The organism is Mesorhizobium abyssinicae, assembly GCF_049887195.1.
GTDB classification, from domain to species: domain Bacteria; phylum Pseudomonadota; class Alphaproteobacteria; order Rhizobiales; family Rhizobiaceae; genus Mesorhizobium; species Mesorhizobium abyssinicae.
Genome location: NZ_JARAKC010000003.1, coordinates 1 through 227776 on the forward strand (window position 1 = coordinate 1; position 227776 = coordinate 227776).

Below are 227776 nucleotides of genomic sequence, written 5' to 3' on the forward strand. Positions count from 1 at the left end.
ACCAACCGAAAACGCTTCACCGGACGGCAAAACATGCACATCCAGCCGATCCTTCGAAACGTCGATGCCAACAACGATTTCCATCCTATCCCATCCTTGCCTAATCGGGCTTCGCTTGCGGCCCAGGCGACTGTTCGGGGTCGATGGAACGGCGGACGATGACCCTCGCTCTCCCACGGGCTTCAAGGCCCAAAGATGCTCCGGTCTCTCGTCCGCCACCGCACCTGCTGCAATAGCAGAGTCGGCAAGGGACAAGTTACAAGGATGCCGGCAGGCAGGTGAGGGGCAGCGCTGGCGGACCGAAATGTAATTCGGCCCTGGCAAAAGCACCCCTATCCCCTCGCCGAATTCTTCCCCGTCAAAATCCGCTCCCAGGCCAGCGCGTCGGCAACGATCCGATCGAGATCGTCGCGCTGCGGCGTCCAACCAAGCTCGGCGCGGGCAAGCTCGGAATTGGCGACAATGGCGGCGGCGTCGCCCGGACGGCGATCGCCCATCTTGACCTCGAAATCACGGCCGAAGGCGCGGCGCACGCTGTCGATGACTTCCAGCACCGAGTAACCGTGGCTGTAGCCGCAATTGGCGACAAGGCTCTCTCCGCCGGCGCGCAGCCGCTGCAGCGCCAGCCGGTGTGCCGCCGCCAGGTCGCTGACATGGATGTAATCGCGGATGCAGGTGCCGTCCGGCGTCGGATAATCGGTGCCGAACACCTGCATGAAGGGGCGCTTGCCGAGCGCGGTCTCGCAGGCGACCTTGATCAGATGCGTGGCGCCTGGCGTCGACTGCCCGGTACGGCCCTTGGGGTCGGCGCCGGCGACGTTGAAATAGCGCAGCGCCGTGTAGCGGATATCATGCGCCTTCGCCGCGTCGCGCAACATCCATTCGCTCATCAGCTTGGACAGGCCATAGGGCGAAACCGGCGCCAGCCGCGCATCCTCGCGCACCGGCTCCAGCCCGGCGCCGCCATAGACGGCGGCGGTGGAGGAGAAGATGAAATGCGGCACGCCCTCGCGCACCGCGGTCTCGATCAGCGTGCGCGTCTTGGAAGTGTTGTTCTCATAGTAGCCGAGGGGGTCGGCGACCGATTGGGGCACCACGATCGAGCCGGCGAAATGGATAATGGCGTCGACCTTGTTGTCCCTGATGATCTGGCCGACCAGTTCACGATCGCCGACATCGCCAACGACGAGCTTGGCCTCCGGCGCCACCGCCCATTCGAAACCGGTCGAAAGCCGGTCGAGAACGACGACGCTCTCGCCCGCGTCCAGGAGCTCCCAGACCATATGGCTGCCGATATAACCGGCACCGCCCGTCACCAAAACCGCCATCCGTATCCTCGCTGATCAAGATTTATTGGAAACTGTCTCAAGGCCGCCTTACTGGAAAGCGCGCCGCAAGGCGAATAAAACTCCAGTGTCAAATGCGTAACAGTCGCCGGAGCCCAAGGCATCGTACTGAAACAAAGTTGATCCACATCAAGGGAATAGGCCACGATCCGTGGTCGTTAGAAACAGGCTCGGGGCGTGGCATTTTGACCGGAAGCGGCCGGTGGACGCCGAATGGGGCAATGACTATGATCCGGCGCAAAATTGGGAAGGCGACATGAACTACCAGCGGTTCTTCGAGGAAGCGATCGACCAGCTCCACGCGGAGCGGCGCTACCGCGTCTTCGCCGACCTCGAACGCATCGTCGGCAAGTTCCCGCGCGCCATTTGGCGTTCCAACGGCCGCGCCCAGGAGATCACCGTCTGGTGCTCCAACGACTATCTCGGCATGGGCCAGCATCCGGACGTCATCGCCGCCTTCCAGAAGGCGGCCGGCAAGATGGGCTCGGGCGCCGGCGGCACCCGCAACATCTCCGGCACCAGCAACCCGCTGGTCGAGCTCGAACTTGAGCTGGCGGACCTGCACGACAAGGAAGCAGCGCTGGTCTTCACCTCCGGTTTCGTCTCCAACGAGGCCTCGATCTCGACCATCGCGCGGCTGCTGCCCAACTGCCTGATCATCTCGGATGAGCTCAACCACGCCTCGATGATCGAGGGCGTGCGCCGTTCGGGCGCCGAAAAGAAGATCTTCCGCCACAATGACATCGCGCATCTCGAAAGCCTGCTTCAGGCGGCGGGGCGCGAGCGCGCCAAGCTGATCGTGTTCGAGAGCGTCTATTCGATGGATGGCGACATCGCCCCGATCAAGCAGATCGTCGACCTCGCCGAGCGCTACAACGCCATGACCTATATCGACGAGGTCCATGCCGTCGGCATGTACGGTGCGCGCGGCGGCGGCATCACCGAGCGCGAGGGGCTGGCCGACCGCATCGACATCATCGAGGGCACCCTGGCCAAGGCCTTCGGCACGCTCGGCGGCTATATCACCGGCACCAGCGCTGTGATCGACGCCGTGCGCTCCTACGCGCCGGGCTTCATCTTCACCACGGCGCTGCCGCCGGCTGTCGCCGCCGCCGCCACCACCTCGATCCGGCATCTCAAGCGCTCGCAGGCCGAGCGCGAGGCGCAGCAGCGCCAGGCGTCGCGGACCAAGGAAGTGCTTGCCGCCGCCGGCCTGCCGGTGATGGAATCGCCCACCCACATCGTGCCCGTGCTGGTCGGCGATCCCGAGCTCTGCAAGATGGCCAGCGACCGCCTGCTCGGCGTGCACGGCATCTATATCCAGCCGATCAACTACCCGACGGTGCCGCGCGGCACCGAGCGGCTGCGCATTACGCCGACGCCGTTCCATTCGGACGCGCTGATCGCCGAACTGCAGGACGCATTGGTCGAGACCTGGGACGCGCTCGGCATCCCCTACGCCTCGACAGGACGGCCGGCCGTCGCCAAGACCGACCGGATCATTCCCCTGCTGGTGCCGAAGTCGGGCGGGTGACCTTGCTGGTGGTTTGTGGGCGGTGATGGGTAACTGGTCCTGCCAATCATAGAACGCTGGCGCTGCCCCTCATTGTCCTGCCGGACATTTCTCCCCGTGAAGAACGGGGAGAAAAGCGCTGGCGTTGATGGTTTCGCCACTTGGCGCGTCGCAGAAAAGAGCGGCGAGGTTGCGGCCCTCCCTTCTCCCCGTCCTGCACGGGGAGAAGGTGCCGGCATGACGGGCGGCACCGCCCTTTGAAAGTAAGCCGGCAAGAACTTGCCTGACCCACAATCCAGCCTTGCTCAAATCGTCGTCATCCACTTCGCCAGGCGATGCGCCGCTTCCTCGAGTTGGTCGAGGCGGCGGTGGAAGCATAGCCTGAGGAAGGCTTCGCCGCCTGGGCCGAAGGCGGTGCCGGGCGCCAGGCCGACATTGGCATGGTCGACGATGTCGAAGGCGGCAGTTCGGGAATCGGTGATGCCGTCGACGGTGAAGAACAGGTAGAAGGCGCCCTGCGGCACGGTGAAGCGCGCCTTGCCGGTCGCGCCCAGAATGCCGCAGACCAGGTCGCGCGCCGCGTGCGCACGCTCGACCTGTTCGACGATGAAGGCATCCCCCTCGTCGAGGGCGGCGACGGCGCCGCGCTGCATGAACTGGGCGACACCCGAGGTCGAATACTGGATCAGGTTCTCGAACACCTGCTGCAAGGCGGGATGGGTCTTGATCCAGCCGACGCGCCAGCCTGTCATCGCCCAGTTCTTGGAGAAGCTGTTGACGAACAGGATGCGGTCTTCTGCCGTCGCGATGTCGAGGAAGGACGGGGCGCGGCCGCTTCCATAGTGGAAATGCGAGTAGATCTCGTCGGCGATGATCCAGACGCCACTTTGGCGGGCAAGGTCGAGGATCGCCTGCAGCGTTTCCCTGTCGGCGGTCCAGCCGGTCGGGTTGGACGGCGTGTTGACGAACAGCGCCTTGGTGCGCGGCGTGATCGCCGCGGCGATCTTGTCGACGTCGCAGGACCAGCCATTGCCGGACGGATCGAGCGTGACCGCGACCGGAACGGCGCCCGCCACACCGGCCGCGGCGGCGAAATTCGGCCAGGCCGGCGACAGATAGATCACCTCGTCGCCCTGGCCGGCGAGCGCGTCGATCGCCAGCTGGATGGCGTGCATGCCCGACGCGGTTACGATGAATTCCTCATCGGCGAAGCTCCTGGCGAAATGCCGGCCATAGTAGCGGGCAAGCGCCTGCCTGAGCTCCGGAATGCCCTTCTGCCAGGTGTAGAAGGTCTCGCCGGCGGCGAGCCCACGGGCGGCGGCATCGCTGATGAAGGAAGGCGTCGGCAGGTCGCCCTCGCCGGCCCAAAGCGGGATCATGCCGTCGCGCAGCCGGCCATGGTTGATCACGGCGACGATGCCGCTTTCGGGCGCAGCGCGCGCTTCGGCGCGCAAGGTCTGGATCAGGGTCATGCAAAAATCCGCTTGGTTTGCCGACAGCTAGCGTGTTTTACGACGGCCGCAAACAGAAAACCCCGGCCGCGAACGGCCGGGGTTTTGGTCCAGAAATCCGCTGCGCGCTATTTCCTGGCGAGAAGATCGCGAATTTCGGTAAGCAGCGCGACATCGGCGGGCGGCGGCGCCGCAGGTGCTGCAGGCTTCTCGCGCTCGAGCCGCTTGCGCATGCCGTTCACTGCCTTGACCATCAGGAAGATGATGAAGGCAAGGATGAGGAAGTTCAGTACCGCGGTGATGAAGCTGCCATACGCAAAAACGGCGCCCTCCTTCTTGGCGTCGGCCAGCGCGGGCGAATGGACGTTCGAGGACAGTCCGAAGAAGTAGTTGTTGAAGTCCAGCCCGCCGAAGATCGCACCGACGATCGGCATGATGACGTCGTCGACCAGCGAAGTGACGATCTTGCCGAAGGCGGCGCCGATGATGACACCGACGGCCAAGTCCATGACATTGCCCTTGGAAATGAATTCCTGGAATTCTTTCAGCATTCGACCCTCCTTGCCGTGGCCACGCTGCCGTCCCCAGCTCCCACTCGGCGCCGGCCCTCGCTTAGCATAACAAAAACCCCCGGTTGCAAAACGGGAAAAAGGGCCAGGGCACCGCTTTCTGCTGGCCGCCCGCGGCCATTGCAATCCGCCGCTATGCGCCGAAAGCCGCGATGGACTCGACCTCGAAGCTGTGATTGCGTCTGGCATGGGCCGACGCGAGACCGGCCAGGCAGGAGGTTCGAACCGTGCAGGGCTGGTTCATCGTCATCATCGCGATCGCCTATGTGACGCTGCTCTTTGCCATAGCGAGCATCGGCGACCGGCGCGCTGCGGCGGCCGGGCTCGGCCGGGCGCGACCCTTCATCTATGCGCTCAGCCTTGCCATCTACTGCACCTCCTGGACCTTCTTCGGCTCGGTCGGCCTGTCCTCCGAGCGCGGCCTGGAATTCCTCGGCATCTACACCGGCCCGGTGCTGGTGTTCGTGTTCGGCTTTCCGCTGCTCAACCGCATAGTCAGGTTGGCAAAGACCGAGAAGATCACCTCCGTCGCCGACTTTCTCGGCGCCCGCTACGGCAAGAGCTTTACCGTCGCGGCGATCGCCACGCTGATCGCGACCATCGGCGCCGTGCCCTACATCGCGCTGCAATTGAAGGCGATCTCCGGCTCGGTCAGCCTGATGGTCGAGCATTACACCGGCTCGCCGCCCTCTTTCGATCCTTTTGTGAGCGACATCTCGCTGGTGGTGGCGATGCTGCTGGCGCTGTTCGCGGTGCTGTTCGGCACCCGCCATGCCGACGCCACGGAGCACCAGGACGGGCTGGTGCTGGCGGTTGCGGTGGAAACCGTGGTCAAGCTCGCCGCCTTCCTCGCCATAGGCCTGATGGTGACGTTCCTGATCTTCGGCGGTCCCGGCGACATGTTCGACAAGCTCGCCGACAATGCGCAGGCGCGTCAGGCGATGGGCTATGGCACCTCGCTGGCCACCTGGCTGGTGCTGACCTGCCTCAGCGGCTTTGCCATCCTGATGCTGCCGCGCCAGTTCTACGTCACCATCGTCGAGAACCGCAGCGAGGCGGAACTGCGCACCGCGACGTGGGTGTTCCCGCTTTACCTGGTGGCGATCAACCTGTTCGTGCTGCCGATCGCCTTCGCCGGCCTGGCGCTGGTCGGCGACAGGACCAGCAGCGACCTCTACGTCTTGTCGCTGCCCCTGTTCAGCGGCCATGATCTGCTGGCCATGGCCGCCTTCATCGGCGGCCTGTCGGCGGCGACCGCGATGGTCATCGTCGAGAGCGTGGCGCTGTCGATCATGATCTCCAACGACCTCGTCATTCCGCTCTTCGTGCGCCGCCTGCTCAGGACCTCGACCTCGGAAAACGAGGACTGGTCCACGCTCATCCTCAATGTGCGGCGCGGCGCGATCTTCATCATGCTGTTCATCGCCTTCCTCTATTATCGCGAAAGCACCAACAGCGCGCGGCTGTCCTCGATCGGCCTGATGTCGTTCGCGGCCATCGCGCAGTTCGCGCCGGCTTTGATCGGCGGGCTGATCTGGCGCGGCGCCAACGGCAGAGGGGCCGCGCTCGGCATGGTTGCCGGCATTCTGGTGTGGGCTTACACGCTGCTCCTGCCTTCGCTGGTGGGTTCCGACGCCGACATCATCGTCCACGGCCTGTTCGGTTTCGAAGCGCTTCGGCCGCAGGCGCTGTTCGGTACCGTCGCCGAGCCGCTGAACCATGGCGTGCTGTGGAGCCTGTCGATCAACGCGCTGTTCTTCGTGCTCGGCTCGCTCTCCCGCGCGTCGGTGCCGCTGGAGCGCATCCAGGCGGCGATCTTCGTGCCGCGTGAGGCCGGCCCGATGCCGAGCCTGCGCCGCTTCCGCACTGCCGTGACCGTCAACGACCTCAAGGACACGATCTCCCGCTATCTCGGCGTCGAGCGCACCGAGCGTTCCTTCCAGTCGTTCGAGAAGAGCAACAGTGTGACGCTGCATGGCAACGAGCAGGCCAGCATGGATGTCATCCGTTTCTCGGAACAGCTTTTGGCGAGCGCCGTCGGCTCGTCCTCGGCGCGGCTGATCCTGTCGCTGCTGTTTCGTCGCAACGACCGCGATTCCAAGGACGCCTTCCGCCTGCTCGACGACGCCACCGAGGCGCTGCAGCACAATCGCGACCTGCTGCAGATCGCGCTCGACCAGATGGAGCAAGGTATCACCGTCTTCGACCGGGATTTCCGTCTCATCTGCTGGAACCGCCAGTACCGGGCGCTGTTCGGCCTGCCCGACGAAATGGGCCAGGTCGGCGTCTCGCTCGACCGGATCCTGCGCCACCTCGCCGAGCGCGGCGATATCGCGGCCGACCAGCGCGTGGCGATGCTCAACCGCCTGACCAGTTTTGCCGGCCCCTGGCAGATGGAGCTGAAGACCAGCGGCCGCATTCTGGAACTGCGCTCCAACCCGATGCCGGACGGCGGCATCGTCGCTACCTATGCCGACATTTCCGGCCGCGTCGAACAGGACCTGGCGCTGAAGCGGGCCAATGAATCGCTGGAGCAGCGGGTGAAGACCCGCACCATCGAACTGACCCGCGTCAACGAGGAACTGGCGCAGGCGCAGATGCTGGCCGAGGAGGCCAATCTCGGCAAGACACGCTTCCTAGCCGCCGCCGGCCACGACATCCTGCAGCCGCTCAACGCCGCCCGGCTCTACTGCTCGTCGCTGATCGAGAAGGCAGGCAAGGGTCCCGCCGGCAAGGCAGCGGTCAACATCGAATCCTCGCTGGAGTCGGTCGAGACAATTTTGGGCGCCGTGCTCGACATTTCCCGCCTCGACGCAGGCGCCATGAAGCCCGACGACACCGCCTTCAGCCTCGACGGGCTGCTGCGCCAGATCGGCACCGACTTCCGGCCGATGGCCGCCGAAAAGAAGCTCGAACTCACCATCATGCCGTCGTCGCTCACCGTGGTGACGGACCGCAACCTGTTGCGCCGCCTGATCCAGAACCTGGTATCGAACGCGATCAAATACACCCGCCATGGCCGCATCCTGGTCGGCGTCAGGCGGCGGGGGTCGCTGGCCGAGATCCAGGTGATCGATACCGGCATCGGCATTGCCGGCGACAAGCTGAACACGGTGTTCCACGAATTCACCCGGCTGGACGAAGGCGCGCGCGAGGCCGAGGGGCTTGGCCTTGGCCTTTCGATCGTCGACCGTATCGCCAGGGTGCTGAGGCTGGAGATCCGCATCTTCTCCAATCCCGGCAAGGGCACGCGCTTCTCCGTCATCCTGCCGGTGGCCGCGGTCGCGGCGCCCCGGCGCGAGATCGAGAAGGCGCCGGCGCGCGCGGCCTCCTCGCTTGCCGGCCTCAAGGTGCTGTGCATCGACAACGATGCCCGCATCCTCGACGGCATGCGGCTCTTGCTCGAGGGTTGGGGATGCAGCGTCGAGACGGCCGCTGGCTCAGAGAATTTGGCGGCATCCGTTGGCCGCAAGCCCGATATCGTGCTGGCCGATTACCACCTCGACGGCGGCACCGGGCTCGACGTGATCGCGACGCTGCGAGCGCTTCACGGCCAGGACTTGCCGGCCGTGCTGGTCACGGCCGACCGATCGAGCGAAGTGCGCGCATCGGCAGGCCGGCTCGACGTGCCGGTGATCAACAAGCCGCTGAAGCCGGCCGTGCTGCGCTCGATGATGGCGCGGATCAGGCCGCTGGCTTCGGCGGCGGAATAGCCGCGCCTGCTTACAACACAGGCCGAGCCTGTCTCAGCGGTATCCAAGGCTTGCGATGTAGGCGCAGAACATGTCGGCCATGGCATCGGCGTAGGCTTCGATCTCCGCGTCGGTGCGCGGGCTTGCCGAAAAATCCTTTCCCGCCGCGCTCAACGTCATCGTGATCAGATCGCCGGCCAGGTCCTGGGTTGCTTGCGGGGTTCCGGGCAGAACTTCGCGCAGGAAGGCCTGGACGGTGCGCTCACCCGAGGCCCTTGCCTCGTGCGCCTCGGGCGCGTCGCGGTAGAGTGGGGCGGCGTCATTGAGTGCCACGCGCACGGCAGCTTCCTCGCACTCCGAGCGGATAAAGGCATGGACCAGCGTGCGCATCCGCTCCAGCGGCGGCCGCTTGTCGTCCTCCAATATGGTGCGCAGCAAACCGCCCGTCTGCCGCCATTCATCGCTCTGCAGCCTGAACAGCAGCGCGGCCTTGTTGGGGAAATATTGGTAAAGCGAGCCGACGCTCACGCCGGCCCTTTCTGCCACGCGCGTGGTGGTGAAGCGCTGGGCGCCCTCACTCGCCAGAACCTGAACAGCAGCCTCCAGGATCGCCGAAACAAGCTCCGTCGCGCGAGCCTGCTTGGGCTGCTTTCGCGAGGAAATAGAATGGCTTGAGCGTTCGGTCATGGCGCGGCCGGGTAATGCGAATTGGAAACCTGAAGGATTATTCGTATTTTCAGCACAACACAAGAACACAGCCATTTTCGATTGGAGACTTCGATGATCACGCTCACAAACGCCCCGCTTGCACCCCTGCTTGCCCGCCTGTTCAAGGAAGCCGAGACCGCAACCAGCCCGGCAATGGCCGGCATCTCGCACGACGAGCGGGAACGCCTGCTGCGCAGCAAGACCGAGTATGTCGATCTCTACGGGCGGCTGAGGGATTTGTGGCTCGCTGTTTCGCCGGAAACCGGCACGCTGCTTTACATGCTGGCACGCAGCAGCGGCGCGCGCGTCATCATCGAGTTCGGCACCTCGTTCGGCATCTCGACGCTCTATCTTGCCGCGGCGCTCAGGGACAATGGCGGCGGCCGCCTGATCACGACCGAGTTCGAGCCGTCCAAGGTGGTCCGCGCCAAGGCCAATCTGACCGAGGGCGGCCTCATCGACCTGGTGGAAATCCGCGAGGGCGATGCGTTGCAGACGCTGAGCGCCGACCTGCCCGACGCGATAGACCTTCTATTGCTGGATGGCGCCAAGGCGCTCTATCCGGAAATCTTGAGCCTGGTCGAGAGTCGGTTCAAACCGGGCGCGCTGGTCATCGCCGACAATGCCGACCTCTCTCCCGAATATCTGGAGCGCGTGCGCTCGCCGGCATCGGGCTACATCTCCACCCCCTTCGGCGACGATGTCGAGCTGTCCGTGCGGCTCAGTTGAACAAGCCTCGCTACAAGCAGCTGATGCTGCTTCGACGGCAGGCGCCCGCCAATCAGCTCGCGGGCTGCAGCGGGTCGCCGCCGATCCGGGAAAGCTGGATCACCGCCTGGGTGCGGCTGTCGACGCCGAGCTTCTGCAGGATGGCCGAGACATGCGCCTTGATCGTCGCCTCGGAGACGCCGAGCTCATAGGCGATCTGCTTGTTGAGCAGGCCTTCGGCCAGCATGCCGAGCACACGCGTCTGCTGCGGCGTCAACGCCTGCAGGCGCTTGATCAGGTCAGAAATCTCGGGATCGCGCTCGACGCCGAGATCGATGCCGACGGGCGCGGCGATATCGCCGGCCAGCACCGCCTGCACGGCACCGCGGATTTCCTCCATGCTGGCCGATTTGGAGATGAAGCCGGAGGCGCCGAGGTCGAGTGCGCGGCGGATCGTCACCGGATCGTCATGCGCCGAGACCACGATCAGCGGCACGGCCGGATGAACGCCGCGCAGCGAGATTAGGCCGGACAGGCCGCTGGCGCCCGGCATCGACAGGTCGAGCAGCACCAGATCGATGTCTTCATTGGCCACGACCAGCGCCTTGGCGCTTTCGAAATCGCCGGCCTCGTGGATAGCGGCGACGTCACCGACGCCGACAAGCGCCGCTTTCAGCGCGCCGCGAAAAAGCGGATGATCGTCGGCGATGACGAAGGTGTAACCCGACGGCAAATAGTCCTCCCCAATCCCATGCTTGTCTGTTTTTACGGGATCTGGCCGATTATGCGGCGATATTGGCCGTTTTCAAGCGGCAAAGGCCGCGCGCGGGTTTTTCCCACGGCGGTTCAGTTTTGACGGAAACTCATTTGCGTTGGCGCAGCCAAGGTCGCGATCCGAGTTTTCCTGGACATTGCTCGGCCGCCCGGCCAGGCCGCGTACGGTCAGCCATCACTCCTCCGGCAAGCCCGCGAGTCGCATCTGTCCGATCCAGCGGTCGAGGCTTCCGGGGGCGGTCCATATCTTCTCCCACTCCCTGCGCTCCTTACTGATGGATTCGTCGGGAGTGTTCTGGAGGAAAACCGCAAGCGCTTCCTTTGCCTCTCGCTTGTTTCCCAGACAAGCGTGGATGCCCGCAAGCATTCGGTGTGCGCCGCTCGGGATTCTGGACATTTTCCGCATCGCCGCCAGCGCGGCCCCGCAATCGTTCTTTTCCCAGAGCGCCCAGCCCATCTGCCAGTTGAAATCGTCCGGGTAGAAGGGATCGATGCCCATGGCCTGCTTGATCCGATCGATCGCTTCGTCTGTATGGCCAACATAGAGCAGCAGATCCGTGCTGCGGACCAGGATATCCGAATTGCTGGGGTTCAGGGCGATTGCCTGATCGTACCGGGCAAGGGCCTGCTCGACCTCGCCGGCTTCGGTATGGATGCTGGCTCGGATATTATGCGCTTCAGCGTCATCAGGGGCGAGCAGGATGGCCTTGTCGGCGTATTCGGCCGCGCGCTTCAACGCCTCGTCACGGTCCTGTTCGTTCCAGCCGAACATCGCATCGTTGCGATAGGACCAGGCCAGCCCGATATAGCCGAACTGCGAGTTCGGATCCTCTTCGATCGCCTTGAGGTTCAGTTGCCGATACAGTTCGTTCCTCGCGGCCGAGAAATCCTCTCGGATCTTGGCAATCCCCATCAGGTGATAGTGCAGCGCGCTGACCTTGGCGGCACCGCTCTGTGGCAGGGGGCGCTCGATCCTCCGTCCGACCCGATCCGCAAGCGTGCGGATGATCTTCTCCTGGACGACGAAAAGATCGCCAATCTCCCCGTTGTAGGTGTTGGCCCAGACAAGCGATCCGTCATGCGCATCCAACAACTGGGCGGCCACTTTCAGCCGGTCTCCGATCTTCTGCTGGCTCCCTTCCAGCAGGTAGTCGACGCCGAGTTCATCGCCAATCTGCCTGGTGTCGGTGGGCTTCCCTCGGTACCTGAAACTCGAGTTCCGGGCGATGACGGCATAGGTCTTGCTCCGCGCAAGTTCGGTGATGATCCCCTCGGCGACGGCATCGCTGAGATATCCCTTGTCCGCTCCGGCACTGAAGTCGTCGAAGGGAAGGATCGCAATTCTCGGCATGTCGCTCGATCGAACCGGAGCGGCTCGCCATGCTTCCGCGCCGTAGTATGCGCCGATCGCCGCCGCGACGAGAACGATCGCAGCAAGGATGACCCCGCGTCGCGAAAGACGTGTCTTGGCTCGCTCCTTGACGGCCGCGGCGTCTAGGTCGGTTGCATCCGACGGATGGGCATTCAGCCGGTAGCCTCTCCTGGGGAGGGTTTCCACGATCGCATGCGCGTCGTCCGTCAATGCGCGGCGGATATCGGCAATGCATTGGATAAGGCTGTCGTCGGTCACGAAGGTATCGGGCCAAATCGCCTGCATCAGCGCATCCTTGGACACGATCTCGCCCGGTCGCGCCGCGAGCACGGAGAGCACCTCGGCGGACTGGCTGCGGAGATCGACCGCTTTGCCTTCGACCGTTCGGAGTTCGCTGTTTCTGGTCAGGAAAACAAAACCGCCAAACGTGATCGTTTCGGCAGGTTTCGGGTCAATTTCAGGGGCCTTTCGGGACATTTCACCCACCTGGCGCGCTTCCTAACCCTAGCCCATTCGACCGTCGCTTCCAAGCGATCCCAGCAGCACCGGATGGGACGGAGAGCGACATGGATCGCACCAAGCTCATCATCGCGCTCGCTCTTCTTTTGGCAGCGCAAACGGCTGCAAAAGCGGATTCCCGCATCGCGAAATTCTGCAGCCCTGACCATGTCAGGGAGATTAGGAGATAGCGATGGAACGGTTTCTTTTAATTACCCTTCTGTTAAATTTTGACGGCACTGTAGTAGTCGGCAATCATGAAAATGGTTTCCCGCCCAAGGTGTTAGTTTCAGAGGACGAGTGCAAATACCTGAAACGTCAATATGAATTTTCCACTCCTCCTGTTGGTCTTAAATATCTTTCAACCGCTTACATTTGTGAGAGGAAATATATGGCCATCGCTTCTGTGTACGATGCTAAGTGACGTCCCAAGCCCGGCGGCTAATACATCGCCAGCCTCAAGGAGTATGTCTATGAAGGCGACCCCGGCGTCATGCGGACTACGAGCGACGAGTTCTATCTCTGCACCCGACCGGCCGCGACCCCGGTATGGACACGACCAAGCGCTATTGTTGATGCAGGAACGTATCGTGAAGTAGCTCTTCGTCAAAATCGTTCGTCGCGACACACGCGAACCATCCTGAGATGCCCAACCCTAGCGCCGGATCCAGATTTCAGGTCGAACCGACCTGCATGCCGCCATTCTCACCCGTGCGCCCTCGGGCTGATGACGCCAGCCTTGAGAGGCGCCACGCGTAGGGGCCATTCAGTCGAAGGTCTGCAAATCATCCTTTTGCGGACACAAGGCGCGTCGCTGAAACGGATTCAGGCGAAGCGCTTTGGAGTTCAGGTCTTTTGCTGGTTGAGCCTGGCGCCGTCGTCGCCGCTCTCCTTGTCCATGTCCTTGACGATGTCCTTAAACGTCCGGAAGAACTGCTCCATGTAGCCCATCGTCTTGTTGAAATCCTCTTCGCTCGGCAGTTGCGATTCGAGCCGGGCGGAAAGCGAGTTCTCAAGCTTGGCGACACGCTCGTCCAATGCCTTGACCGACGCCTGCAACTTGTCGATCTCGTCCTGGTAGGCGGCGCGCTCGTCGGCCGCCGTCTTGCAGACGAGCTGGCCGGAGCGCTCCTCGCAGATCGACATGGCGCCGGTCTGGGTGTCCATGCGGACATAACCGTTGGCCGACTTTTCCAGCCGGTAGCGGTCGGTTTCCTCGGAAAAGGCCGACGCGGCGACCAGCGAGAAAAGTGCCGCGGGGATCAGTATATGCTGCGGACGCATGTTGTCCTCCATGAGCCAGTAGGCGCACTCTACCATAGGTTTGGCCGGAAGTGGGGAAGAGTGGTTCCTTGCCTCGACGCAGGCTCCCGCCGGAAAAGCCGTGCAACATCTTTCCGGACCTTGCCTGCACCCTTTCCCGCGCGGTTCGTTCGGACTATAGCGCAGCCATGTCTCAGTTTATCTACAAGATCGCGCCCGAAGCGCTCTGGCGCGAGGCCGAGAGCAGCGGCCGCTTCACCGGCGCGCCAATCGACATCGCCGACGGCTTCATCCATTTCTCGACCGCCGATCAGGTGCGGGAGACGGCGGCGAAGCATTTTGCCGGCCAGACCGGCCTGCTGCTTGTCGCCATCGATGGCGAGCGCCTCGGCGAAGCGCTGAAATACGAGGTGTCGCGCGGCGGCGCGCTGTTCCCGCATCTCTATGCGCCGCTCGAGATCGATGCCGTTCTTTGGGTCAAGCCGCTGCCGCTTGGCGCGGATGGCTCGCATCAGTTTCCGGCGCTGGAGGACGAATGAGCGTGCTCGACCGGATCGGCCAGAAGCTGCTTTTCTCATTCGACCCGGAAACGGCGCATGGCCTGTCGATCGCGGCGCTCAGATGCGGCCTGCCGGTCGCTTCCCGTCCGCCGCGCGACGAGCGGCTCAAGGTGAGCATCGGCGGCCTGGATTTCCCGAACCCGCTGGGCATGGCGGCCGGCTACGACAAGAATGCCGAAGTGCCGGACGCGCTGCTCGGCCTCGGCTTCGGCTTCGCCGAGGTCGGCACCGTCACGCCGCTGCCGCAGGCCGGGAACCCGAAGCCGCGCATCTTCCGGCTGACGGCGGACGAGGCGGTGATCAACCGGCTGGGCTTCAACAATGAAGGTCACGATGCCGCCGAGAGACGCCTTGCCGCCCGCAAGGGCCGTGCAGGCATCGTCGGCGTCAACATCGGCGCCAACAAGGACAGCGCCGACCGCATCGGCGACTACGAACGCGGCGTCACGCGCTTCGCGCCTTACGCAAGCTATCTCACGGTCAACATCTCCTCACCCAACACGCCGGGCCTGCGCAACATGCAGGCGCGTGCGCAGCTCGGCGAGCTGCTGGCGCGCGTCATGGCGGCGCGGGCGTCGGCTTCGGCAAAGCCGCCGGTCCTCCTCAAGATCGCGCCCGATCTTGTCGAGGCGGAACTGGAAGACATCGCCGCCGAGGTGGCCGACAAGCAGATCGACGGCGTCATCGTCTCCAACACGACGCTGGCGCGGGCGGGGCTGCGCAGCTCGGCGGTCGTCGGCGAGACCGGTGGACTCTCAGGCAAGCCGCTGTTCGAGCGCTCGACCGCGGTGCTGGCCAGGATGCGCAGACTGCTCGGTCCGGAGATCGCCATCATCGGCGTCGGCGGCGTCGATTCCGCCGAGACGGCGCTGGAAAAGATCCGCGCCGGCGCCGACCTCGTGCAACTCTACACCGGCATGATCTATGCCGGGCCTTCACTGCCGGGGCGCATCGTTGCCGGCATGGCGCGGTTTGTGGAGCGCGAAGGACTGAGTTCGCTGCGCGAGTTGCGCGACAGCCGCCTGGATCATTGGGCCGTCAAGGCTTATTAGAAGGCCATGGCGCTACCCGTGCGCCCACACCTTTATGTCATCTCTCATCGCGTTGCCCTTCCGCGTTCAGGCTGCCGGATTCATCCATACGATCTCCCAAACATAGCCATCTGGGTCTTCAATGTGGCGGTTATACATGAAGCCAAGATCCTGTGCCGGGTTGGGATCGGCGCGACCGCCCGCCGCAACCGCGCTGGTCAGCGTTGCATCGACGGCGGCGCGGTCGTCGACCGTGAGGGCGATCATTGCCTGACTGTCACGCCGCGCGTCGCCGATAGGGCGCTTGGTGAATTCGCGATAGTGGTCATGGCTCAGCAGCATCACCCCGATCGCGTCCGAGAACATGAGCGAGGTAGATTTCTCGCCCGAAAACTGCGGGTTTACGGTGCCACCTAGAGCCACGTAGAACGCCGTCGACGCCGCCAGGTCGCGCACAGGCAGGTTCACGAAAATCATTCTGGACATCGCTTTCTCCATCGCCGCGCCCTGCGCTATTGTCTTGATGTAAAGTTAGTAGATACAATGTATCTCGATGTCAAGATACATTTTGTTGAGAGAATATTCGAATGGGTCGTGCCGAGGCCGCGGCTAAGCAATGGGCTCGCGAGCGCCCCGACCTTCCGGTGTTGCCTGAAATGGTAGGTCGTCTGCTCGATGCCCGCCGCGCGCGATCACCTGAACCCGCTGCTTTCGGAATCAGGCCTGAATGTAGGTGAGTTTGATGTGCTGACGCCGCTCAGGCGCTCCGGCGAACCCTATAGGCCTTCGCCAACGCAGCTTTACGAATCGGCGATGATCTCGTCGGGCGGCATGACCAACCGCCTGGATCGACTGGAGTGCGCCGGGCTGGTTGAACGACGCCCCGATCCCAAGGACCGGCGCGGCAAGCAAATTGCCCTAACGACTGGTGGCAAGCGTGCGATAGACGATTTGATTGGTCCAATGGTGGCCGCTAGAAGAGCAATTGATCTCCGTGCTGACGCCGTCGGAGCAGGAGACTCTCAACGCCCTGCTCAAGAAATTGCTCACTGGCCTCTAGGTACGTTGTCCTCGCCACCAGTCACCTCTCCCGGCGTCAACGGATCCTGATCCCGAGCGGCGGCACTACCTAAAACGCAGTCCGCGCCCGCACCCGCAGAACCATAAGCAGGCTCACGCCGCGCACCAGCAGGAAGACATGCAGCGCCGCCCACAGGCCATTGTTGCCGAAGGTCGGCGCCAGGGTGAGCAGCGCGGCGCTGAAGGCGAGGAACGACAAGAGCATCATGTTGCGCATGTCGCGCGACCAGGTAGCGCCGATGAAGACGCCATCCATCTGGAACGCCAGCACGCCGCTGAGCGCGGTGAACGCCGCCCACGGCAGATAGGTGTCGGCAACCAAGCGGACCTCGGGCGATGTCGTGATCAGGCCGACCAGATCGACACCGGCCACCAGCAGCGCGACGGTGGCGACGCCCGACAGGCCGAAACCCCAAAACAGGGTCAGCCGCACTGCTTGCCGGAAGGGCGTTTCGGCGCCCGCGCCGATGGCGCGGCCGGCGAGTTGCTCGGCGGCGGTGGCGAAGCCGTCGAGGAAATAGCCGGCGATGAGGAAGAAGTTCATCAGCACCGCGTTGGCAGCCAGCGTCACCGTGCCGAACTGCGCGCCCTGGCGGGTGAACAGCGCGAAGGCGGCGAGCAGCGAGAAGGAGCGGATCATGATGTCGCGGTTGAGCGACAGCATGCGCCGGTAGGCCGGCAGGTCGAGGATGCGCTGGCGCGAGGGGCGCTCCAACCTCCGGAAACGACGCAGGACGATGGCGAGGCCGAGCAGCATGGCAAGGAACTCGCCGGTGACGGTCGCCCAGGCAACGCCGGCGACGCCCCAGCCGAGCTTCAGGCCGAGCAGGAAGCAAAGCGCGATGTTGATGCCGTTCAACACCGCCTGCAGCATCAGGCCAAGCCCGCCCTCGCCGCGCCCGAGCACGTAGCCGAGGATGGCGTAGTTGATCAGCGAGAAGGGCGCGGCGAGCAGCCTGATATGGACATAAACAGCCATCGCTTCGCTGACGCGCGGCTCGGCGCCCATGAACTTTTGCCCGCCTATGGCGATCAGGGGCGCAAGCGCGGCGAGCACGATGCCGGCGACGATGGCGATCAGCACGGCGCGCCAGAGCACCGCCTGCTCTTCCAGTGCGTCGCCGCGCCCGAACGCCTGGGCGACGAGGCCGGTGGTGCCGGAGCGCAGGAAATTGAAGGTGGTGAAGACGACATCGAAGGCAAGCGCGCCCGCCGCCAGGCCGCCGAGCAGGGCGGCGTCGCCGAACTGGCCGACCACCGCCGTATCGACGATGCCGAGCAGCGGCGTCGTCAGATAGGCGAGCGTCATCGGCACGGCGATGGCAAGCACCGAGCGGTTGGTTACGGCGAAAGACCGGCCGCCGGCCGATGTCGATAGCTGATCCAGGACCTGGTCCTCAGGGCGGCTTGATCGGACGACCGATGTGCCCCAGTTTGCCGGTGCCGCGCAATCACGATCCGGCGTCGGCCAACCGAATCCCGAAGCTGGCATGCCGCTGCAGATCGTCCACCACCCCGGCTATGACGCCGGTTTCGCCGTCAACCACCGCTTCCCGATGAGCAAGTACCCGCTGCTGATGCAGGCGCTGGAGGCGCGCGGACTGGCGAGCCGCGACACGCTCGCCATGCCCGAGCCGGCGCCGGCATCGTGGCTGAAGCTGGCGCACGCGGCCGACTATGTCGACCAGGTCCTGGCCTGCCAGGTGCCGGAAAGGATCGAGCGCGAGATCGGCTTTCCGGTCGGTCCGCGGGTTTCGCTCAGGGCACAGCTTGCCGCCGGCGGCACGGTGCTGGCGGCGCGGCTGGCGCTGAGGCACGGCATCGCCTGCAACGCCGCCGGCGGCAGCCACCATGCGCGGCGCGCGCAGGGCGCCGGCTTCTGCACCTTCAACGATGTCGCCGTCGCCTCGATGGTGCTGCTCGCCGAGGGTGCCGCGAGAAACATCCTGATCGTCGATCTCGACGTGCATCAGGGCGACGGCACGGCCGATATCCTGAAGGATGAACCTCGCGCGTTCACCTTTTCCATGCATGGCGAGCGCAACTATCCGGTGCGCAAGATCGCTTCCGATCTCGACGTCGCGCTGCCCGACGGCACCGGCGACGCGGCCTATCTCGACAGGCTCGGCGGCATCCTGCCGGACCTGTCGGCCAGGGCGCGCTGGGACATCGTCTTCTACAATGCCGGCGTCGACGTCCACGCCGAGGACAGGCTGGGCCGGCTGTCGCTCAGCGATGACGGCCTGCGCGCCCGGGATACGATGGTGATCCGCCATTTTCGCCGGCTCGGCATGCCGGTCTGCGGTGTCATCGGCGGCGGCTATTCGACGGACGTGCCGGCGCTTGCCGCGCGCCACGCCATCCTGTTCGAGGTGGCGTCAGGCTTCGCCTGAAGGCGTTGTTGCTTGAGCATGATCTATTCCGAAAACCGGTTTCCACTTTTCGGGATCATGCTTCACTTCCTGTAGCTGGCGATCCTCAGCAGGATGAAGACCGGCACGACGATCGCCGCGCCCAAGAGGATGTAGCCGAGGAAACGGTCGATGGCATGGAAGCCGAGATTCCACAGGTCGAGGAAGAACTGGCGGATGCCGTAGTAGACGTCCATCGGCGACCAGCCGAAGGCGTGCATCACAAGGCCGACGAGGAACGAGACCACAAGCAGCTTGATCAGCACCCGGAGCGGTGAGTCACCGAGAAAGCGCGTCAGTGCGGACAAGTTCCGTCTCCACGTTTCGGCCGCCCCGATTCGGGAGGTCGATCACAGAAATACGCACTTGCCCGCCCGGCATCAAGCCGGCCGGATGCCGGCAACGGCCACGCTCACCAAAACCGCCAGCGCAAGATGCGGGCCCATGGCGGCCGTTCGCGATAGACTTCCCGGTAGCGCCAGAGCCGGTTGTAGCGGTTGCCGCCGCCGATGCCGAGCTCCGACACCGGGCCGCCACCCCGCTTGCGTTTGATCGCCACCAGTTCCTTGCCGTGCCGAAGGCAATGGCTCGGCTTCTGCCCCGGTTCGCCTGGCGGCAGCGTCAACTTGACCGCTTCTCCGACGACGAGGTCCTCCGGATCGCAGGTCATGGCGATGGCCTTGCCGAACAGCGTCGGGCCGGTCGGGCACAGGGCGGTCGGGCCGTAATATTCGCGTTTGACGTTGGCGCAGACCAGCTCGATGGCCTTGGCCATGGCCCTGTGGCGCATGGGGGCGGCGACCACGCCGAGGCTGGTGTCCCATGGCGTCGAGCTCAGGAAGTCGCGAAACACCGACAGGCGGCCCTGGTCGCGCGGAACGCCGCGCAGGAATTCATAGGAAAGGTCGGCGTAGACGCCGCCCCGTTCGTAGAGCAGGCAGTATTTGGCGAGGTCTGCCTTGTAGGTGTAGGGACGCAGGGTGCGGAAAGCCGACAGCACCTCGGCGTCGAAATGCGCCGCGATGAACTCACTCAATTCCGCTTCCCCGAACAGGACATGCTCCTCGCCCGGATGGGCGGCCTTGAACGAGCGGATGTTCTCGCTGACCCGTTCGGGAAGGTCAGCGCTCCGATCGTCGGTTATGAGAATGCTGAATAGCGGCATGAGCTCTCGATCGTCAGCGCGGGATGAACGCCGTCAGTTTCTCCCAGTCGCGCCACTGGTGCGGCCAGCTTTGCAAATAGGGCAGATGCCGATCTGCAAACTCCTGCGCGGCGCCTTGGATCATATCGGCCTTGTCCCGATGGCGGGCGAGATCGATCGGCCGCTCGACGACCACGTGCAGTTGGCCGGTGCTGTCGTCGCGCCCGACAAAGACCGGCAACAGCGGAGCGCCGGCGATCTTGGCCAGCCGGGGCGCACCGCTGGCCACTTCGATGCCCGATTCGCCTATTCGCGCCGTGACCAGCACTTCGCCCTCCCAGGCTCCGGCGGTTATTGAAACGAACTTGTTGGCGCGAAGCAACCGACGGGCCTCGTTCATGCTGGCAGCTGGGTCGGCGCGGTCGATGACGACGCGGCCGGCGGCGTATCTCAGCTCCGCGCCAATCCTGATCGGGTTCAGGAAGCGGATGCCGAAACGCGACTTGGTGAAGCCATGCTCTGGCCGGCTGACGTGAAACACCTCGAACCCGGCCCTGGCGAAGGCGATCTTCGCCGCCAGCGCATTGAAGCTGAAATGCGCGATCCACAGCACCGCGCCATGGCCTGCATTTTGCGCGGCTTCGAGATGCTCGATGCCTTGCAGCGCAATGGCCGGGTTCCACCCACCGAGCCGCTCGCGCATGATCTGTATATGATGCTCGTGGCGCGTCGCGCGGACGCGGCGCAGATCGTCATCGCCGGCCAGTCCGAACGAACGAAGGGTCTGCAGGACCCGGCTGTCCTGTGCGGCGAACGATGCGCTCCCGAGCCGCTCCATGGACCGGCAAACGGCTGCCCATCCCCGCTCAGGAACAAGACAGGAAACAATCGCGAAGGCAGGAAGCTGCAGCAGGAATTTGAAATCTTCCGGCGCAAATATCTTCCTGGCCCCGGAGGCCCGTTTTCTCTTGCGTATGCTGAATTCCAAGCCGGGTCCCCACCCTCGCGCCGTGCTTGCGATGGCAGGTGAACAGCCGCCGATTCGCAAAGCGCACGCGCTTCTAGCACGCGCGGCGCCGGCGTCAAAAGCGCTGTTGTCGTCAGGGCGCGGCTTTGGCGATTGCCCGATGCCCGGCCCTCATGGTAACGAGGGCGCGCGCGGGTATGATGTAATGGTAGCCTGTCAGCTTCCCAAGCTGAACGCGCGGGTTCGATTCCCGCTACCCGCTCCAGCAAATCAATCAGCTTGCATGGAACTTGCCATAGGCCGCCGCGGGCCGCTGGCTGTTTGCCAGCACCCCGCACAGGGGCAGGTGCTTTGCCACCTCGTCGGCCTCCATCCGCACTATGGTGTGCGACAGGCCGCCATGTTCCTCGATCCATTGCCGGACCCAGTCGGGATATTGCGAGATCAGATAGTTGGCGGCGGCCGCGTTCTGCCGGCCGCCGACGCCGTAAGGCAGATGGAAGCCGAAGGAGGCACGCGGGCTCACGCAAAGCTGCTCGACGGGCAGCGACAGATAAAGCGTGCAGGCGCTGTCGCACGCCCCTTCAAAGCTCACCTGCTCGTCGGCGGCGCGCAATTCGGCAACGTGCAGCGCGAAGCTTATGATCTGGCCACCGGGATTGTCGCCGACTGTCTCGGCCTTCGCGGGCAACGCCGTCAGGATGGCGGCGAAGAGCCCAACCGCCATGGTCTTCAACGTCCATCCAGGCTTTACGGGCGGGAGATCGGTTTTCATCCTGTGTTCTCGTTCTCGCGTTTGTCTCGCGGGCGTCTACGCTAGATCAGGATGGTTAACATTAGGCATCGCTCATCAATCTTCCGATCGGTGTGTTACACTCGCGCGAGCACGGTTCCCCGAGAGGGGCGCTCTACGGCGAGGGAGGCGCCAGGAACCGCGCGACGAATTGTTCGGCCGGCAGGTCGAAGGCCGCCTTCTCCCGCATCAGCCTTTCGGTCGGCCAGTCCCACCAGCGGATTTTCTGCATGGCGGCGATCGTCCGGTCCGGGAACCGGTATTTGATGATTCTTGCCGGATTGCCGCCGACGATGGCGTAGGGCGGAACGTCCCTGGCCACCACGCTGCGGGCGGCAATCACGGCGCCGTCGCCGATGGTGACGCCGGACAGGACGATGGCGTCGGTGCCGATCCAGACATCATGGCCGAGCTTGATCGGGCCGTTCGTGCGCAGATATTCGAAGGTCGACCTGGTCTTGAATAGCTGGTGCTGCAGCGCGTAGTTCGCCGCCGTGTCCGTCGGGTGGTTTGCCTGGCAGAAGAAGCGGACGCCGGGAGCGATCGCGCAGAACGAGCCGATTTCGACCGGCGACTGTTCGGTGCAGTTGAAGAACGAATGCCCGTCCAGGCTCTTGGAGTGGCGGCCGATCCTGGCATGCGCCGGAATTGCGTTTGGGTCGGCCTTCAGGCCGAGCAGGATTCGCAGTTTCTTGAAAGCCATCGCTGGAGAGCCCCCACCCCGACGCAACGTTGGAATCCGGGCCCGCGACTTGTAAAGGGTGGATTTTGGGTTTTGAACATGCGCGAGGGAGGATGGCGCCGTCGGCGGCCGGGGCGGGTCAGCCCAGCGCCGTAGCGACTGCGCCAGCGGCCGTCATCCCACTTCGCGCAGGATGAAATCGTGCAGCATCTTGGCTGCCGGCGACAGCACGCGGTTCTTCGCCGTGATCAGGCTGTAGGGCCGGACCTCGATGTCGAACTCGGTCTGGACGACGTCGATGGCGCCGGCCAGCCCTTCGGGATTCTGGATGAATTTCGCTACCTGAATCGACACCGGCGCGATGGCGTCGGACTGCGCCACCATGACCAGAGTGAGCAGCAGCGAGCTGGTGTTGAGGATGCGGTCCGGGAGCGCGATGTTGCGGTTCAGGAAATTGCTTTCCATCGCCTGGCGCAGCGGCGAGCCGCCGGACTGGAAGACCCAGTCGTAAGCGGCGGTCTCCTCGAGCCGCACCGCCTTGCCCTTGCTCAGCGGGTGGCCGCGACGCACGATCAGGCAGGCCTTCTCGACGCCGATGACGCGCGATTCGAACAGGCGCGGATTGAGGTCGTCGGGAATGCGCGCGATGATGAAGTCGTGGCGCGACGCGATCAACTCGCGTGCCAGCACATTCGAGGTCTCGACCTGCATGGTGATCTCGATGCGCGGATAGAGGCGGCGGATTTCGCGAATCGCCGGCACCGCCAGCTCGATCGCCGGCGCCGTCACCGCGCCCAGGAACACCGACCCGCCCTTGCCTGCCTTGAGCTCGGAGATCTCTCGGTCGGCCTCGCGCATCTCGAGCAGGATCGAGCGCGCGCGCCTGGCCAGCGCCTTGCCGTAAGGCGTCAACGTGATGCCGCGCGGCAGCCGCTCGCAAAGCTTGACGTCGAGCACCGCCTCCATCTCCGAAATCATGCGCGAGGCGGCCGGCTGTGAGATGTTCATCACCTGGGCGGCGGCGCTTACCCGGCCGTGATCGTCAAGCGCTGCGATCATGCGCATGTGGCGCAGGCTGAGCCCGCTGCGCAGAAGCGTTTCGCCGTCGCCCGGAAGTTCGTCGTAAGTGCCTGATACGCCATCAGGATTGCGCAGTGCCGCCATGCTTTGTCTCCGCTCCCGCGACGCCTTCGTCGACTTTCGCTATATACCAGTTTCGGTATAGCAACCATCAAAGATCGCATTTGACAGTTATGTCAAAGGGACACACCCTTCGCGCGTCCCGTGGCATGACGGTCGATGACGAGGGAGATCGTGTCGATCGAAATCAGCGTCGCGGGGCCGATTGGGAGGATACCGGAGATCGATAGACGACAGCAGCGCAGCTTGCGCTTCTGCTCGCCTGCGCGGCCCGCGAAGCCCCGAGGTGTCGCGTCCATCAACCAGGGAGAGTTACTGTGAAAATCATCAAGACACTGGCCGCCGTGGCGGCCCTTGGCATCGCGGCCATGACGCTGCCGGCGCATGCCGGCGAAGGCCTTGTCGGCGTGCTGATGCCGACCAAGACCTCGCAGCGCTGGATCAATGACGGCGATGCCGTCAAGTCGCAGCTCGAGGCTCTCGGCTACACCGTCGACCTGCAGTACGCGCAGGACGACATTCCGAACCAGCTCAGCCAGCTGGAAAACGAAATCACCAAGGGCCCGAAGGCGCTGATCATCGCCTCGATCGACGGCACCACCATGGCCGACGCGCTGCAGAAGGCCAACGACGCCGGCGTCGTCGTCGTCGCCTATGACCGCCTGATCAAGAAGACCGCCAACGTCGACTACTACACCACCTTCGACAATTTCGGCGTTGGCGTGATCCAGGCGAATTCCCTGGTCAAGGGTCTCAAGGAGCGCTTCCCGAACACCAAGCCGTGGAACGTCGAGCTGTTCGGCGGCTCGCCGGACGACAACAACGCCTTCTTCTTCTACAACGGCGCCATCTCCGTCCTGCAGCCGCTGATCGACGACGGCTCGATCAAGATCAAGTCCGGCCAGACCGGCATGGACAAGGTCGGCACGCTGCGCTGGCTCGCCGCTACCGCCCAGGCGCGCATGGACAACCTGCTTTCGGCCAACTACTCGGACGGCAGCCGCGTCGATGGCGTTCTGTCGCCCTATGACGGCCTGTCGCGCGGCATCACCGCCTCGCTGCGCGCCGTCGGCTACGGCACCGACGCTCAGCCCTGGCCGATCGTGACCGGCCAGGATGCCGAGACCGCCTCGGTCAAGCTGATCATCTCGGGCGAGCAGTACTCGACCGTGTTCAAGGACACCCGCGAACTGGCCAAGGCCACCGTGCAGCTGGTCGACAAGGTGCTCTCCGGCGGCAAGCCGGACGGCCTCGACGAAAAGACCTACAACAACGACGTCAAGGTCGTTCCCTCGATCCTGCTGACGCCGCATGACGTCGACAAGTCGAACTACCAGGCGCAGGTCGTCGATTCCGGCTACATCAAGGCCGACGAACTGAAGTAATTTCGGTTGCAAAGACAGGGGTCCTGCGCAACGCAGGGCCCCTTTTCGTTAACCAGCGGGACCGGTATTGTTTTTGCCGACCTGGTAGGAGTTTATTTCCCGATGACCTCGACGATTTTGGAGATGCGCGACATCACCAAGACGTTCCCCGGCGTGAAGGCGCTGTCGAACGTCAACCTCAGCGTCGAGGAAGGAGAGATCCACGCCATCGTCGGCGAGAACGGCGCCGGCAAATCGACGTTGATGAAGGTGCTGTCGGGGGTCTATCCGTCCGGCACCTATGAGGGCGACATCGTCTTTCGCGGCCAGGAATGCCACTTCAAGGGCATCCATGACAGCGAGCACATCGGCATCGTCATCATCCACCAGGAGCTCGCCCTGGTGCCGATGCTCTCGATCGCGGAGAACATCTTCCTCGGCAACGAGCACGCGACCTATGGCGTCATCGACTGGAACGCCAACGAGAAGCGCACCAAGGCGCTGCTCGACAAGGTCGGCCTCAAGGAAGACCCCAAGACGCTCATCACCAATATCGGCGTCGGCAAGCAGCAGCTGGTCGAGATCGCCAAGGCGCTGAGCAAAGAAGTGAAGCTGCTGATCCTTGACGAACCGACGGCTTCGCTCAGCGAAAAGGACAGCCAGGCGCTGCTCGACCTTCTGCTCGAGTTCAAGCGCCAGGGCATGACCTCGATCCTGATCTCGCACAAGCTGAACGAGGTGAACCGGGTCGCCGACAAGGTCACGGTGATCCGCGACGGACGCACCATCGAGACCTTGCCCAGGAAAGATATCAGCGAAGACCGCATCATCACCTCGATGGTCGGCCGGTCGCTCGACGACCGCTATCCGCCGCGCGAGCCGCAGATCGGCGAGGTCGTTTTCGAGGTCAAGGACTGGTCGGTCTACCATCCGATCCACGCCGAGCGGCAGGTGATCAAGAACGTCAACCTCAATGTGCGCAAGGGCGAAGTGGTCGGCATCGCGGGGCTGATGGGCGCCGGCCGCACCGAATTCGCGATGAGCCTGTTCGGGCGCTCCTATGGCCGGCACATCACCGGCGAGGTTTTGCTCGAAGGCAAGCCGATCGACATTTCGTCGGTGAGCAAGGCGGTGGAGAACCGCATCGCCTATGTCACCGAGGACCGCAAGACCTACGGCCTCAACCTCATCGACCACATCAAGCACAATGTGACTTTGGCCAATCTGGGCGGCGTTTCGAGCCGCGGCGTCATCGACGACATGCGCGAAATGAGCGTCGCCAACGACTATCGCAAGAAGACCAACATCCGCGCGTCCAGCGTCTATCAGCTGACCGGCAATCTTTCGGGCGGCAACCAGCAGAAGGTGGTGCTGTCGAAATGGCTGTTCGCCGACCCGGAACTGCTGATCCTCGACGAGCCGACGCGCGGCATCGACGTCGGCGCCAAGTACGAAATCTATACGATCATCGCCCGTCTCGCCGCCGAGGGTAAGGCGATCATCGTCATCTCGTCGGAAATGCCGGAGCTGCTCGGCATCACCGACCGCATCTATGTCATGAACGAAGGGCGAATGGTCGGCGAAATGGCGGCAAGCGACGCCAGCCAGGAAAAGATCATGCGCGCCATCGTTCGCGGAGAAGGAAAAAAAGCATCATGAGCACAGAAAGCGCTCCCGCGCCGCAGAGCGGCGCAGCCGAAGACGTCAAGCAGGGTCCGCGCATCGCCGTCTCGGCGCTGACGACGAACCTGCGCGAATACGGCCTGATCATCGCGCTGATCGTCATCATGCTGTTCTTCCAGTACACGACGTCGGGGACGTTGTTCAAACCGGTCAACCTCTCGAACCTTGTGCAGCAGAACTCGTTCATCATCGTGATGGCGCTGGGCATGCTCTTGGTCATCGTGTCCGGCCACATCGACCTCAGCGTCGGTTCGGTGGCGGGCTTCATCGGGGCGCTGGCGGCGATGATGATGGTCATCTGGCCGCTCGGCCCGCTCAGCAATCCGCTGGTGGTGTCAATCGTCTGCCTGATCGTCGGCGGCGCCATAGGCGCGGCGCAAGGCTACTGGATCGCCTATCACCGGATACCGAGCTTCATCGTGACGCTGGCGGGCATGCTGATCTTCCGCGGCATCTGCCAGGCGCTGCTGGGCGGCGGCTCCTCGGTCGGCCCGCTTCCCGACAGCTTCAAGGCGTTGAGCTCAGGCTTCATTCCCGACGTGATCGGTCCGCTGACGCTGATCCCGCCGACGGTGAATGCCGCCGGCAAGACCATCCTCGGCAGCGGCCTTACGCTGCACATGACGACGATCGTGCTCGGGCTGATCGCGGTGCTGGCCTATGCCTATTTCGGGCTGCGAGCCCGCCGCAAGCGTGAGCGTCACGGCTATGAGGCCGAACCCTTCCCGCTGTTCGTCATCAAGACCCTGGTCGGCAGCGCACTGGCGCTGTTCCTGGTCGTCCAGTTCGCGAGCTACAGGGGCCTGCCGGTGGTGCTGCTGGTGATGGGCGTGCTGATCTCGCTGTTCGTCTTCGTCACCAAGCGCATGACCATCGGCCGCCGCATCTATGCGATGGGCGGCAACGCCAAGGCGGCGCAGCTCTCGGGCATCAACACCGAGCGGCTGACGCTGCTGGTGTTCATCAACATGGGCGTGCTGTCGGCGCTCGGCGGCCTGATCATCGCGGCGCGCCTCGGCCAGGCGGTGCCCGCCGCCGGCCTCGGCAGCGAGCTCGACGTCATCGCGGCCGTCTTCATCGGCGGCGCCTCGGCGATGGGTGGCGTCGGACAGGTCATCGGCGCCGTGGTCGGCGGCTTCATCATGGGCGTCATGAACAACGGCATGTCGATCATGGGCGTCAATGTCGACTGGCAGCAGGTGGTCAAGGGCCTGGTGCTGCTCGGCGCCGTGATCTTCGACGTCTACAACAAGAACAAGGCCTGACAGGAGCAATTCCGGGAAAAGCGCATAGCGGTTTTCCCTCGGGATTGCGCAGAGACAAAATATTGGGAGCGGGTCGGCAGCTCAAGGCCGGACCGCTCCAGGCGAGGAAGGCAGGAGGCATACGGGTCTAGATCGCGATGCTGCCGGCAACCCGCCGGCGCCAAGAAGTCCCTGAGGACCGGGGCTCGCGAGCGCAATCCGGACGAACAGTTTCAACCGTGGCGCGGAACCGTTCCGGGCCGCGACGGTCAAGGTCTGCCGATCGGCGGCCGGGCCAAGGCAAAAGAGAGAGGGTTCATCATGCTGATCTCCCAGATCCTCGACGACGCCGAGACGATCCGCGTCGTCGCCCGCAACGGCGGCAAGACCCGGATCATCAACGGCGCTCGCAGCGTCTATTCGCTGGCGATGGAGGCGGCGCGCACCGGCACCGGCCTCGTGGCGCTGATCGAGCGCAAGGGTCTTGGCGAAACCATCGACCTCGACGCCGCCTACAAGAAAGGCCGGGTGGTGTCGCCGATCAATCATCCGGATCCGGCGCATCTGCATCTCACCGGCACCGGCTTGACGCATCTCGGCTCCGCCGCGACCCGCGATTCCATGCACAAGAAGCTGAGCAGCGACGGCGAGGAGCAGCTCACCGATTCCATGAAGATGTTCCGCATGGGGCTCGAAGGCGGCAAGCCGGCGAAAGGCCAGATCGGCGTGCAGCCGGAATGGTTCTACAAGGGCAACGGCACGATGGCGGTGGCGCCGGGCGCCGCGCTGATGTCGCCCGCCTTCGCGCAGGACGCCGGCGAGGAGCCGGAGATCGCCGGCATCTACGTCATCGGCGACGACGGCGCGCCGTTCCGCGTCGGCTTCACTTTGTCGAACGAATTCTCCGACCACGTCACCGAGCGCGTGAACTACCTGTTCCTCGCGCACTCCAAGCTGCGCAACGCCTCGTTCGGACCGGAAATCCTGATCGGCGATTTGCCGGCGGACATCAGGGGCTCATCGCGCATCTGGCGCGATGGCAAGCTGCTCTGGGAAAAGCCGTTCCTGTCGGGCGAGGCGAACATGTCGCACACCATCGCCAATCTCGAGCATCACCACTTCAAATACTCGGCCTTCCGCCAGCCGGGCGACGTGCATGTGCACATGTTCGGCACCGCGACGCTCTCCTTCGCCGATGGCGTCAAGACCGAGGCGGGCGATACTTTCGAGATCGAGGCGAGCGATTTCGGCCTGCCGCTGCGCAACCCGCTGGAAATCGAAAAGCCGGTCAAGGTGGCGGTGAAGGCGCTTTGAGGTGAAAGCGTGATCTCCCCCCTCGTGGGGGAGATGGTCGGCAGGCCAGGGGGGGGCGCTGTCCCGCCAGCGTTCGCAATCCAACCGGCTCTGCCTGCGGACTGTCTTCTTGGCTACAGGAGCGGTTGGCGATCCTTCGCGCCCCCCTCTGCCCTGCCGGGCATCTCCCCCACAAGGGGGGAGATTGGCAGCTTCAGCCGCTCAATAGATATCGAAGTCGAAATACTTGGCCTGGATCTTCTTGTAGGTGCCGTCGGCGACGATGGCATCTATCGCCGCGTTGAGCTTGTCGCGCAGCGCGGTGTCCTCGAGGCGCACGGCGATGCCGGCTTCCGTCTCGGTGCCCTTGACGTCGCCGACCAGCTTGCAGCAGCCGTCGCTCGACTTCTTCAGCCAGTCCACCAGCACGAACTTGTCGGAGATGACGGCGTCGAGCCGGCCGTTCTGGAGATCGGTGATCGCCTCTTCCTGGGTCGGATAGAGCTTGGCTTCGGCGCCGGCCTTGCCGTAGACGTCCTGGGCGAAGTCGGCCTGGGTGGTCGATGCCTGGGCGCCCACCGTCTTGCCGGCGAGCGCCGCCGGGTCGGTCGAGGTCAGTTCGCTGTCCTTCGGCGCGACCAGCGCAAGCGGCGTCGTATAGTATTTGTGGGTGAAGGCGACCTGCTTCTTGCGTTCCTCGGTGATGCTCATCGAGGCGATGATGGCGTCGAATTTCTTGGCCTGGAGGGCCGGAATGATGCCATCCCAGTCCTGGGTGACGATCTCGCATTCGACCTTCATCTGCGCGCACAGCGCATTGGCGATGTCGATGTCGAAGCCCTCGACCTTGCCGTCCGGCGTGATGGTGTTGAACGGCGGATAGGCGCCCTCGGTGCCGATCTTGATCTTTTCGGCGGCCTGCGCCGACAAGGCGCCGGCGCCGAGCGTCAGCATGGCGGCGGCGGCTGCCGATAGGATCCATCTGGATATCTGCATTTTCGTCTCCCTCTGTCAGGTTCTGGACCGGTGGCGCCAGCCAAGCATGGCGCGCGGGACCGGGCAAGCGGAGTCTGACGCGGGCGACGGGTCAGCGCGCGGCGCGGAAATGCTTGGAGAGCTTCAAGCCCTGCGCCTGGTAGTTGGAGCCAAGATCGGTGCCGTAAAGCGCCTGCGGTCGCTTCAGCATGTGCTCGTAGACCAGCCGCCCGACGATCTGGCCGTGATCGAGGATGAACGGGACCTCGTGGCTGCGCACTTCGAGCACGGCCCGGCTGCCGGTGCCGCCGGCCGCCGAATGGCCGAAGCCCGGATCGAAGAAGCCGGCATAGTGGACGCGGAATTCGCCGACCAGCGGATCGAAGGGCGTCATCTCGGCGGCGTAGAGCGGCGGCACGTGCACCGCCTCGCGGCTGACCAGGATGTAGAATTCGTCGGGATCGAGCACCAGCTCGCCGGCGCCGCTCTTGTAGAGCGGCTCCCAGAAGTCGACGACGTCCTGCGCGGCGCGCTTGTCGACATCGACGAGGCCGGTGTGATGCTTGCCGCGATAGCCGACCAGCCCGTCCTTGTCGCCATCGAGATCGATCGACAGCGCGATGCCGCCGCCGGAAATGTTGGGCGGCTCGGTGGCAACCAGCATCTCGGCATGGTGGAGATCGCGCAACTCGCTTTCCGACAGCAGCGCATTGCCGGTGCGGAAGCGAACCTGCGACAGGCGCGAGCCGGCGCGCACGACGATCGGGAAGGTGCGCGGGCTGACTTCGAGATAGAGCGGGCCATGATAGCCGGCGGCGATCTTGTCGAACTCGTGGCCGCGATCGGTCATCACCCGGGTGAAGATGTCCAGCCGCCCGGTCGAGCTCTTCGGATTGGCCGAAGCGGACACGTTCGAGGGCAATGCCAAGCCTTCCAGCAGCGGCACGATGTAGACGCAGCCCGTCTCCAGCACAGCACCGTCGACGAGATTGATCTCGTGCAGCTTCAGCCGGTCGAGCTTGTCGGCCACCAGATGATCGGGGCCGGGCAGGAAGGAGGCGCGCACGCGGAACGCCTTGTCGCCCAGCCTGAGGTCGAGGCTGGCCGGCTGGATCTGGTCGGCATCGAGCACGCGCGGCGACTTCAGCGCGCCGGACTGGAACAGCGCGGAAATGTCCTGATCGGGAAGAATGCCTGTCTGCCGCAAGGCTCCGCTCCAAGGCCGCTGGTACAAACCTCTTAATGAAGCCGGCAATTGACGCAAGCGCGGCGCGGGTCTAAAGGGTCGTTATCCCGTGGTGATTTGGCCGGTCGGCTTGCAGCCACGTTAAACAAGTCGCTAAAGGACCGTCGGGCCGCAAGGCCGTATGGACCGGTTGCGACTTTTCGCGGCCGGTTTTTTTTGTATCTGGAAGTAGAGCGATGACCAAGAAGCGTGACTGGAAGCCTCAGACGGCACTCGTGCATGGCGGAACGCTGCGTTCCGGCTTCGGCGAGACATCAGAAGCGATGTATCTCACCCAGGGCTATGTCTACGAGACGGCGCAGGCCGCCGAAGCCCGCTTCAAGGGCGAGGAGCCGGGCTTCATCTACTCGCGCTACGCCAATCCCACGGTCGACATGTTCGAAAAGCGCATGTGCGCCCTGGAAGGCGCCGAGGACGCTCGCGCCACGGCTTCCGGCATGGCGGCGGTGAGCGCCGCGCTGCTGTGCAGCGCCAGGGCGGGCGACCATATCGTGGCGGCGCGCGCGCTGTTCGGCTCCTGTCGCTGGGTGGTCGAAACGCTGGCGCCGAAATACGGCATCGAGGCGACGCTGGTCGACGGCACCGATATCGCCAACTGGGAAAAGGCGGTGCGGCCGAACACCAAGCTGTTCTTCCTGGAAAGCCCGACCAACCCGACGCTGGAAGTGGTCGACATCGCCGCCGTCGCCGCGCTCGCCAATTCGATCGGCGCCAGAGTGATCGTCGACAACGTCTTCGCCACGCCGCTGCAGCAGAAGCCGTTGCAGCTCGGCGCCCATATCGTCGTCTATTCGGCGACCAAGCACATAGACGGACAGGGGCGCTGCCTCGGCGGTATCATCCTGTCGGACAAGAAGTGGATCGACGAGAACCTGCACGACTATTTCCGCCACACCGGGCCGAGCCTGTCGCCGTTCAATGCCTGGACGCTGCTCAAGGGCCTGGAGACGCTGCCGTTGCGCGTGCGCCAGCAGACGGAGAGCGCCGGCAAGATCGCCGACTTCCTCGCCGAACGGCCGGAGATCGCCCGCGTCATCTATCCGGGCCGCGCCGACCATCCGCAGGCCGAGATCGTCAGGAAGCAGATGTTGGGCGGCTCGACGCTGATCTGCCTCGACGTCAAGGGCGGCAAGCAGGCGGCCTTCGCCTTCCAGAACGCCCTCGACATCGTGCTGATCTCCAACAATCTCGGCGACGCCAAGAGCCTGATCACCCATCCGGCGACGACCACGCACAAGAACCTCAGCGACGAAGCGCGCGCCGAGCTCGGCATCGGCCCGGGCACGCTCAGGCTCTCGGTCGGCCTGGAGGACACGGACGACCTGCTCGCCGATGTCGAGCAGGCGCTGAAGGCGGCGAAATAGGGGACCCGGGCGGAGGCCCGGTCAGGCGCTCGAGGGCGTCTCTTCCAGTTCGGCCACCTTGGTGCCGATGGTCATGGCGTTGCCGCGCCAGTCGACGGCGCCGCCCAGCCAGCCGCGCGCCCATATCGCCGGCAGCATCGCGTCGCGCACGATCATCGCCGCGACCGTGCGCGGCGACAGGTGCCAGCCGTTGGCCCATGCGAGGGCGCATTCCGGCAGGTACGCGAGTGCCAGCACGCAAAGCGTTGTGGCCGGCAGGCTGATGCCCACGTGGGCCGCCGCTACCAGTGCCAGGACAAGCGGCACCGCCGCACCGGTCAGGATCTCGGGCGCGAAGAACAGCGGGAAGGTGACGCGGCGCAGCCGCGCCCAGCGCGCCTGGCGCGACCAGATCTCGCCAAGCCTGCGCTCGCCGAGCGGCTGCTCGAAGGGCGAGGCGACGAGATGGACGCGAAGGCCGAGCCCGTTGACCAGCTTGGTCGCCGCGGCGTCCTCGGCGATCTCGGCGGCAAGCGCGCGGATGCCGCCATTGGCGTCGAGCATGGGCTTGTTCCACAGCATGCTCTTGCCCTGGGCGAAGCCGAGGCCAAGCGCCTCGCCGGCATATTGCCAGCGCGCCTGCAGCGTGTTGAGGAAGGCGCATTCGACCTCGGCCCAGAAGCCAGCCGGCCGTGAGCCGACCGGGGTCGAGCAGACGAGGCCGGTATCGGACCTCCACGCGGCCATCAGCTTATGGATATAGTCGCGCGGCATCAGCACGTTCGAATCGGCGAGGATCACCCAGTGGTGGCGCGCCGCCTCCCAGCCCTTGACGCAATTGTTCAGCTTCGGATTGGCGCTGACGCGGTCGTCGCCGACCAGCAGCCGGGCCGGCACCTTGGGAAACCGGGCAATTGCCCTGTTTATCAGCTTGATCACCGGATCGTCGGCATGGGCGACGCAGAAGATCAGCTCGTAGCGCGGCCAGTCGACCGTGAAGGCGCGCTGCAGCGTCTCCGCGGTAAACGGCTCGATGCCGCGCGAGGGAATGACGATCGACACCGGCGGCGTCCTGCCCACGGGCGCGGCCATGCCGCGCGGCGGCTTCAGCCGGCGCGCAGCAAGCAGGATGCTGGCGAGATTTGAGAGAAGCAGGGCTATGGAAAGCAGGGCGGCGGCCATGGCGATCAGTTCCATCGAGATCTGGTCACTCCGGAAAAGCCGGCCAGGAGATGGCCATCTTGAACAGGTCGACAGAGCGCTTGAGTCGCCCAGCACGGTCCGTGCACACCATCATTGTCGTGTGTCACTTAAATGACATTGTTTGCCGGCACGTGCGCATAAGGCGGAAGGGACAGGCGTCACGCATCGTTGACCCGACAGCGGAGTGCGCCGAAAGTTCCCGAACTGTTGGGGTAGCTCATGTATCGCGCCGTCACGCGCAACATCGAAGTGCAGGTCAGGCCGTTCTATCTGGAGGATCGCTCCGATCCTTCGGAGAACCGCTATGTCTGGGGCTACCAGGTGACAATCGACAACCGCTCGGACGAATTCGTGCAGCTGCTCTCGCGCTACTGGCACATCACCGACGGCAGCGGCCGGGTGGAGGAGGTGCGCGGCGCCGGCGTCGTCGGCGACCAGCCCGAACTCAATCCCGGCGACAGCTACCAGTACACCTCGGGCTGCCCGCTCTCGACGCCGTCGGGCATCATGGTCGGCCACTATACGATGCGAAACAAGCGCGGCGAGACGTTCAACGTCGCCATCCCCGCCTTCTCGCTCGACCTGCCGGGCACGCGGCGGACGGTGAACTAGTGGCCGCGTACGCTTGGCCGCCACCCCAACCGCACGCCAGGCAGCGGCTTGATGCACAGAATTGAAACAGGGTTGTTTCTGGGTCGGCTGCCGTTCGCAAGAGTTGGACAAGGACCGGAAAGCCTTCTCATCATCAACGGCGGTCAGGGGTTCATGATGAAACCCTGGCCATCCAGACTGGAAAAGGATGCCGGACGGCTCATCCGTATCCTTCCACCCAACACGAGCTTCGTGCTGATTGGCTACGATCCCGCACCAAAAGCCGATCCATCGCTCGAGGGCATGGCCAGAGACATCGCGGAGATCATCAGCGCCGACTTCAAGGAGCCAGCGAGCCTAATGGGCATTTCCTATGGCGGCGTTGTCGCCACGCAGGTGGCCGCGCGGTACCCGGACCTTGTAGGCAAGCTGATCCTGCTGGCGAGCGCGCATGGCTTTTCGGCCGATGGAAAGAGGCGGCTCAGGAAACAGATGCAATTCGCACAGGCCGGACAATTTCGCGCTTTGCTGAAGGAATTCGCAACGGTGTTCCGGCGGCCCTGGCTGAACCTTCTTTTGCGTCTTCGACTGAGGTTCGAAGCACGCAGCCTGGTTGCGCGGATGGGGGCGCCGAGTACGATCGTCCGCTATCTCCAAGCAATGCTCGACGACGATGTGACGGAAGAAGACCTCCGAAACATCTCGGCGAGGACTTTGATCCTCGGCGGTGAAAGGGACCAGTTCTTCGGCGGGATGATGGAAGCTACCGCGAGCGCGATCAGCGGCGCGAAGCTCATGGTGCTCGGGGACGAAACCCACATGGCTCCCGTCGAACGAGCCTCGGATGTCCGCAGGCACCTCCAGGAATTCATTTGACGCGGAGATCGGTGCGGCGCCTAGAGCGCGTCGAGCTGAAATAGATCAGGCGACGCGCTTAGTCTGGAAAGTGACCCTATTGAGCCGCGGCGAACTCTGCCGGGTCGAAGTCGTACTGCGTCGAGCAGAACTCGCAGGCGACATGGATGCCGCCCTCCTCGGTGCTGTCCTTGATCTCCTGGGCGGAGAAGCCGGCGAGGATGCCGCGGATCTTCTCGCGCGAGCACGAGCACTGGTCGGCAACCGGCACGCCGCCGAAGACGCGCACGCCGTGTTCGTGGAACAGCCGGTAGAGAAGGCGTTCGGTACCGACAGTCGGATCGATCAGCTCGGTCGGCTCGATGGTGCCGAGCAGCGCGAGCAACTCCTGCCAGGAATTGTCGGCCGGCTCATGGACCGCTTCGCGCGGATCGCCGTCGCCGCCGGAAATGTCCGGCACGCGCATGCGTTCCGGCGCCTTCGGCAGGAACTGCGCCAGAAGGCCGCCGGCGCGCCATTGCTCGCGGGCGCCACCGGGACCCGGCGTCACCAGCTTGGCCACCGACAGCCTGATGTCGGTCGGGATCTGCTCCGACTGGCGGAAATAGGTGCGCGCGGCCTCCTCAAGTGAGGAGCCGTCGAGCTGGACGATGCCCTGATAGCGCTGCGTGTGAACGCCCTGATCGATGGTCAGCGCCAGCACGCCGTTGCCGAGCAGCGTCTGCTGCGAGACCTCGCCGGCGGCGGCCAGCGCCTGCAACCGGTCGGCATCGAAGCGCGCATAGCCGCGCAGCGCATGCGGGGTGGAGAAATCCGCCACCAGCATGTCGACCGGCCCGTCGGTGCGGGTCTGCAGGATGAACTTGCCCTCGAACTTGAGCGAGGTGCCGAGCAAAACCGTCAGCACGCAGGCTTCCGCCAGCAGGCGCGCGACCGGCTCGGGATAGTCGTGGCGGGCAAGAATGGCGTCGAGCATCGGCCCGAGCTGCACGGTGCGGCCGCGCACGTCGAGCGGCGCGACCTCGAAGGGCACGACGTGATCGTCGCCGGCGTAGCCGAATTCGCCGAGTTGCGGGTGATGTTCAGTCACTTGACGGGTTTCCAACATGACAAAGCTCCGGGGCGCGGCCATGCCACCCTTTGGGGTGCATGCGTCCAAACGCGCTCGATTTGCGTGATGCGCCGCAGATAGGCATCACACCTCCGGAGATCAAGCTCCCAGACACCAGGCCAAAACCGCCTTCTGGGCGTGCAGGCGGTTCTCGGCCTCGTCGAACACCACCGAATGCGGTCCGTCGATGACCTCGTCGGTCACCTCCTCGCCGCGATGCGCCGGCAGGCAGTGCATGAACAGCGCGTCCGGCTTTGCCTTCGCCATCAGCGCCGCATTGACCTGATAGGGCAGGAAGACGTTGTGGCCGCGCGCGCGATGTTCCTGGCCCATCGACACCCAGCAGTCGGTGACGACGCAATCGGCCTGATGGACGGCCTCCTCGGCCGAGCGGGTGAAGTTGAGCTTGCCGCCATTGGCCTTCGACCAGCCGATGTGCTTCTCGTCCGGCTCGCTGCCTTCCGGCACCGCGACGTTGAGGTTGAAGCGGAAACGCGCCGAGGCCTCGAGCAGCGAATGCAGCACATTGTTGCCGTCGCCTGTCCAGGCGAAGGTCTTGCCGGCCACCGGACCGCGATGCTCCTCGAAGGTCATGATGTCGGCCATCAGCTGGCACGGATGGGTGTCGTCGGTCAGCCCATTGATGACCGGAACGGTGGCGTTCTCGGTCAGCTCCAGCAGCCGCTCATGCGAGGTGGTGCGGATCATGATGGCGTCGACATAGCGCGACAGCACCTTGGCGGTGTCGGCGATGGTCTCGGAGCGGCCGAGCTGCATCTCGGTGCCGGTCAGCATGATGGTCTCGCCGCCGAGCTGGCGCATGCCGACGTCGAAGGACACGCGCGTGCGGGTCGAGGGCTTGTCGAAGATCATCGCCAGCACCTTGCCCTCGAGCGGCTTGGTGCGCTCGCCGGCCTTGAGCCTGGCCTTTTGCACCACAGCGTCGTCCAGCATGACGCGCAGATCGCCTTCGGAAACGGCGGACAGGTCGGTAAAATGGCGAACGGACATCGGCAATGGTTCCGGAACTACTTCGCGGCGGCCGAGGCGATGGCATCCGCCAGGCCCTGGGCGCCGGCGCGGATGCGGTCGAGCGCTTCGCCGATCTCGGCATCGGTGACGGTGAGGGGCGGCAGCAGGCGAATGACGTTGTCGCCGGCCGGAACCGCGAGCAGATGCTGGTCTCGCAGCGCCATGTTGACCTTGGTGTTGGGCATCACGCATTTGAGGCCGAGCATCAGGCCGGTTCCCCTGATGCCTTCGAGGACCTCGGGGAACTCGTCGGCGACGCCGGCCAATCCCTGCTTCAGGAGCAGTGCCTTGCGCTGGACATCCTCGAGGAAGCCTTCCTCCAGCACCACGTCGAGCACCGCGTTGCCGACCGCCATCGCCAGCGGATTGCCGCCGAAGGTGGTGCCGTGCACGCCGGCGGTCATGCCGACCGCAGCCTCGTCGGTGGCGAGGCACGCGCCCAACGGGAAGCCGGCGCCGATGCCCTTGGCGATCGCCATCAGGTCCGGGGTGACGCCGGACCATTCATGCGCAAACAACTTGCCGGTGCGGCCGATGCCGCACTGGACCTCATCGAAGATCAGAAGCAGGCCATGCTGGTCGCAAAGCTGCCGCAGCCGCTTCAGCGACTGCGTCGGCACCGGGCGGATACCGCCCTCGCCCTGCACCGGCTCGATCAGGATGGCGGCCGTCTCCGGCGTGATCGCCTTCTCGGCCGCGTCGATGTCGTCGAAGCCGACCTGGTCGAAGCCTTCGACCTTGGGGCCGAAGCCTTCCAGATATTTATACTGGCCGCCGGCGGCGATCGTCGCCAGCGTGCGGCCGTGGAAGGCGCCTTCGAAGGTGACGATGCGGAAACGCTCGGGATGGCCCTTGACGAAATGGTAGCGCCGCGCCGTCTTGATGGCACATTCCAGCGCCTCGGCGCCCGAATTGGTGAAGAACACCTTGTCGGCAAAGGTCGCCTCGACAAGCCGCTCGCCGAGCCGGCGCTGCTCCGGAATCTCGTAGAGGTTGGAGACATGCCAGAGCTTCGCCGCCTGCTCGGTCAGCGCGGCAACCAGATGCGGATGGCTGTGGCCAAGTGAATTGACGGCGATGCCGCCGGCAAAATCGAGATATCGCTCACCCTTGTCGGTGACCAGCCAGGTCCCCTCCCCGCGGTCGAAGGCCAGGGGTGCGCGAGCAAAGGTCTCGTAAAGCGCCGAACCGCTCATTATATGCGTCTCCGGAACCGGAAAATCAAAAAAGCCGCCAAAGCGGCGGCCTTTGCGGCTTATCGTGTTTTTCGGCCATGAAGTCAACGAAAACGTCGCGCATAGGCGCGCGGCACGCCCCCGACGGCATGCCGGTTCATAAGCAGCCGGCAAGTTGGGGAAAACCGGAAAAACCGATTCGTGTTGCCCTGGGGACTCTTGTCACCGAGTCAGCGCATGAGGTATTTGTAGTCGAGAAATAACTAGATTTCGTGCGGCGGACCTAATCACCCGATATATGTGGTGTTGTCTGCCCGGCGGGAGCCGGGACGGGAATGGATTCCGATCGCCGCACGCCTCAGCAGGAGCGCGGTCTCATGAACTGGACTGACGAGCGGGTAGAACTTCTCAGGAAACTGTGGTCGGAAGGGCTGAGCGCCAGCCAGATTGCCGCACAGCTTGGGGGCGTCAGCCGCAATGCGGTCATCGGCAAGGTGCATCGCCTGAAGCTGTCGGGCCGCGGCCGCGCGACGGCAAGCCCGGCGCGCCAGAAGAAGACCGTGCAGGGATCGTCCATCCAGAAATCGGTATCGCGGGCGGCGACCGCCACGCGCCACGTCACCACCTCGATCGGCGCGACCGCGCTGCAGGCGCAGTTCGACGCCGAGCCTGTGGCGCGGCACTATATCCGCCCGGTGGAAAACGTGGTCGTGCCGATCTCCCGGCACCTGCAGCTGGTCGAGCTGACCGAGCGCACCTGCAAATGGCCGAATGGCGACCCGCTGTCGGAAGACTTCAACTTCTGCGGCAACGACGCCGCCGAGACCGGCCCGTACTGCAAATACCACTCCCGCGTCGCGTTCCAGCCGGCGGCGGAGCGGCGCAGAAGCCGCTGAGCGAATAGCGAATAGCGAATAGGAACGGCTTGGCTTCCGTGACAGGGAGCAAGCCGTCTTTTTGTGTTCTCTATTCGCTACTTCCTATTCGCTGTTCGCTCTGCCTTCACAGCCATCCATTCTTCCTGAACCGCCAGTACAGGAACGAGCAGATCAGCGCGATCGCAACCAGCACGGTCGGGTAGCCATACTCCATATGCAGTTCCGGCATGTCGTTGAAATTCATGCCGTAGATTCCGGCGAAGGCCGTCGGCACCGCCAGGATGGCGGCCCAGGAGGCGAGTTTTTTCGAGATCGCCGTTTCCTGGCTCTGGCCGACCAGAAGACTGGCTTCGAACGCGAAGGCCAGCACCTCGCGCAGGCTGTCGATCTTTTCCTGGACCGTGCGAATGTGGTCGGTCACGTCGCGGAACAGCGGGTGCATCGAAGCATTGATCTGCGGCAGGTCGGCGCTGGTCAGCCGGCGGCAGACCTCGACCAGCGGCAGAGCCGCGTTGCGCAGCCGCAGGAGATCGCGGCGCAGCATATAGAGCCGCTCGATGTCGGAGCCGGTCATCGGCCTCAGCAGGACCTTGTCCTCGATCGCCTCGACCTCGTCCTCGATCTGCTCCAGCACCGGCATGTAGTTGTCGACGATGAAGTCGAGAATGGCATAGAGGACGAAATCCTCGCCTTTGGCGAGCGAATGCGGGCAGGTTTCCCAATGCTGACGGACCGCGGCATAGGATGTCGAGGGTCCATGCCTGACGCTGACGATGTAGCCGGCGCCGACGAACAGATGCGTCTCGCCGAAGGTGACGCGGCCGTCGATGAGCTGGGCGGTGCGCGCGACGATGAACAGGGCATCGCCATATTGCTCGATCTTCGGCCGCTGATGCGGATGCTCGGCATCCTCGATCGCGAGATCATGCAGATGGAACTGGGCCTGGACCCGCAGCAGAAGATTGCGATCCGGCTCCAGCAGTCCGATCCAGACGACATGGTCCGGCTTCTTGGCCCAGTCGCCGGCCTCCTCGATCGGTATGTCCGCGACGCGGCGGCCGGCCGTATAGACGCTTGAGGCGATAATGCCGGACGTCGGCGCAGGGGCCGGCGTGAGGTTCCGAACGTTTTCCATGGCAACCTCCTGAGGCACGGCCACTGATCAGGATTCAGGAACGTTCGCGGGAGCTTAGCCTAAATTAGCGCGGTGTTCGAGAGGCGGCCGTTCACTTCACCGGCAGCGTGCCGGGAAGCACGATCTTGTCCGTATTGTCGCCCTTCGGCCGCTCAGCCGGCATCTGGTCGCCGGTGACGATGTAGTAGATGGTCTCGGCGATGTTGGTGGCGTGGTCGCCGATGCGTTCGATGTTCTTGGCGCAGAACAAAAGATGCGTGCAGGGCGTGATGTTGCGCGGATCTTCCATCATGTAGGTCAAAAGCTCGCGAAACAGCGAGGTGTACATGGCGTCGATCTGGTCGTCGCGGTCACGCACGAAGCCGATCTTCTCCACCGAGCGCGAGGCATAGACGTCGAGCACTTGCTTGAGCTGCGTCAAGGCGAGGTCGGCGAGCGCCTCGAGGCCGCGGAACAGGCTGGTCGGCTGGCGCCCGTCGATGACGGCAGCCACGCGCTTGGCGACATTCTTGCCGAGGTCGCCGACGCGCTCGAGGTCGGCCGAGATGCGGATCGCGCCGACGATCTCGCGCAGGTCCGTTGCCATCGGCTGGCGCTTGGCGATGATGACGATCGCCTTGTCGTCGATCTCGCGCTGCCCCTCATCGAGGACCACATCGTCCCGGATGACCTTCTGGGCGAGGCCGGGATCGGCATTGACCAAGGCGGTGATCGCCTGCTCGACCATGCGCTCGGCATGTCCACCCATCGCAGCGATCCGCTTCGACAGGTATTTCAGCTCCTCGTCATAGGCGCTGACGATGTGCACGGACTGCATGGACGAAATGCCTTCCCCATGGTCTTGCGACCGAGTCGTTTCCTCGAATCCTGCGCTGATACGCTAGCCGGATGACAGAAAAAAGAAATGGCCGGTTAGTAGATAGTACGGCCTCAGGCGGACGGCAAATGGACCGAGAACGCCGCGCCCTTGCCGACTTCCGACTTGATCGACAGCCTGGCGCTGTGGCGCGTCAATATGTGCTTGACGATCGACAGGCCGAGACCGGTGCCCTTCTGGGTGCGGCTGCTCTCGACATCGACCCGGTAGAACCGCTCGGTGATGCGCGGGATGTGCTCTTCGGGAATGCCTGGACCGTAGTCCCTGATGGTGACGTCGATGCCCGGTTCGGGGTCGGTCCCGTCGCGCTCGATCGACACCGTGACGCGCCCGCCGGACTGGCCATACTTGCAGGCGTTCTCCAGGAGGTTCTCGAAGACCTGGAAAAGCTCGTCGCGGTCGCCCGGCACGTCGAGCGGGCCATCGACGAAATCGCGCTCGATGGCGACGCCGTTCTCACGCGCAAGCGGCGCCAGCGAGTCGATGACGCTGTCGATGGTCTGGCGCAGATCGACCTCGGTTCCCGGCTTCAGATAGGGCTTCATCTCCAGCCGCGACAGCGACAGGAGATCGTCGATCAGGCGGGCCATGCGGCCGGTCTGGTTCTGCATGATCTGCAGGAACTGGTCGCGCGCTGCGGGATCACCGCGGGCCGGCCCGCGCAGCGTCTCGATGAAGCCCGAGATCGAGGCAAGCGGCGTGCGCAGCTCATGGCTGGCGTTGGCGATGAAATCGGCGCGCATCCTGTCGATCCGGCGCGCCTCGCTCTGGTCCTTGAACACCAGCACATAGAGGTCGGTGGCATGACCGACAGAGGAGGCGCTGACGCGGTAGGCGCGCTCGACCGGCAGCTTTTCGGTGTAGTCGACAATTTCGGATGCGACCGTTCCCGACAGGACGCTGTCCAGCAAGGCCTGCATTTCCGGGGCGCGGAACTTCAGCGACAGCGACATGCCCGGCGCGAGGCCGCCGAAGGCGGCGAAAGCGGCGGCGTTGGCATGGACGATGGTGGCGGTGCGGTCGAAGATGATCAGGGGATCGGCGACGGCGGCGGCGAGATACTCGCCGGAAAGGCGCTGCAGCCCGCCCGCTTCCATGGCCGTGGCGTCCTCGATCGATTGACGGGCGCCGCCCGACGGCAGCAGCGCCGCCGCCAGCAGCAGGACAATCGCCGCCAGCACCACATAGGCCGAAGCGCCGGCAAGACCATGAACGGCGAGGACGGCGACGATGCCGGCGGCGAGCAGCCAGCGGTTCGCCCACAGCCGCGCGGCCGCCGGTTGCACCGTGCCTTTGTGCTCCGCGTTCAGCTCAGCCATTCGCGCGCTCGCGCCCCATGCCTTTACCCCCTGTCGCCGGTCGCGAAACTTCCGCTTGACCGGCCTGGAGTGCTACAGCGTCATTTGCGCATCCAAACGGGGGCGCGGCGCCGTTGAGGCTCCCAATAGCATGAGTCCGCAAGCTGGAAAGGTTCGTCTCGATGAAAAAAGCCAAGGAAAGCCCCGCCCCGGCGCCGGCACCGGCACCGACACAGGGCCCGCTGAAAATCAGGATTGGCGGCAAGGAGCGGGAGTTCGACATCGAGAACCCGGTGCTTCCCGACTGGATCGAGGACAACAAGCTGACCGCCGGCGGCTATCCTTACGACAAGAAGATGAAGAGCGAGGAGTATGACGCGACGCTCGAGCAATTGCAGATCGAGCTGGTCAAGGCGCAAGCCTGGCTGCAGGCGACCGGCAAGCGGGTGATGGCGCTGTTCGAGGGCCGCGACGCGGCCGGCAAGGGCGGCACTATCTTCGTGCTGCGCCAGTACATGAACCCGCGCACCGCGCGCAATGTGGCGCTGACCAAGCCGACGCCGACCGAGATCGGACAGTGGTATTACCAGCGCTATGTCGCCCACTTCCCGACTTCCGGCGAATTCGTCACCTTCGACCGCTCCTGGTACAATCGCGGCGGCGTCGAGCCGGTGATGGGCTTCTGCACGCCCGAGCAGCACGCGAAATTCCTCGACGAGACACCGCATTTCGAGCGGATGATCTGCAACGAAGGCATCCATTTCTTCAAATTCTGGCTGAACATCGGCCGGGAAACCCAGCTCGAACGCTTCCACGACCGCCGCTGGAGCCCGCTGAAGAACTGGAAGTTCTCGCCGATCGACGTCGCCGGCATCAACAAATGGGACGACTACACGAAGGCGCGCGACCTCATGGTCGAACGCACGCACAAGGAGTTCGCGCCCTGGATCGTCGTGCGGGCCAACGACAAGCGACGGGCGCGGCTGGCTGTGATCAGGCGCATCCTGTCGTCGCTGCCCTATGACGGGCGCGACCTCGAAATCGTCGGTAAGGAAGACAAGAAGATCATCGGCGAAGGGCCATCATTCCTGGAGAAGTAGGCCCCGTTTCGCCGACGATACGGTGGCTGGCGGCCTAGAGCCGGATGATTTCAGGTCGACTCGACCTGAAATCTGATTCCGGCTCTAATCAAAGAGATAGAGCATGATGTCGTCCGAAAACCGCTTCACACTTTTCGGCATCATGCTCTAGGCCGCCAGCCGGGCAATGCGCTGCAGCCGCTTCAGGGTCGTGTCGTCCTGCAGCGCCTGCTGGAACAGCGATATCTCCTGGTCGATGCGGTCGCAGAGCGCGCCGGTGTCGCCCTTGAGCAGGCCGCGCGTCTGCAGGAGTGCCGCGACCGGCTTCTTGGCAAGCTGCCTCGCCCTGAGAAGGGCCGCTTCCTCGGCGCTGCCGTCGGCCACGATCTCGCCGACCAGGCCGAGCGCCTTGGCATCCTCGGCATGCAGCGTGTCGCCCAGGCAGAAGAAGCGGAAGGCGCCGGCATAGCCGAGCTTCTGCGGCGCCAGGATACTGGTTGCCGCGTCAGGCACCAGGCCGAAATCGACGAACGGCACCCGGAACGTGCTTGCGCGCGAGGCGATCACCATGTCGCAGTGGAACAGAATGGTGCAACCGACACCGACGGCATCGCCGTCGACACAGGCAAGGACGGGTTTTGGAAAGGTCGCCAGCGTGCGGAACATGTCGGTGACGGCGGCGATCAGCTCTCGATGCTTGGTGGCGTCGAGGAACTCGGTAAAGTCGCCGCCAAGGCAGAAACAGCCTGCCAGGCCGCGCAGCACGACGACACGCACATCATCGTTCACGGCGGCTTCGTGGAAGGTCCTGGCCAGGCTGGCATAGGCGCGTCTGTCCAGCACCGGCCGGCCGTCGTGCGAGGAGACAGTGACGACCAGCGTGTGGCCGCGTAATTCTGGTTGCGGGTGGATACTCATAACAAAACTCCAATTACGATGCCTGCCGCAGGCCGAGCCTGTCGGGATATCCTCTGGCCAGCACAGGGGCGAAATGGTTGCGGCGCGCGCGGACCACGTCCAACGTGTGTTCGGTGAAGGTGAGCAGCGTGGCGACGACCTGCTGGTTGCCGTAGGTGCGCTGGTAACCGAGGGGTGTCGCCAGGAAGTGCAGTTGCAGCGCGCGCAGCACCCACATCGGCTCGAACTCGATGATGACCTGGTTGATGTTGCGCTTGAGGCCCCATTCGACGAAGCCGGCGATCAGCTCCGTGCCGACCGTCGACACGCCGCGCTTGCCGTCCCGGAAGCCTGGCGCCACAGCGTAGCGGGTCAATTCCCAGACACCTGGCCCCGAGGGCGGCGTGCCTTCATAGAGGTCCTGCAGCACGTCGGTCAGCAGATGTGCCCGTGTCGTCGGCAGCATCCGCTGATAGCCGGCAAGCTCGCCATTGCGGATGACGAGTTGATGCACCGCCTCGTCGTGGTCGAACTGGTCGATCTCGAGGCCGTCGGGACGCTCGAGATCGGTCCAGCCCATCTCCTCGACGAAGATCCTGTAGCGCAACCGATGGACGGCTTCCCAAAGGTCGGGACGCTCCATCAATTCCTGGGTTGTTAGGGAAAAAAGCATTAGCCGTCTCCTGGTTTGAATAGGAAGATACGGCCGGGCTTTCCCGAAAAAATTACGCGATCGCGTAGGCAAGAATTTCTAGGCCAGCTCGGCCGACCTAGCTAATATAGCCGCGCCTAATCGCTTCGGCGACGGCTTGCACCCTGTTGACGGCACCGAGTTTGCTTTTGGCGTTAAGAAGGTGTTTCTCGGAAGTGTGTTCCGAAATGCCTAGAATTTGAGATATTTCCCATTCGGACTTGCCGACGGCAGCCCATTGCAGGCATTCGCGCTCGCGCGGCGTCAATTCGATGTGATCGATGGTCTTGGCGGCCATCGTATGGAGCTGCATGGCGCGGCCGATCGCATAGGTCGACGCCAGCGACACCATCCCGAACTCCGCTTCCGACAGCTCGACCGCCTCGCCGCCGAGCGACACCATGACGATCTGGCCGTCGAGCGTAATCAGCGGGAATGCCAGGCCGTCGCGCAGCTTGAACTCCCTGGCGTCGCCCATCACCTCGCCGCTGCTCTTGTCGATGCGGATGCTTTCCGAGGCCTCACGCCACTGGAACGGCGCCTGAAGCTGCTTCATGTGGCTGACGACGGGATCGTGGTCGACGTAGTTGCGCGCCACATAGCGCTCCAGCCATTCGCCCGGCCAGTCGCAGAGCAGCACGTGGTCCTTCTGCTGGCCGCGCGGCGTGCCCGGATGCGGCACGGTTCCGGCCATCAGCGCCGTCAGGCCGAAATTCGACGTGACGCCAAGCAGCCTTTCGCAGACCGCGGCCGCCGTGTTGGCGTGCTGCAGCTGATCGATGTATTCCAGTGTGCGATCAAAATGACCCATCGCAACATCTACCCCATGTTGCCTTCCGCATCAGAGATCGATGGTAGATGCCTGACCCGCGCTTCGCCATCAACCCCGGATTGCAAAGCTGCACCGCTTTAGCGACCGGGTGATTGACCCCCTTTCAGCCGGCGCCGCGGAGCGTATTTGCAAACTACCTAAACCATACGCTTAAATTCGCAGGTTGAAATCAAAAACCATTGTGCCGGCGCTATTTTCGTACGAAAAGCCCAAGGACATGACTGGGCGGAGCCTTCTTGTGACATTGCGACGGATGGTCATCGCCCTGTCGATGCTGGCGGCGGCGCAGTTTTTTGCCGGCGTTACATTTGCCGCCGAGCCGCAGGTGCCGGTGCTGTGGGACGCCAAGGAGCGGTTGCCGAAGCCCGACCTCTCGGCGTTGCCGCGCCTCAGGTTCCTTACCACCACCGACTTTCCGCCGTTCAACTTCCTCGACAGCGCGGGCAAGCTGTCCGGTTTCCATGTCGATCTGGCGCGCGCGATCTGCGCCGAGCTCGGCATCGCCGAAAAGTGCCAGATCCAGGCGCTGCCCTGGGGCGAGCTCGACGAGGCGCTGCAGAAGGGCGAAGGCGAGGCGATCATCGCCGGCATCGCCGCGACGCCGGAGACGCGGACGAAATACGCCTTCTCGCGCTCCTATCTGCAGTTCCCGGCGCGCTTCATCATGCCGAAAGCGAAAGCCTTCACGGAGCCGATCCTCGACAAGCTGCGCAGCAAGCGGGTCGGCGTCATCGCCGGCTCGGCGCATGAGAAGATGCTGCGCGAGTATTTCGGCACCGTTCAGGTCGTGCCCTTCGACGCGCCGGAAGCGCTCTATGGCGACCTCAAGTCCGGCAAGATCGACGCCGCCTTCGGCGACGGCATGCGCTTTGCCTTCTGGCTGGGCGGCACCGATGCCTCCGGCTGCTGCCGCTTCGCCGGCGGACCCTATCTGGCCCCGGAATATCTGGGCTCGGGCATGGCGATCGCCACCCGCGCCGGCGATCCGGCGCTGGCGGCGGCCATGGACTACGCCTTGCAGGAGATCTCGGTGAAGGGCACCTTCGCCGAATTCTACCTCCGCTATTTCCCGGTCAGCTTCTTCTGAGGACCGCAGCACGGCCAGGGCTTGTTGAGGTTGAGCTCAGGCCGCGCCGAAAGTGGTGGCTTCCGAGAACCGGAGCGGAGCGTACTTGAGTACCTGAGCACCGGAAGCGCTGGAGACCGCCATTCGCAGGCCGGCCTCACCTGAATATCGACCAAACCTAAGTCAGCGTGCGCAGACGCGCCTTCGCCGCGCGGGCGATCGCTGCGACGGTCAGCGTGTCGAGATCGAGCTTGAGACGGATCAACTGCAGCACCCGCACTTCTTCCATGCGCATTTCGAGATCGACGGCGGCGACCTCGAAAGCGGCGGCATAAGCGGTGTCGCGCAGCCGTTCGGGCAGCGCCCCTTCGACAAGTTCGAGCACGCCTTCCAGTCCGTCCTCGGCGTTCAACGCCTTCTGGCAGGCCTGAGCGACGGCAACCAGCCTGTCCTGGTTGAAATCCACGAACACCGGCCATGAGCGGACCACGTCGCCGATGCGCGCAAGCTCGACATCGGTCATGTCGCGGTCGGAAGCCGAAGTGATGACCATCAGGTAGATCAGGGCTTCGTGTGGCGTCAAAGGCATTCAAAACTCCTTGATAATGCGCCCCGAAGGTAGGGTCGCCAGGTGGACGCCGCAAGGAAAACCGCCGCAAATCGTTGACGCTCCGGCCTGTCGCGCCTAGAGGACCGGTTGAAAATCTTACCTCCGCCGGCAAGCCGGCCGATAGCTGGAACTTTTGACATGACGGGATCAAACATCATCGATCTCAATCCCGAGATGCTTGCGGCCGCCGCCGAGAGCAAGGCCTGGCCGTTCGAGGAAGCCAAGAAGATCATCGCGCGCTACAAGAACGCCGCGTTTCCGGACACCGTCCTGTTCGAGACCGGTTACGGCCCGTCCGGCCTGCCGCATATCGGCACGTTCGGCGAGGTGGCGCGCACCTCCATGGTGCGTCACGCCTTCCGCGTGCTGACGGAAGACAAGGTCAAGACCAAGCTGCTCTGCTTCTCCGACGACATGGACGGCATGCGCAAGATCCCCGACAACGTGCCGGACCGCGCGGCGTTGGAGCCGTATCTGCACATGCCGCTGTCGTCGGTTCCGAATCCGTTCGGCGGCGACTATGCGAGCTTTGCCGACCACAACAACGCGATGCTGTGCCGCTTCCTCGACACGTTCGGCTTCGACTACGAGTTCGCCAGCGCGACGCAGTACTACAAGGCGGGCCGCTTTGACGAGGTGCTGCTGCGCGCCGCCGAGCGCTACGACGAGATCATGGCCGTCATGCTGCCGACGCTCGGCGAAGAGCGCCAGGCGACCTACAGCCCGTTCCTGCCGATCTCGCCGAAGAGCGGCCGCGTGCTCTACGTGCCGATGAAGCATGTCGACGCCAAGGCCGGCACCATCACCTTCGACGATGACGGCACCGAGACCACGCTCTCGATCAAGGGCGGCAAGGTGAAGCTTCAGTGGAAGCCGGATTTCGGCATGCGCTGGGCGGCGCTCGGCGTCGATTTCGAGATGTTCGGCAAGGACCATCAGACCAACGCGGTGATCTACGACCGCATCTGCAACATCCTTGGCGGACGCGCGCCGGAGCATTTCGTCTACGAGCTGTTCCTCGACGAGAACGGCCAGAAGATCTCGAAGTCGAAGGGCAACGGGCTGACCATCGACGAGTGGCTGACCTATGCGCCGACCGAGAGCCTCGGGCTCTACATGTACCAGCGGCCACGGCAGGCCAAGAAGCTCTATTTCGACGTCATTCCGAGGGCCGTGGACGAGTACTACACCTTCCTCGGCGCCTATCCGCGGCAGGACTGGAAGGAACGGCTCGGCAATCCGGTCTGGCACATGCATGACGGCAACCCGCCGGCCATCGACCTGCCGGTGCCGTTCGCGCTGCTGCTCAATCTGGTCAGCGCCTCCAATGCGCATGACAAGGCGGTGCTGTGGGGCTTCATTTCGCGCCACGCACCTGGCGTGACGCCGGCGACGCATCCCGAACTCGACCGGCTGACAGGCTACGCGATCCGCTATTTCGACGATTTCGTGAAGCCGACCAAGGTTTTCCGCGCCGCCGACGACGTGGAGCGCGACGCGCTGGCGAAGCTTTCGGACGCGCTCGGCGCGCTGCCGCAGGGCGCCGACGGCGAAGCGATCCAGAACGCGGCGCTCAACGTGGCGCGGCGGATCGAGCGTTATCAGGACCATTCCAAGCAGAGCCCGGAAGGCGGGCCCGGCGTTTCGGTCGCCTTCTTCCAGATGATCTACCAGGTGCTGATCGGACAGGAGCGCGGTCCGCGCTTCGGCTCCTTCGCCGCCCTCTACGGCATCGCCGAGACGCGGGCGCTCATTGAGCGGGCGCTGGCTGGTCAGCTAGCGGCGTAAGGATCCCATCCTCTTCCTGCAGGATCGAACTCGGCGCGGAGGGCGCCGGGGGCAGGGCGGCAGGAAGTGACGGCACGCCCGAAAGATCCGGAGCCGCGCCGAAGATGCCTTTCCTTGCGGTGCGCGCTTTCTCGCCCGCCTCGACATAGGGCCCGCCTGCGGCGGCACGCGCCCAGCCGTTTTGCACCAGCCATTGGCCGACATCCTGATTGCCGACGCGGCATTCGGCGGAAATGGTGTCGCGGCCGCCCTCGGGCGGCACCGTGCAGACCACCGTGCGGCCGCGCAGGAAAGCGCGGAACGCCGTCCTGGCGCGGATGCCGCAGGCCCAGGATTTGCCCTCGTCGCCACAGGTCTCGTCCTGCCTGAGGACCTCGACGCCCGAGACAGCGACGGCGTAGCCTTTCGCCTCGATCAGGCCGGCGGCGGCGGCAACGGGCTGGAACAGCTTGGTCCCGTTCCAGTCGTCCGGCATCTTCAACTTGGGCGGCTTGAGCGGGCCGGCGAGCGCGAGATCGCTGAGCGGCGCGCGGGGCTCGACCCGCTCGAGCTCTTCGGCGGAAAGCTGCGGCGGCGCCACGACATCGGGATCGATCGCCCTGGAATGGGCGGGAGTCCTCACCGGCTGCGGTGCCGGAATGGCTGCCGTGGCCGGTGCTTCGGGCTGCATGTCGGCGTCCTGCCCGGCGATCGTGCCGGCGGCCGGATCGATCCGGTCAATCGTGACGACGCTTTCGTTGCCCTGCAGCGTGCGGCCTCCGGCGGCGACGAGCGCCGCCATCGCCGGCACCGCCAGAACCGCCACGGCAAGGTGAGGCAGCCGCACCTACTGGCTGGCCCAGACGATGCGCGCCACCCATTCGACGTCGCGCATCGGAATATCGCGGTCGGGATGATCGGGATTGAGGGAGACCAGCAGGATCGACTTCGCGGTCTGGCGATCGAGCACCTTGGCCATCACCTCGCCCGCGGCGGTCTTCACGACGACGCGGTCGCCCTTGCGCGTCGCCGCTCCCGGCTCGACGATCAGTACGTCGCCGTTGCGGTAGAGCGGCAGCATGGAATCGCCCTGCACTTTCAGCGCATAGGAGGTCGCGGTCGCCCGCGCCGGCAATTCCACCAGATCCCAGCCCTGCCCCGCCGGATAGCCGGCATCGTCGAAAAAGCCGCCGGCGCCGGCTTGGGCAAAGCCGAGCAGCGGCACCGAAGACCTGCGTGGCTGCGAAGCGGTCCCACCGAGGCCTTCGACCAGCCCGGTGAACTCCTCAAGCGAGGCGCCGGTGGCCTCGATGATCTTGGCCAGCGATTCGGTCGAGGGCCAGCGTGGCCGCCCGTCCGAGGACAGGCGCTTCGACTTGTTGAAGGCGGTGGAGTCGAGACCGGCGCGCCTTGCCAGACCTGACGCCGACAGCGAATAACGCTCGGCGAGTGCGTCGATGGCAGCCCAGACACGGTCGTGCGAGAGCAATCGAGCTCTCCTTCAAAACAGGAAAAAATGCCTCTTCCTGTCTACCGCGCAACCGCCCCAATGTCCACCGAGGAAGCGCGGGATCGCCAACGATCAGGCCTTTTTGGCAAGTTCCCGCAAATTCCGGTGCGAGGCCATGAATGCCTGCTCGGCCTCGGTCGGTGGGCGCGGCTGAGCAGAACGGCCAAGCGCGGCGACAACCTCGGCGATGTCGAGAAAGCGGCGATTGCGGTGGTCGTAGACGCCGCCGGTGGTCATGATCAGCGCGGCCGTATCGCCGCTGTCGAGGACGAAGCGGTGCCTGCCGATCACCGAGGTTCCCTCCCAGGTCTCGATCGAGGATATGACCTCGAAGCGCCGCCACAGCCGGATCTCGCGCACATAGGCCACCTGCAGCCCGCCGATCATCGGTGCCCAGCCGTTCTTGCGCGCCAGCGCGATCAGGCCGGCGCGCAGGAAGATGTCGATGCGGCCGAGGTCGGCGAGCATCATATAGCGGGCATTGTTGAGATGCAGGTTGAAATCGATGTCGGTCGGCAGGCAGCGGAAGGCAAGCCGGCTGTCGCCGCCGATAAGGTAAGGGCCACGGCTTCGCGCCGTGGCCATCATGCGCGCCATGCGCGCCCAGACATACATCCGCGTCGGCCGTCAGGCTGCCTGCTTGACCTCGCCCTTCGCGTACGGGTCGAAGCGCTGGTAGAAGGTTTCGCCTTTCTCGGCCATGTCGAGCAGCAGCTTGGGCGCCTTGAACTCGGCGCCGTACTTCTTCTGCAGGCCCTTGGCGATCTTGACGAACTGCTGCGCACCGATGCCGTCGATGTAGGACAGTGCGCCGCCGGTGAAGGGGGCGAAGCCGAAGGCGAGGATCGAGCCGACATCGGCCTCGCGCGGATCGGTGACGATGCCCTCTTCCATCACCCGCGCCGCTTCCAGTGCGATGGTGACCAGCAGGCGCTGCTTCAGCTCCTCATAGTCGATCTTCTCCGGCTTGAGCTGCGGGTAGAGATCCTTGAGGCCCGGCCACAGCTTCTTCTTCGCCGGCTTGGCCGGATAGTCGTAGAAGCCCTTGCCGTTCTTGCGGCCGAAGCGGCCATGCGTGTCGACCATGGTGTTGATCAGCGCCATCTGCTTCGGATCGACTGCCTTCTCGCCGATATCCCTGATCGTCTGCTTCATGATCTTCTGGGCAAGGTCGATCGCCGTCTCGTCGGTCAGCGCCAGCGGACCGACCGGCATGCCGGCCGCCTTGGCGGCGTTCTCGATCATCGGTGCCGGGACACCCTCGATCAGCATCTTGTAGGCTTCCGACATGTAGCGCAGGACGCAGCGGTTGACGTAGAAGCCGCGCGTGTCGTTGACGACGATCGGCGTCTTCTTGATGGCGCGCACGAAATCGATGGCGGTCGCCAGCGCCTTGTCGCCGGTCTTCTTGCCGAGGATGATCTCGACCAGCATCATTTTGTCGACCGGCGAGAAGAAGTGGATGCCGACAAAATTCTTCGGTCGCGCCGAATTCTTCGCCAGCGAGGTGATCGGGATGGTCGAGGTGTTGGAGGCGAAGATCGCCGACGACTTCAGCACCGCTTCGGCCTTTTCGGTGGCGCTCTTCTTGACGGCGGAATCCTCGAACACGGCCTCGACCACCAGATCGCAGCCGGCGAGGTCGGCATAGTCGGCCGTCGGCGTGATCAGCGACAGCAACTTGTCCTTCTCTTCGGGCTTGGCGCGGCCCTTCTTGACCTGATCAGAAATCAGGCTGTCGGAATGCGCCTTGCCCTTTTCTGCCGACTCCATGTCGCGGTCGAGCAGCACGACGGGAATGCCGGCCTTGGCCGTGACATAGGCGATGCCGGCGCCCATGAAGCCGGCGCCGAGGATGCCGATCTTCTTGAACTTGGTGTCCGGCACGCCGGCCGGGCGACGCGCGCCCTTGTTCAGTTCCTGCAGCGACACGAACAGCGAGCGGATCATCGCCGCCGCTTCCCTGGTCTGCATGATCTCGGTGAAATAACGCTGCTCGATCCTGAGCGCGGTGTCGAACGGCACCAGCAGGCCCTCATAGACGCATTTCAGGATCGCCGCGGCGGCCGGATAGTTGCCGAAGGTCTCGCGGCGCAGGATGGCGATGGCCGGCGGCCAGAGATTGGCGCCCGCCGCCGAATAGACCGGGCCGCCGGGCAGCTTGAAGCCCTTCTCGTCCCAGGGCGCCACCGGCTTCAGGCCGTTCTTGATCATCGCCTTGGCGGTCTCGACCAGCTTCGAAGGCTCGGCGATCTCGTGGATCAGGCCCATTGCCTTGGCCTTCTGCGGCGTGAGAGTCTGGCCGGTGGTCAGCATCTGCAGCGCCTGCTGCGGATCGGTCAGCCGCGGCACGCGCTGGGTGCCGCCGGCACCCGGGAAGATGCCGATCTTCACTTCCGGAAGCGCCATCTTCACCTTGTCGGAATCGGCAGCGACGCGGCCGTGGCAGGCGAGCGACATCTCGAAGGCGCCGCCCATGCAGGTGCCGTTGATCGCCGACACCCACGGCTTGCCGGAAGTCTCGATCTTGCGGAACAGGCCGGTCATGACGCCGGCATTGTCGAACAGGGCTTTGGTCGCCTTGCCCAAATCCTTTGCCTTGTCGGCGGCGAAGGCGCCCAGCATCTTCTGCAGCAAGGTGATGTCGGCACCGCCGGAGAAAGTATCCTTGCCGGAGGTGATGACCGCGCCCTTGATGGCCGCGCCGCCGGCGACATGGTCGACGATGGCGTTAAGCTCCCGCATCACCTCTTCGGTGAAGACGTTCATCGATCGATCCGGCATGTTCCAGGTGACCAGCGCAATGCCGTCGGCGTCCGTGTCGAGGGTGAAATTGGTGTAGCTCATCTTCTCTCTCCCCGTCAGACGCGTTCGATGATGGTGGCGGTGCCCATGCCGGCGCCGATGCAGAGCGTGACCAGCGCGGTGTTCAGGTCACGGCGCTCGAGCTCGTCGAGCACGGTGCCGAAGATCATGGCGCCGGTGGCACCGAGCGGATGGCCCATGGCGATCGCGCCGCCGTTGACGTTGATCTTGTCGTGCGGGATCTCGAAGGCCTGCATGTAGCGCAGCACCACCGAGGCGAAGGCCTCGTTGAGCTCGAACAGGTCGATGTCCGACAGCTTCATCTTGGCACGCTGCAAGAGCTTTTCGGTGACGTCGACCGGGCCGGTCAGCATCAGCACCGGCTCGGAGCCGATGTTGGCGAAGGCGCGGATGCGGGCGCGCGGCTTGATGCCCATCGCCTTGCCGGCCTTCTTGGAGCCGAGCAGGACGGCAGCGGCGCCATCGACGATGCCGGACGAGTTGCCGGCATGGTGGACGTGGTTGACCTCCTCGACTTCCGGGTGCTTTTGCACGGCAACCGCATCGAAGCCGCCCATTTCGCCAGGCATGACGAAGGACGGGTTGAGCGAGGCCAGCGATTGCATGTCGGTCGCCGGTCGCATGTGCTCGTCATGGTCGAGGATGGTCAGCCCATTCTGGTCCTTGATCGGGATCACCGAATTCTTGAAGCGGCCCTCGGACCAGGACTTGGCGGCGCGCTTCTGGCTCTCGACGGCATAGGCGTCGACATCGTCGCGGCTGAAGCCATACTTGGTGGCGATCAGGTCGGCCGAAATGCCCTGCGGCACGAACCAGCCGGGCAGGCCGACGGACGGATCCATGAACCAGGCGCCGCCGGACATGCCCATGCCGACGCGCGACATCGATTCGACGCCGCCGGCGATGACGATCTCGTCGGCACCCTGCGCGATCTTGGCGGCGCCGAAATTGATGGCGTCGAGACCGGAAGCGCAAAAGCGCGAGATCTGCATGCCGGGCGCCTTGGTGTCGTAGCCGGCCTCGAAGGCGGCGGCGCGCGGAATGACCGAGCCCGCCTCGCCGACCGGGTCGACGCAGCCGAAGATGATGTCGTCCACAGTGCCGGTGTCGAGGCCGTTGCGGTCGCGCAATGCTCCCAGTGTTTTGGCGGCGAGCCGCACCGCCGGCACCTCGTGCAGCGAGCCATCCTTCTTGCCCCTGCCGCGCGGCGTGCGCACGGCGTCATAGACGTAAGCTTCGGCCATTTTCCTGCTCCTTGGGTTTGCCGCTCGGCGCGCTCAGAGCGAGCGCCCGATCAGCAATTTCATGATCTCGTTGGTGCCGCCGTAAATGCGCTGGACGCGCGCGTCGCGGTACATGCGGGCGATCGGGTATTCATTCATGTAGCCATAGCCGCCGTGCAATTGAAGGCACTCGTCGACCACCTTGCCCTGCAGGTCGCTAAGCCAGTATTTGGCCATCGAGGCGGTGACCGGATCGAGGCCGCCATCGATGTGGCGGGCGACGCAGTCATTGTAGAAGACGCGACCGATCGTGGCCTCGGTCTTCAGCTCGGCCAGCTTGAACTGGGTGTTCTGGAAATCGATGACCGCCTTGCCGAAGGCCTTGCGCTCCTTGACGTAGTCGATGGTCAGGGCGAGCGCGCGCTCGATCATGGCAATGGCGCCGGTGCCGATCTGCAGCCGTTCCTGCGGCAGTTGCTGCATCAGTTGGACGAAGCCCTTGCCTTCCTCATGGCCGAGCAGGTTCGAGGTCGGCACGCGCACATCGTTGAAAAACAGTTCGGAGGTGTCGTTGGCCTTCAGGCCGATCTTGTCGAGGTTGCGGCCGCGCTGAAAACCTTCGACCTCGTCGGTCTCGACGACGATGAGCGAGGTGCCCTTGGCGCCCTTTTCCGGATCGGTCTTGGTGACGACGATGATCAGGTTGGCGAGTTGGCCGTTGGTGATGAAGGTCTTGGAGCCGCTGATCTTGTAGTGGTTGCCGTCCTTCTCGGCGCGCGTCTTGACGCCCTGCAGGTCGGAGCCGGCGCCGGGCTCGGTCATGGCGATGGCGCCGATCAGCTCGCCGGTCGCGAGCTTCGGCAGCCATTTCTTCTTCTGCTCCTCGGAGCCGTAATGGAGGATGTAGGGGGCGACGATCGAATTGTGCAGGCCGATGCCGAAACCGTCGACGCCGACATGGCCGATCGCCTCGATGATGGCGCTTTCATGCGCGAAGGTACCGCCAGAGCCGCCATACTCCTCCGGCATCGAGGCGCAGAGCAGGCCGGCCGCGCCTGCCTTCAGCCAGCTCTCGCGGTCGACCATCTCGTTCTTCTCGAACTCGTCGTAGCGCGGCGCGATCTCTTCCGACATGAAGCGCGACGCCATGTCGTAGAGCATGCCGACCTCGTCCGCCGCCCAGGCGGGTTTTGGCAAGCCAAGAATTTCGGCTGGATTTGTCATGCTACTTCCTCCGTTGCGCCGGCGTCCCCCTCCCCCTTGAGGGGAGGGTGGCCGCGAAGCGGTCGGGAGGGGTCGCCGGTGACACGCTCGGCCTTGTCCTTAACAAGCTGCGCCACATGCCATGCACTGTTGATGACATCAGGTTCGTCGATTCGGACGATGACGTAGCCGAGAGATTGCAGATAGGCATCGCGATTGATGTCATGGCGCTTTCCTGCTTCAGTTTCGTGCAGATCGCCGTCGACCTCGACGATCAGTTTGACCCTCGGACAAACGAAATCGACAATATATGGGCCGATCGGCGACTGCCGTCTGAACTTCAGGCCATCAGCGGCAAACTCGCGCAATTCATACCATAACAAGGACTCCGCCTTCGTCGCGTGGAGACGAAGCGAACGTGCCTTCTGCCGCATCTCGAAACTCACTCGCGTCCGAGGCATTGCTGTAGTCCTCCTCCCAGTGCGCATCCGTCAGAATGGCGTCGAGTTCGTCGCGGGCGACCCCTCCCGGCCGCTTCGCAGCCACCCTCCCCTCAAGGGGGAGGGGGACGCCCCACGATTTCTAGAACGCTTCCGCCGGCAGCGCCATTAGCGTGTCCGCGCCACTGGAAATGCGGGCAAGCCGCGTCGCCGTCTCCGGCATGATCCGCTCCATGAAGAAGCGCGCGGTCACCAGCTTGTTGTCGTAGAAGGACGCGGCGCCATTGGCGCCTTCCGCCAGCTTGACGCCCGCGGCCCTGGCCATCTGCGCCCACATATAGCCCAGCGCCACCAGGCCGAAGAGATGCATATAGTCGGTCGAGGCGGCGCCCGCATTGTCAGGCTTGGCCATGGCGTTCTGCACCAGCCACATGGTCGCCGCCTGCAGGTCGTTGAGACCTTTCTTCAGCGCCTTGGTGAAGGGCGCCAGCTTCTCGTCGGCGCGGTTCTCCTCGCAGAACTCGGCGACCTCCTTGAAGAAGGCCTGCACCGCGCGGCCGCCATTCTGCGCCAGCTTGCGGCCGACGAGGTCGAGCGCCTGGATGCCGTTGGCGCCCTCGTAGATCATGGCGATGCGGGCATCGCGCACGAACTGGCTCATGCCATGCTCTTCGATGTAGCCATGGCCGCCGAAGACCTGCTGCGCCATCACGGCGTGGTCGAAGCCCTTGTCGGTGAGCACGCCCTTGACCACCGGCGTCAGCAGGCCGGTGTAGTCGTCGGCCGCCTGGCGGTCCTTGTCGTCGCCGGCGCGGTGGGCGACGTCCGACTTGATCGCGGTCCACAGCGCCAGCGCGCGGCCAGCCTCGTTGAAAGCCTTCATGGTCATCAGCGAGCGGCGGATGTCGGGATGGACGATGATCGGGTCGGCCTTCTTGTCCGGCGCCTTGGCTCCGGACAGCGAACGGCCCTGCAGCCGGTCCTTGGCGTAGGAGACGGCGTTCTGGTAGGCGATCTCCGACAGGGAAAGCCCCTGCAGGCCGACGCCGAGCCGGGCCTCGTTCATCATCGTGAACATGGCCTTCAGCCCGCCATTGGCCTCGCCGAGCAGCGTGCCTTCGGCCTCGTCATAGTTCATGACACAGGTCGAATTGCCGTGGATGCCCATCTTTTCCTCGATCGAGCCGCAGGAGACGGTATTCCTCTGACCGGGATTGCCCGAGGCATCGAGCTTCAGCTTCGGCACGATGAACAGCGAAATGCCCTTCACGCCTTCCGGCGCCCCTTCGATGCGGGCCAGCACCAGGTGGACGATATTGTCCGACATGTCGTGCTCGCCGGCGGAGATGAAGATCTTCTGGCCGGAGATCCTGTAGGTGCCGTCGCCGTTCGGCACCGCCTTGGAGCGCAGCAGGCCGAGATCGGTGCCGCAATGCGGCTCGGTGAGATTCATGGTGCCGGTCCAGGCGCCCTCGACCAGCTTCGGCAGCCAGGTCGCCCTCTGCTCGTCGGTGCCGTGGGTGATGATGGCGGCGATGGCCCCTTGCGTCAGGCCCGGATACATCATCAGCGCCATGTTGGCAGAGACCATATATTCGGAGACCGCCGTGTGGACCGTGTAGGGCAGGCCCTGGCCGCCGAACTCGGCCGGCGCGGCGAGCCCCATCCAGCCACCCTCGCGATACTGGTCGAAAGCCTCCCTGAAGCCCTTGGGCGTCGTCACCGAGCCGTCGTCATGGCGCACGCAACCTTCCATGTCGCCGACACGGTTCAGCGGATGCATGACGTTCTCGGCAAGCTTGGCGCCTTCGGCAAGGATCGCCTCGAGGACATCGGGCGTCGCGTCGGAGAAGCCGGGAAGGTTGGAATAGCGCTGATAGCCCAGCACGTCGTTGAGCACGAACAGCGTGTCCTGGATCGGCGCCCTGTAGATCGTCATGCCTTCCTCCACCCTTGCGGTCTGGCCCTGCCAGCAAGTTCTCGATCAAAGCGCAGATCGGAGGCTGAGCCAATGTCGACGCTCCGATAGCAAATATTGACGTTTGCGTAAACGTCAATCTTGTCGCAGCCGGAAAATTTTCGATGCGTGGCCGGCAAAAGATAAAGAGCCGCGCGACCCAGGTCGCGCGGCTCTCATTCGTCATCTGCTTTGCCGGAAAGCGGCGAAGCGATTAACCGGCGGCGCTCGCCTGCGGCGCGCGATCCATCAGCATCTGGCGCACCGCCGTCATCGACGTGCTCAATTCGTTGATGGCGTCGTCGATCAGCGCCCGCTGCTTCTGCAAGCGGGCGAGCTGCTTCTCGGACTTGTCGAGCGCCAGCCGCAACTGCTTGGTGTTGGAGCCGGTCGGATCGTAGAGATCCATCATCTGCTTGACGTCGCGCAACGAGAACCCGACCTTGCGGCCGAGCAGGATCAGCTTCAGCCGTGCCCTGTCGCGGCGCGTGTAGAGACGGGTCGAACCGTCGCGCTTCGGGTTGAGCAGGCCCTTGTCCTCGTAGAAACGCAGCGTGCGCAACGTCACGCCGTATTTCTTGGCCATCTCGCCGATGCGGACAAGGTCCTCGCCGGTTTCAGTCGATATGTCATTGGTGTTGGCCGCGGCTTCGCCGGCCGAAACAAGTTTCATGGTCACTGGCTTTCCCCGTCTGGTGGCGCCGCGGTCCCGGACCTTGCGTCGCCTGAGTGGAAGCGGGGGCGTGCTTCCAGTCGTGGTTTCAACAAAAAAATCGCAAAAGGCGGGATCTGCGCACCTCTTACGTTTACGTCAATTCTATACCGATTGCCGGCTCATGACGCAAGGGCGTTCTAGGCTAAGAACGTTATGCCGCACCCATTGGCGGGCGATGCTGAAATCCGGAACGGTTTTTGCGGAGGCGCTCCGGGAACGGAAAGGCATATGCAAGTTCTTAAGCTTGGTTAACGCGTTGTTTACCACGTTGGGTGAAATGTGCGCATGTCGGTCACCCGTGGTTATCCTGTAGCGAATTTTTCACGGTTTTCGAAGCGCGGGCGAAAGGCCCGGGAGGTTTGGCCTCCGCCGCAGCAGAACCGCGCGGTCGCCTTCGTCCCGGCGGGACTTTGGGGAATCCGGCCAGGAGCCGGCCATTCTGAACACGGGCGCATCGATGAACAGCAAGCGGTCCTATCTCGATACTCTCAATGCCGGCAGGCAGCGCAGGCCGCACACCACGCTCGAGCAGCTGAACCGCTCGCTGGAAACGCTGGAGCAGCGGCTGGAGCGGACGCGCGAGGACACGGCCGAGCGCCTCGACCCTCGCAGCCAGCCGGAACCGCGCTACGCCAGCGCCCAGCCCTTTGGCCAACAGCCGCGCTGGTATGACGACCCGCAGCCGGCACCGCGGCCAAAAGCGCCGGCGCCGGCGGCGCCCGCCTTCGAACAGAACTACCAGGCGATCGCCCGCGACATCGACCGCGTGCGCGGCCAGGAGGACAGCGTCGCCGTGGTCGGCAAGATCGCCGGCGAGCTGCGCGGCCTGCGCGAGGAATTGCGTCACCAGATGACCGCCGGGCTGAAGCGCGAATTCGACGCGCTGCGCCAGGACATCGAGCGCGCCTTCCAGGCAAATGGCCAGGCGGGCAAGGGCAGCGCCGAGCTCGGCCTCGAATTCGAGCGGCTGTCCGGCGCCATCCAGACGCTGGCCGAGAAGAGCGACGACCGGAGCGTCAACCTGCTCAGGCTCGAGCTGGAGCAGGTCAAGGGCGCGCTGGACACGCTGGCGCGCGAGGAAAGCGTGCGCGCGGTCGACCGCCGCTGGGACGATTTCGACCGCCGCTGGAGCGCCTTCGAGGATCGCGTCGACGCCGACCAGCGCCAGCGCTCGGACAATCCGGGCCTGTCGGCGCTGACCGACCGGCTCGAGCAGATCAGCACTGCCGTCAACAACCTGCCGGAATCGCTGTCGCTGCGCTCGCTGGAAGAAAAGGTGCGCACGCTTGCCGGCGCCGTCGACCAGTTCGCCAGCCAGCAGGGCAATCGCGCCAGCGATACGTTCGGCATGATCGACGAGCGGTTGGACGAGATCTCGCGCGCCATCGTCGCCTCGACCGTCGCCGCGCAGGCCAATGCCTTCGACCCCGAACCCTTCGAGCGCATCGAGAAGCGGATCGCCTCGCTGGCGCAGCAGATCGAGGAAGTCACCCAGGCTCAGCCGGGCCGGGAGGTGATGGATCGGCTCAATCTCCTGTCGAGCCGCGTCGATGAGCTGGCCGCCCGCGCCAACCTGCCCGAGCAGGCGATGGACCGGCTCGGCAAGCAGATCGCGATGATCGCCGACAAGATCGACCACGCGCCGGCCATGCCCGACGCCGACTACATCTTCCAGGGGCTGGAACAGCGCTTCGACGCGCTGTCGGGGATGATGGAACGCCGGCAGGGCGACGCGATCGAGCAGGGCAACATGCTGTTTCGCGATCTCGAACGGCGGCTGGACGAAGTTGCCGACAGGCTGGATCAGCGCATGCCGCAGGCCGACAGCGCCGGCATCATGGACGCCATCGATGCCCGCTTCACCGCGCTCGCCAAGCGCCTGGAGACGCGCACGCCAGACCCCGCCAGCGAATTGGCGATCCGGGGCCTGGAAAGCCGGCTCGAAGACATCTCCAGCCGGCTGGAAACATCCGCCGCGCAGGTCGCCGGTATCGACCCGGCGCTGATCCGCAGCCTGGAGGCGCAAGTTTCCGGGCTTTCGGCGCATCTCACCAAGCCGGGCACGCCGCTGCCGGAATTCGAGGACATCAGCCCGCGCCTCAACGAGATCGAGAAGTCGCTGGCCGGAACGCGCGATTCGATCCTCAGCGCGGCCCGCGAGGCGGCCGAGAGTGCTGTGCGTTCGATGGCTGACACCAGCGCCAACACGGCGGCGGTCAGCGGCCTCGCGCAGGACCTGAAGACGCTCGAAGCCCTGACGCGCCGTTCCGACGAACGCAATTCGCGCACTTTCGAGGCCATCCACGACACGCTGCTCAAGATCGTCGACCGGCTGGGCTCGCTGGAGACCAGCGAGCCGGTGGAAGCCGTCAGCGAGCTCATCGATCCGCAGCCGATGGGCAAGCGCGCAGGACGCGGTTCCAAGATCGCGGTGCAGGATGCGCCGTCGATGGATATCGACCAGCCGCTGCCACTGTCCGGAGATATCGCGGATCTCGACACCCGCGCCGCCGCGATCCTGCGCAACGAACCGGTTGCGCGCGAAGAGCCGGCGCCACGTTCGCCGGCTGAAGCGGCGGCGGCCGCCGCCATGGCGGCGCTCGGTTCGGACACGATCACCGAAAAGAGCGAGAAGGCCGGCAAGAAGTCGATGTTCGGCGGACTGGCGCGCGCCTTCAGGGGCAAGAAGCAGGCGGAGACGCCGCCGCTCGCCGGTTCGGCGCCCGACATCGACGCCCCGAGCGTCGACCTCGACGAACCGCTCGATCCGAAATTCGCCAACCGCCCGCTGGAACCCGGTTCCGGCGCACCCGATCTCACCGCCATCATGAAGCGCGTGCGCGACGAGCGGGGCCCGCCGGTCAAGCGCAACGAGAGCGATGCGGCAAAGTCCGACTTCATTGCCGCGGCAAGGCGCGCAGCGCAAGCCGCCGCCGCCGAGGCCGACGCGCTGAAGCGCCAGTCGACGATGGGCGGCCCGGTCAAGGCGCTCAGGATCGGCGACCTGCTCAAGGCCCGGCGCAAGCCGATCCTGATGGCAGCGGCCGCGATCATGCTGGCGCTTGCCGGCCTGCAGCTTGGCAAGGCCTTCTTCTCCGATCCCGCGCCGGTCGCCAGCAACGATGCCGCGCCGATCGTTGCCGCGCAGCCGGTGGAGACCGCTTCACTCAATGCCACCGCCGAACCGAAGACCAACGCCGCGCCGAAGATAGAGACCGCCGCCGAGGACGCTCCGGCGCGCGCCGTGCGGCAAGCCGAACCGGTGAAGGATGCGGCGCCGGCGCAGACCGCCGCCGCGTTGCCGATGGACGCAAATACGGTGATGGATGCCGCGCCCGCCGCCGCTGAACCGGCGCCGGCGCCGATGGCTTCGGCCGCGCCGGCTGCGACCACGGCACCAGCACCGGACGTTACTGCCTCGGCGCCTGCGATGCCGGCTACGGATGCCGACGCCGACACCGCGCCGATGGCCACGGCGCCGGCCGCCACGCCGACGGTCCCCGACACCACGGGCGCTGTTCCGCCCGCCGGCAGCGCGCCCCAGGCGGCCGCGAAGATCGACATTCCGGCCGACGCCGGTCCGCCGGCCCTGCGCGACGCCGCCGCCGGCGGCGATGCCAAGGCGCTGTTCGAGGTCGGCTCGCGCTATGCCGAATCGCGCGGCGTCAAGGAGGACATGAAGGCCGCGGCCAAGTGGTACGAGAAGTCCGCCGAGCTCGGCTTCGCGCCGGCCGAATACCGCATCGGCAATTTCTACGAGAAGGGGATCGGCGTCACCCGCGACATCAAGAAGGCCAAGACCTTCTACCAGCTTGCCGCCGAACAGGGTAACGCCAGCGCCATGCACAATCTCGCCGTGCTGTTCGCCATGGCGGCGGATGGCGTCACCGACAATGAATCGGCGGCGCACTGGTTCCAGGCGGCGGCCGACCTCGGCGTCAAGGACAGCCAGTTCAACCTCGGCATCCTGGCGGCCAAGGGCGTCGGCATGAAGCAGAACCTGGAGGAATCCTACAAATGGTTCGCGCTCGTCGCCAAGACCGGCGACAAGGATGCTGCGTCCAAGCGCGACGAGATCGCCAATGCGCTGCGTCCGGAGCAGCTGGAGCGGGCGCGCGCCGCCACGGAATTGTGGAAGCCGAAGCCGATCGACCAGGCGGCCAACTCGGCCGACATCCCCGAATCCTGGCAGGACGGCACGCCGCAGACGACCGCCAGCATCGACATGAAGAAGGCGGTCAAGAATATCCAGCTGATCCTCAACAAGAACGGCTATGAGGCCGGCGGCGCCGACGGCGTGATGGGCGACAAGACCAAGACCGCGATCATGGCCTTCCAGACCGACAACAAGTTGAAACCGACCGGCGAGGTCGACGAACAACTGGTCAAGGCGCTGCTGGCGCGCAAATAACGGCAGATGCGTCGCTTCCGCGATGCCTTGCCACACATTTGCCTGTTAACTGATTGAGATGCTTTTTTGTTTCGACGCGGCGGCGGGGTTTGCTCCCCGCCGCCGCGTCGGCGCAAGAAAAAATTGGCTTTTCGGTGCGAGACTGCACGCTGCGGCTGCATCGCCGACAGGCAAACTGATCGAGACTGACGGGTGGGCATCTATCTCCCGATCGCGGAAATTTCCGTCAACGTCTTCGTGCTGCTGGCCATGGGGGCGGCGGTTGGCTTTCTGTCGGGCATGTTCGGGGTGGGCGGCGGCTTCCTCATCACGCCGCTGCTGATCTTCTACAACATCCCGCCGGCGATCGCCGTCGCCACCGGCGCCAACCAGGTCATCGCCTCCTCCTTCTCCGGCGCGCTGTCGCACATGAAGCGCGGCACGCTCGACTTCAAGCTCGGCGGTGTGCTGCTCGCGGGCGGCATCGTCGGCTCGACCGGCGGCGTCTATGTCTTTGCCGTGCTGCGCCGGCTCGGCCAGCTCGATCTCTTCATCTCGCTGCTCTACGTCGCGCTGCTCGGCACCGTCGGCGGGCTGATGCTGGTCGAGAGCGTCAATGCGCTGCGCGCCACCCGCAGCGGCGCCGCGCCCGTGCTGAAGAAATCCGGCCAGCACAACTGGATCCACCGGCTGCCGCTGAAGATGCGCTTCCGCGCCTCGAAGCTGTTCGTCAGCGTCATCCCGGTGCTCGGGCTCGGCGCCGGCATCGGCTTCCTGTCGTCGATCATGGGCGTCGGCGGCGGCTTCATCATGGTGCCGGCGCTGATCTATCTCTTGAAAGTGCCGACCAACGTCGTCATCGGCACCTCGCTGTTCCAGATCATCTTCACCTCGGCCTACACCACCCTGGTGCACGCCACCACCAACCAGACGGTCGACGTGATGCTCGCCTTCCTGCTGATGGCGGGCGGTGTCGCCGGCGCGCAATATGGCGCCAAGGCCGGCCAGAAGCTGCGCGGCGAGCAGCTCAGGGCATTGCTGGCAATGCTGGTTCTCGCCGTTGCCATCCGCCTGGCGATCGATCTCTTCGTGACCCCGCCCAATCTCTATTCGCTTTCCGCGGCGGGCCTGAACTGATGGCGGGGTGGAAGGGGTTCGCGGCCGCCGCCTTGCTTCTGCTCGTCGCGGCCGCGTCGCCGACGGCGGCGCAAACCCCGCCGGTCGAAGGCATCCAGATCGGCCTGTCGACCGACGCCGTCTCGATCACCGCCGGGTTTTCCGGCGCCGACCTCACCATCTTCGGGTCGCTGGAAAATCCCGATCCGCTGGTCGCGCGCCAGGGGCGCTACGACGTCATCGTCGTGCTCGAGGGGCCGCCGCGACCGGTGGTGGTGCGGCGCAAGGACCGGGTGCTCGGCGTCTGGATCAATCTGGAGTCGGAGACGTTCGAGAATGTGCCGGTGTCCTATTCGGTGGCCACGACGCGGCCGCTGCAGGACATCACCGAACCGAACAGCTACAAGCAGCTGTCGCTCGGCTCGGCCAACCTCTACATGAAGCCCGCCGACGAGACCGATAGCCCGGCGACGATCGAGGAGTTCACCGCCGCACTTCGCGATCGCAAGAAGGCGACCGGGCTCTACAGCGAAAATGTCGGCGGCGTGCAGTTCCTGTCGCAGAACCTGTTCCGCGCCACGGTCAGGCTGGCGCCCGACGTTCCGGTCGGCACCCACAAGGCGCGCGCCTTCCTGTTCAAGAGCGGCATGTTCATCAAGGAAAGCTCGGCCCAGCTCGAAATCCGCAAATCCGGTTTCGAGCAGTCGATCTTCCGCGTCGCGCACGATTATTCCTTCCTGTACGGCGTCTTCGCGGTATCGCTCGCCATGCTTACCGGCTGGCTGGGGCGGCTGGTCTTCCGCAAGGATTGAGCTCGCCGAGGGAAAGAGGCTTTCCCTTTTTTCGATGATGCGATAAACCGCCGCCTCCCAAGGCAAACACGCACATTCAATTCGGCAGAGCGGTCCGGCCATCCGGACGTCCGCGCCTTTGCCGGCGCCGACGATCCGCTGCGACGAAACCAATGACAGGAGGCTGCTATGCAATCAGCATTCGGCGGCATCGATTTCGGCACGTCCAATTCCACCGTGGGCGTGATCCGGAACGGGCAGGCGCGATTGATAGCGCTGGAAGGTGAACAGCCTACATTGCCAAGCGCTGTCTTCTTCAACTTCGAGGACGGCCACACCTATTTCGGCCGCCGCGCCATCAGCGACTACACCGACAGCATCGAGGGACGGCTGATGCGGTCCCTGAAGAGCGTGCTCGGCAGCTCGCTCGCTCACGAGAAGACGCGGATCAAGGCGCGCCTGATCGGCTTCACCGACATCATCGGCTTCTTCATCGCCCATCTGAAGCAGCGGCTGGAAGAGGACGCTTGCACTTCGGTCGAGACGATCGTGCTCGGTCGCCCGGTACAGTTCGTCGACGATGACGCCGAGGCCGATGCGAGGGCGCAGGGGGAGCTTGAAAAGGCGGCGCGGGCGCAAGGGTTCAAGCACATCGCGTTCCAGTTCGAGCCGATCGCGGCGGCGCTCGACTACGAACAGAAGGTTGCCCGGGAGGAACTGGCGCTGATCGTCGACATGGGCGGCGGCACGTCCGACTTCTCGGTGGTCCGGGTCTCGCCCGAACGCGCGCGCTCGGCCGATCGCAAGGGCGACATCCTGGCCAACCGCGGCATCCATATCGGTGGCACCGATTTCGACCGGCTGCTCAGCATCGCCCACGTCATGCCCGAGCTCGGCTATCTGACGCCGACCAAGGACGGCAAGCGCAACCTGCCGGCGAGCTATTTCATCGATCTGGCGACCTGGCAGCGCATCAATCTCGTCTATACCGCGAAGGCGATGACGGACCTGAGGCAGATCCGCTTCGAGGCCGAGCGCGCCGATCTCGTCGGCCGATTCATCCATATCGTCGAGCACCGCTACGGACACGCGATCGCAGGCCTGGTCGAAAGGGCCAAGATCGCGCTGACGGATCAGTCCTCAGCCGAGGTGAGGGTCTCGCTGCCCGGCGCACGCTTCGCGGCCGAGATCACGCGCGGCGGCCTGGAGGCAACGATCGGGGACGACATCGAGCGGGTGACCGCGACGGTCCGGCAGACGATCGCCGACGCCGGTGTCGACGCCTCCGCCATAACCGCCGTGTTCCTGACCGGCGGCTCGACCGCGATCCCGCTCGCCAAACGCCAGATCCTTTCGTTGGTGCCGCAGGCCTCCGTCATCGAGGGCGACATGTTCGGCTCGGTCGGGCTCGGGCTGGCGCTGGATGCGCAGCAGAAATTCGCCTGAGACGCTTCTTCCCGATCAGCCCCTGCTCAGCGGCGGCAAGTCCGCTTTTCCACCCAGATGCGCCCGCAGCGCCATCTGGGCGAGGCTCGGCTGACGGTCGCGGTGGGTGATGATGGCGAAGTCGCGCTTCGGCAGGTCGATCGGCACCGACCGCAAGCTGCCTTCGGCCACGGCGCGGCCGACGACGAGTTCCGAGATGATGGTGGCGCCGGCGCCCGCCTCGACCGCCTGGCGGATCGCCTCGTTGCTCGGCAGGACGAGGAATATCCTGAGATCGGCGAACGGCACCGCCTCGCGGCGCGCGAGATCTTCCAGCGCCTCGCGCGTGCCGGAGCCGCCTTCCCTGATGATCCAGCGCAGTTCCCTGATATCGGGGTGGCCGCGCCCATGCTCGGCGATTTTCGGGTGCGTGGGGGCGACGACCAGCAGCAGCCGATCCACATCGACCTTGGCGCGGCGCAGGATGTCGGATTCGGTGCGCCCCTCGACCAGGCCGAAATCCGCCGTGCCGTCGAGCACATGGGTCTCGACCTGGCTGGTGTTGCCGATGCTGACATTCAGCCTGACGGCAGGATAGGCCTCGTGGAAGGCAGCCAGCCGGCGTGGCAGCCAGTAGCTGGCGATGGTCTGGCTGGCAGCGATCGACAGGCTGCCGGTGACCGTCTGAGAGACATGCTCCAGCACATTGCTGGCGGCGGCAGCGCGCTCCAGCACCGCCTTGGCCTCGGGCAGGAACCTGCGCCCGGTCTGCGCCAGCTCGATGTTGCGGCCGACGCGGTCGAACAGCCGCACCCCATGCTGCTGCTCGAGCGCGCGAATGGCAGCCGAGGCGGCCGACTGCGAGATACCCAGAAGCTCGGCCGCCTTGGTCATGTGGCCGCGCTCGGCGACGGCGACGAAGATGCGCAACTGTTCAAGGGTCATGTGCAATTAAGAAGCAAAATCGATCGGAATTACAAGAGCAACTTGTTAGACAGATCGATTGCTTTGTTCTAAGTTTTCACTGGATGTTGGAAAAAATTGGCGGCCGCGCCGCAAGAGTTGGAAATGATGGGGCGCTTCAAATCGCTGTTCGCGCACTGGACCCGTGGCCTGAAGCGGCGGCTCGCCAGCGATCGCTACCACCCTGAACAGCACTATATGCGCGGTCCCGGGCCGAAGACGAAAGCCAAGATCGCGAGCCGCCAGAGCATCCGGGAACAATGAGCCACGGCGCGCCGCGCGGCGCAAATTCCGCCCCGTCGCAGCGGCCGCTGGCCGACACGCGCGCGCCCGACGAGGGCGACGGCGTCGACACTTCGCCAGGCGTCTCCGACCGGATCGCCAAGACCACCTGCTATATGTGCGCCTGCCGCTGCGGCATCGACGTCCATATCAAGGACGGCAAGGTCCGCTATATCAACGGCAACAAGGACCATCCGGTCAATCGCGGCGTGATCTGCGGCAAAGGCAGCGCCGGCATCATGCAGCACTACAGTCCGGCGCGGCTGATGAAGCCGCTGTTGCGCAGCGGCCCGCGCGGCTCGGGCGAATTCCGTGAGATCGAATGGGAGGAAGCCTTCTCGATCGCGACCGAGCGGCTCTCGGCGATACGCCGGAGCGATCCCAAGAAGCTCGCCTTCTTCACCGGACGCGACCAGTCGCAATCCCTGACCGGCTGGTGGGCAAGCCAGTTCGGCACGCCGAACTTCGCCGCCCATGGCGGCTTCTGCTCGGTCAACATGGCGGCCGGCGGCCTCTACACGATCGGCGGCTCGTTCTGGGAGTTCGGCGAGCCCGACTGGGACAACACGAAATACTTCATGCTCTTCGGCGTCGCCGAGGACCATGATTCCAACCCGATCAAGATCGGCCTCGGCAAACTCAAGGCGCGCGGCGCCAAGGTCGTCTCGATCAATCCGTGCCGCACCGGCTACAACGCCATCGCCGACGACTGGATCGGCATCAGGCCGGGCACCGACGGCCTGTTCGTGCTGGCGCTTGTCCACGAGCTGCTCAAGGCCGGCCGCGTCGATCTCGACTATCTGCTGCGCTACACCAACGCCCATGTGCTCGTCATCCAGGAGCCGGGAGCCTCCGATGACGGGCTCTTCGTTCGCGACGCCGCCGGCCATCCGCTCGCCTGGGACAGGGTTGCGAAGACCCCGGTCCGGGCTGCCGACCCCAACGCGAAACCGGCGCTGACCGGCAGCCATACGGTCAACGACCGCCGCTGCGTTCCGGTGTTCCAGCTCCTTGCCGACCGCTATCTCAACGACAGCTATTCGCCCGACGCCGTCGCCGGCCGCTGCGGCGTCAGCGCCGACACGATCCGCCGGATCGCGGCGGAGCTGGCGCATGTCGCCTTCGAGCAGGCGATCGAACTGCCGGTGGCCTGGACAGACTGGGCCGGGCGCCGGCACGAGACGATCAAGGGGCGGCCGATCTCCATGCACGCCATGCGCGGCATCTCGGCCCATTCCAACGGTTTTCACACCTGCCGCGCCATTCATCTGCTGCAGGTGCTGCTCGGCACCGTGGACGTGCCGGGCGGCTTCCGCTTCAAGCCGCCCTATCCGCGCCCGGCGCCGCCCGGGCCGAAGCCGGCCGGCAAGGACGTGCGGCCGATGACGCCGCTGGAAGGCATGCCGCTCGGCTTCGTCTGCGGGCCGGATGACCTGTTGGTCGACGGGGCCGGCACGCCGACACGCATCGACAAGGCCTATTCCTGGGAGGCGCCTTTAGCCGCGCACGGCCTGATGCACTCGGTCATCCGCAATGCCTGGGCGGGTGATCCCTACCCGATCGACACGCTATTGATGTACATGTCGAACATGGCTTGGAATTCCTCGATGAACACGGTCGAGACGATTCGTATGCTGACCGACAAGGATGCGTCGGGCGACTACAAGATCCCCTTCATCATCTATTCCGACGCCTACTACTCGGAGACCGTGCCGTTCGCCGATCTGGTGCTGCCGGACACCACCTATCTCGAGCGGCATGACTGCATCAGCCTGCTCGACCGGCCGATCAGCCATGCCGACGGGCCAGGCGATGCGATCCGCCATCCCGTCGTCGAGCCGGATCGCGACGTCAGGCCGTTCCAGTCGGTGATGATCGAGCTCGGCGCGCGGCTCGGCCTGCCCGGTTTCGTCAACGCCGACGGCTTGGCCAAGTACCGCGACTATGCCGACTACATCGTCAACCACGAGCGCACGCCGGGCATCGGTCCGCTCGCCGGCTGGCGCGGAAAGGACGGAAGCTCGATCGGCAGAGGCGAAGCCAATCCCGATCAATTGCAGCGCTACATCGACAATGGCGGCTTCTGGCACCACGATTTTTCCGCCGACCAGCGTTATTACAAGATGGGCAACCGCGCCTATCTCGACTTCGCGGCTGAGATGGGCTTCATCGCCAAGGCCGAGCCAATCGTCTTCCAGCTCTATTCCGAGCCGATGCAGCGCTTCCGGCTGGCCGCGCGCGGCCATGGGAAAGTGCAGCCGCCGGCGGCTGAACGCGGCCGCATCGAAGCCTACATGGACCCGCTGCCGTTCTGGTACGCGCCATTCGAGGAAGACGCCGTCGACCTCGAACAATATCCGCTGCATGCGCTGACGCAGAGGCCGATGCACATGTACCATTCCTGGGGCTCGCAGAATGCGTGGCTGAGGCAGATCACCAGCCAGAACCGGCTGTTCGTGCATGCCAAGACCGCCGCAGATCTCGGCCTTGTCGACGACGACTGGGTATGGATCGAGAGCGTCAACGGCCGGGTGAAGGGACAGATCAAGCTGGTCGACGGCGTCAACCCCGACACGGTGTGGACCTGGAACGCCATCGGCAAGCGGCGCGGCAGCTGGGGACTGAAAGACGATGCGGCGGAGAGCAATCGCGGCTTCCTGCTCAACCACATCATCGGCGACCAGACCGCGGCGGACGCCAGCGGCAAGCGCTATTCGAACTCCGATCCCGTGACGGGACAGGCGGCATGGTTCGACGTCCGGGTGCGGATCGTCAAATGCGCGGCGGAGGAAGCGGGCTTCACCGAGCCGCAGTTCGAGCGCTTCCGAGAGCCGCCGCGCTTCCAGCCCTCGCCTGACATGCTTCAGTTCGGCGCCGAATTCCGCATGAAGAGGGAAGCCGCCGAATGACCTGCCTTCCCGCGCAAACCGACAAGAAGCTCGGCCTGGTGATCGACCTCGACACCTGCGTCGGCTGTCAGGCCTGCGTCACCGCCTGCAAGGAATGGAACACCGGCGGCCATATGGCGCCGCTGACCGATATCGATCCCTATGGCGGACATGTCGACGGCGTCTGGTTCAACCGCGTGCACGCTTATGAGCACACGACCGAGATGGGCGGGCGCACCGTCAACTTCCCGCGCTCCTGCCTGCATTGCGAGACGCCGGCCTGCGTCACCGTCTGCCCGACGGGCGCCTCCTACAAGCGGGCGTCGGACGGCATCGTGCTGGTCGACGAGGACAAATGCATCGGCTGCAAACTGTGCAGCTGGGCCTGCCCCTACGGCGCGCGCGAGTTCGACACGCAGGTCGGCGTGATGAAGAAATGCACGCTCTGCGTCGACCGCATCTACAACGACAATCTGGCCGAGGAGGACCGCGTGCCGGCCTGCGTGGCGGCCTGCCCGACCAGCGCCCGCCATTTCGGCGATCTCGGCGATCCGGCGTCAGCCGTATCGCAGCTGGTGACGGCGCGCGGCGGCGTCGACCTGATGCCGGAACTCGGCTACCGCCCGACCAACAAGTATCTGCCGCCGCGCGCCCATACGGAACGCGCCGCCAAGGTGCCGGCGCCGGCGCTGGAGCCGGTGCGGGCCGAGGGCGGCTTCCTCGGCTGGATCGACCGCATGCTTTCGAACTAGCATTCCTGCCATGCATCCCGCTTTCTCCGTCGTCTTCTTCACCACTGCCACAGGCGCCGGCTACGGCCTGCTGGCGCTGCTTGGCGTGCTCGGCGGGCTGGGCTTTGTCGAACCCGACTTCTGGCTCGGGCTCGTCGGCATGGGACTGGCGCTCGGCCTGATCGCGGCCGGCCTTCTGTCGTCGGCCGGCCATCTCGGCCGACCGGAGCGCGCCTGGCGGGCGTTCTCGCAATGGCGCAGTTCCTGGCTGTCGCGCGAGGGCGTTGCGTCGGTGGCGACCTTCATCCCGGCGGGACTGTTCGGCATCGGCTGGGTGTTCTTGGGCCGCAGCGGCGGCTGGGTGGCGGTCGCCGGATTGCTGGCGGCTGTCGGCGCGGTCGCCACGGTCTGCACCACCGGTATGATCTATGCCTCGCTGAAGCCGATCGCGCAGTGGCACAGCCGCTTCACCCTGCCCGGCTACCTGATCTTCTCGGCGATGACCGGCGGCGTGCTTTTCAACGCGTTGCTGCAGGGTTTCGGTGGCGGATCGAGAGCCGTGCTGGCGTTCGCGCTGGTCCTAACCTTGCTCGGCTGGGGCTGGAAGCTGGCGACGTGGCGGCACAACGACGAACTGGAAATCCCGACCACGGCCAACACCGCGACCGGCCTTGCCGGCGGCACGGTGCGGTCGCTCGAGTGGCCGCATACCGAGGAAAACTATCTGCTCAAGGAAATGGGTTTTCGCATCGCGCGCAAACATGCCGCCAAGCTGCGGCGGATCACGCAGGCCCTGGCCTTTGCCTTACCGGCCCTGCTGCTTGCCGGAGCATTCGTTCTGACCTGGCCGGCTGCCGCTGTGCTCTCGGTGATCGCCGCTCTGCTGCAGCTCGCCGGCATGCTGGTCGAGCGCTGGCTGTTCTTCGCCGAGGCGAAGCACACGGTCACCCTCTATTACGGCCGGTAGCGCGTTCTCCCCGTCATGCGGCCCGTGCCCGTGACGCAGCCGGCAAGTCCTTCAGCAATATCTCGATCGCGGCATCGACGACGGCTGTCCGTCGGTCGTGTGCGTAAAGACCGTATTGGACCGTGAGCGTGTCGGGAACGCCAGTCGATGTCTTCAGCACCCGCATCGAAGCAGTGCGCACCGATTCGGGCGGAAGCAGCCCGATGCCCAGCCCATTCTCGATCGCTGCCTGCAGGCCGGTGACGCTCTGGCACGACAAGCCGATCCTGTGCTCCCTGCCGGCGGCAAGCAGCGCCTCAATCATGCGCCTGCGCCAAGGGCAGGTCGCGCCAAAGGCGACGAGATCGAGCGGCCGCTCCGCATCCAGTTCGTAGTCCTGGGCGCAGACCCACTGCAGTTCGACGTTCCACGTCGTCAGGGCATCGGCCGCGACGACGGACGTCGGGGCGATCATGACGTCCAGCGCATCCTCACTCCAAAGCCGTCCCAGCGCGACGCTGTGCTCGACCGTCGCGTCAATGCTGATGTCGGGATAGGTGCGATGAAGCCGACCGAGCGCTGCCGACAGCGCCGCCGTCGTGACCTCCTCGGCGAGGCCGATGCGCACCCCGCCGCCTATGCCGGCCTGCTGCAGGCGCGCCACCGCCTCATCGCCCAGAGCCAGGATGCGGGTCGCGTATCCCAGAAAAAGTTCCCCCTCCGCGGTTGGCACGACGCCGCGGCCGGTGCGTCGGAACAGGTGCCGTTGCAGCAATCCTTCGAGCCGCCGCATCTGCATGCTCAGCGACGATTGGGTTCTGCCGGTCTGCGCCGCGACCCTGCTCAGGCTGCCCTGCCGGCAGACCGCCACATAGGTGCGAAGAAGGTCGATGCCAATCTGGTCAGATATCATGATCCTTGAACTCTGATGTCATGGATATCAACCTACAATGATATCGCGCCACGCGCTATCTCCCTGCCACGAGACAGCGCAAGGAAGAAATCCATGAAAGCGATCCGCGTCCACCGCCATGGCGGCCCAGATGTGCTTGCCTATGAAGATGTCGACATCGGCCAGCCCGGAACCGGCGAGGTCCGCGTGCGCAACCGGGCGGTCGGCCTCAACTTCGTCGACATCTATTTCCGCACCGGCGAATATGCGCCGCCCGCTTTGCCATTCACGCCGGGCAATGAAGGCGCCGGCGAAATCGTCGCCGTCGGCGAAGGGGTGAGCGGCTTCGCGCCCGGCGATCGTGTCGCCTATGTCGAGACGCTGGGCGCCTATGCCGAGGAACGCATCGTGCCGGCGCATTTTGTCGTCCATCTGCCCGACGCCATCGACTTCGAGACCGGCGCGGCGATGATGCTGAAGGGGTTGACGGCGCAATATCTGCTGCGCCGCACGTTTCGCGCCGAGGCGGGCCACACCATCCTCGTGCAGGCCGCGGCGGGCGGCGTCGGCCTCATCCTGACGCAATGGGCGAAGCATCTCGGCGCCACCGTCATCGGCACCGTCGGTTCGCCTGAGAAGGCTGAACTCGCGCGCGCCAATGGCTGCGACCATGTCATCGACTATGGCAGGGACGACCTTGCCGCGCGGGTGAGGGAGATCACTGGTGGCGAAGGCTGTCACGTCGTCTACGACGGCGTCGGCAAGGCGACCTTTCCCGCCTCACTCGATTGCCTGCGGCCCTTTGGCACCTTCGTCAGCTTCGGCACGGCGTCAGGATCGATCCCGCCGTTCGACATCATGCTGCTGATGCAGAAGGGCTCGCTGTTCGCCACCTGGCCGTTGTTGTTCCATCATCTCGCCAGGCGCGAGGACGTCGTCGCCATGAGCGAAGAACTCTTCCGCGTCGTGCTGAGCGGTGCCGTGAAAATCCCCATGCACGCCCGGATGCCGCTCGCCGAAGTGGCCGAAGCGCATCGCCGGCTCGAAGCGCGGCAGACGACCGGCGCAACCGTGATGCTTCCCTAAAGCAATTTTCAGCTCAGCCCGGCCGCAGCATCGAGCCGGCAATGGCGAAGATGCGCTCGGCGCCGAGCATATAGGCCATCAGCGTCTCGCGACGGAACAGGCCGGCATAGGCGCGGTCGAGCACGTTGAGCGAGCCGGTATAGGCGCCGAAGGCCGGCATGATCATGCGGCCGCCGTCGGCGGCGAAGCAGCGCCGCCGCACCGAGCGCCCTTGCTGGACGATCCGGGCGCAAGGATGGAGGTGGCCTGATATCTCGCCCTCCACGCGCACCTTGGACGGCTCGTGCCTGAAGAGGAGAGAACCGATGGCAAGCTCGCGCACGGTCTCGCCGGGCAGGTCGGCCGGCGCGTCCGGATCGTGGTTGCCGGCGATCCAGAACCAGTCGCGGCCGGCGATCAGGCTTTCCAGTCGCTCGCGGAAGCTTTCGTGCATACGCGCCGCGCCGCCGCCGTCGTGGAAAGAATCGCCAAGGCTGATGACGATCGCCGGCTGGTAGTCGGCGATCACCGCCTGCAGCCTGAGCAGCGTCGCACCGGTATCGTAGGGCGGGATCAGCGCGCCGCGCCTGGCGAAGGAGGAGCCCTTCTCCAGATGCAGATCCGAGACCGCGAGCAGCCGCAGATCGGGGAAGTAGAGCACGCCGCGGGGATCGCAGACCGCGCGTTCGCCGGCGATGCCGACAAGATCGGCCTCGGCGATCAGCGATGCGCGTGTCAGCGAAAAATTCATGCCTCGCTCATTCCCGGCCCCATGGCCTCCTCGACCAGCGTCGCCGCATCCATCAGCAGTGTTTCGTCCGCTTCGCCATGCACCGGCATCTTGCCGATCTCGAGCATGATCGGCACGGCAAGCGGCGAGATCTGCTCGAGATTCTTATGCACGATTCGACCCTTGATGCGCGAGAGCATCTCGGCAAGCCTGCTGACATCGAGCAGACCAGTCGCCGCATCGGCACGCGTCGCCTGCAGCAGGATATGATCGGGCTCGTGGCTGCGCAGCACGTCATAGACGAGATCGGTCGATACGGTGACCTGGCGGCCGCTCTTCTCCTTGCCCGGGTGGCGTTTCTCGATCAGTCCCGAGATCAGCGCGCAATTGCGGAAGGTGCGTTTCAGCAGCCAACTGTCGGCGAACCACGCCTCGAGATCGTCACCCAGCATGTCCTGGTCGAAGAGGGTGGGCAAGGAAGGTCTTTTCGCCCTGAACATCATGCCCATGTCGGCCAGCGACCATATGGCAAGCGCATAGTCGGTGGCGACGAAGCCGAGCGGCCTGGCGCCTGCCCTGTCGAGCCGGCGGGTGAGCAACATGCCGAGCGTCTGGTGCGCCAGCCTGCCCTCGAACGGATAGGCGACCAGATAGTGGCGGTTGCCGCGCGGAAAGGTTTCTATCAAAAGGTCATCGCGTTTGGGCAGCACCGATTTGTCGGCCTGGAAGCGCAGCCAGTCGGCGACCTGCTCCGGCAGCTTCTTCCAACGCTGCGGATCGTCCAGCATGGCGCGCACCTGCTCGGCGAGATAGGTCGAAAGCGGAAACTTGCCGCCGCCGTAGTAGGGCACCTTGGCATCGCTGCCAGGCGCGTTCGACACGAAGCATTCATTCTCGCGAATGCCTTCGAAGCGCAGCACCTTGCCGGCGAACATGAAGGTATCGCCATGCGTCAGCGTCTCCAGGAACGCCTCCTCGATCTTGCCGAGGACCCGGCCGCCGCGCGAAGCCGACCCTTTGCTGCCGGCCTGCACGTAGCGCACGTTGAGGGCCGGCACCTCGATGATGGTGCCGACGTTCAGCCGGTACTGCTGGGCGACGCGAGGATTGGATACGCGCCACATGCCGTCCTTGTTCAGGCGGATGCGGGCGTAGCGCTCATAGTTCTTCAAGGCGTAGCCACCGGTGGCGACGAAATCTATCACCCGGTCGAATGTCGGCCGGTCGAGGCTGGCATAAGGCGCCGCCGATCTGACCTCCTCGAACAGCGCGTCGGCGTGGAATGGCGCGCCACAGGCGCAACCCAGGACATGCTGGGCCAGCACGTCGAGCCCGCCATCGACCAGCGGCGGCGTGTCCTGCGCGCCAAGATAGTTGGCGTCGAGGGCCGCCCGGCACTCCAGCACCTCGAAGCGGTTGGCGGGGATCAGGATCGCCTTCGACGGTTCGTCCATGCGATGGTTGGCGCGGCCGATCCGCTGCGCCAGCCGGCTGGCCCCCTTCGGCGCGCCGACATGAACGACCAGATCGACATCGCCCCAGTCGATGCCGAGATCGAGCGTCGAGGTGGCGACGATGGCGCGCAGCGCATTCTCGCCCATCGCCTTCTCGACGCGGCGGCGCTGCGCGACATCCAGCGAACCGTGGTGCAGCGCGATCGGCAGCGTGTCCTCATTGACCCGCCATAGTTCCTGGAACAACAGCTCGGCCTGGCTACGGGTGTTGACGAACAGCAAGGTCGTCTTGTGGCGCTTGATCTCGCGATAGATCTCCGGCGTGGCGTAACGGGCGGAGTGTCCCGCCCACGGCACGTGCTCTTCCGAATCGAGGATGGAGATTTCCGGCTTGGCGCCGCCGGTGACGACGATCAGTTCGGCCATGTCATCAGGTGGATTCTGGCTGACCAGCCAGCGCCGCAACTCGTCCGGTTCGGCCACCGTTGCCGACAATCCGATCGTCTGCAGTCCGGGCACAAAGTTGCGCAGCCTGGCCAGGCCGAGCGCCAGGAGATGGCCGCGCTTCGAAGTCACCAGCGAATGCAGCTCGTCGAGCACGACATAGCGCAGATCTTCGAAGAAGCGCCTGGCGTCGCCGGCCGCGATCAGCAGCGCCAATTGTTCGGGCGTGGTGAGCAGGATGTCGGGCGGCGCCAGCTTCTGCCGCTGGCGCTTGTGCGAGGGCGTGTCGCCGGTGCGCGTCTCGACAGTTACAGCTAGGCCGATCTCCTCGACCGGCTTGCCGAGATTGCGCTCGATGTCGACGGCGAGCGCCTTGAGCGGCGAGATGTAGAGCGTGTGGATGCCGCGATGCGTCTGGCCGGGTTTCCGCCTGGGACGGTTGGCGAGCTCGGTGAGCGAGGGCATGAAACCGGCCAGCGTCTTGCCGGCGCCGGTCGGCGCGATCAGCAGCACCGACTGGCCGGCCTGAGCCCGCGCCAAAAGCTCGAGCTGATGGGCACGCGGCGCCCAGCCCTTTTCAGCGAACCATCTGACGAATGGTTCGGGCAGGACCACTGCGGCATTCTGTTCGGCAAGGCGCGGCTGCTCTGTCACCCGCCAGAGGTAGCGCGACGGCGCGCGAACGCCAAGGAAAATCGGAACAAAAGGGGATCATCCTTCCTCGCCCCATTTACGGGGGGAGGATGCCGGCAGGCAGGTGAGGGGCGGCGCCGGCGATCAGAGGTTGGTCGTCAGCGCGAACAATCAGGGGTTCGCGCGCCCCTCATCCGCCCTTCGGGCACCTTCTCCCCGTGAACGGGGAGAAGGAAAGATCACGGTCGCCGGAACCCCGTCGGACCGCCATAGAGATAGCCGATGCGGGCGACGGCGTCCTTCAGTCCCTCGCGCGAGACCAGCATGGTGTGGCCGTTGGCATGGATCATGGTGTCGGCATCGGTCATGATCGCGACATGGCCTTTCCAGAAGACGAGGTCGCCGCGCCGCATGCCGGTGAAGTCCGGCCCCGGATCGAGCGGCTTGCCGATCGAGGCCGCCTGCATGTCGGAATCGCGCAGCACGTCCCTGCCGGCCATGCGCATCGCCAACTGCACGAGGCCGGAACAATCGATGCCGAAGCCCGAGACCCCGCCCCAGAGATAGGGCGTGCCGAGAAAACTTTCCGCCACCGAAACATAGTCGGCCGCAGTCTCGCCGGCAGGCTGCAGATGGGCCGCGATGAGCGCCTGGCCCGACGACAAGAGAGCATAGTGCGTGCCGCGCGTTTCGGCGGCGCCGGTCACCGTCACCGCCGATCCCATCGACAATTGGCCGCTCACCGGAAAGCGCAGGTCGGGGCCGGGATACAGAAACGTGCGCGGCACCGAAACGATATGGGTCGGCGCCTGCTCGCGTGGACCGAGCACCGTGTCGGCGACATAGCCGACATAGCCGTCACGCTCGGCCTGGATCCAGGCCCAGCCTGCGCTGTCCTCGAAAACGAGCACGTCGTCGCCGAACAAGGCTTGCGTGTTGACGCCGGCATCCGGGCGCGGCGCCTTGCGCAGGTCGGCGACGGACACCGAGATCCGCGCCGGCCGGCCGGCGACGAAACGATCGGCTGAGACCTCTCCCTTCAGCCTGGCATCGGCGAGATCGGAACGGAAGGCGTGAAGGCGGGCATCCCTGGCGGTCAAATCGAGCACTCGGTCAGATGGACAATCGGTCAGATGGGCAGTTCATGGGCCCTGGCGATGATACCATCGCCGAAACGCTCGACAAAGAGCGCTCCCTCGACCGTGCGCCGGATCAGGACGTTGCGCTTGTCGAGCTCGTCGCGGTGGCGCGACACCAGCTTCAGCGCCCCCATCGTGTCGAGCGCGCGGGTGATGACCGGCTTGGTGACGTTGAGCCGGGCGGCCAGCCCTCGCACCGTGTGCGGCGGCGGGTCGAGATAGATGGTGAACAGGATCGCCGTCTGGCGCATGGTGAGATCGGGCGAGCCGTCGCGCACCTGCGACAGCATTACCTGCTGCCACAGTCTGAGGGCCTGGCTCGGGCGCATCGAGATCGACATCGCGCCAGCATGCCGGCAAATTGTTTCGGTTCCGTTTCAGTGGCGGCATCTTGCGGCCGTCCCGGATGCGTCACGCAAATCGCTTCGAGATGATCCGCTCCAGCGCCCGGATGCCTTGCGCCTCGCCGCCGGTGATGCCGTGTGGGCGATCGGACGGGTTCCAGGCGAAGATGTCGAAATGCGCCCAGCGCGGCGTCTTCTCGACGAAGCGCTTGAGGAACAGCGCAGCCGTGATCGAACCGGCGAAGCCATCGGTGGTGACGTTGTTGATGTCAGCGATCTTCGACGACAGTTTTGCATCGTAGGGCCGCCACAACGGCATGCGCCACAGCGGATCCTCCACGGCGACGGCGGCCGCCGACAGCTCGGACGCCAGCGTATCGTCGCCGGTGTAGAAAGGCGGCAGGTCCGGGCCGAGCGCGACGCGGGCGGCACCCGTCAACGTCGCCATGTCGACCAGCAGCTCGGGCTGCTCGTCGTCGGCGAGCGCCAGCGCGTCGGCCAGCACCAGCCGCCCTTCGGCATCGGTGTTACCGATCTCGACGGTGATGCCCTTGCGGCTCGTCAGCACGTCGCCCGGCCGGAAGGCGTTGCCGGCAATCGAATTCTCGACCGCCGGGATCAAGACGCGCAGCCGCACGTTGAGCCTGGCAGCCATGATCATCGACGCCAGCCCAAGCACGTTGGCCGCGCCGCCCATGTCCTTCTTCATCAACAGCATGCCCGCGGACGGCTTGATGTCGAGGCCGCCGGTGTCGAAGCAGACGCCCTTGCCGACCAGCGTCACCTTCGGCGCATCCGGCGAGCCCCAGAGCAGGTCGATCAGCCGCGGCGCGCCGGATGAGGCGCGGCCGACGGCATGGATCATCGGGAAATTCTGCTTCAAGAGATCGTCACCCTTGATCACCGACACCTCGGCGTCGTGCGCCGAGGCCAGCGTCCGCGCCGCCCTTTCCAGCTCGTCCGGCCCCATGTCGCTGGTCGGCGTGTTGACCAGATCACGGGTCAGGAAAACGCCATCGGCGATGCGGCGGACATGCGCGGCATCGGCACCCGCCGGCAGCACGAAGCGCAGCGCCTTGCCGGGCTTCTTGCCGTAGCGGGTGAAGGCATAGCCGCCAAGCACCAGCCCGGTCGCGGCCAGATCCGGCCAGGCCGGCTCGGTGGCGAAATGCCAGTCGCCTTCGGGCAATGCCCTCGCCAGGGCGCCAACGGCAAGCGTGCCCTCGCCGTCGCCAAGGCCGAACAAGGCGCCGGCGAGCGCGCCGTCTTCGCCGGGCAAGGTCAGCGTCCTGCCGGCCTCGCCGGAAAAGCCGTTGGCCCTGGCCCAGGCAATCGCGGCCGGCGCGAGGCCGGCGGCCTCGAGGCCGCCGCCGGTGACCAGATGAACCGGCAGCGCGGCCGTGGATTTCGTCTCGACGAGTTCGACTGGCATTCGATGGTCTCCGGCTAAGGACGCTTGGTCATTGTTCACTGGCAGAAGCGTCAGAAAAATCCAACGAGAATTCGGGCGACGGCGCCGGTCAGCGTATCGTCCGTTCGACCCGCGCAACGGTGGGCCTGCCCTAACAGTAGGGACAATGGGAGCTTCAGGGGCCTTTCTTAACTGTCCGTTAGGGTTAACAGAATATTTCTTCGGGAGGGAAGACGGCCACGCAAGGCCGCAGATGGATGGAGGCCGCAGGCCGATGCTGATCAACGGTTTGATGAACACCACGGGCAAGCGGCTGATCACCACGGTCTTCATGGCAGCACTCGCGGCAAGTGTCGCTGGCTGCGGGACCAGCAAGTTCACCACCGGCTCGATCACGCGCTCCAACAGCAAGCCGCTGGAGACCATGTCGGCGACCGAGTTGCACAGCGCAACGACCAGGCTTGGCGAATCCTATGCCAAGAACCCCACCGACAAACGGATCGCCACCAACTACGCGGCGGCGCTGCAGATGGACGGCGATGCCGACCAGTCGCTTGCCGTCATGCGCAAGCTGGCGATCGCGCTGCCCAAGGACCGCGACGTGCTCGCCGCCTACGGCAAGGCGCTCGCCGCCAACGGGCAGTTCGAGCCGGCGCTGGACGCCGTGCGCCGCGCGCAGACGCCGGAATATCCGGACTGGCGGCTGGTGTCGGCGGAGGCCGCGATCCTCGACCAGCTCGGCCAGCGGGACGAGGCGCGCCAGGACTATCGCAAGGCGCTCGACCTCAAGCCGAACGAACCCTCGATCCTGTCCAATCTCGGCATGTCCTATGTGCTGGAAGGCGATTTGCGCACGGCCGAGACCTACATGCGCTCAGCGGCCCAGCAGCCCAACGCCGACAGCCGCGTGCGCCAGAACCTGGCGCTGGTCGTCGGCCTGCAAGGCCGCTTCGACGAGGCCGAGAAGATCGCCTCACAGGAACTCTCACCCGACCAGGCGCAGGCCAATGTCGCCTATCTGCGCCAGATGCTCGCCCAGCAGAACGCCTGGAGCCAGCTGAAGGACCAGGACAAGGACAAGGCCGCGACCAACTGACGGCAACGCCGGCGCGTCAGCCGATTCTTCAAGGTCATCGGCAGTGGCTCAGTTCCAGATTTGAGCTTTGGCTTTCAGCGAGATCGGATCGGTTTCGATGAGACGGAGAGACTTCACCATACCGGCGGTCTCGGCCTTGTATTTGAGAAAATGCGGCGTGGTCAGGTGCATTTCATAAGCCGCCTGATCGGCATAGCCCTCAATGACGCGGACGAGATGCGGGCTTTCCCTGACCGAAACCGCGAACAGAAAAAGCACCCCGGGCTCCAGCCTCACGGAGGCTTCAGTCTCTTCAGCGATAAGGGCGGCGTAGGCGTCGAGGCAGTCGGCGTCGATCTCCAGCTCCGCTATCCTCACAATCATTGGCTGTCCCGTTTGCTTCGGCGCGCGCAGCCGGCGTCTCGGCTGCCTTCTTCTCGATCAGCGCGACAATATCACTGATCTCTCAAAGCCTGTCAGTCACGCCAGCGGCCATTGCCGGCGTCAAGCGCAGCTTTTTCGTCAGCGTCCGGGCTGCCTTACTGGCTGCTGGTGTTGTGCTGATCGCCGAAGATGCCGCGCTGGCTGACCTGGATGCCGGCCGGTCCCAGGATGATGGCGAACAGCACCGGCAGGAAGAACAGGATCATCGGCACGGTGAGCTTGGGCGGCAGGGCGGCTGCCTTCTTCTCGGCCGCATTCATGCGCATGTCGCGGCTTTCCGAGGCCAGCACGCGCAGCGCATGCGCGACCGGCGTGCCGTAACGTTCGGCCTGGACCAGCGCCTGCGTCACCGACTTGACCGATTCCAGGCCGGTGCGGCTGGCGAGATTCTCGTAAGCCACCTTGCGCTCCTGCAGGTAGGAGAGCTCGGCGTTGGTAAGCACGAATTCTTCCGCGAGCGCCACCGACTGCCCGCCGATCTCGTCGGCAACCTTGCGCAGCGCCGCCTCGACCGACATGCCCGACTCGACGCAGATCAGCATCAGGTCGAGCGCGTCGGGCCAGGCCAGTTGGATCGACTGCTTGCGCTTGGTGGCGCGGTTGTTGACGTAAAGGATCGGCGCGTAGAAGCCGCCATAGGCAACCACGACACAGACGAACAGCTTGATGAAGGGCGGCTGCAGGGGCAGGCCGCCGAGCACGAAAAGGTAGACGGCCGCCAGGGCGAAACCGACAAAGGGCAGAACCAGGCGGAAGAAGAGAAAGCGCGTCAGCGGATTCTGGCCGCGAAAACCCGCCACCTTGAGCTTCTGCAGCGTTCCCTCATCGGCCAGCGCGCGCCTGAGATCCAGCCGCTCGACGATGTTGCGCATGCCGATCGACTGTTCCTCGCGCAGGCCCTTGCGGCGGCGATCGGCTTCGTTGGCCAGCCGCACGCGCTGCTTGGCGCGCAACTCCTCGCGCTCGAGCGCCACCGATTTCATGCGCGACTTGAGCTGGTTGCCGCCGAGCGCGGGCAACAGCGTGAAGACCGTCGCGAACACCGCGATGCCGACCAGCAAGGCGATCAGGAAGGCGGGATCGGTAAGCGATTTGACGACCTGGTCCGTCATGTGGACGCCCCCTAGACTTCGAAGTTCATCATCTTGCGCATCACCAGGATGCCGATCGACATCCAGACCAGGGAACAGCCGATGATCAGGTTGCCTGTGCTGGTGGTGAACAGCGGCATGATGTAGTTCGGGCTCGACAGGTAGACGAGGAAGGCGACGACGAAAGGCAGGGCGCCGATGATGACGGCCGAAGCCTTCGCCTCCATCGACAGCGCCTGCACCTTGGCCTTCATCTTCTTGCGGTCGCGCAGCACGCGCGAGAGGTTGCCCAGCGCCTCGGAGAGGTTGCCGCCGGCCTGCGACTGGATCTGGATGACGATGCCGAAGAAGCCAGCCTCCGCGCACGGCATGGTTTCGGACATGCGCATGGTGGCATCGGGGATCGACATGCCCATCTGCTGCGAATCGATGATGCGGCGGAACTCGGTCCTGACCGGCTCCGGAGATTCGTTGGCGATCAGCCGGATGGCGTCGTTGAGGGGCAGGCCCGACTTGACGGCGCGCACGATGATGTCGAGGGCGTTGGGAAACTCGTTGAGGAATGCCTTGACCCGGCGGGTACGGCGGAACGAGACGAACCAGCGCGGCAGGCCGAGGCCGCCAGCCAGCAATGCGCCAGGCAGCACCAGCAAGGGCGCGGTGGCCAGATAGGCGAGCACCGTGAGCACGATGCCGCAGATCGCCGAGTAGATGTAGAAGCGTTCGATGGAAACCTGCATGCCGGCCTGGCGGATCTGCACCTTCAGCGGCGGCTTCTTGACGATGCGATCGTTGGATCGCTGCTTCTCGTCGAGCTGCTTCAACGAATCCTGGAGGGATTTTCGCCGCTTGACCGCCTCGGCGGCGCGGTCGCGCGAGGCCTTGACGACGGAGCGGTCGGTTTCGGCGGTCTTGATGGTCTCAAGCCGCTTGCCGACCTGCTTCTCGTTGCTGATGCGGTTGAACAGGAAAGCATAGGCCACCGCCCCGGCGCTGAAGCCGGCCAGCACGACAAACGCCAATACGGTGCTGTCAATTCCGAACATCGACCAGAGCCCCTACGCCTCCAGATACCTCAGCCAGCGTTTTTCTCCATGGCCTCGAGCGCGGTCGCGAGGCGCTGCTCCTCGCCATAATAGCGGGCACGATCCCAGAAATGCGGGCGGCCGATGCCGGTCGATACGTGCTCGCCGATCAGCCTGCCGCTCGCGTCCTCACCCTTGATGTTGTAGAGGATGAGGTCCTGGGTGATGATGACGTCACCCTCCATGCCGATCACCTCGGTGATGTGGGTGATGCGCCGCGATCCGTCGCGCAGGCGGGCCGCCTGGATGATCACGTCGACGGAGCCGACGACGATTTCGCGCACGGTCTTCTGCGGCAGCGAGTAGCCGCCCATCGCGATCATCGATTCGATACGGTTCAGGCACTCGCGCGGGCTGTTGGAGTGGATCGTTCCCATCGAGCCGTCGTGACCGGTGTTCATCGCCTGCAGCAAGTCGAACACTTCCGGTCCGCGCACTTCGCCGACGATGATCCGCTCGGGCCGCATGCGCAGGCAGTTCTTGACCAGGTCGCGCATGGTGACCTCGCCCTCGCCTTCAAGGTTCGGCGGACGGGTTTCGAGGCGAACCACGTGCGGCTGCTGCAGCTGCAGTTCCGCCGAGTCCTCGCAGGTGATGACCCGCTCCTCGCGATCGATGTAGTTGGTCAGGCAGTTGAGCAGCGTCGTCTTGCCCGAGCCGGTGCCGCCCGAGATGACGACATTGCAGCGGACGCGGCCGATGATCTTGAGGACCTCGGCGCCCTGCGGCGAGATCGCGCCGAACTTGACCAGCTGGTCGAGCGTCAGCTTGTCCTTCTTGAACTTGCGGATGGTGAGCGCGGTGCCGTCGATGGAGAGCGGCGGCGCGATGACGTTGACACGCGAACCGTCGGGAAGGCGGGCGTCGCAGATCGGGCTCGATTCGTCGACGCGGCGACCAACCTGGCTGACGATGCGCTGGCAGATGTTGAGGAGCTGCTGATTGTCGCGGAAGCGGATGCTGGTCTGTTCGACCTTGCCGTTGACTTCGATGTAGACGTTCTTGGAGCCGTTGACCATGATGTCGGCGATGTCGTCGCGGGCAAGCAGAGGCTCCAGCGGACCGTAGCCGAGCACGTCGTTGCAGATGTCCTCGAGCAGTTGTTCCTGCTCGGCGATCGACATCGCGAAATTCTTGATCGCGATGATGTCGTTGACGATGTCGCGGATTTCCTCGCGCGCGCTTTCGGGATCGAGCTTGGCGAGCTGCGACAGGTCGATCGTGTCGATGAGAGCGGAAAAGACCTGGCTCTTGGTGTCGTAGTAGGTCTCGCTGCGCTCGCGCTGGACCTTCTTCGGCTCCGGCGCCAGCGGCGGCGGCTCGACCGGGCGACGGGCGGGCTGGGCGGCCAACTCTCCCGACTGCGCCGGCGCGGCGGGGCGCGCAAGAACAGCCGTATCCGCCGATCCCGGCGCCGCGGGGCCCGGTGCCGGCTGGCGGAATTCCGGCTTGGACCGGTTGCCGTCGTCAGAGCCTCTCTTACCAAACATGATCGACTACCAATTCCGCCCGGAGCAGGATGCCGAAAAGTGTGAAGCGGCTTTCGGACGACATCATGCTCTACTTTCTTCGATTTAGAGGCGGATTCAGATTTCAGGTCCATTCGACCTGAAATCATCCGCCTCTGGGTGCGTCACTTCTTGTTGCGCGAGAGCTTGCCGAGAAGCGAGCCGAGGCCCGCCTTCTTCTTGATCTTGATTTCGCTGCGCCCGGTCAGCACATGCGCGATCTCGTCGATGATGCCGACGATCGGGCTCTTGGCGTCCATCTCGCCCAGCATGCGGCCGTTGTTGGCGGCGTTGCCGAACAGCAGCGGTTCGAATTGGATGACCGCCATCGGCGTGATGCCGAGCGGTTCGGAAAAGTCCGTCGGTCCGATCTCGGGACGCTTCGGAACGCCTGCCTGATTGATGACAAGCCTTGGCGGCGGATCGTTCGGGCGCAGCCGTTTCAGCATGTCCACCATGTTCTTGGTGTTGCGCAGATTGGCCAGCTCCGGCGTCGCGGTGATGACCACCTCATCCGCCTTGACGAGGATGCTCTTGCTCCAGCCTGACCAGATATGCGGCACGTCGAGGACCAGGAGCGGTGCGCTGCGCTGGGCGGTGTCGATGAGCTGCGAGAAGGCATCGGGATCGAAGTCGTAGACCCGTTCGAGCGTGGACGGAGCGGCGAGCAGCGACAGGTGCTCGGCGCATTGCGCAAGCAGCCTGTCGAGATAGACCTCGTCGACACGCTCAGGCGAAAACACCGCCTCGGCGATACCTTGCGCCGGATCCTGATCGAAATTGATGTTGGCGGTTCCGAAAGCAAGATCGAGATCGGCGACGACCACCTCGGACTTGAACAGCGACGACATCGCCCAGGCGACATTGTGCGCGATTGTCGAGGAACCGACGCCGCCCTTGGCGCCGATGAAGGCGATCGAGCGGCCGATCGGTTCGGCCTCCGGATCGACGAAGATCGACGAGACCACGCTGACGATGTCGGTCATCGACACCGGCGCGATGACATATTCGGAAATGCCGGAGCGGATGAGTTCGCGATAGAGGCCGACATCGTTGTAGTGGCCGATCACCACGACCTTCGAGGACGGATCGCAATATTCGGAAAGCTGGGCGAGCTGCTCCAGCAGCTGCTTCGGCTCGCTGCGCGATTCCAGCAGGATCAGGTTCGGCGTCGGCGCCGACTGGTAGAACTCGATCGCCGTGGCGATGCCGCCCATATGAACCTTCAGATGGGCCTTCGCCATGCGCCGGTCGTCGCCGGCGAGGCGGACCGGACTGGCGACGCCCTCGGTCTCGCAAAATGCCTGGATCGAGATGCGCGGCACCGGCCGCAATGCCTGCATCGCGGCGATGTCCTGTTGCGATGTATCGCCGCCATCCACAGACGCGTCATAGGCAAGATTGCTCATTGTCATGCTCTCTTCCTGACTTGCGCCACTCAGTAGGTCACTTCCGAGTTGCCGAGGAATTCGTTCGAAATGCCTCTCGAGCGGTAAAGGTCGATCACCGCGCCGCGATTTTCGGCGTCGATGTCGGACTGCTTGCGCGGCCCGAGCAGATCGTTGGGATTGGCCATCTGGGCGGCAAGGTTGTTCTGGTACGAGCAGCCAAAGTCGGCGTAGTGCTTGTTTTCCGAATTCTGCAGCAGGTCTTCCGGCCAGCGGCCGCATCTGTCCGTCTGCGCCCTCACCGCCACGAAGGCGACGCGCACCGGGGCCGAAGCTTCCGGAACCGCCGACTGATACGACGTCATGACGATGCGGCCGCGCTTGACGCCGGAGGCGGCGGCGACCCGGGCGAAATCGCGACCGGCCACCAAGGCCGCTACCTCGTTGGCCGAGCCTCTCGGGACGGCGATGGTCAGCGACGGGGCCGCACTCTTGTCATAGCCGTCGAGGAAGCCGAGCAGCGTGTCGCGTTGGGCGCCGGTCATGCCGCGATCGCCGGCGCCGACGGGAAGATCGATCTTCTGGTTCTTTTCCGCGATGACGATCGGATGGCTGGTGCGATAGTCGTCGGGGATGGCGCCGACCGTGACGCTGTCGCGTTTCCAGCCGGCGCAGCCGGCGAGCGATGCGGCGAGCAGGACCGCCAGGACCGGGGCTACGGAGCGGCGGATCCGCTCGCGACCGGACCTTGCCGGCGCCGCGGTGGTGTTCGATGTCGACTGAAACATGTCCGCTTCCCCGCTCACTTGTAGATGAACCCGACAACGCCGTGATAGCGGCCGGCGGGTCTGTCGGTCTGCATGGTGCCGTAGACGCGATTGACGCGGCCAAGGAACATGCCTGCGCCGTCGCTCGGGGCGTTGAAGTTGTCGTCCGGCTTGGCAAGTTCGTTGCGCGCGACCGGCTTGGCCAGATAGGGCGTGATGATGATGACGAGCTCGCTCTCGTTGCGGACGAAGTCGCGGCTGCGGAAGAGCGTGCCGAGCACCGGGATCTTGGTCAGGCCGGGCAAGCCGTTGACGGCCTGCCTGACGTCGTCGCGGACGAGGCCGGCGATCATCATCGACCCGCCGGACGGCAGTTCCACCGTCGTATCCGCCAGGCGCTTGCGCAGCGACAGCGCATTCATGCCCTGGCTCCTTCCGCCGGCCGACAGCGACACCGATCCCTCCGTGGTCGGCTCCGATACGGAGGTCCTGACCTTCAGGCTGATGCGGCCGGGCGACAGCACTACCGGCTGGAATTCCAGGCCGATGCCGTATTCGATCTTCTCGATCGAATAGGTTCTGTTGCCCGTCTGGTTGTCGGTCGACACGTTGGCGCTGACGCTGTTGACCATGTTGTACTCGCCGCCGACCTTGAAGGTCGCCTTCTCGCCGGATACGGCGGTCAGCGTCGGCTCGGCCAGGGTCTTCATGACGCCGGCCTGTTCCATGGCGTTGATGTAGGCCTGGATCGCCGAGGTGCCGACGTTGAAGCCCGAGTTCGAGATCGGCTTGCCGAGGCCGCTGAACGTATCGCTCAGCGCGCCCCAGGAAATGCCGTTGCTGCCGCCGCTGCCGACCATGTTGACGCCGAGCTGCTTCATCACCGAGCGGCTGACCTCGGCCACGGTCACCTTCAGCGTCACCTGGTCGTCGCCGATGATCTGCAGCAGGTTGACGATCTTCGAGACGCGGCGTTCCTGGTCGGGGTTGTTGATGTCGACGCCGCCATTGGCCGATCCGCCGGCGGCGGTCTGCGAATACTGGCCGGTCGTGGCTTCACCGCCGGACACGAAGATGGTCGCCAGGTCGACGGCGCGCTTGGCGTCGAGAGGCGTGTCCACGGTTCCGGTCAGAACGACGTTGTCGTTCAGCAGTTCGACCTTGATCTCGGACGTCGGCAGGAAGCGCTTGAGGTAGTCCTCCAGCCCGGCGACGTCGCGTTCGACCGCCAGATCGAGGCTGACGATCTGCTCGCCATTGGGCCCGAAGACAAAAATGTTGGTCTCGCCCACGGCCTTGCCGAACAGATAGATGCGCCGCGCGGTCCGGGTAACCGCATCGGCGACCGCGGGATTGGCGACCAGGATGTCATAGGCATCGCTCGGCAGGTCGATGACCACCGACTTGTTGAGACCGAGCTTGACGCGTTGTGCGGCGGTGGACGCCGACACCTGGGCGTTCCGGTTCGCGGCCTTCGCCTCGACCATGCCGGGCGCGTTGGTGCCGAGCAGGAACAGGCCGATCGCCGCTGCCGCCATGAAGGGCAGTTTACCCTTTAGCCTCATTTCCTTGCTCCCACTTCGGAAACTTCGCCCGACTTGATCATCCGCACCGTGCCACGCCGGCCGTTGCCGGAAACGAGATAGTCGGCCTCGCCCAGATTCTTTTCGTGAGCGTCCGTGATCGGACGCAGCGCCAGGGTCAGGCGATCGGCCATCTGCTGCGCGACCGTGATGATTTCGGCCTGCTGCGGCGACAGCTCAAGCGTGGCGGTCTGACCGACCCTGGTCTTCTTGCCTTCCTCATCCTCCTGGATGGTCTGGTCGATCGCCAGGACGCGGATGTTCTTCAGGATGGTCTCGGTGGTGAACCCGCTGCCGCCCGTTCCGGTGTCGGAACGGCGGGTCATGATCACGTCGACGAAATCATTGGGGAGGATGAAGCCGCCGGCCGATGTGTCGGCCGATATCGCGGTGGCGACGGCGCGCATGCCGCTGGGCAGGATCGACGACATGAAGCTCTGGCCCTCGCCGATCAGCTTGGAGCGCCTGAGCGGCTCGCCCGTGTACATCGCCACGCGGGCGACAGAGCCTTTCAGCTTGTCCACGGCATCGGGCTCCGCGGCGCGGGTGATGAAATTGGCGTTGATGCCGTCGGCCGGCCACGACTCCCAGCTGATGTTGTTCTCCAGCGGGCTGCCCATAGCGACATCGCCGGACAGGACGAGCACGTCCTGCAGCGCTATGGCCGGCGCCTGGGGGCTATCGACGACGACCCGGGGCGGCGGAACCGCCACCATGTTCTTCGCGACATAACCCGCGCCGCCCGCCGCGGCCACCGCCACGCTCAGTATTATAAGTCGGGATGCTGGCATCTGTCCGAACCCTCGCCTATGGCAAACCACCTAGCCAGGGCGGACTTTGCAGCCGCAATCGTCAAAACAAGGTTAATGCAATGCTTACGATCGTGATTAATTTAAGGTTTACATAAATTAGAACGAACCGCCCTCCGGGATGCGAAAAGGGCGGCCAAGCCGCCCAGTCCAAAACCGGATAACTCGTACGCGCGATGGCAAGGGGCTAGGCGGCCAGCCTTTCCAGCGCCCATACCATCAGCGGAGAATCCGGAAAGACGATCAGACCGCCGATGCCGAGCGCGATGCCGTAGGGCACGCCGGTCGTCTGGTCGGCGAAATGGCGCAGGAAGGGATTGTGCCCGGTAAAGTCCGCCAGTGCCGATTTCCGGTAAGCAAGGATGGCGACCGTCAGCAGCCCGCCGATGAAGGTCGAAATCACCAGGTATTCGACAAGATGGATGTTGAAGCCCATCCACAGCGCGGTGGCGGCCAGCAGCTTGGCATCGCCGCCGCCCATGCCGCCGAGCGCGAACAGGCCAAAGGTCACGGCCAGCACCAGGAAGCCCGCCGCGAAATGCCAGCCATAGGCGGCCCAATCCATCCCCGTCAGCGGCGCCACCAAGGCAAAGACCACCACCAGCAGCACCGACACGCGATTGGCGATCGTCATCGACAGCATGTCGGAGATCGCGGCAAACAGCATGCAGAACGGAAAGACGACGAAGATGAGGGCTTCAAGCATGGGCGCGGTGCCTGCGGTCGAGTTCTAGCCAGTGCAGCCTAGGCATGTTCGATTAACGATTGATGAGGCGGGCCAGTCAAAATCGCCCGGCTTGATGAAAACGTGAATGACGAAAAAAGGGCCGCCAGAAGAGGCGGCCCTTTCGCTTGAAGAAGCTAATTCGCTTCAGGTATCAGGAACCTTCAACCTTGTTGGCGATGGCGTCGAACTTGTTGTTCAGCGCGTTGCCGAGGGCGCCGGCGCCGACCATGATGGCGAGCGCGATGAGAGCGGCGATCAAGCCATATTCGATGGCGGTCGCACCGGACTCGTTCTTCACAAAACGTGCAATGAGGTTAGACATTCGAGAGCTCCTACTCCACGTGTTACAGCACTTCCGTCAACTTCTCTTGCCGGTTGATCGGATGCTGCCAATCTAGGGAGAAGGCCTTTCGATCGGCTTAATAAACAGCCTTACCGATTCCTTTCCGGTCTCGAACCCGTTGCTTGGTTAACCGTCAGCTAAAGTACCAGCGGGCCGCCTTGCCGCCCGCAAAGCAGCGGCAGAGGCGGATTCCCGGCGACTGTCACAGGGAGGGCCATCGCCCGCCGTGACAGGCAATCCAACCCCGACCTTAATCGCCCTGACCAGGGGCTTAACCGTTGGTTCACCAATCTCGTTCATGTTCCGTTGAACAGTTTGCCGCCTTGGAGCGTCCAGATGACCGGGTTGAGATCGTCGTTTCCAGTTGCCGTGCTTGTCGCCGCCGCTGCCTTCGTCCTGCCGGCCAAGGCTGGGCCCGGCATCGAAGTCACCATGAACCAGGCCAAGATCGTCAAGCTGTCCCGTTCGGCCGACACCATCGTCATCGGCAATCCGGCGATTGCAGACGCCTCCGTGCAGGATGCCTCGACCATCGTGCTGACCGGCAAGGGATTCGGCGTCACCAACTTGGTCGTCCTCGACCAGGACGGCAGCCCGATCATCGATGAACAGGTCACCGTCGTGCGGCAGGATGCATCCTCGGTCAGAATCTACAGGCGCTCCGAAATCCAGACCATGTCCTGCACCCCGTATTGCGAGAGCTCCTACAAGAGCGACAGCGAGAAGGCCTCGGAAGCCGAGATGAGCGCCGGCCACTGAGCTGCCGGCCTTTTTTGGCGACTACGGTTAGCGGCCGGCTAACGGCGCTTCGACGAATTTAACGGTCATCCAAACCGGGCTTCAATGGGTTTTCGTTAATGTCCCGGCCGACATCACAAGGATCGGCAGGGAGAGGGCATGAACAGGAAGCGAGCGCCCGAAGACGACAATCGCGGCAACGGGTGGACACGGCTCCGCGCCCGCTTTCTTGGTGATCGGCGCGGCAGCACGGCGATGGAATTCGCGATGCTTGCCTTGCCTTTCGCCCTCCTCGTCTTCGCCATCCTCGAAAGCTGCATTTCATTTGCCGGCCAGGAAGTGATGGCCAACATCACCGACGACATCGCCCGCAAGTTGCGCACCGGCCAGCTGAGGCCGGCCGACGTGAGCGGCACCAAGTTGCAGGACATGATCTGCGCCAAGCTGGAAATCATCGTCGCCAACAAGTGCCCGGGACTGTCCGTGGACTTGCGCGAATATGCGACCTTCGCGGACGCCGCTACGGCGAGCTACAAGATCGTGAACAACCAGATCGTGCTGACTCAAGGCGCGAACTCGACGGCTTTCGGCGTATCGCCCGGGCTGGCGGAAACGAAGAACATGTTGCGCGTCTTCTACAAATGGCCGGTCATGACCGACTTCATGTCCAAGTCGATGACCAATATGACCGACGGCACCGCGCTGCACTTCGCGTCCGTGACGTGGCAGAACGAGCCGTTCGACAACTGAGATTGCGGGCATGCTTCGGCAAAACGGGGGTAAGGGCATGTATCGTGCGGGGGCACATCGGGGAATCTTGGCGGCCTGGACGAGAGCGAAAGGCTTTCTCGCCGATCGCCGCGGCATCGCGGCGATCGAGTTTGCCTTCATCGTGCCGCTGCTGCTCGTGATGTATTTCGTGACCATGGAGGCCTCGCAGGCCATCGAGACCAGCAAGAAGGTCAGCCGCATCGGCAGCATGGTGGCGGACCTCGTCACCCAGCAGAACACCATCACCAAGGCCGATCTCGATGCGATCATGAAGATCGGCAACTCGACCCTGAAGCCCTACAACCGGTCGGATCCCAAGATCGTCATCACGGCGATAGAGGTCACCACCGATACGACGCCTAAGGTGCAGGTCGTCTGGTCGCGCAAGCTGCTCAACGGGGCCACCAGCCCCGATGCCGCGAAGACCAGCACCACCACGATTCCCACCGCGCTCAACGTCAAGGGCACCTTCCTCATCCGCGTCGAGAGCGACCTCGCCTATGAGCCGATCATCACCTGGGCGGCGGACAGCAAGGAGCGGCTTGGGCTGACCTCGGCTTTCAGCCACATTTCGATGAGCGAGACCTACTATCTGCGGCCGCGCCGGAGCACGACGATCCCTTGCAGCGACTGCTGAGAATTGCACGGCGCCGCTTCGCCTGAATTATTGCCCGCCCTCTTTGCCCGACACCATGCGCACGATCGCAGCCGCCATCGCATAGTCCTTTTGCGAGGCGACGGTGAAGCCGCCCGAATGCGTCGTCTCCAGAAGATCGTAGACATCCGGCGTCATCGATTTCAGGTTGGTGAGAAACACGGTGAGCCGGCGCTTGGCCTCGGGATCGAGATCGCTGCGCACGGCATGCGGGCCGTATCTGAGCAGGCCTGACGTCCACACGATCCGCAGTGCCGCCTTCGAAACACCCGCCGCCTCCAGCCGCGCCAGCGTGCCGTTCGGATCGGCCGAGTGATCGCCCGCGCCGGCCGGCTGGCCTGCCGGAAGGGCCGGCGGACTGTCGGCCGCGGCCGGATTGCCGTCCGCCAGCGCTGTTTCCCAGCCGAACAAGGCATCGGCCTGCCCGTCGACCAGCATTGCCTCGGCGGCGGCCGCCGAGCCGGCATGCAGCAGATAGGGTGAATCCTCGGTGATCCCGACGCCTGCCGCCGTCAGGCCGGCAAGCGGCAAAAGCGAGCCGCCGACGCTGTCGGCGGGCGCCATGGCGATGCGATGGCCCGGCATGGCCGCAAGATCCGGCACCTTGCCGTCGCGCGTCACAAGGAGCGAGCGGATGCCGGCGGCGCCACCGGTATCGACCGGCGCCACCAGTGGCTCGACGCAGCCGCAACGCTCCGACGCCGTCGCATAGGCGACGGCCGAATAGACGGCATACTGGATGCGTCCCTCCACCTGCGCCTCGATCAGCGCCCGGTAGTCGCGGGCGACGACAAACTCGACCTTCATGCCGAGTGCCTTGGTGTAGGCGTCGGTGAGCAGCGCCAGGCCCGGAACGGTGTTGCCGGCTCCAGGTTCGGCGACGATGCCGACGCGGAATGTGCCGATGTCGTCGCGCCAATCGGCGCTGGCCGTATCCGGCCAGGACGCGGCCAGCAATGCCAAAGCAGCCATGCAGGCCTTGAAGGCAGGCCTTGCCGAAAATCCGCCGCGCCTTCCCATCCCTGCCCCGCCCGTACCGGCATCCCGTCTCGCCCGACTATCGCGCCGAGCGGTTGCCGTTTGGTTTCCGAATTGCCAATGGCGATGCGGAACCCTATGTCTGGAGCCGCAGGCAGGCAACAATGACCCCTTTGATGGCGCGCGCTTTCCTCTTTGTCCTCGACTCGTTCGGCATCGGCGGCGCCGCCGATGCCGAACGCTATGGCGATGCCGGCGCCGACACGTTCGGTCACATCGCGCTCGCCTGCGCTGAGGGGCGCGCGGATCGCGAGGGCCTGCGCAAGGGACCGCTCGCCCTGCCCAACATGGTCTCGCTTGGGCTGGCGGGCGCGGCGGAAACCGCGACGGGCTTCCGCTTCGGCAAGGGCGGCACGGCGCCGGTCGCGGCGGCTTTCCATGGCGCGGCGCAAGAGGTGTCGAGCGGCAAGGACACGCCGTCCGGCCACTGGGAGATAGCCGGCCTGCCGGTGCGCTTCGACTGGGGCTATTTCCCGCAGACGGTGCCCGCCTTTCCGGCCGAACTGACCGCGGCGATGATCAGCGAGGGAAAGGTGCCCGGCATTCTGGGCGATTGCCACGCGGGAGGAATCGAGATCATCGAGCGGTTCGGCGAGGAGCATATCCGGACCGGCAAGCCGATCTGCTACACCTCGGTCGATTCCGTGCTGCAGATCGCCGCGCACGAAACGCATTTCGGCCTCGAACGGCTCTACGAATTCTGCAAGACGGTGCGCAGGCTGGCCGATCCGCTGAACATCGGCCGGGTAATCGCGCGGCCTTTTGTCGGGGAAACCGTCGCCACCTTCGAACGGACATATAACCGCCGCGACTATGCCGTGCCGCCACCCGAACCGACGCTGCTCGACCGGCTGACGGAGCGCGGCAGCAAGGTCATCGCGGTCGGCAAGATCGGCGACATCTTCGCGCATCGCGGCATCTCGGAGGTGCGCAAGGCCGCCGGCAACATGGCGATGTTCGACAAGGCGCTCGGCGCGATGGACGATGCCGGCGACGGCGACCTGGTGTTTGCCAATTTCGTCGATTTCGACACCGAGTTCGGCCACCGGCGCGATGTCGCCGGCTATGCCGCGGCGCTGGAAGCGTTCGATCGGCGCCTGCCCGAAGCGCTGGCGAAACTGCGGCAAGGCGACCTGCTCATCCTCAGCGCCGACCATGGCAACGATCCGACCTGGCGCGGCACCGACCATACGCGCGAACGCATCCCGGTGATCGGCACCGGACTGGGGCTGGCAGGCGGCGACATCGGCCTCAGGCCGACCTTCGCCGATATCGGCGAGACCGTCGCCGAGCATCTCGGGCTGGCGCCCGGCCGTCACGGCACCTCCTTCCTTGGAGCGATCGGCGGCCATGCCCGAACTGCCTGAGGTCGAAACCGTCCGGCGCGGGCTGCAGCCGGTCCTGGAAGGCGCTCGCCTGGTCAGGGTCGAGGCGCGCCGGCCCGATCTCAGGTTTCCATTTCCCGCGCGTTTCTCCGAACGCCTGACCGGCAAGACCATCACCGCGCTCGGCCGTCGCGCCAAATACCTGACCATGCATGTGGAGGGCGGCCCGGTGCTGATCTGCCATCTCGGCATGTCGGGCTCGTTCCGCATCGAAGTCGCCGATGGCAACGAGACGCCAGGCACCTTTCATCACGAGCGGTCGAAGAGCTCCACGCACGACCATGTCGTTTTCGATGTCGAGACGGCCGCGGGCGCCCGCTCGCGCGTGATCTTCAATGATCCGCGCCGTTTCGGCTTCATGCTGTTTGCCGAAGGCGTGCCCGATACCCATCCGATGCTGACCGGCCTGGGCGTCGAGCCGACAGGCAATGCGCTGGACGGCGCCCTGCTCGCCTCGCTGCTCAAGGGCCGCAGATCGCCGTTGAAGGCAGCGCTTCTCGACCAGCGGCTGATCGCCGGGCTCGGCAATATCTATGTGTCCGAAGCGCTGTGGCGCGCCGGCCTGTCGCCGCTGCGCGAAGCAGGCACCATCGCCAAGGCCGGCAAGAAGGCCAGGGAGCAGGCCGAACGGCTGGCCGAGGCGATCCGGTCGGTCATCGCCGATGCGATCGCCGCCGGCGGATCGTCGCTGCGCGACTATGTGCAGACCGATGGGTCGCTCGGCTATTTCCAGCACTCCTTCGCCGTCTACGACCGCGAAGGCGAGCCATGCCCGAAGCCTGGCTGCGGCGGCCATATCGAGCGCATCGTGCAGAGCGGCCGCTCGACCTTCTATTGCCGGACCTGTCAGCGGTGAGCTAGACCGATCTCCCCAATCGGAACGAGGAGGCGATGCCATGACCTATGAAACCATCATCGTGGAGACGCGCGGCAAGGTCGGGCTGATCACGCTGAACCGGCCGAAGGCGCTCAATGCGCTGAACACCGAGGTCATGAGAGAAGCGGTCGAGGCGGTGAACGGGTTCGGCGCCGACCCCGGCATCGGCGCGATCGTCATCACCGGTTCCGAGAAGGCCTTCGCCGCGGGCGCTGACATCAAGCAGATGCAGTCGATCGCCTTCGTCGATGCCTACACGCAGGACTTCTTCGTCGGCTGGGAGGAGCTTACGCGCGTGCGCAAACCGATCATCGCGGCGGTTGCGGGTTACGCCCTTGGCGGCGGCTGCGAACTGGCAATGATGTGCGATTTCATCATCGCCGCGGACACCGCCAGATTCGGCCAGCCCGAGATCACGCTCGGCGTGATGCCCGGCATGGGCGGATCGCAGCGGCTGACCCGGTTCGTCGGCAAGTCGAAGGCCATGGATATGTGCCTGACGGGGCGGATGATGGATGCGGCGGAGGCAGAGCGCTGCGGGCTGGTCTCGCGAGTCGTGCCCGCCGGCGACCTCGTCGAGGAGGCGCTGAAGGCCGCGGCAAAGATAGCGGAATTCTCGCTGCCCTCTGTGATGATGACGAAAGAGGCCGTCAACCGGGCCTATGAGACGACGCTTGCGGAGGGTTTGCGGTTCGAGCGGCGGCTGTTCCATTCGCTGTTTGCGCTGGACGACCAGAAGGAAGGCATGGCGGCCTTCGCCGAGAAGCGGAAGCCCAATTTCACCAATCGATAAGATGGCCGGGCGCCAGCCTCAAAAAGAAGGCAAAGCGGCGTTGACGCGCCGGAAAAGCTGAACTATAAGCCGCACCAACCGAGGCGGCCTGTGGCTGCCCGTTTGTTTTTTGCGCCCTGCGATACTGCTGGCGCCCACCAGATCAGAAGAGAGGCATCATGGCCAATACCTCCTCGGCCAAAAAGGCAACGCGCAAGATCGCCCGCCGCGCCGCGATCAACAAGAACCGCCGCTCGCGCGTCCGCACCTATGTGCGCCAGGTCGAAGAGGCGCTGGCCTCGGGCGACAAGGCCGCGGCACTCGCCGCCTTCAAGGCCGCCGAGCCGGAATTGATGCGCGCCGCGACCAAGGGCGTGATCCACAAGAACACGGCATCGCGCAAGGTTTCGCGGCTGGCGCACCGGGTCAAGGTACTGACCGCCTGATACGCCTACCCTAGACTAGCGTTCTTCGAACCCGGCGGATGACGCCGGGTTTTTTCGTTTGCCGGCAAGTACTTAAAAAGAACGCCCGGAGATCGCATCCGGGCTGGATTTCAAAATCCAGATTGTTTTGCCGGCATATACATGCGCACTGATATTCCGTTATGTCGAAAGCGGGTGCGCACCCAGATTCAGCTGTCAGAAATTATCCATACATTTCAGTCACTTGCAGACGGTGATCCACAGCTTGTTCACATCGAGTTCGAGCTGCGGGGGACAAGTAGCTGTCAAGCGAATTATTTCAGAAAATTTCCTGCCAGGTGGCCTTTTTCATATTCGCCGGAAAAGGGTTTGAATCACAATGGCTTTGTCAAAATATGCCGTTGCGGCACCTGTTGCAGACCCGCCTCCGCTAACCAGATTCGTTAAAAATCCGTTAGTCGTGGCCTTGCCCTATCCACAGCGATTTCGGTAATGTCCATCCATCGAAGGGACGGGCTCTTGGCCCCCAAACCCAGCCTGAATTGGCCACCACAAAATGGCAGAATTCATGACGTGGAGCAATTCCGCGAACGGGTTTGATTTGTCTTTTCGATGCGGGTAGGGGACTGGCGTAATTTTTACATGGCAGGTCGATGGCGCGCCGGCGTTTTCGCCGGGCGGTAGAGCTTTGCCTTGTTCAGAAAAACGACCCGGCTTGCAAGGGCCGGGACCGGTCCCTTGTGTAGAACGAGGCGGCATTCACCACCAGCGGCGGTGGCAGTGTCGCAGCGAAGATACGGTCGCCGGAAACATGGATGCAGGAGGCGCATCCCCGGCGGGAAACAGGTACAAACAGGCAAGGAACGCGGTCATGCAGAGCGGCATCGAAAGGGAGCTAACGAGCGAACTCCCATTTCAAGCAACTTTTGTCGGAGGGGGCGACATGGTGGCATCCAGCGACGCGGAACAGAAGTTCGAGCGGGTCAAGACCCAGCTGAAGGCGCGCTTGGGAGCCGAGGTCTATTCTAGCTGGTTCGGCCGGATGAAGGTCGCCGAGGCGTCCCGGGGCATTGTCCGCATCTCGGTGCCGACGGCCTTCCTGCGGTCGTGGATCAACGGCCACTATCTCGATCTGATCGCCGAACTGTGGAAGCACGAGGATCCCGAGGTCCTGAAGATCGAGATCGTGGTGCGCACCGCCACGCGCCAGACGCGCAACGGCGCCGAGCCGGAAGTGGCGCCGGCGCGCAAGATGACCAGGCAGACGCAAACGGCGCTCGCGGCAGGCACCGCCGGATCAGGCAGGGTGGAGCGGGCACCGGCGCCGCGCCAGGGCGCGCCCGCCGAAACGGAGTTCCGGCACAATGTGCTGGGGTCGCCGCTCGATCCGCGCTACACGTTCAATTCCTTCATCGAAGGCCCGTCGAACCGGGTGGCTTTCGCCGCGGCAAAGGCGGTGGCGGAATCGCAGTCGAGCGCGGTGCGCTTCAACCCGCTGTTCCTCCATGCCACTGTCGGTCTCGGTAAGACGCATCTTCTGCAGGCGATCGCGGCGGAATCGCTGATGCACAACCCGAAATCGCGCGTCGTCTATCTGACGGCCGAGTATTTCATGTGGCGCTTCGCTACCGCGATCCGCGACAACAACGCGCTGACGCTCAAGGAGCAGTTGCGCGACATCGACCTGCTGATCATCGACGATATGCAGTTCCTGCAGGGCAAGTCGATCCAGCATGAATTCTGCCATCTCATCAACATGCTGCTCGACAGCGCCAAGCAGGTGGTGGTCGCCGCCGACCGGCCGCCGTCGGAGCTGGAATCGCTGGAGCCGCGCGTCCGCTCGCGCCTCAATGGCGGCGTGGCGCTGGAAATGTCGGCGCCTGACTTCGCCATGCGACTCGGCATGCTGAAGCTGCGCCTTGCGACGGCCAAGGTCGACGACACCTCGCTCGATATTTCGGAGGAGATCCTCAACCATGTCGCGCGCACGGTGACGGGCAGCGGGCGCGAGCTGGAGGGCGCCTTCAACCAGCTCCTGTTCAGGCAGTCCTTCGAGCCGCAGATCAGCATCGACCGCATCGATGAGATCCTCGGCCACATCTATCGCTCGGGCGAGCCGAAGCGGGTGCGCATCGAGGACATCCAGCGGATCGTGGCGCGTCACTACAATGTGTCGAAGACCGAGCTTCTGTCCAACCGGCGCACACGCACCATCGTCAAGCCGCGGCAGGTCGCCATGTACCTGTCGAAGGTGATGACGCCGCGTTCGCTGCCGGAGATCGGACGGCGGTTCGGCGGCCGCGATCATACGACGGTGCTGCACGCGGTGCGCAAGATCGAGGACCTTTCGGGCGCGGACAACACGCTGGCGCAGGAACTGGAACTGTTGCGAAGGCTGATCAACGACCAGGCTTGAGCGCCCGGGAAAAGCCGGATCGGGGACTTCGCCGGCTTTATCCCCAGAAAGCCCGCGCAACCGGCCCTAACCGGTGGCGCGGGCTTGCGTTTGCAGGCTTTTTCCTGTCAGCTTAAGCAGATTCTGAGCCTGTTCAGACCTTTCGCGGGGCGCCGCTCGCCGGAGACCCGCTCATCCATTCAAGCGAGCCTGTTTCGTCATGCGTGTTATCCTGGAACGGTCAAATCTCCTGAAGTCGCTCAACCATGTCCACCGCGTGGTCGAGCGGCGCAACACCATACCGATCCTCTCCAACGTGCTGCTCAGCGCCGAGGGCGCCAGCCTCGAGATGAAGGCGACCGACCTCGACCTGGAAGTGACCGAAGCGACGCCCGCCAAGGTCGAGCGCGGCGGGGCGACGACCGTTCCGGCGCATCTGCTCTACGACATCGTGCGCAAGCTCGCCGACGGAGCGGAGGTGATGCTGAAGACCGACGAGGACGGCAATGCGATGACGGTCACCTCGGGCCGTTCGAGCTTCCGTCTGCAGTGCCTGCCGCAGTCCGATTTCCCGGAGCTTTCGGCCGGTTCCTTCTCGCACATCTTCCGGCTCGATTCGCTCGACCTGAAAGGCCTGATCGAAAAGACGCAATTCGCCATCTCCACCGAGGAGACGCGCTACTACCTCAACGGCATCTACCTGCACACGCATGAAGCCGGCGGCAAGCTGAAGCTGCGCTCGGTGGCGACCGACGGCCACCGCCTGGCGCGCGCCGAGATCGACGCGCCGGCAGGGTCCGAAGGCATGCCGGGCATCATCATCCCGCGCAAGACGGTGAGCGAGTTGCAGAAGCTGGTCGACGACCCGGATGTGGCCGTGACCACCGAACTTTCCGACACCAAGATCCGCTTCACCATCGGCAGCGTGGTTCTGACCTCGAAGCTGATCGACGGCACCTTCCCGGACTATCAGCGCGTCATTCCGACCGGCAACGACAAGAAGCTGATCATCGACCGGCAGAGCTTCGCCGCGGCCGTCGACCGCGTCTCGACCATTTCGTCGGAGCGCGGCCGGGCGGTGAAACTGTCGATCGCCGAGGGCCAGCTGACGCTGGCCGTCAACAATCCGGATTCCGGCAGCGCTACCGAGGAACTGGCCGCCGACTATTCGGCCGACCCGATCGAGATCGGCTTCAACGCCAAGTATCTGCTCGACGTCGCCGCGCAGCTCACCGGCACGGAGGCTAAATTCATGCTCGCCGACGCCGGCTCGCCGACGCTGATCCACGACATGGCCGACGAGACCGCGCTCTACGTGCTGATGCCGATGCGGGTCTAGAGCATGATGCCGAAAAGTGTGAAGCGGTTTTCGGACGACATCATGCTCTATCTCTTTGATTTAGAGCCGGATTCAGATTTCAGGTCGATTCGACCTGAAGTCATCCAGCTCTAGGCCGCCAACGAGGCGATTTTGCTGCCGTGACCGCAGGTGCAACACAGCTCCAGCAACAAACGCATATAAGTAAGCTTACACTTACGAATTTCCGCAATTACGCTGCGCTTTCGATCGACTTCGCGGCCGGAGCGGTCGTGCTGTCCGGCGACAATGGCGCCGGCAAGACCAATCTGCTGGAAGCGATCTCGCTGCTGACGCCTGGGCGCGGACTGCGCCGCGCGCCCTATGCCGACCTGGCGCGTGAAGGCGGCGATGGCGGTTTTGCGCTGCACGCCCGCATCGAAGGGCCGGAAGGCCAGGCCGAGATCGGCACCGGCATTGCGGGCGGCGACAGCTGCGAGAGCGGCAGACGGGTGCGGATCAATGGCGCCGCCGCGCGGTCGTCCGAGGATATGCTGGAGTGGCTGCGTGTCGTCTGGCTGACGCCGGCGATGGACGGACTGTTCCCCGGGCCGGCGGCCGACCGCCGGCGCTTCCTCGACCGGCTGGTGCTGGCGATCGACCCCGGTCATGGCCAGCGCGCGCTCGACTACGAGAAGGCGATGCGCGGACGTAATCGCCTGCTTACGGAAGGATCCCGTGACGGCAGCTGGTTCGACGCCATCGAGACGCAGATGGCCGAGACCGGCGTGGCGATCGCGGCGGCCCGCGCCGAGCTGGCGCGCCTGCTTGCCGCGATGATCGAGAGGCTGCCGTCCAGCGGACCGTTTCCGCAAGCCGACATCAGCCTCGACGGCGACCTGGAGAACGCGCTCGGCAGCGCGCCGGCGGTCGATGTCGAGGAGCGGTTTCGCCGCGCGCTGGCCGATGGCCGCGACCGCGACCGCGCCGCCGGCCGCACGCTGGACGGCCCGCATCGCTCCGATCTCGTGGTGCGGCACAGGCCCAAGGCAATGCCGGCCGAGCTCTGCTCGACCGGCGAGCAGAAGGCGCTCCTGGTCGGCATCGTGGTCTCGCATGCAAGGCTGACCGGCGAGATGTCGGGGATGACGCCGATTCTGCTGCTCGACGAAATCGCGGCACATCTCGACGCCGGCCGGCGCGCCGCCTTGTTCTCGATCCTGGAGGAGCTGAACTGCCAGGCGTTCATGACCGGAACCGACGCGGCGCTGTTTTCCAGCCTCGAAGGCCGCGCGCAGTTCCTGACGGTCGACCACGGCAACGTTGGGCCAACGGAAGACCCCTGACAAGGTTTTTGCGCCACGATAAGGTCTGGCCATGACCACGCTTACCGACGAAGAACTCGAGCGCTACGCGCGCCACATCGTGCTGCCGGAGATCGGCGGCGCCGGCCAACAGAAACTGAAGCGGGCGCGGGTGCTGGTGATCGGCGCCGGCGGGCTCGGCGCCCCGGTGCTCGAATATCTCGCCGCCGCCGGCGTCGGCACGCTCGGCATCGCCGACGACGACACGGTCTCGCTGTCCAACCTGCAGAGGCAGGTGATCCACGGCACGGACGCGATCGGCATTGCCAAAACCGACAGCGCGTCCGCGGCGATCATGCGCATCAACCCCAATGTGGCGGTCGAGCCGCATCAGCTCAGGCTGACGGCGGAGAATGCCCCTGCCCTCGTCGCACGTTACGACATCGTGGTCGACGGCTCCGACAATTTTGACACCCGTTATGCGGTGGCCGATGCCTGCGCCGCGGAAGGCAAGCCCCTGGTGCACGCCGCCGTCGGCCGCTTCGACGGCTCGCTGACGGTGCTGAAACCATTCGAGACCGGCGCCGACGGTAAGCCTAACCCCGGCTACCGCGACCTTTTCCCGGAAGCACCGCCGGAGGGACTGGTGCCGTCCTGCGCCGTCGCCGGTGTGGTCGGCGCGCTGACCGGTGTGATCGGAACGCTGCAGGCGATGGAGGCGATCAAGCTGATCACCGGCATCGGCGAGCCTCTGGTCGGCCGGCTTTTGCTTTTCGACGCGCTCAGCGCGCGCTTCGACACTATCCGCTACAAGAGAGCCTGATCGCATGGACCGGCCGACAGGCGTCTTCGTCACGCAAATTCCTCCCGATTTCGGGCAATGGGACGAGTTGCATTCGCTGATCATGCGCGCCTTTGCCTATATGGACGGCGTCATCGATCCGCCGTCCTCGGCGCATCTGCTGACCGCCGCAAAGCTCAAGGAAAAGGCAAAGCAGGAGACGGGTTTCCTGGCCCTGCAGGGTGCGAGGATCGTCGGCTGCGCTTTCGTGCTGGAAAGGCCAGACGATTTCTACATCGGCAAGCTCGCGGTCGAGCCGGACTTTCAGGGGCAAGGTATCGGCCGGCTGCTGATGCGGGCCGCCGAGGAAATTGCCGTGAGCCGTGGCAAGGGCGCCATCGAACTGCAGACTCGCATCGAGCTCTCCACAAATCACAGCGCCTTCGCCCGGCTGGGCTTTGGCGAGACCGAACGCACGGCGCATGAAGGCTACGATCGGCCGACCTCGATCATCATGCGCAAGGTGCTGCCATGAGCCTCGCCCTCAGCGCGGAAGAACAGGCGATCGCCGCCGGCAAGGACGGCGCCGCGATGGCGATGCGCATCGTCGCCGAAAGCGCCCGGCTGCTCGGCGCGCCGCGACTGATCCCGATTGCCTCGACGCATATAGACGGGGCGCTCTATCACGGCGATTCCGGCACGCTGTTCGCCGAGAGGCTGGTCGAGGGCGGCGCGCGCGTCGCCGTTCGCTCGACGCTCAATGTCGGCGCGCTCGACCTGATGGGCTGCGCGCGCATCCGCCTCGAGGAGCCGGCGCGCGGCATGGCGCGGCGGATGATGGAGGCCTATCGCAAGCTTGGCTGCGAGCAGAGCTGGACCTGCGCGCCTTACCAGGCCGGGCACAGGCCAGCGCTGGGCAGCGACGTCGCCTGGGGCGAATCGAACGCGGTGGTGTTCTGCAATTCGGTGCTGGGCGCGCGCACCAACCGCTATGGCGATTTCCTCGACATCGCCTGCGCCATTACCGGCCGAGCCCCGGACTACGGCCTGCATCGCCTCGAGAACAGGCGGGCGCGGCTGGTGTTCGATGTCTCCGGCCTCTCGCCTTCCTTCCTCGCATCCGAAATCGCCTGGCCGGTGCTGGGCAGCCTCTATGGTCGCGAGGTCGGCAACGCCGTCGGCGTCGTCACCGGCGTAGCCAAGCACCCCGGCGAGGATGCGCTCAAGGCATTCGGCGCCGCCGCGGCCTCGTCCGGCGCGGTCGGTCTGTTCCACATTGCCGGCGTGACGCCGGAAGCGCCCGATGCGAACACCATTCTCGCCGGCACGACGCCGGAGACGGTGATCCACGTCACGTCTGAAATGGCCGCGAAGGCACGTGCCGGGCTGTCCACGGCGGCGGCGTCGAAAACGATCGACGCGGTTGCAATCGGCAGCCCGCACCTGTCGCTCGCCGAATTCGACGCGCTGGAGCGGCTGATCGCCGGCCGCCGGCTCAGCGTGCCGATCTATGCCTGCACCGGCCGCCATGCGCTGTTCGGACTCGAGCAAAGCGGCCGGCGCAAGGCGCTCGAGGCAAGCGGGGTGATCATCGTTGCCGACACTTGCGTGGTGGTGACGCCGATCATGCCGGAGCTCAGCAACGGGGTGCTGATGACGAATTCGGGCAAGTTCGCGCACTACGCGCCGGGCAACACCGGCTACTCGGTGCTCTACGCCTCGCTGGCCGACTGCGTCGAAAGCGCCGTTCTTGGTAAGCCACGCTTTACGGATATCGCAGCATGAACGCCCGAGCCGAGATCCTGGTGCCCGGCAAGGGCGGCGAAGGCGAGGCGCTGGTGCTGACGGCGCCGATCAGCTTCTGGGGCGGCGTCGACCCGAAGAGCGGGCGCATCGCCGATGTCCGCCACCCGCAGCATGGCGAGACGATTTCCGGGCGCGTGCTGTTCCTGCCGGGCACGATCGGCTCATCCTCGGCTTCGGCCGTGCTGATGGAGCTTGTCCACAATGGCCGGGCGCCGGCCGCACTGGTGCTGCACGAGCCGGACGCAATCCTCCTGCTCGGGCTGATCGTCGCCAGGGAAATGGGCTGGCAGACGCCGATGGCGGTCCAGCTCGAGCGCGATATCTTCGAGACCTATCGCGGAAGCATTGCGAAAATCGCTGAAGACGGCGCCCTCACCATCGCCGGCTGAAGACCGCAAGTCGTCAGGTCCTCAGCGGCAGCACCCGGTCCGGCGGGCGGTGGCCGTCGAAGAAGGCGCGGATGTTGATGATCACCTTCTCGCCCATGTCGATGCGGCCTTCGAGCGTCGCCGAGCCCATATGCGGCAGGAGCACGACCTTGCCCTTGGCGGCGAGCTTCAGCAGCTTGCTGTTCAGCGCCGGCTCGTGTTCGTAGACGTCGAGGCCGGCGCCGGCGATCTTGCCGTCATGGATCAGCTTGATCAGCGATTCCTCGTCGATGATGTCGCCGCGCGCGGTGTTGACGATGTAGGCCGACGGCTGCATCAGCGCCAGCCGCCGCGCCGAAAGCAGATGGAACGTCGCCGGCGTCGACGGGCAGTTGACCGAAATGATGTCCATGCGGGCCAGCATCTGGTCGAGGCTCTCCCAATAGGTCGCTTCCAGCTCGTCCTCGACCGCCGGCAGCACGCGGTGGCGGTTGTGATAGTGGATCGACAGACCGAAGGCCTTGGCGCGCCTGGCAACCGCGGTGCCGATGCGGCCCATGCCGACGATGCCGAGCCGCTTGCCCCAGATACGGCGACCGAGCATCCAGGTCGGCGACCAGCCGGCCCATTTCTTGTCGCCGGTGAGCACGTTGGCGCCTTCCGCCAGCCTGCGCGGCACGGCCAGCATCAGCGCCATGGTCATGTCGGCCGTGTCCTCGGTCAGCACGTTCGGCGTGTTGGTGACGGTGATGCCCTTTTTCGCCGCCGCCGCGACGTCGATCTTGTCGACGCCATTGCCGAAATTGGCGATCAGCTTGAGATTGTCGCCGGCCTGGGCGATCAGCGCCGCATCGATATGATCGGTGATCGTCGGCACCAGCACATCGGCTTCCTTGACCGCGGCGACCAGCTCCGGCTGCGTCATAGGCCGGTCCTCGACGTTCAGCCGCGCGTCGAACAGCTCGCGCATGCGGGTTTCGACCGGGTCGGGCAGCTTGCGTGTGATGACGACGAGGGGCCGTTTTTTGCCTGCCATTTTATCCCCGAAGCTTCCTCGAAACCGATCTCGTTGAGACCTCTTTAACCAAGACAGGCGAAACTTGTAGCCAATCGCGGTATCCGCCCACTCCTGTAACAAGCGGTGCTGCCGAAGACAAAGAAAAAGGGGCGCCGGGGCCGACGGGCAGGCGCCGAAAGGAAACAAAGTGTCTGGTTTCGCGACGCTCCGCCTGGCTTTCAGCGCAGCAGTCCTCGGCGCTCTTCTTTACTCTCCGCAGCAAGTGTCGGCACAGGGCGCCGCCGCTCCCGGGCAGACGATCACGCTCGGACCGAGCGGCCTGCCGCTGCCGCGCTTCGTCAGCCTGAAATCGGGTCGCGTCAATTCGCGCGTCGGCCCTGGCGCCAACTATTCGGTCGACTGGATGTACATGAAGGCCGGCCTGCCGATGGAAATCATCCAGGAGTTCGACACCTGGCGGCGCGTGCGCGACGCCGACGGCTCGGAGGGCTGGATCAACCAGTCGCTGCTGTCGGGACGCCGCACGGCGATCGTCGCGCCCTGGCAGCGGGGCAAGGGCGGCCGAATCAATCTGCTCGACGACAAGGACAAGGACGCCGGCGTGGTGGCCATCGTCGAACCCGGCGTCATGGGCGCGATCAAGGCCTGCGACGGGCAATGGTGCGAGATGACCTTCGAGGGCCATACCGGCTGGCTGCCGCAGTCGGTCGTCTGGGGCGCCTATCCGGGCGAACGGGTCAAGAACTAATCCGGCCTGACACTAATGCGGCGGGACAGGCGCTTGGAGTTCGCGGCGTCCGATACGGCCGAGATGGGTATCCTGAAAACCGCTGGGCAGCTTCAGGCCGTAGCCGAGCGCGCGGTCGATGGCGATGTGGGCGATCCAGATCAGCGCGACCGCTGTGGTCATCGAGGTGCCGAGGACGTGGCCGCCCAGCGCCAGGACGAGCGGGACAATCAGCATGTGCAGGGCGTTATAGGCGACGGCGCCGATACGCGGTCCCGCTAGGTATCCCAGCATCGACAGATCCGGCGCCAGGATGAGCAGCGCGAACAGCCACCAGGAAGCGCCAGTCATCGCATAGAGGACGACGGAAGCCGCCGCGGCGACCCACCATTCCAGCTTTACCGCGAGATCGAGAGGCCGCATCGCAAACGGATCAGTCGCGGCGCTTCGGGCGCAGCCTGACCACGATATCGACATTGGCGATTTCCATGCCCTGCGGAGGCTCCGGCAGGTTGGAGACAGTCACCGGGCCGCTGGCGATATCGAAGATCCTGTTCTCGCCTTCGATGTAGAAATGATGGTGGTCGGAGGTGTTGGTGTCGAAATAGGTCTTCGACCCCTCGACGGCGAGGATGCGCAGCAGACCCGCCTGGGTGAACTGGTGAAGGGCGTTGTAGACGGTGGCCAGCGACACCGGCACGCCGGCGGCGATCGCCTCCTCGTGCAGCTCCTCGGCCGAAAGATGGCGGTCGCCCTTGGCAAAAAGCAGATCGGCCAGCGCAACGCGCTGACGTGTCGGCCTCAGGCCGGCCTCGCGAACCCGCTTGTCCACAGCGACATTGTCCTTCCGGCTGCCCTGATCCATCTATCCCGTCGAAGCTCGCGCTTTCGGCCCAAAAACACGTCCAGAGTGGCGAAAAAACGTCATCGGCCGAAACTGGACACGTTCCGACATATATTCTGTCGGCCGAATGCGATCAATAGAGCAAGACGCTTGTGCGCAGGCGCGCATTGACCCGGGCAGACGGGCAGGTTAAGCGCAAACGCCGGTTTCCGGCCTTGGAAAGATTGTGTTAGGAAGCCAACGACAAGGGCGCCCCACCGCCCGGGACGATCACGGGGACGAAATTCATGGCGGGTTCGAAGTCCAGCTACGAGTATGAGGAACTGCTTGCCTGCGCCCGCGGCGAGCTGTTCGGACCGGGCAACGCGCAGTTGCCCTATCCGCCGATGCTGATGTTCGACCGCATCACCGAGATCAGCGAGACCGGCGGCGCCTTCGACAAGGGCTTCATCCGCGCCGAGTTCGACATCAAGCCGGACCTTTGGTTCTTCGCCTGCCATTTCATCGGCAACCCGATCATGCCGGGCTGCCTCGGTCTCGACGCCATGTGGCAGCTGACCGGGTTCTATCTCGGCTGGCTCGGCGAGCCGGGCAAGGGGATGGCGCTGTCGACCGGCGAGGTGAAGTTCAAGGGCATGGTGACGCCGTCGGTCAAGAAGGTGGAATACGGCATCGACTTCAAGCGCGTGATGCGCGGGCGTCTGGTGCTCGGTATCGCCGATGGCTGGCTGAAGGCGGATGGCGAACCCATATACGCGGCGACGGATCTGAAAGTGGGTCTGTCCAAGCAATCAGCGGCGGCTTGACCGGCGCCACCACCGCGCCATGCGCCCTTTGCATGCGGGACCGCGTGGCGCTTTGATTTTGCGTATGATCGTTTGCGAATTCCGATCACGGTTTTCGACATCATGCGCCGGAAGGAGTTGCGAATGAGACGGGTCGTAGTGACGGGCCTCGGCATCGTGTCGTCGATCGGTAACAACGCCAACGAGGTGCAGGCCTCGCTGCACGATGCCAAATCAGGCATCAGCTTTTCCAATTCCTTCGCCGAACACGGTTTCCGCTGCCAGGTCTGGGGCGCGCCGACGCTCGATCCGTCGGCCATGATCGACCGGCGCGCCATGCGCTTCCTGTCGCAGGGCGCGGCGTGGAACCACGTCGCCATGGACCAGGCGATTGCGGATGCCGGGCTTGGCGAGAGCGACATCACCAACGAACGCACCGGCATCGTCATGGGCTCGGGCGGCCCTTCCACCCGGACCATCGTCGAGGCGGCCGAAACCACGCTCAAGAACGGCAGCCCCAAGCGCATCGGCCCGTTCGCGGTGCCGAAGGCGATGTCGTCGACCGCATCGGCGACGCTTGCCACCTGGTTCAAGATCCACGGCGTCAACTATTCGATCTCGTCGGCCTGCTCGACCTCCGCGCACTGCATCGGCAACGCCTATGAGCTCATCCAGTGGGGCAAGCAGGATGTGATGTTCGCCGGCGGCCACGAGGATCTCGACTGGACGATGTCGGACCTGTTCGACGCCATGGGCGCGATGTCGTCGAAGTACAACGACAAGGCATCCACCGCTTCGCGCGCCTATGACGTCAACCGCGACGGCTTCGTCATCGCCGGCGGCGCCGGCGTGCTGATCCTGGAGGAGTTGGAGCACGCCAAGGCGCGCGGCGCCAAGATCTATGCCGAGATCGTCGGCTACGGCGCGACCTCCGACGGCTACGACATGGTGGCGCCCTCGGGCGAAGGCGCGGTGCGCTGCATGCGCCAGGCGCTCGCCACGGTGTCTACGCCGGTCGATTACATCAACACGCACGGCACCTCGACGCCGGTCGGCGATTCCAAGGAGATGGGCGCCATCCGCGAGGTGTTCGGCGACAAGATGCCGTTCATCACCTCGACCAAGTCGCTGACCGGGCATTCGCTGGGCGCCGCCGGTGTCCAGGAATCGATCTACTCGATCCTGATGATGCAAGGCGGCTTCATCGGCGAGAGCGCGCATATCGAGGAGCTCGATCCGGAATTCGCAGGCATGCCGATCGTGCGCAAGCGCATCGACAACGCCAGGATCGACACCGTTTTGTCGAATTCCTTCGGTTTCGGTGGCACCAACGCAACGCTGATTTTCCAGCGCTATTCCGCATAAGGATCGCCAGTCATGGACGGACTGATGAAGGGCAAGCGCGGGCTTGTCATGGGTGTCGCCAACGATCATTCGATCGCCTGGGGCATTGCCAGGAAATTGTCCGAACACGGCGCCGAACTCGCCTTCACCTATCAGGGCGACGCTTTCGGGCGCAGGGTCAAGCCGCTTGCCGACAAGCTCGGTGCATCGCTGGTGGTGCCTTGCGACGTCGAGGACAGCGCCTCGGTCAGCGCCACGTTCGAGACCCTCGGCAAGGCCTGGGGTGGGCTGGATTTCGTCGTCCATGCCATCGGCTTTTCCGACAAGAACGAGCTCAAGGGCCTCTACGCCGACACCAGCCGGGACAATTTCGTCCGCACCATGGTGATCTCCTGCTATTCCTTCACCGAGGTGGCCCGCAACGCCGCGCCGCTGATGACGGATGGCGGCTCGATGATCACGCTGACCTATGCCGGCTCGGTGCGGGTCATGCCGAACTACAACGTCATGGGCGTCGCCAAGGCCGGACTGGAGGCCAGCGTGCGCTATCTCGCCAATGACTATGGCCCGCGCGGCATCCGGGTGAACGGGATTTCGGCAGGGCCGGTGCGCACGCTCGCCGGCGCCGGGATTTCCGACGCCCGCCACATGTTCTCCTACCAGCAGCGCAACTCGCCGCTGCGCCGCACGGTGACCATCGACGAGGTCGGCGGCTCGGCGCTCTATCTGCTGTCCGATCTCTCTTCCGGCGTCACCGGCGAGATCCATTATGTCGATTCCGGCTATCACATCGTTTCCATGCCGACGCTCGACGAATTGAAGCAGACCGACGGCGCCCGGGAATAATCCCGCGGGAAATACTCGGCTTCCGGTAAAATTGGATGCATTGGCGGAAACTCATTTTAAGGAGATTTCCGCTAGAACGTCCCGCAACTTAGGGACTCTGCATGTCTGCTGCTGCCAGCAACCCGAAGCGAACACCGTTGTTCCGGCTGCTCACCATAGCAAGCTCGGGCATGGGCAGCTTTATCCTCGGCATCTGGGGGCTGAAATTCGGTTTCGGCGACGGTCTTGCCGGCATGCCGGCGGAAACTATGGCCGGCATCATCGCTGCGCTTTGCGCGCTGGCGGCGGCGGGTGCCGCTCTCTCCTTCTTCGCCGGTGTCGATGAATCGGAGCAGTATGTCTTCAACGAGACCAATTTCGACAAGCTGACGGGCCTGCTGGCGCGTCCGGCGATGGTCGGCAAGATCGCCGAGGCGGCATCGGCGACGATCCGCACCGGCGAGCCGGTGTTCCTGATCGACATCGACATCGACCGCTTCAAGCACATCAACGACGCCATCGGCTACAGCTATGGCGACGAGTTGATCCGCGCCTTCGCCGAACGGCTCAAGGACCGCATGCCGGAGGGCGCGGTGCTTGGGCGCATCGGCGCCGGCGAGTTCGCGGTGCTGCTGGCGGACCGCGAGCTGAAGGGCTCGGTCGAGCAGACGATCGAGAAGCTCATCGACGAGATGATGGAGCCCTATCAGCTCAATTCACATCAGCAGTCGGTCAGCCTGTCGGTCGGCATCGTGGCGATGCCCAAGGACGGCGTCGACCCCGTCCTGGTGCTGCGCCGTTCCAATCTGGCGCTGCAGAATGCGCGCGCCGGCGGCGTCGGCAACTGGTCGGTCTTCCATAGCGACATGGGCCGGGTCGCCGACTATCGGCAATGGATCGAATCCGAACTGCATACCGCGTTCGAGCGCGGCGATTTCGACCTCCACTACCAGCCGCAGCTCGACCTTCCGAGCGGCCGCATCATCGGCTACGAGGCGCTTATCCGCTGGAAGCACCCGGAACGCGGCATGATCCCGCCGATCGAGTTCATCCCGATCGCCGAAGAGACTGGCATGATCAACCCGATCGGCGAATGGGTGCTGCGCAAGGCCTGCAGCGACGCCCAGTACCTGCCCGAGGACTGCTTCGTCGCCGTCAACATCTCGCCGGTGCAGTTCATGACCAAGGATTTCGTCGGCCTGGTGCGCGAAACGATGGTCGCCACCGGCATCAAGCCGTCACGGCTCGAGCTGGAAGTCACCGAAACCGCAATGATGCAGGACCGCGACCGCGCGGCCGTCATCCTGCAGCAGCTTGCCGAGATGGGCATCTCGGTGGCCGTCGACGATTTCGGCACCGGCTATTCCAATCTCAGCTACCTTATCGATTTCTCGTTCGGCAAGCTCAAGATCGACCGTTCCTTCGTCAGCCGCATCGACACCGATTCCAACTCGGGCGCGGTGGTCTCGACCATCGTCGGGCTGTCGCGCGCGCTCGGCGTCGGCATCATCGCCGAAGGCGTCGAGACCGAAAACCAGGCGACGCTGCTCAGGGCCGCCGGCTGCGAGGTGGTGCAAGGCTACCTGTTCGGCCGGCCGGCGCCGCTCAAGGTCGGGATGGGCGAAGCGCGCTTCGTCGAAAAGCGCGAGGCGCGCATCGTCAGCGTACATTAAGGCGTCCGTTATCGGCGCCCCGACAGCACCTTGAACATGCCGTCGCGGGCGATCTCGGCATGGCTTGAGAAGGCCGCCGCCAGCACCGCTTCGTAAGGCAACTGGCGGTTCGCCACCATGAACAAGCGTCCGCCCGGTTTCATCGCCTTCGCCGCCGCCCGGATCATGCCGGCGCCGATCTCCGGCTCAGCCGCCCGACCGCGATGAAACGGCGGGTTCATGAGGATGGCGTCGTAGCGCCGCTCGACCGGCTCGCCGAGCAGATCGGTCCAGAAGAAACGCGGCTCGACCGACGTGCTGGCCACATTGGCCTTCGCCGCCTCCAGCGCCTCGAAATCCGCCTCGAAAAGATCGAGCCCGGTGAGCCCCGGGAAGCGCGACGCCGCCTCGGCCGCCACATAGCCCCAGCCGGCGCAGAAATCGGCAACGGCGCCCCTGATGTCGCCCGGCAGGCTATCCACCAGCAGTTTCGAGCCGGCATCGAGCCGATCGAAGGAGAACATGCCCGGGGCCGTATGGAAGCGGCCTTCTACGACAACCGCCGGATTGGCCGACCGCAGCACGGCCGCCGCGCCGACGTCCGCGGGCCGGCGGAACCAGAAGGCGACGCCGTGATGCTTCGGCAAATGGCCGTCGAGCGGCACAAGCTCGTCGACACGCTTGCGCAGGCTAGCGATGCCATCCTCCTTGCCGCCCGCGACCAGGATCAGCCCACCCGACGCCACGCGTTCGATCGCTTCGGCGACCCGCAGCTCGTTCTGGCCGCGGTGACGGCCGGCGAGCACGAGCGCGGCATCGAAGCCGGCGCCGTCCGCTCGCGGCGTGACGTGAAAACCCGCTGCCTGCAGCGCGCGAAAATGCGGGCGAAAACCCTGCACGAGATGGAGCGCGGCTGCGAAGCCCCCGGGCAGACGGAAACCGGGTTCGGCGCCGAGGAAAAGCACGCGCTCGCCCTCTTTCGGCAAGTCGAGGGCCTCAGCCTCATACGGATGGAACAGCGTCTTCAGCGGCTCTGCCGACATTTCCTTGCCCCGCGGGAAACACGCCCCCTAAACGAAAACGGGCGCGACATAAGCCGCGCCCGTCTCAACTATCTGGTCAGCCCGATCAGGCAGCGTCTTCCTCGCCGCCTTCGGCCTTCTTCTCGCGCACGATTTCCTTGCCGGTGGCCTGGTCGACGACCTTCATCGACAGGCGGACCTTACCGCGCTCGTCGAAGCCCATCAGCTTGACCCAGACCTTGTCGCCTTCCTTGACGACGTCTGAGGTCTTGGCGACGCGCTCGTTGGCCAGCTGCGAAATGTGGACGAGGCCGTCGCGGGGACCGAAGAAGTTGACGAAGGCGCCGAAGTCGGCGGTCTTGACGACCGTGCCTTCATAGATCTCCCCGACTTCCGGCTCGGCAACGATGGTGTGGATCCACTTCTTCGCCGCCTCGATCTCCTTGGCGTTGGCCGAAGCGATCTTGATCGTGCCGTCGTCCTCGATGTTGATCTTGGCGCCGGTCTTCTCGACGATCTCGCGGATGACCTTGCCGCCGGAACCGATGACATCGCGGATCTTGTCGGTCGGGATGTGCATGACCTCGATGCGCGGCGCGAACTCGCCGAGTTCGGGGCGAGCGCCGGTCAGAGCATGCGCCATCTCGCCGAGGATATGCTGGCGGCCATCCTTGGCCTGGTCCAGCGCGATCTGCATGATCTCCTCGGTGATGCCCTCGATCTTGATGTCCATCTGCAGCGAGGTGATGCCATTGGCTGTGCCGGCGACCTTGAAGTCCATGTCGCCGAGATGATCTTCGTCACCCAGGATGTCGGAGAGCACCGCGAAGCGCTCGCCTTCCTTGATCAGGCCCATGGCGATGCCGGCAACCGGCTTGGCCAGCGGCACGCCGGCATCCATCAGCGCCAGCGAGGTGCCGCAGACGGTCGCCATCGAGGACGAACCGTTGGACTCGGTGATCTCCGAGACGACGCGCAGCGTGTAGGGGAACTGGTCGGCGGAGGGCAGCATCGGCCGGATGGCGCGCCAGGCAAGCTTGCCGTGGCCGATCTCGCGGCGGCCCGGCGAGCCCATGCGGCCGGTCTCGCCGACCGAGTAGGGCGGGAAGTTGTAGTGGAGGAGGAACTTCTCCTTGTACATGCCGGTCAGCGAGTCGACATACTGCTCATCCTCGCCGGTGCCGAGCGTGGCGACGACCAGCGCCTGGGTCTCGCCGCGGGTGAACAGCGCCGAACCGTGGGTGCGCGGCAGGACGCCGACTTCGGAGACGATCTTGCGGACCGTCTTCAGGTCGCGGCCATCGATGCGCGAGCCGGTGTCGAGGATGTTCCAGCGCACGACCTTGGCCTGGAGTTCCTTGAACACGGAGCCGATCTGCTCGGACGTGTACCTGGCTTCCTCGCCTTCGGCCGGCGCGAACGCCGCCTTGACCTTCGCCTTGACGGCGTCGACGGCGGCATAGCGGGCCTGCTTGTCGGTGATCTTGTAGGCATCGCGAAGCTCGTCGCCGACGATCTTCAGCATCTCGCCTTCGAGCGCGGAATAGTCCGGGGCGGTGAAGTCGCGCGGATCCTTGGCAGCGACCTCGGCCAGCTTGATGATGGCTTCGATCACCGGCTGGAAGCCCTTGTGGCCGAACATGACGGCGCCGAGCATCAGCTCTTCGGAGAGTTCCTTGGCCTCGGATTCGACCATCAGCACGGCATCGGTGGTGCCGGCGACGACGAGGTCGAGCTTGGATTCCTGCATCTCGTCGATATGCGGGTTAAGCACGTACTCGCCGTTGATGTAGCCGACGCGGGCGCCACCGATCGGGCCCATGAAGGGGACACCGGACAGCGTCAGCGCGGCCGAGGTGGCAACGATCGACAGGATGTCCGGATCGTTCTCGAGGTCGTGCTGGACGACGGTGACGACGATCTGGGTGTCGTTCTTGTAGCCATCGGCGAAGAGCGGGCGGATCGGGCGGTCGATCAGGCGGGAAACCAGCGTTTCCTTCTCGCTCGGACGTCCCTCGCGCTTGAAATAGCCGCCCGGGATCTTGCCGGCGGCGTAGGTCTTTTCCTGGTAATTGACGGTCAGCGGAAAGAAATCGAGGCCGGGCTTCGGCTCCTTCATCGAAACGACCGTGGCGAGGACCTTGGTCTCGCCGTAGGTGGCGAGCACCGCGCCGTCAGCCTGGCGCGCGATCTTGCCGGTTTCCAGAACGAGCGGACGGCCGCCCCACTCGATTTCCACTTTGTGGTGATTGAACATGTCTTGTCCTTCATATGCGGAAAGGGTCGCGCGGCTTGTCGTGCGCGGATGCCCTTTCCCCTGGCTTCTTTTCTCGGGCAGCCACGGGCAAGACAACGGGACGCTCGCATCAATCCCGGCACGCTGGCCGCACGAGCATCCTGCAATCCTGCCCCATGACCGTCCATGGGCGGTTCCAAGCAGCCCTTTGCTGGCTCGAAACCGGGTCTGGCCGATCGATCCGACCGGCCTTGCGCATGACCTGAAAGCCGCGGCTCCCGGAACGGCCCTGCGCAAATGCCAACTTCGCGAAGCGTTCGTTTGCGTATCCGATCGATGCGCGGCGCTTCATCCTGTCACTGGTGCACTGGAGCGATCCGATGCACCAAATGCGCGACCGGCGGGCTCTCCCGAGGAAAGCCCGCCGGTCAATTCGTCAACGGCGCAGACCGAGCTTCTCGATCAGCGTCTGATAGCGCGCGTCGTCCTTGCGCTTGAGATAATCAAGCAGGCTGCGGCGCTGGGAGACGAGAGCGAGCAGACCACGGCGGGAATGGTTATCCTTCTTGTGGTCCTTGAAGTGGTCGGTCAGGTTCTTGATGCGCTCGGAAAGGATGGCCACCTGGACTTCCGGAGACCCGGTATCGCCCTTGGCGGTTGCGAATTCACCCATCAATTCCTTTTTGCGCTCGGCAGTAATCGACATCGTGTTTTTCCTTATCTGTTTGAGGAAACGGGTCGCCCTCAGCCGGGATGTCGTCCAGCAGGGGCCGGTGCAGGCAACGCGACACGGCGCGAAGCTGCGGCGCATATAGGGCAATTCCCCGGAAAACGCCAGCCCAAATCACAAGCCGGCTTGTCGCAGGCCTTTTCCCTGAAAACTGAAGATTTGCGTTCGACTACAACCACTTCTTCCACTTGAAGAAAGCAATCAGCCCGGCGGCAACGAGGGCCATGAACAGCAGCGCCGTGGGGTAGCCGTAATAGGCCTTCAGCTCCGGCATGTTCCATGGCGAGGTATCGGGGTCGAAGTTCATGCCCCAGACGCCGACTAGGAAGGTCAGCGGCATGAAGATCACCGAGACGATGGTCAGATAGGAGATGACGTCGTTGGTGCGCGCCTGGCTCAGCGACAAGTGCATCTCGATCAGCCCGGTCAGCATGTCGCGCTGGGTTTCGACCAATTCGATCAGGCGCAGCGAATGATCGAGCGTGTCGTTGAAGAAGACCTTGGTCTCGGCCTTCACGTAGGGCACGTCGTTGCGGATCAGCGTCGCCAGCGCATCGCGCATCGGCCAAAGCACACCCTTCAGCACATTGGCGTCGCGCCGCAACTCGTGCAGTTGCCGCATCTGCTGCTTGTGCGGCGCGCGCAGCATCTCGTCCTCGATGCCGTCGACCAGTTCGCTGGCGGCCTCGATCGGCGGGAAATAGCTGTCGACGATGGCGTCGATCAACGCATAGGCGAGATAGTCGGCGCCGCGCGCGCGCAGCCGGTTCGGTACCGAGCTGGCGATCCGCTTGCGAACCGGATTGAACGGATCGCCCTCGCGCTCCTGGAAGGTGACGACGAAGGTGCTGCCGAAGAAGACCGCGATCTGCTCGTAGCGATGGGCCGTGACATCGTCGATCATGCGCATGACGACAAAGGCATGGTCCTCGAAGAAGTCCACCTTCGGCCGCTGGCCAGTGTTGACGACATCTTCGAGCGCCAGCGGATGCAGGCTGAAGATGCGGCCGATCTCCTCGATCAGCGGGATGTTGGCGAGGCCGGTGCAATCCAGCCAGACGACGGGCCACTGGTCGCAATGGGCATTGAGATCATCGATGCTGGCGTTCTCGATGGTCTCGAATTTGTCGGGCGAGATCAGCGTTAGCCGGAGCTCGCTGCGCCGTGCCGCCGGATCGGCAATCAGTGTGCCCGGCGAGGCGCCGACCGGTGGCCGGCGGGTCTTCATTGGCCCGCGCTTCGTTGCCGTCTCAGCTTTCGCCATATCCCCCTGCCCCCAATGCCGAACCGAAACTAGCCGAGCGCCGTCATCCGGCAAAGACCCGCTTGGGCTTGAACATGCCCTGCTCGATGGCGCCGATGGCGACCAGCCTGCCGCGCACCGTGGCGCAGGCTTCCTCGGCCTCGACCGGAGCGTCGCGGCCGCGGATGATGACCGGATTGCCGAGCCGGATCCTGGTCGCCGCGTCGTCGCTGACGGTGACCTGCGGCAGGCACTCGAGCGCTGCCGCGGTGTCGACCAGCAGCGCGTCGATGGCATCGAAGTCGACCGGCGCGTCGGATGCGTCGTCATCGCCCGCCACCTCGCCGCGTTCGCCGAAACGGGCGGCTTCGAGTTCGGCGACGGTGACGAAGTCCTCCGGCGTGAACGGCTCGACCTCGACACGGCGCAGCTCCGCGATATGGCCGAAGCAGCCGAGGTCGCGGCCCATGTCGCGGGCGAGCGAACGCACATAGGTGCCTTTGCCGCATTCGACCTCGAAAACGGTGCGGCCGGCGTCGTGTTCGACGATGTCGAGGCGGCCGATCTCGATCTCGCGCGCGGGGATGTCGACCGTCTCGCCCTCGCGGGCGAGGTCATAGGCGCGCTCGCCGGCGATCTTGATGGCGGAGAACTGCGGCGGCGTCTGCATGATGACGCCGGTGTATTTCGGCAACAGCGCCTTCACCTCGGCCTCGGCCGGACGGCGCTCCGAGCTGTTGGTCACCGGGCCCTCGAGATCATCGGTCGAGCGCTCCTCGCCCCAGGCGACGGTAAAGCGATAGACCTTGGCGCCGTCCTGCACGTAGGGCACGGTCTTGGTCGCTTCGCCGAGCGCGATCGGCAGCATTCCCGACGCCAGCGGGTCGAGCGTGCCGGCATGGCCGGCCTTCTCGGCCTGGAACAGCCATTTGATCTTGGAGACGGCCTCGGTCGAACCCATGCCGACCGGCTTGTCCAGAACCACCCAGCCGGAAACCGGCCTGCCCTTCTTCTTGCCGCGACGGCCCACTATTCGCTGTCCTTCTTGTCGTCTTTGTCTTTGTCGTCGTCGTGGCTGAGATCCCGCGCCACTTCCGGCGACTTCAGCAAATCGTTGATGCGGGCGAAATTGTCGAAGGACGTGTCCAGCCGGAAGCGAAACTCCGGCATGTACTTCATCTGCCTCAGCGCGCCCGAGACACGGCCGCGGATGAATTTCGCATGCTTGTTAAGCGCTTCGACCACTGCATTGTCGTCGCTGGCGCCGAGCGGCGAGACGAAAGCGGTGGCGATCTTCAGATCGGGCGACATGCGGACCTCGGAAACCGAGATCACGCTGTTCTCGACCAGCGGATCGATAATCTCGCCGCGCTGCAAGGTTTCGGACAGCGCGTGGCGCACCTGCTCACCGACACGCAGCATGCGCTGGGACGGGCCTGACGTGGTTGAACGGGACATTTTCCTCGGTCCTGAAATCGTGATGCGCGGGATGGGACCGCGCCGCATGTCTCATGTGGTGTGGGCGGCGGCCTTGCGACCACCGCCCGGACTTCTCGATGCGATGCTCGAACTCAGAGCGTGCGGGTTACCATCTCGATGCGGAAGCACTCGATGACGTCGCCGACGCGCATGTCCTCGTAGTTCTGGAAGGCCATGCCGCACTCCTGGCCGCCCGGCACTTCCGAAACCTCGTCCTTGAAGCGCTTCAGTGTCTTCAGCGTGCCTTCGTGGATGACGACGTTGTCGCGGATCAGGCGCACGCCGGCGCCGCGTTCGACCTTGCCTTCGGTGACACGGCAGCCGGCGATCTTGCCGACCTTGGTGATGTCGAAGATCTCGAGGATCTCGGCATTGCCGATGAAGGTCTCGCGACGCTCCGGCGAGAGCATGCCGGAGAGAGCCGCCTTCACGTCATCGACGAGATTGTAGATGATCGAGTAGTAGCGGATCTCGATGCCGGCGGCCGCGGCGGCAGCACGTGCCTGCGTATTGGCGCGGACATTGAAGCCGATGATCGCGGCACCGGAGGTCTCCGCCAGCGACACGTCGCTTTCGGTGATGCCGCCGGCTCCGGCATGTACGATGCGCGCGCGCACTTCGTCGTTGCCGAGCTTCTCGAGCGCGGCGCTGATCGCCTCGATCGAGCCCTGCACGTCGCCCTTGATGACCAGCGGGAACTCCTTCAGCCCGCTCGTCTGCAGCTGCGACATCATCTGCTCCAGCGAGCCGCGCTGGCCGGCATGCTTGGCCACCGCCTTCTCGCGCGCCAGGCGCTGACGGTATTCGGTGATCTCGCGGGCGCGGGCCTCGTTGTTGACGACGGCGAAGCGATCGCCGGCCTGCGGGGTGCCCTGCAGGCCAAGCACCTCCACCGGCATCGCCGGCGGCGCTTCCTTGACGTGCTCGCCGCGATCGTTGACCAGCGCGCGCACCCGGCCCCACTCGTTGCCGGCGACGAGGATGTCGCCCGGCATCAGCGTGCCGGTCTGCACCAGCACGGTGGCGACGGGGCCGCGGCCCTTGTCGAGCTGCGCCTCGATGACGACGCCCTCGGCGGTGCGGTCCGGATTCGCTTTCAGGTCCAGGATTTCGGCCTGCAGCAGGATCGCTTCGAGCAGCTTGTCGAGATTGGTGCCCTTGGTCGCCGACACTTCGACGTCCAGCACCTCGCCGCCCATGGATTCGACGAAGACCTCATGGCGCAGCAGTTCGGAGCGCACCTTTTGCGGGTCGGCGTCACGCTTGTCGATCTTGTTGATGGCCACGATGATCGGCACGCCGGCCGCCTTGGCATGGCTGATCGATTCGATCGTCTGCGGCATCACGCTGTCGTCGGCCGCAACCACCAGCACGGCGATGTCGGTCGCCTGGGCGCCGCGGGCGCGCATCGCCGTGAAGGCGGCGTGGCCGGGCGTGTCGATGAAGGTGATCTTCTGACCGTTCTTCTCGACCTGGTAGGCGCCGATGTGCTGGGTGATGCCGCCGGCTTCGCCGGAGACGACATTGGCGTTGCGGATGGCGTCGAGCAACGAGGTCTTGCCGTGGTCGACATGGCCCATGATCGTGACCACAGGCGGACGCGCCACCAGGTCTTCGGCACGGTCGGCGATGTTGAACAGGCCTTCCTCGATGTCGGACTCGGCGACGCGGCGCACCGTGTGGCCGAATTCAGTGGCCACCAGTTCGGCGGTGTCGGCGTCGATGACGTCGCCCGGCTTCATGATCTGGCCCTGCTTCATGAAGAACTTGACCACGTCGACGGCGCGCTCGGACATGCGCTGCGCCAGTTCCTGGATGGTGATGGTTTCGGGCAGGATCACTTCGCGCATGACCTTCTCGCGCGGCTCGTTATGCATCGCGCGCTTGAACTTCTCTTGACGGCGGCGCATCGACGACAGCGAGCGAGCGCGCGCATCCTCGTCGGAGAGCGCCGAATTCAGCGTCAGCTTGCCGCGGCGGCGATCTTCCTCGCCCTTGGTCGGCTTGGCTGGACGCGCCACTTCGGGCGTAACCAGGCGGCGCACGGGGGCGCCTGCGCCACTGGTGCGCTTCGGCTTGACCTCTTCCTCATCGTCCGGCGTCGCCAGCTCGGCGGCCTGCGGGGCGCGGCGGCGCGCCTCTTCCTCGGCGCGGCGCCGGGATTCGGCCTCGGTCTGCAGCCGCGCTTCTTCCTCGGCCTGGCGGCGCGCGGACTCCTCACGCTCGCGACGGCGACGTTCCTCGTCATCGGCGCGGCGCTTGGCATCTTCCTGGGCGCGCTGGCGATCTTCGATCTCGCGCGCCTTGGAGCCTTCGAGCGCCCTGCGGCGGGCTTCCATCTCGCCGCGCGACAATTCGTTGAGCACCATGCCGCCACGCTCGGCTGGAGGCGGCGGCGGTGGCGCCTTCGGCGCTTCCTGGACAGCGGGCGCCGCCGCGGCGGCGGGCTTCGGCGCGAAGACGGACACGGGAGCGGCCGCCGGCTCCGGCTTGTCGCCGTGCAGCGAGAACTTGCGCTTCTTGGTCTCGACGACGACCGCCTTGGTGCGGCCGTGCGAGAAGTTCTGGCGCACAGTGCCCTGTTCCATGCCGGGGCGCTTCAGCGTCAAGGTCTTCTTCGGCGTAACGCTCAACGTCTTGTCGTCGCCCGATTTCGTATCGCTCATTCCATATCCTCTGCGGCATCATCTTCGTCAGCAACGTCCGCAAGCATTGCCAGATCGTCCGGGGTACCGCCCCGATACCGGTCGAGCGCAACCATGCGCTTCTCAACCGCCCTTCCCGCGTCTTGCGCGAGGACGGCAGCATGTATCACATTTGTACCCCCCAATGCCAAGCTCAACTCGGCCTCGGGGAAAAGTTTGTAGGCAGGGATGGCTGGGCCGCCGAGATGAACGGTCGCCCGCCGCGCCTGGCTGATCTTGCGAACGCCGTCATCCGATGCTTCGGTCGCATGAAGCACCAGCAAAGCCTGACCGTCGCGCACCGCGTTCTCGACCTTGGCAGCGCCGAGAACGACCGCGCCGGCCTTGCGGGCGAGGCCCAGCATACCCAGCGCGGATCGGGAAAGCAGCCCGTCGACCATGCCGCCGAGATCGGCGGGAACGTTCACCTGCGCCTTGAAGGCGCGGGCAAACAGGTTTTTCGCCGCTGCCTTGTCGACATGTAGGCGTTCGGCGCTGACCCAGCAACCGCGGCCGGGCAGATTTCTCTTGAGGTCCGGGACGACGGCCGAATCCGGGCCGACGACGAAACGGATCAGTTCATCCGGTTCGGCCTGCTTGCGGGTGACGATGCAGGTGCGATCGTTCATCTCGTCCGGGGGCGGGTTCTGTGCGATGCGGTTTCACCTCACGCACCGACGGCTTCGTCAGCCGGCGCTTCCTGCGCGGCAAGCTCGTCCTCGGTGATCCAGCCGGCCTTGAGGCGGGCAGCCAGAACCATCTGCTCGGCATCGGCGCGCGACACGCCGTGGCTGGCGAGCACACCCGGATAGACCTTGGTCTCGCCGTCCTTGCGTTCCTTCCAGCCGGTCAGGTCGTCCGCGGCATAGCCGGCGAAATCCTCAATGGTCTTCACGCCGTCCTCGCCGAGCGTCACCATCATGGCGGTGGTGATGCCGGGGATCTCGCGCAGTTCGTCCTCGACGCCGAGCGCCTTGCGCTTGTCGTCATGCTCGGCCTCGATCTTCTCCAGATATTCGCGGGCGCGGGTCTGGATCTCCGAAGCGGTGTCCTCGTCGAAGCCATCGATGGAGGCGATTTCGCCGGCATCGACATAGGCGACTTCCTCGACGCTGGTGAAGCCCTCGGAGGCCAGCACCTGGCCGACCATCTCGTCGACGTCGAGGGCTTCCATGAACAGCGCCGAACGCTCGACGAATTCCTTCTGGCGGCGCTCGCTCTCTTCCTGCTCGGTCAGGATGTCGATGTCCCAGCCAGTGAGCTGCGAGGCAAGGCGGACGTTCTGGCCGCGACGGCCGATGGCCAGCGACAGCTGGTCGTCCGGCACCACGACCTCGATGCGCTCGGCATCCTCGTCGAGCACCACCTTGGCGACCTCGGCCGGCTGCAGCGCGTTGACGATGAAGGACGCGGCCGACGGCGACCACGGAATGATGTCGATCTTCTCGCCCTGCAATTCGCCGACCACCGCCTGGACGCGGCTGCCGCGCATGCCGACGCAGGCGCCGACCGGATCGATCGAGCTATCGCGCGAGATGACGGCGATCTTGGCGCGCGAGCCCGGATCGCGGGCCACCGACTTGATCTCGATGATGCCGTCGTAGATTTCCGGCACTTCCATGGTGAAGAGCTTGGCCATGAACTGCGGATGGGTGCGCGACAGGAAGATCTGCGGGCCGCGCTGCTCGCGGCGCACGTCGTAGACATAGGCGCGGACGCGGTCGCCATATTTGTAGTTTTCGCGCGGAATCAGCTCGTCGCGGCGGATGATCGCCTCGCCGCGGCCGAGATCGACGATGACGTTGCCGTATTCGACGCGCTTGACGGTGCCGTTGACGATCTCGCCGATGCGGTCCTTGTATTCGTCATACTGGCGGTCACGCTCGGCCTCGCGCACCTTCTGGACGATGACCTGCTTGGCCGACTGGGCGGCGATGCGGCCGAAATCCATCGGCGGCAGCTGTTCGGCGATGAAGTCGCCGAGCTGGGCGTCGGGGTTGCGCTCGCGGGCCGAGGAAATGGCGATCTGCGTGGCGTAGTCCTCGACCTTCTCGACCACTTCCATCAGCCGCTGCAGCTTCATCTCGCCGGTGTTGGCGTTGATGTCGGCGCGGATGTTGGTCTCCTGGCCATAGCGCGAGCGCGCAGCCTTCTGGATCGCATCGGCCATGGCGGCGATGACGATCGACTTGTCGATCGACTTTTCACGCGCGACCGCGTCGGCGATCTGCAGCAGTTCCAGTCTGTTGGCGCTTACAACCATTGTCTTTCTCCCGAGCCTGTTGCCGGACCTGTCGCCGGGCGGCTCAAATCAATTGTCCTGTTCGGTTTCGTTTTCCGTATCCGCGGCAGCGTCTTCCGCTTCGCCGCGACGCTTCTTGGCTTCCTTGCGCGCCCTGTTGTCCTTCGACAGGGCGTCGCGGATGAGATCGTCGGTCAGCACCAGCCGGGCATCGGCGATCGCATCGTATGGCACGCGCACCGTCGGCTCCTCGCCATAGGCCGCCTTGTCGCGGGCGATCAGCACGCCATCATCGTCGCTCTCGGCGATCTTGCCCTTGAAGCGCTTGCGGTCGCCGACCAGAACCGAGGTCTCCATCTTGACCAGATGGCCGGTCCAGGTGGTGAAATCCGACTTGCGCACCAGCGGCCGGTCGATACCGGGCGAAGACACTTCGAGATGATACGCCTTTTCGATCGGATCTTCGACATCGAGTGCGGGCGACACGGCGCGGCTGACTTCCTCGCAATCCTCGACGGTCATGGTGCCGTCCTCGCGTTCGGCCATGATCTGCAGCGTCAGCCCGTTCTGGCCCGACAGATGCACCCGCACCAGGCGGAAGCCGATGCCGCGCAGCACCGGCTGCACGATCAGCGCTATGCGCGCATCGATCCCGCTTTCGCGGATGATACGGTCGTCGGCGTCGATTGCCGCTGCGCTCATCAGGTCCCTGTCACTCTTTTTCGTGGCTGGCCGGCAGGTAATAAAAAAGAGCGGGACCGGGTGGACCCACTCTTCGTCATACCGACCAAGAATTTGAGGCTGATATAAACGATCCCGCTCGGCGTTTCAAGCCTGCCGTGAGGAGCGTGGCAAACGCGGCGCTCTTGCTGCAGATCACCCGGCCAATGGAGGCCGGCGCAAGCAGCCTTGCGCCGGGCGCATGGCGTCCATGCGGCAACGCCTCTGTGATCCCAGGCGCGCCGTGCCTATCTATGTTGCATCGCACAACAAGAGAAATTGCGCGCGGTGGCGCGCGAAAGGTTGAAAATCATGGGTAGCCGCAAGCTGTTTTCCGCCATCGGCGACATCTTCACCACCTTCGGCAGCGCCGTTGCCGCGTCGCGGTCCGTCGAAGCCGGACGCAGGCCGCGCGCCAACGACCTGCGCAAGCTCGGCATGGACCCGGCCGCCTTCGACAGGATGGGCCGCTTCTAAACGATCGGGCGGTTCTGATGCCCGCCTGGTGCGGCTAACCGTATCGCGCCGGGCCTATGTCCTAACGAAAGTCAGATAGGCGGGCTGCCGGCCCTCACGCAGCGCCTTGGCCTCATAGCGCGTGCCCGGCCAGCCATCGTAGGGCCGATGCCAGTCGGCCGCTTCCTGCGCCTGCCATGCAAAGGCGCCGTGCGCCCGGCAATGCAAAAGTGTCCAGTTCACATAAGTGTCGATGTCGGAGGCGAAGCGGAATTTTCCGCCCGGCTTCAGCACATGGGCGAAACGGTCGAGATTGACCGGACCGACGAAGCGCCGCTTCCAGTGCTTCTTCTTCGGCCAGGGATCGGGATAGAGCAGGTCGATGCCGTCGAGTGAAGCCGGCGGCAGCCAGTCGAGCAGCCGCGTGGCGTCGTCGTCATGAACCCTGAGGTTGGCCAGCGGCTTTTCCCGGACCGCCATCATCAGCTTGGCCATGCCGTTGACGAAGGGCTCGACGCCGATGAAGCCGGTCTGCGGGTCCGCCGTCGCGCGATGCAGCAGGTGCTCGCCGCCGCCGAAACCGATCTCGAGCTGGACGGCGGAAACGTCGGCGTCAAACAGCGTCCGCAATTCGGCCGGCGGCGCGGCCGCCAGATCAAGCCTGTAGGTCTGAAAACCGCTTTCCAGCGCCGCGGCCTGCTGCGGACGGATGGTCTTGCCGCGCCGGCGACCGAAAAAAGCTTCGGTCGCGCGGCTCGGTCTGTCTTTTGGATCCATGGACAGGTCTGCAGTCGCCGTCAGGCGGCGACAGCGTCCTTCAGCGCCTTGGCGAGATCGGTCTTCTCCCAGGAGAAGGAACCGTCGCGGCCGGCCTTGCGGCCGAAATGGCCGTAGGACGAGGTTTTCGCGTAGATCGGCCGGTTGAGGTCGAGGTGACGGCGGATGCCGGAAGGCGACAGGTCCATGACCGAGCGCAGCGCATCCTCCAGCCTCGCCTCGTCGACCTTGCCGGTGCCGTGCAGGTCGACATAGACCGACAGCGGCTGGGCGACGCCGATGGCGTAGGACAGCTGGATGGTGCAGCGGTCGGCGAGCTTGGCGGCGACGACGTTCTTGGCGAGGTAGCGCGCCGCATAGGCTGCCGAGCGGTCGACCTTGGTGGTGTCCTTGCCGGAGAAGGCGCCGCCGCCATGCGGCGCAGCGCCACCATAGGTGTCGACGATGATCTTGCGCCCGGTGAGGCCGGCGTCACCATCCGGACCGCCGATGACGAACTTGCCGGTCGGATTGATGTACCAGTTGCAGTCCTCGGCGATCTTGAGATCGCCCAGGGCCTCGCGGATATAGGGCTCGACGACCTTGCGGACCTTCTTGGAATCCCAGGTCGCATCGAGATGCTGGGTCGACAGCACGATCTGCGTCGCTTCCGCGGCCTTGCCGTCGACATAGCGCACGGTGACCTGGCTCTTGGCGTCCGGCCCGAGCTTGCCGGCATCGCCGTCGCCTTCATGGCGCGCGGCGGCCAGGAGTTCGAGTATCTTGTGGCTGTAGTAGATCGGCGCCGGCATCAGGTCCGGCGTCTCGCGGCAGGCGTAGCCGAACATGATGCCCTGGTCGCCGGCACCTTCCTCGCCCTGGCGGTCGGCGGCGCTGTCGACGCCCTGGCCGATGTCGGGCGACTGGCCGTGCAGCAGAACATCGATCTTCGCCGTCTTCCAGTGGAAGCCGGCCTGCTCGTAGCCGATCTCGCGGATCGCCTTGCGGGCAACCGACTTGAACTTTGCCGGATTGACGACCGGATGACCGGCGGCGTCCTTGAGGATGTTGCCGGCCTTGTCTTTCTTCAGCAGCGTCTCTGGAACCCGGACCTCGCCGGCGATGACGACGCGGTTGGTCGTCGCCAGGGTCTCGCAGGCGACGCGGACTTTCCACGGGTCCATGCCGGTCTTCTTGGCCTCGCGATAGACCAGATCGACGATTTCGTCGGAGATACGGTCGCAAACCTTGTCGGGATGGCCCTCGGCAACGGATTCCGAGGTGAAGAAGTAGTTCAGCCGCGTCACGGGTGTCCCCTCTTGAAGAAAGATCGGCAGGTTGCCGATTTTTGGCGCGCCACGTGTTAGCGGTGCCGGGCGCCGCTCGTCAAGCGCTGCCGCGGTTCCGGGCATGAATGTGAGCACAGTTTGTCTTGTGCCACCACCAGCGGGGCGCCGCCGGTGGCACAAGTCCCCTGGATCAGTCGGCGTCGTCGGTAGAAAGCGATTTCACCAGATCAATGATCCTGCGACGCACCTTGACGTCGGCAATCTTGACGAAGGCGCGGTTGAGCTGAAGCCCTTCCGGACTGCCGCAGAACTCGACGGCGAATGCCATCGACGGGTCTTCGGCGAATCCTCGGTTGCCCACGGCCTCCTGACCCGGGGCATCCTCGAAAAAGAAGGCTACGGGCACGCTGAGGATGGACGCTATGGCCTGCAAACGGCTGGCGCCGACCCGGTTCGTGCCTTTCTCGTACTTCTGGATCTGTTGAAACGTGATGCCGAGATTCTCACCCAGCTTCTCCTGGCTCATTCCAAGCATATTGCGCCGAAGCCTGATGCGACTTCCGACATGGATGTCGATCGGATTCGGTTTTTTCTTATTTTCTTCTGTCATTTTCTCCTCGCCGAATTTTTCCGGCTTTTTCTATTTTTTCTTGCCCAAACGAAGCCGGAGCCAACTGCCCCAACAGAACCTCCAACCGACTTCGAGAAATTTCAGGCGCTTACAGTATGAGTTTCTAATGTGTCGGCTGTCAATTCACCCGTAGCCGTAGCCTTACATTCGATAGGAGTGCTCCCAGCGCGAACAGGAACATGATCATCAATCCGTTAATTCGCCGCTGGCGGGCGGAAATGAGGGCGCGCCCAGAAATCGGCACATGCGCATCGATTGCGCCGCGCGCATTGACGGCGAGCGCGTCGACAATACGGCCGCGCGGATCGACAATGGCGGAAATGCCATTGTTAGCCGCACGCAACAAAGGCAATCCATTCTCCACCGCGCGAATCTGGGCCTGCCTGAAGTGCTGGTATGGGCCCGGCGTATCACCGAACCACGCATCGTTCGTGACGTTCACAATAAGCTGAGATGACGTAGCGTCAACTGCCACAAGGTCGGGGAAGATGACCTCGTAGCAAATGAAGGGGAGCGCGCGGACGCCATCCGGCAATGCGATCGGATGGCGCTCGTTGCCGGGCGCGAAATTCATCGGGCCGGCGACCAGCTGCTCGACCCCGAAGCGGTCGAAAACGTCGGCGAAAGGCAGATATTCGCCGAACGGCACCAGATGGATCTTGTCGACGGCGTCGGCGATCTCGCCCTTGTCGTTGATCGCCACCACGGAATTGTAATAGCGGCTGCCGGCGCCTGCCGCCGAGCCGCCCTCCTCGCGGACGACGCCGGCGATCAGCATCTGGCCTTCGCCGAGCATGTCGCCCAGCGCCGTCAGCGCGTCCGGGCGCTCGGTGAACAGGAACGGCACCGAGGTCTCCGGCCACAGGATCAGCTGCGGCCTGGCATGGCCGGGTTCCGGCGCCTTGCCCGACAGGCCGAGCAAGGTGGCGAAGATGCGGTCGCGAACCGAAGCGTCCCATTTTTCGCTGAGGTCGACGTCCGGCTGGACGATGCGGACATCGACCGAACGGGTCGCCGGCTCGAGCGGAGCGGCAAGCCTGACATAGCCGAAGCCGACATGGGCGGCGACGAGGATGCCGAGCAGCGCGAAGCCCAGGCGAAGCTGGCGCCGCGCAGCGACCAGCGCGGGCAGCGAAAAGACGAAGACGGCGAGCGCGTTCATGCCGATCATGCCGGTCACGGACACACTCTGCATCAGCAGGGGAACCGGCATCGCCGCATAGCCGACGGCGTTCCAGGGGAAGCCGGTGAACAGGAAATCGCGCAGCCATTCCGCCAGGCCGAAGCCGAAGGCCAGTGCCGCGATGCGGCCGATGCCGTTGCTCCACAACAGCCGCGCCACGACCGTGGCGAAACCGTAGAAGAAGGCGAGCCCGAAGGGGATGCCGACCACCGCGAAAGGCAAGGCCCAGGCGAAGCTGTCGGCCTCGACAAGCAGCGCCTGGCCGATCCACCACAGGCCGGCGAGAAAATAGCCGAAGCCGAACCACCAGCCGATGGCGAAGGCCGGCTTCAGCCGCCTCAGCCAACCGTCGGAAGCCTCGCCGGTGGCGCCGTCGAGCAGCCAGACCAGCAGCGGGAACGAGATGAAGCAGACGGCGAAGAAATCATAGGGCGCCTGGGCGAGGACCGCCAGCGCTCCGGCGAGAAACGCCACCAGCGCCCGTCGCCACCCCCAGAGCAGAATTATCCGGCCGGCCAGGCGCTGCATTGAGGCTTCCGAGTCGCGCGAATCACGGCAAAAGATTTATCAGGCCGCGGTCCGCGCTCCAAACATCGATAAGCGCAATCTGATGTTACCGGTGCCAGCCCTCGATGCTGTGGCCGCTCAGCCGCTCGGCTTCCTCGCGCGGGACCGCGCGCAAGGTCTGCGTGAAGGTCCAGACATGGCCTTCGGGGTCGCGGGCGCGGTATTGCCGTTCGCCATAGAACTGGTCGGTCGGTTCCTGGATGATCTCGGCCCCGGCCAGCCGCGCCTGCTCGCAATGGGCGTCGAGCCCGTCCTTCAGCCGGATATAGACAGACTGGGTGTTGCGGCCACCGACGGAAGCGGGGCTGGCGACATGGTCGGCCCACTCTGAATCGACGACGATGTAACCGTCGCCGAAGCGCATTTCGGAATGGACGAGGCGGCCCTCGGCATCGCTGACGACCATGCTCGGCTCGAAACCGAAGGCCGCTTCAAGCCAGGTCAAAGCCGCACGCGGGTCCTTATAGAATATGCCGGACCCAAGGACGGCATGCTTGAACGGATCCTCGACCGTCATCAGGCGGGTTTCAGGCCTGCTCGGTGCGGGCGGCGCGGCGGCGGCGCTCGCCCTTCTGGACCTGCACGATGCGCACGCGCTTGACGCGGCGCGGATCGGCGTCGAGGACATGGAACTCGAAGCCGGGTATGGCCTGCACCACCTCGCCGCGGGCCGGCACGCGGCCGAGCGTGTTGAAGATCATGCCGCCGATGGTGTCGACATATTCGCCATGCTCACCGGCGGTGAAATCCTCGCCGATCATCTTGGCGACCTCGTCGATCTCGGCCTTGCCGTCGACGATGAAGTTGCCCTCGCCGGACTGGGTGATCATCGGCTCATCGTCGTCATGCTCGTCCTCGATGTCGCCGACCACCATCTCGACGATGTCTTCCAGCGAGGCGAGGCCGTCGGTGCCGCCATATTCGTCGATGACCAAGGCCATCTGGGTGCGCGTCGTCTGCATGCGGCCCATCAGGTCGGAGGCAAGCATGGAGGGCGGCACGAACAGCACCGGGCGGATCAGGTTGAGGTCGCCGATGGTGCGGGCGAGATCGACCTGGGCGAGGTCGAGAAGCGCCGCGGCCGGCGTCTTGCGGCTGGTGCGACCCTTCTTGACGCGGGCAACCTTGGTGATGTGGGCGAGCACGTCGCGGATGTGGACCATGCCGCGCGGATCGTCGAGCGTCTCGGAGTAGACCGGCATGCGGGAATGACCGGACTGCTCGAACAGACCGAGCAGATCGCCGAGCGTCGTCGTGATCTCCACCGCCTCGATGTCGGCGCGCGGCACCATGACGTCCTCGACGCGGACTTCACGCAGCCGCAGGATGTTGTTGAGCATGGCGCGCTCGCCGGGGGAGAAGGCGCCGGCATCGCTCGCCGTTTCGGCAAGCGCGCCGGCGATCTCCTCGCGCAGGCTGGTGCCGTTGCGCTGCCTGAACAGGCCGAGCACGCGATCGAACAGGGAAGGACCGGCAGGCGATGGCTCGCTGGCGATGCTGCCGGTCGTGGTACTCGGACTCGAGCCCTCTTCCGTCTTTTCGGAAGGCTTGGCCGCACTGCCGGCGTCGGGGCGGGCGGCAGTCTCTGGTTTGTCGTTCATCGTCGTCCGGTCAATTGGTCTTTTTAGTTACGCGTAGGGATCGGGAATGGCAAGCCTTGCGAGCGCCGCGCGCTCGATCGCTTCCATCTCCTCGGCCTCGGCGTCGGTCTCGTGATCGTGGCCCAGAAGATGCAGCAGGCCATGGATGACGAGATGGGTGATATGGTTCGCCAGCGGCTTGTCTTCCAGTGCCGCTTCCCGCGCGACCGTCTCGGCGGCGAGCACGATATCGCCCAGCATCGGCGGCAGCGGACCGCCCTTCGGGAACGGAAAAGCCGGGAAAGACAAGACGTTGGTCGGCTTGTCCTTGCCGCGCCAGCCGGCGTTCAGCGTGCGGATGTGGGCGTCGTCGGAAAACACGATGCTGAGCTCGGAAGCGCCGTCGACGCCGGTTTCGGCAAAGGCGGCAGCCACGGCGCGATCGACCAGGCGCGTCAGCCCCGCCTCGTCGGGCCAATCGCCGGCCTCAATCGAAATATCGATGTCGACGGGCAGGCCGCCGCCTGGTTTCCTGTCTTCAGCCATGCGGCTTTTTCGTCAGCTTTCCGCGCCCAGGCCCCTGGCCAGCTTGCCGTCGCGGTCATAGGCCTTGACGATCTCGGCGACCAGCGGATGCCTGACGACGTCGCCCTCGTTGAAGCGCACCGTCACCATGCCAGTGACGCCGTCGAGGATGCGCAGCGCCTCGACAAGCCCGGACTTGGTGTTCGGCGGCAGGTCGATCTGGGTCGGGTCGCCGGTGACGATCATGCGCGAATTCTCGCCGAGACGGGTGAGGAACATCTTCATCTGCATCGGCGTCGTGTTCTGCGCCTCGTCGAGGATGACGGCGGCGTGCGCCAGCGTGCGGCCGCGCATGAAGGCCAGCGGAGCGATCTCGATCACTTCGGCCGCGATCGCCCGCTCGACCTTGTCGGCCGGCATCATGTCGTAAAGCGCGTCGTAGAGCGGCCGCAGATATGGATCGACCTTCTCCTTCATGTCGCCGGGCAGGAAGCCCAGCCGCTCGCCGGCCTCGACCGCCGGCCGCGACAGCACGATGCGCTCGACCATGCCGCGTTCGAGCAGCATCGCGGCATGCGCCACCGCCAGATAGGTCTTGCCGGTGCCGGCCGGGCCGATGCCGAAAACGAGCTCGGAGCGCTCCAGCGCCCGCATATAGGCGTCCTGGTTGAGCGAGCGGGCGTAGATGGTCTTCTTGCGCGTCGCTATCTGGGCGGCGGACATCTTGCCCTTGCGCTCCAGCGTCGGCAGCGTCAGCTGGTCGTCGGCGGCGATCGCCATGCGCACGGCGCCGTCGACGTCGGACTGGCCGATGTCGACGCCCTTCTGGAGGATGCCGTAGAGGTTGTCCAGCGCGCGGCGCGCCTGCTCGGCGGCCGAGGCCGAGCCCTTGATCGTTAGCTGGTTGCCGCGCGAGCGGATGTCGACGCCGAGCTTCTGCTCGAGCCGCGCCAGGTTCTCGTCGAACTGGCCATACAGGGCGCTGGCAAGCTTGTTGTTGTCGAAGGTCAGAACGATGTGCGCCATGTCGGAAGCCCCGGATGCCTGGTTCGGGGGCAGGTTCTTCAGTTCAGCAGCGCTCAACCGTCTCTCCTCATCTGCCGAGGCTTGTGGCTATGCATGTCGTTGTCCCAAAACCGCGGGCACAATCTAGCGACATGCATCAGGCCAACTCGGCGAACAGGCTATTGTAGCCCGTCCTTGTGATTCGTACCTCGATAATGTCACCGATTTCACCGGCCTTTTCATCAACAATAACGGGCTGCAGCCAGGGCGAACGGCCGACCTTCTGGCCAGCCTGGCGGCCCGGCTTCTCGATCAGCGTGCCGATGGTCCTGCCGACGAGGCTGGCGCCGAAATCCTGCTGCTGCTTCAGGAGCAGGGCCTGCAGGCGCTGCAGGCGATCGTCCTTGACGGCTTCCGGCACGTGATCGGGCATTTCGGCGCCAGGCGTGCCCGGACGCGGCGAATATTTGAACGAGAAGGCCGAGGCATAGTGGACCTCGCGCACCAGCTGCATGGTCGCCTCGAAATCGGCTTCCGTCTCGCCGGGGAAGCCGACGATGAAATCGCCGGACATGGCGATATCGCCGCGCGCGGCGCGAATGCGATCGATCAGCGCCAGATAGTCGCGCGCCGTATGCCTGCGGTTCATCGCCTTCAGGATGCGGTCGGAGCCCGACTGCACCGGCAGATGCAGATAGGGCATCAGCGCCGGCAGGTCGCGATGGGCGGCGATCAATTCGTCATCCATGTCGCGAGGGTGGCTGGTGGTGTAGCGCAGCCGCGCCAGGCCAGGGATCTCGGCCAGCCTGAACAGCAGGCGGCCCAGCCCCCATTCCTCACCGTTTTCGCCCTCGCCGTGCCAGGCATTGACGTTCTGGCCGAGCAGCGTCACCTCGCGCACGCCGGCCTCGGCCAGGCGTTCGGCCTCGGCAACGATCTGCGCCACCGGCCGCGAGACTTCGGAGCCGCGCGTATACGGCACGACGCAGAAGGTGCAGAACTTGTCGCAGCCTTCCTGGACGGTGAGAAAGGCGGTGACGCCACGCCTGGCGACCTCGGCGCGCTTCGGCTGCGGCAGATGCTCGAACTTGTCCTCGACGGCGTAGTTGGTCTCGACGATCTTCTCGCCGCCCCGCACCCTTGCCAGCACGTCGGGAAGCCGGTGATAGGTCTGCGGGCCGATGACCAGGTCGACGGCCGGCGCGCGGCGGATGATCTCGGCGCCTTCGGCCTGCGCGACGCAGCCGGCGACGCCGATCAGCAGCTCGCGGCCGGTGCCGGCCCGTTCGGCCTTCATGTCGCGGATGCGGCCAAGCTCGGAATAGACCTTTTCCGCCGCCTTTTCCCGGATATGGCAGGTGTTGAGCAGCACCAGGTCGGCATCATCGACCATATCGGTCGCGACATAGCCGTCGGCCGCCAGCGCATCGGTCATGCGCTGCGAGTCGTAGACGTTCATCTGGCAGCCATAGGTCTTGACGAAGACTTTCTTCGCCGCCGGAGGGGCAGCCAGGCTGTCGGCAGCGATGCCGATATCGTTGCGTTCTGTTGTGTTCAGGTCCATCGGGCGGCTTCTAACGCCTTTCAGCGACAAAAAACAGACGATTCTGCGCCCTGGCGGCGTGCCCCGGACGCGCGGGGGGGCGCGTCAGCGGCTCGGGCGCGGCTCGGCAAGCGCCGCCCGCACCATCTCGCGCACCCGGCTTTCCATCAGCCTTGCCGTCTCCTTGCGGTTCGAGCCCTTGGAGAAGGCAATCGGCTCGCCGAAATGCAGCTCGACATCGAGCGCGCCTTCGGCGAGCAGCACCTTGAGATGCGGCATCAGGTCCTCGTCGCCGATCCAGGCGGCGATCGGCCGGTGGCGGCGGCCGAGCGGCACGCCATGCAGCCTGGTGTAGACGATCGCCACCGGCTGGATGAACACTTGCTCGGTCGCTCCTTCCGAAATCGCCATCGAGGCGGCGCCGAACAGCGTGCTCTTGAAGGGCAAAAGCAGGTTGCCGTCGCCGGTCGAGCCCTCGGCGAACAGCACCATGGCGTCGCCATTGGCCATGCGGCCGGCGATCTCGCTGGCCTGGTCACCCGAGCTGCGCTTGCGCTCGCGCTCGATGAAGACGGTGCGCTGCAGCTTCGACAGCATGCCGATCATCGGCCAGTTCGCCATGTCGGCGCGGGCGATGAACTTCACGTCGACCCTGGAGCCAAGCACCATGATGTCGGTCCAGGAGATGTGGTTGGATGCGACCAGCAAGGGGCGCCTGGCCGACAGCGCGCCCTTGACGTGGATGCGCAGGCCGAGCGCCCTGGCGATCATCCGGTGCCAGATCTTGAGGATGAAGGTTTCCGGCCACAGCCCGGTCTTCATCGACAGGATCTGCAGCGGCACCAGGACCAGCGAGCCGGCGACGACCAGAGCAAGCGCCAGGAAAATCCGTAATTTCTTGATCATCAGCGCGCAGGCCCTGTCTCGGCGTGTCGCTAGCGAAGATCGCGGCGCATGACAAGCGCGCCGGTCGGGCCGCGCTCGGGCGATCTGTAGTAGTTGGCGCGCTTGCCGACCTCACGGAAGCCGAGCCGCCGGTAGAGCGCGATGGCCGCGACATTGGTCTCGTCGACCTCGAGGAACAGCGCCTCGGCTCGTTGCGCGTGCAATTCGCGCAGCACCGCGTCCATCAATTGCCAGCCAAGCCCCTGGCGGCGGTGGGAGCGGGCGACGGCGACGGTGAGAATCTCGCCCTCGCCTGCCGCCAGCCGCGCCAGCACGAAGCCGACCGGTGGCTTGCCGCCCTGTCCGGTTTCGCGCGCGGCATAGCCGAATACGGTGTCCTGTTCGAGCAAAGCCGCGAACTCGCCGTCGCTCCACGGCCGCACAAAGTCCTCCTGATGCAGCACCGAGACAGCCTCGCTGTCGGCAACCGTCAGCGGCTGAAGCGCATAGTCCCTGCGGCGCGGCTGAAAGAAGGGAATGCGCATCAGCTCTTTTTTCCTTCCGGACCATGATCTTGCCCAAAAACCGGGGCCCACTTTTTGGGATCATGGTCTTGTCTTGGAAGAATGAAACCGGCCTGCGGCTTGGCATCGGCGCCGCGCAGATAGAGCGGCTTGGGCTTGTCGCCCACGCCCTTTTCAGCGGCCAGCCGGGCATAGACGGCGATGTCGGCGGTGGCGCCGGTCGGGCCGATGTCGAAGGCGCGGCCGGCCGAGGCGGCGATCTTCTCCGCGGCGGTGCCGGCCAGCACGGTGGACGTCTCCACGGCAATGGCGGTGGCTTGCGCGAGCGTGGCCACCGCCGGACCGTAAGTCAAAACTAACGCTTTGTCATAGGCGGCGACATGGATCTCCTCGCGCCCGGCGTCGAGGGCGGCGAGCACGGCACGACCGGGAAAGAACGCGGCCGCCTCCGCCGCCAGGGCCTCGAGCGTGGTCACGCCGATTGCCGGGATCTTCAGCGCCAGCGCCAGGCCGCGCGCCGTGGAAACGCCGACACGCAGGCCGGTGAAGGAGCCGGGACCGACGGAGACGGCAATGGCGTCGAGGCCTGCGTAGCCTGTGCCGGCCGCTTTCAGCGCCGCGTCGATGACCGCCATCAGATGCTCGGCATGGCCCTTGCCGAGGTCGAGCACCTGGCGGCCAAGCTCGCGCCCGGCCGCGGCGTCATAAACGCTGGCGGCGCAGAGAGTGGCGGCACAGTCGATGGCAAGCAGCTTCATGGTTCGCCGGTTAACGCCCTGGGTCGAAAAACAATTCCCTGTGCCCGCCACGGCCCGTCCCTGCAAGGGGCAAGGTGGATATTTGTTATGCGGCTTGGCATGGCCAGGGTCGAGAACATCCCTCCAGCGATCGCCGTGGCTACGCCGGCTCTGAGATGCGCAGCACGTGATTGTCCCAGACATAGTCGGGCTCGGAGCGCCTGGCGCCATTGTCCTCGACGATCTCGCCGGCGCCGGTGGTGGCCATGAAGCCCGAACCATCGGGCGCCAGGCCGCAGACCTCGACCAACGCGCTGGTGGCGACGACGTCGCCGCTGGCGGCGTCGATGACGGCGAGCGAATTGCCCTCAGGCGAGGTGACGGCGACCGTGCCGGCGGCCGGATTGGCGGCGACCGAGCCGATATAGTTGCGGAAGCCCGCGAGCACGTCCTGCGGCATGTCGAGCAACTGCAGGTCCTTGCCGCGCGCCGCGCGACCGATCAGCAACGGCCGGTCGGCCGCCGGGCCGCGATACTGGCAGCCGAACCAGACCGTGCCGGCCTGGTCGCAATCCATGTGGCGGATCGACAGCTGGTGGAGCGCCGACGGCAATTCGTGCTTTTCGATCAGATCGCCGGTGACGCGGTCGACCAGCACATAGGACGGTTTCATGGTGGCGATGTTGAGCTCGGCGCGGCCGTAGTCCGGATGGGTCTCGATGCCGCCATTGGCGACCGCGATCGTCCGGCCATCGCCAAGCAGAAGCAACTCATGCGGCCCCATGCCGTAGGTCGGGAACTCGCCGATGCGCTTGAAGCCCGAGCGCGCGTCATAGACGCCGACGACGCCGGCAGCGTTGTCGAAATCATTCTCGGTGGCATAGAGCAGAGCGCCGTCGGGCGAGAAGACGCCGTGGCCGAAGAAATGCCGTCCGGCGACGCTGGCGATGGTCAGCGGCTTGTCGCGGCCGGTGTGGTCGAACACCAGGGCAAAGGTGCCGGGCTGCCGGGCAAAGACCACAGAGCGCTTCGAGACCGGGTCGAAGGTGACGTCGTGGCCACGGTCGGGCAGGTCGATCGCATGCAGCACATCGCCTGCCTCGGACAGCACGGCGGCGCCATAGCTGCCGTCGCGCTTGACGAAGGCGGTGGCGAAGACCGCGTCGGCATCAAGCGTCTTCGCCCAGGCCCGCGGCGTCATCGTGGCCATGAAGCCGGCGCCGGCGGCCCTCAGGAAATCGCGACGGTCGATCAGCGGCGTGCGTACCGCAGTCATGGCTCAATCTCCGTCCAGGGACGAAAACCCGGCGGTCAGGCCGAACTCGGCGGTCAGCCTGGTGCCGATCAGGGTGGTCAGGCTGGAGGTGATCAGCGCGAAATGATCGAGCTTGCCGCGCAGCACCGGATCGGCGAGCGCCTTGTCGATCGGACCGGTGACGGATTTGGCGGTCGCGACGCCGTTGGCGAGCTGGATGTGGATGGACTCGGCCATCCATTGCGCATCGGCCGGAAGCGCATCGCCAAGTTTCGAAGCCACGAACAGCGCATCGATACCGGAGAGATTGCCGGCCAGGGAATTCGTCGTGTTTTGCGAGCGCCAATAGATCGCCTGCCTGGGCTTGTCGCCTTCCGGCTTGCCGCCCAGGAACCCTTTGAGGCGCACGTCGCGGACCATCTCCAGCTCGTTGATGAAGACGCTGACCAGTTCGGTCACAGCTTCGGTGCCGTCGCGGTAGAGCGCGTTCTGCGGTCCCGGATTGGCCCAGAGCGCGGCAAATCCGTCGGGCTTCCTCCAGGCCTCGTCAATCTCGGCGGCCATCGTTTCGATATTGCCTGCGACGGCCGCGCCATAGCCGCAGCGATAGGGATCGTCCTTGCCGGCAAGAGCGTCGCCGCCGTCGCCGTAAAGCACGAACTCGAGCGCGCCGAGCCCTTGCATGGCGACGCTCTTGCCCGCCAGCTGCGCCGTATCGGTGGCGGTCGGGTCCTTGCCGGCCAATGCCGCCTGCACCTGCTTCAGGCCGATGCCCTTGCGGTCCGGCCAGTAGAGCATGCGCTCGAGCCGGTTGTTCTCCTTGATCGGCCCGAAAGCGATGATTTCAGCCGATGACCAGGCCTCGAGCGTGGCCGAAAACTCGGCGCGCGCCGCCTCGAGGCTGCTTTGCGACGGCGCATCGCACAGCGCCCGCATGGCCTTGGTCAAGCTGCCGGCATGGTCGCGCAGGCTGGCATAGGCAGGACGAATAAAACCATCGATCGCCCGCTGGATGACAGCGGAGGCCTTCACCTCGGCCGATGCCGGGGATGCGCCGACCATCGCCAGGGGAAGAAGGAGAGCAAATGCAAGACGCTTCGACATCACAGGGACTCCAGGAATTTGACCAGCGCATCGCGGTTCGCCGCATCGGCGGCGGCAAAGCGGTCGCGCGCCTTCTGCCCCTCGCCGCCATGCCACAGGATCGCCTCGGCGAGGGTGCGGGCGCGCCCGTCATGCAGGAAGAACATATTGCCGTTGACCGTTCCGGTCAGGCCGATGCCCCACAGCGGCGGTGTGCGCCATTCACTGCCTGTCGCGTCGCCGACAGCCTGTCCATCGGCGAGGCCCGGCCCCATGTCATGCAGCAGGAAGTCGGAATAGGGCCAGATCAGCTGGAAGGCCTGCGCCTTGTTGGGCGTGCCGCGCAACGTGACGAATTTCGGCGTGTGGCAGGAAATGCAGCCCATCTCGTAGAACTGCTTCTTGCCGGCGAGCACCTGGCGGTCGTCGATGTCGCGCCGGGCCGGCACGGCGAGGTTCTGCGAATAGAAGGTGACGAGGTCCATCACCGGCGGCGGCGCCTCGACCGGGCCGAGCCGCTGCTGCACGCCGTTCGGCATGGCCAAGCAGGCCTTTTCGGCCGCGGTGCAGTCGCCCCAATGCTTCGGCGCCTCCGACGTCGAGATGCCGATGTCGCCGGCGAAAGCGTCCGCCGCCTGCTCGCGAATGGACGGCGTCTCAGCCTTCCAGCCGAAGCGGCCGAGCGTTAGCCCGCCGCTGGCGCCATCGCCCACGATGTTGGGACGGCCGGAAATGCCGTCGCCATCGCGGTCATCCGGATCGGCGTGGGCGAGGATGTCGGCGGGCGCGATCTGCTCGATCAGGCCGAGGCCGATCATCGGCGGCGTCAGGCGCGGCGACAGCGTGGTACGCGGATCGAGCTGACCGTAGCCGAGGCCGTCGACGGAATAGCCCGGCTTGCGCAGTGAGACCACGGAGCCGCCGGCGAGCGTCACCTTCTCTTCCTGGTAGTCGACGCGCATGCGGCCTTCGCCCTTGAGGCCGGGAACCGCCAGCCCCTGCAATTGCGAGCCGTAGACCGGATCGGGGAAGTTCCGCAACTTGCGGGCGGCAAGCTCGGCTCTCTCTTCCTCGTTGCTTGCATCGCGCGCCAGGCGCAGGAACATCGAGGTGGTGCCGGCGCCGCCTTCCGGCGGCCGGCCGCGGCCGTCCTTCAGATGGCAGTTCTGGCAGGCGCGCTCGTTGAACAGCGGCCCAAGCCCGTCCGATGCCTGGGTCGAGGAGGGTGAGGACACCCAGTTCTTGCGGAAGAGCGCATTGCCGAGCCTGAAGGTGCCTTCTTCCTCGAAGGTGATGTTGGCGGAGGGCTGCGAGAAGGCGTCGCGGCTGACGTCCTTGCGCGACGTGCCGGCGCCACCCTGCATCAGCTCGAACGGCTCGGGTTTGGAGAAATCCGCGGTTGGCCTGGTGACGGCGATGACACGCGCCAGGTCCTTCGGCGTCAGATCGGTGCGCGCGGCGGCAAGGCCCGCGGGCAGCGGGTCTCCAGCCAGCGCCGAAGCGGTGGCCACCACGGCGGGAATGAAAGAAAGCCCGCGAACCAGCCAGGCCAGCGAGCTTTTCCTGGAAGGCGAGGAAGGCGAGCCCTCGGCCCGCAGCGAGCGGCGCAGGAAATCTAGGCGGCGCCGCATTCCCGCATGTCCTTACTCCGCCTCGTTGGCCGAGTCGGCATTGAGCTGGCCGTATTTCTCCTCGCCGATCGAGGCGAGCAGGTCGAGCTGCGTCTCGAGGAAGTCGATGTGACCTTCCTCGTCGGCAAGCAGTTCCTCGAACAGTTTCATCGACACGTAGTCGCCGGCCTCCTGGCAGATCTCGCGCGAACGCTTGTAGGCGGTGCGCGCGTCATACTCACCGGCAAGATCGGATTCGAGCACTTCCTTCACGTTCTGGCCGATGCGCAGCGGCGCCACGGACTGAAGGTTCGGATGCCCCTCGAGGAAGATGATGCGGGCCACCAGCCGGTCGGCATGCTGCATTTCCTCGATCGATTCCGCCCGTTCCTTCTTCGCCAGCTTGGTGTAGCCCCAGTCCTCGAGCAGCCGGTAATGGACCCAGTACTGATTGACGGCCCCAAGCTCCAGAAACAGGGCTTCGTTAAGCCGCTCGATGACCTGCGGTTCGCCTTTCATGGGTTCTGCTCCCGTATTGGCCGCGCAAGCCTCTGACGCGGTCCAGGTGTGAAACGATGTCGGCGCCGCTCGCCTCCGAACGGGCGTGGTAGTGCTCGGTGACCCGAATGATCGTTTCCACCACATTTGGGAAGCAGCCGCAACAGCGACCGCGCTTGCGCATGGCATGGTAGACTTTCGCCGGCACTATCAGCTGCCAGGGATCCTCATCCAGCAGGCCGACGATCGTCTGCTCGATCTCCTTCTCGGTGATGATGTTGCAATGGCAGATCAGCATTCACTTGCCCTGGCTGACGGCGCCGCTCCGGCGCCGTTTGGCTTGTTTCTCATTCGAGCATGATCTTGTCCAAAAACCGACTACCCCTTTTGGGGATCATGCTCGCGCCTTACTTGAACACCTTGTCCGGCGCGTCGAGGCTGTCGGAACCTTCGAAGGCGATGTCGTTGAGCTTCAGGGAGCCGACGGCGCGCTCGATCGACTTGGTCTGGTCGATCAGCGCATCGATCGCCGCCTGCACGGTGGCGTTGCCTTCGGCGTTGCCCTCGGCGATCTGCTGGTCATAGGCCTCGCCGGCGAGCGCGCGCGCCTTGATCGCCTCCATCCTGGCGACGGAGACGTCGAGCTTGTCCGACAGTTCCTTGTCGATCGCCGGGTCGGCGGCCTTGACCATGTCGGACACGGAAGGTCCGGAAACCACCGTGCCGTCGAGCCGCGTGTAGCTGGCATGGTAGGCGGCGCGGATGCCAACTGCGTCATAGAGGTGCGAGTTGTAGGTGTTGTCAGAGAAGCAGTCGTGCTCCTCTTCCGGATCATGCAGCAGCAGGCCGAGCTTCATGCGCTCGCCGGCGAGTTCGCCATAGGACAGCGAGCCCATGCCGGTGAAGATGGTCGAGATGCCGGCATTGGCGTCGCCATCGACCAGGTTCTTGCGGGCAGCGCCGCCTTCCTTCCAGTTGTCGACCATCTCCTGCAGGTCGGAGACCAAAAGGTCGCTCGCCGACTTCAGATATTCGGCGCGGCGGTCGCAATTGCCGCCGGTGCAGTTGGCGAGGTCATAGTCCGTGTAGGGTCGCTCGCCGGCGCCGGGACCGGTGCCGTGCAGATCCTGGCCCCAGAGCAGGAACTCGATGGCGTGATAGCCGGTCGCGACATTGGCCTCGACGCCGCCCGCCTCCTGCAGCGTGCCGGACAGGAATTCCGGCGTCAGCTTCGAGGCGTCGACCTTCTTGCCGTCGATCTCGATCTCCTTGTTGGCGATCACGTTGGCAGTATAGAGCGAATTGGTGTCGGACTCGCTGCCGTAGCTCTTGGCGACATAGTCGATCAGGCCTTCGTCCAGCGGCCAGGAATTCACCTTGCCTTCCCAGTCGTCGACGATCTTGTTGCCGAAGCGGTAGACCTCGGTCTGCTGGTAGGGAACGCGCGATGCCTTCCAGGCTTCGCGGGCGGCGTTCAGCGTCTCCGCCGACGACTTGGCGAGGAGCGCGTCGACGGCCTTGTCGAGCGCCTGCGCGGTGGTCAGCGAATCCTCGTATTTGGCGAGCGCGATGTCGGCATAGGTCTTGATGACCGCCTTGGCGTCGGTTGCGGCCTTGGCCGGCAGCACGAACACCGCAGCGGTCAGCGCGGCAGTCGCGCAGATAGCAGCGAGCCTGCCGCCATTACGTGCTGTCATCATCGTTCTCCAGTTCCTTGGGAATTCGCTAAAGGGCGCGCGTGCCAGCCCGCGCCGAGGCATGGGCATGCCGCCGGGCACAACATGGACCGCGCCGTTGCGCGGCTCGTGGAAGAAAGACACCGAAATGCCTCCAATCGAAAGGGTTCAAGGCCCAGACATCAAAGGGATGCGCTCGTCGCGCGAGCCCCCATAAAGCGGCGAAGGGGTTGGAAGTCAACAGGCCTATCCAAGAAAATTCAATTGAAACAACTGTTTAGAATAATTCTAAACTATAACTATCAACTTTAAGCCTTTGCCGACGCGACGTAATCGTGGAATGCGGCGATTGACAGGTGACCATTCCGGGTGCGACCCGGACCGGGGCGATTGCGGCGGCGGCAGACAATCGCCACCTGGCGGAAGATCCTAGATTTGAACGCAAAAAGGGCTGCGATGAAGAACGGGGTGGTCATTGTCGGTGCGGGTCACGCTGGCGTGCAAGCGGCGGCGAGCCTGCGCGAGGAAGGTTACGACGGCCGGGTCATCCTGATCGGCGACGAGAGCGAACTGCCCTACCACAAGCCGCCGCTGTCGAAGACCTTCATCAAGGACCCGGACGCAAAGCCGCAGCCCCTGCGCGGCGAAGCCTTCTATTCGGGCAGCGCCATCGACTACCGGCCGGGCGTCCGCATCGAGGCCATCGATGCCGGCGCCCGCAGGCTGGACGTATCGGGCGGCGGATCGCTCGCCTTCGATCACCTTGTTCTGGCGACCGGCGCCCGGCCGCGCCTGCTCAAGCTGCAAGGCTCGGAGCTTTCCGGCGTGGTGTCGCTGCGATCGCTGGCCGATGCGCGGCTGATCCGCGAGCTCAGCGCCCAAAGCGAGGATGTCGTCATCCTCGGCGGCGGCTTCATCGGCCTCGAGATCGCCGCCACGCTCAGGGCGGCAGGGCGCAATGTCACCGTCGTCGAAGCCGTCGACCGGCTGCTCGGGCGGGCGGTGGCGCCGGTCATCGCCAGTCATGTCAGGCAGCGCCTGGAAGCGATCGGCGTGCGGATTCTTACCGGCACCACCGTTGCCGGCCTGGAAGGCGAAGGCGGCCGTGTCTCGGCCGCGATCACCTCCGGCGGCGAAAGGCTGCCGGCGCAGATGGTCATCATCGGCATCGGCGTGGTGCCGAATGTCGAACTGGCCGAGGCGGCCGGCATCGCGATCGCCAACGGCATCCGCGTCGACCAGCAGATGCGCAGCTCGGCACCGGATATCCTCGCCATCGGCGACGCCGCCTCCTACCGGCACTGGTTCACCGGCGCCGATGTGCGGCTGGAATCGGTGCAGAACGCCACCGACCAGGCGCGGCTTGCCGCGCGCACCATCCTTGGCCACGCGGACGCCTATTCGGCGGTGCCCTGGTTCTGGTCGGATATCGGTGACATGAAGCTGCAGATGGTCGGGCTGACCTCGGGCGGCGACAGCCATGTCGTGCTGGGCGACCTGGCCGAGAACAAGTTCTCGATCTACCACTATGCGGGCAGCCGGCTGCTCGGCATCGAATCCGTCAACCGCCCCGGCGACCATATGCTTGGCCGCAAGATGCTCGGCGCCGGCTTCTCGCCGACGCCGCAGGCCGTTGCCGGCGGGCCCGATGTGCTGAAGGCGGCGCTCGCCGCCTTCCAGGAGGAGCCCGCCAGGGCTGCAGGCTAGACGCTCTAATCTCTCCCCGTGAGGAGGGTGGCTGCGAAGCGACGGGGGGCATCAGCCCCACCCGGACCTTCGGTCCGACCTCCCACAAGGGGGAGGCAGGGGTGGCGCTACGCGGCGCGCGCCTCGCGGATCGAGCTTTCGAGAATGTCGAGCGCCTCGTTCATGACGCTATCCTGGATGGTGATCGGCGACAGGAAGCGGATGACGTTGCCGTAGACGCCGCAGGTGAGCAGGATCAGGCCCTTGTCCAGCGCCTTGAGGCGCACCGCATTGGCGATTTCGGCCGAAGGCAGGCCCTTTTTCAGATCGTTGAACTCGACCGCGTTCATGAAGCCGGGCCCCCTGATGTCGACGATCTCCGGCACGTCCTCCCGGATCGACTGCAGCCGCTGCTTCAGCCTGCTGCCCAGCGCATTGGCGCGATCGCAAAGCTTTTCCTCCTCGATGACGTCGAGCACGGCGTTGGCGGCGGCGACGCCGATCGGGCTGCCGCCATAGGTGCCGCCGAGTCCGCCGGGGCCGGGCGCATCCATGATTTCGGCGCGTCCGGTGACCGCCGACAGCGGGAAACCGCCGGCCAGGCTCTTGGCCATCGTGGTGATATCGGGTGCCACCTCATGATGGTCCATGGCGAACATCTTGCCGGTACGGGCAAAACCGGTCTGCACCTCGTCGGCGATCAGCAAAATGCCGTGCTGGTCGCAGACCTTGCGCAGCGCGGTCATGAAATCGCGCGGCGCCTCGTAGAAACCGCCCTCGCCCTGTACCGGCTCGACGATGATGGCGGCAACGCGGGCGGGATCGACATCGGCCTTGAACAGCCTGTCGAGGGCGGCGAGCGAATCGGCGACCGTGACGCCATGCAGCGCCACCGGGAACGGCGCGTGGAAGACATCGGCCGGCATGGCGCCGAAGCCGACCTTGTAGGGCACCACCTTGCCGGTCAGGGCCATGCCCATGAAGGTGCGGCCGTGGAAGCCGCCGGAAAAGGCGATGACGGCCGGGCGGCCAGTGGCATTGCGGGCGATCTTGACCGCATTCTCGACCGCCTCGGCGCCAGTGGTGACGAAGATCGTCTTCTTGTCGAACTTGCCGGGCAGCAGGCCGTTCAGCCGTTCGGCAAGCCTGACATAGCTCTCATAGGGCACGACCTGGTGGCAGGTGTGGGTGAAGCGGTCGAGCTGCGCCTTGACCGCCCCGATCACCTTGGGGTGGCGGTGGCCGGTGTTGACGACGGCGATGCCGGACGCGAAGTCGATGTAGCGGCGTCCCTCGACATCCCAGATTTCCGAGTTCTCGGCGCGATCGGCATAGATCTGCGTGGTCATGCCGACGCCGCGCGAGATCGACTGGTTCTTGCGTTCGGAAATGGCTGAATTTTTCATCTCATCCCTCATCGGGCCATCCCTCATCGAGACTGGGCCCGTTCTCGTTTGATGCCGTTGGCACCCGTTCTCGCCTTATTTAACGTTTTCCTCAAGTCGGCACCATCGCCGGGCAATTGGGCCTGCTCGGCACGGACGCTTGAACATAGCCGGTTCGCCCCTGCGCGCAGGACAGAGGTTTTCTTTTTTCGGAGATCGATTATCCTCGCGATCGTCCGCGGCGCCTGCCGTAGGGAGCGGCCCGCGCGGTTGAGGGAACCATGAGCAGGAACGCGACGCCTTCCGTCCGGCCGCTTCCGGTCAACGCCTTAAAACTGTTGTCTTTTCCTGGTTCCACGATGCTCGCCTGCGCCTTGGCGGCGCTGTCGCTCGCTGGGTGCCAGAAACAGGAGGCGGCGGCAAAGAAATTGCCGATCATGGTGCGCGCGGAAACGGTCAGGATCGCCGACTACGCGCCACGGACCTCGCTGACCGGCGTGATCGCCGCGCGCACGCTGAACAACCTGTCTTTCCGGGTCGGCGGCCGGATCGCCGAGCGGCTCGTCGACGTCGGCCAGCATGTCGACAAGGACGCGGTGCTGGCCCGCATCGATCCGCAGGAGCAGGAATCCGACCTGCGCTCGGCGCAGGCCGATCTCGATGCCGCGCAGGCGCAGTTGACGCAGGCCGCCGCCGCCTTCGAGCGCCAGAAGACCTTGCTCGGCCAGGGTTTCACGACGCGGCGCGACTATGACACGGCCGATCAGACGCTGAAGGTGGCGCAAGGCAGCGTCGATGCCGCGCAGAGCGCCTTCGCGAATGCCAAGGAGAACCTGTCCTTCACCGAGCTCAAGGCCGGCGCGGCGGGCTTCATCACCGCCCGCCAGGTCGAAGCCGGGCAAGTGGTGCAGGCGGCGCAGACCGTCTTCACCATCGCCGAGGACGGCGATCGCGACGCGGTGTTCAACGTCCAGGAGACGCTGGTCGCGCGGACGCCGCAAACGCCGGCGGTGACGATCACGCTCCTGTCCGACCCGCAGGTCAGGGCGATCGGCAAGGTGCGCGAGATCTCGCCGGCGGTCGATCCGGCCTCGGGATCGATCCGGGTCAAGGTCGCGATTGCCGACACGCCCGCCGCCATGCCGCTGGGCGCGGCCGTGATCGGCTCGGCCAGCGCCAAGCCGATCAAGGCGATCCTGCTGCCCTGGCAGGCGCTGACCTCGACCGACGGCAAGCCGGCGGTCTGGGTGGTAGACCCATCGACCAAGGCGGCGACGACGACGCCGGTCGAGGTGCTGGCCTTCGATTCCGGTGTGGTCGTCATCAGCAGAGGGCTTGAGGCAGGCCAGAGTGTCGTCACCAATGGCGGCCAGCTGCTCAGCCCCGGACAGGCGATCGAGATCGCGGGAGCAGGCCAATGAAGCGGCTGCCACCCGTGCTTGTGCCCGTCCTGCTGTTGCTTGCGCCGCTCGCCGGCTGCTCGCAATCGGAAGACAAGCCGCCCGAGATCATCCGGCCAGTGCTGTCGGTGGTGATCGAGCCGCGCACCATCCAGACCTTCGGCTTCGCCGGCTCGATCGAGCCGCAAGTCAGCGCCGACCTCTCCTTCCGCCTGCTCGGCCGCGTCGTCGCCCGCGACGTCAAGGTCGGTGACATCGTCACCAAGGGCACGACGATCGCAGCCCTCGACCCGACGGCGCTGGAGCTTGCTGTGCAGGCGGCCAAGGCCGAGCTTTCCAACGCCGAGGCGCAGTTCGCCAACGCCGCCGCCAGCGAGGAGCGCCAGCGCCAGCTGCTGGCCGCCGCCAACACCTCGCAGGCCGTCTTCGATGCCGCCCAGCAGGCGCGCAAAGCGGCCGAGGCCGGCGTCGAGCGGGCCAAGGCCTCGCTTGCCAAATCGCAGGAGCAGCTCGGCTATGCGCGCCTGTTCTCGGATTTCGACGGTGTCGTCACCGCCGTCGGCGCCGAGGTCGGCCAGACCGTGTCGCCGGGCCAGACGGTGGTCACCGTGGCGCGCTCGGACCTGCGCGAAGCGGTGGTCGACATCCCCGACCAGCTGACCGGCGACCTCGCCGCCGGCACGCCGTTCGAGGTTATCCTGCAATCGCTGCCGACCATCCAGACCGAGGCCAAGCTGCGCGAAATGGCGCCGCAGGCCGAGGGCTCGACCCGCACCCGCCGCGTCCGGCTGACGCTGACCGATCCGCCGGTAGCGTTCCGGCTCGGCTCGACGGTGACCGCGACGCGCATGACCAAGGTCACGCCGACGATCGAACTGCCGCTGTCGGCGCTGCTCGAGAAGGACGGGGCCGCCAAGGTCTGGATCGTCGACCCGAAGACGTCGAGCGTCAGCGCGCGCGAGATCAAGGTGGCCGCCAAGGGCGCCGCCACCTTCACCGTCGGCGAAGGGCTCGAGGCCGGCATGCGCGTCGTCACCGCCGGAGTCCACAGTCTCGCCGAAGGACAGCAGGTCAAGCTACAAGAAGGGGGAGCCATATGAAGGGCTTCAACCTCTCCGACTGGGCGCTCAACCATCGCTCGCTGGTGTGGTACTTCATGCTGGTCTTCGTCGCGGCCGGCGTGTCCGCCTATCTGAACCTGGGCCGCGAGGAAGACCCCGCCTTCACCATCAAGACCATGCTGATCCAGGCCAACTGGCCCGGCGCCTCCGTCAACGAGACGGTGACGCAGGTGACGGATCGCATCGAGAAGAAGCTCGAGGAGCTCGACAGCCTCGACTATACCAAATCCGTCACCACCGCTGGCAAGACCGTCATCTTCGTCAACCTGAAGGACACCACCAAGGCGCGCGATGTCGTGCCGACGTGGATCCAGGTGCGCAACATGGTCAACGACATCTGGCCGCAATTCCCGCAGGGCGTGGTCGGGCCGTTCTTCAACGACCGTTTCGGCGACGTTTTCGGCAACATCTACGCCTTCACCGCCGACGGGCTGACGCCGCGCCAGCTGCGCGATTATGTCGAGGATGTCCGCACCAAGATCCTGACCGTGCCGAACGCCGGCAAGGTCGACCTTGTCGGCGCCCAGGACGAGGCGATCTACCTCGAATTCTCGAGCCGCCAGATCGCGGCGCTCGGCCTCAACCAGCAGGCGATCGTGGCCAGCCTGCAGGCGCAGAACGCCATCACGCCGTCCGGCGTCATCCAGTCCGGACCGGAGCGCATCAGCGTGCGCGTCGGCGGCCAGTTCACCTCGGAAGAGAGCCTGCGCGCCATCAACCTGCGCGTGAACGACCGCTTCTTCCGGCTGAGCGACGTGGCGACGATCAGGCGCGGCTATGTCGACCCGCCGACGTCGCTCTTCCGCTTCAACGGCCAGGACGCCATCGCGCTCGCCATCGGCATGAAACCCAACGCCAATCTGCTGCAATTCGGCGAGGCCCTGCACGAGGAGATGAACAAGGTGCTGGCCGACCTGCCGGTCGGCGTCGGCGTGCATCTGGTCGCCGACCAGCCGGTGATCGTCGAGGAAGCGGTGTCGGGCTTCACCCGCGCCCTGTTCGAGGCGGTGGCCATCGTGCTTGCGGTGTCCTTCATCAGCCTCGGCATGCGCGCCGGCTTCGTCGTGGCGCTGTCGATCCCGCTGGTGCTCGCCATCACCTTCACCGTCATGGCCTATCTCGGCATCTCGCTGCAGCGTATCTCGCTTGGCGCACTGATCATCGCGCTCGGCCTGCTGGTCGACGACGCCATGATCGCGGTCGAGATGATGGTGGCGCGGCTGGAGGTCGGCGACAATCTGCGCAAGGCGGCGACCTACGTCTACACCTCGACCGCCTTCCCGATGCTGACCGGCACGCTGGTGACGGTCGCCGGCTTCATCCCGATCGGCCTCAACAACAGCGCCGCCGGCGAATACACCTTCACGCTGTTCGTCGTCATCGCCGTGTCGCTGCTGGTGTCATGGATCGTGGCGGTGCTGTTCGCGCCGCTGCTCGGCGTCACCATCCTGCCGGCGACGATGAAGGCCAAGCATCACGACCAGCCCGGACGCTTCACCTCGATGTTCCGGCGCGTGCTCGTCCTTTCGGTTCGCCGGCACTGGCTGACCATCATCGCGACGGTGCTGCTGTTCGCCGCCTCCATCGCCGGCTTCGGCCTCGTCCAGCAGCAGTTCTTCCCGCCGTCCGACCGGCCGGAGCTGATCGTCGACTGGAACCTGCCGCAGAATTCGTCGATCACCGAGACGCGCGACCAGATGGAGCGCTTCGAAGGGCGCGCGCTGGTCGGCAATCCCGACATCGACCATTTCTCATCCTATATCGGCCAGGGCGCGGTGCGCTTCCTGCTGGCCTATGACGTGCAGCCGGCCAATCCCTATTTCGGCCAGACGGTCATCGTCACCAAGAGCATCGAGGCGCGCAACCGGGTCAAGCCGGCGCTGGAAAAGCTGCTGCGCGAGGAGTTCGTCGGCACCGATGCCTTCGTCAAGCCGCTCGAGCTCGGGCCGCCGGTCGGGCGCCCGGTGCAGTACCGTGTCGGCGGTCCCGACATCCAGACGGTGCGGGACCTGGCGCAGGAGTTCGCCGGCATCATTTCCGCCAACCCGCAGCTGGCGGCGCCCACTTTCGACTGGAACGAGCCGCAGCGTATGCTGAGGGTCGACGTGCTGCAGGACAAGGCGCGCCAGCTCGGCATCACCTCCTCCGACATCGCCAGCGCGCTGAACAGCACGGTCGGCGGCGCCACCATCACCCAGCTGCGCGACGCCACCTATCTGATCGATGTCGTGACGCGCTCGCGCGAGGCTGATCGCGGCTCGGTCGCAACACTGCAGAACATGCAATTGCCGACCGGGACCGGCGATGCCATCCCGCTCGCCGCGGTGGCCAACATCCGCTACGAGCTCGAGCAGCCGACAGTGTGGCGGCGTGACCGGATTCCGACCATAACCGTGCGCGCCGGCCTGGTCGGCGACGTGCTGCCGGCCACTGTCGTCAACGAGCTGAAGCCGTCGGTCGACGCGTTCATCGCCAAGCTGCCGCCGGGCTATTCGGTCGAGACAGCGGGCTCTGTCGAGGAAAGCGCCAAAAGCCAGGGGCCGATCGCGGCCGTCGTGCCGTTGATGCTGTTCGTCATGGCGACCATACTCATGGTGCAATTGCAAAGCTTCCAGCGCCTGTTCCTGGTCGTGGCGGTGGCGCCGCTCGGCCTGATCGGCGTGGTGGCGGCGCTGGTGCCGAGCGGCGCGCCGCTCGGCTTCGTCGCCATCCTCGGCGTGCTGGCGCTGATCGGCATCCTGATCCGCAACTCGGTGATCCTGATCGTGCAGATCGAGGACCTGGTCGCCGAAGGCAAGGACCGCTGGGCCGCCGTCATCGAGGCGACCGAGCACCGCATGCGGCCGATCGCGCTGACGGCAGCGGCGGCCAGCCTGGCGCTGATCCCGATCGCGCGCGAGGTGTTCTGGGGACCGATGGCCTATGCCATGATGGGCGGCATCATCGCCGGGACGGCGATCACGCTGCTGTTCCTGCCGGCGCTTTACGTGACGTGGTTCCGGATCAAGGAGCCGAAAGACCGGCGGCAAGACGGCGTGCATAGCGAGACGGTGTCAGAGAGTGGTGCGGCGCATTTGTGAGTCAAGTTGCGCGGCACAGAAGCTACGCCCTCACAAACCCCTCACTCGCCCTCAGCAGGTTGCGCGTATAGTCCTCGCTGACCCGGTGGCCGATCAACTGGCTCGCGGTCAGCGTCTCCACTGCCTCGCCATTCTGCATCACCATCAGCCGCTCGCACATATGGGTGATGATGGCGAGGTCGTGGCTGACCATCAGGAAGGTCAGCTTGCGCCGCCGCCGCACCTCTTCGAGCAGGTTCAGCACCTCCGCCTGCACCGAGGCGTCGAGCGCCGAGGTCGGCTCGTCGAGGAGCAGGATCGAGGGTTCGAGGATCAGCGCGCGGGCGATGGCGACGCGCTGGCGCTGGCCGCCGGAGAGCTGGTGCGCGTAGCGGAAGCGAAAACCATTGCCGAGACCGACCTCGTCCAGCGCGCGTTCGATGCGCTTCTCGCCGTCGGCAAAGCCGTGGATGGCGAGCGGCTCCTGCAGCAGGCGGTCGACCGTCTGGCGCGGATGCAGCGAGCCGTAGGGGTCCTGGAAGACCATCTGCACCTCGCGGTAGAAGGCCTTGTCACGTTTCTTGCCCAGGGTCTTGCCGTTGACGGTGATGCTGCCTGAGGCGATCGGCGCCAGGCCGGCGATTGCCCTCAGAAGCGTCGATTTGCCGGAGCCGCTCTCGCCGACCAGCCCGTAGGACTCGCCTTCCCTGACCTCGAGGCTGACGCCCTTCAGCGCGCGAAAGCGATCGAAGATCACTTCCACTCCGTCGACGGAAAGCGCCGCGGTCATGCAGCCCACTCCGGCTTGCGGTCGAGCACCGGCAGCGGATGGCGCTCGAAGCCGATCCTCGGCATGCAGTTGAGCAGGCCGCGCGTATAGGGATGCCGGGCGTCGCGCAGCTCGGAAGCCTTGAGCTGCTCGACCACCTTGCCGGCATACATGACGATCACCCGGTCGCAGAAGGACGAGACCAGGCGCAGATCGTGCGAGATGAAGATCAGGCCCATGCCGCGCTCGGCGACCAGCCTGTCGAGGATGTTCAGCACGTCGAGCTGCACTGTGACGTCGAGCGCCGAGGTCGGCTCGTCGGCGATCATCAGCTCCGGCCCGGCGATCAGCATCATGGCGATCATGGCGCGCTGGCCCATGCCGCCTGACACCTCGTGGGGGTGGAGGTCGAAGACGCGTTTGGGATCGCGGATCTGCACCGCCTCCAGCATGGCCAGCGCCCGCTCGCGCGCTTCGGCCTTTGAGACGCGCTCATGCGTGCGCAGCGTCTCGACGATCTGGCGGCCGATGCTCATCACCGGGTCGAGCGAATATTTCGGATCCTGCAGGATCATGGCGATGCGGTTGCCGCGCAGCGCCCGGCGCTGGCGCGACGGTATGGAGAGCAGGTCGATGCCGTCAAAGCTGAGCTTCTTGGCCGAGACCTCGGCCTGCGGCGCGGTCAGGCCCATGATGGCGCGGCCGGTCTGCGATTTGCCGGAACCGCTCTCGCCGACGATGCCCAGCCGCTCGCGGCCGAGCGAGAAGGTGACGCCGCGCACCGCCTGGACCAGGCCGGTGCGGGTCGGGAAGGTGACCCGCAAATCTTCGACGTCGAGGAGTGGCCCCTTTGACTGCGCGCTCATTGGTCGCCGCTCCTCGGATCGAGCGCGTCGCGCAGGCCGTCGCCGAGCAGGTTGAAGCCGAGGCTGACGATAAGGATGGCGGCACCCGGTGCGGCGGCCACCCACCACTGGTCGAGGATGAAGCGCCGGCCTGACGCGATCATCGCGCCCCATTCGGGCAGCGGCGGCTGCGCGCCGAGGCCGAGGAAGCCGAGACCGGCGGCAGTCAGGATGATGCCGGCCATGTCGAGCGTCACCCGGATGATCAGCGAGGAGATACAGAGCGGCATGATGTGGCGCAGCACGATGCGGAACGGCGAGGCGCCCATCAGTTGCACCGCCTTGATGAAATCCGAATTGCGCACGGTCAGCGTCTCGGCGCGCGCGATGCGGGCGTAAGGCGGCCAGGAGGTGATGGCGATCGCCAGCACGGCGTTCTCGATGCCGGGGCCAAGCGCGGCGACGAAGGCCAGCGCCAGCACCAGCTTCGGGAAGGCGAGGAAGATGTCGGTGATGCGCATCAGGACGGCGTCGGTCCAGCCGCCGGCGTAGCCGGCGACCGTACCGACCAGAAGGCCGATCGGCGCAGCGATGACGGCGACGAGGATCACCACATAGAGCGTCCAGCGCGAGCCGTAGACGATGCGGGAGTAGATATCGCGACCGAGGTCGTCGGTGCCGAACCAGTGCGCGGCGCCGGGCGGCAGCAGGCGCGCATTCTTGAGGTCGCCGACGGTCGGCGAATAGGGCGCCAGCACGTCGGCGAAGGCGGCGACCACCAGCAGGGCGATGATGATCAGCAGGCCGAGAACCGCCAGCCGGTTGGCGGAGAAGCGCCGCCACGCCACATAGGCGCGGCCGAGCCTTGCCTGCATGCGCGAGGCCGGCCGCTCGCTGAGCAGCCATTCGCGACGGCTCTGGATGGTCTCGGCGCTCATGCAGCCTTGGTCCTCGGATCGAGCACGCGGTAGAGCAGGTCGGAGAGAAGATTGATGCCGATGAAGACCGAGCCGATGATGATGGTGCCGCCGAGCACGGCGTTCATGTCGGCGTTCTGCAGCGAATTGGTGATGTAGAGGCCGATGCCCGGCCAGGAGAACACGGTCTCGGTCAGCACCGAGCCTTCGAGCAGGCTGGCATAGGAAAGCGCGATCACCGTCACCATCGGAACCGCTGCGTTGCGCAGCGCGTGGCCCCAGATGATGCGCGTTTCCGACAGGCCCTTGGCGCGCGCCGCGACGATATATTCCTGCGCCAGTTCGTTCAGCATGAAGGAGCGGGTCATGCGGCTAATATAGGCGAGCGCGAAATAGCCGAGCAGCGAGGCCGGCAGGATGATGTGGCGGAAGGCGTCGTAGAAGACATCCCATTGCCCCTGCATCGCCGCGTCGAGGAGGTAGAAGCCGGTGATCGGCGTGAAGGTGTATTCGTAGACGACGTCGAGCCGCGCAGGAAAGGCCACCCATTGCAGCTTGGCGTAGAACAGGACGAGGCCGAGCAGTCCCAGCCAGAAGATCGGCACGGAATAGCCGATCAGTCCGATAATACGCACGATCTGGTCGATGAGACTGCCCCGCTTCACCGCTGCCAGTACGCCGAGCGGCACGCCGATGACGGCGCCGATGATCGTGCCCAGCGTCGCCAATTCGATGGTCGCCGGGAAGACGCGGCGAATGTCGGACATCACCGGATTTGTGGTCAGCACCGATGTGCCGAAATCGCCGCTGAGGGCGCTTTTGACATAGATGAAGAACTGCTCGATCAACGGCAAATCGAGGCCCATCTCGCGACGCGTGCGCTCGACGACGGCGGTGGGAGCCCGGTCGCCGAGCACGGCCAGAACCGGATCGATCGGAATGACGCGGCCGATAAAGAAGGTAACCGCAAGAAGACCGAGATAGGTCGTCACCGCGATCACCAGGAAACGGCCGAGCGACGACAAAACGGCTCGGGCGCTGCCGCGCCCCGCCGCCGCCTGGGTTTCAGCCGCGCTCACGCGGCGTCCGCCGACACTATTCCTTCGAGACTGCGCCGACGAAATTGGTGTCGAAGCTCGGGCCGAGCGCGAAGCCCTTGATGCTCTTGCGCAGACCAGCCACTTCCAGTTGCTGGTGGATGATGACGAAGGGGCTGGTGTCGACGATCTTCTTCTGCAGGTCCTTGTACATATCTGCGCGCTTGCCCGAATCCTTCTCCAGAAGTGCTGCCTCAGTCTCCTTGGTCAGGTCCGGAATGTCCCAGGCATTACGCCAGGCGAGCGTCTTGATCTTGGCCGCGTCGGAATTGTCCGGGTTCGAGGCGAAGGTCTGGGCGTTGGAGTTCGGATCGAAATAGTCCTGGCCCCACTGGCCGATATAGATGTCATGGTTGCGGGCGCGATACTTGGTCAGCGTCTGCTTGCCGTCGCCCGGAATAATCTCAAGCTTGATGCCAACCTGACCCAGCGTCTGCTGGATCGACTCGGCCATGCCTGTCTCCGGCTGTTTGCTGCGCACGTCCATGGTCACGCTGAAGCCGTCCGGCAGGCCCGCCTTGGCCAGGAGTTCCTTGGCCTTGGCGACATCGAGCTTGAACGGATTGTCGTCGATGGCGCCGAGGTCGCCCTTGGGCAGGAAGGACTGGTGGATCTCGCCGATGCCCTTGAGGATGGTCGAGCTCAGGGCATCGTAGTCGACCAGATATTTGAACGCCTGGCGAACCTCCGGCTTGGCGAGGTTCGGATTCTTCTGGTTGAGGCTGATGTAATAGACCGTGCCCTTGGGCGCGCTGGTGGTGGTGAGGTCGGCGTTCTTGGCGACGGCGTCGAGGTCGTTCGGCTCGAGGTTGCGGGCGACGTCGATATCGCCGGCCTCGAGCGCCAGACGTTGCGCCGCGCTTTCCTTCATGTAGCGGTAGATGACGCGGGCGAGCTTGGCCTTCTCGCCATTGTAGTTGTCGTTGCGCTCCAGAACGACGGCCTCGTTGGCGCGCCATTCACGCAGCTTGAACTGGCCGGAGCCGGCGTAGCCGGTCTTCAGCCAGGCATTGCCGAAATCATTGTCCCATTTGTAGTCGGCGCTCGGCGTGACCGCCGCGACATGTTCCTTGACCAGCTTGGCATCGACCACCGACGCGACCGTTGCCGACAGGCAGTTGAGGACGAAGCTTGGCGCATAGGCCTTGTCGACGACGAACTGGAAGGTGGTGTCGTCGACGGCCTTGGCCTTTTCGGTGACGTTATCGCCGCTGATGCCGAACTGGTTGATGATGAAGGCCGGGCTCTTGTCCAGCTTAATGGCGCGCTCGAATGAATAGGCGACGTCGGCAGCAGTGATCGGGTTGCCGGAGGCGAACTTCATGCCGGGCTTGAGTTTGAAGGTATAGGTCAAGCCGTCATCGGAAACGGCCCAGCTCTCGGCAAGATCGCCCTTGACCTTGGAGGTGTCGCCGAGGTCGAGGCGGACCAGCAGGTCATAGGTGTTGCCGGTGACCTCGGCGGTCGACAGTTCGAACGCCTCGCCCGGATCCATGGTGATGATGTCGTCGAACGCGAAACCTTCGACCAGCGTGTCGGCGGGCGTCACGGCGAAGGCGGGCGCGGCGAGCAGCGCAGACATCGCCACACCCGCAAGCAAGCTACGCAGAGCAAACTTTTCCAGCATCATGGTGATCGTTCCCTGTTCTGTTGGTTGTTGACCTGAGTTCCCGGCTCAGGATTGCGAAATTCTTTTCTAGGTCGCGCGTTTTCCGGGCGCTACCGTCCTGTTTTTTGTCCAGTTGGTCAACACCATATCGGGCGGTGCCGAAGCCCGCAACGCGCATTTGCGGACCTCTCTATTGGACCAGAACGGGTGGTGGCCGGGCGACGCATGAGCCGGCCAATTGGCGCCGCCAAGGGGGAAAATCTTGCTATTTTTGCCGCTACTTCAGCGCGGCGACCAGGGCGGCGTCGGGGAAGCAGGTGGCGGCGCGACCGTTCTTTGCCTGCCAGTCGCCGATCGAGCGGCGCGTCTTGAAGCCCGGCAGGCCATCGGCGCTGCCGACGTCGTAGCCCTTGGCCTCCAGCGCCCGCTGCAGGGCGGCGATGTCGGAGCGGTGGAGGTCGCCGACCGGCCCCCAGTTTGCGGTAAAGGTGGCATCCCCCCTGGCGATGCGGTCGGCGGCATGGCCGATGAACAACGCGTAGAGGTCGCTGGTGTTGTATTCTTTGAGCACATAGAAATTCGGCGTGACAATGAAAGCCGGTCCGCTGCGGCCGGCCGGCATCAGAAGTAAGCCTTCGGCCTTGAGCTCGCTTGCCTGGAACGCCTTGTTGTCAGCGCGCCTTATGCCCATCGCCACCCAGTCGGCAATCTTCTTGCCCTGGTCGGGCCCTTCGAGCGAGCAGGATACTTTGGCAGGCACGATCACCTCGGTTCCCCAGCCGCGACCCCTCACCCAGCCATAGTGGACGAGATAGTTGGCGATCGAGGCAAGCACATCCGGCGTCGAATTCCAGATGTCGGGCCGGCCGTCGCCGTCGAAGTCGACGGCATGCTTGAGGAAGGAGGTCGGCATGAATTGCGGCTGGCCGAGCGCGCCCGCCCAGGACGATTTCATGGCGTTGACCGGCGCCAGCCCACGCTCGACGATCGCCAATGCCGCCAGCACCTCGGTGCGGAAGAAATCCTTCTTGGTCGACATGAAGGCCTTGGTGCCCAGCACCTCGAAGGCGTCATAGGGCATCTTGGCCGCGCCGAAGCCGGTCTCGCGGCCCCAGATCGCCAGAAGCACCTCGCCCGGCACGCCGTAGCGTTTCTCGATCAGCCCCAGCACCCTCGCATTGGCGCCCTCGCGGGTCCGTCCGCCGGCGGTGACGGCGCGAACAATCTTCTCGGCGAAATAGGCGCCGGGCGGCCCGAACTCGGCCTGGTGCTGCTTCTCGGGCGGCGTCGGCTTCTCGCCGGGCATGACGAGGTCGGGCAGCTTCAGGTTCGGCTTCACGCCGATGAAGGCCTCGTCGAAGGTTTTCCTGGAGATGCCCTTGGCCTTGGCTTCCGGCCAGAGGTCGCTCTGCAGCCAGGAGCGAAACTGGTCGTCGACGGACGCGGCGCGGGTTGGGAGGGTGAGGAAGAGGCTGAGCAGTGCGAGCAGAAGAAATACGAAGCTGTACTTGGAAAAGCCGCGTTCTGTCGCCCCCCTCTCTGTCCTGCCGGACATCTCCCCCTCAAGGGGGGAGATTGGCTGTCGGTTCGGCTTTCGCCAATCACCAGCGCGGGGAAGAGGACGCGGCCGATGAAGCTGCCAATCTCCCCCCTTGAGGGGGAGATGTCCGGCAGGACAGAGGGGGGTGCCTGGCACGAGCTTCGAAGGATGCATTTCAGTCATAGCGCGCATCCTCGGGTACATCATCTCAAAACGCTGTTCTTGACCGCAGCGCGGCGGCCAGCGTGCCTTCGTCGAGATAGTCGAGCTCGCCGCCGACCGGAACGCCATGCGCGAGCCTTGTCATCTTGACCTCGAAGCCGGAGAGCTGGTCGGTCAGGTAGTGCGCCGTGGTCTGGCCTTCGACCGTGGCGTTGACGGCGAGGATCACCTCCTTGACCTCGCCGCCGGCGACCCGGTCGACCAGCGAGCGGATGTTGAGCTGGTCGGGGCCGATGCCGTCGAGCGGCGACAGCGTGCCGCCGAGCACGTGGTAGCGCACATTCATCGCCGCCGCGCGCTCCAGCGCCCAGAGGTCCGAGACGTCCTCGACGACGATCAGCGTGCCGGCATCGCGGCGCGGATCGGTGCAGATCATGCAGGGGTCGGAGGTGTCGACATTGCCGCAGGTCGAGCAGATGCGCACCTTGTCTACCGCCTCGCCCATGGCAGCGGCGAGCGGCTCAAGCAGCTGCTCCTTCTTCTTGATCAGATGGAGCGCGGCGCGCCTGGCCGAACGCGGCCCCAACCCCGGCACCTTGGCCAGGAGCTGGATCAGGCGTTCGATCTCTGGACCGGCGATTCGTTTCGACATCGCACTGATCTAGGATTTTTCAGAGCGGTTTGGAACATGCATCAGCGGGAATGATCCGCCATGCTGCCAGGCGGACCATCGATTGCCGGTCAGATCAGTAGGCTTCGAGCGGCCGGCTCTGGCTGACGATCATTGCGCCGATGGCATCGGTGTTCTCGGGCGTCGACTGGAAACCCATCGCGGCTTCCTGCGGCGCGCTCGGCACCGAGGTGATGTAGCGGTTGTTCAGGGCGCCGCCGAAACGTGAAGCATCCGGCTCCGCCATCGGCTCCTGCATCGCCACCACAACCGGTTTCGCCGCGACGCGGCCCGCCTTCGCCGCAGGCGCAATGGCGGCGGTCACATAGGTTTGCTCGGCAGCACCGGCTCGGTTCGTTGCCGTCCGGGCCGCGGACGCGGGCTCCACGGCAGCGGTCATCAAGGCCTGCTTGGCCGGATCCGGATGGACAATCGTCTTGACCACCGGCTCGGCGGACGCGACCAGCACCGGGGCGGCGGCAGGCGCCGGCTGCCTTGGCGTGGCCGAGGCCATGGCGATCATCGGCTCGTCCGGCAGCGGCTGCCAGTTGCGGCCGCGCTTCTCGTAGAAGGCGTTGCCGCCGGCGACCATCGTGTAGTGCATGTTCTTGTAAGGGAAGCGCAGGCCGGCGGTGTGGAAGAACATGGTGTTCTTCAGCTTGGCGTTGCGCTCGCCCTTGAGCACGGCGTCGGCGGCCTCCTCGACATCGGGCATCGCCCTGGAATTCATCGGCCGCGTCATCACGCCGGGCGCGAACTGGCCCCTCTCGCCGACGACCTCGCAGATCGTGCTGCCGTGCTGACCCGAGCGCAGCCGGTTCATGACGACCGTGCCGACGGCGATCATGCCGTCGCGGCTCGACCGGTTGGATTCGAAGAACATCGCCCTTTGAAGGCATTCCCTGTCCTTGGGGGTGGCGCCGTAGGAGCGCGAGCTCAGGAAACTCGGCGTGATGGCATCGGTCAGCTTGGCCACCGACATGCCGTGCGAAGTGGTCTGGCTGCAGCCGGCCAGAAGCAAGGGGGAAGTGACGATGCCGAGGAACAGCAGCGGCGTCTTCCATCGCGTCGCGATCAACAAAAAAGCCTCATTTCCAGATGCCAGCCCGCCCCGAGATGTGGCAAGAATGAGACTCTTAAAGGCAAAAAGATGGCTAAAGGATTAGCATTCGTGCAGCATAGGTAAAACTTTATGAATGGCTGGAAACGACCGCGTGAACAAAGCCGGGGAATGTCTTAACAACTGCCCCGGCGTCCGATTTCCGTTCATAATCAATTAACTGGAGGCAGCCGGCTCAGAACGGCAATTTCATTCCGGGCGGGATCGGCAAGCCTGCCGTGAGCGCCTTGGTCTTTTCCTGCATGACCTGCTCGACCTTATTTTTGGCGTCATTGTGGGCGGCGAGAATGAGGTCCTCGACGATCTCGGCCTCATCCTCCTTGAGCAGCGACGGATCGATCTTCAGCACCTTCATCTCGAACTTGCCGGTCAGCGTCACGCTGACCAGGCCGCCGCCCGCCTGCCCGGTGGCTTCGAGCGTGGCGATCTCATCCTGCATGGCCTGGAACTTGGCCTGCATTTCCTTCGCCTTGCCCATCAGGCCGAGAAGATCCTTCATCCAAATGTCCTCTTCAGTTCATTGTTGGAGCATGATCTTGTCCGAAAACCGGTTTCCACTATTCGGGATCATGCTCTAGATTTCGTCGTCATCCGCCGCTGGCTCGACCGCCAGGTCGGCCTCGGCCTCTTCCACTTCCGGCACGTCCGGAATCCGCACATCGATGATCTTGGCGCCGGGGAAGCGGGCAAGGATGGCGGCGACCGTCGGGTCGCTCTTGGCATCAAGGAAGGCGATCTCGCGCTTCGTCGTTTCCATCTCCGCCAGCGTCTGCCCGCCATCTTCCTTCGACAGCGAGACCAGCCAGTTGCGGCCGGTCCAGGCACGCAACTTGGCGGTCAGGTCGTTGAGCAGCATCTTCGGCGCATCTTCGGTCAGGCTGACGTCGAGGCGGCCGGGCTCGATGCGCACCGGCCGCACGCAGCGCTTGATCAACACCTTGAAGGCGATGTCGCGATTGGCATCGGCAAGGGCGGCAATGTCGGCCAAGGACTTCACCGGCACAGCAGGCGTTTCGACGACCGGTTCCGGCGCCGCGACAAAGGCCGCGGGCACGGGCTGGGTTTCGACCAGCCGCATCGTCTGCGCGCCGCCACCGGCGGACGGCATGCGCGCCTGCGCCACAGCGCTGGCGCCGCCATTGCCGGGGCTTGCCGGCGCCCCGTTGGCGCGCGGCGCGCCATTCGGAACCGGCGAAGCGCCCTCCAGCGATTTCAGCGCCTCGTCCAGTGTCGGCAGGTCGGCGGCATGGGCGAGGCGGATCAGCACCATCTCGGCGGCGCTCACCGGCCGGTTGGAGGACTGCACTTCGGGGATGCCCTTCAGCAGCATCTGCCATGTCCTGGACAGCACGCGCACCGACAGGGCGCTGGCGAAATCGCCGCCGCGCCGGCGCTCATCCTCGGAGAGCGAGGCATCGTCGGCAGCCGTCGGCACGAAGCGCAGCCTGGTGACGAGGTGGTTGAATTCGGCAAGGTCGGTGAGCACCGCGGCCGGATCAGCGCCGGTGTCGTACTGGGCGCGGAATTCGGCCAGGGCCGCCGCGACGTCGCCCTTCATGACATGCTCGAACAGGTCGACGATGCGGGCGCGGTCGGCGAGGCCGAGCATGGCGCGCACGGCCTCGGCGCTGACCGTGCCGCTGCCATGGGCGATCGCCTGATCGAGGATGGAGAGCGAATCGCGCGCCGAGCCTTCGGCGGCGCGCGCGATCATCGCCAGCGCGTCGTCGTCGACCGAAATGCCCTCCTTGGCGGCGATCGCCGACAGATGCGCGACCAGCGCGCCGGCATCGATGCGCCTCAGATCAAAGCGCTGGCAGCGCGACAGGACCGTGATCGGCACCTTGCGGATCTCGGTGGTGGCGAAGATGAATTTGACGTGCGGCGGCGGCTCTTCCAGCGTCTTCAACAGGCCGTTGAAGGCCTGGGTGGAGAGCATGTGCACTTCGTCGATGATGTAGACCTTGTAGCGGGCCGAGACCGGCGCGTAGCGCACGCGCTCGATGATGTCCCTGATGTCGTCGATGCCGGTGTGCGAGGCGGCATCCATCTCGATGACGTCGACATGGCGGCCCTCCATGATCGCCTGGCAATGCTCGCCTGGGATCGACAGATCGACCGAAGGCTGGTCGACGGTGGCGGTCTTGTAGTTCAGCGCCCTGGCCAGGATGCGCGCCGTGGTCGTCTTGCCGACACCGCGCACACCGGTCAGCATCCAGGCCTGGGCGATGCGCCCGGAGGCGAAGGCGTTGGTCAGCGTGCGGACCATCGGCTCCTGGCCGATCAGCTCGGAGAAATTCGAGGGGCGGTATTTGCGCGCCAGAACGCGATAGGCGCCTGCCTTATCCGTCCCCAAGTTTCCGGCTTCGCTCATTCGCCGTCAAAGCTCCCAGGACCGCGACGGAAGGCGGCCGATACCTGCGCATAGTTTCGCCCGCACGGCTTGGCGCCGTCAATGTCGCGAGAGAAAGGCGAAGAGGCGGGAGGCTGGAACAATGACCCGTTCCGGGCTCGTTAGGGCTGCTTCCTTCCGGACCTGACCCGGTTGGCGAGTGGATCGTCCACCACCAACCTCCCGCGCTCCATATCGGCAATTCGGCGATGAAATGCAAGGGCAGACCTGATTGAGCAGCCCAAACCGGATGTGCCGCGGGGCAGCAAGACCTTCAAATCCGCAATATCGGCCAATGATTCGCTTGCAGCCCCATTGCAGCCGCTCTAGCGTTCATGGCTCAAAAGACGCTGCAATGCCCACAAAAGTGAAGGAAACGCCAATGCTGCCGGGCCTCAAGGCCGGATTCACGCTCGACGCCAGGCTGGAGGCGGACAGCGAGCAGCTGATGTGGCTCGGCCTGTGCGAACTCAGGCTGATGAACGATTGCCGCTGGCCATGGCTCATCCTGGTGCCGCAGCGGCCGGGCGTGGAGGAAATCCATGACCTGACGCCGCTCGACCAGGCGATGCTGACCTTCGAGACCAACATGGTGGCGCAGGCGCTGAAGAAGGCGACAGGCTGCACCAAGATCAATACCGGCGCGCTGGGCAACATCGTGCGCCAGCTGCACATCCATGTCATCGCCCGTTCGGAGGGCGATGCGGCCTGGCCAGGGCCGGTCTGGGGGCATGGCCTGCGCGAGCCCTACAGCAGTTCCGAGATCCGGCGGTTTGCCGAAACGATCAAGGCGGCGCTATAAGCTGACCTCGTGTCCATCCCCGAAGCCCTGAGTCCCCATGACCTTCCGCCTGTTTGACGCGCCCTTGCGGGAGCCGAGCCAATTCGTCGGCTTCGCCGGCAACACGATCGACCGGCAGTCGGAGACGCGCGCCGACGACTCCGTCGAACAGGCGCTCGCCGATGCCGCGACGCGGCTTCTCTTGATGCATGGCGGCCGGCTCTACCTGAAACTCGACGCCGACAACTTCGACCCCTGGTTCGCGGCACCGGAAAGCCAGCCGTTCAAGGTCGCGCTCGACCAGGGTGTGCTGCTCGGCTTTTCCGACGCCGGCCCGGTGCTGGCGGTGCCGGCGGGCATCGAGCCGGAAGAGCTTCCCGAGACCGTCAAAGCGATCGACTACCGCTCCGTCTATATGCAGGGCCTGATCGACGAGGCGGCGGCCGGCGCGCTGGCGCAAGGGGCGGCTCTTCTTGCCTGGCATGCCAGCCACGCCTTCTGCTCGAAATGCGGCCACCGTTCGGAAATGCGCGCCGGCGGCTACAGGCGGCACTGCCCGGCCTGCGGCACCGATCACTTCCCGCGCACCGACCCGGTGGCGATCATGCTGACGGTGACGGCGGACAAATGCCTGCTCGGGCGCGGCCGGCATTTTGGGCCCGGCATGTATTCAGCACTTGCCGGCTTCATCGAGCCCGGCGAAACGATCGAGGCGGCGGTGCGCCGCGAAACGCTGGAGGAGGCCGGCATCCGGCTCGGCCGCGTCGTCTACCACGCCAGCCAACCGTGGCCGTTCCCCTATTCGCTGATGATCGGCTGCTTCGGCGAGCCGCTCAACGACGACATCCAGGCCGATCTCAACGAGCTGGAGGACTGCCGCTGGTTCTCGCGCGACGAGGTGCGCCTGATGCTCGACAGGACGCATGCCGATGGCTTGATCACGCCGCCCAAGGGGGCCATCGCGCATCACCTCATCCGCGCCTGGGTCGACAGCGAATAGGAGCAGAAGAATGATCCGTCACACCGTCGTGTTCACGCTGAAGCATCCCTTGCAGTCGCTGGAAACGAAGCGCTTCCTGCACGACGCCAAAAAGATCCTCACCGGGATCAAGGGCGTCACGCATTTCGAGCAGTTGCGGCAGGTGAGCCCGAAGAACGACTACCAGTTCGGCTTCTCGATGGAGTTCGCCGACCAGGCGGCCTATACCCGCTACAACGAACATCCCGACCATGTCGCCTTCGTCCGCGACCGCTGGGTGCCCGAGATCGAGAGATTTCTCGAAATCGATTATGTGCCGCTTGGCTTTGGCTGAGATTGGATCGAGCGCCAACGTCTGAGATTGGCCCGGACCTTCGTGAGGTCGTCATCCCAGGCGAAGCGACGCACCAAAGGGCACAGCGGAGCAGAATTCTGCACCGTGGGCGGCGCTCGACCGCAACGGCATGGATGCTCGGGTCTGCGCGCGTCGCTTCGCTCCTTGCTTCGCCCGTGGATGACGAAGCATAAGCGTCTCGCCTGACCTCGCAGGTGCAGCCAGCTAATCCGCGACCTTCCACTGCTCGCGCGACGCGCTTGCCGGATAGACGCCGAGGATGCGCATCTCGCGCGAGAAGAAGCGCAGCTCGTCGAGCGCCAGCTTGACCAGCGGATCGTCAGGATGGCCCTCGATGTCGGCGTAGAACAACGTCGCGGTGAAGGCGCCGAGCTGGTAGCTCTCCAGCTTGGTCATGTTGATGCCGTTGGTGGCGAAGCCACCCATCGCCTTGTAGAGCGCGGCCGGCACGTTGCGGACGCGGAAGATGAAGGTGGTCATCATCTTGGCATCGGCAGACGGCCGCTCGGCCCACTGCTTGTTCTTGGTCAAAACGACGAAGCGGGTGACGTTGGAGTCGGTGTCCTCGACGTTCTTCTCGATGATGTCGAGGCCGTAAAGCTCGGCGGCGAGTGCCGGCGCCAGCGCCGCCATGGTGCGATCCTTGACCTCGGAGACCATCTTCGCCGAGCCCGCCGTGTCGCCGGCGACCACCGGCTTCCAGCCGTTCTTGCGGATGTATTTGCGGCACTGGCCGAGCGCATGAATGTGGCTGTGCACGGTCTTGATCTCTTCGCGCTTCACCCCCGGCAGCACCATCAGTTGGAAATGGATCGGCAGGAAATATTCGCCGACGATGTGCAGCCGCGATTCCGGCAGCAGGTGATGGATGTCGGCGACGCGCCCGGCAATGGTGTTCTCGATCGGGATCATGGCGAGCTCGGCCTTGCCGGTCTCGACCGCGTTGAAGGCATCCTCGAAGGTCGGGCACGGCAACGGCTCCATCGACGGGAACATGTTGCGGCAGGCGGTGTCGGAATTGGCGCCCGGTTCGCCCTGGAAGGATATTCTGTTGGTCTTTTCAGGCATGCCCAATATCTCAGTTTGAAAGGATTTCCCTGGCGCGCTCCAGGTCGTCGGGCGTGTCGACGCCGAGCGGCACGGACTGCACGATCTCGGCATCGATGCGCATGCCGGCCTCCAGCGCCCGCAGCTGTTCCAGCCGCTCGCGTCGTTCCAGCGGCGACGGCTTCAGCGCGACGAAGCGCTCGAGCGCGGCTCGCCGATAGGCGTAGAGGCCGATATGGTGATAGAGCGGCCCCTCGCCCCAGGGCGCGGTGGCGCGGGTGAAATAGAGCGCCCTGAGCCGTGTCGCAGACAGCGGCGAACCGACGATCTTGACGACGTTCGGATTGGTCTTCTCCTCGTCGCGGACGATCTCGACGCCGAGCGTGGCGATGTCGACCGATTTATCCTCGAGCGGCCTCAGCGACGCGCCGATGATCTGGGGATCGATGGTCGGCAGGTCGCCCTGCACGTTGACGATGGTTTCGACCTTTTTCTCCGGATCGAGCGCATTCAGCGCCTCGAAAATGCGGTCGGAGCCGGACTGGTGATCGTCACGCGTCATCACGGCCTCAAAGCCGTGCGCGCGCACCGCTTCCGCCACCGCCTCGGTGTCTGTCGCCACCACGACCCGGCCAAGCCCGGCCTCGGCGCCGCGGCGGGCGACATGGACGATCATCGGCACGCCAGAAATGTCGGCCAGCGGCTTGCCCGGCAGGCGGGTCGAGGCCATGCGGGCCGGGATAAGGATGAGCGTGGACATCGGTGCGACGGGGCGTTGGAAAAGGGGGCTGGCGAAAGTGGCAAAAGGTCTCACTGGAAGCGCCCTTATAGGTGTTGCAACGCCGGAGCAAAAGACCTAGTTTCCGCCCGATTTGATCGGCCTGAGAGGTCGGTTCGGGATACCGACGGACGGAGTGGACGGATCGGTCCGCCGGAAAAGGGAGCAAGGGGCGTATGGATTCCAACGAAGTCAACAAGCTGCTCGCCGGTCTCCTTGGCACCGTCTTCGTCGTCTTTTCGGTCGGCATCGTGTCCGACGCACTGTTTGCCTCGCCCGCACCCGAGAAGCCCGGCTTCGCCATCGAGGCGGCAGAGCCCGCCGAAGGCGGCCCGGCCGCCCCGGCCGCTGAAGCCAAGCCGATCGCCGACCTGCTCGCCACCGCCAATGTCGAGGCGGGCGCGGCCGTGTTCAAGAAATGCCAGGCCTGCCATTCCGGCGAGAAGGGCGGCCCGAACAAGGTCGGCCCCGATCTCTGGGACATCGTCGACCGTCCCGTCGCCGAGCATGAGGGCTTCGCCTATTCGGCCGGCATGAAGGATTTTTCCAAGGGCGGCGCCGAGAAGTGGACCTACGACAACCTCAACCACTTCATCACTTCGCCGAAGAAGTTCGTGAAGGGCACGGCGATGGGTTTTGCCGGCCTGCCGAAGGACGAGGACCGTGCCAACGTGATCGCCTATCTGCGCACGCTGTCGGACAGCCCCAAGCCGTTGCCGGCGCCGGGCGCTGCGGCCGAAGCCAAGCCTGCTGAAGGTGCCGCGCCGGCCAAGCCGGCCGAGGGCGCAGCCCCCGCCAAGCCGGCGGCACCCGCTCAATAAACAATTTGTCATAAGACATCCTCAGAAAAGCCGGGTTCGTCCCGGCTTTTCTGTTAGGAAAACCGCATGTGTGGCGACAAAGCCTGCGCATTGCGGTTTTCACGGTCGTCAAATGATCTAGATTGCCGGTGGGGATTGTTCGCTAGAGGAGAACGCATGACGGTTGGCCGAACTGTTCTCAAATCCGCACTGATCGCGGCCGCCCTTGCCGGCAGCCTGCAGGCCGGCTTCGCGGATGAATGGCGCACCACCTCCTCGCTGATCGGCGACTCCAAATACGGCGACAACTTCCAGCACTACGACTACGTCAATCCGGACGCGCCGAAGGGCGGCACCTACAATTCCGTCGTTCTCGGCACCTTCGACAGCTTCAACCCCTACATCGTGCAGGGCTCGCCGGCCGCGGGGCTGGTCGGCTTCGGTGGCGGGCTGCTCTACGACACGCTGATGGAGCAGTCGACCGACGAAGGCAGCACCAGCCATCCGCTGATCGCGGACGCTTACAAATATCCGGCCGACTATTCCTCGGCGACCTACCGGCTGGACCCGAGGGCAAGATGGCATGACGGCCAGCCGATCACCACCGACGACGTGATCTGGTCGTTCCAGGTGCTGAAGGCCAACAGCCCGCAATACAGCCGCTATTTCGAGAACGTTACCGACGCCGTCGCCATCTCGGACCGCGAGGTCGAGTTCCATTTCAACCAGAAGGGCAATCGCGAGCTGCCGAAGATCATCGGCGACCTCGCCGTGCTGCCGAAGCACTGGTGGGAAGGCACCGACGCCAACGGCAAGAAGCGCGATGTCACCAGACCGACGCTGGAACCGCCGCTCGGCTCGGCCGCCTACAAGATCGCCAGCTTCAAGCCGGGTTCGGAAATCGTCTGGCAGCGCGTGCCGGACTATTGGGCCGCCAAGCTGCCGGTGAAGATCGGCCGCGAGAATTTCGATACGCAGCGTTTCACCTACATCCTCGATGACAATGCCGCCTGGCAGGCCTTCACAAAAGGCGGACTTGACGACATCAAGCCGGAAAACAGCTCGAAGCGCTGGAAGACGTTCTATAATTTCCCGGCGATCCAGGCCGGCGACGTCATCAAACAGGAGTTCAAGACCACCTCACCCGAGCCGATGCAGGCCTTCATGCTGAACCAGCGGCGTCCCCTGTTTGGGGATCGCCTGGTGCGCGAGGGACTGACCTATCCGTTCGATTTCGAGACGATGAACCGCACGCTTTTCTATGGTTTCAACACCCGCACGCAGAGCTATTTCCAGGGCACGGAACTGGCATCCAGCGGCCTGCCGCAGGGCAAGGAGCTGGAAATCCTGGAAAAGTACCGCGACAAGCTGCCATCCGAGCTCTTCACGCAGGAATTCAAGCTGCCGGTCTATGATACCCCTCAGGCCGAGCGGAAATATCTGAAGCAGGCGGTCGAGCTGTTCGCCAAGGCCGGCTGGGTCATCAAGGGCGGCAAGATGGTGAATGCCAAGACCGGCGCGCCATTCAAATTCGAGATCCTCGGCTGGAACGATACCGACCAGGTCATCGCCAGTCCCTGGATCGCCAATCTGCGTAAGATCGGTGTCGATGCGACGCTGCGCATCATCGACCAGACCCAGTATGTCAACCGCGTCAACAATTTCGATTACGACGTCATCATAGGTCAGCTCGGGCAGTCTGAATCGCCCGGCAACGAGCAGCGCGACTTCTGGAGCTCGAAGGCCGCCGACAAGCCTGGGTCGCGCAACTATGCCGGCATCAAGGATCCGGTCGTCGACGCGCTCGTCGACCGCATCATCTTCGCCACCGACCGCGACGACCTCGTCGCCGCCACCCACGCGCTCGACCGGGTGCTGCTGTGGAACTTCTATGTGGTGCCGCAATACTACCGCGCCGTGCTGTGGCTCGCCTACTGGAACAAGTTCGGCATCCCGGAAAAGCAGCCGACCTATAGCGGCGCCGACCAGAGTTCCTGGTGGATCGACCCGGCGAAGGAAAAGGCGCTGGCCGCCAAATACAAGAGCAGCAATTGATGGGTCGACAACCGACGATGGCGCTCTCCCGCCGCGATGTCCTGGCGCTCGGCGCCGCCGCCACGGCCGCCGCGCTATTACCCGGCCGCGCCTTCGCCGCCACTCCGACGGGCGTGAAACTGCACGGACTGTCGGCGTTCGGCGACTTGAAATACAAGCCGGATTTCGCGCATTTCGACTACGTTAACATCGACGCGCCGCAAGGCGGCACATTCAACTTCTCGCCGCCCAACTGGGGCTACAACCAGAGCCCGCAGACCTTCAACACGCTGAACTCCTACACGCCCAAGGGCGATTCGCCGCCCCGCATGGGCCTGTGCTTCGATTCGCTGATGACCAGGGCGCTGGACGAGCCGGACGCCGTCTACGGCCTGATTGCCGACGGCGTGACGATTGCGGACGACCGCAACAGCTTCACCTTTTCGCTGAGGCCCGAGGCGCGCTTCCATGACGGCACGCCGCTGACCGCCGAGGACGCGGCCTTCTCCTTGAAGCTGTTCAAAGAAAGGGGCCATCCCGACCTGTCGCTGTCGCTAGCCCATCTCGAGGATGCGGTCGCCGTCGATCCGCGCACGCTCAGGCTGAGTTTCTCCGGCAAGCAATCCGCCCGCACCATCCTCAACATCGTCGAATTCCCGATCCTGTCGAAGGCCTTCTATACCGCCAACCCATTCGATTCCTCGCAACTCAACCCGCCGCTCGGATGCGGCGCCTACAAGGTCGGCCGCTGGTCGGCCGGGGCCTGGATCGAATTTGAGCGGGTGGCCGACTATTGGGGCAAGGATCTTCCGGCCAATCGTGGCCAGAACAATTTCGAGCGCATCCGCATCGAATTCTACCAGGATCGCACCGCCGGCTTCGAAGCCTTCAAGAAGGGCGAGATCCTCTACAGGGAGGAGTTCACTTCGCGGGTCTGGGCGACGGCTTACGACTTTCCGGCCTTCACCGCCGGCAAGGTGGTCAAGCACGAATTCCCGGCCGAGGCCTTGCCCTCGATGCAGGCCACCGCCGTCAACCAGCGGCGTGAGCAGTTTCGCGACCCGCGCGTGCGGCAAGCGATCGGGCTCTGCTTCGACTTCGAATGGACGCGGCGCAACTTCTTCTACGGCTCCTACGAGCGCTCGCAATCGTGCTTCGAGAAATCGGACTTTCGCGCGCAAGGCACGCCTTCGCCCGAGGAGCTTGCCCTGCTGGAGCCGCTGCGCGACCAGCTGCCGCCGGAGACCTTCGGCGAGGCGGTGACGCAACCCGCCTCGGACGGTTCGGGGCGCGACCGCAAGATGCTGGGCAAGGCGGCCAAGCTGCTCGCCGAGGCCGGCTGGAAGCGGTCCGGCGATTTCGTCGTCAACGACAAGGGCGGACGGCTGGCGGCCGAGTTCCTGGTCGATGACGAAACCTTCGTCCAGGTCTATTCGCCCTGGATCGCCAACATGAAGGCGGTGGGCATCGACGCCACGATCAGGCTGGTCGATTCGGCGCAGTATGAGCTCAGGCAGTCGACCTTCGATTTCGATCTGTTGTCAGCCGCCTTCTCCTTTTCGGCGACTCCGACCCGCGACGATGTCGAGATCTTCTTCCATTCGAGCACGGCGACGGTCACCGGCTCGCGCAACCTGCCGGGCATAGCAAGCCCGGCGATCGACGCTCTGATCGACGCCGTCGGCGCCGCCAAGGACCGCGAAAGCCTGACCGTTGCGATGCGGGCGCTCGATCGGGCCTTGCGCGCGCGGCGCGATTGGATTCCAAGTTGGTTCCTGGCGAATCACCGAAGCGCCTATTGGGACATGTTCGGCTTTCCCGAGCAGAAACCCGATTTCGGCTTTCCGGTCGAAACGCTGTGGTGGGTCGACAAGGGCAAGGCGGCAAAGATTGGCAAAGGGTGAATTTCTTGCGGGCGTTGGCGCCGCCCCTCACCTGCCTGCCGGCATCCTCTCCCCGTATAGTAACGGGGAGAGGGAGGCCTTCACCAATGGTTTCGCCAATCGCAAGCGTCGCAGCGAAAGCGCCGAGATTGGGGCCAGCCCCTTTCTCCCCGTCTCTATACGGGGAGAAATGTCCGGCAGGACAATGAGGGGCGGCGCCGGCGTCGACAATTGGTCTGAAGCGACTGCCTTGGCGACGCTTTCAGGTACGGCGGGCCTACTCAAGAAGGACGATGCCTGATGGGCGCCTATATACTGCGCCGCATCCTGTTGATGATCCCGACCCTGTTCGGCATCATGGCGATCTCCTTCGCCGTCATCCAGTTCGCACCCGGCGGGCCGGTAGAACAGGTCATCGCCAGGCTGACCCACCAGGGTGGCACCGATCGGCTCGGCGGCGGCGGTGGCGATGCCGGCGGCGGTGGCGGCAATTTCGATGTCGCCGGCGACGTCAGCTCGAAATATCGCGGCGCGCAAGGGCTCGATCCGGAATTCATCAAGAAGCTGGAAAAGCAGTTCGGCTTCGACAAGCCGCCGCTCGAGCGCTTCGGCATGATGCTGTGGAACTACGCCCGCTTCGATTTCGGCGACAGTTATTTCCGCGACATCTCGGTGCTCAAGCTGATCCTGGAAAAGATGCCGGTGTCGATCTCGATCGGCCTGTGGATCACGCTTCTGTCCTACCTGATCTCGATTCCGCTCGGCATCCGCAAGGCGGTCAAGGACGGCTCGGCCTTCGACGTCTGGACCAGCGGCGTGGTCATCGTCGGCTACGCCATTCCCGGCTTCCTGTTCGGTATCCTGTTGATGGTGCTGTTTGCCGGCGGCTCGTTCTGGGACTGGTTCCCGCTGCGCGGCATCGTCTCGGACAATTGGGACCAGCTCTCGTGGCCGGACAAGATCGTCGACTATTTCTGGCACATGACCTTGCCGCTGACGGCGCTGGTGCTGTCGGCCTTCGCCACGACGACGCTGCTGACCAAGAACTCCTTCCTTGAAGAAATCCGCAAGCAGTATGTGGTGACGGCGCGCGCCAAGGGCCTGTCGGAGCGCAAGGTGCTCTACGGCCACGTCTTCCGCAACGCCATGCTGATCGTCATCGCCGGCTTTCCCGGCGCCTTCATCTCGGCCTTCTTCACCGGGTCGCTGTTGATCGAGAACATCTTCTCGCTCGACGGGCTCGGCCTGCTCGGCTTCAAGTCCGTCGTCGACCGCGACTATCCGGTGGTGTTCGCCAACCTCTACATCTTCTCGCTGCTCGGCCTGTTCATCAATCTTCTGTCCGACCTCATCTACACCTGGGTCGATCCGCGCATCGATTTCGAGCGGAGGGACGTCTGATGGCGGAAGCCGCTGCCGCAACGACGCCGGCCCGCATCGCCCGCCACTGGCTGTCGCCTCTCAACCAGCGGCGCCTGCAGAACTTCAAGTCGAACCGGCGCGGCTTCTGGTCGTTGTGGATCTTTCTCATCCTGTTCGTGCTGTCGCTGTTTTCCGAGTTCATCGCCAACGACAAGCCGATCATCGCCTCCTATAAGGGCGAGATCCTGTTCCCGGTGCTGGTCGCCTATCCGGAAGAGAAATTCGGCGGCTTCTATGCCGTGACCGACTATCGCGACCCCGTCATCCAGGACGAGATCAACGCCAATGGCTGGATGATCTGGCCACCGGTGCGCTACTCCTACCAGACGGTCAACAACGCCATTCCCGAGGCGGCTCCGACCAAGCCTTCCTGGCTCTACGACAAGAAGACGCTCTGCAACCAATACCCGCAAGGCGCGGCCGACCCGAACTGCTCGGTCGGCAACTGGAACTGGCTGGGCACCGACGACCAGGCGCGGGACGTGCTGGCGCGGCTGATCTACGGCTTCAGGATATCCGTCCTGTTCGGCCTGATCCTGACTGTGGGATCGTCGCTGATCGGCGTGGCGGCCGGCGCCATGCAAGGCTATTTCGGCGGCTGGACGGACCTTTTGTTCCAGCGCTTTATCGAGATCTGGTCGGCGATCCCGGTGCTCTATCTGCTGCTCATCGTCGCCGCCATCTTGCCGCCCGGCTTCTTCATCCTGCTCGGCCTGATGCTCTTGTTCTCCTGGGTGGCGCTGGTCGGCGTGGTCAGGGCCGAGTTCCTGCGCGCCCGCAACTTCGAATATGTCAACGCCGCGCGCGCCCTCGGCGTGCCCAACCGCACTATCATGTTCCGGCACCTGTTGCCCAACGCCATGGTGGCGACGCTGACCTTCCTGCCCTTCCTGCTCTCCGGCTCGATCTCGACGCTGACCTCGCTCGACTATCTAGGCTTCGGCCTGCCGCCGGGCTCGGCCTCGCTCGGCGAAATGCTGAAGCAGGCGCAGCGCAACCTCAACGCGCCGTGGCTCGGCATTTCCGCCTTCATCGTCATCTCGCTGATGCTGTCGCTGCTGGTTTTCGTTGGCGAGGCGACGCGCGACGCCTTCGATCCGCGCAAGACGTTCAAATGAGCGAGCCCCTGCTTTCCGTCCGCGATTTCAGCGTCGCCTTCGCGCAAGGCGGCAAGCAGTCGCTGGCCGTCGACCACATTTCCTTCGACATCGCCAAGGGCGAGACGGTGGCGTTGGTCGGCGAGTCCGGTTCCGGCAAGTCGGTCTCGGCGCTGTCGGTGCTGAAGCTCCTGCCCTACCCGACGGCCAGCCACCCGTCCGGACGGATTCTGTTCCAGGGCGCCGACCTGTTGTTCATGGACGAGCGGGCGCTGAGGCGGGTGCGCGGCAACAAGATCACCATGATCTTCCAGGAGCCGATGACCTCGCTCAATCCGCTGCACACGATCGAGCAGCAGGTCGTCGAGGTGCTGAAGCTGCACCAGGGGCTCGGCGACAGGCAGGCTCGAGCGCGCACGCTGGAACTGCTCAACGAGGTCGGCATACGCGACCCTGAAAAGAGGCTCGACGCCTATCCGCACCAGCTTTCCGGCGGCCAGCGCCAGCGTGTCATGATCGCCATGGCGCTGGCCAACGAGCCGGAGCTTCTGATCGCCGACGAGCCGACGACGGCGCTCGACGTCACCGTGCAGGCGCAGATCCTCGAGCTGCTTGCGAAGCTCAAGGCCCGCAAGGGCATGTCGATGCTGTTCATCACCCATGATCTCGGCATCGTCAGGAAGATCGCCGACCGCGTCTGCGTGATGACCAAGGGCAAGATCGTCGAGAGTGGCCCGACCAAGGACATCTTCGCCAATCCGCAGCATGCCTATACCAAGCACCTGCTGGCGGCCGAGCCGAAAGGCAAGCCGCCGGCGGCGAATGCCGACGCCAAGGCGGTGATGATGGGCAAGGACATCAAGGTCTGGTTCCCGATCAAGCGCGGCTTCTTCCGCCGCACCGTCGACAATGTGAAGGCGGTGGACGGGATCGACGTCACCGTGCGGGCCGGCCAGACGCTCGGCGTCGTCGGCGAATCCGGCTCGGGCAAGACGACGCTTGGACTGGCGCTGGCCAGGATGATCTCGTCGACCGGAACCATCCAGTTCGACGGGCGCGACATCAACCAGCTCTCCTTCAATGCCATGCGGCCGCTCAGGCGCGAGCTTCAGATCGTCTTCCAGGACCCGTTCGGCTCGCTCAGCCCGCGCATGTCGATCGCCGAGATCATCGAGGAAGGACTGAGGATCCACGAGCCGAAGCTCACGCCCGACCAGCGCGACGACAAGGTCGCCGACGTGCTGAAGGAGGTCGGGCTCGATCCCGAGACGCGCAACCGCTATCCGCACGAATTCTCCGGCGGCCAGCGCCAGCGCGTGGCCATCGCCCGCGCCATGGTGCTCAACCCGCGCTTCGTCATGCTGGACGAGCCGACCTCGGCGCTCGACATGAGCGTGCAGGCGCAGGTCGTCGACCTCCTGCGCAGCCTGCAGGCCAAGCACGATCTCGCCTATCTGTTCATCAGCCACGACCTGAAAGTCATCCGCGCGCTTGCCAACGACGTCATCGTCATGCGCAATGGCCAGATCGTCGAAGCCGGGCCTTCCGAACAGATTTTTGGCAGCCCGCAAACCGACTATACTCGGGCACTGATCTCGGCCGCGTTCCGGATCGAGACGGCGCCGACCGGCGTGGTCAGCGAATAGGCAGGGCCAGGGCTGAAATGACAGGGAAGAAAAATCCGCACATGGAAAAAGGCCGCGTCCTGCTTGCCGTCACCGGCTTTCATCCGCAGCGCTGGCGCGAGCTGCTCTCGGCCGAGCGCGAGGTGGTGCTGGAGCCGGACGGCGCCAGCGATCCCTCGATTACCTATGCGGTGGTGTGGAAGCAGAAGGCCAACCTGCTTTCGTCCCTGCCCAATCTGCGCGCCATCTTCTCGATCGGCGCCGGCGTCGACCATATCTTCGCCGATCCCGGCCTGCCCGACGTGCCGATCGTCAAGGTGGTCGCCGACAACCTCACCCAATACATGACCGAGTACGTGGTCTGGCGCGTGCTCGACCATCACCGCCAGGGCATGCTCTATCAAGCGCAGCAGAAGAAGAAGACCTGGCACGAGCCGCCGCAGCGGCCGGCCGGCGACATCTCGGTCGGCATCATGGGGCTCGGCAATCTCGGCCGCGCGGCGGCGTCGGTGCTGTTGTCGCTGGGCTTCTCGGTCAATGGCTGGTCGCGGACGGAGCGGCCGATGAAAGGTGTTTCCACCTATGCGGGCGAGGCCGGGCTGATCCCTTTCCTCAACGCCACCGACATATTGGTGGTGCTGCTGCCGCTGACGGCCCAGACACAAGGCATCGTCAACTACAGCCTTCTGAAGGAACTGCGCAAGCGCAACGGCCTCGGCGGCTCGGTGCTGATCAATGCCGGACGCGGACGCCTGCAGAAGGATGCCGACATCCTGCGCGCGCTGGAGGACGGCACGCTGAAGGAGGCGAGCCTCGACGTGTTCGAGGTCGAGCCGCTGCCGAAGACCAGCCCGCTATGGGCGCATCCGAAGGTGTTCGTGACGCCGCATGCGGCGGCGACCTCCGATCCGGTGCATCTGGTGCCGATCATGCTGCGGCAGATGGCGGCTTACGAGCGCGGCGAAAAGCTCGACAATATCGTCGACCGCGAGGCCGGATACTAGAGCGGTTCAGCGTTTCATGAAATCGCCGAACCGCTCTAACTATTTGTTTCTACGCAATTCCGGACGGAAAACCGTTACACACTTTTCCTGGAATTGCTCTAAATCCTCAAGACGGCTTCGAGCCGGGCAGCTCGAACTTGTTCTTCTTTTTCGGCTGGCCGCAGTCGCGGCGCTCGATCGACCGGTTCATGGCGTCGATCTGGCCGCTTGCCCTGTCGCTGTCGCGCGTCGCCTTGGAGCGCATGTCGGGCGTGAACGGACCAAAACCCATGGCCGGGTTGGAGAAGGTCGTCTTGGCGGTCGTCGGCAGGTGATTTTGCTCGGCCAGACCATTGCGCTGGGCAATCAGCTGATCGCAAGGCACGCTGTCATATTGCAGCGAGGACTGAACGTCCTCGTCCTGGCGTTCCGCCATCGAGGTGCCGCCGACGCAGCCGGCCATTGCCAGGCACGAGGCCAAAACCATCAAGTTCCAGCGCATGGCTTCCCTCCGTGCGATATCCGCCCCCCGCAACCCCGACACGCGATTCGGGCTTTTTCGCAGCAAAGATCAAACAGAGGCCGGCGTGACAGAGGGGATGTGAAGGATCACAGCATCGGCGGCCTTGGACGCTTCTCCGCCACCACGGCAAACCCTTCGATCGGCTCGCGGCGATCATGCCGGATAACGGTGCCTTCCAGCCGCCGGATCGAAAAGCCGCTGGCGGCCAGAACGTCCCGCACGTAGCCTTGCGAATGCGCATAGCGGCGTGACGGCCGCAGCGCGAAACCGTTGCCGCCGGCCAGTTCTCCATCAGCCAGCGTCTCGACCGAGAAGGCAAACAACCCATCCTCGGAAAGCATGCCGGCGACGGTGCTCACAATGCCTTCGAGCGCGCCGACATAGATGAACACGTCGGCCGCCACCACCAGGTCGGCCTTCGGGCCGGCAAAGGCAAAGTCCTGCAGGTCAGCCTTGACGAGCCGGTCGTAAATGCACTTGGCCCGCGCCTGCTTCAGCATGGCCGCCGAGATGTCGCAGCCCTCCAGCCGGTCGGCGATCGGCCGCAGCCTTTCGCCCATCAGGCCGGTGCCGCAGCCGAGGTCAACCGCCAGAGAGAAGCGGCCCGGCCGGACCGATCGAATGGCCTGATCGAGGAATTCTGGCATCCGGTAGCCGAGTTTGCCGACGAGCGACTCCTCAAAGGTAGCTGCATACTGGTCGAACAGGGTCTCGACGAAGGCGCTGGGTGGGCCGGCGGCAGCCGGCGCCTTGCCGATCAGCTGCAGCTTCAGCGCGGCGCCGAGCCTGTCCGCCGGCTCCAGCCGCAACGCCATCGCCCAAGCCTGCGCGGCCTGATCGGGCTGGCCGGCGGCTTCCTGCATCTCGCCGAGGCGGAACCAGCCGGCTGACCATTGCGGCGCCAGCTCGAGCGCGCCGAGCAGCAGCTCCGCCGCAGCAGTGGGATCGCCGGAGGCGCCGAGCATCTCGGCGAAGTCGGCGCGGCGGTCGGCGGTCAGGTCGCCGGATGAGGCCTGGAACGGTTTCATGGTGCAAGGATCCCACCGGCGATCTGACCGGCGGCTGGCTGTAGGATGAGTCAGCAGTCTCTGGCAACAGGCTTCCCGCGCCGGATTTAGCCACTATCTTGGGAGCCATGCGCGCCAGCGACCTGCTCAAGCCCCGCCCCGAGGGCCTCTACTGCCCGCCCGGCGATTTCTTTATCGACCCGGTGCGGCCGGTGGCCCGCGCGCTGATTACGCACGGCCACTCCGACCATGCGCGCTCCGGCCACGGCTCGGTGCTCGCGACCCGGCAGACGCTCGACATCATGGCGTTGCGCTATGGCGAGGATTTTGCCGGGGCCAGGCAGGCCGTCGACCTCGGCGAGATGATCGACCTCAACGGCGTGTCGGTCAGCTTTCATCCGGCGGGCCATGTGCTGGGCTCGGCGCAGATCGCGGTCGAGCATCGGGGCATGCGCATCGTCGCTTCCGGCGACTACAAGCGCCAGAAGGACGCCACCTGCAAGCCGTTCGAGCCGATCCCTTGCGACATCTTCATCACCGAGGCGACGTTCGGCCTGCCGGTGTTCCGCCATCCGCCGGACACCGAGGAAATCGTCCGGCTGCTGAAATCGGCGGCGCAGTTTCCGGAGCGCTCACACCTGATCGGCGCCTACGCGCTCGGCAAGGCACAGCGCGTCATGCGGCTCTTGCGCGACTGCGGCTACGACAGGCCGATCTATATCCATGGCGCGCTGGCGAAGCTCAGCGAATATTACCAGAGCCAGGGCATCGACCTCGGGCAGCTCGACCCAGCAACGGTCGACAGCGGCGGCAAGGACGATTTCGCGGGCGCCATCGTCGTCGGTCCGCCGGCGGCCTTCGCCGACCGCTGGGCGCGGCGATTTCCCGACCCGATCTCCTGCTTCGCCTCGGGCTGGATGCGCATCCGCCAGCGCGCCAAGCAGGGCGGCGTCGAACTGCCGCTGATCATCTCCGACCATGCCGACTGGGACGAGCTGACCACCACGATCAAGGAGACGGGTGCTTCGGAAATCTGGGTGACCCACGGCCGCGAGGAAGCGCTGGTGCGCTGGTGCGAGCTGGAAGGCATCGCGGCGCGGCCGCTGCATCTGGTGGGCTATGAGGACGAGGGCGATTGATGGCTGTTGATCCAACAATTGCCGGCGTCGCGATCCTTCGCGCCCCCCTCTGGCCTGCCGGCCATCTCCCCCACTTGGGGGGAGATCAGACGTCACGCCGACCTTCGCGAATCACCGACGTTGCAGAATATGAGCCGGCAGCCGCACTGCTGATCTCCCCCCTTGTGGGGGAGATGTCCGGCAGGACAGAGGGGGGCGCGACAGAACGCAGCGCTGCCCCGTTGCCACGGCCATGAACCGCTTCGCCGAGCTCCTCGACCGCCTCGTGCTGACGCCGTCGCGCAACGGCAAGCTGACGCTGCTGACCGACTATTTCCGCAGCGTCGAAGACCCGGACCGCGGGCTGGCGCTGGCCGCGATCACCGGGGACCTGTCGATCGCGGCGGTGAAGCCGGCGATGCTGCGGGCGCTGGTGGTCGAGCGCATGGACCCGGTGCTGTTCGGCTATTCCTACGACTATGTCGGCGACCTCGCCGAGACGGTGTCGCTGGTCTGGCCGCAAGCGCCCGGAAACATCCCGAACCACGCGCCGACGCTGGCCGAGGTGGTCGGCAAGCTGCAGGCGGCGAGCCGCTCCGACGAGCCGAAGGTGCTGGCGAGGCTGCTCGACAGCGCCAGCATCTCGGCGCGCTTCGCCATCATCAAGCTGGTCACCGGTGGCCTGCGCATCGGTGTTTCGGCGCGGCTTGCCAAGCAGGCGCTGGCCGATCTCGGCCAGGTCGACGTCACCGAAATCGAGGAGCTGTGGCACGGGCTGACGCCGCCCTACATCTCGCTGTTCGCCTGGCTGGAGGGCAAGGCCGGCAAGCCCGAACGGACCGCGCTGGCACTGTTCAGTCCGGTGATGCTGGCCAATCCGGTCGGCGACGGCGATCTCGAAAAGCTCGACCCGGCCGACTACGCGGCCGAATGGAAATGGGACGGCATCCGCGTCCAGGCGGTGTGCGAAGGCGGCATCCGCCGGCTCTATTCGCGCACCGGCGACGACGTCTCCGGCGCCTTTCCCGACCTCGCCGCGGCGATGGATTTCTCCGCCGCGCTCGACGGCGAATTGCTGGTCGGCGATCCGCGTGAAGCGACGGGAACCTTTTCCGACCTGCAGCAGCGGCTGAACCGCAAGAGCGTGTCGTCGAAAATCCAGCAGCAATACCCGGCCTTCATGCGTTGCTACGATGCGCTGCACATCGGCGGCGAGGATTTGCGCGCCCTACCTTTGCGCGAAAGACGGGCTCGCCTCGAAGCCTTCATCGGCACGCTCGATCCAAGCCGCTTCGACCTCTCGCCGCTGGTCGAATTCCCCGACTGGCAGGCGCTGGAAGAGCTTCGCCAGGCGCCGCCGCATCCGATCATCGAAGGGGTGATGCTGAAGCGCTGGGATTCGCCCTATCTCGCCGGCCGGCCGAAGGGTCCGTGGTTCAAATGGAAGCGCGATCCGCACACGGTCGACGCGGTGCTAATGTATGCGCAGCGCGGCCATGGCAAGCGCTCGAGCTTCTACTCCGATTACACCTTCGGCGTCTGGTCGGGCCCGGAAGGCGCGGAAGAGCTGGTGCCGGTCGGCAAGGCCTATTTCGGCTTCACCGACGAGGAGCTGAAGCAGATCGACAAATATGTCCGCGACAACACTGTCGAGCGCTTCGGCCCGGTGCGCTCGGTTCGCGCCGACCGCGACAACGGCCTGGTGCTGGAGGTGGCGTTCGAGGGGCTCAACCGCTCGACCCGACACAAATCGGGCGTCGCCATGCGTTTTCCGCGTATTTCACGGCTGCGCTGGGACAAGCCGGCGGCCGAGGCGGACCGCATCGAGACGCTGCAGGCGTTGCTGGACAGCTAGGAAATCCGCCGCAGGCGCTTCACCCCACCCGGCGCTTCGCGCCGACCTCCCCATCGAGGGGAGGTAGAATGTCGCGCCAACCCTACCTCCCCTTGATGGGGAGGTCGCGCCGAAGGCGCGGGTGGGGTGCTGCGCCTAGGTCGATGGGACGAGCGACGTTACTGCGCGATCGAGACGCGGACCTCGTAGATATCGACCGACTTGCCCTGCTTGTCGAAGTCGGAGTTGATGGCAATGGTGCCGGCCGCGCCCGGCTGCTTGTCCGGGAACTGCACGTCGAACAGATATTCGTTGCGCTCGTGACCGACCGCATAGCGCTTGCGGCCGCAATCGCCGAGCTCGCCGAAATTGCAGTCGACCGAGATCTGAGTCTCCTTGCCCTCTTCCGAGCGGGCGACGATGTCGAACATGGCATGCTTGCCGACGAGCTTTTCCAGCACGCCCTGGCCGACGTCGAAGGCGATGGCCGAGCCGGAAGCGCCGGAGCGGATGCGCAGGAACGAGCCGGTGTCGTCCTGCATCACCTCGGCCTTGGCGTCGGCGGGCGCCGCGACATGGGTCGGGTCAGCCGGTGAGAAGACACTGATCCAGTCGCGCTGCTGCGCGGCCTCGCCCTGTTTTTCCGGCGACCCGGCGGGCGGCTCGGCCGCCTCGTCGTCCTCGACCGTCGGCGGCGCCTGGGGCGGGCCGGTGTCGAGTTCGGCCGCGGTCTTGAAGACGCCGGTCTGCTTGGCGAAATAGAGCCCGATGCCGGCGGCGGCTAGCAGCGTCACGCCGAGGAAGATCGCCGTCAGCGGCAGGCGACGTCCCCTGATCCGCCGCTCGTCGCGATCCGGCGCCACCTCCGCCTCGCCGTCTTCCGCTGCGGCGGATGCCGGCGAATCGAGCGTCGGCGCATCGGGAAGGTCGCCGGGCATGATGTCGGGGACGACTGGCAGCACGCGCGAGCGTGGCGCATCGGAAGCTGAAGGCTGCACAGGGCCATCGACCACGATCGCCGGCGACGGCTGAGCGGGCGCGGTTTGCGTCGGCGGTTCCACAGTGGGCGCCGGCGCGGCGGTCTCGTCCGACATGGCGATTTCAGGGGCAACCGCCGCCGCCGTGTCACTCTCGTCCAGCGCGGCGACATCGGGGACCGCCGGCAGGAACTCCGATTCGATCTCGGCGATCTTGGCCTGCACCGCCTTGCGGCGCTTGATGGCCATTTCCACGGTCACGTTCGGATTGGCCTGCAGCACGCGGTCGAGCGCGGCAAAGGCCGAGCGATAGACCCGCTCGCGAAAGACGCGGTCCTCGGCATTGCCCTTCTCGAAGGCGTTGCGGATCGCTTTTTCGATCGCGTCCAAGCCAAATCCCTCTGCACATTCCTGCCATGATCGTTAGCGGCAGGCGGCCAATCAATCAACGGGCCGGCGGCCGCATTCTGCGCGGCGCAACCGGACAAACCGGATTTCGGCGGTTTTTTTCAAGGAAATCAACCTATTTCGCCGAAGCGGTCCCGCACCAGCCGGCAGGCGCTGTGCTTCGGACCGGCGTCGCATTGCTCCTGCGGCTGCTTTGAGGCAAGCCCGGAGCCGGCGCGAATGCCAGTTCCGGCCCGAATTCGCGGTTGCTTATTTGAATTCGCCGCAAGCCATCTTGAATTCGCGGCGGGTTGAGTCTATCACGCAGCCCATCTTGGAGGCCTAGCGCTTCCCGGGCCGCTTTAGCTCAGTTGGTAGAGCACATCATTCGTAATGATGGGGTCGCGTGTTCGAGTCACGCAAGCGGCACCAGTTCCTCTGCTCGAAATGCTTTATTTCCAAGAGGATACACTGGAGCTGGGTGGCATTCCAACCACCCGAAAATCCACCTCGGTTGACTTCGTTGGCAGGTCGGGTCGTGTCTCCATTTTGAAATCTGGCCGCTGTCGTCGCCAGCTCTCCCAGCCATCCGGTGCAGACGCTGCTGAGGGTTTGAGCGGTCTCTGGCGACGATGGCCGATACAATAGCACCGCCACGGTGGCGTCAGCCGGTTACACAGAGCGGGAAATATCTCCGGCCTTCTGGGCGTGGTGCGTCAGCGTCCCAGGAATAGGCAAGGTCAAGCTGCGTTCCGCATCGGCGAAGGGCGGAGGACTGGAAGAGATGGGCACCATGCGCGCGGCGCGTCTGGAAGTCGGCAGGACATGGACGGGAGGCGGTCCGCGTGCGGACGCCTGGCCGACGGGTGCAACGACCACGCAGCGTCACCTCGCGGCGATCCTGGCTTGCGACGTGGTCGGCTATTCGCGCCTGACGGAACGCGACGAGCGAGGCACGCTCGAACGGCTGAAGATCTACCGCAAGGATCTCCTCGAACCACTGGTCTCCGAGCACCGGGGTCGGATCGTCAAGCGCACCGGCGACGGCATGCTGTGCGAATTCGCCAGCGTCGTCAACGCAGTGAACGCGGCGATCGCGATCCAGCAGGCCGTGGCGGAACGCGAGGCGGAGACGGCCGAGGACGAGCGGATTCACTTGCGCATCGGCGTCAATCTCGGCGACGTGGTCTGCGAGGAGGACGGCGACCTCTACGGCGACGGGGTCAACATCGCCGCCCGCCTCGAAGGCATCGCCGATCCCGGTACCGTGGTCGTCTCGGGCACCGCCTACGACCACCTTCAGGGCAAGCTCGACTGCGGCTTCACGCCGCTCGGCGAGCTGCGTCTGAAGAACATCGAGCGGCCCGTGCGCGCCTACCGCGTCGAGACTGACGCCAGCGCCGCGGTGGCTGCACCGCCTCCCTTGCCCGAGAGACCCTCGATCGCTGTCCTGCCTTTCACCAACATGAGCGGCGACCCCGACCAGGAATACTTCGCCGACGGGCTGGTGGAGGACATCATCACCGGATTGAGCCGGGTGAACTCCTTCTTCGTGATCGCCCGCAATTCGTCCTTCACCTACAAGGGCCGGGCGGTGGACCTGCGCCAGGTCGGGCGCGAGCTGGGCGTCCGCTACGTGCTCGAGGGCAGCATCCGCAGAGCAGGATCGCGGGTGCGCATCAGTGGGCAGTTGGTGGACGCGATCAGCGGACACCATATCTGGACCGACCGTTTCGAGGGCGACCTGAGCGACATCTTCGACCTGCAGGACAAGGTGACCGAGAGCGTCGTCGGCGCTGTCGAGCCGAGCATCCGGCTGGAGGAGATCAAGCAGGCGCGCATGAAGCCGACCGACTACATAAGCGCCTACGACCTCTACCTTCGCGCGCTGCCGCGCTTCTACAGCATGACGCGCGAAGGCTTTGCCGACGTGCGCCGGCTCACCAACGAGGCGCTCAGCATCGACCCCGGCTTCAACCTGGCGAAGGGACTCGGCGCCTATATCCGCAGCCTGTCCGTGAGCCAGTGCTGGCATGAGCCGGACGATACCCGCGTCGCCGCGCGCATGGCGCGCGAGGTGCTGGCGGAAGCGCGCGACGACCCCACGAGCCTGCGCTTCGCCGCGCAGGTGATCGCCTACAGCGCGAAAGAGTACGAGATGGCGCTGCGCACGATCGAACGATCACTGCTGCTCAACCCCAATTCGGCGCAGGGCCATACGGGCTGCGGCTGGGTGAACGCGCATTCCAGCCGCCCGCTCGTCGCGATCGAGCACTTTCACAGGGCCATGCGGCTGAGCCCGGTCGACCCCGAGAAGGGCATCGCGCTCTCCGGCATCGGCATGAGCTACCTGATGCTCGAGCGCTACGAGGAAGCGCTGGCATGGGGAGAACGCGCGCTGCACGAGATGCCGAACTACGGCTCGTCGCACCGGGTGGTTATCATGGCGCTGGTCAAACTGAACCGGCTTCACGAGGCGCAGGCGGCGGCGCGGCGGCTGATGGATGCTTTCCCGACATACACGCTCACCCTGCAGAGGCAGATCAACCCGTGGCTGGACAAGGTGTTCGCCGAGCGTTACGTCGAGGCGCTGAGCATCGCCGGCGTGCCGGAGTGATCGTCGCGGCTGCAAGGATGCGCTCTCCCGCGCGTCACGCCCCCGAGTCGGACAGCGTGCCGCAGGTCCGGGTCCTTGTCGAAAAGGTCTCGGGACGCGAGGCACGCGAATAGCGTGTCCATCGCCGGCCCGAGCGATCCAGTTTTTCGCGCCTAACCCTGCGATCATCACCGAAGCGGCAGTCGAAACGCCCGCGCGGTTTCCAACGCGGGCGCTGCCGATCGGTGCGGTTTGGCACGGCACTCGCCCCATAACGAATTTGATCCATCGCAATGAGCGAGGACGTATCCTGCGCTAATATTGGCAAGAACCGATCGACAGAAATTCGCGAGGCCGACGCCGGCTGAAAAGGGAGGTCATACAGATGATGATCCGCACGCTCTCCACCCTGGAATGCACGAAAATGCTGGCGGCCAACCGCACCGGACATTTGGCTTGCGCGAAGGACGGACAACCCTATGTCGTGCCTTTCAACTACGCCTATGCCGACAACCACCTCTACGCATTCTCCCTGTTGGGCAAGAAGGTCGACTGGATGCGGGAGAATCCCCTGGTGTGCGCCCAGGTGCAGGAACACACGCAGGGGCGCGGCTGGAAAAGCGTGATCGTCGAGGGCCGCTATGAGGAACTGCCGGACCGGATCGGCCACAAGGTTCAACGCGACCATGCCTGGGCAGTGCTGAGCAAGCACGCGGGCTGGTGGGAGCCCGGCGCGCTCAAGCCTGTCACGCCTCCTCTTTCAGATAGCCTGCCGCATGTCTTTTTCCGGATCCTCGTCGAGCAGGTCTCGGGACGGGAAGCAACTGAATAGCCGGCGTCGACGGCAGCAGCCGGAGCGTCTCCGGAGCCTATCCGCCCAGCGTCGCCACCGTCTTCAGCGCGCCATCCAGCATGTCGCCCTTGTCGTCCTTCAGCGCCGCCTCGCGCAGGCGGCGGATCCAGTCGGCGGCATCGTCGCGAGGCCTAGCGCTTCCCGGGCCGCTTCAGCTAAGTTGGTAGGACATCATGGGGGTCGCGTGTTCGAGTCACGCAAGCGGCACCAGTTTCCCCTCCAATCGCAATTGTACCACCGCGGCGCGTCAAGCCGTATTTGGCGACGTCAGTGTTATGAAAGTCTTGGCCCGCTCGCAGCGGTCAATGCCAGAATCCATCAGACCGCATGTCGACTACAAATCTTCATCTTCGCAAACATCCGTTGGCATATTAGTATCTAATATTAGATTACTCTAATTTAGCTGCAGATACTTCAAGTTACTAGTTTCAAACAACTACAACTTCTGCGTTCAATGTTAATTATTGTCTTTCATAGTGACATCCATATGGAGTCACACATGAGCGACATCTCGGCATCAAGGTACATTCTGAGCGGATTGACGGCTTTTTCCTATGTCGTCGTCTATTCACTCGCGTCAGCGCTCGGCCTGAAAGTCGAAAACGTTCTGGGCGTCCCTGAAGCTCTTTTGCTCGTTGCGGCCATCGTGGCGAGTGCCAGCCTTCTGAACAGGGCACCTCTGTTCAGGGCCGCACTGGAAAATTTTCTTTATGGGACGCTGCTCGTTTTTCCGATCACAATCGCGGTCTATCTCGCCGCACGCTCGAACGTGCCTTGGGCCGACGAAGAGCTGCGGCAGATGGATCAGGCGCTGGGCATCAACTGGCCAGCCTTGATCGCTTTCGTGGACAGCCGAAAAAATCTCTCATTCGTCCTGAACATCGCCTACAGAAGCTTCCATTTCCAGCTCCTGATTCTGCCCTTTATGTTGGCATCGACCGGGCATGTCCTGCGGTCGTATCAGATGACAATTGCGTATGCCGTCATCTGCTTCGTTTCCTGCGTCATTTCTATCTGGTACCCAGCGCTAGGCACCTACAGTGTCTACCATATGGACCCCAGCAATCTAAAATACATCGACGGAAAGCTGGCGACCGTCTTCCTTGATGAACTGATTGGGATCCATTCAAATTCCAACTTTGTTTTCGATTTTGGGCGAGCCGAAGGGATCATGACTTTCCCTTCCGTCCACGCCGCCATTGCGGCCCTCTGTGCATGGGCCGCGTGGGATGCGAAATGGCTCCGCTACCCCATGCTCCTCCTGAACATACTGATGGCAGCTTCCGCCGCCATCGTATCGAACCACTACGTGGTGGACGTCATCGCCGGCATAGGGGTCGCCGGGTTTTGTATTTCAGCGGTGTCGTTCGTTACCCGACCGAGGCGTTCGGCAATTGGCTCGCGCCCGCAAGGCCTCAACGCTCTACCCGTTCCGTCAATCTCCGACATATCTGCGTGATCTCGGCCCTGGCCATCTCCCAAAGTGCCAAGAACCGTTCCTTGGAACCCGCATCGCCGTCTTGGCGAGCCGCAATCCACGATTTCCAAAGGAGTGGCTGCAGCCTTGCTGTCCCCCCTATCCCAGCGTCGCGACCGTCTTCAGCGCGCCATCCAGCATGTCGCCCTTCTCGTCCTTCAGCGCCGCCTCGCGCAGGCGGCGGATCCAGTCGGCGGCATCGTCGCGGCCCTTCAGCATATCGAGCGCTGAGAGCACGCGGTCGAATTTCGACTGGGCGCGGGCGTGGGTGTCGCTGTAGCCCTTGATCAGCCGGCGGCAGTTCAGGATTTCCGTGCCAAGCGCGTAATCTTCGCGGGCGTGGGCGAGCGCCAGGTCGTACCAGCGTTCGAGATGCTCGACCTCCATCCTGTGGCGCAGCAGGCGGCGGCGCCAGCGGCGCAGGCCGCCAATGACCCACAGCATGGCGAAGCCGGTGAAACTGTCGGTGCGGATGTGGCGGCCGCGGTTGATGCGGCGGTCGAGGAAAGCGGCAAGCTTCGGCCGGTCCTCGATGTAGCTGCCCAGCCCGGCTGGCAGCGTGCCGCAGAACTCCTCGATGCGCGGATGGAAATATTCGGTGACCTGCAGTACCGTTCCGTCCTTGACGCCGACCTCCTTGCGCACGCGCCTGTCGCGGGTCGAGCGAGTCTTGAGGTCGGCGACGCGGATCATGTCGTCGTAGCACATGGCGTTGGCCAGATGTTTCGCCGCGGCGATCGACAGCGCATAGGCGTGCTCCGGGCCATCCAGCGCGACGGCCTTGTCCAGCCGGTCGAGATACTCGCCGCCATAGGCGATGTCCTGGTAGTCGACGACTTTTTTCAGGCCGCGTTCGGCCATGTCGCGCACCGGCTCTGGCAAGGCACCCACGCGGGCGGCGAGCTCCTGCCAGCCTTTCAGCAAGATTTCCGGTCCACGGACCTTCGCCGTTGACCTGGCTTCAGGAGCGGCAGGCTTCGTCGCCGCCTGCTCGCCTGCCGGTGCAGCCGCGATGCCGCGCGCGCGATCGTAAGCGGCGGCGAAGGCGGCGAGGCTGGCTCTGACGCCGCGGCCGCCGGCGCCGATCGCCTGCTCATAGTTCTCCCGCGCAAAGGGCAGCGCATCGGAACCGGCCAGCGCGCCGAGCAGGCTGGCCGAGATCATGGTGCCATTCTCGGCGGCGATCTGGTCCATGTCGAAGGCGATGAATCGCCTGGCCGCGGCTTGCGCCGTCGCGTGCACCCTCTCCGACGAGGCGCGGCCGTCGCCCGGCTCGATCTTTTCCGACACCGCGGCGATGCGATGCGAGGAGGCGATCAGAGTCGTGCGCTCGGGCGTCACGAATCCCCTGATGATGGCGCGGCCGGCTTCCATCAGCTCGGCGGCGATCAATATGTCGACGTCGCCCTGCGAAGGCGACAGCGCGAAGACGGGCAGCCGGCCGGTGTCGCGGGCCATCTCGATATAATAGATCGTAGCACCCGTGCGCTGGGCGACGCCTGCCACCGAGGTCGACTGGGCGATGTAGCCACTGCGCTCGGCGACGTCGGTAATCCAGTCGGCGAGCACGCCGCCGCCCTGGCCGCCGACGGCGAGCACGGCGAGCTTTATCACGCGCTCTTCGTCATGGGCGCCCGTCCTCGGGTGCAGCGCTGCGTTGTGATCAAGCATCGGCAAACACCAGCCGGCGGCTTTCGCGGCGGCGCTGCAGGCGCCCGATCACCGCACGCCGCGCGCTTTCGAGGAAACGGTCCCAGCGGCCGGGATTGTGGACGACATCGGCGCGGTAGAAGGACGGGCAGAGCACGGCGGCGTCCGCCACCTCGCCGCAATTGCCGCAGCCGACGCAATTCTGGTCGATCGATGCCACCGGATCGTCGCGCAGCGGGTCGTCGAGCGACTTGACCGACAGCGAGGGGCAGCCCGAGAGCCGCATGCAGGCGTGGTCGCCGGTGCAGATGTCCTCGTCGACGCCGAACTTCGGTTTGACGACCCTTGTCCCCCCCTTGATCGCCTTGTCGACCAGCGGCTTCTCGCGGCGCTGGCGGTTCAACATGCATTCGGAGGAGGCGACGATGACTTTCGGCCCCTTCTCCTCGGTCGTCAGCGCCTCGCGCAGCGTCGCTTGCATCTTGCCGACGTCATAGGTGCGATCGATGTGGCGCAGCCATTTCACGCCCATGCCCTTCACCGCCTCGGTGATCGGATGTTTTGTGGATTTGGTGCGGTTCGAGGCGCGCGAGGACAGGATGTCCTGCCCGCCGGTGGCGGCCGAGTAGAAATTGTCGACGATGACGATGACGCCGTCGTTCTTGTTGAACACCGCATTGCCGATCGAGGAGGTCAGGCCGTTGTGCCAGAAGCCGCCGTCGCCGACGAAGGAGATCGAGCGGCGTTTTGCATCAGGCGAATTGAACGCTGACGCCGAGGCCGGCCCCAGCCCGTAGCCCATAGTGGTGGCGCCGAGCTCGAAGGGCGGCATGATCGAGAACAAATGGCAGCCGATGTCGGAGGCGATGTGGTGCTTGCCGAGCTCCTGCTCGACCAGCTTGGTCGCGGCGAAGATCGGCCGTTCCGGGCAGCCGATGCAGAAGCCAGGCGGGCGGCCGGGGACGACGTTGATCAGGTCGGCGGTGTCGACGCCTTCGCCCGATTTGTTCGGCGCCCTCACCTCGCCCGGCAGCAGATGCGGAGCATGCGCCCGCAGGAAGGAGCCGATGCCGTCGAGCATGACCTGGCCGGTATATTCGCCGGCCATCGGCAAATGCTCCTTGCCCACCAGCCTGGTGCCGCGGCCGGCCTTGTGCAGCATGGCGGCAAAAGCCTGTTCGATGTAGTTGGGCTGGCCTTCCTCGACGACCAGCACCGCTTGCTTGCCCTCGCAGAAAGCGAGGAACTCGTCGTCGACCAGCGGATAGACGGCGTTCAGCACATAGAGCGACACGTCGGTGTCGCCATAGGTGTCGGCGAGGCCGAGCCGCTGCAGCGCGCGGATGACCGAATTGTACATACCGCCCTGCATGACGATGCCGACCGAGCCATGATCGGAGCCGAAGATCTCGTTGATCTTGCGGCTCCTGATGAAATCGACCGCCGCCGGCCAGCGCTTCGCCACCTTCTCCTTCTCATGCAGGAAGGAGGCGGGCGGCAGCACGATGCGGCCGGTGTCGCGGCGCGGCGCTTCCAGCGCATCGGCCACCGACATTGGCGGCCGCTTGTTGTCCTTGGCGACAAAATGGCCGTGGACGTGGCAGCAGCGGATGCGCACCTGCAGCATGACCGGCGTGTTGGAGGCTTCCGACAGCTCGAAGCCGTCCTCGACCGCCTTGACGATCGAGGGCAGGTTCGGGCGCGGATCGAGCAGCCAGACCTGGCTCTTCATGGCGAAGGCGTGGCTGCGCTCCTGCATAATGGAGGAGCCCTCGCCATAGTCCTCGCCGACGATGATCAGCGCGCCGCCGGTGACGCCGCCGGACGCCAGATTGGCCAGCGCATCGGAAGCGACATTGGTGCCGACCGTCGACTTGAAGGTGGCGGCACCGCGGATCGGGTAATGCACGGAGGCGGCAAGCATCGCAGTGGCGGTGGCTTCCGAGGCACTCGCCTCGAAATGCACGCCGAGTTCTCCGAGAATGTCCTGCGCGTCGGCGAGCACGTCCATCAAATGGCTGATCGGCGCGCCCTGATAGCCGCCGACATAGCCCACGCCGCATTGCAGCAGCGCCTTGGTGATGGCGAGAATGCCTTCGCCGGCGAACTCCTGGCCGGCACCGAGGCGGAGCTTCTCGACTTCCTTGGCAAAAGACCGTTCGGCCATGGTGGCCTCCTTCCGTTGCCGCCGGCATCCGGCGGCGCGTACGTCTAGATGTCGTGCTTGCGGATGTTCTTGAGCATCTTCTGCAATATGGCGATCAGGGCCGCGTATTCGGCGTCGTCGACGCCGTCGAACATGGCCTCGAAGGCATCGTGCATGGCCGGCCAGGCGCGTGTGAACAGAGCCCGGCCGTCATCGGTAAGGAATACATGGCGGAAGCGGCTGTCGGAGACACCCTGTTCACGCCGCACCAGGCCCTGCCCCTCAAGCGTGTCGAGCGTCCGGCTCAAGGTCGACTGCTCGATCACCGTGTAGACCGAGAGGTCATTGACGGTGACGCCGTCGGTCACCGACAGCACGGCCAGCGTGCGGACCTGCGGAATGGTCAGGCCCTGCTTGCGGAAATCCTCGCGCAGCGTGGCGTTGTAGCGGCCCATGATGCGGTTCATCAGGTAGGGCGCGAACTGCTGCAGGCCGATCTCGCCCAGGGTCGAGATGCGCTGGCGCTTCTGCTGGACCTTCTCCTCCATCACAGCCTCCCTGCCAGCAGGTAGCCGGAGCCGCCGCCAAGCCCGGCGCCGGGATGCGTGGAGGCGCCGATATGGTAGAGGCCCTTGATGCCGGTCGCATGGTTGCGGCTTGCCTTGAACGGCCGCCACAGGAAGGCCTGGTCGATGGTCGACGAGCCGCCATAGGGATCGCCGCCGACCAGGTTGATGTTCATCGCTTCGAGGTCGGCCGGCGAATAGGCACGACGCGCGATCACACTGCCGCTGAAGCCGTCGATGTGGTTGGCGAGGATCGCCTCGACGCGGTCGGCATAGGCCTCGCGCAACTCGGCGGTCCATTGCCCGTCCGCCGGAGCATCCAGCTTGCCGGCGGCGTCGCCCTTGATGTGTCTGGGCGACTCCGGCAGTTGCAGCCAGAGGATCGCCTTGCCCTGCGGGCAGCGCGACGGGTCGAGCGCGTGCGGCTGGCCGACGCAGATCGTCGGCACTTCCGGCAGCAAGCCGCGCACCGCTTCGTTGCAGGCTTTGGAGACGCCGTCGAGACCGGGCGTCAGATGCAGCAACGCCACCTTGTCCAGCCCCTCGCCGCGCCAGGCCGGCGGCTTGCTCAACGCATAGTGGATCTGGAAGTTGCCCTTGCCGTAGCGATATTCGCGCGTCGCGTCGACGTCGCGCTTTGAGGCCGCGTCGCCGAGCAGGCGGCCGTAGAGCTGGGTCGGCGTGACCGAACAGATGACGCTCTCTTTTGCGTGCACCGTCTCGCCAGAGGCCAGCCGCACACCGGTGGCGCGGCCGCCTTCGAGGATGATGGAGGCGACGTCCGCGTCGGTGGAGATCACGCCGCCGCGCTCCTTGATCAGCGCCTCGAAGGCGGCGAGCAGGTTTTTCGCACCGCCCTTGACGATCGGCGCGCCGGCAGCCTCCAGCGCAAACGCAATGACCTTGGCGATCTGACCGGAAAAGGCGTCTTCCGGCCCGAGGCCGGCATGCAGCACCCAGGGCGCCCAGAGCGCACGGATCGTCTCAGATGTGTAGGCCGTCTCCAGCCAGCCGCGCGCCGGCGCCAGCGCCTCGCCGAGGAAGGCGGCAAGGTTGCGCGGCCCGCGCCGCCAGGCCTCGCCGGTAAGCAGCTTCGTCGTCGGATAGGACCACAAGGCGCCGCCGAGCAGGCCGAACAGCAGGCCTGCATTGCGCTCGACGCCGCCGACATCGCTGCCGTGGCGGTCGCCGTCGCCCGAGGCGATCTTGTTGAGCGCCGCGATGTTGGCGGCGCGGTCGGTGCTGAGCACGGCATGGCTGCCGTCGGGCCTCAGCACGCCGGTCGGGGTCGCGGTGTGGCAGAACTCCAGCCCATGCCGCGCCAGATCCTTGCCAAGTGCTGCAAAGGCCGGCGAGGTGATGAACAGCACGAAGGTCGTCGCCATCACGTCATGGACGAAGCCGGGCGCGGTGATCTCCTCGGTGCGCATGCAGCCGCCGATGCGGTCGTTGCGCTCGAGCACGAGCACCTTCGCCCCCTTGCCGCCCAGCATCGCCGCGCAGACCAGGGCGTTGATGCCGCTGCCGACGATGATGTGATCGGGGGCGTTCATTGGATGCTCCCGCCCGTCGCAAGGTGGCGATCAGGTGCGCGAAGTCGTGTTCCTGCGCGCGCCCCTCTGCCCTGCCGGGCATCTCCCCCACAAGGGGGGAGATCAGCTTGCATCGCGGCTTTCGTCAATTGTCCACGGTGCAGGGTTGAGCGGGGCGCCGAAACTGCCAATCTCTCCCCAAGTGGGGGAGATGTCCGGCAGGACAGAGGGGGGCGCCGTAGAGCGCTGACGCTCCAAGACGGCCGCCTCGACTTCATCATCACGACATTGCCTGCGAGCATGATCTTCTCCCGAAGACCGCCACCTCGCCCTATTTCCCCGGCACCAGCGCCAGGGCGCGGATCGGGCTGCCGGTGCCGTGCTCGATCTTGAGCGGCGCGGCGATCAGGATCGCGCCTTTCGGCGGCAGCTGGTCGAGGTTGCAGAGGCTGGCCAGACCATAGCGGTTGGCCTTGTGCATCAGCGTGTGCGCCGGGAACGGCGGCTCCATGCCGCCGGCCTTGCCGGCATCGGTGCCGATGGTCTCCGAGCCCCAGCCCTTGATGTCCTTGCCGATCAGGAACTGGATGGCTTCCGCCGTCGGGCCCGGCGTGTGCGGGCCGGTTTCGTTGGCGTTGAGGAACTCGGCTTCCGAGCCGTTGCGCTTGTACCAGTCGGTGCGCATCACCACCCACTCGCCGGCATTGATGGCGCCATGCTTGGCTTCCCAGGCCTTGATGTGGTCGACGGTGAGCAGGAAATCGTGGTTGGCGGCTGATTCCTTCGAGCAGTCGATGACGTTGACCGGGCCGACGAAATTCTGCGCCGGAATGGTGTCGGTGGCGCCATCCGGATAGTCCTTGCCGGTGATCCAGTGCTGTGGCGCATCGAAATGCGTGCCCGAATGCTCGCCGAGCTTCAGCCAGTTCCAGGCCCACCACGGCCCGTTCTTGTCATATTTGGAGATGGCGTGGATCTCGACCTTCGGCGTGTCGACGGCGAGCTCCGGCGGCAGCTTGATCAGCGGCGTGTTCGGCCCGAGCGGCGCCGACAGGTCGACCACGCGGATAGCGCCCGAAAGCAGCTGGCCGGCGACCTCGCCGAGGAGTCTTTGCGTGTCCATGGTCTCAGTTCCCTCTTTGTCGATGAAAATCGAGGCTCGTTGCGGCCCTTAATATCCTACTAGACGAAAACATATGCATCTGCAATTATCTTTAAGCATAAAGCATTTTGGGGCGAGGCGTGAGCGAGTTCGACGCCATCTTTGTCGGGGCGGGCCACAACAGTCTGGCATGCGCCGCGCATCTGGCGCGCAAAGGCTGGAAAACAGCCGTTTTTGAACGCAGTGCAGCAATCGGCGGCGCGGTGCAGACCCGCGAATTCACCTTACCCGGCTTCCGCCACGATTTCGGCGCGATGAATCTGAGCCTCTTCGCGGGCTCGGCCTTCCACCGGAAATATGCAAATGAATTGAAAACCCAGGGGCTGGAATTCGCACCGGTGGCGGACTGTTTCGCCAGCGCCTTCCCGGACGGCAAATGGTTCGGCGTCAGCAACGACCTGGAGAAGACCGCCGCGCGGCTGGCCGCCTTCTCCGCAGCGGACGCCGATACTTGGCGGCGTCTTGTCGACGCCTTTCCGGGCGAAGCCGAGCATCTGTTCCGGCTGCTGGGCTCGCCGATGAGCGCCCGCGCGCTGGCCGGCATGGCCTGGAAGCTCTGGCGCAAGAAGGGCATCGCCGGCGCGCTCGAAACCGGCCGGCTGCTGCTCTCCTCGCCGCGCGCGTGGCTGGAAGAAAACTTCGAGACGCCGCATGTGCGCGCGACGCTCGCCGCCTGGGGCATGCATCTCGACTTCGCGCCCGACATCGCCGGCGGCGCCGTGTTCCCCTATCTGGAATCGATGGCCAACCAGAGTTTCGGCATGGTGCTGGGCAGGGGCGGCGCCGACACCATGATCCGCGCGCTTGCCGGCATGGTGACGGCGGCTGGCGGCAAGATCGCAACCGGCGCCGAGATCGCCGAGATCACGGTCGCCGGCGGCCGGGCGACCGGCGTGCGGCTCGCGTCCGGGGATTTCCACGTTGCCAGCAAGGCAGTGATTGCCGGCGTCGCGCCGAAGGCGCTGCCGGGCAAGCTTCTGCCCGACGGTTCGGGCGATGCCGGTTTCGACGCGGCGATGAAGAAATTCCGTTACGCGCCAGGCACGATGATGATCCACCTGGCGCTGGACGACCTGCCCGACTGGAGCGCCGGGGCCGAGCTGCGTCAGTTCGCCTATGTGCATCTTTCGCCCTCGCTCGACGCCATGTCGCGCACCTACCAGCAGGCTACAGCGGGCATGCTGCCGGACCAGCCGGTGCTGGTTGTCGGTCAGCCGACGGCCGTCGATCCGTCCCGCGCGCCCGCAGGCAAGCATGTGCTGTGGGTGCAGGTGCGCATGCTGCCGGCCGAAATCCTCGGCGACGCGGCCGGCAGGATCGAGTCCGGTCCGTGGGACGCGATCAAGGACACCTATGCCGAGCGCGTGCTCGAGATCATCGAGAGTTACGCGCCGGGCCTGCGCCAAAAAATCCTCGGCCGCGCCGTCTTCTCGCCGCTCGATCTCGAGCGCGAGAATCCGAACCTCGTCGGCGGCGACCAGGTCTGCGGCAGCCATCATCTGGCGCAGAATTTTCTCTTCCGCCCGGCCCGTGGCTACGCCGGCTGGAACACGCCGGTCTCAAACCTCTACCTCACCGGCGCCGCGACATGGCCCGGTGCCGGCACCGGTGCCGCCTCGGGCTTCATGCTCGCTGAACAGCTGAGCGGGAGGTAGGAGCAAAGATCTTTCCGGGATGCAGGGGGCAAGGCGCGGTTGCCCAAGGAGCCTGAACCCAACGATCGAATGAGAATGCCGCGCAAAGAAGCACAACCACAGGGGAACGACCATGACCATCAACAGACGTGACTTGCTCGGATACGGCGCGGCGGCGATCGGCGCGACCGCGCTCGGCCTGCCGAAGGCAGCCAAGGCGGCGGGAGAACTGACCATCGCCTATAACGTCAATTTGCCGTCCTGGGACCCGACGACCGGGCCTTCCGCCGTCAACCCGACGATCCAGGGTCTCTACCAGTCGGTGTTCGACCAGTTCATCCCGCAGAAGCCCGACCTTTCCTTCACGCCCGGCCTGCTCACCGAATGGGGCTGGAACGAGGACCGTACCAAGGTGACGATGACAGTGCGCGAGGGCGTGAAGTGGCATGACGGCTCGCCGTTCACGCCCGAGGACGTGGTCTGGTCGCTGCAGCGGGCCGGCGACGAGAAGACCGGCAACCCGATCCAGTTCGTCTGGAAGAACGTCAACAATTTCAAGATCGACGGCAACAAGATCACCGGCGATGTCGTGCAGTTCGACCCGGTCTATTTCAAATGGATGTCGTTCCTGACCGGCTACATCATGCCGAAGGCCTATTACGAGAAGGTCGGCGCCGAAGGCTTCGAGAAGGCGCCTATCGGCACCGGCCCGTACATGGTCGACAAGTTCGAGCGCAACGCCTTCCTGCGGCTCAAGGCCAATCCGAACTACTGGGGCGCCAAGCCGGCCTTCGAGAACGTGACGATCAAGTTCGTCACCGACGCGGCGAGCCGCGTCGCCGAGATCGAGTCCGGCTCCTCGCAGGTGACGCTCGAGATCCCCTATGAGGAATATGACCGGCTGATCACTAAGGACGGGCTCGCGGGCTCGATCAAGAACGTCTCCGACATCGGCATGATCTTCTTCAACGACATCGAGGCGATGCTGGACAAGAACGTCCGCCAGGCGGCGGTGATGGCGGTGGACAAGGAGCTGCTTGTCAAGCGGCTGCTGCGCGGCTACGGCCAGCCGATCGCCACGCTGGAGACGCCGGAATACACGGCCTTCGATGCTTCGATCAAGGTCGAGCACAATCCGGAAAAGGCGAAAGAACTGCTCGCCGCTTCCGGCTTTTCGCCGGAGAAGCCGGTCAAGTTCACGATCCAGACGACCAAGGGCTTCAAACCCAAGGATTATGAGATGATCCAGGCCATCGTCGGCATGTGGCGCAAGGTCGGCATCGAGGCGACGATCGAGGTCTACGAGATCGCCAAGCACTATGAGCTGCGCGCCGCCGACAAGCTGGCGCCGGCGGCCTTCTACAACTGGGGCAACGCGATCGGCGATCCGACGACGTCGACCGGCTTTGCCATGTACGGCCCGAGCCCGCATTCGGTCTGGGACAGCAAGGACCTGATCGACATGATCAACCCGCTGTGGGGCGAGAAGGACGAGGCCAAGCGCATCGCCGGCTGGAAGGCGGTCGACAAATACATCGCCGAGCAGGCCTATGTGCTGCCGCTGATCCAGTATGCGCAGCCGATCGTGCACGCCAAGGGCGTCAATGTGGTGCAGCACGTGTCGGGTGCCTTGCTGCCGGCGCTGATGACCCCGGCCTGATCATCGGCCTTGGATTGCCGCGCGCCGTCGCGAAGACGGCGCGCATTTTTTCATCCGGGCATACAGGCTGATGCTGCTGCAAAGATTCCTCGTTCGTCTGCTGACGATGCTGGTCACGCTGTTCGGCGTGGCTGTGGTCGTCTTCGTCGTCATCCGGGTGGCGCCCGGTGACCCGATCGCGATGATGCTGCCGCCCGGCGCCAGCGATGACGATATCGCGCGGCTGCGGGCGCTCTACGGGCTCGACAAGACCATCGTGCAGCAGTTCTTCATCTGGCTCGGCGGCGTCCTGCGCGGCGATTTCGGCACCTCGATATCGCTGCGGCAGGATGTGCTGGGGCTGGTCTTCGACCGGCTGCCGGCGACGCTGGAGCTTGCGACCGTGGCGCTTCTGATGGCGGTGGCCATCGGCGGCACGGCGGCGATCCTTGGGGCGCGCGAGCGCGGCACGGCGTTCGAGGCCGGCATCGACATCGCCAGCGGCACGGCGCTCTCCATCCCCGATTTCCTGTGGGGGCTGGTGCTGATCCTGCTGTTCGGCGTGCTTGTCCCGGTCTTCGACATTTCCGGCCGGGTGTCGCCGCAACTCGACCTGCCCTTCGTCACCCAGTTCTATCTCGTCGAGAGCTTGCTTCGGCTTCGCTTCGATCTCACCTGGGACCTGCTCAAGCACATGCTGATGCCGGCCGTGGCGCTGGCGCTGCCGCTGGCCGCGATCATCGCGCAATTGCTGAAACAGTCGCTGAAGGAAGTACTCGACCTCGACTATGTCGTGCTGGCGCGCGTGAAGGGCTTTTCGGAGACGCAGGTCATCCTGCGCGAAGCGCTGAAGAACGCGGCGCTGCCGACGTTGACGCTGGTCGGCGTGCAGTTCACCTTCCTGATCGGCGGCACCGTCATCGTCGAGCGGCTGTTCTCCTACGAGGGCCTCGGCAACATGGCGATCGACGCCGTCATCAACCGCGACCTGCCGCTGATCCAGGGCATCGTGCTGGTCTTTGCGCTGCTCTTCGTGCTGATCAATCTCGCCGTCGACATGATGTACGCGCTGCTTAATCCGAGGCTGCGCCATGGATGACGCCCGCATCTCCCGAAGCGGATCGAGCCCGAGGCTTTGGCTGGCCGGCGGCTGGCTGCTGCTCGCGCTGCTGGCGGCAGTCCTTGCGCCGCTGATCGCGCCGCAGGACCCGTTGGCGCAGGACTTGATGCTGGAGCGCCTGCCGCCCTTCTGGCTGGACGGCGCCGAGCCCGGCTATTGGCTGGGCACCGACAGCCTCGGCCGCGATCTGCTCTCACGATTGATCTTCGGCGGCCGCATCGCCTTCATCGTCGCCTTCGCCGCCGCTTCGGCCGCTTGCGTGGTCGGCTCGGCACTGGGGCTGATTGCCGGCTATTTTGGCGGCTGGGCCGATCGCATCATCTCGCGCATCGTCGACATCTGGATGGCCTTCCCGCCGGTGCTGTTCGCCATCCTTCTGGTGGCGGTGCTGGGCACCGGCCTCAGCTCCGTCATCATCGCCATCGCCGTCATCGACTGGACGCGCTTCTGCCGGGTCATCCGCGCCGAGGCGATGGGCCAGGCGCGCATGGACTATGTCGAAAGCGCGCGCATCGCCGGCTATGGCCGTATCGGCATCATGCTGCGCGAGGTGTTGCCCAACGTGCTGCCGTCGATCGTCGCGCTGCTGTCGCTGGAGATGGGCATCGCCGTCATCGTCGAGGCGATCCTGTCCTTCGTCAACCTGTCGATCTCGACCGACGATCCGACCTGGGGCGGCATCATCGCCGAAGGCCGGCTGTCGATCCACCAGGCCTGGTGGGTGCTGGTGTTTCCGCTGATCACGCTGATCCTCACCGTGCTGTCCTTCAGCCAGTTCGGCGAAGCGCTGAAGGCGCGTTTCGATCCGGTGCTGCGATGAGCGCGGCCTGTCTCGACATCCGCTCGCTCAGCGCCGTGCTGCCCAACGGCCAGCGCGTGCTGCGCTCGGTGTCGCTGTCCGTCCAGCCGGGCGAGGTGCGCGCGCTGGTCGGCGAAAGCGGCGCCGGCAAGACGATGATCGGCAAGGCGGTGCTCGGCGTGCTGCCGACCAGCGTGCGCGTCGTCGAAGGCGACATGCTGCTGGAAGGCGAGGATCTCGGCGCCCTGCAGCCCAAGGCGCGGCGCAATTTGATCGGCGCCCGCACGGCGCTGATCCCGCAGGATCCGCTGACCGCGCTCAACCCGTCGCGCCGCATCGGCCCGCAGATGACCGACAGGCTGGTCCGCATCCTCGGCTGGAGCGGCGAGCGAGCCGACAGCCGCATCCGCCAGTTGCTCGACGAGGTGCAGATACGCGACCCCGAGCGCGTGCTGAAAAGCTATCCGCACGAACTGTCCGGCGGCATGCGCCAGCGCGTGCTTATCGCGGCGGCCTTCGCCGCCGAGCCGAGGCTGATTGTCGCCGACGAGCCGACGACGGCGCTCGACGTGACGGTGCAGAAGCAGATCCTGCGGCTGATCGCGCAGCTGCAGCGCGACCACGGCACGGCGATCCTGTTCGTCACCCACGACCTCGGTGTCGTCGCCAAGATCAGCCAGAAAGTGTCGGTGCTCTATGCCGGCAAGGTGGTCGAGGAAGCCGACACCGCCGAGCTCTTCGCAGCACCCCGGCATCCGTACACGCGGGCGCTGATCGCGGCGACGCCGCGCTACACCGACCCCTACGCATCGCTGAAGCCGGTGGACGAAACCGTGCTCGCCGGGCTGGCAGCGGAGATCGCTGCCGCCGACCAGTCCTGGAGGCCAGGCCATGGCTGAGCCGCTGTTCTCCGTACGCGAGCTGAAGGTGGCGCTGCCCGACATGACGCGCAAGCCGCTGATCGGAAGGGCGCCGCTGGCCGAGATCCTGAAAGGGCTGGATTTCGACCTGCCGAAGGGATCGGTGACTGGCATTGTCGGCGAGTCCGGGTCGGGCAAGTCGACGCTCGGCCGTACCTTGGTGCGGCTGCTGGAGCCGAGCGCCGGCTCGATCAGCTTCGAAGGCCGCGACGTCAGCCATCTGTCGGAAGCCGAACTGAGGCCGCTGCGTCGCGACCTGCAGATGATCTTCCAGGACCCGATGTCATCGCTCAACCCGCGCCATACGATCTTCAACATCATTGCCGCGCCGCTGAGGCAGAACAGTCTCGGCGACAGGCTGAAGGAACGCGTGGCGGAAGCGCTGCAGCGGGTCGGCCTGCCGCAGAATTTCGCCAGCCGTTACCGCCACCAGCTCTCGGGAGGCCAGCGCCAGCGCGTCGGCATCGCGCGAGCGCTGGCGCTGTCGCCGAAATTCGTGCTGGCCGACGAGATCGTCTCCGGCCTCGACGTGTCTACGCAGGCGCAGATCCTGACCCTGCTGGAAAAACTGGCGGCCGAAATGGGGCTGACGGTAGCCTTCATCAGCCACGATCTGTCGGTGATAAGGCGGCTCTGCCAGCAGGTCATCGTCATGCGCGAGGGCAGGATCGTCGAGGCCAGCACCACCGATGCGCTGTTCGAAAATCCGAAGCAGGCCTACACCCGCGATCTGCTCGCCGCCATCCCGCTGCCCGAGATCGATCCGGACTGGCTGCGACCACCCGAAAAGGCTTCGGCATAGACCTCTCCGCACGCCGAACAGCGGGCCTCGGATGTGCGTCTTCAGGTCAGCCCGCGAATGGAGGGTGACATGAACTTCGCAAAGCGCGGCGCGCTGCTTGCCGCAATCCTGCTCGGCTCAATGGGAGCGGCCGCGGCAGATTCGATCCCCGGTATGCGCGGCCACGACCACACAGGCATCACCGTGCCCGACATGAAGCAGGCCGTCGATTTCTTCACCAATGTCGTCGGCTGCAAGAAGGCGATGGCGTTCGGCCCGTTCGCCGACGACAAGGGCACGTTCATGCAGGATCTGCTCGGTGTCGACCCGAAGGCGGTGATCGAGGAGATCACGCAGATCCGCTGCGGCTACGGATCGAACATCGAGCTGTTCAAATACACCGCGCCCGACCAGAAGGAGCTGACGCCGAAGAACAGCGACATCGGCGGCTTCCACATCGCCCTCTATGTCGACGACGTCGCCGCCGCGAAGACCTACCTCGACGGCAAGGGCGTCAAGACGCGCATGGGGCCGCTGCCGGTCAAGGAAGGGCCGGCCGCCGGCCAGACCATCCTCTATTTCCAGGCGCCCTGGGGGCTGCAGCTCGAAGCGATCAGCTATCCCGACGGCATGGCCTACGAGAAAGGCGCCGAGACGGTGCTGTGGAGCCCGAAGGATCCGGCCAAGTGACCGATCCGCAGGGCGCACAGGCAATTATTCAATCATGAAACTTCAAGCTTGAAATAATTTCGCTTCGGCGCGATACTGGGAACCGGGACCGCCGTAGCGGCCCCGGAAGCGAAGAGGAGATCGCAGGCATGAAGGTTGCGGTTCTCGGCGGCGGACCGGCCGGGCTCTACTTTGCCATCTCGATGAAGCTGCGCGACGCCACCCATGAGGTGACGGTGTTCGAGCGCAACCGCGCCGACGACACGTTCGGCTGGGGCGTGGTGCTGTCGGCCGAGACGCTCGATAACCTCAGCCGCAACGATCCGGTCAGCGCGGTCTGGATCAAGAAGCATTTCGCCTATTGGGACGATATCGCCGTCATCCATGACGGCGTGCGCACCGTCTCCTCCGGCCACGGCTTCTGCGGCATCGGCCGCAAGCGGCTCCTGATCCTCTTGCAGCGGCGGGCACACGAGCTCGGCATCAAGCTGCAGTTCGAAACCGATATCGCCGACCCCAGGCCGTTCATGGAATCGCACGATCTGGTTGTGGCGGCGGACGGGCTGAACTCGAAAGCGCGCGGCGCCTTCGCCGAAATCTTCAAGCCCGATATCGACACCCGCAAATGCAAATTCGTGTGGCTGGGCACGAACCAGAAATTCGACGACGCCTTCACCTTCATCTTCGAGAAGACGGAGCATGGCTGGGTGTGGGCACACGCCTACCAGTTCGACAGCGAGACCGCGACCTTCATCGTCGAATGCAGCGAGCCGACTTGGGATCGCTTCGGCTTCGGCGCGATGTCGCAGCAGGAATCGATCGCGGCCTGCGAACGCATCTTCGCCAAGCATCTCGGCGGCCATGCGCTGATGACCAACGCTAACCACATACGCGGCTCGGCCTGGATCAACTTCCCGCGCGTGCTGTGCGAGCGCTGGTCCTACAAGAACCTGGCGCTGATGGGCGATGCGGCGGCATCGGCGCATTTCTCGATCGGCTCTGGCACCAAACTCGCGCTGGAAAGCGCCGTAGCGCTGGCCGACTATGTCGAGTCCGAGCCCGACCTCGAGGCGGCATTCCGCAAGTACGAAGACGCGCGGCGCACCGAGGTGCTCAAACTGCAGTCGGCGGCGCGCAACTCGCTGGAATGGTTCGAGGAGGTCGAGCGCTATCTCGGCCTCGATCCGGTGCAGTTCAACTATTCGCTGCTCACCCGCTCGCAACGCATAAGCCACGAGAATCTTAGGTTGCGCGACGCCGAGTGGCTGGGTGGCGCCGAAGAATGGTTCCAGCGCCAGGCGGGCGCCGGCGGCAACAGGCAGCGCCGGGCGCCGATGTTCGCGCCATTCAAGCTACGCGACATGGCGCTCAACAACCGCATCGTCGTGTCGCCGATGGCGCAGTACAAGGCCGTCGACGGCTGCCCGACCGATTGGCATTTTTCGCACTACGCGGAGCGCGCCAAGGGTGGCGCCGGACTGCTTTACATCGAGATGACCTGTGTCAGCCCGGAAGGGCGCATCACGCCCGGCTGCCCAGGCTTTTACGCGCCCGAACATGAGGTGGCCTGGAAGCGGCTGGTCGACTTCGTCCACATCGAGACCGAGGCAAAAATCTGCGCCCAGATCGGCCATTCCGGCGCCAAGGGCTCGACCCGCGTCGGCTGGCAGGGAACGGACGTTCCACTGCCCTCCGGCAACTGGCCGGTGATGGCGCCGTCGGCCGTGGCGTGGTCGCCCGAGAACCAGGTGCCGAAGGCGATGGATCGCGCCGACATGGACAGGGTGCGCGGTGAGTTCGTCGCCTCGGCCGAGATGGCAGCCCGCTGCGGCTTCGACATGCTGGAAATCCATGCGGCGCATGGCTACCTGCTCTCCTCCTTCATCACGCCGCTGACCAACCGGCGCACCGACGACTATGGCGGTTCGCTGGAGAACCGCATGCGCTATCCGCTGGAAGTCTTCCGCGCGGTGCGCGCGGTGTGGCCGGCGGAAAAGCCGATCTCGATGCGCATCTCGGCCAATGACTGGGTCGGCATCGAGGGCGTCACCCCATCCGACGCGGTCGAGATCGCAAAACTGCTGCATGAGGCTGGCGTCGACCTTTGCGACGTGTCGGCCGGGCAGACCTCGATCGCGGCAAAACCCGTCTACGGCCGCATGTTCCAGACACCGTTCTCCGACCGCATCCGCAACGAGGTCGGCATGGCGACGATGGCGGTCGGCAACATCTATGAGCCGGACCATGCCAACTCGATCCTGATGGCGGGCCGCGCCGATCTGGTGGCGCTGGCCAGGCCGCATCTCACCGATCCCTACTGGACGCTGCATGCTGCGGTGGCGCTCGGCGACCGCGGCGTCAAATGGCCGGATCCCTATTTGCCTGGCCGCGACCAGCTCTACCGGCTGGCGGAGCGCGAAGCGGCCGCGGGGCTGAAAGTATGAGCGCGGCTCAAGCAATCGCCGGCAGGCACGCGCTGGTCACTGGCGGCGGCTCAGGCGTCGGCAAAGCCATCGCACTGGCGCTGGCGGAAGCGGGCGCCAACGTCACCATCTGCGGACGGCGCGAGGCGGCGCTTGCCGAAGTCGCGAAGGAGAATGATCGCATCTTTGGCCTCGCCGCCGATGTCACGAACGAAGCCGAGATAACGGACGCCTACCAAAAGGCGGAGGCCGCGCGCGGGCCGGTGGACATCGTCGTCGCCAATGCCGGCATGGCCGGCAGCGCGCCGGCGCACAAAACCTCGCTCGCCGACTGGCAGCGCACGCTCCAAGTCAACCTGACCGGCGCCTTCCTGACGGTGAAGCCGGCGCTGGCCGGCATGCTGGCGCGCAAGTCGGGACGCATCGTCTTCGTCGCTTCGACGGCCGGGCTGAAGGGCTACGCCTATGTGGCCCCTTACGTCGCGGCCAAGCACGGCGTCGTCGGCCTGATGCGGGCGCTCGCGGCCGAAACCGCCAAGTCCGGCGTCACCGTCAATGCAGTCTGCCCGGGCTTCGTCGACACGGAGATGCTGGAGCAGTCCATCCAGCGCATCGTCGACAAGACCGGCCGGGCTGCCGATGAAGCACGCGCAAGCCTTGCGGCGACGAACCCGCAAGGGCGCTTCATCCAGCCTGAGGAGGTCGCCGAAGCGGTGTTGTGGCTGTGCGGCGACGCCGCCCGCTCGATCACCGGACAGGCGATCTCGGTTTCGGGAGGCGAGACATGGTAGCCGGTCCGCTGCCCACGCATTCCGGTCCCGGCAAGGACAGGCTGCGCCTGTGGATCAGGCTGCTGCGCGCCTCGCGCACGATCGAGGCCGAACTGCGCGAACGGCTGAAGACGGAATTCAACACCACGCTGCCGCGCTTCGACGTGATGGCGGCGCTCTACCGGTCGCCCGAAGGCATGCTGATGAGCGACCTGTCGCGCTTCCTGCTGGTGTCGAACGGCAATGTCACCGGCATCGTCGACCGGCTGGTGTCGGAAGGGCTGGTGACGCGGGCGCGCCGCAACGGCGACCGCCGCACGTCGATGGTGCGGCTGACCGAGGACGGCTCGAAGGCATTCGCGGAGATCGCCGCCGCGCATGAGAATTGGGTCGGCGAACTGCTCGGCAACGTCAGTGAGGAAGAGGCGCGCCGGCTGACCGGCATGCTGACTTCGTTCCGCAGCAATTGGGAGGGACGCGAATGAGCGCCATGGCCAATCTCAAGCCCAAGCATTTTCTCTGGGATGTCGAAGGCAAGGTCGCCAGGGTCCGGCTCGACCGCCCCGAGCGCAAGAACCCGCTGACCTTCGACAGCTATGCCGAACTGCGCGACACGTTTCGCGATCTCGTCTATGCCGACGATGTCGACGCCGTGGTGTTCCTGCCCAATGGCGGCAATTTCTGCTCGGGCGGCGATGTCCACGACATCATCGGGCCACTGGTCAAGATGGACATGAAGGCGCTGCTCGCCTTCACCCGCATGACCGGCGACTTTGTCAAGGCGATGCTCAACTGCGGCAAGCCGATCATTTCCGCTGTCGACGGCGTGGCGGTCGGCGCCGGCGCCATCATCGCCATGGCCTCCGACATCCGCATCGCCACGCCGGAAGCCAAAACCGCCTTCCTGTTCACCCGCGTCGGTCTTGCCGGCTGCGACATGGGCGCCTGCGCGATCCTGCCGCGCATCATCGGCCAGGGCCGCGCCGCGGAGCTGCTCTACACCGGCCGTACCATGAGCGCGGCCGAAGGCGAGCGCTGGGGTTTTTACAACCGGCTGGTGGAGCCGACCGCGCTCGAGGCCGACGCGCTCGACATGGCGGCACGCATCGTCTCCGGCCCGACCTTCGCGCATGGCATCACCAAGACGCAGCTCAACCAGGAATGGTCGATGGGCATCGACCAGGCGATCGAGGCGGAAGCGCAGGCGCAGGCGATCTGCATGCAGACCGGCGATTTCGAGCGGGCGTACAAGGCGTTCGTGGCGAAGGAAAAGCCGGTGTTCGAGGGGAATTAGCGATGAATGGTTTTCGCCCAGGCACCCCCCTCTGGCCTGCCGGCCATCTCCCCCGCAAGGGGGGAGATTGGCTGCCTCCACGCCGCCGCCCATCCTGCAATGCCGGCGATTGGCGAAAGCATAGCTTTCAGCTGATCTCCCCCCTTGCGGGGGAGATGTCCGGCAGGACAGAGGGGGGTGTGAAGGAACGCGACGCAGGAGGCTTTCGCCATGCCTGACCGTTCCTTCCTCAACTGGCCCTTCTTCGAGGAGCGCCATCGCCAGCTCGCCGACCAGCTCGACGCCTGGTGCGCGAAGAACCTGCCGGTCGACCATCACGATGTCGACGCCGCCTGCCGGGAGCTGGTGGCTAAGCTCGGCCGTGACGGTTGGCTGAAGCCGACGGCGCTCGACACGGACAATCCCGGACCGCTCGACGTGCGCACGCTCTGCATCACGCGCGAGACACTGGCCCGCCATGACGGGCTGGCCGATTTCGCCTTCGCCATGCAGGGGCTCGGCACCGGCGCGCTCAGCCTGTTCGGCACGCCGGAACAACAGCATTGGCTTGACCAGACGCGGGCCGGCAAGGCGATCTCGGCCTTCGCGCTGTCGGAGCCGCGCTCCGGATCGGACGTCGCCAACATGGAAATGACGGCCACGCGCGACGGCGACGATTATCTGCTGACCGGCGAGAAGACCTGGATTTCCAATGGCGGCATCGCCGATCTCTACATCGTCTTCGCCCGCACCGGCGAGGCGCCGGGCGCCAAGGGGATTTCCGCCTTCATCGTACCGGCCGAGACCGAAGGCCTGAGCATCGCCGAGCGGCTGGAGACGATCGCCCCACACCCGCTGGCGCGACTGTCATTCGACAACGCCCGCGTCCCCGCTTCCGCGCTGATTGGCAAGCCCGGTGACGGCTTTCGCATCGCCATGTCGGTGCTCGACGTGTTCCGCTCGACCGTGGGTGCCGCGGCACTCGGTTTTGCCCGTCGTGCCCTGGACGAGAGCGTTAGTCGCGCCGCTGAGCGCGAACTGTTCGGCGCGCCGATGGCGGACCTGCAGATGGTGCAGGGCCACATCGCCGACATGGCGCTGGACGTCGACGCCGCGGCGCTTCTCGTCTACCGCGCCGCCTGGACCAAGGACATGGGCGCCCCCCGCGTCACCCGCGAGGCGGCGATGGCGAAGCTGTTCGCCACCGACCGCGCGCAGGAGGTGATCGACACGGCCGTGCAACTGCATGGCGGCGACGGGGTGCGCAAGGATCACATCGTCGAAAGCCTCTATCGCGAGATCCGTGCGCTGCGCATCTATGAAGGCGCATCCGACGTGCAGAAGGTGGTGATCGCGCGGCAAGTGATGGGAGCGGCGTGAAATTGGTCCATGCCTTGCAAACCGCATTTGAATTAGGGGGAGTCTAGTCATGCACACCATCCTGCAGCCGGAAGGCTGGGCAAAGCCCATCGGATACTCCAACGGCGTCGCCGCGCGCGGCCGGCTGGTGTTCGTCGGCGGCCAGGTCGGCTGGAACGCCGAGTGCCGTTTCGAGACCGACGATTTCGCTGGCCAGGTGCGCCAGACGCTGGCCAACATCGTCGCGGTGCTGGCGGAAGCGGGCGGCGAGCCGCATCACATCACTTCGATGACCTGGTATTTCACCGACAAGGCCGAGTATCTCGCCAACCTCAAGGGGATCGGCGAGGCCTACCGCGCGGTCATCGGCCGACACTTCCCGGCCATGGCCGCCATGCAGGTGATGGCGCTGGTCGAGGACCGCGCCAAGGTGGAGATCCAGGCGACGGCGGTCATTCCGGAGTGAGGCTTCGGACTGAAGCTTCGGCTCTGCTTGGCCGGCCTCCATCAACGGCAAGCAATCCACCTGCTGCCCATCTTGGGACTGCTAATGTTCAGATGTCGGCGCCGCCCCTCACCTGCCTGCCGGCATCCTCTCCCCGTATAGTGACGGGGAGAGGGGCGCTGTCGCCGGCGGTTTCGCCACTGACCAACGTTGCGGGATGGGCGCCTAGCTGCGGCCGCTCCCTTCTCCCCGTCATTATACGGGGAGAAGGTGCCGGCAGGCGGATGAGGGGCAGCGCTGTCGTTTGAAGGCATAGGCCCGATTCGATCAGAGATCATCGCCTTGACTATTCGAACCGCCGCTTGGCTCTAAACACAAACTGTGATCAGATGATCACGCTTGCTTCGGCGGGCGCACTCGGCATCGCACATAGCTTCTGCCGGCATCTGAGGAAAGCAAAACCGTGGCTCTGGGCTTCGAACCCGTATCGGGACGCATCACCGTCCAGGATGGCGTCTACCAACAGCTCCGCCATGCCTTGATGGTCGGCAGCTTCGATCCGGGACAGGTGCTGACCATCGCCGCGCTGGCCGAGGCCTTCGGCACCTCAAACATGCCGGTGCGCGAGGCCTTGCGGCGGCTGGCGGCGGAAAACGCGCTGGAGATCTCGCAGAACGGCTCAGCCTGCGTGCCGGTCGTCACGCGGGCGCGGCTCGACGACCTCTGCCGTGCCCGCCTGGCGGTCGAAGGGCTGGCGGCCGAGCTCGGCGCGCCGCGCCTGACAGCGGTCGAGATCGCCAGCCTGCAGCGCATCACCGATGACCAGCAGGCGATCGGCCGCGACGGCAGCATCTATGAGCTGATCGCCAAGAATCAGCAGTTCCATTTCATCATCTACCGCGCCTCAGGCTCGGACGTGCTGTTTCAATTGATCGAAACGCTGTGGCTGCGCTTCGGCCCCTATATGCGGCTGTTGTCCAACCACGTGGCGCCGCTGATGCGCGCCGGAACCATGGAACCGTCCGGCCGGCATATCGCGATCATCGCCGCGCTGAAGGACAAGGACTTTGCCCGCGCCCGCGACGAGGTGGTGGCCGACATCACGGCGACCCAGATGACACTGCGCGCCATCTGCCCCGATGTGCCAGAGCCCAAGACGGTCGACTTCACCGGTTTCGGCAAAGCTTCCTGATCTTCCTCAGCGTCGGGCTGACCCAAAGACCGAGAAGGTCCTGTCGCGGCCGCGCTGGACCAAAGCAATCGGCTGCTTTTTGGCACCTTGCCGTTTTTCTTTAGCCTTAAAGGATTGATCCCCGCTCCGTTTTGTGATCACATGATCACAAGGGAGCGAGACAGAAGATGTCCGGCTATTTTCTCTACCACTCGATCGGCACTTTCCCCGGCAAAGCCGAGCGGATGGCTGCCGCGCTGGCGGACTTCTCCGGCATCTGGTCGGCGGAAGACGATGGCCAGTGGCCGGCGGCGCTCGCCGCGCGGCAGCGCTTCATCGATGCCTGGATCAGGCTGATCGGAGCACCACACGGCACGCTCACCACGGCCGAGAATGTCACCGCCGCGCTCTACAGCCTGATCGGCGCCTTGCCCTCCGAGCGTCTGGCGGGAAAGCGCCTGCTGGTTGCCGCCGACTGTTTTCCGAGCCTGCATTTCCTGCTGGCAGGCTTGGCCCAACGTTTCAATTTCACGCTCGACACCGTGCCGCTCAGGCCTGGCGAAAGCTGGGTGCGCGACGAGGATTTCGTCGCCCGCTGGCAAGAGGATGTCGGGCTGGCGCTCATCACCTTCGTGACCTCGACGGCCTCGCACCGCTGCGACGTGGCGAAGCTCGCGGCGCATGGCCGGGCGATGGGCAGCATCGTCGGCGTCGACATCACGCAAGGGGTCGGCGTGGTGCCATTTTCCGTTGCCGCGACGCCGGTCGATTTCGTCGTCTCGACCTCGCTCAAATGGCTGTGCGGCGCCTCCGGCGCCGGCATCTTGCAAGTCGCGCCCGACCTTCTTTCGACATGCCGGCCGGAGCTGCGCGGCTGGTTCAGCCAGCCGAATCCGTTCTCCTGGGATCTCGACGCTTTCAGCTACGCAAGCGACGCGCGCCGCTTCGACCACGGCACGCCGGCGATCCTGGCCAGCGTCGCCTCGCTGCCCGGCCTGCAATGGGTGGAAGAGACCGGCATCGACGCCATCCGCGCGCAGAACGCGGCGCATGTCGGGCGCATCATCGACGCCGCGATGAGCAATGGCTGGACGATCCGCTCGCCGCTCGATGCGGAGAAACGCGGCGGCAGCGTGATGATCGGCCTGCCGCAAGGCGTCGAGGCGGCGAAGCTCGTTGCGACGCTGCGCGACGAGCAACTTTACTGCGACGCCCGCGGCACGACGCTCAGGCTGTCGCCCGGCATGGTCACGACGAGCGCGGCGGTCGATGCGCTGATTGCGGGGCTGCGGGAGCAGATCGGCTCGCGCCAGCGCCGCGCATCCTGATTTCAGGCGCCGCCTCGCCTGCGGCGTCCGGGAGCTGGACGCCGAAAGGGGCGGAAGAGGAAATGCGCCACGCGAAGTGGCCGAACCAGAGGGAAGCAACATGTTCAAACGTCTAGGACTGATTGGCGTGGTCATCGCTGCCGGCGTCGCCTTCGCCGCGCCCGCCTTCGCCGACAAGATCATGGTCGGCGCCTACCCGGCCAACCCGCCATGGGAATACAAGACCGATTCCGGCGGCTTCGAGGGTTTTGAGGTCGATGTCGCCAACGACGTCGCCAAGCGCATCGGCGCCGAGGTCGAGTTCCAGGATCTCGGCTTCCAGGCGCTGTTCGCGGCGACCGCTTCCGGCCGCATCGACTTTGCCGTGTCGTCAATCTCGATCACCAAGGAGCGCCTGCAGAACCAGGGCTTCACCCAGGCCTACTACGACAGCGACGGCACCATCGTCGGCAAGGCGGACTCGACCATCAAGACGCTCGACGACTTGAAAGGCAAGACCGTAGGCGTCATCGCCGGCTCGACCGGCGAAGCCTATATGAAGGAGAACGCCGGCAAGCTCGGCGTCGCCGAAACCAAGAGCTACAACGCCCAGCAGGACCTGCTGCTCGACGTGCAGAACGGCCGCATCGACGGCGGCGCCGGCGAGCTCGCCGGCTTCCTGTTCGCGATCAAGCAGATGCCGGCGCTGAAGATCCTGGTGCGCATTCCGACTGGCGAGCGCTTCGCCATGATGACCAAGAAGGGCCACCCGCTGCTCGAAAAGGTCAACGACGCCATCACCGCGATGAAGAAGGACGGCACGATGGCCGCGATCCACAAGAAGTGGTTCGGCGTCGATCCGGAAGCCGGCACCAGCACGGTGACGCCGGGGCCGATCCCGCAATAGGGCCAGCAGTCGCAAACTCGCACGAGAGCGCCGGTCACGGCCGGCGCTCTCGCTTCGACCATTCGGATCCGCCTGCGCGGCGGGCCGCGTCTAACGGGTGACGCCGATGGAGCTGATCGACACCTTCTTCAACTGGGGCATCCTCGTCCGATCGTTTCCGATCCTCATCCGCGGGCTCGGCAACACCATCCTGCTCGGCTGCGCCGCAATCGTCTTCGGCACCATTGCCGGGCTGGCGATCTGCCTGATGCGGCTCTATGCGCCGAAGCCGCTGAGGCGGCTGGCGATCCTCTACATCGACATCTTCCGCGCGCTGCCCATCCTGGTGGTGCTGATCCTGATCTATTACGCCCTGCCCTTCGTCGGCATCCGCCTGTCGTCCTTCGTGTCGGCGGCCCTTGCGTTGTCATTGGTGCTTGCCGCCTTCACGGCGGAAGTCTGCCGCGCCGGCATCGAGAACATTCCCAAGGGCCAGTTCGAGGCTGCCGCAGCGCTCGGCCTGCCGTTCTGGGTCGCCATGCGCAAGGTGATCCTGCCGCAGGCGATCCGGGTCGTCATCCCGCCGCTGACCAGCAACTGCGTCTCGGTTTTCAAGGACACCGCGCTGGCCTCAGTGGTGGCGATGCCCGACCTTCTGAAGCAGGCCACCGACGCGCAGGCGCTGATGGCCAATCCGACGCCGCTGATCGGCGCCGCAATCATCTATCTCGCCTTCCTGTGGCCGCTGGTGCGGCTGGTCGGCTACCTCGAAGAGCGCGGCAAGGCCCGGTCCGGCGCGCACTGATCCCACCCCGAGCGGCATCGATACACCGAAGGAGACATCCGTGAACCAACACCATATCTCGAAGGCGCAGGACGGCGCCGCTTCGTTCCCGGTCGAAAAGATCCGCGCCATGTTCCCGGCGCTCAGCCAAGCGGGCGAGTTCATCTTCATGGACAATGCCGCCGGCGCGCAGATCCCGCAAAGCGTGCTCGACGCGGTGACCAACCATCTGGTCGGGTACAATGTGCAGCGCGGCGGCCGTTATGGCCGCAGCGTCACCGTCGACCGGTCGGTCGCCGAGGCGCGCGACAGCGTGGCGCTTTTGATCAACGCCTACAGCCCGTCGGAAATCTGCTTCGGCATGAACGCCACCTCGTTCATCCGCCTGGTCAGCCTCGGCATCGGCCAGATGCTTTCGGAACGCGACGAGATCGTCGTCACCGACATGGACCATGACGCCAACATCGCCACATGGCTGGCGCTGGAGCAGGCCGGCGCCAGGTTCAAATGGTGGCGCATGCGCGAGGACGGCAATCTGCATGTCGACGATCTCAAGCCGCTGCTGTCGGAGCGCACCCGCCTCGTCGCCTGCACGGTGACCGCGCATTCGATCGGCTCGATCGTCGATGTCGCCTCGGTGGCCGGGATCGCGCATGCCGCCGGCGCCGAAGTGTTCCTCGACTGCGTGCATTACGGCCCGCACGGTCTGATCGACGTGCAGGCCTGGGACTGCGACTATCTCGTCTGCTCCGGCTACAAGAATTTCTCACCGCATATGGGCTTTCTCTGGGGCCGCTTCGAAACGCTGAAGCGGCTGCCGACCTTCCGCGAGGATTTCATCCCCGACGAGCCGCCCTACAAGGTCGAGGCCGGCACCTTCATCTACGAGAACGTCTCGGGCATGGACGCGGCGGTGCGTTATCTGGAATCGGTCGGCCGCAATTTCCTGGCCGAGAACAACCGCTCGCGCCGCGACAACATCGTTGCCGGCATGAACGCCATCCGCGATTACGAGCTGATGCTGGCGCGCGAGATGCTGAAGGTGCTCAAAGACTGCGGCGCCACCATCTACGGCGTCGCCGACGAAGCGCGCCTGCATGAGCGGGTGCCGACCTTCTGCTTCAACATCGGCAAGCTGTCGCCGCAGCGGATCGTCGAGGAGATGGCCGAGCTGCAGATCGGCATCCGCGACGGCCACATGTACGCGCCACGGCTGATGAAGCGGCTCAACCTGTCGATGGACAGCGGCGCCATCCGCGCCTCGCTGGTACACTACAACACGGTTGAGGAAGTGCATCGCTTCGGCGAAGCGCTGCGGGCGATTATCGCGAAGCTGTCGTGATGTGACGACCTTTGGTCCGAGCCTGCGCAGGTCATCGGGAGGGGCTACCTCCGCGTCGTCATCCATGGGCGGAGCAAGGAGCGAAGCGACGCGGCGCAGACCGAGGATGACGAAGGGACGTCTACGCCGCCTTCTTCTTGGCCAGCCTTGCCTTGATCGAACTGACGTCGGCGCGCGGCGTCGCGGCGAACAGGGTCTTGGTGTAGCTGTGCTTGGGGTCTGCAAAGACCTCGTCGCGCGGGCCGTATTCGACCGCTTCGCCGAAATACATCACCATGACGTCGTCGGCGATGTAGCGCACCACCGAAAGGTCGTGGCTGATGAAGACGTAGGTGAGCTGGAACTCGTCCTGCAGGTCGGCGAGCAGATTGAGCACCTGCGCCTGCACCGAAAGGTCGAGCGCCGAGACCGGTTCGTCCAGCACCAGCAGGCTCGGATTCAGCATCAGCGCGCGGGCAATGGCGATGCGCTGGCGCTGGCCGCCGGAGAACATGTGCGGATAGCGGTTGTAGTGCTCGGGTCCGAGACCGACCTTCTTCAGCATCTTCATGGCCAGGTCGCGGCGTTCCTCGGCCGGCTTGTCGGTGTTGATCAGCAGCGGCTCGCCTAGCACGTCCCCGATCTTCTGGCGCGGGTTGAGGGAGCCATACGGATTCTGGAAGACGATCTGCACCTTGCGGCGCATCTCCTTCGACAAACCGTCCCTGGCGATATCGACCTTGTTGCCGTCGATGAACAATTCGCCCGATGTCGCCGGATCGATCAGCGTGATGATACGGGCGAGCGTGGACTTGCCGCAGCCGCTTTCGCCGACGATGGCAAGCGTCTTGCCCTTGTCGACGCTGAAGGAGACGCCCTTGACCGCATGCACCGTGCGCGCGCCGCGGAACAGGCCGCCACCGACATGGTAGTCGCGCACGATGTTCTTGCCTTCGACGACCCTGGTGCTCATGAGGCGGCTCCGGTACTTGCCCCCTGGGGCGCCGGTTCGAACAGCATGTCGGAGACGGTCGGCAAGCGGTCGCCGACGGCGTTCTCGGGCAGCGCCGAGAGCAGCGCGCGCGTGTAGTTGCTCTTCGGGCTCTCGAACAGCGACAGCACGTCGGCCTCTTCCATCTTGCGGCCCTTGTACTGGACAATGACGCGGTCGGCGGTCTCGGCCACCACGCCCATATTGTGGGTGATCATGATCAGGCCCATGCCATATTTGGCCTGCAGCGAGACCAGCAGGTCGAGGATCTGCTTCTGGATGGTGACGTCGAGCGCCGTGGTCGGCTCGTCAGCGATCAAGAGCTTCGGATTGCAGGCAATGGCAATCGCGATCATGACGCGCTGGCACTGGCCGCCCGACATCTGGTGCGGGAAGGAGTTCAGCCGCTCCGCCGGCTCGGGAATGCCGACCTGCTTCAGCAGTTCGATGGCACGCGCCCGGCGCTGCGCCCGGTCCATGCCCATATGGAAGCGCAGCACTTCCTCGATCTGGAAACCGATGGTGAAGCACGGATTGAGGCTGGCCATCGGCTCCTGGAAGATCATCGACATGTCCTTGCCGACGATCTTGCGCCGCTCGGCAGGACTGAGCTTCAGGAGATCACGGCCGGCAAAACTCATGCGATCCGCGGTGACGGTGGCCGTCCAGGGCAGCAGCCCCATCACCGCCAGCATCGACACCGATTTGCCGGAGCCGGATTCGCCGACGATCGCCAGCACCTCGCGCTCGTCGACATGGAGCGAGACGCCGTCGACGGCGCGGAACGGGCCCGATGCGGTCTGGAACTCGACGACGAGATTCTGGATGTCGAGCAACGCCATCACGACCTCCTGAGCTTCGGATCGAGCGCGTCGCGCAGGCCGTCACCGATCAGGTTGATGGCAAGCACCGTGATCAGGATGGCCAGGCCCGGGAAGGTCACCACCCACCAGGCGCGCAGGATAAACTCGCGCGCCGAGGCGAGCATGGTGCCCCATTCGGGCGTCGGCGGCTGGGCGCCGAGGCCGAGGAAGCCGAGGGCGGCGGCTTCCAGGATGGCGTTGGAGAACGACAGCGTGCCCTGGACGATCAGCGGCGCCAGGCAGTTCGGCAGGATGGTGGCGAGCATCAGCCGGAGATGGCCCGCGCCGGCGACCTTGGCGGCCACGACATACTCCCGGCTCTTCTCGGCCATCACCGCGGCGCGCACCAGGCGGGCGAAATGCGGCTGCAGCACGAGCGAGATCGCCAGCATCGCATTGAACAGGCCGGGGCCGAGGATGGTGACCAGCACCAGTGCCAGGAGCAACGACGGGAAGGCGAGGATCAGGTCCATGACGCGCATGATCGCGACGTCGACCCAGCCACGGAAGTAGCCGGCCAGCAGGCCGAGCGTGATGCCGCCGGTGAGCGCCAAAGTCACCACCACCGCGCCGATCAGCAGCGAGAAGCGCGCGCCGTAGAGCAGGCGCGAGAGGATATCGCGGCCAACCGCATCGGTGCCGAGCAGATACTGGGCGCTGCCGCCGGCCTGCCAGGCCGGAGGCCTCAGAAACGCGGTCTTGTCCTGGACGTCGGGCGCATAGGGCGCGAGCAGCGGCGCGAAGAGCGCCGCCAGAACCAGGAGGATGAAGACGAACAGGCCGATGACGGCGCCGCGGTTCACCGAGAAATAGTGCCAGAAGGTCCTGAAGCCGGTGAGGCGGTCCGGGCTGCCGCTGGCCATCGGGGCGATTTCGGTCGACTGGCTCATCACGCGGCCCTGATGCGCGGGTTGATGACGGCATAGAGCACGTCGACGATCAGGTTCACGGCCATGACGATGAGGGCGATCAAAAGCAAGCCTGACTGCACGACGACGTAGTCGCGCTTGAAGATGGAATCGACCATCCACTTGCCGATGCCCGGCCAGGCGAAGATCGTCTCGGTGAGGATGGCGCCGGCAAGCAGCGTGCCGACCTGCAGGCCGATGGTGGTGACCACCGGGATCAGCGCGTTGCGCAAGGCATGCACGCCGATAACCCGCGCCGACGACAGGCCCTTGGCGCGCGCGGTGCGGACATAGTCCTCGCCCAGCACCTCGAGCATGGCCGAGCGCGTCTGGCGGGCGATCACCGCCAGCGGGATGGTGCCGAGCACGATCGCCGGCAGCACGAGGTGACTTAGCGCCGAGCGGAAGGCATCCCATTTGCCGTAGAGGATGCTGTCGATAGTCATGAAACCGGTGATCGGCTTGAAGAAGAACTGCAGGCCCATGCGGCCGGAGACCGGCGTCCAGCCGAGATAGCCGGAAAAGAAGATGATCAGCAACAGGCCCCACCAGAAGATCGGCATCGAATAGCCGACAAGGGCTGTGCCCATCAGCGACTGGTCGAACCACGAGCCGCGCTTGACGGCCGCGAAGATGCCGGCCGGGATGCCGAGCACCATGGCGAAGATCATGGCGAAGAACGACAGTTCCAGCGTTGCCGGGAAGAGCGTCTTGAACTCCTCGATAACCGGCCGCTTGGACGAGATGGAAACGCCGAAATCGCCGGTGGCGACCTCGCCGACATAGCGCGCATATTGCTGCCAGATCGGCAGATTGTAGCCGAACTGTTCCTTGAGCTCTTCGTAGCGCGCGGGCGTCACGCCATGCTCGCCGGCCATGGCGAGGATGGGATCGCCGGGCAGCAGCCTGACGAAGGCGAAGGCACAGATGGTGATGCCGACCAGCGTCGGGATCAGAAGTGCGATTTTGTTGAGAAGATATCGGAGCATCTTGAAAAAAGGGGCGGCGCCGAACGGCGCCGCCCGCTCTAGAGTTCTATTCGGCCTTGTCGGTGCCGTCGAAGCGGTGGATGCCGAGCGGGTCCATCATGAAGCCGCTGACATTCTTGCGCACGACCGCATAGACCTGGCTGTGCGCCAGAAGGAAGGCCGGGGCCTGCTTCTGGAAGACAACCTGCGCCTGCTCGTAGAGCTTGGTGCGCTCGGCCAGGTCGCTGGTCTTCTTGGCCTTCTGGATCAGGTCCTCGAAGTCCTTGTCGCACCAGCTGGAGTAGTTCGACACGCCAATCGCCGAGCAGGCGAAGAGGGTGGCGAAGAAGTTGTCCGGATCGCCATTGTCACCGGTCCAGCCGATCTGGAAGGCGCCGGGGCGTTCCTTCTTCTTGCCTTCCTCGCGGTACTTGGTCCACTCGTAGTTGACGATCTCGGCCTTGACGCCGACCTTGGCCCAATCGGCCTGGATCAGCTCGGCGGCGCGCTGGAAGTTCGGGTTGTACGGGCGAACGCGGTCGGAGGCCCAGAGCTGGATTTCCTTCAGCCCGGCGTCGGCCAGCACCTTCTTGGCGGCTTCCGGATCATAGGAATCGAACTTCACGTCCTTGTTCCACGACCACATGGTCGGCGGGATCAGGTTCTGGGCAGCCGTGGCGCCGGCATCCTGGAACAGCGACTTGATCAGCGCTTCCCGGTCGATCGCCTGGTTGAGCGCGTGGCGAACCTCGGGCTTGTCCAGCGGCGGGATCGTCGTGTTGTAGCTCATGTAGCCGATGTTCAGGCCGGCCTGGTCGAGCAGGGTGACGTCCTGGTTGGCCTTGATCGTGCCGATGTCGGCGGGGTTCGGATAGGGCGCGACGTCGCATTCGCCGGCCAGCACCTTCTGGATGCGCGCGGTGGCATCGGGCGTGATGGCGAAGACGAGATCGTCGATCTTTTCCTTGCCCTTGAAGTAATCCGGGTTGGCCGCGTAGCGGATGACCGAATCCAGCTGGTAGTCGACGAACTGGAACGGACCGGTGCCGATCGGCTTGGTCGAGAAGTCGGCCATCTTGCCGTCCTTCGCGAGCTGGTCGGCATATTCCTTCGACACGATCGAGGCGAAATCCATGCCGAGATTGGCCAGCATCGGCGCGTTCGGCTCGGTCAACGTCAGCTTGACGGTCAGGTCATCGACCTTTTCCCACTTGGCGACGTATTTCGGCATGTCCATGCCGGTGTAGTAGTCCCAGGTCAGGTTCGGCAGATACTTCTCGCCGTTCCAGGGGTTTTCCTTGTTGAACTGGCGATCGAAGGAGAAGACGACGTCGTCGGCGTTGAGGTCGCGGGTCGGCTTGAAATAGTCAGTGGTCTGGAACTTCACGCCCGGATGCAGGTGGAAAGTATAGACCAGGCCGTCGTCCGAGATTTCCCACTTGTCGGCGAGGCCGGGCTCGATCTCGGTGCCGCCATGCTTGAATTCGACAAGGCGCGAATAGACCGTGCGCGAAGAAGCGTCGAAATCGTTACCGCCCGTCGTCGTACCCGGGTCGAAATTGGCCGGCGATGCTTCCGAGCAATAGACCAGCGTCTTGGCGTTGGCCACGCCACTGAGGACGCTTGCAGCCAGCAACGCGGCTGCAAAAGTCAGTTTCTTTTTCATTGAGCACTCCCTGATGTTCTGCCAAGCCCCTCTAGCAGGCTCGCGAAGCGCGCATATAAGCACCGTTTTTCTGGCTTTGGAACACCCCGTTTGCGTACCCCATGGGAAGCAGGAAAAGAATCCGAAATCTCCTAAAATGCCGAAGGAAATTAGCATAATTTTTCGCTCACGTTAATGTTAACGATCGCATTTTTTTATTGATCGGCGCCTTCGCGAAATCGGCGCGGCGCAGCTTCCTTCGCGCGGCCCGCCACTCGGCAAGATGCGTTCCGGGCGCGGGAGGACGGAAGGATTTCGACGGCAAATCTTTGGGCTTCTGCCGCAAGGGCAAGACTTGCACGGCCAAGGATAGTCGCAATACATAGACGGCACGCTGGATTTCTTGAGGAATCCGCAACCATTGCGGCGGAGGACGCTTCTGTCATTCAGAGGCGGCGCGGCACGAGTGAACGACGACGGGAGGGACAGGGTGGCGAAGGCAGCGAAAACCACGGCTCCGGCCAAGACGAAGGCCGCTTCAAAGCCGGCCGCCGGGTCCGGCAAGACGGCGCCTGCGGCCAAGGCAACGGCCAAGTCGAAGGCGGCCACCCCCGTGAAGCCCGCCGCAAAAGCCCCGGCCAAGGCCGCACCGGGAAAGGCCGCCAAGCCTGCCTCGAGGAAAACTCCCGTCGCGACGAAAACTCCAGCCGCGGCCAAGCCGGTGCCGGCCAAATCCGCTGCGAAAAGGCCCGCTGCCGCAAAGCCTGCCGCGAAGGCAGTTGCGACAAAGGCGGTCCCGCCAAAGCCGGCCGTGAAACCGGCGCCGGCCAAGAGGTTGCCGAAGGCGCTGACGGAACTTGCCGCCGGCCTGCCGGAAAAGCCGTGGCTGTCGAGCTACTCGAAGAACATGCCAGCCGAGATCGGGCCCTTGCCCTACGGCTCGATCGGCGACTTCCTGGTCGGCGCCTGCAAGCAGTTTGCCGGCCAGCCGGCCTTCGTCTGCATGGGCAAGGCCATCACCTATGCCGAGCTCGAGCAGCAGTCGGCCGCCTTCGGCGCCTATCTGCAGTCGAAGGGCCTGCAGAAGGGGGCGCGCGTGGCGCTGATGATGCCCAACGTGCTGCAATACCCGGTGGCGATGATGGCGGTGCTTCGCGCCGGCTTCACCGTGGTCAACGTCAACCCGCTCTATACGCCGCGCGAGCTCGAGCATCAGCTGAAGGATTCCGGCGCGCAGGCGATCGTCATCCTCGAGAATTTCGCCAACACGCTGCAGGCGGTGATCGCCAAGACCTCGGTCAAGCACGTCGTCGTCGCCGCGATGGGCGACATGCTCGGCGGCCTCAAGGGGACGCTCGTCAACTTCGTCGTGCGCCGGGTGAAGAAGCTGGTGCCGGCCTGGTCGCTGCCGGGCCACGTCAAGTTCAACGCCGCCCTGAAGGCCGGCGCCGGCCTCGCCTTCAAGCCTGCCAGCGTCAGCGCCGACGACATCGCCTTCCTGCAATATACCGGCGGCACCACCGGGATCTCGAAGGGCGCGATCCTCTTGCATTCCAATGTGCTTGCCAATGTCGCGCAGAACGCGCTCTGGCTGCAGGACGCCTATGCGGTGAAGCCGAAGCCGGCGCATCCCAATTTCATCTGCGCGCTGCCGCTCTACCATATCTTCGCGCTGACGGTGAACGCGCTGATGGGCATGCAGCAGGGCGCGCAGAACGTACTCATCCCCAATCCGCGCGACATTCCAGGCTTCGTCAAGGAGCTGGAGAAATACCCGGTCCATATCTTCCCGGGCCTCAACACGCTGTTCAACGCGCTGCTCAACAATGAGGATTTCCGCAAGCTCGATTTCAAGCCGCTGATCCTGACGCTGGGCGGCGGCATGGCGGTGCAGAAGGGTGTGGCCGAGCGCTGGAAGGCGCTGACCGGCTGTCCGGTCACCGAAGGCTACGGGCTTTCGGAAACCTCGCCGGTGGCGACCGCCAACAAATTCAGCGGCGGCGACTTCACCGGCACGATCGGCCTGCCGCTGCCGTCGACCGAGATCGCCATCCGCGACGACGACGGCAACAATGTGCCGCTCGGCGAAGTCGGCGAAATCTGCATCCGCGGGCCGCAGGTGATGGCGGGCTACTGGAACCGGCCGGACGAGACCGCCAAGGTGATGACCAAGGACGGGTACTTCAAGTCCGGCGACATGGGCTTCATGGACGAGCGCGGCTACACCAAGATCGTCGACCGCAAGAAGGACATGATCCTGGTCTCCGGCTTCAACGTCTATCCGAACGAGCTGGAAGAGGTCGTTGCCCAGCATCCGGGCGTGCTCGAAGTGGCGGCGATCGGCGTGCCGGACGAGCATTCGGGCGAAGTGCCGAAGCTGTTCGTGGTCAGGAAGGATCCGGCGCTGACGCTCGAGACGCTGACCGCCTATTGCCGCGAGAACCTGACCGGCTACAAGCGGCCCAAATACATCGAGTTCCGCACCGAATTGCCGAAGACGCCGGTGGGCAAGATCCTGCGGCGGGCGCTGCGGGGATAAGCACGAGCTTGAACGATCATCCTGCCGGCAAGGCGGCGCCTACCCGTCCCGATCCGGCGGGGTTCATCAAGGCGAACATGCGCCTTGCGGCTGTCGCCGCGCTTCCGGAAATCCAGATCTTCAGCGCCCATCCCGGCAGCGGGCTGCGGCGGCTCGTCGATCCTGACGACGAAGACGCTGCCGCGCCAGAGCCGCAGCCGCCCTATTGGGCCTATGCCTGGGCCGGCGGCACCGTCCTTGCCCGCTATATTCTCGACCGGCCGCAAACGGTTGCGGGGCGCCGTGTGCTCGATCTTGGCGCCGGCTCGGGCCTGGTCGGCATCGCCGCGGCAAAGGCCGGAGCGCGCGCGGTCATCGCCGCCGAGATCGACCGCAACGGCATCGTCGCGCTCGGCCTCAACGCGGCGGCGAACGGCGTCGCCATCACGGTGATCGGCGAAGACGTCACCGCCGGGCCGCCACCGGCGGTCGACCTGGTGCTGGCCGGCGACGTGTTCTACGGGCATGAGGTGGCGAGGCGCGTGATCCCCTTCTTCGACCGCTGCCTTGCCGCCGGCATCGAGGTGCTGGTCGGCGATCCGCGCCGCACCGACCTGCCGCTCACGCGGCTCAAACTGCTTGCCGAATATAAGGTGCCGGATTTCGGCGATGCCAAAGGCACGGCGTCGAGCCCGAGCGGGGTCTTCTCGTTCGAGACGGTCAGATCGTCTCCTTGACCCGCGCGGCGAGGAAATCCGGCAGGTCGGCAACCGAGTTGAGCACCACATCGGCGATCGCCGACAGCGATTCACGCGTGCCTGTGCCGGAGAGCACGCCGACCGCCAGCCCGCAGCCGCCGGCCCGCGCCATTTCGAGATCGTGGCGATTGTCGCCGACCATGGCGATCTCGGCAGGTTTCAGCCCGGTCAGGTCGGAGAAGGCGAGGATGGTGTCCGGCGCCGGCTTCGGCCTGGCCACCGAATCATAGCCATAGGCGGCGTCGAAAAGCTGCGCCACGCCGAGCGTCACCAGCGTCTTTTCCGCGCCGCTGGTCGAATCGTTGGTGGCGACGCCAAGCCGGTAGGATCGCCTATGCAGGACGGCCAGCGTCTCGACGATGCCCGGCAGCGCCACCGCCATGCTGGAGCCCTGCACCGAGGTGATCTCGTTGAAACGGGCCACGGCAAGCATCTGGTCGTCCTCGGAGAGGCGCGGGAACCAGAGTTCGACGACATCCATGTTGGTGCCGGAGGCAAAGATCGAATCGGGCTTGAAGCGCTTGCTGAGGAAATCGAAGCCGGCTGCCGCGAGCAGCCTGTCTGCCTTCCAGCGGTCGCCCTCGGCGGCATCCATGGCCATGAAGTCGGCAATGCCGAGCCATGTCGCGTTGAAATCGACAAGCGTTCCGTCCTTGTCGAACAATATGCCTTTGATCTCCGCCAAGCCTGTCACTCCGATCCGCGCAATCGGTGAATGTGTCCCACCAGACCAGCAGTCGAGGCATCCCGCTTTGCGGCATTCTCCTTGCCTTCCACGACAGGCAGCAGGCCGGTTGCCAGTTCCTTGCCGAGTTCGACGCCCCACTGATCGAAGGAATTGATGTTGAACAGCGTGCCCTCGACGAAGACGCGATGCTCGTAGAGCGCGACCAGGCGGCCGAAGGTGCGCGGATCGAGCTTGCGATAGAGAATGGTCACAGACGGGCGGTCGCCGGAGAAGACGCGGTGCGGGGCGATCCTGTCGACGTCGGCCGGCTTCATGCCCTTGGCCAGCATCTGCGCGCGCGCCTCCTCCAGCGTGCGGCCCTTCATGAAGGCCTCCGACTGCGCCAGGCAGTTGGCGAGCAGGAGATCGTGGTGATGCTTCAGCTCCGGCTCGTGGCCGACAGCGGCCGCGATGAATTCGACCGGAATGAAGTCCGTACCCTGGTGCAGCAACTGGAAGAAGGCGTGCTGACCGTTGGTGCCGGGCTCGCCCCAGACCAGCGGGCCGGTCGGCGTGGCGACCGCGCCGCCATCCAGCGTCACGCTCTTGCCGTTCGATTCCATGTCGAGCTGTTGCAGATAGGCCGGCAGCCTGGAGAGCCGCTGGTCGTAAGGGATCACGGCGCGGGCCGGATATCGGCAGACGACCCGGTGCCACCAGCCGATCAGCCCCAGCAGCGCCGGCAGGTTCTTCTGCAGGGGTGCTGAGCGGAAGTGCTCGTCCATCTCGTACGCGCCGTCGAGGACGGCGCGGAAATTGCGCGGGCCGATGGCGATCATCACCGGCAGGCCGATCGCGCTCCAGACCGAATAGCGGCCGCCGACCCAGTCCCAGAAGCCGAACACGCGATCGGACGCGATGCCGAACTTCGCCACCAGGTCGAGCGCGGTCGAGACGGCGGCGAAATGCTTGCCGACGGCTTCCTTGCCCAGCGCCTTCTCCACCCATCGGCGCGCCGTCTCGGCATTGGTCATCGTCTCGACCGTGGTGAAGGTCTTGGAGGCGACGATGAACAAAGTGGTTTCGGCCGACAGGTCCTTCAGCGTGTCGTGGATGTGGGCGCCGTCGATGTTGGAGACATAGTGCGCGCGCGGGCCGTCATGATAGGGCGCCAGCGCCAGCGTCGCCATCACCGGGCCGAGGTCGGAGCCGCCAATGCCGATGTTGACGATGTCGGTGATCTTCTTGCCGGTGGCGCCGGCCGCCTTGCCGGAGCGGATGGCATCGGCGAAGGCGCCCATGGCGTCGAGAACGGCGAGAACCTCGGCCTTGGTATCCTGGCCATCGACCACGACGCCCTTGCCGGTCAGGTTGCGAAGCGCCGTGTGGAGCACGGCGCGGCCTTCGGTGATATTGATCTTCTTGCCTTCGAACATGGCGGCGCGCCGACCCGCCAGATCGGCGGCTCCGGCGAGCTTCTCCAGCATCGCCATCGTGTCGGCGTCGACCGCGCATTTCGACCAGTCAAGCAGGAGATCGCCGTCGGTGGCGGAAAACGTCGCGAAGCGTTTGGGATCAGCTGCGAAAGCTTCGCGCATCGTGCCTTTGGCCGCCGCGCGATGTTCGCGCAAGGCGGCGACTTGCTTGTCGAAGGATGATTGATCCAATGCGGGCTCCTGGCGGGTTTTTGAACCTATCTTAACAGGCCGGATGTTTCCGGCGCATGTCGTCGCGACATTCTATCGAGCCGATTCCATTTCATTCAAGGGCGGCATTGCCGCACTGCATCACGCTTTGATGACGGACTGCATCACGCTTTTATGATGCCTTGCATTACCCGGCGACGGAGGATGCGACGACGCTGCGCGTCGCTCAACAACCGGCAGGCCGCGACGCAGGCGACGACGCTGCGCGTCGCGCAATGGATCACATTCGTGACCAATGGATCACTGGCATAAATCCCAGCGATCAGAAAAATTGATTGGCGCAACCCCTTGTGCCACCCCTACACTCGACTGGTCCAGCCAAACACAAAAAGCTGGCCATCGAGGAAACTCTTCCATGCCACAGCGCAACGACACGGCCATATGGTCCGGCCTGTTCCGGATTTCGGCTGAATCCGGCCAGACCCTGCAGGCGCAGATCCGCCAGGCGATCGTCGCCGCCATTCTGGACCGGCAGATCGCCGCTTCCATGCCGCTTCCTTCCTGCCGCATCCTGGCCGAAAAGCTGGGCGTCGCCCGCGGCACCGTGGTGCTCGCCTTCCAGCAGCTCGTCGACCAGGGCTTTCTGGTGGCGCGCGAGCGGCGCGGCCATTTCGTCAATCCGGACGTGCTGGCCACCCCCGCCAAGCCGCACCAGAAGGCGCCCGACCAGCAGAACGAGATCGACTGGAAGGCGCGCCGGCAGATCGCCGCCAGCGACATGCCGCCGCCGGCCAAGCACGACAACTGGATCAAGTCGTCCTACCCATTCGTCTATGGCCAGTTCGATCCGGCGCTGTTCCCGACGGCCGAATGGCGCGAATGCAACCGCATGGCGCTCGCCGTGCTGGAGATCCGCAACTGGGCATCCGACATGGTCGACCGCGACGATCCGCTCTTGATCGAGCAGATCCAGGCGCGGCTCTTGCCGCGGCGTGGCATCTTCGCCAATCCGGACGAGATCATCGTCACGCTCGGCGCGCAGAACGCGCTTTACATGCTCGCCTCGCTGCTGATGACCAAGGGCTCGAAGGTGGCGATGGAGGATCCTGGCTATCCCGACGCGCGCTCGATCTTCCGGCTTGCGGGCGCCGACATCCAACCGGTTCCGGTCGACCAGTCCGGTATCGTGACCTCTTCGATCCCGCAGGATTCCGGCTTCGTCTTCGTCACGCCCAGCCACCATTGCCCGACTATGGTGCCGTTGTCGGCCGAGCGCCGGCAGGACCTCCTGGCGCGGGCCAACCGCCACAACCAGATCATCATCGAGGACGGCTATGACAGCCAGTTGCTGGACGAGGCGCCGCAGCAGGCGCTGAAGAGCCTCGATCGCTCAGGCCGCGTCATCTATGTCGGCTCGATGTCGAAGACCCTGGCGCCGGGCCTCAGGCTTGGCTACATCGTCGCCTCGGCCGGGCTGATCGCCGAGTTGCGCGCGCTGCGCCGCTTCATGCTCAGGCACCCGCCGGCCAACAACCAGCGGGCGGTGGCGCTGTTCCTGTCGCTCGGCCATCACGAGGCGCTGGTGCGGCGCCTGTCCAGCGCCTTCGACGAGCGGCGCAAGCGTCTGGTCCATGCGATTTCCGCTTTCCTGCCCGAGTGGCGCTCGACCGACTCGGCCGGCGGCACATCGCTCTGGCTCGAGGGGCCGCGCGGCACCGACTCGCGGGGCCTCGCCGAAGCGGCCGCCTCGCGCAGCGTCATCATCGAACCCGGCGACCGCTTCTTCGACCGCACCGAAAAACCGTCGCGTTTCATGCGCTTGGGCATTTCCTCGATCGCGCTGCAACACATCGAGCCCGGCATTCGGGAACTCGCC

The 227776-nt window shown here is 64.9% G+C and carries 204 protein-coding genes, 3 tRNA genes, 1 other RNA gene and 1 riboswitch (1 of these 209 cut by a window edge); of the genes, 93 read left to right on the plus strand and 115 right to left on the minus strand.

Annotated features, from left to right (window positions below):
- Positions 1-332 precede the first annotated feature (332 nt).
- Positions 333-1328, minus strand: coding sequence for a UDP-glucose 4-epimerase GalE (galE, locus tag PU724_RS08095; protein WP_354420171.1), 996 nt, complete (start codon positions 1326-1328; stop codon positions 333-335).
- Between the two features lie 274 nt (positions 1329-1602).
- Here galE and hemA point away from each other — a divergent pair, with 274 nt between their 5' ends.
- Entirely contained in the window at positions 1603-2880 is a 1278-nt protein-coding gene (hemA, locus tag PU724_RS08100) for a 5-aminolevulinate synthase (RefSeq protein ID WP_127282444.1), read from the plus strand.
- Between the two features lie 284 nt (positions 2881-3164).
- Here the strand turns inward: hemA and PU724_RS08105 are convergent, their stop codons facing one another.
- Positions 3165-4331: a pyridoxal phosphate-dependent aminotransferase gene (locus PU724_RS08105; protein ID WP_354420172.1), complete on the minus strand. Its 1167-nt coding sequence runs from the start codon at positions 4329-4331 to the stop codon at positions 3165-3167.
- Positions 4332-4438: 107 nt separating this feature from the next.
- A complete protein-coding gene (mscL, locus tag PU724_RS08110) occupies positions 4439-4861 on the minus strand; it encodes a large conductance mechanosensitive channel protein MscL (protein WP_127310957.1) in 423 nt (140 codons plus the stop codon).
- Between the two features lie 245 nt (positions 4862-5106).
- On the opposite strand from mscL, the gene PU724_RS08115 reads away from it, so the two are divergent.
- The gene (locus PU724_RS08115) at positions 5107-8592 is read left to right on the plus strand and encodes a PAS domain-containing hybrid sensor histidine kinase/response regulator (protein ID WP_354420173.1); all 3486 of its coding nucleotides are present in this window, start codon (positions 5107-5109) and stop codon (positions 8590-8592) included.
- A gap of 33 nt (positions 8593-8625) precedes the next feature.
- Here PU724_RS08115 and PU724_RS08120 read toward each other — a convergent pair whose 3' ends face one another.
- The gene (locus PU724_RS08120; protein ID WP_127282443.1) at positions 8626-9258 is read right to left on the minus strand and encodes a TetR/AcrR family transcriptional regulator; all 633 of its coding nucleotides are present in this window, start codon (positions 9256-9258) and stop codon (positions 8626-8628) included.
- A 93-nt stretch (positions 9259-9351) separates the two neighbouring features.
- Between PU724_RS08120 and PU724_RS08125 the strand changes: the two genes are divergently transcribed.
- Entirely contained in the window at positions 9352-10008 is a 657-nt protein-coding gene (locus PU724_RS08125) for an O-methyltransferase (protein ID WP_354420174.1), read from the plus strand.
- A gap of 52 nt (positions 10009-10060) precedes the next feature.
- Here PU724_RS08125 and PU724_RS08130 read toward each other — a convergent pair whose 3' ends face one another.
- Together PU724_RS08130 and PU724_RS08135 are read right to left on the minus strand one after the other, a co-directional pair.
- Entirely contained in the window at positions 10061-10720 is a 660-nt protein-coding gene (locus tag PU724_RS08130; RefSeq protein ID WP_127282421.1) for a response regulator transcription factor, read from the minus strand.
- A 216-nt stretch (positions 10721-10936) separates the two neighbouring features.
- Entirely contained in the window at positions 10937-12610 is a 1674-nt protein-coding gene (locus tag PU724_RS08135) for a winged helix-turn-helix domain-containing tetratricopeptide repeat protein (RefSeq protein WP_354420513.1), read from the minus strand.
- 89 nt (positions 12611-12699) lie between these two features.
- Between PU724_RS08135 and PU724_RS08140 the strand changes: the two genes are divergently transcribed.
- Together PU724_RS08140 and PU724_RS08145 are read left to right on the plus strand one after the other, a co-directional pair.
- Positions 12700-12822 carry a hypothetical protein gene (locus PU724_RS08140; protein ID WP_281035916.1) on the plus strand — a complete coding sequence of 41 codons (123 nt, stop codon included), beginning with the start codon at positions 12700-12702 and terminating at the stop codon, positions 12820-12822.
- 2 nt (positions 12823-12824) lie between these two features.
- On the plus strand, positions 12825-13055 hold the full coding sequence (locus PU724_RS08145) for a hypothetical protein (RefSeq protein WP_127282419.1): 231 nt from the start codon (positions 12825-12827) through the stop codon (positions 13053-13055).
- A 422-nt stretch (positions 13056-13477) separates the two neighbouring features.
- Here the strand turns inward: PU724_RS08145 and PU724_RS08150 are convergent, their stop codons facing one another.
- Entirely contained in the window at positions 13478-13915 is a 438-nt protein-coding gene (locus tag PU724_RS08150) for a hypothetical protein (RefSeq protein WP_127282418.1), read from the minus strand.
- Between the two features lie 167 nt (positions 13916-14082).
- On the opposite strand from PU724_RS08150, the gene PU724_RS08155 reads away from it, so the two are divergent.
- Positions 14083-14433, plus strand: coding sequence for a DUF952 domain-containing protein (locus tag PU724_RS08155; RefSeq protein WP_354420175.1), 351 nt, complete (start codon positions 14083-14085; stop codon positions 14431-14433).
- A complete protein-coding gene (locus PU724_RS08160; protein ID WP_354420176.1) occupies positions 14430-15506 on the plus strand; it encodes a quinone-dependent dihydroorotate dehydrogenase in 1077 nt (358 codons plus the stop codon). The genes PU724_RS08155 and PU724_RS08160 overlap by 4 nt, the downstream gene beginning before the upstream one ends.
- Before the next feature lie 66 nt (positions 15507-15572).
- Here the strand turns inward: PU724_RS08160 and PU724_RS08165 are convergent, their stop codons facing one another.
- The gene (locus PU724_RS08165; protein ID WP_126056576.1) at positions 15573-15971 is read right to left on the minus strand and encodes a VOC family protein; all 399 of its coding nucleotides are present in this window, start codon (positions 15969-15971) and stop codon (positions 15573-15575) included.
- Positions 15972-16160: 189 nt separating this feature from the next.
- On the opposite strand from PU724_RS08165, the gene PU724_RS08170 reads away from it, so the two are divergent.
- The gene (locus PU724_RS08170; RefSeq protein ID WP_354420177.1) at positions 16161-16595 is read left to right on the plus strand and encodes a MarR family winged helix-turn-helix transcriptional regulator; all 435 of its coding nucleotides are present in this window, start codon (positions 16161-16163) and stop codon (positions 16593-16595) included.
- Positions 16596-16614: 19 nt separating this feature from the next.
- Here PU724_RS08170 and PU724_RS08175 read toward each other — a convergent pair whose 3' ends face one another.
- The gene (locus PU724_RS08175) at positions 16615-17874 is read right to left on the minus strand and encodes an MATE family efflux transporter (protein ID WP_426213158.1); all 1260 of its coding nucleotides are present in this window, start codon (positions 17872-17874) and stop codon (positions 16615-16617) included.
- Between the two features lie 181 nt (positions 17875-18055).
- Here PU724_RS08175 and PU724_RS08180 point away from each other — a divergent pair, with 181 nt between their 5' ends.
- Positions 18056-18958, plus strand: a complete 903-nt coding sequence (locus tag PU724_RS08180; RefSeq protein ID WP_320319795.1) for a histone deacetylase family protein — start codon at positions 18056-18058, stop codon at positions 18956-18958.
- A gap of 62 nt (positions 18959-19020) precedes the next feature.
- On the opposite strand, the gene PU724_RS08185 is transcribed toward PU724_RS08180, so the two are convergent.
- From PU724_RS08185 to PU724_RS08195, 3 genes are all read right to left on the minus strand, one after another.
- Positions 19021-19284, minus strand: coding sequence for a DUF6460 domain-containing protein (locus tag PU724_RS08185; RefSeq protein WP_127286066.1), 264 nt, complete (start codon positions 19282-19284; stop codon positions 19021-19023).
- Between the two features lie 104 nt (positions 19285-19388).
- Positions 19389-20141, minus strand: a complete 753-nt coding sequence (locus PU724_RS08190) for a glycosyltransferase family 32 protein (protein ID WP_135860478.1) — start codon at positions 20139-20141, stop codon at positions 19389-19391.
- Positions 20142-20154: 13 nt separating this feature from the next.
- A complete protein-coding gene (locus PU724_RS08195; RefSeq protein WP_354420178.1) occupies positions 20155-21168 on the minus strand; it encodes an LpxL/LpxP family acyltransferase in 1014 nt (337 codons plus the stop codon).
- A 110-nt stretch (positions 21169-21278) separates the two neighbouring features.
- Between PU724_RS08195 and PU724_RS08200 the strand changes: the two genes are divergently transcribed.
- Positions 21279-21352 (plus strand) — tRNA-Gly (locus PU724_RS08200).
- 9 nt (positions 21353-21361) lie between these two features.
- On the opposite strand, the gene PU724_RS08205 is transcribed toward PU724_RS08200, so the two are convergent.
- From PU724_RS08205 to PU724_RS08215, 3 genes are all read right to left on the minus strand, one after another.
- The gene (locus tag PU724_RS08205; RefSeq protein WP_320319793.1) at positions 21362-21862 is read right to left on the minus strand and encodes a hypothetical protein; all 501 of its coding nucleotides are present in this window, start codon (positions 21860-21862) and stop codon (positions 21362-21364) included.
- A 133-nt stretch (positions 21863-21995) separates the two neighbouring features.
- Positions 21996-22583 (minus strand): CatB-related O-acetyltransferase, encoded by a 588-nt coding sequence (locus PU724_RS08210; protein WP_128272428.1) that lies wholly within the window; start codon positions 22581-22583, stop codon positions 21996-21998.
- A 153-nt stretch (positions 22584-22736) separates the two neighbouring features.
- The gene (locus PU724_RS08215; protein WP_128272426.1) at positions 22737-23726 is read right to left on the minus strand and encodes a LysR family transcriptional regulator; all 990 of its coding nucleotides are present in this window, start codon (positions 23724-23726) and stop codon (positions 22737-22739) included.
- A gap of 293 nt (positions 23727-24019) precedes the next feature.
- Here PU724_RS08215 and chvE point away from each other — a divergent pair, with 293 nt between their 5' ends.
- The 4 genes from chvE (at position 24020) to araD1 (ending at position 29307) form a co-directional block, all read left to right on the plus strand.
- Positions 24020-25087 (plus strand): multiple monosaccharide ABC transporter substrate-binding protein, encoded by a 1068-nt coding sequence (gene chvE / locus PU724_RS08220; RefSeq protein ID WP_127286060.1) that lies wholly within the window; start codon positions 24020-24022, stop codon positions 25085-25087.
- Positions 25088-25189: 102 nt separating this feature from the next.
- Positions 25190-26725, plus strand: a complete 1536-nt coding sequence (gene mmsA, locus PU724_RS08225; RefSeq protein WP_127286059.1) for a multiple monosaccharide ABC transporter ATP-binding protein — start codon at positions 25190-25192, stop codon at positions 26723-26725.
- A complete protein-coding gene (mmsB, locus tag PU724_RS08230; protein WP_127309987.1) occupies positions 26722-28014 on the plus strand; it encodes a multiple monosaccharide ABC transporter permease in 1293 nt (430 codons plus the stop codon). The genes mmsA and mmsB overlap by 4 nt, the downstream gene beginning before the upstream one ends.
- Before the next feature lie 300 nt (positions 28015-28314).
- Positions 28315-29307: an AraD1 family protein gene (araD1, locus tag PU724_RS08235; RefSeq protein ID WP_127393684.1), complete on the plus strand. Its 993-nt coding sequence runs from the start codon at positions 28315-28317 to the stop codon at positions 29305-29307.
- Positions 29308-29508: 201 nt separating this feature from the next.
- Here the strand turns inward: araD1 and PU724_RS08240 are convergent, their stop codons facing one another.
- On the minus strand, positions 29509-30282 hold the full coding sequence (locus tag PU724_RS08240; RefSeq protein WP_127309986.1) for an ABC transporter substrate-binding protein: 774 nt from the start codon (positions 30280-30282) through the stop codon (positions 29509-29511).
- 91 nt (positions 30283-30373) lie between these two features.
- Positions 30374-31468 carry a 2'-deoxycytidine 5'-triphosphate deaminase gene (locus PU724_RS08245; protein ID WP_354420179.1) on the minus strand — a complete coding sequence of 365 codons (1095 nt, stop codon included), beginning with the start codon at positions 31466-31468 and terminating at the stop codon, positions 30374-30376.
- Between the two features lie 78 nt (positions 31469-31546).
- A riboswitch (SAM riboswitch) is annotated at positions 31547-31624 on the plus strand.
- Positions 31625-31683: 59 nt separating this feature from the next.
- Between PU724_RS08245 and PU724_RS08250 the strand changes: the two genes are divergently transcribed.
- Positions 31684-32871 (plus strand): O-succinylhomoserine sulfhydrylase, encoded by a 1188-nt coding sequence (locus PU724_RS08250; RefSeq protein ID WP_354420180.1) that lies wholly within the window; start codon positions 31684-31686, stop codon positions 32869-32871.
- A gap of 21 nt (positions 32872-32892) precedes the next feature.
- Here PU724_RS08250 and PU724_RS08255 read toward each other — a convergent pair whose 3' ends face one another.
- The gene (locus PU724_RS08255; RefSeq protein WP_354420181.1) at positions 32893-34047 is read right to left on the minus strand and encodes a ceramide glucosyltransferase; all 1155 of its coding nucleotides are present in this window, start codon (positions 34045-34047) and stop codon (positions 32893-32895) included.
- Positions 34048-34272: 225 nt separating this feature from the next.
- Here PU724_RS08255 and apaG point away from each other — a divergent pair, with 225 nt between their 5' ends.
- Complete coding sequence (apaG, locus tag PU724_RS08260) at positions 34273-34665, plus strand: Co2+/Mg2+ efflux protein ApaG (protein ID WP_127285232.1); 393 nt, start codon at positions 34273-34275, stop codon at positions 34663-34665.
- 51 nt (positions 34666-34716) lie between these two features.
- The gene (locus tag PU724_RS08265) at positions 34717-35520 is read left to right on the plus strand and encodes an alpha/beta fold hydrolase (RefSeq protein WP_354420182.1); all 804 of its coding nucleotides are present in this window, start codon (positions 34717-34719) and stop codon (positions 35518-35520) included.
- Positions 35521-35596: 76 nt separating this feature from the next.
- On the opposite strand, the gene PU724_RS08270 is transcribed toward PU724_RS08265, so the two are convergent.
- The 3 genes from PU724_RS08270 to PU724_RS08280 all read right to left on the minus strand — a co-directional run bounded on the left by PU724_RS08270 (position 35597) and on the right by PU724_RS08280 (position 38838).
- A complete protein-coding gene (locus tag PU724_RS08270) occupies positions 35597-36631 on the minus strand; it encodes an Hsp33 family molecular chaperone (RefSeq protein ID WP_320319791.1) in 1035 nt (344 codons plus the stop codon).
- 78 nt (positions 36632-36709) lie between these two features.
- Positions 36710-37621, minus strand: coding sequence for an ornithine carbamoyltransferase (gene argF / locus PU724_RS08275; RefSeq protein WP_354420183.1), 912 nt, complete (start codon positions 37619-37621; stop codon positions 36710-36712).
- A 17-nt stretch (positions 37622-37638) separates the two neighbouring features.
- Positions 37639-38838 carry an aspartate aminotransferase family protein gene (locus PU724_RS08280; RefSeq protein WP_127285236.1) on the minus strand — a complete coding sequence of 400 codons (1200 nt, stop codon included), beginning with the start codon at positions 38836-38838 and terminating at the stop codon, positions 37639-37641.
- 356 nt (positions 38839-39194) lie between these two features.
- Between PU724_RS08280 and PU724_RS08285 the strand changes: the two genes are divergently transcribed.
- Positions 39195-39713, plus strand: coding sequence for a GcrA family cell cycle regulator (locus PU724_RS08285; RefSeq protein WP_126056595.1), 519 nt, complete (start codon positions 39195-39197; stop codon positions 39711-39713).
- 106 nt (positions 39714-39819) lie between these two features.
- On the opposite strand, the gene PU724_RS08290 is transcribed toward PU724_RS08285, so the two are convergent.
- The 3 genes from PU724_RS08290 to PU724_RS08300 form a co-directional block, all read right to left on the minus strand.
- Entirely contained in the window at positions 39820-40830 is a 1011-nt protein-coding gene (locus PU724_RS08290; protein WP_127285237.1) for a magnesium and cobalt transport protein CorA, read from the minus strand.
- Positions 40831-40921: 91 nt separating this feature from the next.
- Complete coding sequence (gene phoU / locus PU724_RS08295; RefSeq protein WP_354420184.1) at positions 40922-41647, minus strand: phosphate signaling complex protein PhoU; 726 nt, start codon at positions 41645-41647, stop codon at positions 40922-40924.
- A 113-nt stretch (positions 41648-41760) separates the two neighbouring features.
- Positions 41761-43026 (minus strand): ATP-binding protein, encoded by a 1266-nt coding sequence (locus PU724_RS08300; protein ID WP_354420185.1) that lies wholly within the window; start codon positions 43024-43026, stop codon positions 41761-41763.
- A gap of 161 nt (positions 43027-43187) precedes the next feature.
- On the opposite strand from PU724_RS08300, the gene ppk2 reads away from it, so the two are divergent.
- Positions 43188-44105: a polyphosphate kinase 2 gene (ppk2, locus tag PU724_RS08305; RefSeq protein WP_320255387.1), complete on the plus strand. Its 918-nt coding sequence runs from the start codon at positions 43188-43190 to the stop codon at positions 44103-44105.
- 147 nt (positions 44106-44252) lie between these two features.
- Here ppk2 and PU724_RS08310 read toward each other — a convergent pair whose 3' ends face one another.
- The 3 genes from PU724_RS08310 to PU724_RS08320 form a co-directional block, all read right to left on the minus strand.
- Positions 44253-45002: an enoyl-CoA hydratase-related protein gene (locus PU724_RS08310; RefSeq protein WP_135860467.1), complete on the minus strand. Its 750-nt coding sequence runs from the start codon at positions 45000-45002 to the stop codon at positions 44253-44255.
- Positions 45003-45015: 13 nt separating this feature from the next.
- Complete coding sequence (locus PU724_RS08315) at positions 45016-45654, minus strand: acyl-homoserine-lactone synthase (RefSeq protein ID WP_127286297.1); 639 nt, start codon at positions 45652-45654, stop codon at positions 45016-45018.
- Positions 45655-45751: 97 nt separating this feature from the next.
- Complete coding sequence (locus tag PU724_RS08320; protein ID WP_127286296.1) at positions 45752-46483, minus strand: helix-turn-helix transcriptional regulator; 732 nt, start codon at positions 46481-46483, stop codon at positions 45752-45754.
- Between the two features lie 292 nt (positions 46484-46775).
- On the opposite strand from PU724_RS08320, the gene PU724_RS08325 reads away from it, so the two are divergent.
- Positions 46776-47591 (plus strand): ABC transporter substrate-binding protein, encoded by an 816-nt coding sequence (locus PU724_RS08325; protein ID WP_426213160.1) that lies wholly within the window; start codon positions 46776-46778, stop codon positions 47589-47591.
- Between the two features lie 157 nt (positions 47592-47748).
- Here the strand turns inward: PU724_RS08325 and PU724_RS08330 are convergent, their stop codons facing one another.
- Positions 47749-48159, minus strand: coding sequence for a tellurite resistance TerB family protein (locus PU724_RS08330; protein WP_127222598.1), 411 nt, complete (start codon positions 48157-48159; stop codon positions 47749-47751).
- A gap of 159 nt (positions 48160-48318) precedes the next feature.
- On the opposite strand from PU724_RS08330, the gene PU724_RS08335 reads away from it, so the two are divergent.
- Positions 48319-49968, plus strand: coding sequence for a lysine--tRNA ligase (locus PU724_RS08335; RefSeq protein ID WP_127391910.1), 1650 nt, complete (start codon positions 48319-48321; stop codon positions 49966-49968).
- Here PU724_RS08335 and PU724_RS08340 read toward each other — a convergent pair.
- The 9 genes from PU724_RS08340 to PU724_RS08380 all read right to left on the minus strand — a co-directional run bounded on the left by PU724_RS08340 (position 49931) and on the right by PU724_RS08380 (position 59779).
- On the minus strand, positions 49931-50794 hold the full coding sequence (locus PU724_RS08340; protein ID WP_354420186.1) for a thermonuclease family protein: 864 nt from the start codon (positions 50792-50794) through the stop codon (positions 49931-49933). The genes PU724_RS08335 and PU724_RS08340 overlap by 38 nt on opposite strands.
- Positions 50795-51436: a S24 family peptidase gene (locus PU724_RS08345; RefSeq protein ID WP_127285343.1), complete on the minus strand. Its 642-nt coding sequence runs from the start codon at positions 51434-51436 to the stop codon at positions 50795-50797.
- Between the two features lie 93 nt (positions 51437-51529).
- Positions 51530-52072 carry a thioesterase family protein gene (locus tag PU724_RS08350; RefSeq protein WP_354420187.1) on the minus strand — a complete coding sequence of 181 codons (543 nt, stop codon included), beginning with the start codon at positions 52070-52072 and terminating at the stop codon, positions 51530-51532.
- Positions 52073-52084: 12 nt separating this feature from the next.
- Entirely contained in the window at positions 52085-54304 is a 2220-nt protein-coding gene (locus PU724_RS08355) for a 3-hydroxyacyl-CoA dehydrogenase NAD-binding domain-containing protein (protein WP_354420188.1), read from the minus strand.
- Positions 54305-54318: 14 nt separating this feature from the next.
- Positions 54319-55527: an acetyl-CoA C-acetyltransferase gene (locus PU724_RS08360; RefSeq protein ID WP_127285340.1), complete on the minus strand. Its 1209-nt coding sequence runs from the start codon at positions 55525-55527 to the stop codon at positions 54319-54321.
- A gap of 33 nt (positions 55528-55560) precedes the next feature.
- The gene (locus tag PU724_RS08365; RefSeq protein ID WP_127310798.1) at positions 55561-56730 is read right to left on the minus strand and encodes an acyl-CoA dehydrogenase family protein; all 1170 of its coding nucleotides are present in this window, start codon (positions 56728-56730) and stop codon (positions 55561-55563) included.
- Positions 56727-57143 carry an endonuclease domain-containing protein gene (locus tag PU724_RS08370; protein WP_320319784.1) on the minus strand — a complete coding sequence of 139 codons (417 nt, stop codon included), beginning with the start codon at positions 57141-57143 and terminating at the stop codon, positions 56727-56729. Before PU724_RS08370 ends, PU724_RS08365 begins: the two co-directional genes overlap by 4 nt.
- A gap of 148 nt (positions 57144-57291) precedes the next feature.
- Entirely contained in the window at positions 57292-59088 is a 1797-nt protein-coding gene (locus PU724_RS08375) for an acyl-CoA dehydrogenase (RefSeq protein ID WP_127285336.1), read from the minus strand.
- 232 nt (positions 59089-59320) lie between these two features.
- Positions 59321-59779: a MerR family transcriptional regulator gene (locus PU724_RS08380; RefSeq protein ID WP_127285335.1), complete on the minus strand. Its 459-nt coding sequence runs from the start codon at positions 59777-59779 to the stop codon at positions 59321-59323.
- A gap of 499 nt (positions 59780-60278) precedes the next feature.
- On the opposite strand from PU724_RS08380, the gene PU724_RS08385 reads away from it, so the two are divergent.
- The 4 genes from PU724_RS08385 to PU724_RS08400 all read left to right on the plus strand — a co-directional run bounded on the left by PU724_RS08385 (position 60279) and on the right by PU724_RS08400 (position 67564).
- Entirely contained in the window at positions 60279-64232 is a 3954-nt protein-coding gene (locus PU724_RS08385) for a peptidoglycan-binding protein (protein ID WP_354420189.1), read from the plus strand.
- A gap of 192 nt (positions 64233-64424) precedes the next feature.
- Positions 64425-65348 (plus strand): sulfite exporter TauE/SafE family protein, encoded by a 924-nt coding sequence (locus PU724_RS08390; protein WP_135857545.1) that lies wholly within the window; start codon positions 64425-64427, stop codon positions 65346-65348.
- Entirely contained in the window at positions 65348-66139 is a 792-nt protein-coding gene (locus PU724_RS08395; protein WP_128272663.1) for a TIGR02186 family protein, read from the plus strand. The genes PU724_RS08390 and PU724_RS08395 overlap by 1 nt, the downstream gene beginning before the upstream one ends.
- Positions 66140-66307: 168 nt before the next feature.
- Positions 66308-67564: an Hsp70 family protein gene (locus PU724_RS08400; protein WP_354420190.1), complete on the plus strand. Its 1257-nt coding sequence runs from the start codon at positions 66308-66310 to the stop codon at positions 67562-67564.
- Positions 67565-67579: 15 nt separating this feature from the next.
- Here PU724_RS08400 and PU724_RS08405 read toward each other — a convergent pair whose 3' ends face one another.
- Entirely contained in the window at positions 67580-68488 is a 909-nt protein-coding gene (locus tag PU724_RS08405; protein WP_127393354.1) for a LysR family transcriptional regulator, read from the minus strand.
- 96 nt (positions 68489-68584) lie between these two features.
- On the opposite strand from PU724_RS08405, the gene PU724_RS08410 reads away from it, so the two are divergent.
- Genes PU724_RS08410 through PU724_RS08425 form a run of 4 tightly spaced genes read left to right on the plus strand, consistent with a single transcriptional unit; the run spans position 68585 to position 73374 of the window.
- Positions 68585-68770, plus strand: a complete 186-nt coding sequence (locus PU724_RS08410; protein ID WP_127285692.1) for a hypothetical protein — start codon at positions 68585-68587, stop codon at positions 68768-68770.
- Positions 68767-71697, plus strand: a complete 2931-nt coding sequence (locus PU724_RS08415; protein ID WP_354420191.1) for a molybdopterin oxidoreductase family protein — start codon at positions 68767-68769, stop codon at positions 71695-71697. The genes PU724_RS08410 and PU724_RS08415 overlap by 4 nt, the downstream gene beginning before the upstream one ends.
- Positions 71694-72428: a 4Fe-4S dicluster domain-containing protein gene (locus PU724_RS08420; RefSeq protein WP_127391119.1), complete on the plus strand. Its 735-nt coding sequence runs from the start codon at positions 71694-71696 to the stop codon at positions 72426-72428. The genes PU724_RS08415 and PU724_RS08420 overlap by 4 nt, the downstream gene beginning before the upstream one ends.
- Before the next feature lie 10 nt (positions 72429-72438).
- Positions 72439-73374, plus strand: coding sequence for a dimethyl sulfoxide reductase anchor subunit family protein (locus PU724_RS08425; RefSeq protein WP_354420192.1), 936 nt, complete (start codon positions 72439-72441; stop codon positions 73372-73374).
- 13 nt (positions 73375-73387) lie between these two features.
- Here the strand turns inward: PU724_RS08425 and PU724_RS08430 are convergent, their stop codons facing one another.
- On the minus strand, positions 73388-74266 hold the full coding sequence (locus PU724_RS08430; protein ID WP_354420193.1) for a LysR substrate-binding domain-containing protein: 879 nt from the start codon (positions 74264-74266) through the stop codon (positions 73388-73390).
- 93 nt (positions 74267-74359) lie between these two features.
- On the opposite strand from PU724_RS08430, the gene PU724_RS08435 reads away from it, so the two are divergent.
- The gene (locus PU724_RS08435) at positions 74360-75331 is read left to right on the plus strand and encodes a quinone oxidoreductase family protein (RefSeq protein WP_354420194.1); all 972 of its coding nucleotides are present in this window, start codon (positions 74360-74362) and stop codon (positions 75329-75331) included.
- A 13-nt stretch (positions 75332-75344) separates the two neighbouring features.
- Here PU724_RS08435 and pdeM read toward each other — a convergent pair whose 3' ends face one another.
- The 5 genes from pdeM to PU724_RS08460 form a co-directional block, all read right to left on the minus strand.
- On the minus strand, positions 75345-76061 hold the full coding sequence (gene pdeM, locus PU724_RS08440) for a ligase-associated DNA damage response endonuclease PdeM (protein ID WP_354420195.1): 717 nt from the start codon (positions 76059-76061) through the stop codon (positions 75345-75347).
- On the minus strand, positions 76058-78592 hold the full coding sequence (locus PU724_RS08445) for a ligase-associated DNA damage response DEXH box helicase (RefSeq protein ID WP_354420196.1): 2535 nt from the start codon (positions 78590-78592) through the stop codon (positions 76058-76060). The genes pdeM and PU724_RS08445 overlap by 4 nt, the downstream gene beginning before the upstream one ends.
- Positions 78593-78810: 218 nt before the next feature.
- Complete coding sequence (locus tag PU724_RS08450) at positions 78811-79671, minus strand: C40 family peptidase (RefSeq protein WP_189340441.1); 861 nt, start codon at positions 79669-79671, stop codon at positions 78811-78813.
- 29 nt (positions 79672-79700) lie between these two features.
- Positions 79701-80051 (minus strand): MarR family winged helix-turn-helix transcriptional regulator, encoded by a 351-nt coding sequence (locus PU724_RS08455; protein ID WP_127285600.1) that lies wholly within the window; start codon positions 80049-80051, stop codon positions 79701-79703.
- A gap of 70 nt (positions 80052-80121) precedes the next feature.
- Positions 80122-81486 (minus strand): leucyl aminopeptidase family protein, encoded by a 1365-nt coding sequence (locus PU724_RS08460; RefSeq protein ID WP_354420197.1) that lies wholly within the window; start codon positions 81484-81486, stop codon positions 80122-80124.
- Between the two features lie 253 nt (positions 81487-81739).
- On the opposite strand from PU724_RS08460, the gene PU724_RS08465 reads away from it, so the two are divergent.
- Positions 81740-82561, plus strand: coding sequence for a tetratricopeptide repeat protein (locus PU724_RS08465; RefSeq protein ID WP_127285598.1), 822 nt, complete (start codon positions 81740-81742; stop codon positions 82559-82561).
- A 48-nt stretch (positions 82562-82609) separates the two neighbouring features.
- Here the strand turns inward: PU724_RS08465 and PU724_RS08470 are convergent, their stop codons facing one another.
- From PU724_RS08470 to PU724_RS08515, 10 genes are all read right to left on the minus strand, one after another.
- Positions 82610-82924 carry a putative quinol monooxygenase gene (locus tag PU724_RS08470; RefSeq protein ID WP_128272648.1) on the minus strand — a complete coding sequence of 105 codons (315 nt, stop codon included), beginning with the start codon at positions 82922-82924 and terminating at the stop codon, positions 82610-82612.
- Between the two features lie 155 nt (positions 82925-83079).
- Positions 83080-84096: a type II secretion system F family protein gene (locus tag PU724_RS08475; RefSeq protein ID WP_127285596.1), complete on the minus strand. Its 1017-nt coding sequence runs from the start codon at positions 84094-84096 to the stop codon at positions 83080-83082.
- Positions 84097-84107: 11 nt separating this feature from the next.
- Positions 84108-85121, minus strand: a complete 1014-nt coding sequence (locus PU724_RS08480; protein WP_127285595.1) for a type II secretion system F family protein — start codon at positions 85119-85121, stop codon at positions 84108-84110.
- A gap of 29 nt (positions 85122-85150) precedes the next feature.
- Positions 85151-86650 carry a TadA family conjugal transfer-associated ATPase gene (locus tag PU724_RS08485; RefSeq protein WP_127285594.1) on the minus strand — a complete coding sequence of 500 codons (1500 nt, stop codon included), beginning with the start codon at positions 86648-86650 and terminating at the stop codon, positions 85151-85153.
- A gap of 143 nt (positions 86651-86793) precedes the next feature.
- Complete coding sequence (locus PU724_RS08490; protein ID WP_354420516.1) at positions 86794-88077, minus strand: CpaE/TadZ family protein; 1284 nt, start codon at positions 88075-88077, stop codon at positions 86794-86796.
- Between the two features lie 29 nt (positions 88078-88106).
- Positions 88107-88844, minus strand: coding sequence for a CpaD family pilus assembly protein (locus PU724_RS08495; RefSeq protein ID WP_127285592.1), 738 nt, complete (start codon positions 88842-88844; stop codon positions 88107-88109).
- A 14-nt stretch (positions 88845-88858) separates the two neighbouring features.
- A complete protein-coding gene (locus PU724_RS08500) occupies positions 88859-90388 on the minus strand; it encodes a type II and III secretion system protein family protein (RefSeq protein WP_354420198.1) in 1530 nt (509 codons plus the stop codon).
- A complete protein-coding gene (gene cpaB / locus PU724_RS08505; protein WP_127285904.1) occupies positions 90385-91197 on the minus strand; it encodes a Flp pilus assembly protein CpaB in 813 nt (270 codons plus the stop codon). The genes PU724_RS08500 and cpaB overlap by 4 nt, the downstream gene beginning before the upstream one ends.
- A gap of 205 nt (positions 91198-91402) precedes the next feature.
- On the minus strand, positions 91403-91921 hold the full coding sequence (locus PU724_RS08510) for an A24 family peptidase (RefSeq protein WP_127285905.1): 519 nt from the start codon (positions 91919-91921) through the stop codon (positions 91403-91405).
- 172 nt (positions 91922-92093) lie between these two features.
- Positions 92094-92264 (minus strand): Flp family type IVb pilin, encoded by a 171-nt coding sequence (locus PU724_RS08515; RefSeq protein ID WP_127285906.1) that lies wholly within the window; start codon positions 92262-92264, stop codon positions 92094-92096.
- A 357-nt stretch (positions 92265-92621) separates the two neighbouring features.
- On the opposite strand from PU724_RS08515, the gene PU724_RS08520 reads away from it, so the two are divergent.
- The 3 genes from PU724_RS08520 to PU724_RS08530 all read left to right on the plus strand — a co-directional run bounded on the left by PU724_RS08520 (position 92622) and on the right by PU724_RS08530 (position 94431).
- A complete protein-coding gene (locus tag PU724_RS08520) occupies positions 92622-93044 on the plus strand; it encodes a pilus assembly protein N-terminal domain-containing protein (protein ID WP_127285907.1) in 423 nt (140 codons plus the stop codon).
- A 138-nt stretch (positions 93045-93182) separates the two neighbouring features.
- On the plus strand, positions 93183-93773 hold the full coding sequence (locus tag PU724_RS08525) for a TadE/TadG family type IV pilus assembly protein (RefSeq protein WP_127285908.1): 591 nt from the start codon (positions 93183-93185) through the stop codon (positions 93771-93773).
- A 37-nt stretch (positions 93774-93810) separates the two neighbouring features.
- Positions 93811-94431, plus strand: coding sequence for a TadE/TadG family type IV pilus assembly protein (locus PU724_RS08530; protein WP_320255376.1), 621 nt, complete (start codon positions 93811-93813; stop codon positions 94429-94431).
- 27 nt (positions 94432-94458) lie between these two features.
- On the opposite strand, the gene PU724_RS08535 is transcribed toward PU724_RS08530, so the two are convergent.
- Positions 94459-95421 (minus strand): phosphate/phosphite/phosphonate ABC transporter substrate-binding protein, encoded by a 963-nt coding sequence (locus tag PU724_RS08535; protein WP_354420199.1) that lies wholly within the window; start codon positions 95419-95421, stop codon positions 94459-94461.
- Between the two features lie 182 nt (positions 95422-95603).
- Between PU724_RS08535 and PU724_RS08540 the strand changes: the two genes are divergently transcribed.
- From PU724_RS08540 to PU724_RS08590, 11 genes are all read left to right on the plus strand, one after another.
- A complete protein-coding gene (locus PU724_RS08540) occupies positions 95604-96854 on the plus strand; it encodes a phosphopentomutase (protein ID WP_354420517.1) in 1251 nt (416 codons plus the stop codon).
- A complete protein-coding gene (mutM, locus tag PU724_RS08545) occupies positions 96838-97728 on the plus strand; it encodes a bifunctional DNA-formamidopyrimidine glycosylase/DNA-(apurinic or apyrimidinic site) lyase (protein ID WP_354420200.1) in 891 nt (296 codons plus the stop codon). The genes PU724_RS08540 and mutM overlap by 17 nt, the downstream gene beginning before the upstream one ends.
- Before the next feature lie 40 nt (positions 97729-97768).
- Entirely contained in the window at positions 97769-98542 is a 774-nt protein-coding gene (locus PU724_RS08550) for an enoyl-CoA hydratase (RefSeq protein ID WP_127285913.1), read from the plus strand.
- Between the two features lie 158 nt (positions 98543-98700).
- Complete coding sequence (gene rpsT / locus PU724_RS08555; RefSeq protein WP_127285914.1) at positions 98701-98967, plus strand: 30S ribosomal protein S20; 267 nt, start codon at positions 98701-98703, stop codon at positions 98965-98967.
- Positions 98968-99889: 922 nt separating this feature from the next.
- On the plus strand, positions 99890-101362 hold the full coding sequence (dnaA, locus tag PU724_RS08560; RefSeq protein WP_320255372.1) for a chromosomal replication initiator protein DnaA: 1473 nt from the start codon (positions 99890-99892) through the stop codon (positions 101360-101362).
- A gap of 199 nt (positions 101363-101561) precedes the next feature.
- A complete protein-coding gene (gene dnaN / locus PU724_RS08565; protein ID WP_127287223.1) occupies positions 101562-102680 on the plus strand; it encodes a DNA polymerase III subunit beta in 1119 nt (372 codons plus the stop codon).
- Positions 102681-102820: 140 nt separating this feature from the next.
- Positions 102821-103984 carry a DNA replication/repair protein RecF gene (gene recF, locus PU724_RS08570; protein ID WP_354420201.1) on the plus strand — a complete coding sequence of 388 codons (1164 nt, stop codon included), beginning with the start codon at positions 102821-102823 and terminating at the stop codon, positions 103982-103984.
- 31 nt (positions 103985-104015) lie between these two features.
- Positions 104016-104765, plus strand: a complete 750-nt coding sequence (locus PU724_RS08575) for a molybdopterin-synthase adenylyltransferase MoeB (RefSeq protein WP_354420202.1) — start codon at positions 104016-104018, stop codon at positions 104763-104765.
- A gap of 4 nt (positions 104766-104769) precedes the next feature.
- Positions 104770-105258: a GNAT family N-acetyltransferase gene (locus tag PU724_RS08580; RefSeq protein WP_354420203.1), complete on the plus strand. Its 489-nt coding sequence runs from the start codon at positions 104770-104772 to the stop codon at positions 105256-105258.
- A complete protein-coding gene (locus PU724_RS08585; RefSeq protein ID WP_354420204.1) occupies positions 105255-106508 on the plus strand; it encodes an aconitase X in 1254 nt (417 codons plus the stop codon). The genes PU724_RS08580 and PU724_RS08585 overlap by 4 nt, the downstream gene beginning before the upstream one ends.
- On the plus strand, positions 106505-106918 hold the full coding sequence (locus PU724_RS08590; RefSeq protein WP_354420205.1) for an aconitase X swivel domain-containing protein: 414 nt from the start codon (positions 106505-106507) through the stop codon (positions 106916-106918). The genes PU724_RS08585 and PU724_RS08590 overlap by 4 nt, the downstream gene beginning before the upstream one ends.
- 13 nt (positions 106919-106931) lie before the next feature.
- Here the strand turns inward: PU724_RS08590 and PU724_RS08595 are convergent, their stop codons facing one another.
- Entirely contained in the window at positions 106932-107933 is a 1002-nt protein-coding gene (locus tag PU724_RS08595; RefSeq protein ID WP_127286510.1) for a 2-hydroxyacid dehydrogenase, read from the minus strand.
- Positions 107934-108102: 169 nt separating this feature from the next.
- Here PU724_RS08595 and PU724_RS08600 point away from each other — a divergent pair, with 169 nt between their 5' ends.
- Entirely contained in the window at positions 108103-108663 is a 561-nt protein-coding gene (locus PU724_RS08600; protein ID WP_127286511.1) for an SH3 domain-containing protein, read from the plus strand.
- Positions 108664-108675: 12 nt separating this feature from the next.
- On the opposite strand, the gene PU724_RS08605 is transcribed toward PU724_RS08600, so the two are convergent.
- Both PU724_RS08605 and irrA read right to left on the minus strand, forming a co-directional pair.
- Complete coding sequence (locus tag PU724_RS08605) at positions 108676-109065, minus strand: DUF4260 domain-containing protein (RefSeq protein ID WP_354420206.1); 390 nt, start codon at positions 109063-109065, stop codon at positions 108676-108678.
- 10 nt (positions 109066-109075) lie between these two features.
- Entirely contained in the window at positions 109076-109507 is a 432-nt protein-coding gene (gene irrA / locus PU724_RS08610) for an iron response transcriptional regulator IrrA (RefSeq protein WP_127390836.1), read from the minus strand.
- Positions 109508-109773: 266 nt separating this feature from the next.
- Between irrA and fabA the strand changes: the two genes are divergently transcribed.
- From fabA to PU724_RS08630, 4 genes are all read left to right on the plus strand, one after another.
- Positions 109774-110292, plus strand: coding sequence for a 3-hydroxyacyl-[acyl-carrier-protein] dehydratase FabA (gene fabA / locus PU724_RS08615; protein ID WP_127390837.1), 519 nt, complete (start codon positions 109774-109776; stop codon positions 110290-110292).
- Positions 110293-110415: 123 nt separating this feature from the next.
- Complete coding sequence (fabB, locus tag PU724_RS08620) at positions 110416-111636, plus strand: beta-ketoacyl-ACP synthase I (RefSeq protein ID WP_127312204.1); 1221 nt, start codon at positions 110416-110418, stop codon at positions 111634-111636.
- A gap of 12 nt (positions 111637-111648) precedes the next feature.
- A complete protein-coding gene (fabI, locus tag PU724_RS08625) occupies positions 111649-112461 on the plus strand; it encodes an enoyl-ACP reductase FabI (protein ID WP_135857598.1) in 813 nt (270 codons plus the stop codon).
- 101 nt (positions 112462-112562) lie between these two features.
- The gene (locus PU724_RS08630) at positions 112563-114113 is read left to right on the plus strand and encodes a putative bifunctional diguanylate cyclase/phosphodiesterase (protein WP_354420207.1); all 1551 of its coding nucleotides are present in this window, start codon (positions 112563-112565) and stop codon (positions 114111-114113) included.
- 8 nt (positions 114114-114121) lie between these two features.
- Here PU724_RS08630 and PU724_RS08635 read toward each other — a convergent pair whose 3' ends face one another.
- The 10 genes from PU724_RS08635 to rimP all read right to left on the minus strand — a co-directional run bounded on the left by PU724_RS08635 (position 114122) and on the right by rimP (position 126430).
- On the minus strand, positions 114122-115135 hold the full coding sequence (locus PU724_RS08635; protein WP_354420208.1) for a class I SAM-dependent methyltransferase: 1014 nt from the start codon (positions 115133-115135) through the stop codon (positions 114122-114124).
- 85 nt (positions 115136-115220) lie between these two features.
- Positions 115221-117371 carry a polyribonucleotide nucleotidyltransferase gene (gene pnp, locus PU724_RS08640; protein WP_127282767.1) on the minus strand — a complete coding sequence of 717 codons (2151 nt, stop codon included), beginning with the start codon at positions 117369-117371 and terminating at the stop codon, positions 115221-115223.
- 415 nt (positions 117372-117786) lie between these two features.
- Positions 117787-118161, minus strand: coding sequence for a 30S ribosomal protein S15 (rpsO, locus tag PU724_RS08645; protein WP_281035917.1), 375 nt, complete (start codon positions 118159-118161; stop codon positions 117787-117789).
- Positions 118162-118249: 88 nt separating this feature from the next.
- The gene (gene corA, locus PU724_RS08650; RefSeq protein ID WP_354420209.1) at positions 118250-119344 is read right to left on the minus strand and encodes a magnesium/cobalt transporter CorA; all 1095 of its coding nucleotides are present in this window, start codon (positions 119342-119344) and stop codon (positions 118250-118252) included.
- A 43-nt stretch (positions 119345-119387) separates the two neighbouring features.
- Positions 119388-120353, minus strand: a complete 966-nt coding sequence (gene truB, locus PU724_RS08655) for a tRNA pseudouridine(55) synthase TruB (protein WP_127282765.1) — start codon at positions 120351-120353, stop codon at positions 119388-119390.
- Positions 120353-120781 (minus strand): 30S ribosome-binding factor RbfA, encoded by a 429-nt coding sequence (rbfA, locus tag PU724_RS08660; RefSeq protein WP_127390841.1) that lies wholly within the window; start codon positions 120779-120781, stop codon positions 120353-120355. Before rbfA ends, truB begins: the two co-directional genes overlap by 1 nt.
- Positions 120782-120894: 113 nt before the next feature.
- Complete coding sequence (gene infB, locus PU724_RS08665; protein WP_127282763.1) at positions 120895-123468, minus strand: translation initiation factor IF-2; 2574 nt, start codon at positions 123466-123468, stop codon at positions 120895-120897.
- Positions 123465-124115, minus strand: a complete 651-nt coding sequence (locus tag PU724_RS08670) for an RNA-binding protein (protein WP_127390842.1) — start codon at positions 124113-124115, stop codon at positions 123465-123467. The genes infB and PU724_RS08670 overlap by 4 nt, the downstream gene beginning before the upstream one ends.
- Positions 124116-124153: 38 nt before the next feature.
- Positions 124154-125749, minus strand: a complete 1596-nt coding sequence (gene nusA / locus PU724_RS08675; RefSeq protein ID WP_127282761.1) for a transcription termination factor NusA — start codon at positions 125747-125749, stop codon at positions 124154-124156.
- A gap of 48 nt (positions 125750-125797) precedes the next feature.
- Complete coding sequence (rimP, locus tag PU724_RS08680; protein ID WP_127282760.1) at positions 125798-126430, minus strand: ribosome maturation factor RimP; 633 nt, start codon at positions 126428-126430, stop codon at positions 125798-125800.
- Positions 126431-126760: 330 nt separating this feature from the next.
- Here rimP and PU724_RS08685 point away from each other — a divergent pair, with 330 nt between their 5' ends.
- Positions 126761-126925 (plus strand): hypothetical protein, encoded by a 165-nt coding sequence (locus tag PU724_RS08685; RefSeq protein ID WP_354420210.1) that lies wholly within the window; start codon positions 126761-126763, stop codon positions 126923-126925.
- A gap of 54 nt (positions 126926-126979) precedes the next feature.
- Here the strand turns inward: PU724_RS08685 and trmB are convergent, their stop codons facing one another.
- The 18 genes from trmB to PU724_RS08775 form a co-directional block, all read right to left on the minus strand.
- Entirely contained in the window at positions 126980-127681 is a 702-nt protein-coding gene (gene trmB / locus PU724_RS08690) for a tRNA (guanine(46)-N(7))-methyltransferase TrmB (protein ID WP_354420211.1), read from the minus strand.
- 20 nt (positions 127682-127701) lie between these two features.
- Positions 127702-128967 carry a methionine adenosyltransferase gene (gene metK, locus PU724_RS08695; RefSeq protein WP_127390845.1) on the minus strand — a complete coding sequence of 422 codons (1266 nt, stop codon included), beginning with the start codon at positions 128965-128967 and terminating at the stop codon, positions 127702-127704.
- 172 nt (positions 128968-129139) lie between these two features.
- Positions 129140-129559: a helix-turn-helix domain-containing protein gene (locus tag PU724_RS08700; protein WP_127282756.1), complete on the minus strand. Its 420-nt coding sequence runs from the start codon at positions 129557-129559 to the stop codon at positions 129140-129142.
- A gap of 139 nt (positions 129560-129698) precedes the next feature.
- Complete coding sequence (gene lnt, locus PU724_RS08705; RefSeq protein WP_354420212.1) at positions 129699-131291, minus strand: apolipoprotein N-acyltransferase; 1593 nt, start codon at positions 131289-131291, stop codon at positions 129699-129701.
- 85 nt (positions 131292-131376) lie between these two features.
- Positions 131377-131847 (minus strand): VOC family protein, encoded by a 471-nt coding sequence (locus PU724_RS08710; protein ID WP_135857618.1) that lies wholly within the window; start codon positions 131845-131847, stop codon positions 131377-131379.
- Between the two features lie 10 nt (positions 131848-131857).
- Positions 131858-132931, minus strand: a complete 1074-nt coding sequence (locus PU724_RS08715; protein ID WP_127282753.1) for a hemolysin family protein — start codon at positions 132929-132931, stop codon at positions 131858-131860.
- Positions 132932-132958: 27 nt separating this feature from the next.
- A complete protein-coding gene (gene ybeY, locus PU724_RS08720; protein WP_135857621.1) occupies positions 132959-133456 on the minus strand; it encodes an rRNA maturation RNase YbeY in 498 nt (165 codons plus the stop codon).
- Positions 133457-133468: 12 nt separating this feature from the next.
- On the minus strand, positions 133469-134461 hold the full coding sequence (locus tag PU724_RS08725) for a PhoH family protein (protein ID WP_370451603.1): 993 nt from the start codon (positions 134459-134461) through the stop codon (positions 133469-133471).
- A gap of 136 nt (positions 134462-134597) precedes the next feature.
- Positions 134598-136004 carry a tRNA (N6-isopentenyl adenosine(37)-C2)-methylthiotransferase MiaB gene (miaB, locus tag PU724_RS08730; protein WP_135860437.1) on the minus strand — a complete coding sequence of 469 codons (1407 nt, stop codon included), beginning with the start codon at positions 136002-136004 and terminating at the stop codon, positions 134598-134600.
- Between the two features lie 84 nt (positions 136005-136088).
- On the minus strand, positions 136089-136889 hold the full coding sequence (gene olsA, locus PU724_RS08735; protein ID WP_354420213.1) for a lyso-ornithine lipid O-acyltransferase: 801 nt from the start codon (positions 136887-136889) through the stop codon (positions 136089-136091).
- 29 nt (positions 136890-136918) lie between these two features.
- The gene (gene rimI, locus PU724_RS08740; protein WP_127282749.1) at positions 136919-137413 is read right to left on the minus strand and encodes a ribosomal protein S18-alanine N-acetyltransferase; all 495 of its coding nucleotides are present in this window, start codon (positions 137411-137413) and stop codon (positions 136919-136921) included.
- A complete protein-coding gene (gene tsaB, locus PU724_RS08745; RefSeq protein ID WP_354420214.1) occupies positions 137413-138150 on the minus strand; it encodes a tRNA (adenosine(37)-N6)-threonylcarbamoyltransferase complex dimerization subunit type 1 TsaB in 738 nt (245 codons plus the stop codon). Before tsaB ends, rimI begins: the two co-directional genes overlap by 1 nt.
- 139 nt (positions 138151-138289) lie before the next feature.
- Positions 138290-139405 (minus strand): DUF1513 domain-containing protein, encoded by a 1116-nt coding sequence (locus tag PU724_RS08750; protein WP_354420215.1) that lies wholly within the window; start codon positions 139403-139405, stop codon positions 138290-138292.
- A gap of 3 nt (positions 139406-139408) precedes the next feature.
- Entirely contained in the window at positions 139409-140488 is a 1080-nt protein-coding gene (locus tag PU724_RS08755; protein WP_354420216.1) for an imelysin family protein, read from the minus strand.
- Positions 140488-142098, minus strand: a complete 1611-nt coding sequence (locus PU724_RS08760) for a di-heme oxidoreductase family protein (protein ID WP_354420217.1) — start codon at positions 142096-142098, stop codon at positions 140488-140490. Before PU724_RS08760 ends, PU724_RS08755 begins: the two co-directional genes overlap by 1 nt.
- 12 nt (positions 142099-142110) lie before the next feature.
- Positions 142111-142596 (minus strand): bacterioferritin, encoded by a 486-nt coding sequence (bfr, locus tag PU724_RS08765; protein ID WP_126056685.1) that lies wholly within the window; start codon positions 142594-142596, stop codon positions 142111-142113.
- Positions 142562-142873, minus strand: coding sequence for a (2Fe-2S)-binding protein (locus tag PU724_RS08770; RefSeq protein WP_126056686.1), 312 nt, complete (start codon positions 142871-142873; stop codon positions 142562-142564). Before PU724_RS08770 ends, bfr begins: the two co-directional genes overlap by 35 nt.
- 109 nt (positions 142874-142982) lie before the next feature.
- A complete protein-coding gene (locus PU724_RS08775) occupies positions 142983-144272 on the minus strand; it encodes an imelysin family protein (RefSeq protein ID WP_354420518.1) in 1290 nt (429 codons plus the stop codon).
- A 435-nt stretch (positions 144273-144707) separates the two neighbouring features.
- On the opposite strand from PU724_RS08775, the gene PU724_RS08780 reads away from it, so the two are divergent.
- Positions 144708-145958 carry an NAD(P)/FAD-dependent oxidoreductase gene (locus PU724_RS08780; protein WP_135857637.1) on the plus strand — a complete coding sequence of 417 codons (1251 nt, stop codon included), beginning with the start codon at positions 144708-144710 and terminating at the stop codon, positions 145956-145958.
- A gap of 107 nt (positions 145959-146065) precedes the next feature.
- On the opposite strand, the gene PU724_RS08785 is transcribed toward PU724_RS08780, so the two are convergent.
- Entirely contained in the window at positions 146066-147343 is a 1278-nt protein-coding gene (locus tag PU724_RS08785; RefSeq protein ID WP_354420218.1) for a 4-aminobutyrate--2-oxoglutarate transaminase, read from the minus strand.
- Between the two features lie 260 nt (positions 147344-147603).
- On the opposite strand from PU724_RS08785, the gene PU724_RS08790 reads away from it, so the two are divergent.
- From PU724_RS08790 to PU724_RS08800, 3 genes are read left to right on the plus strand one after another with little or no spacing between them, the layout of a single operon-like run.
- Positions 147604-148743 carry an efflux RND transporter periplasmic adaptor subunit gene (locus tag PU724_RS08790; protein ID WP_354420219.1) on the plus strand — a complete coding sequence of 380 codons (1140 nt, stop codon included), beginning with the start codon at positions 147604-147606 and terminating at the stop codon, positions 148741-148743.
- The gene (locus PU724_RS08795) at positions 148740-149822 is read left to right on the plus strand and encodes an efflux RND transporter periplasmic adaptor subunit (protein ID WP_354420220.1); all 1083 of its coding nucleotides are present in this window, start codon (positions 148740-148742) and stop codon (positions 149820-149822) included. The genes PU724_RS08790 and PU724_RS08795 overlap by 4 nt, the downstream gene beginning before the upstream one ends.
- The gene (locus PU724_RS08800) at positions 149819-152923 is read left to right on the plus strand and encodes an efflux RND transporter permease subunit (protein ID WP_354420221.1); all 3105 of its coding nucleotides are present in this window, start codon (positions 149819-149821) and stop codon (positions 152921-152923) included. The genes PU724_RS08795 and PU724_RS08800 overlap by 4 nt, the downstream gene beginning before the upstream one ends.
- A gap of 22 nt (positions 152924-152945) precedes the next feature.
- On the opposite strand, the gene PU724_RS08805 is transcribed toward PU724_RS08800, so the two are convergent.
- From PU724_RS08805 to ffs, 11 genes are all read right to left on the minus strand, one after another.
- Positions 152946-153692, minus strand: coding sequence for an ABC transporter ATP-binding protein (locus PU724_RS08805; RefSeq protein WP_320255356.1), 747 nt, complete (start codon positions 153690-153692; stop codon positions 152946-152948).
- Positions 153689-154537, minus strand: a complete 849-nt coding sequence (locus PU724_RS08810) for an ABC transporter ATP-binding protein (protein ID WP_354420222.1) — start codon at positions 154535-154537, stop codon at positions 153689-153691. The genes PU724_RS08805 and PU724_RS08810 overlap by 4 nt, the downstream gene beginning before the upstream one ends.
- A complete protein-coding gene (gene nikC / locus PU724_RS08815) occupies positions 154534-155454 on the minus strand; it encodes a nickel transporter permease (protein ID WP_354420223.1) in 921 nt (306 codons plus the stop codon). Before nikC ends, PU724_RS08810 begins: the two co-directional genes overlap by 4 nt.
- On the minus strand, positions 155451-156512 hold the full coding sequence (locus PU724_RS08820; RefSeq protein WP_354420224.1) for an ABC transporter permease: 1062 nt from the start codon (positions 156510-156512) through the stop codon (positions 155451-155453). The genes nikC and PU724_RS08820 overlap by 4 nt, the downstream gene beginning before the upstream one ends.
- A 16-nt stretch (positions 156513-156528) precedes the next feature.
- Positions 156529-158160, minus strand: a complete 1632-nt coding sequence (locus tag PU724_RS08825; RefSeq protein WP_354420225.1) for an ABC transporter substrate-binding protein — start codon at positions 158158-158160, stop codon at positions 156529-156531.
- Positions 158161-158416: 256 nt separating this feature from the next.
- Positions 158417-159694, minus strand: coding sequence for a lytic murein transglycosylase (locus PU724_RS08830; protein ID WP_354420226.1), 1278 nt, complete (start codon positions 159692-159694; stop codon positions 158417-158419).
- A gap of 193 nt (positions 159695-159887) precedes the next feature.
- On the minus strand, positions 159888-160493 hold the full coding sequence (gene recR / locus PU724_RS08835) for a recombination mediator RecR (protein WP_354420227.1): 606 nt from the start codon (positions 160491-160493) through the stop codon (positions 159888-159890).
- A gap of 94 nt (positions 160494-160587) precedes the next feature.
- Positions 160588-161589, minus strand: a complete 1002-nt coding sequence (locus PU724_RS08840; protein ID WP_354420228.1) for a cell wall hydrolase — start codon at positions 161587-161589, stop codon at positions 160588-160590.
- A gap of 217 nt (positions 161590-161806) precedes the next feature.
- Entirely contained in the window at positions 161807-162130 is a 324-nt protein-coding gene (locus PU724_RS08845) for a YbaB/EbfC family nucleoid-associated protein (protein ID WP_127310768.1), read from the minus strand.
- 75 nt (positions 162131-162205) lie between these two features.
- The gene (locus tag PU724_RS08850) at positions 162206-164005 is read right to left on the minus strand and encodes a DNA polymerase III subunit gamma/tau (protein ID WP_354420229.1); all 1800 of its coding nucleotides are present in this window, start codon (positions 164003-164005) and stop codon (positions 162206-162208) included.
- Positions 164006-164110: 105 nt separating this feature from the next.
- Positions 164111-164207: signal recognition particle sRNA small type (ffs, locus tag PU724_RS08855), an RNA gene on the minus strand.
- A gap of 198 nt (positions 164208-164405) precedes the next feature.
- On the opposite strand from ffs, the gene PU724_RS08860 reads away from it, so the two are divergent.
- The 3 genes from PU724_RS08860 to PU724_RS08870 are packed head-to-tail and all read left to right on the plus strand — an operon-like array spanning position 164406 to position 166117.
- A complete protein-coding gene (locus tag PU724_RS08860) occupies positions 164406-164825 on the plus strand; it encodes an HIT domain-containing protein (RefSeq protein ID WP_127285627.1) in 420 nt (139 codons plus the stop codon).
- A 37-nt stretch (positions 164826-164862) separates the two neighbouring features.
- Positions 164863-165804: an NAD(+) diphosphatase gene (gene nudC / locus PU724_RS08865; protein WP_354420230.1), complete on the plus strand. Its 942-nt coding sequence runs from the start codon at positions 164863-164865 to the stop codon at positions 165802-165804.
- Positions 165805-165814: 10 nt separating this feature from the next.
- Positions 165815-166117 (plus strand): Dabb family protein, encoded by a 303-nt coding sequence (locus PU724_RS08870; RefSeq protein ID WP_354420231.1) that lies wholly within the window; start codon positions 165815-165817, stop codon positions 166115-166117.
- A gap of 225 nt (positions 166118-166342) precedes the next feature.
- On the opposite strand, the gene PU724_RS08875 is transcribed toward PU724_RS08870, so the two are convergent.
- Positions 166343-167206, minus strand: a complete 864-nt coding sequence (locus PU724_RS08875; protein ID WP_320319750.1) for a prephenate dehydratase — start codon at positions 167204-167206, stop codon at positions 166343-166345.
- Between the two features lie 10 nt (positions 167207-167216).
- Complete coding sequence (locus tag PU724_RS08880; RefSeq protein ID WP_354420232.1) at positions 167217-167945, minus strand: 3-deoxy-manno-octulosonate cytidylyltransferase; 729 nt, start codon at positions 167943-167945, stop codon at positions 167217-167219.
- A gap of 194 nt (positions 167946-168139) precedes the next feature.
- Between PU724_RS08880 and PU724_RS08885 the strand changes: the two genes are divergently transcribed.
- The 7 genes from PU724_RS08885 (at position 168140) to PU724_RS08915 (ending at position 177828) form a co-directional block, all read left to right on the plus strand.
- Complete coding sequence (locus PU724_RS08885) at positions 168140-168784, plus strand: c-type cytochrome (protein ID WP_127310765.1); 645 nt, start codon at positions 168140-168142, stop codon at positions 168782-168784.
- Between the two features lie 156 nt (positions 168785-168940).
- The gene (locus PU724_RS08890; RefSeq protein WP_127391805.1) at positions 168941-170818 is read left to right on the plus strand and encodes an extracellular solute-binding protein; all 1878 of its coding nucleotides are present in this window, start codon (positions 168941-168943) and stop codon (positions 170816-170818) included.
- On the plus strand, positions 170818-172701 hold the full coding sequence (locus PU724_RS08895) for an extracellular solute-binding protein (RefSeq protein ID WP_354420233.1): 1884 nt from the start codon (positions 170818-170820) through the stop codon (positions 172699-172701). Before PU724_RS08890 ends, PU724_RS08895 begins: the two co-directional genes overlap by 1 nt.
- Positions 172702-172980: 279 nt before the next feature.
- A complete protein-coding gene (locus PU724_RS08900; protein WP_354420234.1) occupies positions 172981-174081 on the plus strand; it encodes a microcin C ABC transporter permease YejB in 1101 nt (366 codons plus the stop codon).
- A complete protein-coding gene (locus tag PU724_RS08905; protein ID WP_354420235.1) occupies positions 174081-175220 on the plus strand; it encodes an ABC transporter permease in 1140 nt (379 codons plus the stop codon). Before PU724_RS08900 ends, PU724_RS08905 begins: the two co-directional genes overlap by 1 nt.
- Positions 175217-176845, plus strand: coding sequence for an ABC transporter ATP-binding protein (locus tag PU724_RS08910; protein WP_320319746.1), 1629 nt, complete (start codon positions 175217-175219; stop codon positions 176843-176845). The genes PU724_RS08905 and PU724_RS08910 overlap by 4 nt, the downstream gene beginning before the upstream one ends.
- A 41-nt stretch (positions 176846-176886) precedes the next feature.
- Positions 176887-177828: a 2-hydroxyacid dehydrogenase gene (locus PU724_RS08915; protein ID WP_320319804.1), complete on the plus strand. Its 942-nt coding sequence runs from the start codon at positions 176887-176889 to the stop codon at positions 177826-177828.
- Positions 177829-177934: 106 nt separating this feature from the next.
- On the opposite strand, the gene PU724_RS08920 is transcribed toward PU724_RS08915, so the two are convergent.
- Both PU724_RS08920 and PU724_RS08925 read right to left on the minus strand, forming a co-directional pair.
- Positions 177935-178309 (minus strand): hypothetical protein, encoded by a 375-nt coding sequence (locus tag PU724_RS08920; protein WP_320319745.1) that lies wholly within the window; start codon positions 178307-178309, stop codon positions 177935-177937.
- A 107-nt stretch (positions 178310-178416) separates the two neighbouring features.
- A complete protein-coding gene (locus PU724_RS08925) occupies positions 178417-179358 on the minus strand; it encodes a methyltransferase domain-containing protein (protein ID WP_320319744.1) in 942 nt (313 codons plus the stop codon).
- 107 nt (positions 179359-179465) lie between these two features.
- Between PU724_RS08925 and PU724_RS08930 the strand changes: the two genes are divergently transcribed.
- Both PU724_RS08930 and PU724_RS08935 read left to right on the plus strand, forming a co-directional pair.
- On the plus strand, positions 179466-180476 hold the full coding sequence (locus PU724_RS08930; protein WP_320319743.1) for a ligase-associated DNA damage response exonuclease: 1011 nt from the start codon (positions 179466-179468) through the stop codon (positions 180474-180476).
- A gap of 232 nt (positions 180477-180708) precedes the next feature.
- Positions 180709-182310 carry a cisplatin damage response ATP-dependent DNA ligase gene (locus PU724_RS08935; protein ID WP_354420236.1) on the plus strand — a complete coding sequence of 534 codons (1602 nt, stop codon included), beginning with the start codon at positions 180709-180711 and terminating at the stop codon, positions 182308-182310.
- 158 nt (positions 182311-182468) lie between these two features.
- Here the strand turns inward: PU724_RS08935 and PU724_RS08940 are convergent, their stop codons facing one another.
- Entirely contained in the window at positions 182469-183656 is a 1188-nt protein-coding gene (locus PU724_RS08940) for a hypothetical protein (RefSeq protein ID WP_135860417.1), read from the minus strand.
- A 353-nt stretch (positions 183657-184009) separates the two neighbouring features.
- Here PU724_RS08940 and PU724_RS08945 point away from each other — a divergent pair.
- The 5 genes from PU724_RS08945 (at position 184010) to PU724_RS08965 (ending at position 188561) form a co-directional block, all read left to right on the plus strand.
- Positions 184010-184085: transfer RNA gene (locus PU724_RS08945), tRNA-Thr, on the plus strand.
- A 352-nt stretch (positions 184086-184437) separates the two neighbouring features.
- The gene (locus tag PU724_RS08950; RefSeq protein WP_354420237.1) at positions 184438-186270 is read left to right on the plus strand and encodes an adenylate/guanylate cyclase domain-containing protein; all 1833 of its coding nucleotides are present in this window, start codon (positions 184438-184440) and stop codon (positions 186268-186270) included.
- A gap of 364 nt (positions 186271-186634) precedes the next feature.
- Positions 186635-187081, plus strand: a complete 447-nt coding sequence (locus PU724_RS08955) for a pyridoxamine 5'-phosphate oxidase family protein (RefSeq protein ID WP_127284500.1) — start codon at positions 186635-186637, stop codon at positions 187079-187081.
- A gap of 166 nt (positions 187082-187247) precedes the next feature.
- Positions 187248-187312 (plus strand) — tRNA-OTHER (locus tag PU724_RS08960).
- 289 nt (positions 187313-187601) lie between these two features.
- On the plus strand, positions 187602-188561 hold the full coding sequence (locus PU724_RS08965; RefSeq protein WP_187331359.1) for a phosphatase PAP2 family protein: 960 nt from the start codon (positions 187602-187604) through the stop codon (positions 188559-188561).
- 117 nt (positions 188562-188678) lie between these two features.
- On the opposite strand, the gene PU724_RS08970 is transcribed toward PU724_RS08965, so the two are convergent.
- From PU724_RS08970 to PU724_RS08990, 5 genes are all read right to left on the minus strand, one after another.
- A complete protein-coding gene (locus tag PU724_RS08970) occupies positions 188679-190250 on the minus strand; it encodes an indolepyruvate oxidoreductase subunit beta family protein (protein WP_135857699.1) in 1572 nt (523 codons plus the stop codon).
- Positions 190243-192396 (minus strand): thiamine pyrophosphate-dependent enzyme, encoded by a 2154-nt coding sequence (locus PU724_RS08975; protein ID WP_135857702.1) that lies wholly within the window; start codon positions 192394-192396, stop codon positions 190243-190245. The genes PU724_RS08970 and PU724_RS08975 overlap by 8 nt, the downstream gene beginning before the upstream one ends.
- A gap of 44 nt (positions 192397-192440) precedes the next feature.
- Complete coding sequence (locus tag PU724_RS08980) at positions 192441-192923, minus strand: MarR family winged helix-turn-helix transcriptional regulator (RefSeq protein WP_127284494.1); 483 nt, start codon at positions 192921-192923, stop codon at positions 192441-192443.
- Entirely contained in the window at positions 192923-194494 is a 1572-nt protein-coding gene (locus PU724_RS08985) for a phytoene desaturase family protein (protein WP_354420238.1), read from the minus strand. The genes PU724_RS08980 and PU724_RS08985 overlap by 1 nt, the downstream gene beginning before the upstream one ends.
- Before the next feature lie 310 nt (positions 194495-194804).
- Positions 194805-195596, minus strand: a complete 792-nt coding sequence (locus PU724_RS08990) for a cyclase family protein (RefSeq protein WP_354420239.1) — start codon at positions 195594-195596, stop codon at positions 194805-194807.
- A 119-nt stretch (positions 195597-195715) separates the two neighbouring features.
- Here PU724_RS08990 and PU724_RS08995 point away from each other — a divergent pair, with 119 nt between their 5' ends.
- The 18 genes from PU724_RS08995 (at position 195716) to PU724_RS09080 (ending at position 214957) form a co-directional block, all read left to right on the plus strand.
- The gene (locus tag PU724_RS08995; protein WP_354420240.1) at positions 195716-197290 is read left to right on the plus strand and encodes a phytoene desaturase family protein; all 1575 of its coding nucleotides are present in this window, start codon (positions 195716-195718) and stop codon (positions 197288-197290) included.
- Positions 197291-197402: 112 nt separating this feature from the next.
- Entirely contained in the window at positions 197403-198929 is a 1527-nt protein-coding gene (locus tag PU724_RS09000) for an ABC transporter substrate-binding protein (RefSeq protein ID WP_135857710.1), read from the plus strand.
- 70 nt (positions 198930-198999) lie between these two features.
- Complete coding sequence (locus PU724_RS09005) at positions 199000-200007, plus strand: ABC transporter permease (RefSeq protein WP_128346162.1); 1008 nt, start codon at positions 199000-199002, stop codon at positions 200005-200007.
- Complete coding sequence (locus PU724_RS09010) at positions 200000-200848, plus strand: ABC transporter permease (protein ID WP_127391693.1); 849 nt, start codon at positions 200000-200002, stop codon at positions 200846-200848. Before PU724_RS09005 ends, PU724_RS09010 begins: the two co-directional genes overlap by 8 nt.
- Positions 200845-201726, plus strand: a complete 882-nt coding sequence (locus PU724_RS09015; protein ID WP_135857715.1) for an ABC transporter ATP-binding protein — start codon at positions 200845-200847, stop codon at positions 201724-201726. The genes PU724_RS09010 and PU724_RS09015 overlap by 4 nt, the downstream gene beginning before the upstream one ends.
- Positions 201719-202549, plus strand: coding sequence for an ATP-binding cassette domain-containing protein (locus PU724_RS09020; protein WP_354420241.1), 831 nt, complete (start codon positions 201719-201721; stop codon positions 202547-202549). The genes PU724_RS09015 and PU724_RS09020 overlap by 8 nt, the downstream gene beginning before the upstream one ends.
- Before the next feature lie 69 nt (positions 202550-202618).
- Positions 202619-203218, plus strand: a complete 600-nt coding sequence (locus PU724_RS09025; protein ID WP_354420242.1) for a VOC family protein — start codon at positions 202619-202621, stop codon at positions 203216-203218.
- 128 nt (positions 203219-203346) lie between these two features.
- Positions 203347-205641 carry a bifunctional salicylyl-CoA 5-hydroxylase/oxidoreductase gene (locus PU724_RS09030; RefSeq protein ID WP_354420243.1) on the plus strand — a complete coding sequence of 765 codons (2295 nt, stop codon included), beginning with the start codon at positions 203347-203349 and terminating at the stop codon, positions 205639-205641.
- Positions 205638-206411 (plus strand): SDR family NAD(P)-dependent oxidoreductase, encoded by a 774-nt coding sequence (locus tag PU724_RS09035; RefSeq protein WP_354420244.1) that lies wholly within the window; start codon positions 205638-205640, stop codon positions 206409-206411. Before PU724_RS09030 ends, PU724_RS09035 begins: the two co-directional genes overlap by 4 nt.
- The gene (locus PU724_RS09040) at positions 206405-206875 is read left to right on the plus strand and encodes a MarR family winged helix-turn-helix transcriptional regulator (protein WP_127285418.1); all 471 of its coding nucleotides are present in this window, start codon (positions 206405-206407) and stop codon (positions 206873-206875) included. Before PU724_RS09035 ends, PU724_RS09040 begins: the two co-directional genes overlap by 7 nt.
- Complete coding sequence (locus tag PU724_RS09045) at positions 206872-207684, plus strand: enoyl-CoA hydratase family protein (RefSeq protein WP_354420245.1); 813 nt, start codon at positions 206872-206874, stop codon at positions 207682-207684. Before PU724_RS09040 ends, PU724_RS09045 begins: the two co-directional genes overlap by 4 nt.
- Positions 207685-207894: 210 nt before the next feature.
- Positions 207895-209043 (plus strand): acyl-CoA dehydrogenase family protein, encoded by a 1149-nt coding sequence (locus PU724_RS09050; protein WP_354420246.1) that lies wholly within the window; start codon positions 207895-207897, stop codon positions 209041-209043.
- A 49-nt stretch (positions 209044-209092) separates the two neighbouring features.
- Positions 209093-209488: a RidA family protein gene (locus PU724_RS09055; RefSeq protein ID WP_354420247.1), complete on the plus strand. Its 396-nt coding sequence runs from the start codon at positions 209093-209095 to the stop codon at positions 209486-209488.
- 442 nt (positions 209489-209930) lie between these two features.
- Positions 209931-210659 (plus strand): GntR family transcriptional regulator, encoded by a 729-nt coding sequence (locus tag PU724_RS09060; RefSeq protein WP_128273802.1) that lies wholly within the window; start codon positions 209931-209933, stop codon positions 210657-210659.
- Between the two features lie 167 nt (positions 210660-210826).
- Positions 210827-211966: an aminotransferase class V-fold PLP-dependent enzyme gene (locus PU724_RS09065; protein ID WP_354420248.1), complete on the plus strand. Its 1140-nt coding sequence runs from the start codon at positions 210827-210829 to the stop codon at positions 211964-211966.
- Between the two features lie 100 nt (positions 211967-212066).
- A complete protein-coding gene (locus tag PU724_RS09070) occupies positions 212067-212852 on the plus strand; it encodes a substrate-binding periplasmic protein (RefSeq protein WP_354420249.1) in 786 nt (261 codons plus the stop codon).
- A 106-nt stretch (positions 212853-212958) separates the two neighbouring features.
- Positions 212959-213636 (plus strand): amino acid ABC transporter permease, encoded by a 678-nt coding sequence (locus PU724_RS09075; protein WP_127282835.1) that lies wholly within the window; start codon positions 212959-212961, stop codon positions 213634-213636.
- A gap of 40 nt (positions 213637-213676) precedes the next feature.
- The gene (locus PU724_RS09080) at positions 213677-214957 is read left to right on the plus strand and encodes a cysteine desulfurase-like protein (RefSeq protein ID WP_354420250.1); all 1281 of its coding nucleotides are present in this window, start codon (positions 213677-213679) and stop codon (positions 214955-214957) included.
- Positions 214958-215078: 121 nt separating this feature from the next.
- Here PU724_RS09080 and PU724_RS09085 read toward each other — a convergent pair whose 3' ends face one another.
- From PU724_RS09085 to PU724_RS09105, 5 genes are read right to left on the minus strand one after another with little or no spacing between them, the layout of a single operon-like run.
- Positions 215079-215909: a dipeptide ABC transporter ATP-binding protein gene (locus tag PU724_RS09085; protein ID WP_126056740.1), complete on the minus strand. Its 831-nt coding sequence runs from the start codon at positions 215907-215909 to the stop codon at positions 215079-215081.
- Complete coding sequence (locus tag PU724_RS09090; protein WP_127282837.1) at positions 215906-216769, minus strand: ABC transporter ATP-binding protein; 864 nt, start codon at positions 216767-216769, stop codon at positions 215906-215908. Before PU724_RS09090 ends, PU724_RS09085 begins: the two co-directional genes overlap by 4 nt.
- Complete coding sequence (locus PU724_RS09095) at positions 216769-217653, minus strand: ABC transporter permease subunit (protein WP_245478370.1); 885 nt, start codon at positions 217651-217653, stop codon at positions 216769-216771. The genes PU724_RS09090 and PU724_RS09095 overlap by 1 nt, the downstream gene beginning before the upstream one ends.
- Before the next feature lie 26 nt (positions 217654-217679).
- On the minus strand, positions 217680-218687 hold the full coding sequence (locus PU724_RS09100) for an ABC transporter permease subunit (RefSeq protein ID WP_126056743.1): 1008 nt from the start codon (positions 218685-218687) through the stop codon (positions 217680-217682).
- A gap of 46 nt (positions 218688-218733) precedes the next feature.
- Entirely contained in the window at positions 218734-220332 is a 1599-nt protein-coding gene (locus PU724_RS09105; RefSeq protein ID WP_127282839.1) for an ABC transporter substrate-binding protein, read from the minus strand.
- Between the two features lie 469 nt (positions 220333-220801).
- Between PU724_RS09105 and PU724_RS09110 the strand changes: the two genes are divergently transcribed.
- Both PU724_RS09110 and PU724_RS09115 read left to right on the plus strand, forming a co-directional pair.
- The gene (locus PU724_RS09110) at positions 220802-222850 is read left to right on the plus strand and encodes a long-chain fatty acid--CoA ligase (protein ID WP_354420251.1); all 2049 of its coding nucleotides are present in this window, start codon (positions 220802-220804) and stop codon (positions 222848-222850) included.
- 8 nt (positions 222851-222858) lie between these two features.
- Positions 222859-223566, plus strand: coding sequence for a class I SAM-dependent methyltransferase (locus tag PU724_RS09115; protein WP_354420252.1), 708 nt, complete (start codon positions 222859-222861; stop codon positions 223564-223566).
- Here the strand turns inward: PU724_RS09115 and PU724_RS09120 are convergent.
- The gene (locus PU724_RS09120; protein WP_135857738.1) at positions 223550-224272 is read right to left on the minus strand and encodes an HAD family hydrolase; all 723 of its coding nucleotides are present in this window, start codon (positions 224270-224272) and stop codon (positions 223550-223552) included. The genes PU724_RS09115 and PU724_RS09120 overlap by 17 nt on opposite strands.
- A gap of 5 nt (positions 224273-224277) precedes the next feature.
- Positions 224278-225921: a glucose-6-phosphate isomerase gene (gene pgi, locus PU724_RS09125; RefSeq protein WP_354420253.1), complete on the minus strand. Its 1644-nt coding sequence runs from the start codon at positions 225919-225921 to the stop codon at positions 224278-224280.
- 394 nt (positions 225922-226315) lie between these two features.
- Between pgi and pdxR the strand changes: the two genes are divergently transcribed.
- A protein-coding gene (gene pdxR, locus PU724_RS09130; RefSeq protein ID WP_127309567.1) for a MocR-like pyridoxine biosynthesis transcription factor PdxR crosses the window boundary here: on the plus strand, positions 226316-227776 show its 5' portion. The gene runs 33 nt beyond the window's last position; the window shows 1461 of its 1494 coding nt (coding positions 1-1461); its start codon is at positions 226316-226318; its stop codon lies off the right edge, out of view.

Excerpts from the sequence above, each read along its gene's own strand:
- galE (WP_354420171.1), bottom strand. The coding sequence starts at position 1,328 with ATGGCGGTTTTGGTGACGGGCGGTGCCGGTTATATCGGCAGCCATATG.
- hemA (WP_127282444.1), top strand. The coding sequence starts at position 1,603 with ATGAACTACCAGCGGTTCTTCGAGGAAGCGATCGACCAGCTCCACGCG.
- PU724_RS08105 (WP_354420172.1), bottom strand. The coding sequence starts at position 4,331 with ATGACCCTGATCCAGACCTTGCGCGCCGAAGCGCGCGCTGCGCCCGAA.
- mscL (WP_127310957.1), bottom strand. The coding sequence starts at position 4,861 with ATGCTGAAAGAATTCCAGGAATTCATTTCCAAGGGCAATGTCATGGAC.
- PU724_RS08120 (WP_127282443.1), bottom strand. The coding sequence starts at position 9,258 with ATGACCGAACGCTCAAGCCATTCTATTTCCTCGCGAAAGCAGCCCAAG.
- PU724_RS08125 (WP_354420174.1), top strand. The coding sequence starts at position 9,352 with ATGATCACGCTCACAAACGCCCCGCTTGCACCCCTGCTTGCCCGCCTG.
- PU724_RS08135 (WP_354420513.1), bottom strand. The coding sequence starts at position 12,610 with ATGTCCCGAAAGGCCCCTGAAATTGACCCGAAACCTGCCGAAACGATC.
- PU724_RS08140 (WP_281035916.1), top strand. The coding sequence starts at position 12,700 with ATGGATCGCACCAAGCTCATCATCGCGCTCGCTCTTCTTTTGGCAGCG.
- PU724_RS08145 (WP_127282419.1), top strand. The coding sequence starts at position 12,825 with ATGGAACGGTTTCTTTTAATTACCCTTCTGTTAAATTTTGACGGCACT.
- PU724_RS08150 (WP_127282418.1), bottom strand. The coding sequence starts at position 13,915 with ATGCGTCCGCAGCATATACTGATCCCCGCGGCACTTTTCTCGCTGGTC.
- PU724_RS08155 (WP_354420175.1), top strand. The coding sequence starts at position 14,083 with ATGTCTCAGTTTATCTACAAGATCGCGCCCGAAGCGCTCTGGCGCGAG.
- PU724_RS08160 (WP_354420176.1), top strand. The coding sequence starts at position 14,430 with ATGAGCGTGCTCGACCGGATCGGCCAGAAGCTGCTTTTCTCATTCGAC.
- PU724_RS08165 (WP_126056576.1), bottom strand. The coding sequence starts at position 15,971 with ATGTCCAGAATGATTTTCGTGAACCTGCCTGTGCGCGACCTGGCGGCG.
- PU724_RS08170 (WP_354420177.1), top strand. The coding sequence starts at position 16,161 with ATGCCCGCCGCGCGCGATCACCTGAACCCGCTGCTTTCGGAATCAGGC.
- PU724_RS08175 (WP_426213158.1), bottom strand. The coding sequence starts at position 17,874 with ATGACGCTCGCCTATCTGACGACGCCGCTGCTCGGCATCGTCGATACG.
- PU724_RS08180 (WP_320319795.1), top strand. The coding sequence starts at position 18,056 with ATGCCGCTGCAGATCGTCCACCACCCCGGCTATGACGCCGGTTTCGCC.
- PU724_RS08190 (WP_135860478.1), bottom strand. The coding sequence starts at position 20,141 with ATGCCGCTATTCAGCATTCTCATAACCGACGATCGGAGCGCTGACCTT.
- PU724_RS08205 (WP_320319793.1), bottom strand. The coding sequence starts at position 21,862 with ATGAAAACCGATCTCCCGCCCGTAAAGCCTGGATGGACGTTGAAGACC.
- PU724_RS08210 (WP_128272428.1), bottom strand. The coding sequence starts at position 22,583 with ATGGCTTTCAAGAAACTGCGAATCCTGCTCGGCCTGAAGGCCGACCCA.
- PU724_RS08215 (WP_128272426.1), bottom strand. The coding sequence starts at position 23,726 with ATGGCGGCACTGCGCAATCCTGATGGCGTATCAGGCACTTACGACGAA.
- mmsA (WP_127286059.1), top strand. The coding sequence starts at position 25,190 with ATGACCTCGACGATTTTGGAGATGCGCGACATCACCAAGACGTTCCCC.
- mmsB (WP_127309987.1), top strand. The coding sequence starts at position 26,722 with ATGAGCACAGAAAGCGCTCCCGCGCCGCAGAGCGGCGCAGCCGAAGAC.
- araD1 (WP_127393684.1), top strand. The coding sequence starts at position 28,315 with ATGCTGATCTCCCAGATCCTCGACGACGCCGAGACGATCCGCGTCGTC.
- PU724_RS08240 (WP_127309986.1), bottom strand. The coding sequence starts at position 30,282 with ATGCAGATATCCAGATGGATCCTATCGGCAGCCGCCGCCGCCATGCTG.
- PU724_RS08250 (WP_354420180.1), top strand. The coding sequence starts at position 31,684 with ATGACCAAGAAGCGTGACTGGAAGCCTCAGACGGCACTCGTGCATGGC.
- PU724_RS08255 (WP_354420181.1), bottom strand. The coding sequence starts at position 34,047 with ATGGAACTGATCGCCATGGCCGCCGCCCTGCTTTCCATAGCCCTGCTT.
- apaG (WP_127285232.1), top strand. The coding sequence starts at position 34,273 with ATGTATCGCGCCGTCACGCGCAACATCGAAGTGCAGGTCAGGCCGTTC.
- PU724_RS08265 (WP_354420182.1), top strand. The coding sequence starts at position 34,717 with ATGCACAGAATTGAAACAGGGTTGTTTCTGGGTCGGCTGCCGTTCGCA.
- PU724_RS08270 (WP_320319791.1), bottom strand. The coding sequence starts at position 36,631 with ATGGCCGCGCCCCGGAGCTTTGTCATGTTGGAAACCCGTCAAGTGACT.
- argF (WP_354420183.1), bottom strand. The coding sequence starts at position 37,621 with ATGTCCGTTCGCCATTTTACCGACCTGTCCGCCGTTTCCGAAGGCGAT.
- PU724_RS08280 (WP_127285236.1), bottom strand. The coding sequence starts at position 38,838 with ATGAGCGGTTCGGCGCTTTACGAGACCTTTGCTCGCGCACCCCTGGCC.
- PU724_RS08285 (WP_126056595.1), top strand. The coding sequence starts at position 39,195 with ATGAACTGGACTGACGAGCGGGTAGAACTTCTCAGGAAACTGTGGTCG.
- PU724_RS08290 (WP_127285237.1), bottom strand. The coding sequence starts at position 40,830 with ATGGAAAACGTTCGGAACCTCACGCCGGCCCCTGCGCCGACGTCCGGC.
- phoU (WP_354420184.1), bottom strand. The coding sequence starts at position 41,647 with ATGCAGTCCGTGCACATCGTCAGCGCCTATGACGAGGAGCTGAAATAC.
- PU724_RS08300 (WP_354420185.1), bottom strand. The coding sequence starts at position 43,026 with ATGGCTGAGCTGAACGCGGAGCACAAAGGCACGGTGCAACCGGCGGCC.
- ppk2 (WP_320255387.1), top strand. The coding sequence starts at position 43,188 with ATGAAAAAAGCCAAGGAAAGCCCCGCCCCGGCGCCGGCACCGGCACCG.
- PU724_RS08310 (WP_135860467.1), bottom strand. The coding sequence starts at position 45,002 with ATGAGTATCCACCCGCAACCAGAATTACGCGGCCACACGCTGGTCGTC.
- PU724_RS08315 (WP_127286297.1), bottom strand. The coding sequence starts at position 45,654 with ATGCTTTTTTCCCTAACAACCCAGGAATTGATGGAGCGTCCCGACCTT.
- PU724_RS08320 (WP_127286296.1), bottom strand. The coding sequence starts at position 46,483 with ATGGGTCATTTTGATCGCACACTGGAATACATCGATCAGCTGCAGCAC.
- PU724_RS08325 (WP_426213160.1), top strand. The coding sequence starts at position 46,776 with ATGCTGGCGGCGGCGCAGTTTTTTGCCGGCGTTACATTTGCCGCCGAG.
- PU724_RS08330 (WP_127222598.1), bottom strand. The coding sequence starts at position 48,159 with ATGCCTTTGACGCCACACGAAGCCCTGATCTACCTGATGGTCATCACT.
- PU724_RS08335 (WP_127391910.1), top strand. The coding sequence starts at position 48,319 with ATGACGGGATCAAACATCATCGATCTCAATCCCGAGATGCTTGCGGCC.
- PU724_RS08350 (WP_354420187.1), bottom strand. The coding sequence starts at position 52,072 with ATGTATGTCTGGGCGCGCATGGCGCGCATGATGGCCACGGCGCGAAGC.
- PU724_RS08355 (WP_354420188.1), bottom strand. The coding sequence starts at position 54,304 with ATGAGCTACACCAATTTCACCCTCGACACGGACGCCGACGGCATTGCG.
- PU724_RS08360 (WP_127285340.1), bottom strand. The coding sequence starts at position 55,527 with ATGGCCGAAGCTTACGTCTATGACGCCGTGCGCACGCCGCGCGGCAGG.
- PU724_RS08365 (WP_127310798.1), bottom strand. The coding sequence starts at position 56,730 with ATGACAAATCCAGCCGAAATTCTTGGCTTGCCAAAACCCGCCTGGGCG.
- PU724_RS08370 (WP_320319784.1), bottom strand. The coding sequence starts at position 57,143 with ATGCGGCAGAAGGCACGTTCGCTTCGTCTCCACGCGACGAAGGCGGAG.
- PU724_RS08375 (WP_127285336.1), bottom strand. The coding sequence starts at position 59,088 with ATGACGATCTACAGGGCGCCGATCCAGGACACGCTGTTCGTGCTCAAC.
- PU724_RS08380 (WP_127285335.1), bottom strand. The coding sequence starts at position 59,779 with ATGAAACTTGTTTCGGCCGGCGAAGCCGCGGCCAACACCAATGACATA.
- PU724_RS08385 (WP_354420189.1), top strand. The coding sequence starts at position 60,279 with ATGAACAGCAAGCGGTCCTATCTCGATACTCTCAATGCCGGCAGGCAG.
- PU724_RS08395 (WP_128272663.1), top strand. The coding sequence starts at position 65,348 with ATGGCGGGGTGGAAGGGGTTCGCGGCCGCCGCCTTGCTTCTGCTCGTC.
- PU724_RS08400 (WP_354420190.1), top strand. The coding sequence starts at position 66,308 with ATGCAATCAGCATTCGGCGGCATCGATTTCGGCACGTCCAATTCCACC.
- PU724_RS08405 (WP_127393354.1), bottom strand. The coding sequence starts at position 68,488 with ATGACCCTTGAACAGTTGCGCATCTTCGTCGCCGTCGCCGAGCGCGGC.
- PU724_RS08415 (WP_354420191.1), top strand. The coding sequence starts at position 68,767 with ATGAGCCACGGCGCGCCGCGCGGCGCAAATTCCGCCCCGTCGCAGCGG.
- PU724_RS08420 (WP_127391119.1), top strand. The coding sequence starts at position 71,694 with ATGACCTGCCTTCCCGCGCAAACCGACAAGAAGCTCGGCCTGGTGATC.
- PU724_RS08425 (WP_354420192.1), top strand. The coding sequence starts at position 72,439 with ATGCATCCCGCTTTCTCCGTCGTCTTCTTCACCACTGCCACAGGCGCC.
- PU724_RS08430 (WP_354420193.1), bottom strand. The coding sequence starts at position 74,266 with ATGATATCTGACCAGATTGGCATCGACCTTCTTCGCACCTATGTGGCG.
- PU724_RS08435 (WP_354420194.1), top strand. The coding sequence starts at position 74,360 with ATGAAAGCGATCCGCGTCCACCGCCATGGCGGCCCAGATGTGCTTGCC.
- pdeM (WP_354420195.1), bottom strand. The coding sequence starts at position 76,061 with ATGAATTTTTCGCTGACACGCGCATCGCTGATCGCCGAGGCCGATCTT.
- PU724_RS08455 (WP_127285600.1), bottom strand. The coding sequence starts at position 80,051 with ATGTCGATCTCGATGCGCCCGAGCCAGGCCCTCAGACTGTGGCAGCAG.
- PU724_RS08460 (WP_354420197.1), bottom strand. The coding sequence starts at position 81,486 with ATGCCAGTCGAACTCGTCGAGACGAAATCCACGGCCGCGCTGCCGGTT.
- PU724_RS08465 (WP_127285598.1), top strand. The coding sequence starts at position 81,740 with ATGCTGATCAACGGTTTGATGAACACCACGGGCAAGCGGCTGATCACC.
- PU724_RS08470 (WP_128272648.1), bottom strand. The coding sequence starts at position 82,924 with ATGATTGTGAGGATAGCGGAGCTGGAGATCGACGCCGACTGCCTCGAC.
- PU724_RS08475 (WP_127285596.1), bottom strand. The coding sequence starts at position 84,096 with ATGACGGACCAGGTCGTCAAATCGCTTACCGATCCCGCCTTCCTGATC.
- PU724_RS08480 (WP_127285595.1), bottom strand. The coding sequence starts at position 85,121 with ATGTTCGGAATTGACAGCACCGTATTGGCGTTTGTCGTGCTGGCCGGC.
- PU724_RS08485 (WP_127285594.1), bottom strand. The coding sequence starts at position 86,650 with ATGTTTGGTAAGAGAGGCTCTGACGACGGCAACCGGTCCAAGCCGGAA.
- PU724_RS08490 (WP_354420516.1), bottom strand. The coding sequence starts at position 88,077 with ATGAGCAATCTTGCCTATGACGCGTCTGTGGATGGCGGCGATACATCG.
- PU724_RS08495 (WP_127285592.1), bottom strand. The coding sequence starts at position 88,844 with ATGTTTCAGTCGACATCGAACACCACCGCGGCGCCGGCAAGGTCCGGT.
- PU724_RS08500 (WP_354420198.1), bottom strand. The coding sequence starts at position 90,388 with ATGAGGCTAAAGGGTAAACTGCCCTTCATGGCGGCAGCGGCGATCGGC.
- cpaB (WP_127285904.1), bottom strand. The coding sequence starts at position 91,197 with ATGCCAGCATCCCGACTTATAATACTGAGCGTGGCGGTGGCCGCGGCG.
- PU724_RS08510 (WP_127285905.1), bottom strand. The coding sequence starts at position 91,921 with ATGCTTGAAGCCCTCATCTTCGTCGTCTTTCCGTTCTGCATGCTGTTT.
- PU724_RS08515 (WP_127285906.1), bottom strand. The coding sequence starts at position 92,264 with ATGTCTAACCTCATTGCACGTTTTGTGAAGAACGAGTCCGGTGCGACC.
- PU724_RS08520 (WP_127285907.1), top strand. The coding sequence starts at position 92,622 with ATGACCGGGTTGAGATCGTCGTTTCCAGTTGCCGTGCTTGTCGCCGCC.
- PU724_RS08525 (WP_127285908.1), top strand. The coding sequence starts at position 93,183 with ATGAACAGGAAGCGAGCGCCCGAAGACGACAATCGCGGCAACGGGTGG.
- PU724_RS08530 (WP_320255376.1), top strand. The coding sequence starts at position 93,811 with ATGTATCGTGCGGGGGCACATCGGGGAATCTTGGCGGCCTGGACGAGA.
- PU724_RS08535 (WP_354420199.1), bottom strand. The coding sequence starts at position 95,421 with ATGGCTGCTTTGGCATTGCTGGCCGCGTCCTGGCCGGATACGGCCAGC.
- PU724_RS08540 (WP_354420517.1), top strand. The coding sequence starts at position 95,604 with ATGGCGCGCGCTTTCCTCTTTGTCCTCGACTCGTTCGGCATCGGCGGC.
- mutM (WP_354420200.1), top strand. The coding sequence starts at position 96,838 with ATGCCCGAACTGCCTGAGGTCGAAACCGTCCGGCGCGGGCTGCAGCCG.
- PU724_RS08550 (WP_127285913.1), top strand. The coding sequence starts at position 97,769 with ATGACCTATGAAACCATCATCGTGGAGACGCGCGGCAAGGTCGGGCTG.
- rpsT (WP_127285914.1), top strand. The coding sequence starts at position 98,701 with ATGGCCAATACCTCCTCGGCCAAAAAGGCAACGCGCAAGATCGCCCGC.
- dnaA (WP_320255372.1), top strand. The coding sequence starts at position 99,890 with ATGGTGGCATCCAGCGACGCGGAACAGAAGTTCGAGCGGGTCAAGACC.
- dnaN (WP_127287223.1), top strand. The coding sequence starts at position 101,562 with ATGCGTGTTATCCTGGAACGGTCAAATCTCCTGAAGTCGCTCAACCAT.
- PU724_RS08575 (WP_354420202.1), top strand. The coding sequence starts at position 104,016 with ATGACCACGCTTACCGACGAAGAACTCGAGCGCTACGCGCGCCACATC.
- PU724_RS08580 (WP_354420203.1), top strand. The coding sequence starts at position 104,770 with ATGGACCGGCCGACAGGCGTCTTCGTCACGCAAATTCCTCCCGATTTC.
- PU724_RS08585 (WP_354420204.1), top strand. The coding sequence starts at position 105,255 with ATGAGCCTCGCCCTCAGCGCGGAAGAACAGGCGATCGCCGCCGGCAAG.
- PU724_RS08590 (WP_354420205.1), top strand. The coding sequence starts at position 106,505 with ATGAACGCCCGAGCCGAGATCCTGGTGCCCGGCAAGGGCGGCGAAGGC.
- PU724_RS08595 (WP_127286510.1), bottom strand. The coding sequence starts at position 107,933 with ATGGCAGGCAAAAAACGGCCCCTCGTCGTCATCACACGCAAGCTGCCC.
- PU724_RS08605 (WP_354420206.1), bottom strand. The coding sequence starts at position 109,065 with ATGCGGCCTCTCGATCTCGCGGTAAAGCTGGAATGGTGGGTCGCCGCG.
- irrA (WP_127390836.1), bottom strand. The coding sequence starts at position 109,507 with ATGGATCAGGGCAGCCGGAAGGACAATGTCGCTGTGGACAAGCGGGTT.
- fabA (WP_127390837.1), top strand. The coding sequence starts at position 109,774 with ATGGCGGGTTCGAAGTCCAGCTACGAGTATGAGGAACTGCTTGCCTGC.
- fabB (WP_127312204.1), top strand. The coding sequence starts at position 110,416 with ATGAGACGGGTCGTAGTGACGGGCCTCGGCATCGTGTCGTCGATCGGT.
- fabI (WP_135857598.1), top strand. The coding sequence starts at position 111,649 with ATGGACGGACTGATGAAGGGCAAGCGCGGGCTTGTCATGGGTGTCGCC.
- PU724_RS08630 (WP_354420207.1), top strand. The coding sequence starts at position 112,563 with ATGTCTGCTGCTGCCAGCAACCCGAAGCGAACACCGTTGTTCCGGCTG.
- PU724_RS08635 (WP_354420208.1), bottom strand. The coding sequence starts at position 115,135 with ATGTCGGCAGAGCCGCTGAAGACGCTGTTCCATCCGTATGAGGCTGAG.
- pnp (WP_127282767.1), bottom strand. The coding sequence starts at position 117,371 with ATGTTCAATCACCACAAAGTGGAAATCGAGTGGGGCGGCCGTCCGCTC.
- rpsO (WP_281035917.1), bottom strand. The coding sequence starts at position 118,161 with ATGCGCCGCAGCTTCGCGCCGTGTCGCGTTGCCTGCACCGGCCCCTGC.
- corA (WP_354420209.1), bottom strand. The coding sequence starts at position 119,344 with ATGGCGAAAGCTGAGACGGCAACGAAGCGCGGGCCAATGAAGACCCGC.
- rbfA (WP_127390841.1), bottom strand. The coding sequence starts at position 120,781 with ATGTCCCGTTCAACCACGTCAGGCCCGTCCCAGCGCATGCTGCGTGTC.
- infB (WP_127282763.1), bottom strand. The coding sequence starts at position 123,468 with ATGAGCGATACGAAATCGGGCGACGACAAGACGTTGAGCGTTACGCCG.
- PU724_RS08670 (WP_127390842.1), bottom strand. The coding sequence starts at position 124,115 with ATGAACGATCGCACCTGCATCGTCACCCGCAAGCAGGCCGAACCGGAT.
- nusA (WP_127282761.1), bottom strand. The coding sequence starts at position 125,749 with ATGGTTGTAAGCGCCAACAGACTGGAACTGCTGCAGATCGCCGACGCG.
- rimP (WP_127282760.1), bottom strand. The coding sequence starts at position 126,430 with ATGAGCGCAGCGGCAATCGACGCCGACGACCGTATCATCCGCGAAAGC.
- PU724_RS08685 (WP_354420210.1), top strand. The coding sequence starts at position 126,761 with ATGGGTAGCCGCAAGCTGTTTTCCGCCATCGGCGACATCTTCACCACC.
- trmB (WP_354420211.1), bottom strand. The coding sequence starts at position 127,681 with ATGGATCCAAAAGACAGACCGAGCCGCGCGACCGAAGCTTTTTTCGGT.
- PU724_RS08700 (WP_127282756.1), bottom strand. The coding sequence starts at position 129,559 with ATGACAGAAGAAAATAAGAAAAAACCGAATCCGATCGACATCCATGTC.
- lnt (WP_354420212.1), bottom strand. The coding sequence starts at position 131,291 with ATGCAGCGCCTGGCCGGCCGGATAATTCTGCTCTGGGGGTGGCGACGG.
- PU724_RS08710 (WP_135857618.1), bottom strand. The coding sequence starts at position 131,847 with ATGACGGTCGAGGATCCGTTCAAGCATGCCGTCCTTGGGTCCGGCATA.
- PU724_RS08715 (WP_127282753.1), bottom strand. The coding sequence starts at position 132,931 with ATGAACGACAAACCAGAGACTGCCGCCCGCCCCGACGCCGGCAGTGCG.
- ybeY (WP_135857621.1), bottom strand. The coding sequence starts at position 133,456 with ATGGCTGAAGACAGGAAACCAGGCGGCGGCCTGCCCGTCGACATCGAT.
- PU724_RS08725 (WP_370451603.1), bottom strand. The coding sequence starts at position 134,461 with ATGGCGCACATCGTTCTGACCTTCGACAACAACAAGCTTGCCAGCGCC.
- miaB (WP_135860437.1), bottom strand. The coding sequence starts at position 136,004 with ATGGACCTGAACACAACAGAACGCAACGATATCGGCATCGCTGCCGAC.
- olsA (WP_354420213.1), bottom strand. The coding sequence starts at position 136,889 with ATGATCAAGAAATTACGGATTTTCCTGGCGCTTGCTCTGGTCGTCGCC.
- rimI (WP_127282749.1), bottom strand. The coding sequence starts at position 137,413 with ATGCGCATTCCCTTCTTTCAGCCGCGCCGCAGGGACTATGCGCTTCAG.
- tsaB (WP_354420214.1), bottom strand. The coding sequence starts at position 138,150 with ATGAAGCTGCTTGCCATCGACTGTGCCGCCACTCTCTGCGCCGCCAGC.
- PU724_RS08750 (WP_354420215.1), bottom strand. The coding sequence starts at position 139,405 with ATGACTGCGGTACGCACGCCGCTGATCGACCGTCGCGATTTCCTGAGG.
- PU724_RS08755 (WP_354420216.1), bottom strand. The coding sequence starts at position 140,488 with ATGTCGAAGCGTCTTGCATTTGCTCTCCTTCTTCCCCTGGCGATGGTC.
- PU724_RS08760 (WP_354420217.1), bottom strand. The coding sequence starts at position 142,098 with ATGCGGCGCCGCCTAGATTTCCTGCGCCGCTCGCTGCGGGCCGAGGGC.
- bfr (WP_126056685.1), bottom strand. The coding sequence starts at position 142,596 with ATGAAAGGCGAACCGCAGGTCATCGAGCGGCTTAACGAAGCCCTGTTT.
- PU724_RS08770 (WP_126056686.1), bottom strand. The coding sequence starts at position 142,873 with ATGCTGATCTGCCATTGCAACATCATCACCGAGAAGGAGATCGAGCAG.
- PU724_RS08775 (WP_354420518.1), bottom strand. The coding sequence starts at position 144,272 with ATGACAGCACGTAATGGCGGCAGGCTCGCTGCTATCTGCGCGACTGCC.
- PU724_RS08780 (WP_135857637.1), top strand. The coding sequence starts at position 144,708 with ATGAAGAACGGGGTGGTCATTGTCGGTGCGGGTCACGCTGGCGTGCAA.
- PU724_RS08785 (WP_354420218.1), bottom strand. The coding sequence starts at position 147,343 with ATGAAAAATTCAGCCATTTCCGAACGCAAGAACCAGTCGATCTCGCGC.
- PU724_RS08790 (WP_354420219.1), top strand. The coding sequence starts at position 147,604 with ATGAGCAGGAACGCGACGCCTTCCGTCCGGCCGCTTCCGGTCAACGCC.
- PU724_RS08795 (WP_354420220.1), top strand. The coding sequence starts at position 148,740 with ATGAAGCGGCTGCCACCCGTGCTTGTGCCCGTCCTGCTGTTGCTTGCG.
- PU724_RS08800 (WP_354420221.1), top strand. The coding sequence starts at position 149,819 with ATGAAGGGCTTCAACCTCTCCGACTGGGCGCTCAACCATCGCTCGCTG.
- PU724_RS08805 (WP_320255356.1), bottom strand. The coding sequence starts at position 153,692 with ATGACCGCGGCGCTTTCCGTCGACGGAGTGGAAGTGATCTTCGATCGC.
- PU724_RS08810 (WP_354420222.1), bottom strand. The coding sequence starts at position 154,537 with ATGAGCGCGCAGTCAAAGGGGCCACTCCTCGACGTCGAAGATTTGCGG.
- nikC (WP_354420223.1), bottom strand. The coding sequence starts at position 155,454 with ATGAGCGCCGAGACCATCCAGAGCCGTCGCGAATGGCTGCTCAGCGAG.
- PU724_RS08825 (WP_354420225.1), bottom strand. The coding sequence starts at position 158,160 with ATGATGCTGGAAAAGTTTGCTCTGCGTAGCTTGCTTGCGGGTGTGGCG.
- PU724_RS08830 (WP_354420226.1), bottom strand. The coding sequence starts at position 159,694 with ATGTCCGGCAGGACAGAGAGGGGGGCGACAGAACGCGGCTTTTCCAAG.
- recR (WP_354420227.1), bottom strand. The coding sequence starts at position 160,493 with ATGTCGAAACGAATCGCCGGTCCAGAGATCGAACGCCTGATCCAGCTC.
- PU724_RS08845 (WP_127310768.1), bottom strand. The coding sequence starts at position 162,130 with ATGAAGGATCTTCTCGGCCTGATGGGCAAGGCGAAGGAAATGCAGGCC.
- PU724_RS08850 (WP_354420229.1), bottom strand. The coding sequence starts at position 164,005 with ATGAGCGAAGCCGGAAACTTGGGGACGGATAAGGCAGGCGCCTATCGC.
- PU724_RS08860 (WP_127285627.1), top strand. The coding sequence starts at position 164,406 with ATGCTGCCGGGCCTCAAGGCCGGATTCACGCTCGACGCCAGGCTGGAG.
- nudC (WP_354420230.1), top strand. The coding sequence starts at position 164,863 with ATGACCTTCCGCCTGTTTGACGCGCCCTTGCGGGAGCCGAGCCAATTC.
- PU724_RS08870 (WP_354420231.1), top strand. The coding sequence starts at position 165,815 with ATGATCCGTCACACCGTCGTGTTCACGCTGAAGCATCCCTTGCAGTCG.
- PU724_RS08875 (WP_320319750.1), bottom strand. The coding sequence starts at position 167,206 with ATGCCTGAAAAGACCAACAGAATATCCTTCCAGGGCGAACCGGGCGCC.
- PU724_RS08880 (WP_354420232.1), bottom strand. The coding sequence starts at position 167,945 with ATGTCCACGCTCATCCTTATCCCGGCCCGCATGGCCTCGACCCGCCTG.
- PU724_RS08885 (WP_127310765.1), top strand. The coding sequence starts at position 168,140 with ATGGATTCCAACGAAGTCAACAAGCTGCTCGCCGGTCTCCTTGGCACC.
- PU724_RS08890 (WP_127391805.1), top strand. The coding sequence starts at position 168,941 with ATGACGGTTGGCCGAACTGTTCTCAAATCCGCACTGATCGCGGCCGCC.
- PU724_RS08895 (WP_354420233.1), top strand. The coding sequence starts at position 170,818 with ATGGGTCGACAACCGACGATGGCGCTCTCCCGCCGCGATGTCCTGGCG.
- PU724_RS08900 (WP_354420234.1), top strand. The coding sequence starts at position 172,981 with ATGGGCGCCTATATACTGCGCCGCATCCTGTTGATGATCCCGACCCTG.
- PU724_RS08905 (WP_354420235.1), top strand. The coding sequence starts at position 174,081 with ATGGCGGAAGCCGCTGCCGCAACGACGCCGGCCCGCATCGCCCGCCAC.
- PU724_RS08910 (WP_320319746.1), top strand. The coding sequence starts at position 175,217 with ATGAGCGAGCCCCTGCTTTCCGTCCGCGATTTCAGCGTCGCCTTCGCG.
- PU724_RS08915 (WP_320319804.1), top strand. The coding sequence starts at position 176,887 with ATGGAAAAAGGCCGCGTCCTGCTTGCCGTCACCGGCTTTCATCCGCAG.
- PU724_RS08920 (WP_320319745.1), bottom strand. The coding sequence starts at position 178,309 with ATGCGCTGGAACTTGATGGTTTTGGCCTCGTGCCTGGCAATGGCCGGC.
- PU724_RS08925 (WP_320319744.1), bottom strand. The coding sequence starts at position 179,358 with ATGAAACCGTTCCAGGCCTCATCCGGCGACCTGACCGCCGACCGCCGC.
- PU724_RS08930 (WP_320319743.1), top strand. The coding sequence starts at position 179,466 with ATGCGCGCCAGCGACCTGCTCAAGCCCCGCCCCGAGGGCCTCTACTGC.
- PU724_RS08935 (WP_354420236.1), top strand. The coding sequence starts at position 180,709 with ATGAACCGCTTCGCCGAGCTCCTCGACCGCCTCGTGCTGACGCCGTCG.
- PU724_RS08950 (WP_354420237.1), top strand. The coding sequence starts at position 184,438 with ATGGGCACCATGCGCGCGGCGCGTCTGGAAGTCGGCAGGACATGGACG.
- PU724_RS08955 (WP_127284500.1), top strand. The coding sequence starts at position 186,635 with ATGATGATCCGCACGCTCTCCACCCTGGAATGCACGAAAATGCTGGCG.
- PU724_RS08965 (WP_187331359.1), top strand. The coding sequence starts at position 187,602 with ATGAGCGACATCTCGGCATCAAGGTACATTCTGAGCGGATTGACGGCT.
- PU724_RS08970 (WP_135857699.1), bottom strand. The coding sequence starts at position 190,250 with ATGCTTGATCACAACGCAGCGCTGCACCCGAGGACGGGCGCCCATGAC.
- PU724_RS08975 (WP_135857702.1), bottom strand. The coding sequence starts at position 192,396 with ATGGCCGAACGGTCTTTTGCCAAGGAAGTCGAGAAGCTCCGCCTCGGT.
- PU724_RS08980 (WP_127284494.1), bottom strand. The coding sequence starts at position 192,923 with ATGGAGGAGAAGGTCCAGCAGAAGCGCCAGCGCATCTCGACCCTGGGC.
- PU724_RS08985 (WP_354420238.1), bottom strand. The coding sequence starts at position 194,494 with ATGAACGCCCCCGATCACATCATCGTCGGCAGCGGCATCAACGCCCTG.
- PU724_RS08990 (WP_354420239.1), bottom strand. The coding sequence starts at position 195,596 with ATGGACACGCAAAGACTCCTCGGCGAGGTCGCCGGCCAGCTGCTTTCG.
- PU724_RS09000 (WP_135857710.1), top strand. The coding sequence starts at position 197,403 with ATGACCATCAACAGACGTGACTTGCTCGGATACGGCGCGGCGGCGATC.
- PU724_RS09005 (WP_128346162.1), top strand. The coding sequence starts at position 199,000 with ATGCTGCTGCAAAGATTCCTCGTTCGTCTGCTGACGATGCTGGTCACG.
- PU724_RS09010 (WP_127391693.1), top strand. The coding sequence starts at position 200,000 with ATGGATGACGCCCGCATCTCCCGAAGCGGATCGAGCCCGAGGCTTTGG.
- PU724_RS09015 (WP_135857715.1), top strand. The coding sequence starts at position 200,845 with ATGAGCGCGGCCTGTCTCGACATCCGCTCGCTCAGCGCCGTGCTGCCC.
- PU724_RS09020 (WP_354420241.1), top strand. The coding sequence starts at position 201,719 with ATGGCTGAGCCGCTGTTCTCCGTACGCGAGCTGAAGGTGGCGCTGCCC.
- PU724_RS09025 (WP_354420242.1), top strand. The coding sequence starts at position 202,619 with ATGAACTTCGCAAAGCGCGGCGCGCTGCTTGCCGCAATCCTGCTCGGC.
- PU724_RS09030 (WP_354420243.1), top strand. The coding sequence starts at position 203,347 with ATGAAGGTTGCGGTTCTCGGCGGCGGACCGGCCGGGCTCTACTTTGCC.
- PU724_RS09035 (WP_354420244.1), top strand. The coding sequence starts at position 205,638 with ATGAGCGCGGCTCAAGCAATCGCCGGCAGGCACGCGCTGGTCACTGGC.
- PU724_RS09040 (WP_127285418.1), top strand. The coding sequence starts at position 206,405 with ATGGTAGCCGGTCCGCTGCCCACGCATTCCGGTCCCGGCAAGGACAGG.
- PU724_RS09045 (WP_354420245.1), top strand. The coding sequence starts at position 206,872 with ATGAGCGCCATGGCCAATCTCAAGCCCAAGCATTTTCTCTGGGATGTC.
- PU724_RS09050 (WP_354420246.1), top strand. The coding sequence starts at position 207,895 with ATGCCTGACCGTTCCTTCCTCAACTGGCCCTTCTTCGAGGAGCGCCAT.
- PU724_RS09055 (WP_354420247.1), top strand. The coding sequence starts at position 209,093 with ATGCACACCATCCTGCAGCCGGAAGGCTGGGCAAAGCCCATCGGATAC.
- PU724_RS09065 (WP_354420248.1), top strand. The coding sequence starts at position 210,827 with ATGTCCGGCTATTTTCTCTACCACTCGATCGGCACTTTCCCCGGCAAA.
- PU724_RS09070 (WP_354420249.1), top strand. The coding sequence starts at position 212,067 with ATGTTCAAACGTCTAGGACTGATTGGCGTGGTCATCGCTGCCGGCGTC.
- PU724_RS09075 (WP_127282835.1), top strand. The coding sequence starts at position 212,959 with ATGGAGCTGATCGACACCTTCTTCAACTGGGGCATCCTCGTCCGATCG.
- PU724_RS09085 (WP_126056740.1), bottom strand. The coding sequence starts at position 215,909 with ATGAGCACCAGGGTCGTCGAAGGCAAGAACATCGTGCGCGACTACCAT.
- PU724_RS09090 (WP_127282837.1), bottom strand. The coding sequence starts at position 216,769 with ATGGCGTTGCTCGACATCCAGAATCTCGTCGTCGAGTTCCAGACCGCA.
- PU724_RS09095 (WP_245478370.1), bottom strand. The coding sequence starts at position 217,653 with ATGGCCAGCGGCAGCCCGGACCGCCTCACCGGCTTCAGGACCTTCTGG.
- PU724_RS09100 (WP_126056743.1), bottom strand. The coding sequence starts at position 218,687 with ATGCTCCGATATCTTCTCAACAAAATCGCACTTCTGATCCCGACGCTG.
- PU724_RS09105 (WP_127282839.1), bottom strand. The coding sequence starts at position 220,332 with ATGAAAAAGAAACTGACTTTTGCAGCCGCGTTGCTGGCTGCAAGCGTC.